The 219,283-nt window shown below is 65.1% G+C and carries 224 protein-coding genes, 1 pseudogene and 1 riboswitch (1 of these 226 cut by a window edge); of the genes and pseudogenes, 129 read left to right on the top strand and 96 right to left on the bottom strand.

Annotated features, from left to right (window positions below; all coding sequences use genetic code 11):
- The 7 genes from HUK72_RS14985 to HUK72_RS15015 form a co-directional block, all read right to left on the bottom strand.
- Positions 1-65 carry the 5' portion of a DUF3297 family protein gene (locus HUK72_RS14985; RefSeq protein ID WP_176597433.1) on the bottom strand. Its footprint begins 211 nt before the window's first position, so only the first 65 of its 276 coding nucleotides appear in the window; it begins with the start codon at positions 63-65; its stop codon lies off the left edge, out of view.
- 92 nt (positions 66-157) lie between these two features.
- A complete protein-coding gene (locus tag HUK72_RS14990) occupies positions 158-1,015 on the bottom strand; it encodes a serine protease (protein ID WP_176597434.1) in 858 nt (285 codons plus the stop codon).
- Positions 1,016-1,018: 3 nt separating this feature from the next.
- Entirely contained in the window at positions 1,019-1,441 is a 423-nt protein-coding gene (locus HUK72_RS14995) for a DUF350 domain-containing protein (RefSeq protein ID WP_176597875.1), read from the bottom strand.
- 261 nt (positions 1,442-1,702) lie between these two features.
- Positions 1,703-2,035, bottom strand: a complete 333-nt coding sequence (locus HUK72_RS15000) for a hypothetical protein (RefSeq protein ID WP_176597435.1) — start codon at positions 2,033-2,035, stop codon at positions 1,703-1,705.
- 109 nt (positions 2,036-2,144) lie between these two features.
- A complete protein-coding gene (locus HUK72_RS15005) occupies positions 2,145-3,386 on the bottom strand; it encodes a cyclopropane-fatty-acyl-phospholipid synthase family protein (RefSeq protein WP_176597436.1) in 1,242 nt (413 codons plus the stop codon).
- A 31-nt stretch (positions 3,387-3,417) separates the two neighbouring features.
- Positions 3,418-4,164 (bottom strand): molybdopterin-dependent oxidoreductase, encoded by a 747-nt coding sequence (locus HUK72_RS15010; RefSeq protein ID WP_176597437.1) that lies wholly within the window; start codon positions 4,162-4,164, stop codon positions 3,418-3,420.
- Positions 4,161-4,877 carry a cytochrome b/b6 domain-containing protein gene (locus HUK72_RS15015; RefSeq protein WP_176597438.1) on the bottom strand — a complete coding sequence of 239 codons (717 nt, stop codon included), beginning with the start codon at positions 4,875-4,877 and terminating at the stop codon, positions 4,161-4,163. Before HUK72_RS15015 ends, HUK72_RS15010 begins: the two co-directional genes overlap by 4 nt.
- A 289-nt stretch (positions 4,878-5,166) precedes the next feature.
- Between HUK72_RS15015 and HUK72_RS15020 the strand changes: the two genes are divergently transcribed.
- Together HUK72_RS15020 and HUK72_RS15025 are read left to right on the top strand one after the other, a co-directional pair.
- On the top strand, positions 5,167-5,673 hold the full coding sequence (locus HUK72_RS15020) for a porin family protein (RefSeq protein ID WP_176597439.1): 507 nt from the start codon (positions 5,167-5,169) through the stop codon (positions 5,671-5,673).
- Positions 5,674-5,981: 308 nt separating this feature from the next.
- Complete coding sequence (locus tag HUK72_RS15025; RefSeq protein WP_176597440.1) at positions 5,982-6,494, top strand: outer membrane protein; 513 nt, start codon at positions 5,982-5,984, stop codon at positions 6,492-6,494.
- A 400-nt stretch (positions 6,495-6,894) separates the two neighbouring features.
- On the opposite strand, the gene HUK72_RS15030 is transcribed toward HUK72_RS15025, so the two are convergent.
- The 3 genes from HUK72_RS15030 to HUK72_RS15040 form a co-directional block, all read right to left on the bottom strand.
- Positions 6,895-7,320 (bottom strand): hypothetical protein, encoded by a 426-nt coding sequence (locus HUK72_RS15030; RefSeq protein ID WP_176597441.1) that lies wholly within the window; start codon positions 7,318-7,320, stop codon positions 6,895-6,897.
- Positions 7,321-7,429: 109 nt separating this feature from the next.
- Positions 7,430-8,689 carry a 23S rRNA (adenine(2503)-C(2))-methyltransferase RlmN gene (rlmN, locus tag HUK72_RS15035; RefSeq protein WP_176597442.1) on the bottom strand — a complete coding sequence of 420 codons (1,260 nt, stop codon included), beginning with the start codon at positions 8,687-8,689 and terminating at the stop codon, positions 7,430-7,432.
- 159 nt (positions 8,690-8,848) lie between these two features.
- A complete protein-coding gene (locus HUK72_RS15040; protein ID WP_176597876.1) occupies positions 8,849-9,310 on the bottom strand; it encodes a hypothetical protein in 462 nt (153 codons plus the stop codon).
- Between the two features lie 201 nt (positions 9,311-9,511).
- On the opposite strand from HUK72_RS15040, the gene dnaN reads away from it, so the two are divergent.
- Positions 9,512-10,624, top strand: coding sequence for a DNA polymerase III subunit beta (dnaN, locus tag HUK72_RS15045; protein ID WP_020819146.1), 1,113 nt, complete (start codon positions 9,512-9,514; stop codon positions 10,622-10,624).
- A 232-nt stretch (positions 10,625-10,856) separates the two neighbouring features.
- Positions 10,857-13,466 carry an EAL domain-containing protein gene (locus HUK72_RS15050; protein ID WP_176597443.1) on the top strand — a complete coding sequence of 870 codons (2,610 nt, stop codon included), beginning with the start codon at positions 10,857-10,859 and terminating at the stop codon, positions 13,464-13,466.
- Between the two features lie 182 nt (positions 13,467-13,648).
- Here the strand turns inward: HUK72_RS15050 and HUK72_RS15055 are convergent, their stop codons facing one another.
- The 3 genes from HUK72_RS15055 to HUK72_RS15065 all read right to left on the bottom strand — a co-directional run bounded on the left by HUK72_RS15055 (position 13,649) and on the right by HUK72_RS15065 (position 17,928).
- Positions 13,649-16,291 (bottom strand): TonB-dependent receptor, encoded by a 2,643-nt coding sequence (locus HUK72_RS15055; protein WP_218036126.1) that lies wholly within the window; start codon positions 16,289-16,291, stop codon positions 13,649-13,651.
- A 145-nt stretch (positions 16,292-16,436) separates the two neighbouring features.
- Positions 16,437-17,141: a 2OG-Fe(II) oxygenase gene (locus HUK72_RS15060; RefSeq protein ID WP_176597445.1), complete on the bottom strand. Its 705-nt coding sequence runs from the start codon at positions 17,139-17,141 to the stop codon at positions 16,437-16,439.
- A gap of 28 nt (positions 17,142-17,169) precedes the next feature.
- Positions 17,170-17,928, bottom strand: a complete 759-nt coding sequence (locus HUK72_RS15065) for a class I SAM-dependent methyltransferase (RefSeq protein ID WP_176597446.1) — start codon at positions 17,926-17,928, stop codon at positions 17,170-17,172.
- Between the two features lie 128 nt (positions 17,929-18,056).
- Here HUK72_RS15065 and pip point away from each other — a divergent pair, with 128 nt between their 5' ends.
- Positions 18,057-19,010, top strand: coding sequence for a prolyl aminopeptidase (gene pip, locus HUK72_RS15070; RefSeq protein ID WP_176597877.1), 954 nt, complete (start codon positions 18,057-18,059; stop codon positions 19,008-19,010).
- A gap of 2 nt (positions 19,011-19,012) precedes the next feature.
- Positions 19,013-19,339: a hypothetical protein gene (locus HUK72_RS15075; protein WP_176597447.1), complete on the top strand. Its 327-nt coding sequence runs from the start codon at positions 19,013-19,015 to the stop codon at positions 19,337-19,339.
- Positions 19,340-19,438: 99 nt separating this feature from the next.
- Here HUK72_RS15075 and HUK72_RS15080 read toward each other — a convergent pair whose 3' ends face one another.
- The 5 genes from HUK72_RS15080 to HUK72_RS15100 form a co-directional block, all read right to left on the bottom strand.
- The gene (locus HUK72_RS15080) at positions 19,439-20,659 is read right to left on the bottom strand and encodes an MBL fold metallo-hydrolase (protein WP_176597448.1); all 1,221 of its coding nucleotides are present in this window, start codon (positions 20,657-20,659) and stop codon (positions 19,439-19,441) included.
- Between the two features lie 182 nt (positions 20,660-20,841).
- Positions 20,842-22,203: a methyl-accepting chemotaxis protein gene (locus tag HUK72_RS15085; RefSeq protein WP_176597449.1), complete on the bottom strand. Its 1,362-nt coding sequence runs from the start codon at positions 22,201-22,203 to the stop codon at positions 20,842-20,844.
- Positions 22,204-22,299: 96 nt separating this feature from the next.
- On the bottom strand, positions 22,300-23,220 hold the full coding sequence (locus HUK72_RS15090; RefSeq protein WP_176597450.1) for a DMT family transporter: 921 nt from the start codon (positions 23,218-23,220) through the stop codon (positions 22,300-22,302).
- Positions 23,207-23,611, bottom strand: a complete 405-nt coding sequence (locus tag HUK72_RS15095; RefSeq protein WP_176597451.1) for an endonuclease domain-containing protein — start codon at positions 23,609-23,611, stop codon at positions 23,207-23,209. Before HUK72_RS15095 ends, HUK72_RS15090 begins: the two co-directional genes overlap by 14 nt.
- A gap of 76 nt (positions 23,612-23,687) precedes the next feature.
- A complete protein-coding gene (locus HUK72_RS15100; protein ID WP_176597452.1) occupies positions 23,688-25,208 on the bottom strand; it encodes a fumarate hydratase in 1,521 nt (506 codons plus the stop codon).
- A gap of 129 nt (positions 25,209-25,337) precedes the next feature.
- On the opposite strand from HUK72_RS15100, the gene HUK72_RS15105 reads away from it, so the two are divergent.
- On the top strand, positions 25,338-25,853 hold the full coding sequence (locus tag HUK72_RS15105; RefSeq protein WP_176597453.1) for a hypothetical protein: 516 nt from the start codon (positions 25,338-25,340) through the stop codon (positions 25,851-25,853).
- A gap of 95 nt (positions 25,854-25,948) precedes the next feature.
- Here HUK72_RS15105 and HUK72_RS15110 read toward each other — a convergent pair whose 3' ends face one another.
- Positions 25,949-26,611: a glutathione S-transferase family protein gene (locus HUK72_RS15110; RefSeq protein ID WP_176597454.1), complete on the bottom strand. Its 663-nt coding sequence runs from the start codon at positions 26,609-26,611 to the stop codon at positions 25,949-25,951.
- Between the two features lie 515 nt (positions 26,612-27,126).
- Here HUK72_RS15110 and HUK72_RS15115 point away from each other — a divergent pair.
- From HUK72_RS15115 to HUK72_RS15130, 4 genes are all read left to right on the top strand, one after another.
- Positions 27,127-29,100, top strand: a complete 1,974-nt coding sequence (locus HUK72_RS15115) for a ribonucleoside-diphosphate reductase subunit alpha (protein ID WP_176597455.1) — start codon at positions 27,127-27,129, stop codon at positions 29,098-29,100.
- Between the two features lie 88 nt (positions 29,101-29,188).
- Complete coding sequence (locus tag HUK72_RS15120; RefSeq protein ID WP_255325739.1) at positions 29,189-29,578, top strand: endonuclease domain-containing protein; 390 nt, start codon at positions 29,189-29,191, stop codon at positions 29,576-29,578.
- Between the two features lie 5 nt (positions 29,579-29,583).
- The gene (locus HUK72_RS15125; protein ID WP_176597457.1) at positions 29,584-30,639 is read left to right on the top strand and encodes a ribonucleotide-diphosphate reductase subunit beta; all 1,056 of its coding nucleotides are present in this window, start codon (positions 29,584-29,586) and stop codon (positions 30,637-30,639) included.
- A gap of 129 nt (positions 30,640-30,768) precedes the next feature.
- Entirely contained in the window at positions 30,769-31,269 is a 501-nt protein-coding gene (locus tag HUK72_RS15130) for a glycine zipper 2TM domain-containing protein (protein ID WP_176597458.1), read from the top strand.
- 46 nt (positions 31,270-31,315) lie between these two features.
- Here the strand turns inward: HUK72_RS15130 and HUK72_RS15135 are convergent, their stop codons facing one another.
- Entirely contained in the window at positions 31,316-31,903 is a 588-nt protein-coding gene (locus HUK72_RS15135; RefSeq protein ID WP_176597459.1) for a thermonuclease family protein, read from the bottom strand.
- 116 nt (positions 31,904-32,019) lie between these two features.
- On the opposite strand from HUK72_RS15135, the gene HUK72_RS15140 reads away from it, so the two are divergent.
- Positions 32,020-32,412, top strand: coding sequence for a globin (locus HUK72_RS15140; RefSeq protein ID WP_176597460.1), 393 nt, complete (start codon positions 32,020-32,022; stop codon positions 32,410-32,412).
- A 147-nt stretch (positions 32,413-32,559) separates the two neighbouring features.
- On the opposite strand, the gene HUK72_RS15145 is transcribed toward HUK72_RS15140, so the two are convergent.
- Positions 32,560-32,871 carry a hypothetical protein gene (locus HUK72_RS15145; protein ID WP_176597461.1) on the bottom strand — a complete coding sequence of 104 codons (312 nt, stop codon included), beginning with the start codon at positions 32,869-32,871 and terminating at the stop codon, positions 32,560-32,562.
- A gap of 148 nt (positions 32,872-33,019) precedes the next feature.
- Here HUK72_RS15145 and HUK72_RS15150 point away from each other — a divergent pair, with 148 nt between their 5' ends.
- The 5 genes from HUK72_RS15150 to HUK72_RS15170 all read left to right on the top strand — a co-directional run bounded on the left by HUK72_RS15150 (position 33,020) and on the right by HUK72_RS15170 (position 36,195).
- On the top strand, positions 33,020-33,400 hold the full coding sequence (locus tag HUK72_RS15150; RefSeq protein ID WP_176597462.1) for a RidA family protein: 381 nt from the start codon (positions 33,020-33,022) through the stop codon (positions 33,398-33,400).
- Positions 33,401-33,405: 5 nt separating this feature from the next.
- Positions 33,406-33,762, top strand: coding sequence for an ArsC family reductase (locus HUK72_RS15155; RefSeq protein ID WP_176597463.1), 357 nt, complete (start codon positions 33,406-33,408; stop codon positions 33,760-33,762).
- Positions 33,759-34,799, top strand: coding sequence for a glycerophosphodiester phosphodiesterase (locus HUK72_RS15160; protein ID WP_176597464.1), 1,041 nt, complete (start codon positions 33,759-33,761; stop codon positions 34,797-34,799). Before HUK72_RS15155 ends, HUK72_RS15160 begins: the two co-directional genes overlap by 4 nt.
- Before the next feature lie 39 nt (positions 34,800-34,838).
- Positions 34,839-35,264, top strand: a complete 426-nt coding sequence (locus HUK72_RS15165; protein WP_013848211.1) for an Rrf2 family transcriptional regulator — start codon at positions 34,839-34,841, stop codon at positions 35,262-35,264.
- Positions 35,265-35,538: 274 nt separating this feature from the next.
- Positions 35,539-36,195: an MBL fold metallo-hydrolase gene (locus HUK72_RS15170; RefSeq protein WP_176597465.1), complete on the top strand. Its 657-nt coding sequence runs from the start codon at positions 35,539-35,541 to the stop codon at positions 36,193-36,195.
- A 2-nt stretch (positions 36,196-36,197) separates the two neighbouring features.
- On the opposite strand, the gene HUK72_RS15175 is transcribed toward HUK72_RS15170, so the two are convergent.
- Positions 36,198-36,629, bottom strand: coding sequence for an MAPEG family protein (locus tag HUK72_RS15175; RefSeq protein WP_176597466.1), 432 nt, complete (start codon positions 36,627-36,629; stop codon positions 36,198-36,200).
- A 207-nt stretch (positions 36,630-36,836) separates the two neighbouring features.
- On the opposite strand from HUK72_RS15175, the gene rpmF reads away from it, so the two are divergent.
- The 3 genes from rpmF to HUK72_RS15190 all read left to right on the top strand — a co-directional run bounded on the left by rpmF (position 36,837) and on the right by HUK72_RS15190 (position 39,075).
- Positions 36,837-37,016, top strand: coding sequence for a 50S ribosomal protein L32 (gene rpmF, locus HUK72_RS15180; RefSeq protein WP_013848214.1), 180 nt, complete (start codon positions 36,837-36,839; stop codon positions 37,014-37,016).
- Positions 37,017-37,084: 68 nt separating this feature from the next.
- Positions 37,085-38,110, top strand: a complete 1,026-nt coding sequence (gene plsX, locus HUK72_RS15185) for a phosphate acyltransferase PlsX (protein ID WP_255325826.1) — start codon at positions 37,085-37,087, stop codon at positions 38,108-38,110.
- Complete coding sequence (locus HUK72_RS15190) at positions 38,107-39,075, top strand: beta-ketoacyl-ACP synthase III (RefSeq protein WP_176597468.1); 969 nt, start codon at positions 38,107-38,109, stop codon at positions 39,073-39,075. The genes plsX and HUK72_RS15190 overlap by 4 nt, the downstream gene beginning before the upstream one ends.
- A 212-nt stretch (positions 39,076-39,287) precedes the next feature.
- Here the strand turns inward: HUK72_RS15190 and uvrB are convergent, their stop codons facing one another.
- The 6 genes from uvrB to HUK72_RS15220 form a co-directional block, all read right to left on the bottom strand.
- On the bottom strand, positions 39,288-41,471 hold the full coding sequence (uvrB, locus tag HUK72_RS15195) for an excinuclease ABC subunit UvrB (RefSeq protein WP_176597469.1): 2,184 nt from the start codon (positions 41,469-41,471) through the stop codon (positions 39,288-39,290).
- Positions 41,472-41,559: 88 nt separating this feature from the next.
- A complete protein-coding gene (locus tag HUK72_RS15200; RefSeq protein ID WP_176597470.1) occupies positions 41,560-41,988 on the bottom strand; it encodes a hypothetical protein in 429 nt (142 codons plus the stop codon).
- Positions 41,975-42,736, bottom strand: a complete 762-nt coding sequence (locus HUK72_RS15205) for a DNA/RNA non-specific endonuclease (RefSeq protein WP_176597471.1) — start codon at positions 42,734-42,736, stop codon at positions 41,975-41,977. The genes HUK72_RS15200 and HUK72_RS15205 overlap by 14 nt, the downstream gene beginning before the upstream one ends.
- Positions 42,737-43,031: 295 nt before the next feature.
- On the bottom strand, positions 43,032-43,760 hold the full coding sequence (gene istB / locus HUK72_RS15210) for an IS21-like element helper ATPase IstB (protein ID WP_176595381.1): 729 nt from the start codon (positions 43,758-43,760) through the stop codon (positions 43,032-43,034).
- Positions 43,747-45,261: an IS21 family transposase gene (gene istA, locus HUK72_RS15215; RefSeq protein ID WP_176597709.1), complete on the bottom strand. Its 1,515-nt coding sequence runs from the start codon at positions 45,259-45,261 to the stop codon at positions 43,747-43,749. Before istA ends, istB begins: the two co-directional genes overlap by 14 nt.
- Before the next feature lie 94 nt (positions 45,262-45,355).
- Positions 45,356-45,580, bottom strand: a complete 225-nt coding sequence (locus HUK72_RS15220; protein WP_255325740.1) for a hypothetical protein — start codon at positions 45,578-45,580, stop codon at positions 45,356-45,358.
- Positions 45,581-45,721: 141 nt separating this feature from the next.
- Between HUK72_RS15220 and HUK72_RS15225 the strand changes: the two genes are divergently transcribed.
- From HUK72_RS15225 to HUK72_RS15250, 6 genes are all read left to right on the top strand, one after another.
- Positions 45,722-46,267, top strand: coding sequence for a DUF3617 domain-containing protein (locus tag HUK72_RS15225; protein ID WP_176597472.1), 546 nt, complete (start codon positions 45,722-45,724; stop codon positions 46,265-46,267).
- Between the two features lie 11 nt (positions 46,268-46,278).
- Complete coding sequence (locus HUK72_RS15230; protein ID WP_176597473.1) at positions 46,279-46,554, top strand: HNH endonuclease; 276 nt, start codon at positions 46,279-46,281, stop codon at positions 46,552-46,554.
- Positions 46,555-46,627: 73 nt separating this feature from the next.
- Positions 46,628-47,125, top strand: coding sequence for a DUF3617 domain-containing protein (locus tag HUK72_RS15235; protein WP_176597474.1), 498 nt, complete (start codon positions 46,628-46,630; stop codon positions 47,123-47,125).
- Between the two features lie 115 nt (positions 47,126-47,240).
- Positions 47,241-47,714: a hypothetical protein gene (locus tag HUK72_RS15240; RefSeq protein ID WP_176597475.1), complete on the top strand. Its 474-nt coding sequence runs from the start codon at positions 47,241-47,243 to the stop codon at positions 47,712-47,714.
- A gap of 269 nt (positions 47,715-47,983) precedes the next feature.
- Positions 47,984-48,280 (top strand): integration host factor subunit alpha, encoded by a 297-nt coding sequence (gene ihfA / locus HUK72_RS15245; protein WP_176597476.1) that lies wholly within the window; start codon positions 47,984-47,986, stop codon positions 48,278-48,280.
- Between the two features lie 73 nt (positions 48,281-48,353).
- Positions 48,354-48,719 (top strand): MerR family transcriptional regulator, encoded by a 366-nt coding sequence (locus HUK72_RS15250; protein WP_176597878.1) that lies wholly within the window; start codon positions 48,354-48,356, stop codon positions 48,717-48,719.
- A 215-nt stretch (positions 48,720-48,934) separates the two neighbouring features.
- On the opposite strand, the gene HUK72_RS15255 is transcribed toward HUK72_RS15250, so the two are convergent.
- The 4 genes from HUK72_RS15255 to HUK72_RS15270 all read right to left on the bottom strand — a co-directional run bounded on the left by HUK72_RS15255 (position 48,935) and on the right by HUK72_RS15270 (position 53,244).
- Positions 48,935-49,456: a GNAT family N-acetyltransferase gene (locus HUK72_RS15255; protein WP_176597477.1), complete on the bottom strand. Its 522-nt coding sequence runs from the start codon at positions 49,454-49,456 to the stop codon at positions 48,935-48,937.
- A gap of 8 nt (positions 49,457-49,464) precedes the next feature.
- Positions 49,465-50,007 carry a histidine phosphatase family protein gene (locus HUK72_RS15260; protein ID WP_176597478.1) on the bottom strand — a complete coding sequence of 181 codons (543 nt, stop codon included), beginning with the start codon at positions 50,005-50,007 and terminating at the stop codon, positions 49,465-49,467.
- A 92-nt stretch (positions 50,008-50,099) separates the two neighbouring features.
- Positions 50,100-52,835: an ATP-dependent DNA helicase gene (locus HUK72_RS15265; RefSeq protein ID WP_176597479.1), complete on the bottom strand. Its 2,736-nt coding sequence runs from the start codon at positions 52,833-52,835 to the stop codon at positions 50,100-50,102.
- 52 nt (positions 52,836-52,887) lie between these two features.
- A complete protein-coding gene (locus tag HUK72_RS15270) occupies positions 52,888-53,244 on the bottom strand; it encodes a PilZ domain-containing protein (protein WP_176597480.1) in 357 nt (118 codons plus the stop codon).
- 241 nt (positions 53,245-53,485) lie between these two features.
- On the opposite strand from HUK72_RS15270, the gene HUK72_RS15275 reads away from it, so the two are divergent.
- Entirely contained in the window at positions 53,486-55,066 is a 1,581-nt protein-coding gene (locus tag HUK72_RS15275; RefSeq protein WP_176597481.1) for a lysine--tRNA ligase, read from the top strand.
- Between the two features lie 208 nt (positions 55,067-55,274).
- On the opposite strand, the gene HUK72_RS15280 is transcribed toward HUK72_RS15275, so the two are convergent.
- From HUK72_RS15280 to HUK72_RS15290, 3 genes are all read right to left on the bottom strand, one after another.
- Positions 55,275-55,745, bottom strand: a complete 471-nt coding sequence (locus HUK72_RS15280; protein WP_176597482.1) for an RcnB family protein — start codon at positions 55,743-55,745, stop codon at positions 55,275-55,277.
- Positions 55,746-55,920: 175 nt separating this feature from the next.
- A complete protein-coding gene (locus tag HUK72_RS15285; RefSeq protein ID WP_176597483.1) occupies positions 55,921-56,598 on the bottom strand; it encodes a 2OG-Fe(II) oxygenase in 678 nt (225 codons plus the stop codon).
- A gap of 114 nt (positions 56,599-56,712) precedes the next feature.
- Positions 56,713-57,633, bottom strand: a complete 921-nt coding sequence (locus HUK72_RS15290) for an RcnB family protein (RefSeq protein ID WP_255325741.1) — start codon at positions 57,631-57,633, stop codon at positions 56,713-56,715.
- A 203-nt stretch (positions 57,634-57,836) separates the two neighbouring features.
- Here HUK72_RS15290 and HUK72_RS15295 point away from each other — a divergent pair, with 203 nt between their 5' ends.
- The 3 genes from HUK72_RS15295 (at position 57,837) to HUK72_RS15305 (ending at position 62,021) form a co-directional block, all read left to right on the top strand.
- Positions 57,837-58,376 (top strand): biliverdin-producing heme oxygenase, encoded by a 540-nt coding sequence (locus HUK72_RS15295; protein WP_336950889.1) that lies wholly within the window; start codon positions 57,837-57,839, stop codon positions 58,374-58,376.
- Positions 58,369-60,927 carry an HWE histidine kinase domain-containing protein gene (locus HUK72_RS15300; protein WP_176597484.1) on the top strand — a complete coding sequence of 853 codons (2,559 nt, stop codon included), beginning with the start codon at positions 58,369-58,371 and terminating at the stop codon, positions 60,925-60,927. Before HUK72_RS15295 ends, HUK72_RS15300 begins: the two co-directional genes overlap by 8 nt.
- Before the next feature lie 284 nt (positions 60,928-61,211).
- Positions 61,212-62,021, top strand: coding sequence for a class III extradiol ring-cleavage dioxygenase (locus HUK72_RS15305; protein ID WP_176597485.1), 810 nt, complete (start codon positions 61,212-61,214; stop codon positions 62,019-62,021).
- A 143-nt stretch (positions 62,022-62,164) separates the two neighbouring features.
- On the opposite strand, the gene HUK72_RS15310 is transcribed toward HUK72_RS15305, so the two are convergent.
- The 3 genes from HUK72_RS15310 to HUK72_RS15320 all read right to left on the bottom strand — a co-directional run bounded on the left by HUK72_RS15310 (position 62,165) and on the right by HUK72_RS15320 (position 64,590).
- Complete coding sequence (locus HUK72_RS15310; protein WP_176597486.1) at positions 62,165-62,701, bottom strand: (2Fe-2S)-binding protein; 537 nt, start codon at positions 62,699-62,701, stop codon at positions 62,165-62,167.
- A complete protein-coding gene (locus HUK72_RS15315) occupies positions 62,698-63,174 on the bottom strand; it encodes a DUF2721 domain-containing protein (protein WP_176597487.1) in 477 nt (158 codons plus the stop codon). Before HUK72_RS15315 ends, HUK72_RS15310 begins: the two co-directional genes overlap by 4 nt.
- Before the next feature lie 207 nt (positions 63,175-63,381).
- Positions 63,382-64,590 carry an LL-diaminopimelate aminotransferase gene (locus tag HUK72_RS15320; RefSeq protein ID WP_176597488.1) on the bottom strand — a complete coding sequence of 403 codons (1,209 nt, stop codon included), beginning with the start codon at positions 64,588-64,590 and terminating at the stop codon, positions 63,382-63,384.
- 142 nt (positions 64,591-64,732) lie between these two features.
- Between HUK72_RS15320 and HUK72_RS15325 the strand changes: the two genes are divergently transcribed.
- Together HUK72_RS15325 and HUK72_RS15330 are read left to right on the top strand one after the other, a co-directional pair.
- Entirely contained in the window at positions 64,733-66,472 is a 1,740-nt protein-coding gene (locus tag HUK72_RS15325; protein WP_176597881.1) for an alpha/beta hydrolase, read from the top strand.
- A 143-nt stretch (positions 66,473-66,615) separates the two neighbouring features.
- A complete protein-coding gene (locus tag HUK72_RS15330) occupies positions 66,616-67,515 on the top strand; it encodes a phasin family protein (protein ID WP_176597489.1) in 900 nt (299 codons plus the stop codon).
- Between the two features lie 289 nt (positions 67,516-67,804).
- Here the strand turns inward: HUK72_RS15330 and rplL are convergent, their stop codons facing one another.
- The 3 genes from rplL to HUK72_RS15345 form a co-directional block, all read right to left on the bottom strand.
- Positions 67,805-68,182 carry a 50S ribosomal protein L7/L12 gene (gene rplL / locus HUK72_RS15335; protein WP_176591836.1) on the bottom strand — a complete coding sequence of 126 codons (378 nt, stop codon included), beginning with the start codon at positions 68,180-68,182 and terminating at the stop codon, positions 67,805-67,807.
- Positions 68,183-68,263: 81 nt separating this feature from the next.
- On the bottom strand, positions 68,264-68,779 hold the full coding sequence (gene rplJ, locus HUK72_RS15340; protein WP_176597490.1) for a 50S ribosomal protein L10: 516 nt from the start codon (positions 68,777-68,779) through the stop codon (positions 68,264-68,266).
- Positions 68,780-69,487: 708 nt separating this feature from the next.
- Complete coding sequence (locus HUK72_RS15345; RefSeq protein ID WP_176597491.1) at positions 69,488-71,593, bottom strand: bifunctional (p)ppGpp synthetase/guanosine-3',5'-bis(diphosphate) 3'-pyrophosphohydrolase; 2,106 nt, start codon at positions 71,591-71,593, stop codon at positions 69,488-69,490.
- 111 nt (positions 71,594-71,704) lie between these two features.
- Between HUK72_RS15345 and HUK72_RS15350 the strand changes: the two genes are divergently transcribed.
- From HUK72_RS15350 to HUK72_RS15365, 4 genes are all read left to right on the top strand, one after another.
- The gene (locus HUK72_RS15350) at positions 71,705-72,184 is read left to right on the top strand and encodes a helix-turn-helix domain-containing protein (RefSeq protein WP_176597492.1); all 480 of its coding nucleotides are present in this window, start codon (positions 71,705-71,707) and stop codon (positions 72,182-72,184) included.
- 171 nt (positions 72,185-72,355) lie between these two features.
- Positions 72,356-73,462, top strand: coding sequence for a sensor histidine kinase (locus tag HUK72_RS15355; protein ID WP_176597493.1), 1,107 nt, complete (start codon positions 72,356-72,358; stop codon positions 73,460-73,462).
- The gene (locus HUK72_RS15360) at positions 73,459-74,259 is read left to right on the top strand and encodes a LytTR family DNA-binding domain-containing protein (protein WP_176597494.1); all 801 of its coding nucleotides are present in this window, start codon (positions 73,459-73,461) and stop codon (positions 74,257-74,259) included. Before HUK72_RS15355 ends, HUK72_RS15360 begins: the two co-directional genes overlap by 4 nt.
- Before the next feature lie 125 nt (positions 74,260-74,384).
- Positions 74,385-74,678, top strand: a complete 294-nt coding sequence (locus HUK72_RS15365; RefSeq protein ID WP_087575791.1) for a GIY-YIG nuclease family protein — start codon at positions 74,385-74,387, stop codon at positions 74,676-74,678.
- Here HUK72_RS15365 and HUK72_RS15370 read toward each other — a convergent pair.
- The gene (locus HUK72_RS15370; RefSeq protein ID WP_176597495.1) at positions 74,675-75,091 is read right to left on the bottom strand and encodes a GtrA family protein; all 417 of its coding nucleotides are present in this window, start codon (positions 75,089-75,091) and stop codon (positions 74,675-74,677) included. The two genes, HUK72_RS15365 and HUK72_RS15370, sit on opposite strands and share 4 nt — an antisense overlap.
- Before the next feature lie 44 nt (positions 75,092-75,135).
- Here HUK72_RS15370 and HUK72_RS15375 point away from each other — a divergent pair, with 44 nt between their 5' ends.
- Positions 75,136-77,037 (top strand): hypothetical protein, encoded by a 1,902-nt coding sequence (locus tag HUK72_RS15375; protein WP_176597496.1) that lies wholly within the window; start codon positions 75,136-75,138, stop codon positions 77,035-77,037.
- On the opposite strand, the gene HUK72_RS15380 is transcribed toward HUK72_RS15375, so the two are convergent.
- Entirely contained in the window at positions 76,999-77,457 is a 459-nt protein-coding gene (locus tag HUK72_RS15380) for a nucleoside deaminase (protein ID WP_176597497.1), read from the bottom strand. The two genes, HUK72_RS15375 and HUK72_RS15380, sit on opposite strands and share 39 nt — an antisense overlap.
- Positions 77,458-77,627: 170 nt before the next feature.
- Entirely contained in the window at positions 77,628-77,849 is a 222-nt protein-coding gene (locus HUK72_RS15385) for a hypothetical protein (protein ID WP_176597498.1), read from the bottom strand.
- A 148-nt stretch (positions 77,850-77,997) separates the two neighbouring features.
- On the opposite strand from HUK72_RS15385, the gene rpmB reads away from it, so the two are divergent.
- On the top strand, positions 77,998-78,291 hold the full coding sequence (rpmB, locus tag HUK72_RS15390; protein ID WP_007687480.1) for a 50S ribosomal protein L28: 294 nt from the start codon (positions 77,998-78,000) through the stop codon (positions 78,289-78,291).
- Positions 78,292-78,533: 242 nt separating this feature from the next.
- On the opposite strand, the gene HUK72_RS15395 is transcribed toward rpmB, so the two are convergent.
- Positions 78,534-79,517: an esterase-like activity of phytase family protein gene (locus HUK72_RS15395; protein ID WP_176597499.1), complete on the bottom strand. Its 984-nt coding sequence runs from the start codon at positions 79,515-79,517 to the stop codon at positions 78,534-78,536.
- A 228-nt stretch (positions 79,518-79,745) separates the two neighbouring features.
- Between HUK72_RS15395 and HUK72_RS15400 the strand changes: the two genes are divergently transcribed.
- On the top strand, positions 79,746-80,168 hold the full coding sequence (locus tag HUK72_RS15400; protein WP_176597500.1) for a glycine zipper 2TM domain-containing protein: 423 nt from the start codon (positions 79,746-79,748) through the stop codon (positions 80,166-80,168).
- 197 nt (positions 80,169-80,365) lie between these two features.
- On the opposite strand, the gene HUK72_RS15405 is transcribed toward HUK72_RS15400, so the two are convergent.
- Positions 80,366-80,593, bottom strand: a complete 228-nt coding sequence (locus tag HUK72_RS15405) for a circumsporozoite protein (protein WP_066554878.1) — start codon at positions 80,591-80,593, stop codon at positions 80,366-80,368.
- A gap of 214 nt (positions 80,594-80,807) precedes the next feature.
- Here HUK72_RS15405 and HUK72_RS15410 point away from each other — a divergent pair, with 214 nt between their 5' ends.
- The 4 genes from HUK72_RS15410 to metH all read left to right on the top strand — a co-directional run bounded on the left by HUK72_RS15410 (position 80,808) and on the right by metH (position 86,471).
- Positions 80,808-81,779 carry a metalloregulator ArsR/SmtB family transcription factor gene (locus tag HUK72_RS15410; protein ID WP_176597501.1) on the top strand — a complete coding sequence of 324 codons (972 nt, stop codon included), beginning with the start codon at positions 80,808-80,810 and terminating at the stop codon, positions 81,777-81,779.
- Positions 81,776-82,711, top strand: a complete 936-nt coding sequence (gene metF / locus HUK72_RS15415; protein ID WP_176597502.1) for a methylenetetrahydrofolate reductase — start codon at positions 81,776-81,778, stop codon at positions 82,709-82,711. Before HUK72_RS15410 ends, metF begins: the two co-directional genes overlap by 4 nt.
- Positions 82,708-83,754, top strand: coding sequence for a homocysteine S-methyltransferase family protein (locus tag HUK72_RS15420; protein WP_176597503.1), 1,047 nt, complete (start codon positions 82,708-82,710; stop codon positions 83,752-83,754). Before metF ends, HUK72_RS15420 begins: the two co-directional genes overlap by 4 nt.
- A 116-nt stretch (positions 83,755-83,870) precedes the next feature.
- Complete coding sequence (metH, locus tag HUK72_RS15425) at positions 83,871-86,471, top strand: methionine synthase (protein WP_176597504.1); 2,601 nt, start codon at positions 83,871-83,873, stop codon at positions 86,469-86,471.
- 118 nt (positions 86,472-86,589) lie between these two features.
- On the opposite strand, the gene HUK72_RS15430 is transcribed toward metH, so the two are convergent.
- Positions 86,590-87,747: a serine hydrolase gene (locus HUK72_RS15430; RefSeq protein WP_176597505.1), complete on the bottom strand. Its 1,158-nt coding sequence runs from the start codon at positions 87,745-87,747 to the stop codon at positions 86,590-86,592.
- Positions 87,748-87,916: 169 nt separating this feature from the next.
- On the opposite strand from HUK72_RS15430, the gene HUK72_RS15435 reads away from it, so the two are divergent.
- On the top strand, positions 87,917-88,762 hold the full coding sequence (locus HUK72_RS15435) for an alpha/beta fold hydrolase (protein ID WP_255325742.1): 846 nt from the start codon (positions 87,917-87,919) through the stop codon (positions 88,760-88,762).
- A gap of 116 nt (positions 88,763-88,878) precedes the next feature.
- On the opposite strand, the gene nadB is transcribed toward HUK72_RS15435, so the two are convergent.
- The 5 genes from nadB to purM all read right to left on the bottom strand — a co-directional run bounded on the left by nadB (position 88,879) and on the right by purM (position 94,107).
- The gene (nadB, locus tag HUK72_RS15440; RefSeq protein WP_176597507.1) at positions 88,879-90,498 is read right to left on the bottom strand and encodes an L-aspartate oxidase; all 1,620 of its coding nucleotides are present in this window, start codon (positions 90,496-90,498) and stop codon (positions 88,879-88,881) included.
- A 4-nt stretch (positions 90,499-90,502) separates the two neighbouring features.
- The gene (locus tag HUK72_RS15445) at positions 90,503-90,952 is read right to left on the bottom strand and encodes an endonuclease domain-containing protein (RefSeq protein ID WP_336950504.1); all 450 of its coding nucleotides are present in this window, start codon (positions 90,950-90,952) and stop codon (positions 90,503-90,505) included.
- Positions 90,949-91,890: an ABC transporter ATP-binding protein gene (locus tag HUK72_RS15450; RefSeq protein WP_176597508.1), complete on the bottom strand. Its 942-nt coding sequence runs from the start codon at positions 91,888-91,890 to the stop codon at positions 90,949-90,951. The genes HUK72_RS15445 and HUK72_RS15450 overlap by 4 nt, the downstream gene beginning before the upstream one ends.
- Positions 91,891-91,949: 59 nt before the next feature.
- Positions 91,950-92,900 (bottom strand): phosphoribosylglycinamide formyltransferase, encoded by a 951-nt coding sequence (purN, locus tag HUK72_RS15455; RefSeq protein ID WP_176597509.1) that lies wholly within the window; start codon positions 92,898-92,900, stop codon positions 91,950-91,952.
- A 112-nt stretch (positions 92,901-93,012) separates the two neighbouring features.
- Positions 93,013-94,107 (bottom strand): phosphoribosylformylglycinamidine cyclo-ligase, encoded by a 1,095-nt coding sequence (gene purM, locus HUK72_RS15460; protein WP_176597510.1) that lies wholly within the window; start codon positions 94,105-94,107, stop codon positions 93,013-93,015.
- Between the two features lie 160 nt (positions 94,108-94,267).
- Here purM and HUK72_RS15465 point away from each other — a divergent pair, with 160 nt between their 5' ends.
- The 9 genes and pseudogenes from HUK72_RS15465 to HUK72_RS15505 all read left to right on the top strand — a co-directional run bounded on the left by HUK72_RS15465 (position 94,268) and on the right by HUK72_RS15505 (position 106,036).
- Entirely contained in the window at positions 94,268-95,497 is a 1,230-nt protein-coding gene (locus HUK72_RS15465) for a heavy-metal-associated domain-containing protein (protein WP_176597882.1), read from the top strand.
- Positions 95,494-96,120, top strand: a complete 627-nt coding sequence (locus tag HUK72_RS15470; RefSeq protein ID WP_176597511.1) for a chromosomal replication initiator DnaA — start codon at positions 95,494-95,496, stop codon at positions 96,118-96,120. Before HUK72_RS15465 ends, HUK72_RS15470 begins: the two co-directional genes overlap by 4 nt.
- A 26-nt stretch (positions 96,121-96,146) precedes the next feature.
- The gene (locus tag HUK72_RS15475; protein ID WP_176597512.1) at positions 96,147-98,285 is read left to right on the top strand and encodes an RNA degradosome polyphosphate kinase; all 2,139 of its coding nucleotides are present in this window, start codon (positions 96,147-96,149) and stop codon (positions 98,283-98,285) included.
- 5 nt (positions 98,286-98,290) lie between these two features.
- Positions 98,291-99,793 carry a Ppx/GppA family phosphatase gene (locus HUK72_RS15480; protein ID WP_176597513.1) on the top strand — a complete coding sequence of 501 codons (1,503 nt, stop codon included), beginning with the start codon at positions 98,291-98,293 and terminating at the stop codon, positions 99,791-99,793.
- Between the two features lie 289 nt (positions 99,794-100,082).
- Positions 100,083-100,490, top strand: a complete 408-nt coding sequence (gene clpS / locus HUK72_RS15485; protein WP_176597514.1) for an ATP-dependent Clp protease adapter ClpS — start codon at positions 100,083-100,085, stop codon at positions 100,488-100,490.
- A 111-nt stretch (positions 100,491-100,601) separates the two neighbouring features.
- Positions 100,602-102,110 carry a glycerol-3-phosphate dehydrogenase gene (locus tag HUK72_RS15490; protein WP_176597515.1) on the top strand — a complete coding sequence of 503 codons (1,509 nt, stop codon included), beginning with the start codon at positions 100,602-100,604 and terminating at the stop codon, positions 102,108-102,110.
- On the top strand, positions 102,107-103,588 hold the full coding sequence (locus HUK72_RS15495; RefSeq protein ID WP_176597516.1) for a glycerol kinase GlpK: 1,482 nt from the start codon (positions 102,107-102,109) through the stop codon (positions 103,586-103,588). Before HUK72_RS15490 ends, HUK72_RS15495 begins: the two co-directional genes overlap by 4 nt.
- Positions 103,589-103,640: 52 nt before the next feature.
- Entirely contained in the window at positions 103,641-105,422 is a 1,782-nt protein-coding gene (locus HUK72_RS15500) for a sensor domain-containing diguanylate cyclase (protein WP_176597517.1), read from the top strand.
- Positions 105,423-105,659: 237 nt separating this feature from the next.
- Positions 105,660-106,036 (top strand): annotated as a pseudogene (locus HUK72_RS15505) (MerC domain-containing protein).
- 70 nt (positions 106,037-106,106) lie between these two features.
- On the opposite strand, the gene glpX reads toward HUK72_RS15505, so the two are convergent.
- Positions 106,107-107,090: a class II fructose-bisphosphatase gene (gene glpX / locus HUK72_RS15510; RefSeq protein ID WP_176597518.1), complete on the bottom strand. Its 984-nt coding sequence runs from the start codon at positions 107,088-107,090 to the stop codon at positions 106,107-106,109.
- A gap of 141 nt (positions 107,091-107,231) precedes the next feature.
- Between glpX and HUK72_RS15515 the strand changes: the two genes are divergently transcribed.
- Positions 107,232-107,543: a hypothetical protein gene (locus HUK72_RS15515; protein WP_176597519.1), complete on the top strand. Its 312-nt coding sequence runs from the start codon at positions 107,232-107,234 to the stop codon at positions 107,541-107,543.
- 216 nt (positions 107,544-107,759) lie between these two features.
- Here HUK72_RS15515 and HUK72_RS15520 read toward each other — a convergent pair whose 3' ends face one another.
- Together HUK72_RS15520 and HUK72_RS15525 are read right to left on the bottom strand one after the other, a co-directional pair.
- Positions 107,760-109,079, bottom strand: coding sequence for a homoserine dehydrogenase (locus tag HUK72_RS15520; RefSeq protein ID WP_176597520.1), 1,320 nt, complete (start codon positions 109,077-109,079; stop codon positions 107,760-107,762).
- Between the two features lie 113 nt (positions 109,080-109,192).
- A complete protein-coding gene (locus tag HUK72_RS15525; RefSeq protein WP_176597521.1) occupies positions 109,193-110,071 on the bottom strand; it encodes a hypothetical protein in 879 nt (292 codons plus the stop codon).
- A gap of 250 nt (positions 110,072-110,321) precedes the next feature.
- Between HUK72_RS15525 and HUK72_RS15530 the strand changes: the two genes are divergently transcribed.
- From HUK72_RS15530 to HUK72_RS15550, 5 genes are all read left to right on the top strand, one after another.
- A complete protein-coding gene (locus HUK72_RS15530; RefSeq protein WP_087575162.1) occupies positions 110,322-110,978 on the top strand; it encodes an energy transducer TonB in 657 nt (218 codons plus the stop codon).
- Positions 110,979-111,061: 83 nt separating this feature from the next.
- Positions 111,062-111,820 carry a MotA/TolQ/ExbB proton channel family protein gene (locus tag HUK72_RS15535; protein ID WP_066560014.1) on the top strand — a complete coding sequence of 253 codons (759 nt, stop codon included), beginning with the start codon at positions 111,062-111,064 and terminating at the stop codon, positions 111,818-111,820.
- Positions 111,821-111,933: 113 nt separating this feature from the next.
- Positions 111,934-112,422, top strand: coding sequence for a biopolymer transporter ExbD (locus HUK72_RS15540; RefSeq protein WP_176597522.1), 489 nt, complete (start codon positions 111,934-111,936; stop codon positions 112,420-112,422).
- Positions 112,423-112,502: 80 nt separating this feature from the next.
- Positions 112,503-112,925 carry a biopolymer transporter ExbD gene (locus tag HUK72_RS15545; protein ID WP_066560011.1) on the top strand — a complete coding sequence of 141 codons (423 nt, stop codon included), beginning with the start codon at positions 112,503-112,505 and terminating at the stop codon, positions 112,923-112,925.
- Positions 112,926-113,254: 329 nt separating this feature from the next.
- The gene (locus HUK72_RS15550) at positions 113,255-113,572 is read left to right on the top strand and encodes a PilZ domain-containing protein (RefSeq protein ID WP_176597523.1); all 318 of its coding nucleotides are present in this window, start codon (positions 113,255-113,257) and stop codon (positions 113,570-113,572) included.
- A 277-nt stretch (positions 113,573-113,849) separates the two neighbouring features.
- Here HUK72_RS15550 and hisN read toward each other — a convergent pair whose 3' ends face one another.
- The gene (hisN, locus tag HUK72_RS15555) at positions 113,850-114,635 is read right to left on the bottom strand and encodes a histidinol-phosphatase (RefSeq protein WP_176597524.1); all 786 of its coding nucleotides are present in this window, start codon (positions 114,633-114,635) and stop codon (positions 113,850-113,852) included.
- 130 nt (positions 114,636-114,765) lie between these two features.
- On the opposite strand from hisN, the gene HUK72_RS15560 reads away from it, so the two are divergent.
- Complete coding sequence (locus HUK72_RS15560; RefSeq protein ID WP_176597525.1) at positions 114,766-115,188, top strand: VOC family protein; 423 nt, start codon at positions 114,766-114,768, stop codon at positions 115,186-115,188.
- Positions 115,189-115,235: 47 nt separating this feature from the next.
- Entirely contained in the window at positions 115,236-115,472 is a 237-nt protein-coding gene (locus HUK72_RS15565; protein ID WP_176597526.1) for a hypothetical protein, read from the top strand.
- A 289-nt stretch (positions 115,473-115,761) separates the two neighbouring features.
- On the opposite strand, the gene HUK72_RS15570 is transcribed toward HUK72_RS15565, so the two are convergent.
- On the bottom strand, positions 115,762-116,697 hold the full coding sequence (locus HUK72_RS15570) for a ribose-phosphate pyrophosphokinase (RefSeq protein ID WP_176597527.1): 936 nt from the start codon (positions 116,695-116,697) through the stop codon (positions 115,762-115,764).
- Between the two features lie 118 nt (positions 116,698-116,815).
- On the opposite strand from HUK72_RS15570, the gene HUK72_RS15575 reads away from it, so the two are divergent.
- Positions 116,816-118,477 (top strand): NAD+ synthase, encoded by a 1,662-nt coding sequence (locus HUK72_RS15575; protein ID WP_176597528.1) that lies wholly within the window; start codon positions 116,816-116,818, stop codon positions 118,475-118,477.
- Between the two features lie 5 nt (positions 118,478-118,482).
- Positions 118,483-119,811, top strand: a complete 1,329-nt coding sequence (gene gltX / locus HUK72_RS15580) for a glutamate--tRNA ligase (protein WP_176597529.1) — start codon at positions 118,483-118,485, stop codon at positions 119,809-119,811.
- Positions 119,812-119,828: 17 nt separating this feature from the next.
- Here the strand turns inward: gltX and HUK72_RS15585 are convergent, their stop codons facing one another.
- The 3 genes from HUK72_RS15585 to HUK72_RS15590 form a co-directional block, all read right to left on the bottom strand.
- Entirely contained in the window at positions 119,829-121,616 is a 1,788-nt protein-coding gene (locus HUK72_RS15585; RefSeq protein ID WP_176597530.1) for an ABC transporter transmembrane domain-containing protein, read from the bottom strand.
- Positions 121,617-121,708: 92 nt separating this feature from the next.
- On the bottom strand, positions 121,709-122,044 hold the full coding sequence (locus tag HUK72_RS27310) for a hypothetical protein (RefSeq protein ID WP_255325744.1): 336 nt from the start codon (positions 122,042-122,044) through the stop codon (positions 121,709-121,711).
- Entirely contained in the window at positions 121,956-122,987 is a 1,032-nt protein-coding gene (locus tag HUK72_RS15590; RefSeq protein WP_336950494.1) for a class I SAM-dependent methyltransferase, read from the bottom strand. The genes HUK72_RS27310 and HUK72_RS15590 overlap by 89 nt, the downstream gene beginning before the upstream one ends.
- A gap of 95 nt (positions 122,988-123,082) precedes the next feature.
- Between HUK72_RS15590 and dgcA the strand changes: the two genes are divergently transcribed.
- The gene (gene dgcA, locus HUK72_RS15595; RefSeq protein ID WP_176597531.1) at positions 123,083-124,057 is read left to right on the top strand and encodes an N-acetyl-D-Glu racemase DgcA; all 975 of its coding nucleotides are present in this window, start codon (positions 123,083-123,085) and stop codon (positions 124,055-124,057) included.
- 63 nt (positions 124,058-124,120) lie between these two features.
- On the opposite strand, the gene HUK72_RS15600 is transcribed toward dgcA, so the two are convergent.
- From HUK72_RS15600 to HUK72_RS15610, 3 genes are all read right to left on the bottom strand, one after another.
- Positions 124,121-124,507: a hypothetical protein gene (locus HUK72_RS15600; RefSeq protein ID WP_176597532.1), complete on the bottom strand. Its 387-nt coding sequence runs from the start codon at positions 124,505-124,507 to the stop codon at positions 124,121-124,123.
- Between the two features lie 104 nt (positions 124,508-124,611).
- Positions 124,612-125,787: a mechanosensitive ion channel family protein gene (locus HUK72_RS15605; RefSeq protein ID WP_176597533.1), complete on the bottom strand. Its 1,176-nt coding sequence runs from the start codon at positions 125,785-125,787 to the stop codon at positions 124,612-124,614.
- A 24-nt stretch (positions 125,788-125,811) separates the two neighbouring features.
- The gene (locus HUK72_RS15610; RefSeq protein ID WP_176597534.1) at positions 125,812-126,819 is read right to left on the bottom strand and encodes a DNA topoisomerase IB; all 1,008 of its coding nucleotides are present in this window, start codon (positions 126,817-126,819) and stop codon (positions 125,812-125,814) included.
- A gap of 272 nt (positions 126,820-127,091) precedes the next feature.
- Between HUK72_RS15610 and HUK72_RS15615 the strand changes: the two genes are divergently transcribed.
- The gene (locus HUK72_RS15615; RefSeq protein ID WP_176597535.1) at positions 127,092-127,763 is read left to right on the top strand and encodes a queuosine precursor transporter; all 672 of its coding nucleotides are present in this window, start codon (positions 127,092-127,094) and stop codon (positions 127,761-127,763) included.
- 25 nt (positions 127,764-127,788) lie between these two features.
- Positions 127,789-128,706 carry an acetylglutamate kinase gene (gene argB / locus HUK72_RS15620; protein WP_176597536.1) on the top strand — a complete coding sequence of 306 codons (918 nt, stop codon included), beginning with the start codon at positions 127,789-127,791 and terminating at the stop codon, positions 128,704-128,706.
- Between the two features lie 136 nt (positions 128,707-128,842).
- Here argB and HUK72_RS15625 read toward each other — a convergent pair whose 3' ends face one another.
- Entirely contained in the window at positions 128,843-129,409 is a 567-nt protein-coding gene (locus HUK72_RS15625) for a GNAT family N-acetyltransferase (protein ID WP_255325745.1), read from the bottom strand.
- A gap of 105 nt (positions 129,410-129,514) precedes the next feature.
- On the opposite strand from HUK72_RS15625, the gene HUK72_RS15630 reads away from it, so the two are divergent.
- The 5 genes from HUK72_RS15630 to HUK72_RS15650 are packed head-to-tail and all read left to right on the top strand — an operon-like array spanning position 129,515 to position 132,294.
- On the top strand, positions 129,515-129,805 hold the full coding sequence (locus HUK72_RS15630) for a YggT family protein (RefSeq protein WP_007688568.1): 291 nt from the start codon (positions 129,515-129,517) through the stop codon (positions 129,803-129,805).
- Positions 129,802-130,131, top strand: a complete 330-nt coding sequence (locus HUK72_RS15635) for a DUF167 family protein (RefSeq protein ID WP_176597537.1) — start codon at positions 129,802-129,804, stop codon at positions 130,129-130,131. Before HUK72_RS15630 ends, HUK72_RS15635 begins: the two co-directional genes overlap by 4 nt.
- Positions 130,128-131,021, top strand: a complete 894-nt coding sequence (folD, locus tag HUK72_RS15640; RefSeq protein ID WP_176597538.1) for a bifunctional methylenetetrahydrofolate dehydrogenase/methenyltetrahydrofolate cyclohydrolase FolD — start codon at positions 130,128-130,130, stop codon at positions 131,019-131,021. Before HUK72_RS15635 ends, folD begins: the two co-directional genes overlap by 4 nt.
- Positions 131,018-131,680 (top strand): hypothetical protein, encoded by a 663-nt coding sequence (locus HUK72_RS15645; RefSeq protein ID WP_176597539.1) that lies wholly within the window; start codon positions 131,018-131,020, stop codon positions 131,678-131,680. Before folD ends, HUK72_RS15645 begins: the two co-directional genes overlap by 4 nt.
- A complete protein-coding gene (locus HUK72_RS15650; protein WP_176597540.1) occupies positions 131,677-132,294 on the top strand; it encodes a MarC family protein in 618 nt (205 codons plus the stop codon). Before HUK72_RS15645 ends, HUK72_RS15650 begins: the two co-directional genes overlap by 4 nt.
- Before the next feature lie 175 nt (positions 132,295-132,469).
- Here HUK72_RS15650 and HUK72_RS15655 read toward each other — a convergent pair whose 3' ends face one another.
- On the bottom strand, positions 132,470-133,150 hold the full coding sequence (locus tag HUK72_RS15655) for an OmpA family protein (RefSeq protein WP_087573308.1): 681 nt from the start codon (positions 133,148-133,150) through the stop codon (positions 132,470-132,472).
- 154 nt (positions 133,151-133,304) lie between these two features.
- On the opposite strand from HUK72_RS15655, the gene HUK72_RS15660 reads away from it, so the two are divergent.
- Positions 133,305-134,621 carry a hemolysin family protein gene (locus HUK72_RS15660; protein ID WP_176597541.1) on the top strand — a complete coding sequence of 439 codons (1,317 nt, stop codon included), beginning with the start codon at positions 133,305-133,307 and terminating at the stop codon, positions 134,619-134,621.
- A gap of 2 nt (positions 134,622-134,623) precedes the next feature.
- Positions 134,624-135,421: a kinase gene (locus HUK72_RS15665; RefSeq protein ID WP_176597542.1), complete on the top strand. Its 798-nt coding sequence runs from the start codon at positions 134,624-134,626 to the stop codon at positions 135,419-135,421.
- A 191-nt stretch (positions 135,422-135,612) separates the two neighbouring features.
- Here the strand turns inward: HUK72_RS15665 and HUK72_RS15670 are convergent, their stop codons facing one another.
- A complete protein-coding gene (locus tag HUK72_RS15670; RefSeq protein ID WP_176597884.1) occupies positions 135,613-136,197 on the bottom strand; it encodes a GNAT family N-acetyltransferase in 585 nt (194 codons plus the stop codon).
- Between the two features lie 33 nt (positions 136,198-136,230).
- On the bottom strand, positions 136,231-136,863 hold the full coding sequence (locus HUK72_RS15675; RefSeq protein ID WP_176597543.1) for a cytochrome c family protein: 633 nt from the start codon (positions 136,861-136,863) through the stop codon (positions 136,231-136,233).
- 187 nt (positions 136,864-137,050) lie between these two features.
- Here HUK72_RS15675 and HUK72_RS15680 point away from each other — a divergent pair, with 187 nt between their 5' ends.
- From HUK72_RS15680 to HUK72_RS15730, 11 genes are all read left to right on the top strand, one after another.
- Positions 137,051-137,941, top strand: coding sequence for a prephenate dehydratase (locus tag HUK72_RS15680; protein ID WP_176597544.1), 891 nt, complete (start codon positions 137,051-137,053; stop codon positions 137,939-137,941).
- A 44-nt stretch (positions 137,942-137,985) separates the two neighbouring features.
- Positions 137,986-138,714 carry a sterol desaturase family protein gene (locus HUK72_RS15685; RefSeq protein ID WP_176597545.1) on the top strand — a complete coding sequence of 243 codons (729 nt, stop codon included), beginning with the start codon at positions 137,986-137,988 and terminating at the stop codon, positions 138,712-138,714.
- Between the two features lie 17 nt (positions 138,715-138,731).
- The gene (locus tag HUK72_RS15690) at positions 138,732-139,145 is read left to right on the top strand and encodes a DUF2141 domain-containing protein (RefSeq protein WP_369805995.1); all 414 of its coding nucleotides are present in this window, start codon (positions 138,732-138,734) and stop codon (positions 139,143-139,145) included.
- A gap of 190 nt (positions 139,146-139,335) precedes the next feature.
- The gene (locus HUK72_RS15695) at positions 139,336-140,247 is read left to right on the top strand and encodes a tetratricopeptide repeat protein (RefSeq protein ID WP_176597546.1); all 912 of its coding nucleotides are present in this window, start codon (positions 139,336-139,338) and stop codon (positions 140,245-140,247) included.
- Between the two features lie 14 nt (positions 140,248-140,261).
- Positions 140,262-140,870 carry an LON peptidase substrate-binding domain-containing protein gene (locus HUK72_RS15700; RefSeq protein ID WP_176597547.1) on the top strand — a complete coding sequence of 203 codons (609 nt, stop codon included), beginning with the start codon at positions 140,262-140,264 and terminating at the stop codon, positions 140,868-140,870.
- Positions 140,867-141,046 carry a Trm112 family protein gene (locus tag HUK72_RS15705; protein ID WP_176597548.1) on the top strand — a complete coding sequence of 60 codons (180 nt, stop codon included), beginning with the start codon at positions 140,867-140,869 and terminating at the stop codon, positions 141,044-141,046. Before HUK72_RS15700 ends, HUK72_RS15705 begins: the two co-directional genes overlap by 4 nt.
- A 277-nt stretch (positions 141,047-141,323) precedes the next feature.
- Complete coding sequence (locus HUK72_RS15710; protein ID WP_176597549.1) at positions 141,324-142,673, top strand: S41 family peptidase; 1,350 nt, start codon at positions 141,324-141,326, stop codon at positions 142,671-142,673.
- 225 nt (positions 142,674-142,898) lie between these two features.
- Positions 142,899-143,384: a disulfide bond formation protein B gene (locus tag HUK72_RS15715; RefSeq protein WP_176597550.1), complete on the top strand. Its 486-nt coding sequence runs from the start codon at positions 142,899-142,901 to the stop codon at positions 143,382-143,384.
- Positions 143,381-143,947 carry a demethoxyubiquinone hydroxylase family protein gene (locus HUK72_RS15720; RefSeq protein ID WP_176597551.1) on the top strand — a complete coding sequence of 189 codons (567 nt, stop codon included), beginning with the start codon at positions 143,381-143,383 and terminating at the stop codon, positions 143,945-143,947. Before HUK72_RS15715 ends, HUK72_RS15720 begins: the two co-directional genes overlap by 4 nt.
- 24 nt (positions 143,948-143,971) lie before the next feature.
- Positions 143,972-144,556, top strand: a complete 585-nt coding sequence (locus HUK72_RS15725) for a hypothetical protein (protein WP_176597552.1) — start codon at positions 143,972-143,974, stop codon at positions 144,554-144,556.
- A gap of 94 nt (positions 144,557-144,650) precedes the next feature.
- Positions 144,651-145,046 (top strand): hypothetical protein, encoded by a 396-nt coding sequence (locus HUK72_RS15730; protein ID WP_176597553.1) that lies wholly within the window; start codon positions 144,651-144,653, stop codon positions 145,044-145,046.
- Between the two features lie 261 nt (positions 145,047-145,307).
- Here HUK72_RS15730 and HUK72_RS15735 read toward each other — a convergent pair whose 3' ends face one another.
- The 3 genes from HUK72_RS15735 to HUK72_RS15750 all read right to left on the bottom strand — a co-directional run bounded on the left by HUK72_RS15735 (position 145,308) and on the right by HUK72_RS15750 (position 149,354).
- Positions 145,308-145,715, bottom strand: a complete 408-nt coding sequence (locus HUK72_RS15735) for a RidA family protein (RefSeq protein WP_176597554.1) — start codon at positions 145,713-145,715, stop codon at positions 145,308-145,310.
- 61 nt (positions 145,716-145,776) lie between these two features.
- A complete protein-coding gene (locus HUK72_RS15740) occupies positions 145,777-148,401 on the bottom strand; it encodes a TonB-dependent siderophore receptor (RefSeq protein ID WP_176597555.1) in 2,625 nt (874 codons plus the stop codon).
- Positions 148,402-148,766: 365 nt separating this feature from the next.
- On the bottom strand, positions 148,767-149,354 hold the full coding sequence (locus HUK72_RS15750; RefSeq protein WP_176597557.1) for a TlpA disulfide reductase family protein: 588 nt from the start codon (positions 149,352-149,354) through the stop codon (positions 148,767-148,769).
- A gap of 43 nt (positions 149,355-149,397) precedes the next feature.
- Between HUK72_RS15750 and argH the strand changes: the two genes are divergently transcribed.
- Genes argH through HUK72_RS15775 form a run of 5 tightly spaced genes read left to right on the top strand, consistent with a single transcriptional unit; the run spans position 149,398 to position 154,059 of the window.
- Positions 149,398-150,777, top strand: a complete 1,380-nt coding sequence (argH, locus tag HUK72_RS15755; RefSeq protein WP_176597558.1) for an argininosuccinate lyase — start codon at positions 149,398-149,400, stop codon at positions 150,775-150,777.
- A complete protein-coding gene (locus tag HUK72_RS15760) occupies positions 150,777-151,040 on the top strand; it encodes a hypothetical protein (RefSeq protein WP_176597559.1) in 264 nt (87 codons plus the stop codon). The genes argH and HUK72_RS15760 overlap by 1 nt, the downstream gene beginning before the upstream one ends.
- Before the next feature lie 30 nt (positions 151,041-151,070).
- Positions 151,071-152,351: a diaminopimelate decarboxylase gene (gene lysA, locus HUK72_RS15765; protein ID WP_176597560.1), complete on the top strand. Its 1,281-nt coding sequence runs from the start codon at positions 151,071-151,073 to the stop codon at positions 152,349-152,351.
- On the top strand, positions 152,351-153,109 hold the full coding sequence (locus HUK72_RS15770; protein ID WP_176597561.1) for a siroheme synthase: 759 nt from the start codon (positions 152,351-152,353) through the stop codon (positions 153,107-153,109). The genes lysA and HUK72_RS15770 overlap by 1 nt, the downstream gene beginning before the upstream one ends.
- On the top strand, positions 153,106-154,059 hold the full coding sequence (locus tag HUK72_RS15775) for a zinc transporter ZntB (protein ID WP_176597886.1): 954 nt from the start codon (positions 153,106-153,108) through the stop codon (positions 154,057-154,059). The genes HUK72_RS15770 and HUK72_RS15775 overlap by 4 nt, the downstream gene beginning before the upstream one ends.
- Before the next feature lie 96 nt (positions 154,060-154,155).
- Here HUK72_RS15775 and HUK72_RS15780 read toward each other — a convergent pair whose 3' ends face one another.
- Complete coding sequence (locus HUK72_RS15780) at positions 154,156-154,779, bottom strand: response regulator transcription factor (protein ID WP_176597562.1); 624 nt, start codon at positions 154,777-154,779, stop codon at positions 154,156-154,158.
- Between the two features lie 53 nt (positions 154,780-154,832).
- Complete coding sequence (locus HUK72_RS15785; RefSeq protein WP_176597563.1) at positions 154,833-155,474, bottom strand: TetR/AcrR family transcriptional regulator; 642 nt, start codon at positions 155,472-155,474, stop codon at positions 154,833-154,835.
- A gap of 89 nt (positions 155,475-155,563) precedes the next feature.
- Here HUK72_RS15785 and HUK72_RS15790 point away from each other — a divergent pair, with 89 nt between their 5' ends.
- Genes HUK72_RS15790 through HUK72_RS15800 form a run of 3 tightly spaced genes read left to right on the top strand, consistent with a single transcriptional unit; the run spans position 155,564 to position 159,792 of the window.
- Positions 155,564-157,108, top strand: coding sequence for an efflux transporter outer membrane subunit (locus HUK72_RS15790; protein WP_176597564.1), 1,545 nt, complete (start codon positions 155,564-155,566; stop codon positions 157,106-157,108).
- Positions 157,101-158,252, top strand: coding sequence for an EmrA/EmrK family multidrug efflux transporter periplasmic adaptor subunit (locus HUK72_RS15795; RefSeq protein WP_176597565.1), 1,152 nt, complete (start codon positions 157,101-157,103; stop codon positions 158,250-158,252). Before HUK72_RS15790 ends, HUK72_RS15795 begins: the two co-directional genes overlap by 8 nt.
- A 10-nt stretch (positions 158,253-158,262) precedes the next feature.
- Positions 158,263-159,792, top strand: a complete 1,530-nt coding sequence (locus tag HUK72_RS15800; protein WP_176597566.1) for a DHA2 family efflux MFS transporter permease subunit — start codon at positions 158,263-158,265, stop codon at positions 159,790-159,792.
- Positions 159,793-159,801: 9 nt separating this feature from the next.
- Here HUK72_RS15800 and HUK72_RS15805 read toward each other — a convergent pair whose 3' ends face one another.
- On the bottom strand, positions 159,802-161,379 hold the full coding sequence (locus tag HUK72_RS15805; protein ID WP_176597567.1) for an ABC-F family ATP-binding cassette domain-containing protein: 1,578 nt from the start codon (positions 161,377-161,379) through the stop codon (positions 159,802-159,804).
- 183 nt (positions 161,380-161,562) lie between these two features.
- Here HUK72_RS15805 and HUK72_RS15810 point away from each other — a divergent pair, with 183 nt between their 5' ends.
- The 7 genes from HUK72_RS15810 to cobA all read left to right on the top strand — a co-directional run bounded on the left by HUK72_RS15810 (position 161,563) and on the right by cobA (position 171,528).
- Positions 161,563-162,141 (top strand): ANTAR domain-containing response regulator, encoded by a 579-nt coding sequence (locus HUK72_RS15810; protein ID WP_176597568.1) that lies wholly within the window; start codon positions 161,563-161,565, stop codon positions 162,139-162,141.
- Positions 162,141-163,343: a CmpA/NrtA family ABC transporter substrate-binding protein gene (locus HUK72_RS15815; RefSeq protein ID WP_176597569.1), complete on the top strand. Its 1,203-nt coding sequence runs from the start codon at positions 162,141-162,143 to the stop codon at positions 163,341-163,343. Before HUK72_RS15810 ends, HUK72_RS15815 begins: the two co-directional genes overlap by 1 nt.
- A 293-nt stretch (positions 163,344-163,636) precedes the next feature.
- On the top strand, positions 163,637-164,893 hold the full coding sequence (locus tag HUK72_RS15820; RefSeq protein ID WP_176597570.1) for a NarK/NasA family nitrate transporter: 1,257 nt from the start codon (positions 163,637-163,639) through the stop codon (positions 164,891-164,893).
- 302 nt (positions 164,894-165,195) lie between these two features.
- Positions 165,196-167,700: a nitrite reductase large subunit NirB gene (gene nirB, locus HUK72_RS15825; RefSeq protein ID WP_176597571.1), complete on the top strand. Its 2,505-nt coding sequence runs from the start codon at positions 165,196-165,198 to the stop codon at positions 167,698-167,700.
- A gap of 5 nt (positions 167,701-167,705) precedes the next feature.
- Entirely contained in the window at positions 167,706-168,041 is a 336-nt protein-coding gene (gene nirD, locus HUK72_RS15830) for a nitrite reductase small subunit NirD (protein WP_176597572.1), read from the top strand.
- 108 nt (positions 168,042-168,149) lie between these two features.
- Entirely contained in the window at positions 168,150-170,759 is a 2,610-nt protein-coding gene (locus HUK72_RS15835; protein WP_176597573.1) for a nitrate reductase, read from the top strand.
- The gene (gene cobA, locus HUK72_RS15840; RefSeq protein ID WP_176597574.1) at positions 170,746-171,528 is read left to right on the top strand and encodes a uroporphyrinogen-III C-methyltransferase; all 783 of its coding nucleotides are present in this window, start codon (positions 170,746-170,748) and stop codon (positions 171,526-171,528) included. Before HUK72_RS15835 ends, cobA begins: the two co-directional genes overlap by 14 nt.
- 84 nt (positions 171,529-171,612) lie before the next feature.
- Here cobA and HUK72_RS15845 read toward each other — a convergent pair whose 3' ends face one another.
- Positions 171,613-172,149 carry a molybdenum cofactor guanylyltransferase gene (locus tag HUK72_RS15845; RefSeq protein WP_176597575.1) on the bottom strand — a complete coding sequence of 179 codons (537 nt, stop codon included), beginning with the start codon at positions 172,147-172,149 and terminating at the stop codon, positions 171,613-171,615.
- Complete coding sequence (locus tag HUK72_RS15850) at positions 172,149-173,138, bottom strand: threonine/serine dehydratase (protein ID WP_176597576.1); 990 nt, start codon at positions 173,136-173,138, stop codon at positions 172,149-172,151. Before HUK72_RS15850 ends, HUK72_RS15845 begins: the two co-directional genes overlap by 1 nt.
- 68 nt (positions 173,139-173,206) lie before the next feature.
- A riboswitch (cobalamin riboswitch) is annotated at positions 173,207-173,435 on the top strand.
- 170 nt (positions 173,436-173,605) lie between these two features.
- On the opposite strand from HUK72_RS15850, the gene HUK72_RS15855 reads away from it, so the two are divergent.
- Entirely contained in the window at positions 173,606-175,420 is a 1,815-nt protein-coding gene (locus HUK72_RS15855) for a TonB-dependent siderophore receptor (RefSeq protein WP_176597887.1), read from the top strand.
- A gap of 7 nt (positions 175,421-175,427) precedes the next feature.
- Here the strand turns inward: HUK72_RS15855 and HUK72_RS15860 are convergent, their stop codons facing one another.
- Positions 175,428-176,270 (bottom strand): ABC transporter substrate-binding protein, encoded by an 843-nt coding sequence (locus tag HUK72_RS15860; RefSeq protein WP_176597577.1) that lies wholly within the window; start codon positions 176,268-176,270, stop codon positions 175,428-175,430.
- A gap of 173 nt (positions 176,271-176,443) precedes the next feature.
- Here HUK72_RS15860 and HUK72_RS15865 point away from each other — a divergent pair, with 173 nt between their 5' ends.
- Positions 176,444-177,439, top strand: a complete 996-nt coding sequence (locus HUK72_RS15865; protein WP_176597578.1) for an iron ABC transporter permease — start codon at positions 176,444-176,446, stop codon at positions 177,437-177,439.
- Positions 177,433-178,212: an ABC transporter ATP-binding protein gene (locus HUK72_RS15870; protein ID WP_176597579.1), complete on the top strand. Its 780-nt coding sequence runs from the start codon at positions 177,433-177,435 to the stop codon at positions 178,210-178,212. Before HUK72_RS15865 ends, HUK72_RS15870 begins: the two co-directional genes overlap by 7 nt.
- Positions 178,213-178,340: 128 nt before the next feature.
- On the opposite strand, the gene HUK72_RS15875 is transcribed toward HUK72_RS15870, so the two are convergent.
- Entirely contained in the window at positions 178,341-179,543 is a 1,203-nt protein-coding gene (locus HUK72_RS15875) for a penicillin-binding protein activator (RefSeq protein ID WP_369805971.1), read from the bottom strand.
- A gap of 11 nt (positions 179,544-179,554) precedes the next feature.
- Here HUK72_RS15875 and rsmI point away from each other — a divergent pair, with 11 nt between their 5' ends.
- From rsmI to HUK72_RS15895, 4 genes are all read left to right on the top strand, one after another.
- Positions 179,555-180,397 carry a 16S rRNA (cytidine(1402)-2'-O)-methyltransferase gene (gene rsmI / locus HUK72_RS15880; RefSeq protein WP_176597580.1) on the top strand — a complete coding sequence of 281 codons (843 nt, stop codon included), beginning with the start codon at positions 179,555-179,557 and terminating at the stop codon, positions 180,395-180,397.
- Entirely contained in the window at positions 180,394-180,747 is a 354-nt protein-coding gene (locus HUK72_RS15885; RefSeq protein ID WP_176597581.1) for a YraN family protein, read from the top strand. The genes rsmI and HUK72_RS15885 overlap by 4 nt, the downstream gene beginning before the upstream one ends.
- 136 nt (positions 180,748-180,883) lie before the next feature.
- The gene (gshB, locus tag HUK72_RS15890) at positions 180,884-181,858 is read left to right on the top strand and encodes a glutathione synthase (RefSeq protein ID WP_176597582.1); all 975 of its coding nucleotides are present in this window, start codon (positions 180,884-180,886) and stop codon (positions 181,856-181,858) included.
- A gap of 13 nt (positions 181,859-181,871) precedes the next feature.
- On the top strand, positions 181,872-182,471 hold the full coding sequence (locus HUK72_RS15895; RefSeq protein WP_176597583.1) for a DedA family protein: 600 nt from the start codon (positions 181,872-181,874) through the stop codon (positions 182,469-182,471).
- Positions 182,472-182,570: 99 nt separating this feature from the next.
- Here the strand turns inward: HUK72_RS15895 and HUK72_RS15900 are convergent, their stop codons facing one another.
- A complete protein-coding gene (locus HUK72_RS15900; protein ID WP_176597584.1) occupies positions 182,571-183,467 on the bottom strand; it encodes a tyrosine recombinase XerC in 897 nt (298 codons plus the stop codon).
- A 65-nt stretch (positions 183,468-183,532) separates the two neighbouring features.
- Here HUK72_RS15900 and HUK72_RS15905 point away from each other — a divergent pair, with 65 nt between their 5' ends.
- Positions 183,533-184,411, top strand: coding sequence for an MBL fold metallo-hydrolase (locus tag HUK72_RS15905; RefSeq protein WP_255325746.1), 879 nt, complete (start codon positions 183,533-183,535; stop codon positions 184,409-184,411).
- Between the two features lie 92 nt (positions 184,412-184,503).
- Positions 184,504-185,490, top strand: coding sequence for a quinolinate synthase NadA (gene nadA, locus HUK72_RS15910; protein WP_176597586.1), 987 nt, complete (start codon positions 184,504-184,506; stop codon positions 185,488-185,490).
- 157 nt (positions 185,491-185,647) lie between these two features.
- Here the strand turns inward: nadA and HUK72_RS15915 are convergent, their stop codons facing one another.
- Both HUK72_RS15915 and HUK72_RS15920 read right to left on the bottom strand, forming a co-directional pair.
- The gene (locus tag HUK72_RS15915) at positions 185,648-186,133 is read right to left on the bottom strand and encodes an SRPBCC domain-containing protein (RefSeq protein WP_176597587.1); all 486 of its coding nucleotides are present in this window, start codon (positions 186,131-186,133) and stop codon (positions 185,648-185,650) included.
- Positions 186,130-186,468 carry a helix-turn-helix transcriptional regulator gene (locus HUK72_RS15920; RefSeq protein WP_176597588.1) on the bottom strand — a complete coding sequence of 113 codons (339 nt, stop codon included), beginning with the start codon at positions 186,466-186,468 and terminating at the stop codon, positions 186,130-186,132. The genes HUK72_RS15915 and HUK72_RS15920 overlap by 4 nt, the downstream gene beginning before the upstream one ends.
- A 72-nt stretch (positions 186,469-186,540) precedes the next feature.
- Here HUK72_RS15920 and nadC point away from each other — a divergent pair, with 72 nt between their 5' ends.
- Positions 186,541-187,404 (top strand): carboxylating nicotinate-nucleotide diphosphorylase, encoded by an 864-nt coding sequence (gene nadC, locus HUK72_RS15925; RefSeq protein ID WP_176597589.1) that lies wholly within the window; start codon positions 186,541-186,543, stop codon positions 187,402-187,404.
- 11 nt (positions 187,405-187,415) lie between these two features.
- A complete protein-coding gene (locus tag HUK72_RS15930; RefSeq protein WP_176597590.1) occupies positions 187,416-188,216 on the top strand; it encodes a ribonuclease T in 801 nt (266 codons plus the stop codon).
- A 117-nt stretch (positions 188,217-188,333) separates the two neighbouring features.
- On the opposite strand, the gene HUK72_RS15935 is transcribed toward HUK72_RS15930, so the two are convergent.
- Both HUK72_RS15935 and HUK72_RS15940 read right to left on the bottom strand, forming a co-directional pair.
- Positions 188,334-188,756: a DUF4112 domain-containing protein gene (locus HUK72_RS15935; RefSeq protein WP_176597591.1), complete on the bottom strand. Its 423-nt coding sequence runs from the start codon at positions 188,754-188,756 to the stop codon at positions 188,334-188,336.
- A 19-nt stretch (positions 188,757-188,775) separates the two neighbouring features.
- Positions 188,776-190,263, bottom strand: a complete 1,488-nt coding sequence (locus HUK72_RS15940; RefSeq protein ID WP_176597592.1) for an ABC transporter substrate-binding protein — start codon at positions 190,261-190,263, stop codon at positions 188,776-188,778.
- Positions 190,264-190,458: 195 nt separating this feature from the next.
- Between HUK72_RS15940 and HUK72_RS15945 the strand changes: the two genes are divergently transcribed.
- The 3 genes from HUK72_RS15945 (at position 190,459) to HUK72_RS15955 (ending at position 192,534) form a co-directional block, all read left to right on the top strand.
- The gene (locus HUK72_RS15945; protein ID WP_176597889.1) at positions 190,459-191,397 is read left to right on the top strand and encodes a right-handed parallel beta-helix repeat-containing protein; all 939 of its coding nucleotides are present in this window, start codon (positions 190,459-190,461) and stop codon (positions 191,395-191,397) included.
- Positions 191,398-191,604: 207 nt separating this feature from the next.
- A complete protein-coding gene (locus HUK72_RS15950) occupies positions 191,605-191,808 on the top strand; it encodes a hypothetical protein (protein WP_176597593.1) in 204 nt (67 codons plus the stop codon).
- Positions 191,809-191,925: 117 nt separating this feature from the next.
- Positions 191,926-192,534, top strand: coding sequence for a hypothetical protein (locus HUK72_RS15955; RefSeq protein WP_176597594.1), 609 nt, complete (start codon positions 191,926-191,928; stop codon positions 192,532-192,534).
- A 208-nt stretch (positions 192,535-192,742) separates the two neighbouring features.
- Here the strand turns inward: HUK72_RS15955 and HUK72_RS15960 are convergent, their stop codons facing one another.
- Positions 192,743-194,152: a short-chain fatty acyl-CoA regulator family protein gene (locus tag HUK72_RS15960; RefSeq protein WP_176597595.1), complete on the bottom strand. Its 1,410-nt coding sequence runs from the start codon at positions 194,150-194,152 to the stop codon at positions 192,743-192,745.
- Positions 194,153-194,296: 144 nt separating this feature from the next.
- Between HUK72_RS15960 and HUK72_RS15965 the strand changes: the two genes are divergently transcribed.
- From HUK72_RS15965 to HUK72_RS16005, 9 genes are all read left to right on the top strand, one after another.
- Positions 194,297-195,889 (top strand): isocitrate lyase, encoded by a 1,593-nt coding sequence (locus HUK72_RS15965; protein ID WP_176597596.1) that lies wholly within the window; start codon positions 194,297-194,299, stop codon positions 195,887-195,889.
- 339 nt (positions 195,890-196,228) lie between these two features.
- Positions 196,229-196,915 carry a glutathione S-transferase family protein gene (locus tag HUK72_RS15970; protein WP_176597597.1) on the top strand — a complete coding sequence of 229 codons (687 nt, stop codon included), beginning with the start codon at positions 196,229-196,231 and terminating at the stop codon, positions 196,913-196,915.
- Between the two features lie 428 nt (positions 196,916-197,343).
- Positions 197,344-198,798 carry a 3-isopropylmalate dehydratase large subunit gene (leuC, locus tag HUK72_RS15975; RefSeq protein ID WP_176597598.1) on the top strand — a complete coding sequence of 485 codons (1,455 nt, stop codon included), beginning with the start codon at positions 197,344-197,346 and terminating at the stop codon, positions 198,796-198,798.
- Positions 198,799-198,907: 109 nt separating this feature from the next.
- Positions 198,908-199,501 (top strand): 3-isopropylmalate dehydratase small subunit, encoded by a 594-nt coding sequence (gene leuD, locus HUK72_RS15980; protein WP_176597599.1) that lies wholly within the window; start codon positions 198,908-198,910, stop codon positions 199,499-199,501.
- A gap of 60 nt (positions 199,502-199,561) precedes the next feature.
- Positions 199,562-199,879, top strand: coding sequence for a DUF1476 domain-containing protein (locus HUK72_RS15985; protein ID WP_176597600.1), 318 nt, complete (start codon positions 199,562-199,564; stop codon positions 199,877-199,879).
- Positions 199,880-199,899: 20 nt separating this feature from the next.
- Positions 199,900-200,133, top strand: coding sequence for a BolA/IbaG family iron-sulfur metabolism protein (locus tag HUK72_RS15990; protein ID WP_176591755.1), 234 nt, complete (start codon positions 199,900-199,902; stop codon positions 200,131-200,133).
- A 55-nt stretch (positions 200,134-200,188) separates the two neighbouring features.
- Positions 200,189-200,521, top strand: a complete 333-nt coding sequence (gene grxD, locus HUK72_RS15995) for a Grx4 family monothiol glutaredoxin (protein ID WP_176597601.1) — start codon at positions 200,189-200,191, stop codon at positions 200,519-200,521.
- Between the two features lie 507 nt (positions 200,522-201,028).
- Positions 201,029-201,397, top strand: a complete 369-nt coding sequence (locus HUK72_RS16000) for a BlaI/MecI/CopY family transcriptional regulator (protein WP_176597602.1) — start codon at positions 201,029-201,031, stop codon at positions 201,395-201,397.
- The gene (locus HUK72_RS16005) at positions 201,394-202,896 is read left to right on the top strand and encodes a M56 family metallopeptidase (protein ID WP_176597603.1); all 1,503 of its coding nucleotides are present in this window, start codon (positions 201,394-201,396) and stop codon (positions 202,894-202,896) included. The genes HUK72_RS16000 and HUK72_RS16005 overlap by 4 nt, the downstream gene beginning before the upstream one ends.
- A gap of 222 nt (positions 202,897-203,118) precedes the next feature.
- Here HUK72_RS16005 and hemW read toward each other — a convergent pair whose 3' ends face one another.
- Complete coding sequence (gene hemW / locus HUK72_RS16010; RefSeq protein ID WP_176597604.1) at positions 203,119-204,309, bottom strand: radical SAM family heme chaperone HemW; 1,191 nt, start codon at positions 204,307-204,309, stop codon at positions 203,119-203,121.
- On the opposite strand from hemW, the gene HUK72_RS16015 reads away from it, so the two are divergent.
- A complete protein-coding gene (locus HUK72_RS16015; RefSeq protein ID WP_255325748.1) occupies positions 204,308-204,964 on the top strand; it encodes a CAP domain-containing protein in 657 nt (218 codons plus the stop codon). The two genes, hemW and HUK72_RS16015, sit on opposite strands and share 2 nt — an antisense overlap.
- Before the next feature lie 80 nt (positions 204,965-205,044).
- Here HUK72_RS16015 and rdgB read toward each other — a convergent pair whose 3' ends face one another.
- Both rdgB and rph read right to left on the bottom strand, forming a co-directional pair.
- Positions 205,045-205,674: an RdgB/HAM1 family non-canonical purine NTP pyrophosphatase gene (gene rdgB, locus HUK72_RS16020; protein ID WP_176597605.1), complete on the bottom strand. Its 630-nt coding sequence runs from the start codon at positions 205,672-205,674 to the stop codon at positions 205,045-205,047.
- A gap of 107 nt (positions 205,675-205,781) precedes the next feature.
- Positions 205,782-206,498 carry a ribonuclease PH gene (rph, locus tag HUK72_RS16025; RefSeq protein ID WP_176597606.1) on the bottom strand — a complete coding sequence of 239 codons (717 nt, stop codon included), beginning with the start codon at positions 206,496-206,498 and terminating at the stop codon, positions 205,782-205,784.
- A gap of 219 nt (positions 206,499-206,717) precedes the next feature.
- Between rph and HUK72_RS16030 the strand changes: the two genes are divergently transcribed.
- The 5 genes from HUK72_RS16030 (at position 206,718) to HUK72_RS16050 (ending at position 210,090) form a co-directional block, all read left to right on the top strand.
- A complete protein-coding gene (locus tag HUK72_RS16030; protein WP_176597607.1) occupies positions 206,718-207,233 on the top strand; it encodes a DUF6438 domain-containing protein in 516 nt (171 codons plus the stop codon).
- Between the two features lie 105 nt (positions 207,234-207,338).
- On the top strand, positions 207,339-208,382 hold the full coding sequence (gene hrcA / locus HUK72_RS16035; protein WP_176597608.1) for a heat-inducible transcriptional repressor HrcA: 1,044 nt from the start codon (positions 207,339-207,341) through the stop codon (positions 208,380-208,382).
- Complete coding sequence (gene grpE / locus HUK72_RS16040; protein ID WP_176597609.1) at positions 208,379-208,933, top strand: nucleotide exchange factor GrpE; 555 nt, start codon at positions 208,379-208,381, stop codon at positions 208,931-208,933. The genes hrcA and grpE overlap by 4 nt, the downstream gene beginning before the upstream one ends.
- Before the next feature lie 246 nt (positions 208,934-209,179).
- Positions 209,180-209,809, top strand: coding sequence for a PadR family transcriptional regulator (locus HUK72_RS16045; RefSeq protein ID WP_176597610.1), 630 nt, complete (start codon positions 209,180-209,182; stop codon positions 209,807-209,809).
- A gap of 2 nt (positions 209,810-209,811) precedes the next feature.
- Positions 209,812-210,090: a DUF2218 domain-containing protein gene (locus HUK72_RS16050; protein ID WP_176597611.1), complete on the top strand. Its 279-nt coding sequence runs from the start codon at positions 209,812-209,814 to the stop codon at positions 210,088-210,090.
- Positions 210,091-210,287: 197 nt separating this feature from the next.
- Here HUK72_RS16050 and cofC read toward each other — a convergent pair whose 3' ends face one another.
- Genes cofC through cofE form a run of 3 tightly spaced genes read right to left on the bottom strand, consistent with a single transcriptional unit; the run spans position 210,288 to position 212,562 of the window.
- Entirely contained in the window at positions 210,288-210,866 is a 579-nt protein-coding gene (gene cofC, locus HUK72_RS16055) for a 2-phospho-L-lactate guanylyltransferase (RefSeq protein ID WP_176597891.1), read from the bottom strand.
- A gap of 5 nt (positions 210,867-210,871) precedes the next feature.
- Positions 210,872-211,807, bottom strand: coding sequence for a 2-phospho-L-lactate transferase (gene cofD, locus HUK72_RS16060; protein WP_176597612.1), 936 nt, complete (start codon positions 211,805-211,807; stop codon positions 210,872-210,874).
- Positions 211,804-212,562 carry a coenzyme F420-0:L-glutamate ligase gene (cofE, locus tag HUK72_RS16065; protein WP_176597613.1) on the bottom strand — a complete coding sequence of 253 codons (759 nt, stop codon included), beginning with the start codon at positions 212,560-212,562 and terminating at the stop codon, positions 211,804-211,806. Before cofE ends, cofD begins: the two co-directional genes overlap by 4 nt.
- A gap of 167 nt (positions 212,563-212,729) precedes the next feature.
- Here cofE and HUK72_RS16070 point away from each other — a divergent pair, with 167 nt between their 5' ends.
- Positions 212,730-213,230, top strand: coding sequence for a flavin reductase family protein (locus HUK72_RS16070; RefSeq protein ID WP_176597614.1), 501 nt, complete (start codon positions 212,730-212,732; stop codon positions 213,228-213,230).
- Positions 213,231-213,434: 204 nt separating this feature from the next.
- On the opposite strand, the gene yihA is transcribed toward HUK72_RS16070, so the two are convergent.
- The 7 genes from yihA to HUK72_RS16105 form a co-directional block, all read right to left on the bottom strand.
- Entirely contained in the window at positions 213,435-214,097 is a 663-nt protein-coding gene (gene yihA / locus HUK72_RS16075; RefSeq protein WP_255325749.1) for a ribosome biogenesis GTP-binding protein YihA/YsxC, read from the bottom strand.
- 10 nt (positions 214,098-214,107) lie between these two features.
- Positions 214,108-215,811: a membrane protein insertase YidC gene (yidC, locus tag HUK72_RS16080; RefSeq protein ID WP_176597615.1), complete on the bottom strand. Its 1,704-nt coding sequence runs from the start codon at positions 215,809-215,811 to the stop codon at positions 214,108-214,110.
- A gap of 25 nt (positions 215,812-215,836) precedes the next feature.
- On the bottom strand, positions 215,837-216,049 hold the full coding sequence (gene yidD, locus HUK72_RS16085; RefSeq protein WP_176597616.1) for a membrane protein insertion efficiency factor YidD: 213 nt from the start codon (positions 216,047-216,049) through the stop codon (positions 215,837-215,839).
- Positions 216,046-216,519 (bottom strand): ribonuclease P protein component, encoded by a 474-nt coding sequence (rnpA, locus tag HUK72_RS16090; protein ID WP_176597617.1) that lies wholly within the window; start codon positions 216,517-216,519, stop codon positions 216,046-216,048. Before rnpA ends, yidD begins: the two co-directional genes overlap by 4 nt.
- Positions 216,520-216,551: 32 nt before the next feature.
- On the bottom strand, positions 216,552-216,686 hold the full coding sequence (gene rpmH, locus HUK72_RS16095; RefSeq protein ID WP_013848777.1) for a 50S ribosomal protein L34: 135 nt from the start codon (positions 216,684-216,686) through the stop codon (positions 216,552-216,554).
- A gap of 340 nt (positions 216,687-217,026) precedes the next feature.
- On the bottom strand, positions 217,027-217,797 hold the full coding sequence (locus HUK72_RS16100; protein WP_176597618.1) for a DsbA family protein: 771 nt from the start codon (positions 217,795-217,797) through the stop codon (positions 217,027-217,029).
- Complete coding sequence (locus HUK72_RS16105; protein WP_176597619.1) at positions 217,794-219,146, bottom strand: M48 family metalloprotease; 1,353 nt, start codon at positions 219,144-219,146, stop codon at positions 217,794-217,796. The genes HUK72_RS16100 and HUK72_RS16105 overlap by 4 nt, the downstream gene beginning before the upstream one ends.
- Positions 219,147-219,283 lie beyond the last annotated feature (137 nt).

Raw genomic sequence — 219,283 nt, forward strand, 5'->3', positions numbered from 1 at the left:
ACGTCGATGTCGAAAAAGGGGCTTTTCGGGTTGGTGGAAAGGCGGTCGGGGGGCGTGTCGCTCATGATGGTCCAAATCCTGTCAAACTAGTGATTTCGAGTGAAATGGTACATTTCACGACTTGGAAATCACGAAAAGCCAAGGTCTGGCGCGCGACCTAGCCTTTCGGCCGCCCTGCCGTCAACCGTCCCGGTCCATCGTCGACATCGCAGAAGATGCGCCGGATCACCCCCTGCGCCAGCCAGGATTCGAAGCGCGCCTGCGCGTCGGCCATGTCCAGAAAGGGATAGGCGACGGGCCGGTCGCCCACCGCCCGGCTGGCGACGACCAGCCGCATCATTGCGTCGGGCGCTGTGGTCAATATCCGCCCGCGCCGGTCGGTGGCGGCGCTGTTGACGCCGACGACATGGCCGTCCTCGGCAAAGACCGGCCCGCCGCTGATGCCCGACAGCGTGCCGTCGCCCATCGGGATGCGCCCATGTTCGGCCCAGGCGAGCACGGGCTGGGTCTCCTCCCCCGTACCGCGCCGGGCGCGGGCGGCGCCGATCAGCTCGGATATGACCAAAGTCGGCTGTCCGCCTGGAAAACCCATATGATAGCCGACCGATCCGGGCGGCGGCATCCGGTCCGACAAGGGCAGGGCATGGTCGCTCGCCACCCCGCCATGCACCAGCGCGGCGTCGGCTTCCCGGCTTTCCACCAGCCGCGACACGGGCCGGGCGAAGCCGCCCTGCTCTATGCCGACGCGGGTGCAGCTATGGGTGACATGTTCCGCGGTCAGCCACGCGCCGCCGCGATCGATGGCGAAGGTCGTCCCCATGCTGTCGGCGGGCGCTTCGGCCCGTTCCTCGATCACGAAGCTTTCATCGCTCCATTGCGGCATCGGGCGGCGGGGCGAGCGCGGGTCGAAAGCCTCGACCTGCAGCGGCGTCGGCTTGGTGACCTCGCTGATCCACAGCAGCGCAAGGATGATGCCGAGCAGGCCCGGCAGACAGCCGAAGCGCCGGCCCGCCACGGCTCAACCCGCGACCGCGCCGGCGGTGAGGCAGGCGATCGCGACCTTCATCATGGCCAGGAAGGTGGCGGCGGAACGCTCGTCCGCCTCGATCCGGGTCGGCAGCGAACCCAGCAGGAAATCGACCACGCGAAAGGCGATGAGTTGCAGGATCAGCGTCACGCTGCCCCAGATCATGATGTCCCAGACATTGACCGATCCCGCGAGGCAGAAGCCCAACGGCACCGCCAGCCCGATCGCCGCGCCGCCGAGCGAGATCGCCGCCGCCTCATTGCCTGCGCGGATGAGCGCGAACTCGTCATGCGGCGTAATCCACATATAGAGCGCCAGCGCCGCCAGCCAGGCCAGCGTCGCGGACGCCAGATGCAGCAGGAAGATGGGCAGGCCGGACAGCAGGCTCTGAATGACGGGCATGGGATCGGTCATGCGGATCAGGATGCCGCAAGCGGGTGCGGGGCGCAATTGGTGGTCGATGTGGAATGGGTGGATGGCAGACATTCCTAATCCTCCCCATCGAGAGATGGGGGGGGGACCAGCCGCAGGCTGGTGGAGGGGAAAATAGCACGACCTGCGTAGCTTCCCCTCCACCATGCTTCGCATGTCGAAGAGAGGCACGTGACTCTCTTCGACCCTCCCCACGCTTCGCGCAGGGAGGATTTGGCGGTCTGAAATTGGCCAAATATCAGCTCAGTTGCAGACCCGCACCTTCACGCGCCGGTCGCGATAGTGATTGTACCGCCACTCGGTCCAGCAGCGCTGGCGGTAATGGCCGCGCCAGGAGCGCCGGTCGCCCCGCCAATAGCGGCGATCGCCGTCCCGCCAGTCGCGCCGCCCATCCCAGCGCCTATCGTCCCAACGTCGGTCATCCCAACGCCTGTCATCATAGCGGTCGCCCCGATAACCGTCGCGATAGCCATAATCATAGCCGCCATAATATTGCGCCTGTGCAGGGGCTGCGCTCACACCCATGGCGGTGATCGCCAAGCCCAGGGCCGCCGCGCCCTTCCACAAGATATTCATGTCCGTCTCTCCTCAACATGCGCCCGTCGCCGGGGCCATGAAGGGAAAGATACACCCGCTTGACTGAACCGTCAGGGAACGGCGTCGTAAGCCTGCGTTCAGGGATGAATCAGCGGCCGCGCAGGGCGCTTTCCGCCTCCAGCATATAGTCGCGGGTGATCGGCAGCGAACGGCGGTCGCGGACATATTGGACCTGGTAATTCACCATGCCACCATGTTCGAACACAGTCGCCGCGCCCGCCAGATAGAAGGTCCACAGGCGGAAGAACCGCTCGTCATACAGCGCGACGATGTCCGCCTTGTGCGCCAGCGTCCGCTTGTACCATTCGCGGATGGTGAGGCCGTAATGGATGCGCAGCACCTCGACATCCGTGACCATCAGCCGCGTGCCCTCGCTGCCCTGAATCATCTCCGACAGGGCGGGGATATAGCCGCCGGGGAAGATATATTTCTGGGTGAAGGCGTCGGTGATGCCCGGCCCGTCGACCCGCCCGATGGTGTGGATCAGCATCACCCCGTCCGGCGTCAGAAGCTCGCGGCACTTGTTGTAGAAGGTGCGGTAATCCTTGGTCCCGACATGTTCGAACATGCCGACCGACACGATGCGGTCGAACGGCCCGTCCATGTCGCGATAGTCGATCAGTTCGAAACGCACATGATCGGCCACGCCCGCATCCTGCGCCCGCTGCCGCGCGACCTTGAGCTGTTCTTCCGACAGGGTGATGCCGGTCACGTCGACGCCGCAGGTGCGGTGCAGATAGAGCGCCATGCCGCCCCAGCCGCAGCCGATGTCCAGCACCTTCATGCCGGGTTTCAGGTGCAGCTTGGCGGCGATATGCGCCTTCTTGTCCTCCTGCGCCTGTTCCAGGCTGATGCCCGTCTCATTGACGGCATCGGGGAAATAGGCGCAGCTATATTGCCGGTCGCGGTCGAGGAAGAGGGCGTAGAGCGCGCCCGAAAGATCATAATGATGGGCGACATTGGCCTTGGACCGGGCGCGGTGATTGGCGGCCCATAGCTTGCGCCGGATCGTCTTGAAGCCGCGCTTCAACGAGCCCAGGTCACTGATCGACTTGCCCGTTTCCCAGGCATTGTTCATGCGGATGAGCGAGATCAGCTCCATGATCCCGCCGCCCTCGATGGCGACGCGCCCGTCGATGAAGGCTTCCGCCATGCCCAGACGCGGGTCCTTGATGATGTCGAACGGTACCCGCGCATCGTGGAATTTCAGCGCCAGCGACGGGAAACCCGGTTCGGGCGTGCCCACCGTGATCTTCCTGCCGTCATGATAATAGATGCTGAGCTGGCCGCGCGTGACAAGCCGCTTGATGACCCGATCGAATAATTTCATGGGGCTACCCTGTCAGGTCGTTCTGTCCGCGTCAAATGCCGGCATACCAGTCATAGCCGGCATGATCCTCCCAGAAGCCGCCCTTGCCCCCGCCTATGCCGTCCAGCGACGCAACCGCCTCAATCTGCATCAAATATTTCGCCTGCTTGTAGCCCAATTGCCGCTCCACCCGGAGTCTCAGCGGCGCGCCGTTCGCCACCCGCAGGGGCTGGTCGTTGAGCGCGAAAGCGAGGATCGTCTGCGGGTGGAAAGCGTCCATCAGGTCGATGCTTTCATAATAGCCACGGCCGCCGCCCATATCGTCGGCACAGCGAAAGACGATATAGCGGGCGCCATCCCGTAATCGCGCCGCGTCGAGAATATGCTTCAATGGCACGCCGCGCCATTTGCCGATAGCGCTCCACCCCTCGACGCAGTCGTGCCGCGTGATCTGCTCGCGATGGGGGAAGGCGTGGAGTTGGGCCAGCGACAGCGCCAAGGGCCGGGCGAGCAGCCCGCCGACCCGCAGCCGCCAGTCGGCAAAGCCGCTGCGCCACAGCGCCTTATATTCGGGCGTGTTGGGATTGGCGGTGCCGTTCGGCCGGAAGAAGGGGGAGATCTGGTCCGGGCGGAACTCATGGGCCAGCGCGTCGCGGGCCATCAGGCTGCGCTGCGCCCATTGGTGGAAATTCTCGGCGGAGAAGAGCGCTTCCCGCACTGCCTCATTCTTCGCCAGCCGGTCGCAGCCCGCCAGCGTTGCCGCAGCGCCCAGCATCAGAGTCCGGCGGTTCAGGATCATGACCGCGCCTCCGGCACCCTGTAGCGTCCGCTGATCATCGACCGGACCTCGTTCACCGGCCCCGCCAGCAGCACCATCAGCATATGCACCAGGAAGAAGGCGACCAGCGCGAAAGCGGTGCTGAAGTGGATCGACCGCGCCGACTGCCGCCCGCCGAACAGCTCGACCAGCCAGGGCCAGGCTGCGTTCATGCCCGGCGACATGGTAAGCCCCGACAGGATGATCAGCGGCAGCGCGACGAAGATCACGCCGATATAGCTCGCCTTCTGCAAGACGTTATAGCGCAGCGCCGCCTCCCCGGTCGCAAAGCGCAGCCGCGCATGATCCCTGATGTCCTGCCAGACATGGCGCGGCGCCAGCTCCCCGCGTCGAAAGGCGAGGTCGCGGCCCAGATGCCGCCCGAACAGGCTCCAGAGCATGTAGAAGAGCAGCGCGAAGGCGAAGATCGGTGCGGCGGTCAGATGCCAGTGCCGCGACATCGCCAGATTATAGCGGGCGGGCAGGGTGATCCAGCCACCGAACCGCCCCAGCACCAGCCAGGGATGGTCGAAATTCGCGCCATATTGGCCCCAATAGAGCCGGGGATGCGCGTTGAAGATGCCAAGCCCGCTGGTGAGCAGCACATAAAGCAGCAGCGCGTTCAGCCAGTGCCACAGCCGCACCGGCAAGCGGTGGCGCAGCACCGTTTTCCGCTTGGGCAGGGCGCTATCCATAGGCAACTGTTACCCTTTTGCACCACCGGGGTCAAAATAAGGATGATGTTACGCAAGTGAACCCGTTTTCCGATTTCGTTCATGTGGGAGCCAGCTTCCAGGTCCATAAGCGCCCTGCCTGGAACCAAGTAAAGGTCCAGACTTTTGAAGTTTGTATGGATCGGTTCCCTGATATTTCAAGAGGGTCGGGATCAAAAAATATTACAGATCAGTCCCTTTTAAAAACTGATTGAGACCATAGATGAGTCCCGCCCGGTTAAGGGTATCGAATAATTTGATGAGGAATATCATGAAGACTGCGATTCTCGCAGCTATTGCTGCTTCCACCGTTTCTGTTCCTGCTTTTGCTCAGGATGCTGTGCCTTTTACTGGCCCACGCGCCGGCATTACCATGGGCTATGACAAGGTCCAGGGCAGCGATGGCTTCAGCTACGGCGTGTCGACCGGCTATGACCTGGCCGTCACTCCGCGCATCACCTTCGGTCCGGAAGTGTCGTTCAGCGAGTCCACCGCCAAGTTCGGCGGCGTCGACGCCAGCCGCGATCTCGCCGCCTCGGTGCGCCTGGGCTATGTCGTGACGCCGCAGGTGCTGGCATTCGGCAAGGTCGGCTATGCCAACAGCCGCTTCGAGATCCCCGGCGATCACCAGACGCTGGAAGGCGTGCGCTATGGCGGGGGCCTGGAATATTCGGTGACGCCGCGCACCTATATCTCGGCGGAATATCAGCGCACCGAATATGAAGATAATTTCGGTGGCCGTGACGCGGGCGTGGTCGGCGTCGGTTTCCGCTTCTGATCGAAGCATCCGTTCCGGACGGAAAGGGGCGGTCCCGCCGGGGCCGCCCTTTCTCATGCAAAGTCAGACTGTTGCGAAAAAGCATCATACATTTGTAAAGTTCATATCCAACTTGCAACAATGACAATAAGGTTACATATGCGCGCCGTCAGCGACACACATCGCTGCGTGCAGGACGGGAGGATAAGCCGAATAGAATCGGTATTCCAAATGGCGATGAAATAAAAAGCGCAACGCCATCCCGTAAAAAGAACGAAAACGCCTGTCCTGTTCATGGGATTGTGCGTTTCTCATGATATGAGGACTTTATGAAGACTGTGATTTTCGCAGCCCTTGCTGCTGCCGCCGTTTCCGCTCCCGCTTTCGCTCAGGATGCTGCGCCCTTCACCGGGCCGCGCGCTGGCGTCACGCTGGGCTATGACAAGCTGGGCGGCGAAGACGGCTTCGCCTACGGCGTGTCGACCGGTTATGACATCGCGCTCGCTCCGCGCGTCACCTTCGGCCCGGAAGTGTCGCTGAGCGACACCACCATCGGCGCCGGCGGCACGGAAATCAGCCGTGATCTCGCCGCTTCGGTCCGTCTCGGCTATGTCGTGACGCCGCGCGTCCTGGTCTTCGGCAAGGTCGGCTATGCCAACACCCGCATCGAAGCGTCGAACAGCAACGCCGGCGCTTCGTTCGAAGGCGTGCGCTATGGCGGCGGCGCGGAATTCGCCGTGACCGGCAACACCTACATCTCGGCTGAATATCAGCGCACCGAGTATGAAGACGGCATTGGCGGCCGTGACGCCGGCGTCGTCGGCATCGGCTTCCGTTTCTAATCCCTCTCGGATAGAACAGGGGAAGGGCGGTCCCGGCTGGGGCCGCCCTTTTTCCATGGCTTGCTCATAGTGTTTCGATGACTTGCGACGTGTTCCTGCAGGCCGAAGGCGGGCGTAGCCCAATGCAGGACCCAGTTCCGCCCTCCGACCGGATTCCTGCGTTGCTTACGCCGCCCTGCGGGTCGCAGGATAGGCTTCACGGAAACGGTCCGAACCCTAAGGCTGTATCGACATTCAGCTATCTCGCACGATTGGCGCTACCGTCATTCCAAATCGTCATGCTGAACTTGTTTCAGCATCCATTGTGCCTCTACACACCTACGGCTCGTGGGGAGAAATGGATGCTGAAACAAGTTCAGCATGACGTCGCTTATATTTTTAAGCTGAATGTCGATACATCCTAAGCCCAGGGCAGGGGCTTCAAATCCGGCTCCGCCCAGCGGCGGCGCGCCTCCACGGACATCAGCCGCTCCCGCGACCAATAGGCGAACAGCCAATCCTTGTCGGCCATCGGAGATTCCATCAGCGCCGCAAAAGCGTCCGTCGGGGAAACCCCTCCCGGCAATCCCGCCAGAACCGCCCGCGCCGCCTTCAGCGAGGCCTGCGTGATCGTCTCATGATAGCCGGACGTGTCGCCGTTCACGCCGCCGACGCTCTCATTATAGGCGGCGATCATCCCCGGCATGTCCCGTTCCGGCGTCAGATCGGGCCGCCGCAGCATCAGCCATAATGCCGTTGAGAAATGGGCCATATGGGTCCATTCCTCCTTGGGCAGAGTCCGCGCGCAAAAGCCCGTCGCGATCCGCTCAATCTCTTCGTCCGTCATTCCTATTCACCCTTCTCATGCCGCCCGGACGAAACCCACAAGAAAAACCCCGCCGTTCCGGGCGGGGTTTCCATTTCGCGCCGCAAAGGCGCACCAAATCGTCCCCGCTCTAACCGAGCGCGGCTTGCTTCTCCGCCGCCAGCCGGTCCAGCTCCGCCCGGCTCTTCTTCTCGCTCGCGGACTTGAGCTGCCCGCAGGCCGCCATGATGTCCCGCCCACGCGGCGTGCGCACCGGCGCGGAAATCCCGCCCTCGAACACGATATTGCTGAAGGCGCGAATCCGCTCCGGCGTCGAACATTCATAATCCGTGCCCGGCCAGGGATTGAACGGGATCAGATTGACCTTGGCAGGCAGCTTATATTGGCGGATCAGCCGCACCAGCTCGCGGGCATCCGCGTCGCTGTCATTCTTGTCCTTGATCATGACATATTCGAAGGTGATGCGCCGGGCGTTGTTCGCGCCCGGATAATCGGCGCAGGCCTGCAACAGCTCCTCAATGCCATATTTCTTGTTCAGCGGCACCAGCTCGTCGCGCACATCCTTGGTCACCGCATGCAGCGACACGGCGAGATTGACGCCGATCTCGTCCCCCGCCCGCGCCATCATCGGCACCACGCCGGAGGTCGACAGGGTGATCCGCCGCTTGGACAGCGCAAGGCCGTCGCCGTCCATCACGACCTTGAGCGCGTCGCGGACATGGTCGAAATTATAGAGCGGCTCGCCCATGCCCATCATCACGATATTGGTCAGCATGCGCCCGTCGGTCGTGTACTGCGATGCGTCATCCGTCTCATCGTCATTGGCCGACGCCATGCTGCCCTTGGGCCACTCGCCCAAAGCATCACGCGCCAGCATGACCTGACCGACGATCTCGCCCGGCGTCAGATTGCGCACCAGCCGCATGGTTCCGGTATGGCAGAAACGGCAGTTGAGTGTGCACCCGACCTGACTCGACACGCATAGCGTCCCCCGGTCCGCGTCCGGGATGAACACCATCTCATAATCCTGCCCGTCGTCGGAGCGCAGCAGCCATTTGCGCGTGCCGTCGCTTGATACCTGCGCCTCCACCACTTCCGGGCGGCCCACGACGAAGCGCTCCGCCATCCAGCCGCGCATCGGCTTGGCAAGGTCGGTCATGGCGTCGAAATCAGTCTCGCCGCGATGATAGAGCCAGTGGAAAAGCTGCTTGGAACGCAGCTTCGCCTGCTTGGCGTCGAGCCCTGCTTCCTCCAGCGCGCCCTTGATCTGCGGCCGCGACAGCCCCATCAGGTCGACGCGCCCGTCTTCACGAGGCGTCACGGCGCGGGGCACGGGCACAGGATCGATAGCGCCGGGAATCGGCATCAAGGGGTTGGCGGCTGTCTGCATGGCCGCGCCCATAGCGGATTTTTGGGGAATTTTAAAGCGGCGCGATTCTGAGGCGCAAGTCGCTGTGGATTTGGTATCACGTGTTCCTGCGAAGGCAGGAACCCAGTCCCGCCCTCTGAACTGGGTTCCTGCCTTCGCAGGAACACGTCGTATCAAACATCACCGCAATCGCGCGCACCCCAGCGCCGCGGCATCGATCGCCGTAGCCGCCCCGCGCAGCGCATAGGTGTCCGCAAAACCCCGACCCCGCGCATCCCGCGTCTGCACGCTCATGCTGGTCGCGGAGCGCATCGCCGCGATGATCGCCGCATCGGTCCGCGCATCGGGCGCCCAGGCGTCGACCTGCCCAGCCACCAGCGTGAAGCGCCGATCCCCCACATTCAGGATCACCGCAGCCTCATCCGCCCGCATCCGGCTCAACCGGAAATGCACCTGCCCGCGCACCTTCTGGCGCGGCCAGCTTCCGACCGCGGCAAAGCCCTCCGCCTTCGCCGCCACGGGCATGGCGATGGCATAGCAGCGCGGACCATTGGTTTGGGAAGGGGCAGGATCGCGAAACGCCCCCCACGCCTCGAACATGCCCAGCGAGTCCCGCGCCTGCGCGGCGGTGGCGATCATCATCAGGGGAAGGGCGAAGGACCGTAACGCTTTCACAACCCCGGCAAAGCGCAAGCTGTTCCTTTTTGCAACCCTCGCCGTAACAAAGCGCCACCCAGCGCTTGCAGGGGCCGCAACAGCGGCTATGAAGGATCATCCATCATTGTCGCCCGGATTCGACCGTCTCCGGGCTTTCGCAAGAAAAGAAACGGACAGAACAGGGACATGAAGGCCACTATCGAACGCGCAACGCTGCTCAAGAGCCTCAGCCACGTCCAGTCGGTGGTCGAGCGGCGCAACACGATTCCGATCCTGTCCAACGTGCTGATCGAAGCGTCGGCCGACGGTGCGATCAAGCTGATGGCGACCGACCTCGACCTCCAGATCGTCGAAAGCGTTTCCGCCCAGGTGGAACAGCCCGGCGCGACCACGATCAGCGCCCACACCCTGTTCGACATCGCCCGCAAGCTGCCCGAAGGCAGCCAGGTGTCGCTCCACGCGGCCGAGGGCAAGATGCTGATCCAGGCCGGCCGCGCCCGCTTCAACCTGTCGACCCTGCCGCGCGACGACTTCCCGGTGATCGCGGAAGGCGACCTGCCGACCAGCTTCGAGCTGCCGGCCGAGACGCTGAAGCAGATCATCGACAAGACGCGCTTCGCCATCTCGACCGAAGAGACGCGCTATTATCTGAACGGCATTTATTTCCATGTCTCCGACGATGGCCAGCCGGTGCTGAAGGCCGCCGCCACCGACGGCCACCGCCTCGCCCGCGTCACCGTGCCGCGTCCGGACGGCGCCGACGGCATGCCGGGCATCATCGTGCCAAGGAAGTGCATCGGGGAACTGCGCAAGCTGCTGGACGAGGTCGAAGGCTCGGTGCAGATTTCGCTTTCCGCCAGCAAGATCCGCTTCGGCCTGGGCAGCGCGATCCTGACCAGCAAGCTGATCGACGGCACCTTCCCGGATTACAGCCGCGTCATTCCGACCGCGAACGACAAGCTGCTCAAGATCGATCCGCGCAGCTTCGAGGAAGGCGTGGACCGCGTCGCCACCATCGCGACGGAAAAGACCCGCGCCGTCAAGATGACGCTGGACCGCGACAAGATCACGCTCTCCGTCACCAGCCCGGAAAACGGCACGGCGGCCGAGGAAGTGCCGGGCGCTTTCCAGGGCGAGGGCTTCGATATCGGCTTCAACGCGCGCTATCTGCTCGACATTCTCGGTCAGATCGACAGCGACCTGGTCGAGCTCCACCTGGCCGACGCCGCCGCGCCGACGCTGATCCGCGAGGATGACCGCAGCCCGGCGCTTTATGTGCTGATGCCGATGCGCGTCTGAGGCTTTGGTTGCGGTTGGGCATTTGTAGCCATTAAGCGCACCGTGCTCCTGCGAAGGCAGGAGCCCAGTCCCGCCCTCGGTGGATAATCGGACCGTCTGAACTGGGCTCCTGCCTTCGCAGGAGCACGGTGCGCATCTAGGAAATGGCATAGTAGACTGTCCGCTCACCACCCACCGTTGACCCAGCCGGGCAGGTAAGTTTCTTTCAATCTCTTCCCGTTACGCAGGAAATATGACTTCCTTGCGGGCGAATCTGGCGGAACTGCAATCGCGGCGAACCGACCTCGTCGCGGCTCTTGGCCTGGCCGAGAGCGGGGCGTCGGTCGACGCCTCCTGGATTTCCGGCACCTTCGTCCATATCGCTCGGCTCTGGCCGCTGGTCCTGCTGGGCAAGCTGTGCATCACTGCCCTGCTGCATGTCCCCTTCTACGAAGCGAACAATATCGGCCATGGCCTCGCCCTGTCGGCCATGCTGCTGGTGGACGGCGTCGCCATCGTCGCGCCCCGCGGCGCGCGTTTCCAGCGGCTGCGGCCGCATCATCAGAAATGGCTGATGCTGCCCATGGTGCTGCTCTCGGGCCTTAGTTTCAGCCTGATGCTGGGACCGTCGCTGATCGCGGGCGCGCTGTCGCGCAATCTGGCGGCGGAAATGGCGGTTGCGCTGATGGCGGTCTCGATCTTCGGTGACCGCCGCTTGCTGGGGGTCAGCTATTTTTGCGGCCTGCTGATCGCCTCGATACTGCATCGGGCGGACTTCGCCCAGGTCGGCCTGCTGATCAGTTGCATCGCCGTGATGCTGGTCGCCGCCCTGCGCCAGGCGAATGCCGACATGAACCGCGCCATCGCCTTCTATCAGCGCGATCTGCGCGCCCAGCGTTCCGACCGGCTGCTGCACGAATATGAGCAATCGGGCCGCGGCTGGTTCTGGGAAACCGACCGTCATGGCTGTCTCGCTTATATTTCCGACACGCTGGTCCGCACCCTGGACCTTGGCAATGAGGCGCTGATCGGCCGCCCGATCACGGACATCATCCGTCCCGGCGACCGGCAGGACGGCGATGGCGAGCGGACATTGGGCTTCCATCTGTCGGCGCGCACCGGCTTTGCCGAAATTCCGATTCGCGCCGCGATGGTGAAGGACGAGCGCTGGTGGTCGATTTCCGGCCAGCCCGTGTTCAACGAATTCGGCCAGTTTCAGGGTTTCCGGGGCAGCGGCACCGACCTGACCGAAATGCGCCGCAGCCAGGCGGAGGTGACGCGGCTCGCCCAATATGATTCGCTGACCGGCCTTGCCAACCGGGTGCAGATGATGCGCTCGCTGGAGCAGGCGGTCGCGGGCAAGAAGGGCCAACCCCGCGACTGCACGCTGATGATGCTGGACCTCGACCGGTTCAAGATCGTCAACGACACGCTCGGCCATCCGGCGGGCGACGCGCTGCTGCGCCAGGTCAGCGAGCGCATCCAGCGCGTCGTCGGGGACAAGGGGTTGGTCGGTCGTCAGGGCGGCGACGAATTCAAGATCCTGCTGCCCGGCCGGCCCGACAAGATCACGCTCGACCATCTGGCGCGGGCGATCATCACCGACGTGTCCCAACCCTATATGATCGGCAGTTCAGCCGTCGTCATCGGCGTGTCGATCGGCATTTCCTTCTGCCCGCAGGACGGCGTGACCGCGGAGGAACTGATCCGCAACGCCGATCTGGCGCTCTACGCCGCCAAGGGCGACGGGCGCGGCGTCTACCGCTTCTATTCGCCGGAAATGCATGCCGATGCGGAGGATCGCCGCCAGTTGGAGGAGGATTTGCGCAAGGCGCTGGTCGAAAACGGCCTGCACCTCGTCTACCAGCCCGTGGTGTCCTCCAAGACGGAGCAGATCACCGGTTATGAAGCGCTGCTGCGCTGGCAGCATCCGGTACGCGGCGCGATCTCGCCCACCCTGTTCGTGCCGATCGCGGAGGAAAGCGGCATGATCGGCCCGATCGGGGAATGGGTGTTGCGCACCGCCTGCCGCGATGCGGCGCAATGGGCGGAGGGGGTGCGGGTGGCGGTCAACGTCTCACCGATCCAGTTCGCCAATCCGGGCCTGCCCTCGGTCGTCATGAACGCGCTCGCCGCGTCCGGTCTGGCGCCCCAGCGGCTGGAGCTGGAGATCACCGAAAGCGTGTTCCTGAACGACGATGACGGCACGGATTCGATGTTCAGCCGCCTCAAGGGCATCGGCGTGCGGCTGGCGCTGGACGATTTCGGCACCGGCTATAGCTCGCTCGGCTATCTGAAGAAGGCGCCGTTCGACAAGATCAAGATCGACCAGAGCTTCGTGCGCGGCGCCGCGATCAAGGGCAGCCCCAACAGCGCGATCATCAAGGCGATCGTCAGCCTGGCCGAAGCGCTGGGCATGGACACGACGGCGGAAGGCGCGGAGACGCAGGACGAACTCGCCCTGATCCGCAATCTGGGGTGCAGCCATATCCAGGGCTATGTCTATGGCCGTCCGCTGCCCGCGGCCGACGTGCTGGTCCAGCAGCATCGCCATGGCGGCATCGCCACGTTGCAGGGCTTCCAGTCGAGCCGTCCGGAGCGCAAGACCATGTTGCGCACCGTCGCCGTGCATCATGACGGCCATGTCTATACCGGCCGCATCCGCAACATCTCCGCCACCGGCGCGCAGTTGGAGGGATTGTGGGACGTGCCCGAAGGCACGCTGTTCGCGATCGAGCTGGGCGACAACCAGACCGTCAACGCCATCGCCCGCTGGTCGAAGGAGGACCGGCTGGGGGTGGAATTCACCCAGTCGATCAACCTCTCCAGCTTGCGCGCGGCGCCCCGGTCGATGGCGTCCTAGGGGGAAGGTGGTTCCCCCTCCCGCAGGCGGGAGGGGGCTAGGGGGTGGGTGCGAGCGCAAGCGAGCTTCTGCGCTATCGGCTAGGGAAGAACGCCGCTGGCGCGGCGGCCCACCCCCGGCCCCTCCCGTCTAAGGGAGGGGAGAAGAACGTCAGCAATTGGCCAAAATTGCTCGCAACCCGTTCAGAAGAACAGCTTGCGGAAGCTGATCGTCACCGCCCGCCCGATGGGGTCGAGATAGCCCGGCTGGTAGCGTACCGGGGTCATCCCGTTGGCATCCGTCACGCTGCGCCGCTGGTTGAAGAGATTGTCGATGCCGATCGACACCCGCGTCCCCCGCAGGAAAGGATGCCGCTTCACCAGCGAAGGCATCTGCCCCAGATTAGCGAACAGCCGCAAATCCACCGTCGCCAGACTGCCGAAGTCCAGCCGCGAGGCCCCGCCCGTCGTTCCGCTCAAGGCTCCATCGACATGGGTGCCGCTTTCCCAATCGACGCTGAGCCGGGCGCCCAGGCCGTTGTTGGTATAGCCGATCCGCCCATTGAGTTCATGCCGCGGCTGGCCGCCCGACGACCCCGTGGCGTCGCCGTTCAGCAGGTCCAGCTCCGGCACGCCCGGCGCGATCAGGATGCTCTCGGTGAAATGCCAGGTGTGATAGAGGCTGAAGCTCAGCCGTCCGCCGCCACCGCCGCGTCCGCCACCGCCGAAACCGCCCGGCCCGCCGAAGCCGCCGCCGCGCTGGCCTCCACCGCCAAAGCCCCCGCCGCCGTCCCGACCACCCTCGCCACGTGGCCGGTCGCCGCCATCCTGCCCTTGGGGCGGCTGCCCACCCTGGCCCCCGCCTGGCCCGCGATTGCCGAACAGGCCGCGCAGGTCCTGCAATTCCTTGGGCCGCTCCTCGGGCTTGGCGCCAGCGGCCCGCCAAGCCTCCACCACCTTCTGGATATGCGATTTCAGGGGGATGCTCAGGTCGAAGCCCCAGCGCAACTGTTCGCTCTGCGAGCGCAGATAGTTGATCGGCCGGGCGTCGATCTGCACCAGATTGCCGTCCTCGTCGCGCAGGAAGCGCTGCCGGAAGGCCGCCTCGATCGCAGGGGTCGGCGTCGGGAAGGCGGAGATCGGATTGGTCGTCCGGCTGTTGGTATAGGTCGCGGTCAGCGTCAGATTGGGCTTTTCGAACGGCTTGATATTGGCGCTGAGGCGGAACTGGTCGCGCACGCTTTCCTTGAGGGCCGCGTTGCCGCCGCTCAGTTGCGTGACGAACACGGTCTGCCCGGTCTCATAGTCGAACACCGACACGTTGGGCGTCGCAATCGGCGGATCGGTGATCTGCGAGCCGGTCGGCGCGGCGCGATCCTGATTGGCCGACATCAGCAACTGCACGGCGGGCACCGGCCGCCAGCGCATGCCGTAACCCAGGGTCGAAAGCGTGCCGAAGTCGGAATAATGCTGGGCCGCCGCGTTCATGTTGACGCCGATGTCGCCCACCGCGCCCAGCACGCCCTTCGACCGGCTGGTGATCGGCAGGTCCAGGCTGATCTGCCCGCTGCCGATTTCGCGGCTGTAGCTCGAATCGCGCTCTACGCCCGACCGGATCGACCAGCTATCGAAGCCATTGGCCGACCCGCCCAGCCGCACCGATGTCGTCACTGCGCCTGCGGGCAGGTCGAACAGCGGGCCGGACAGCAGCAGGTCGCCCTGCACTGCCCTGGATTCGGCCTTCGCCTGGTCGATGGCGCGAGTGGACAGGAGGTCGGCCGGAAAACCGCCGAAGGGATCGCCGCCGCCATTGATCGCACTCTGGATCGCGTCGGCATTCACGCCGCGATCGGTGGTGGTGCGGGTGTTGGAATAATCGCCATTGCCGGTGAAGGACCATTGCCACCCCCCACCCAGCAGCCCGTTCAGCGTCACGCCGACATGGCCGGTCGTGCCCTTGATCTGCTGCCCCAGCTCGCCCGCCTGCCGCAGATAGCGATAGAAGCTCGTCGGAGTGGCGAAGGGCGAGAAGGGGTTGCTGGCCGGCAGGTCGAACGCCGCCGCCTGGAATCCCTGCAAACTGTCATTGTCCGACAGTTCCAGCCGCCCGTTGATCGTCATCGACACCTTGCCCAAGGCGCGGGCCAATGTCGCATTGGCGGCGAAGCTCTCCGTCGCCGGGCTGAGCGTGCGATGATGCGCCAGCTCGCCGCCGGTCATGGCGTTCTCGCCCACCAGGAAGGCATCGAGGCCCGATAGCTGGTTGGCCCGCTCACCCTGCACGGTCGGCGCCACCCCGCGCTCGCTCTCCAGCAGCGACGCGGCGGTCTTGTACTGCATGTTAAGGGTGAAGCGATTGTCGCCCCGGATGCGCAGCAGCCCGCCTTCCGCAGAGCCGTTGTCGCGCCCGCCCTCCGTCGTCGTGCCTGCGCGCAGATCCACCGTCTCGGCGCGGAAACGCTGGCGCAGCACGATGTTCACCACCTTCTGCGTCGGCGCATAGCCATAGCTGAGCGCGACCTGCTCCGGCAGTATGTCGACCCGCGCCACCGCTTCGGAGGGGATGTCTTGAATCTCCGAGAAACTCGAAATCCGCTTGCCGTTCAGCAGGATCACGGGGCTGCCGTTGGTCTGCGGCGACAGCTCCGTGATCATCTCGGCTATGGAGGTGACGCCCAGCGCGCGCACGTCGGCGGGGGAAAGCTGCTGCTCCGGCTTGATGTTGCCGGCCACCGCGCCGCGTTCGGGCTGGCCGGTGACGACGATCTCGTCCGCATCGTCCATCTGCCCGGCCGGGCCCCTGGGCGGTTCGGTCTGCGCCATCAGCGCGCCCGGCGCGGCACTCATCATCAACGGAAACAGAAGACATGCGAAGGAACGGCGCACTTTTAACCCCTAAATCAGACCCTGGAGCCTCCCCCTCTAGGGGGGAGTTGTCGCAAAATTCTGGCAAGGCCGATAAAGATTTGTCGCAAAATGTAATCCCGCAAAATCACGCCGCATCGTGAAAGATGATCCCCAGCGTGTAGCGAACCCCCGAAAGCAGCCGGCTGACGCCATGGCGCATCTGCACCCGATGCACGCCCCGCGTGCCGGTCACGGGCCGGTCCCGCACAGGGAAGACCACTGCGTCGCCTTGGGCCAGCGGAACCACCTCGGGCCGCGACTGCATACGGGGCCGCTGTTCGGTCAGGACGAAGGCGCCGCCGGTAAAGTCCCGCTCCGGCGCTGACAGCAGGATCGCTGCCTGAAGCGGAAAGAGATGCGGGCCGTAGACGTCCTGATGCAGCGCGTTCCAGTCCCCCGCCTCATAGCGCAGCAACAGCGGCGTCGCCTTGTCCTGCCCGCCCAGCGCGCCGGCCTTCAGGAAATCGGCATGGCGGGCGGGATAGATGGCGCCATTCCCCAACATCGCCGCCCAGCGATTGGCGACCTCCGCCAGCGCCGGATAGAGCGCTTCCCGCAGGGCGGCGACAGGCGCGGGCAGAGGATAGTCGAAATAGCGGTAGCGCCCGCTGCCATAGCCGTGCCGCGCCATCACCACTTCCTTGCGGAAGAGGCGCGGCTGCTCCCACAGCGCGATCATCTCCGCGCATTGGTTGGCGGAAAGCAGGGCAGGCAGGCGCGCCGCGCCATGGCGATCGAGATCGGAGAGGTCCATGCCCGCCAGAGTGACGCCGCCGCGTTCCCCTGTCATCCCGCCGCTTGCGCTCAAAACCCGCGCATCATTTCGGCTTGCGGAAGCGGAACAGGAAGCGGTCGGTCTTGCCGCGAATGGCGGGGTCGAACACATTTTTGCTGTGGTCGTCCTGCGGATTGGCGAAGAGCGGGCTTTCCCCGGCCAGCACGAACCCCGCCTTGGCGAAGTCCGCCTTGACCACTGCCGGATCGATCCGGTGCAGCTTGTCGACGATGGCCCGCGTGTCGCCCGCCGGCCCCGCATGGTCGATCACCCCGACGATCCCGCCCGGCTTGGTCGCGGCATAGAGCGCCTTCACAAAGGCCGCCGGATCGGTGAAGGCTATGCCCATCTTCTCCGACTGCCAGTAGAGGTCGTGATAATTGAGGTTGATCAGGGCGAAGTCGAAACTGTTCGCAGGCGCGGAGAAGCCCTCGAACGGATAGCTGACCCATCGCACCTCCGGCCGCCGCGCCTGAAGCGCCTGCCATTTCTGCTGGCTTTCGGGCTTGCTGGTGAACTGGCTGGGTTCGAAGCCCGTCACCTTGCCCTTCGGCCCCACGACATTGGCCATGATCTCCGCCCAATAGCCCGATCCGGTGACGATGTCCGCCGCCTTCATGCCGCGCTTCAGGCCCAGAAAGGCCAGGGTTTCGGCAGGCTTGCGGCTTTCGTCCAGCGCCTTCGCTTCGGCCGGGCGCCTGGCGTCGGCAATGGCGGCGGCATAATCGGGCGCCTTCGCTTGCGCCGCAAGGGGGACGGAAAGAGCCAGGTTGGCGCAGAAAAGGGCAAGGGCGGAACGCATCGGAAACCCTCCTATCTAGGATGCGCGGGAAGATGCATCGTCAATCATGGGCGATCAAGCGCCGCTTGCCGAAGCGGATCGCGCGTCTGTCGATTGCATTGCCCGCCAGAGTTTCTACACCTTGGCCTATGCGCACGCTCTACCCGCCTGTCGAACCCTTCGCGTCCGGCCATCTCGATGTCGGGGACGGCCACCATATTTACTGGGAACGCGCCGGAACGCCCGGCGCCAAATCCGCTATCTTCCTGCATGGCGGCCCTGGCGGCGGCATTTCGCCCGACCATCGCCGCCTGTTCGATCCGCAGCTTTACGACGTCCTCCTCTTCGACCAGCGCGGCTGCGGTCGCTCGACGCCTCATGCGGAGCTGGACGCCAACACCACCTGGCATCTCGTCGCGGACATAGAGCGCCTGCGGGCGATGATGGGCGTCGACCAATGGCTGGTCTTCGGCGGAAGCTGGGGCTCCACCCTGGCGCTCTCCTATGCCCAAACCCACCCCGATCGCGTGACGGAGCTGGTGCTGCGCGGCATCTTCACCATCCGCCAGCAGGAGATCGACTGGTATTATCAGCAAGGCGCCAGCCGCATCTATCCCGACAAATGGGAACGCTTCGTCGCGCCGATTCCGGAGGCGGAACGCGGCGACCTGCTCCACGCCTATCGCCGCATCCTGACCGGCGGTGACCGCGCCCGGCAGGTCGCCGCCGCCAAGGCCTGGAGCGTCTGGGAAGGCGAGACCATCCGCCTGCTCCCCGACGAAGCCCTCTCCGCCACGCATGAGGCGGATGATTTCGCGCTCGCCTTCGCCCGGATCGAAAATCATTATTTCGTCCATGGTGGCTGGCTGGAGGAAGGCCAGCTCATCCGCGACGCGGGCAAGCTGGCGGCCATTCCCGGCGTGATCGTGCAGGGCCGCTACGACATGGCCTGCCCGGCGGAGACCGCATGGGCGCTGCACCGCGCCTGGCCGCAGGCCCGCTTCGAGATGATCGAAGGCGCGGGCCATGCGTTCAACGAACCCGGCATATTGGACGCGCTCATCCGGGCGACGGACGGCTTTGCCACCCAGGCGAAAGGATAAGCATGCGCAAATGGATGGTGCTGGCGGGGGTGTTGACCCTTATGGCCTGCGGAGAAAAGAGCGATCCGATCGCCGCCGTCGACAAGCGGACAACCCCCGAAACCGGCGCGGCGGCGGAAGTGGCCAAGCTGGACGAAGCCCAGCGCAACGGCGTGCTGGAACGGGCGGTGCGCGCATCGGGCGCGGCGTGCCCGACCGTCGCGAAATCGGAACGCACCGAAGTGCGCCATGGCGTCATGGGCTGGAAAGCCGAATGCAACAACGGCACGGCGCATCTGATCGAAATTCAGGCGGACGGCACGGCGAACGTCACCAGCCGCACCTATTGAAGGTTGCCCCGATACGCCTTCCTCAAAAGCTGAGCGATAATCATTCGCGAAGGAGAGGCTGAGCGGCGGGAATTGGCCAGAAACCGACCGGCGTCTTCATCATTCCAGCGCCGCGATCGCCCGCCGGTCGCAGCTTTTCGCCCCACGCGGCACCGGCGCATAGCCCGGCACCAGGATCGACTGCCCGATCCTGAGCGGCGCGAAGCGTTTCCGTTCGATCCCGGCGCAACGCAGATAGAGTTCCAGCATCTTCGGCGGGGTATCCCGTTTCTCATAGGACAGGCGGAACGTCCCCCAATGGATGGGAATCGCGGTCGAGGCCTTGAGCTTTTCGAACACCCGCACCGCCTGTTCCGGTCCGATATGCGAATCCGACTGCATCTGCCCCGGATAGAAGCGGAACGCCCCGATCGGGATCATCGCCAGCCTGATCGGTCCCAGCCGCGCCGCTTCCTCCGGCCAGGCCATGTCGCCCGCACCGCTATCGCCCGCGAAGAAGATGTTCCCCGCCCGCGTCTCAATGAAGAAGCTCGACCACAAAGCCCGGCTGCGGTCCGTGTTCCAGCGGCTGCTCCAATGATGGTTGCGCAGCACATGGACGCGATAATCCGGGCAATGCTCGTAATTCTCGCACTGGATCACCGTGTCGCTGCCCAGGCCGTTCAGCGCCGCGCCGCTCACCGACTGCCCCCAGTCGAGCGCCATCGACGGGATGCCGTTGGCCTTCAGGATCGCGTCGTTGCCCAGGCTCGTGATGATCTTGGGCCGGTCCCGTTCCCACAGCCTTTTCAGCGTGGGGATGTCCATATGGTCATAATGATTGTGGCTGACGAGGATGAGGTCGATCTTCGGCAGATCGTCGAAGCTTATTCCCGGCTGCGCCACCCGCTTTGGCCCCAGCGGGGGGAAAGGGCTGGCATAGTCCGACCAGATCGGATCGGTCAGGATATTGAGGCCCGCCGCCTGCACCAGCACGGTCGCATGCCCCACCCAGGTCGCCACCATCCCCTTGGGTGCGGCGAAGACGGGCGGGCGCGAGGGCTTGACCGCCACCATGTCGGGCCATGAGGGGCGGTCGTCCCGCCCCATCAGCCAGCGTGCGATGAAGCCCTGACGGTTGCTGCCCGGCGGCGCGGGAAAGCGGATTTCCCCATCGGGATTGAAGAAATGCGCGCCGTCATAATGGCGGCTGACCGGTCCCTCATAATAGATGCGGTCGAGAAAGGGCGGCACGATGGTCACCGCCAGGCACAGGGCGACCGCCAGGAATAGCAGCGCGATGCCCAGGCCCTTTACGATTTTCCCGACGATGCGGCCCATGCCGTCTCCCGCTATGATGACGGGGAGGGACATAGCGCGGATCGGGGCGCGGGCAAGAGTGCGGGGTGGATGGGTGGATTCCCTGCCATTCCCCATTTCGTCACGCCGGGCTTGACCCGGGGTCCCGCTTTTCTTGTAAACCGGCGCCTATCCCAAGGTAGCGGGACCCCGGGCTCAAACCCCTATCCTTGATCCTGATAGGCCATCTGCAAGATTCCCCAATGCCGCCCTCGCACATGGATGGAGGCGATCACCTGCTTCAGCAGGATGACCTCGCCCGCGGCGTTCAGCCGCCGATAGGCCTTGATGCAGAAGGGTTGGGTGATCCTGCACTGCTCGCGTGTGTCGGGATAATCGAAGATCAGTCCCTGGCGCGAATATTCGAAATTCCAGTTATCGTCGCCCGGCCGCTGCGGATGCGAGCGTTCCGGCATGGCGACCGCGCCGAAGCTGTTGCGGTCGGTAAAGGTCATGCCGAACAGCCCGCCAAAGCCCCGCGCCCGTTCCTGCTGCACCCGCGCCGCGGGGATCAGCGCCGGTTGTACCGGATGGCTATATTGCACCGGCTGCGTGTCGGGGATCGGCGTATAGATTGCGCTGAACAACTCGCCTTCGGTCAGGCGGCCATCGACGATGGCCTGATCCAGCGCGGCGCTCACCGCCTGCGCGGCATCCAGGCAGAAATCGATATAGGGCGAATCGGGAATCTCGACGCCGCTTTCCGCCACCAGTTGCAGCAGTTGGTTGGTATCGTCGCTGGCGGTGGAAATGCGGCCCGACAGCCTTTGCAAGCCCCCCGCATTGTCGGTGGAGGTGCTCGCCAGCGCCGCCAGCCCGCCGCGTATCTCGCCCGCCGATCCGACGATGGAGGCGATGCGTTCCGCCACGGTCTCGCTGTTGCTGGACAGATCCTCCATCAACGCGCCCAGCCGTTCGACCAGCAGCTCGATATTCTTGGTGTCGTTCAGCGCCGTGCGCGCCGTCTCCGCGCCATGGACGATGCCCTCCAGCATCTTGCCCGCCTCGCCGGTCAGCGCGCCGATCGACTGGTCGATGGTCTGGGTGGCGGCGGCGGTTTCCTGCGCCAGCTTCTTGACCTCGGCGGCGACCACGGCAAAGCCGCGCCCGGCATCGCCCGCGCGCGCCGCCTCTATGGTGGCGTTGAGCGCCAGCAAATTGGTCTGGCTGGCGATGCCGCTGATCACGCTGGTCACATGGGCCACGGTCTTCAGCGCCTCGCGAAAGCCGTCCAGCCGCTCATGCACGCTGCTGACCCGCTCGATCAGATGGACGAAATTGCCGTTGGCGTCGGACAATTGCCGCCCGGAATCCTGAATGATGCCCCGCGCCGCGACCGCCTTTTCCCGCGCATCCTGTCCCGCCAGCGCGACGCTTTCGCCGTCGCTCGAAAGCTGCGCCGCCGCGCCGCTGATCGCCTCGATCGTGCTGGCCTGATGGGTGACGCGATCCGCGAGCTCGCTGATGTCCGCCTGCAGGTCGAGCGTGCGGATGCCAAGGTCGCCGGACAGCTTGGCCACCTTCATCACCGCTTGCGCGACAGTCTCGGTTCTTGCCTGATGTCTCACGGCGAAAGAGCTATCGGACGATAGTAAAAGAAGCGTTAGCGATGCGGCGAACCGCTACAGCGACCCCATCAGCGCCAGCACGACGCCGCCTGCCACCAGCATCAGCCCCATGACTTCGCTGCGCGCCATCCGTTCGCCCAGGTAGAAATGGCCAAAGCCCAGGGTGAAGGCGACCTCGACTTGCCCGACGATCCGCACCAGCGCGACCGGCGCCGTCGCAAAGCCGGTGAACCAGCAGGCCGAACCGAGCGCGGACAGCAGCCCGACCTGTCCCGAAACCCGCCAGCTATGCAACACTTTGCGCATCTGTTCCGGCTCGCGCAGCAGCAGATAGCCGCCCTGCATCGCCGTCTGCAGCGCGACCGTCACCACCAGCACGACCAGCGCGGCGAGGATCGGATCGCTGCTGCCTACCTGCTGCGTCGCCCGGCGCACGCCGATCGCGGCCAGCGCGAAGAAAAAGCCCGACGCGATCCCGCAAAGCGCCGCCGGCTGCCCCAGGGCGCGGACGAAGCCCGCCCGCTTGCCGCCGGTCGACAGCAGCATGACCCCCATAACGCCACAGCCTATTCCCGCCCAGGCCAGCGGATGCAGCCGCTCCCCCATCAGCAGGAAGGACAGGATGGCGCCCTGCACCGCTTCGGTCTTGGAATAGGCCGTGCCGACGACGAAATTGCGATGGGCGAAGGCCATGATCAGCAGGTTGGTCGCGATGATCTGCGCCAGCCCGCCGCCCAGGCAGAACAACAGGAACCGCGGATCAGGCGAGGGCAGGGGACCGGGAAAGATCAGCCGGTAGCCGCCCAGCAGGACCAGCGCGAAGGGCAGTCCATAGAGATAGCGAACCAGCCCGGCGGCATTGACCGACAGTTGCTTGCTGACCCGCCGCTGCACCGCCGTCCGCCAGGCCTGTACCGCGCCAGCCAGCAATGTTGCTGGCAACCAGATGGGAAACACTATCCTAATCCTCCCCATGCACAGCATGGGGAGGGGGACCAGCCGCAGGCTGGTGGAGGGGAAATGCGCGGCAGTGGTGCAGGATATGCCGCGTCACGTCGTCGAAATTACGGAGCACGTCGACAGCCTTGATCCTCAAGACCTGAACCCCTTGAGAGCGCAGCCAGGCATCGCGCATTTGATCATGCGCGCTCTGCTCAGCATTATCATGAAAGCCCCCATCGACCTCGATCGCCAGCCGTGCCGAGGCGCAATAGAAATCCAGCACATAAGGCCCGACAGGATGCTGCCGCCGGAACTTCAGCCCCTCAGGCCGCTCTCTCAGCCATTGCCACAGCGCGATCTCCGGCGGTGACAGCGCGCGCCGTAATCCGCGGGCTTGCGCAACCGTTTTCCTCTTGGGAGGCATCGCGCCAATTCCCCTCCACCATTTGCTTCGCAAACGGTCCCCCTCCCCATCTTTCGATGGGGAGGATTTGGCGAACTCATGCCTTTTCGAGAAGACCTTCCTTCCGGATCTTCTCCTGCCACACCAGCGGGGCGAGGCGGTGGACATTCTGGCCTTCGCTGTCGACGGCGACGGTCACGGGCATGTCCTGCACCGTGAATTCGTAGATCGCTTCCATGCCCAGATCCTCGAAGCCCACGACCTTGGCTTCCTTGATCGCCCGCGCCACCAGATAGGCCGCGCCGCCGACCGCCATCAGGTAAGCGCTCTTATGCTGGGCGATACTGTCCGTCGCCGCCGGTCCACGCTCGGCCTTGCCGACGCAGGCGGCGAGGCCCTGCTCCAGCATCATGTCCATGAACTTGTCCATCCGCGTCGCGGTCGTCGGACCGGCGGGGCCGACAACCTCGTCGCGCACTGGATCGACCGGGCCGACATAATAGATCACCCGGCCCTTGAAATCGACCGGCAGCTCCTCGCCCTTGGCCAGCATGTCCTGGATGCGCTTGTGCGCCGCATCGCGCCCGGTCAGCATCTTGCCATTGAGCAGCAGGCGGTCGCCATGCTTCCAGCTCTGCACCACTTCGGGCGTCAGATTGTCGAGGTCGACACGGATCGCTTCCTTGCTCGGCTTCCAGTCGACCTGCGGCCATTCACTGATCTTCGGCGCCTCCAGATAGGCCGGTCCCGAGCCGTCCAACGTGAAATGCGCGTGACGGGTCGCCGCGCAGTTGGGGATCATCGCCACCGGCTTGCCCGCCGCATGGCAGGGATAGTCGTATATCTTGACGTCCAGGATGGTCGAAAGCCCGCCCAAACCCTGCGCGCCGATGCCCAGCGCATTGACCTTGTCGAAAATCTCGATCCGCAGCTTCTCAATCTCGTTCTGCGGCCCGCGTGCCTTGAGCTCGCCCATGTCGATGGGCTCCATCAACGATTCCTTGGCCAGCGCCACGGCCTTTTCCGCCGTGCCGCCGATGCCGATACCCAGCATGCCCGGCGGGCACCAGCCCGCGCCCATTTGCGGGATCATTTCCAGCACCCAGTCGACGATGGAGTCGCTGGGGTTCATCATCTTGAACTTGGTCTTGTTTTCCGAGCCGCCGCCCTTGGCCGCGACGTCCACGGTCACCTTGTTGCCCGGCACCAGCTCGACATTCAGCACGCAGGGCGTGTTGTCCTTGGTGTTGACGCGGCTGAAAGCCGGGTCCTTCAGGATCGAGGCGCGCAGGCGGTTTTCCGGGTTGAGATAGGCCTTGCGCACGCCGTCATCGACCACGTCCTGCATCGAGCGGCTGTTATCGTCCAGGCGGCAGTCCATGCCCCATTTGATGAAGACGTTGACGATGCCGGTGTCCTGGCAGATCGGGCGATGGCCTTCGGCGCACATGCGGCTGTTGGTCAGGATCTGGGCGATGGCGTCCTTCGCCGCCGGATTGGCTTCGGCGTCATAGGCTTTACCCAGCGCGCGGATATAATCCATCGGATGATAGTAACTGATGAACTGGAGCGCGTCGGCTACGCTCTCGATCAGATCGGCGGTCTTGATGACGGTCATCTACCCTGGGTCCCTAACTAGCGGCCCGCCCTGCACGGCGGGTCCATGCAGGGGAGCGGCTAGTAGGGAATCGCGTGCGAGTCCAGTGGCGGCAGGGAGCCGGGAGCCCGGCCCAAGCGTTGTCCCGCCATGCCCCGCGCGCTCAAGACCTATCGCACCGCCATCGGCTTTCACGATGCCTATGTCGCCGCGCCCAGCCAGAAGGCGGCGCTGGAGGCATGGGGCGCCGACGCCAATCTCTTCGCCCGCGGCGTGGCGGAGGTGGTGACCGATCCGGCCCTCACCGCCGATCCGCTCGCCCATCCGGGCCAGGTCATCAAGCGCCCGCGCGGTTCCATGGCGGAGCATCTCGCCGCCCTGCCGCACGAAAAGCCCGCGAGCGGCCGAAAGGCGGCAGCGCGCAAGGAGGCCAAGCCAAAGCCCCGCCCCGACCGCACCCCGCTGGAGGAGGCGGAAGAGGCGCTGGCGGTGCTCGACCGGCGGCAGGAAATGGAACGCCAGCAACTGGGCCGCCGCGAAGCCGCCTTAAGGCGCGATCGGCAAGCGCTTGAGCAACGGCACCAGATGGAAAAGGATCGCCTGCAACATGCCCGCGATACCGCGGCAAAACGCTATGAACGCGCCCTCAAAGCGTGGAAGGGTTGAGAGTCCTCACCTTCACACTCAGCATGACGACATTTATATAGGCCAGCCCGTATATCCGGTCAGCCGGGTGCGCCAAGGCCTGCGGAGATTCCGACTCATGCCTTCCTCGCCACCCTATCCGCAAACGGGAACATATGCCACCAGGGCGCCTTCTCCCGCAGCACCCGCGCAAAGCTCTCCCGCGCCTCCAGCCGCTCCAGATAGGCGCCCAATGCCGGAAAGCCGCCCCGCATCGGCTCGATCTTGTCGGCATAGAAGAGCGCGGGCGCCGCCGCGCAATCGGCCAGGGTGAAGTCGTCCCCCGCCGCCCAGCGCCGTCCCGCCATCCGCTGCTCCAGCAGGGCATAGGCCCTGCCCAGCATCCGCCGCGCCTCTCCCACCGCATAGGCGTCGTTAGCCACCCCCTCGGGCCGAATCCGGTCCCCGACGATCGCCTGCATCGGCGTCATCACATAATTGTCGAACAGCCGGTCCATCAGCCGCACCTCCAGCGCGGCGTCGGCATCGTCGGGAATCGGGCGGAACGGCCCCGGACAATGCTGCCCCAGATATTCGACGATGATGCTGGCCTCCGCGATCGTCCGGTCCCGCGCCTCGTCGCGCAGCACCGGGAATTTCCCCAGCGGCCACAGCGCGAGCCAGGCCTCCGCCACCGCCGGATCGTCCAGCATGCGCGGCTCGAACGCCGTGCCGTTTTCATACAGGGCGATCAGCGCCTTCCAGCAATAGGAGGAGAGGGGGTGGTAATAGAGAATCATGTCGGCGTCTCTCCTGGCCCGGAAGGGGAATATGGATAGGCCTTTAACGGCTCCGCACACCATATCTTGTCATGCGCCGGTCATGAAACGCCATGGGTCGTGGCACGGCTTTTCGCGCATTTCCGTGGCAAGCCAAATTTATTTTACAAGCCAAATTGTCCCTCTTGCCTTTTGACAAGCCAAGGAAAGTCCATGCGTCGCTGCGTTGCGACGTGCCGAACGGTCGATGAAATGAGTCGGAGCGGCGACGAACCGAGTCCCCGAACTGTCATTTACCCCCTTGAAAGGAAATGAAGCTGTGGCACTATCCCTTGTATCGGGTTAACGGGGGTTACCCAACAGATTGTGATCGCGCCAACCGGACCCGCTTCCGGAAGGGAGGGTTTTTTGCCCTTGAGATCGCGCCTGCTGGCCCCATCTCCGTGCCTGACCGGGTCGAAAATGCTAAGTTCTTTCGGCCTGGCTGGCAGCGGCTTGACCGAATCGAACGGAACGGGAACATTCGGGGGCTGGTCATGGATTTTCGAGATAGCGAACAGGTGAGTGCAAACGACGTGGCAACCGTGATTGACGAAGTGGTCGAAACCGTGGCGGAAAAGAAGAAGGCCCAGACTTTTTCTGGCCAGACTCCTTCGGGTCAGTCTTCAGCCCCTAAGGCTGATCCTGCGCCCACCTCCTCGTCCAGCGTGCTGGAGCGCCGCTTCCATGTCGTGACCGACAATAGCCGCGACGCGCTGCTGACCGATTTCGGCAAAGACACCCTGCAGGACCGCTATCTGCTGCCCGGCGAAAGCTATCAGGATTTGTTCGCCCGCGTCGCCGCCGCCTATGCCGACGACGCCGACCATGCCCAGCGCGTCTACGACTATATCTCGCGCCTCTGGTTCATGCCCGCCACGCCCGTATTGTCGAACGGCGGCACCGGCCGGGGCTTGCCCATCAGTTGCTATCTGAACAGCGTCGACGACAGCCTGGAAGGCATCGTCAACACCTGGAACGAGAATGTCTGGCTCGCCTCGCGCGGCGGCGGCATCGGCACCTATTGGGGCAATGTGCGCGGCATTGGCGAGCCGGTCGGCCTCAATGGCAAGACCAGCGGCATCATCCCCTTCGTCCGCGTGATGGACAGCCTCACCCTCGCGATCAGTCAGGGCAGCCTGCGTCGCGGTTCGGCCGCCTGCTATCTCGACGTCTCCCATCCGGAGATCGAGGAGTTTCTCGAAATCCGCAAGACGTCCGGCGACTTCAACCGCAAGGCGTTGAACCTCCACCATGGCGTGCTGCTGACCGACGAGTTCATGGAAGCGGTGCGCGACGGCACCGAATTTAATCTGCGCAGCCCCAAGGATCAGTCGGTGCGCGGCAGCGTCAACGCCCGCGCCCTGTTCCAGAAGCTGGTCGAGGTCCGCCTCGCCACCGGCGAACCCTATATCGTCTTCAACGACACCGTGAACCGCATGATGCCCAAGCATCACCGCGATCTCGGCCTCAAGGTGTCGACGTCCAACCTTTGTTCCGAAATCACTTTGCCGACGGGTCGCGACCATATCGGCAATGACCGCACGGCAGTCTGCTGCCTTTCTTCGCTCAATCTCGAAACCTGGGATGAATGGAAGGACGACAAGCAGTTTGTCGAGGATGTCATGCGCTTCCTCGACAATGTGCTGCAGGACTATATCGACCGCGCGCCGGAAGAAATGGCGCGGGCGAAATATAGTGCGAGCCGTGAACGGTCAGTGGGCCTGGGGGTGATGGGGTTCCACTCCTTCCTCCAGGCCCGGGGACTTCCGTTTGAAGGCGCGATGGCCAAGAGCTGGAACCTGCGCATCTTCAAGCATATCAGCGAAAAGGCCGCCGAAGCCTCGATGCAGCTCGCCGTCGAGCGCGGCCCGTGCCCGGATGCCGCCGACATGGGGGTGATGGAGCGTTTCAGCTGCAAGATGGCGATCGCGCCTACCGCGTCGATCAGCATCATCTGCGGCGGCACATCTGCCTGTATCGAGCCGATCCCCGCGAACATCTATACGCACAAGACGCTGTCGGGCAGCTTCGCGATCAAGAATCCCTATCTGGAAAAGCTGCTGGTCGAAAAGGCCAAGGACAGCACGGCGGTCTGGAACTCGATCCTCGAAAAGGGCGGCAGCGTCCAGCATCTCGATTTCCTCAGCCAGGAAGAGAAGGACACGTTCAAGACCAGCTTCGAGATCGACCAGCGCTGGCTGCTCGAACTGGCCGCCGACCGCACGCCCTATATCGACCAGGCGCAGTCGCTGAACCTGTTCATCCCGGCCGACGTGGAGAAATGGGATCTGCTCATGCTCCACTACCGCGCATGGGAATTGGGCATCAAGTCGCTCTATTATCTGCGCTCGAAATCGGTCCAGCGCGCCGGCTTCGCAGGCGGGGTCGAGGCGGACAACACGATCGACGCCCCCAAATTCGAAATTGGCGAGACCACCGACTATGACGAGTGCCTCGCCTGCCAGTAACCCAATAATCTCCTCTCCCCTTGTGGGAGAGGAAGGGGCCCGCGCGGCAAAGCCGCGTGGGAAGGTGAGGGGTAAGGCCCCAAACCCGATGATCACCCGCGCACGTGAACTCCGCCGCAATGCAACCGAAGCCGAGCAGCGCCTCTGGAGCCTCCTCCGCGAAAAGCTGCCAAGCGCGAAGTTCCGTCGCCAAGTCCCCATCGGCCCCTATTATGCAGACTTCGCCTCTCATGCAGCCCGCCTGATCATCGAACTGGACGGCGGCCAGCATGATGAAGCGGTAGATGCGTCCCGCACGGCCTTCCTTGAAGGGGAAGGCTATCGCGTGATCCGCTTCTGGAACCATGAGTTGATGCAGAATATCGAAGGCGTGCTGGCAAGAATAGCGACCTTCACCCTTCACCCTCCCATCGCTGGCGCGATGGGCCCCTCCCTCTCCCACAAGGGGAGAGGGTCTGGTATAAGTTTCGCGGAGTAACCACCATGCCCCTTCTTCAAGCCAGCAAGGTCTACAAGCCCTTCGAATATCCCTGGGCCTATGAGTTCTGGAAGCGCCAGCAGCAACTCCACTGGCTGCCGGAGGAAGTGCCGCTGGGCGAGGATTGCCGCGACTGGGCGCAGAAGCTCAGCGATCACGAACGCAATCTGCTGACCCAGATTTTCCGCTTCTTCACCCAGGCCGACGTGGAAGTGCAGGACTGCTACCACGACAAATATGGCCGCGTGTTCAAGCCGACCGAAATCAAGATGATGCTGACCGCGTTCAGCAACATGGAAACGGTGCATATCGCGGCCTACAGCCACCTGCTCGACACCATCGGTATGCCCGAAACCGAATATAGCGCCTTCATGCAATATAAGGAGATGAAGGACAAACACGACTATCTGGCGCAATTCGGCGTCGACACGGACGAGGATATCGCCAAGACGCTCGCCATGTTCGGCGGCTTCACCGAAGGGCTCCAGCTTTTCGCCTCCTTCGCCATGCTGATGAACTTCCCGCGCTTCAACAAGATGAAGGGCATGGGCCAGATCGTGAGCTGGTCGGTCCGCGACGAGACGCTGCACTGCGAAGGCATCATCCGCCTGTTCCACGCCTTCGTGAAGGAACGCGACTGCCTGACGCCGTCCGTCAAGGACGACATCATGGACATGTGCCAGAAGACGGTGCGCATCGAGGACGCGTTCATCGACCTCGTCTTCGAAATGGGGCCGGTGCCGGGCATGACGCCCAAGGACATCAAGAAATATGTCCGCTACATTGCCGATTGGCGTCTGGGGCAGTTGGGCCTGAAGCCTATCTACATGATCGACGAGCACCCGCTCCCCTGGCTGACCCCGCTGCTGAACGGCGTGGAGCACGCCAACTTCTTCGAAACCCGCGCCACGGAATATTCGAAGGCGGCGACCCGCGGCCAGTGGAACGACGTCTGGGATGCCTTCGACCGCCGCACCAAGCTCAAGAGCAACCCTGCCGCCAATGCGGACGAAGCGGGCGACCCGGACATGTTCAAGGCGGCCGGGATCGCGGCGGAGTAATCATGGATGGCGCGGGGCGATAGGCGGTTACGCACCTGTCCGGCGCATGAACGCGTTGTTTTGTTCCGTTCATGCAACGTTTAGGCGCTTTGGGATGTTCTGCTTCCATTATAACCAAGGGAGCATCTCATGAAGTTCACCCTGAAAGCTGCTTTCGCTGCCCTGTCGCTCGGCGCCGTGGTGCTGAGCGCGGCGCCCGCCGCCGCCGATCCGCCGCCCTGGGCTGGTCATGGCAAGCATGGCAATCCCGGCCATGGACGGGACGACTGGCGGCACGGTGGCAAGCATGACCGTGGCTACGACCGGCCCGGCCGCATCATCTACAGCTATGACTGGAATCGCCCCGACCCGCGCTATGGCCGCTATTATCGCCCCGACCGCTATTATCGCGGCGGTTACGATCCGATCCGCGTGACCCGCGGCACCCGCATCTATCGCGGCTATGACGACCGCTATTATTGCCGCCGATCGGACGGCACCACCGGCCTGATCGTCGGCGCGGCGCTCGGCGGCTTGCTGGGCGGTCAGCTCGATCGCGGCCGCTCGAACACCGCGGGCGTCATCATCGGTGCGGGCGCCGGGGCGCTGCTCGGCCGCGAAATCGACCGGGGCAGCCTGAGTTGCCGCTAAGGGATGAAAGGAGGGAGGCGCTTGTCCTCCCTCCTTTCGCTCCAGCTCAACACCAGGGGTGCCGCGCCCCGTCCCATTCCCGCGCCAGCCCTTCGACCACCAGCATCTCCCCGATCGACTGTCCGCCCCGCGTAACCACCCGCAGCGAGCGCCCATAGCGATCCGTCTCCCGATCCCCGCTTTCCAGCGAAAAGGGACCGGCATTCATCAGCGCCTGCAACCGCTGGGTCGCCTGCGCGCCCAACGCCGCCTCTTCCGGACAGCGCGGCGGATGAGTTTCCGGCGCGTCTATATCCATCACCCGCACCTTCTCGCCCTCGAACCAGAAGGTATCGCCGTCGACCACGCAATTGGTCCCGCCGCCGCTGTGGCAAAAGCCGAAGCGCGCCGAGAGGTTGTCGCCCGCAACGGGCGCCGCGACCTCCCGCCGGGCGTTCTGAAAGCGCTGCGCCAGTTCCGGACCAAACCAGCCAAGCCCGGCGCCGATCAGCACCCCGCCAGTCACCAGCGCCGTGAGGGAAGGGCCCTTCGCCCTCTTCCGCAACCTGCCCTGACCCGCCCGGCGCGCCTCCGCCAGCCACACCTGCTCGCCGCGCTTTGTCCTCGATCCTTGTTTTCTCGATCCTGGCCTCATGACGCGGCCATAACGAAAGCCGCGTCCCCCGTCTCGCGCGAAAGCCTCCGAATTTGATGCGAATCAATGACGGCTCCTCTTCAATCGCCACGCTGCTCTCGTCAGCAGGAGGCTCCATGACCACCCCTTATGCACGCATCGGCGGCGAACCGGCCATCGCCGCCATCGCCAACCGCTTCTACGATCTGATCGAACGGGAGCCGGGCTTTGCCGACCTGCGCGCCCTCCACGCGGCGGACCTGAGCGCCGTCCGTCATGGTCTCACCCGCTTTCTTTCAGGTTGGGCGGGTGGTCCCCGCGACTGGTTCGAGCGCGGCCAATGCGTGATGTCGCTGCACCGCGTCTTCCCGATCACGCCAGCCTTGGCCGGCCAATGGTCCGCCGCTATGACCAGCGCGATCGAGGCGCAACCTGGCCTTGACCCGCAACTCGCCCTGGCGATGGCGCAGGCGCTCGATCATATGGCTCATGCCATGGTCAATCTGTCGTTGGACCAGGACGCCGCCTGAGGCTTTTTTTGGCTTTAGGCGCCCCGTGTTCCTGCGAAGGCAGGAACCCAGTCCAGACGATGCAATGATACACGGAGGGCAGGACTGGGCTCCTGCCTGCGCAGGAGCACCGTGCACTATGAGGAAGCACGCGGACCGCCTTCCACCCTAATCTTCCTCCTCATCCTCGGTCGGGCCGAGGCTATCCTCCTCATCATCCATCTGGGGCTCTCCGGCAAAGGCATCGGTGTCGATCCGTCCGGACCGGTCCATTTCCTTCATCCTGTCCACCAGATCGGGAGTGTCGTCGGGCAATATCTGCGCTGGATTGGGCCTGCCGCCATGCTCGCTCTCCTCGGCCGGATCGGTCGAACGAACCCGCGCATCCTCGGCCACATCCTGCGCCTGCGAACCGCGTTCGGCTTGTTCGCTATTCTCCTCGTCGGGGTCGGGGAAGCGGTTCTTGTCGGCATCGTCCACCGCATGTCTCCTTCGCCCCACCAACGGGCCAATCAAGCGCCTGTTCCGCGAGGCGCAAAAGGCGCTGGACAGCACCCCGCCGACCGGGCAAGAGCCGCGACGATCCTTTCCGCCCCATGGCTCTTCGCTCTGCACAAAGGGAATCCCCATGCCCCGCCAGCTCATTTCCTCCGGCTCGCCTTTCGAGGCGCAGGTCGGCTATTCGCGCGCCGTCGTCCAGGGCGACTGGTGCTTCGTCGCCGGCACCACCGGCACCGATCCTGAAACCAAGGCGATGCCCGAAAGCGTCGTCGATCAGGGCCGGAATGCGCTGAAGGTGATCGGACGGGCGCTGGAAGAGGCGGGCTTCTCCTTCGCTGACGTGGTGCGCGTGACCTATTACATCACCGATCCGGCCTATTGGGACGTGCTGGGCGAAGCGACCGCGTCTGTGTTCGGAGACATCCGTCCCACCGCGAGCTGCATCGTCACCGGCCTCATCAAGCCGGAGATGAAGATCGAGATCGAAGTCACCGCCTTCAAAGGATAAGCCCCATGCTGACCATGTACGGCATCAAGAATTGCGACACGATCAAGAAGGCGCGCAATTTCCTGGACAATAGCGGCAAGGCCTACAGCTTCCACGACTATAAGGTGTCCGGCGTCGACGAGATGGCGCTGCGCGGCTGGGTCGAGGAACATGGGTGGGAAACGATCCTCAACCGCTCCGGCACGACCTTCAAGGCGCTGGACGCCGGGGACAAGGCGCATATTGACGCCGACAAGGCGGTGCTGCTGATGATGAGCAATCCCTCGATGATCAAGCGCCCGATCCTGGACCTGGGCGGCCGCACCATCGTCGGCTTCAAGGCGACCACCTATGAGGACGCGCTGGAGGGCGTGAAGGCATGATCCTGGGGAGGATGCTCCGAAGCTTCGCCATCCTCCTCCTCAGCTTTTTGACGGTGGCGCCCGCGATGGCCGAACCTTTCATCATCGCCCATCGCGGCGCCAGCGGCGAGCGGCCCGAACATACGCTCGCCGCCTATGAACGGGCGATCGACCAGGGCGCCGACTATATCGAGCCCGATCTGGTGCTGACCCGGGACGGCGTCCTCGTCGCCCGGCATGAAAATGAGATTGGCGGCACCACCGATGTCGCGGATCACCCCGAATTCGCCGCCCGCAGGACGACCAAGACCATCGACGGCCAGTCCGTCACCGGCTGGTTCACGGAGGATTTCACCCTGGCCGAGCTGCGCACCCTGCGCGCCCGCGAGCGTCTGGCTGAACTTCGCCCCGCCAACAGCCGCTTCAACGATCTCTACCCGATCCCGACCTTCGAGGAGATATTGAAGCTGGTCCGCGCCAAGGAGGCGGAAACCGGCCGCCGCATCGGCCTTTATCCCGAAACCAAGCATCCGAGCTATTTCGCCGGCATCGGCTTGCCGCATCAGGCGCCGTTGCTCGCGCTGCTCAGCCAATATGGCTATCAGACGGAGGCCGATCCGGTCTTCATCCAATCCTTCGAGGTCGGCAATCTGAAGGCCCTGCGCGCCGCGTCCCGGCTGCGCCTGATCCAGCTCGTCGAGGGCGAGGGCGGTCCCGCCGACGAGCCGGGCACGACCTATGCCGACATGATGAGGACGCAGGGGTTGCAGCAGATAGCGGACTATGCGGACGGCATCGGTCCGGCGGCCGCCATGGCGCTGGCGCCCGAGGGGCCGACGGGTCTTGTCGACCGCGCTCATCAGGCAGGGCTGCAAGTCCATGTCTGGACGCTGCGCATGGAGAATGGCTTCCTGCCCGTGGCCTTCCAGCGCCCCGACGATCCGCAGGGCCGGGGGGACTTTGCCGGCTATGTCCGGGCGGTCGCCGGCACGGGCGTCGATGCCATGTTCAGCGATTTTCCGAAACAGGCGCGCCAGGCGTTGAATCCCGCACCCTGATGACTTGTCAAATCTTCGGCGGGAGCGAATAACAGCCCTATGCTTTCGCAGAAGACCCGTTACGCCATCCGTGCCCTCCAGCATCTCGCAGACCGCTACCGGCAAGGTCCGGTGCCCCTGAACGAGATCGCCACGCGCCAGAATATCCCGTCCAAATTCCTGACGGTGATCCTGTCGGAACTGGCGCGCGAGGGCTTGGTGGCGACGCAGCGGGGGCGGGACGGCGGCTATTGGCTGGCGCTGGCGCCGGTCGACATCAGCTATGGCGATATCGTCCGGCTGACGCGAGGGTCGCTGGCGCTCACGCCCTGCGCGAGCCGCTTCGCGCATGAGACCTGCACCAACTGCCTGCCCGAATCGGAATGCCGCCTGCATCGCGTGATGCTCCGCGTGCGCGACGAAACGGCCAAGGTGCTGGACAGCATCAGCCTGGCGGAACCCTTCGCGACCGAGGAAATGGGGTAGGGGCGGCCTTTTGGCCATCAGTTGCCACTAAGCGCGCCGTGTTCCTGCGAAGGCAGGAACCCAGTCCTGCCCTTGGCGGATCATCGCACCGTTTGAACTAGGCTCTCGCGAGCCACTCGTCTCGTTCGAGTGCCTTCGCAGGAGCACGGTATGCCTGAGGCAACTGCCGCGATCAGAACGTCTGCCTTCCACCCCACCCTCCAACCCAACCGCAAAACACCCCGCTCCTCGTCAAAGCCTTGCGCCCGGCCCGCAGCTTCGCCACATCAGCGCCATGACGACTCCCCCTCTCAAAGCCGCCCTGATCCCCGTCACCCCGCTCCAGCAGAATTGCACGCTCTTCTGGTGCACGGCGACCAATCGCGGCGCCTTCGTCGATCCGGGCGGCGATCTGCCCATGCTGAAAAAGGCCGCCGAGCAGCATGGCGTCACCATCGAGAAGATCCTCGTCACCCACGGCCATATCGACCATTGCGGCCAGGCAGGCATCCTCGCCCGCGATCTGGGCGTGTCGATCGAAGGGCCGCATGAGGCCGACCGCTTCTGGATCGACCGGCTGGGCGAGGACGGCGCCAAATATGGCATCAACGGCGAAAGCTTTGAACCCGACCGCTGGCTCCACGACGGCGATCAGGTGACGGTCGGCAACCTCACGCTCGACGTCTATCATTGCCCCGGCCATACGCCCGGCCATGTCGTCTTCCACCATGCGCCAAGCAAGCTCGCCATCGTCGGGGACGTGCTGTTCCAGGGCTCGATCGGCCGCACCGACTTCCCGATGGGCAATCATCAGGATCTGATCGACGCGATCACCGGCAAGCTCTGGCCCCTGGGCGGCGACACGGCCTTCGTCCCCGGCCACGGCCCGATGAGCAATTTCGCCCATGAACGCCGCACCAATCCCTTCGTGGGGGATGCCGTGCTGGCCTGATCCTACCGAATCATCGCCATGGCGGGCGGCGCGGGCACCTCCCGCGTCGCGCCATAGGCGACGTAAAGCGCCACCACCGCCATCCCGACCATCACCGCCCAGGTCAGCAGCGCCCCGCCCGCGCGCCAGACGGTCGGCTTTTCCGCATCCATCCCGAATGCATGGGCGATTCGCGCCGCCGCCAGCACCAGCGCCGCGCCCCAGAGCCAGATCGACGCGCCGACCGCCAGTTCCACCAGCCCGAAGAGAATCAGCGTCACCGGCACATATTCGACGAAATTGGCGTGCGCCCGCATCCGCTTCGCCAGCAGCGCGCTGCCGCCATCGCCGTGCAGCACCTGGTCCGCCATCCGGATTCGCGCGCAGCGAATCCCCAGCCACATGTTGAGCAGCGCGCAGGCCGCGGCCAGCGTCAGCGTGATCGGCAACAACATCGGATTTCCCCCGCATTATCGTGACGCCGTCAGAATAAGGCGGCGGGATGCGGGGGCAAGAAGGACTTGCACCATGCCCAAAAAACGCTATAGGCGCAGGGCTTCGCGATCATCCGGGCCGCATGGGTCTGCGGCGCCGTTGGCGTCGACATCCATCGGATACGGCCAGTCGCACTAACAGATCAATTTATGGAATAAGGTGCCGACATGGCTGTCCCCAAGAGGAAAACGTCCCCGTCCCGCCGTGGCATGCGCCGCAGCCATGACTCGCTGCGCGTCGAGGCCTATCAGGAATGCTCGAACTGCGGCGAACTGAAGCGTCCGCACAATCTGTGCGACGCCTGCGGCCATTATAACGGTCGCGAAGTCGTCGCCGTCGGGGCCTGACGCTCAAGCATTTCTCCTGAAAAGGGTGCGTTAACTTGTCCAGCCAACCGCGAATCGCAATCGACGCGATGGGCGGGGATGAAGGCGTACGCGTGATGATGGCGGGCGTGGCGCTCGCCCGTCACCGTCACGACGGGCTGCGCTTCACCCTTTTCGGAGACGAGGCGCGGATCAAGTCCGCGCTCGACAATCACCCCAATCTGCGCGCCGCGTCGGAAATCGTCCACGCGCCCGATGTCGTGGATGCGGGCGACAAGCCCAGCGTCGCCATCCGCAAGAAGACCAGCTCCATGAGCATGGCGATCGCGGCGGTGAAGGCGGGCGACTGCGGCGCGGCGGTCTCTTCCGGCAATACCGGCGCGCTGATGGCGATGGCGAAGCTCGCCCTGCGCACCATGAAGGGCGTCGACCGGCCTGCCTTGGCCGCCATGCTGCCGACCCTGGGCGACAATGACGTGGTCATGCTGGACCTGGGCGCCAACACCGAATGTGATGCGCGCAACCTGGTGCAGTTCGCGGTGATGGGCGCTGCCTATGCCCGCATCGCGCTCGATCTGGAGCGGCCCCGCGTCCGCCTGATGAACATCGGCACGGAGGAAATGAAGGGCACGGAGGAAATTCGCGACGCCGCCGCGATCCTGCGCGCCGCGACCAGCCTGCCGCTCTCCTTCGAAGGCTTTACCGAAGGCGACAAGATTGGCCGGGGCGATGTCGACGTCATCGTGTCGGACGGCTTTTCCGGCAATGTCGCATTGAAGACGGCGGAGGGCACGGCCCGCTTCGTCACCGACCTGCTGCGCACAGCCTTCACCAGCTCGATCCGCTCGAAGCTCGGCTTCCTGATCTCCAAGCCGGCGATGCATCTGCTGCGTCATCATCTCGACCCCAACAACCATAATGGCGCCGTCTTCCTCGGCCTCAATGGCGTGGTCGTGAAGAGCCATGGCAGCGCCAATGACAAGGGCGTCGCCAATGCCGTCCATGTCGCCGCACGGCTGCTGGAGGAAGACATCACCCGGCGCATCGCCGCCGACATGCACGGGATCGAGGGGCTGACCGCCCCCGCATCCAGGATGGAGCTGCCCGCAAAGTGATCCGCCGATCCGTTCTCCTGGGCACGGGCTCCGCCCTGCCGGTCCGCGCCGTCAGCAACGCCGAATTGGCGCAGACCGTGGACACGAGCGACGAATGGATCGTCGAGCGCACCGGCATCCGCAACCGCTATATTGCGGGGGAGGGCGAAACCACCGCGACCCTTGCCACGGACGCTGCCAAGGCTGCTCTGGAAGCCGCCGGCCTGTCCGCGCAGGACATCGACCTGATCGTGCTGGCGACCGCCACGCCCGACCAGACCTTCCCGGCCACCGCCACCATCGTTCAGGCCGCGCTCGGCATCAACGATTGCGTCGCCTTCGACGTGGCGGCGGTCTGTTCCGGCTTCCTCTACGCCATCACCGTGGCCGACAGCATGATCTGCTCGGGCGCGGTGCGGAACGCCATCGTGATCGGTTCGGAAACCTTCAGCCGCATCCTCGACTGGGAAGACCGCACCACCTGCGTCCTCTTCGGTGACGGCGCGGGCGCGGTCGTGCTGGGCGCCGAGGAAAGCGCCGACGGCAAGCGCGGCATCCTCGCCTCGAAGCTCCATGCCGATGGCCGCCATAACCAGCTTCTCTATGTCGATGGCGGCCCCTCGACCACGCAGACGGTCGGCAAGCTGCGCATGAAGGGGCAGGAAGTCTTCCGCCATGCCGTCACCAACCTCGCCTCGGTGCTGACCGAGGTGATGGCCGCCGCTGACATGACCCCGGCGGACATCGACTGGCTGGTCCCGCACCAGGCCAATGCCCGCATCCTCGACGCGACCGCGCGCAAGCTGAAACTGGCGCCGGAAAAGGTCGTGATGACGGTTGACCAGCACGCTAACACCTCCGCTGCTTCGGTGCCCTTGGCGCTCGATCTCGCCATGCGCGACGGGCGCGTCCAGCCTGGCGATCTGCTGGTGCTGGAGGCTATGGGCGGCGGTTTCACCTGGGGCGCCTGCGTCTTGCGGGTGTAGGGCTGAGTTTGGTCAGTTGCGGCCGTTAGGCGGTGCGTGCTCCTGCGAAGGCAGGAGCCCAGTCCTGCCCTCAGAATGTTATCGCAGCACCTGAACTGGGCTCCTGCCTTCGCAGGAGCACGGCGCGTTTCTAGGAAACGGCGCAAACAGACCGTCCGCTTCCCAACCATCCTTGCCGTATCACCGCGCAGCCGAACGGTGCGTTCCAACCTCTACCGCCCGAACTTCCTCTGCACCTTGCCGTAGCGCAATTTCCGTGTCCCCGGCTTCCCCTCGGTCGCCCGCCCCCTCGGCGCCGCCACCTGCTGCTCGGCAGGCAAGCCCAGTTCCTCCGCCTCCAGCTTGCGGATTTCGTCGCGGATGCGGCCGGCTTCCTCGAACTCCAGGTCCGCCGCCGCGGCGCGCATCTTCTTCTCCAGATCCTCGATATAGGCGCGCAGATTGTGACCGACGAGATGCGGCCGATCCTCCAGCCCCGTCTCGACCGTCACCTGATCCTTCGACGCCACATGGGCGATGATGTCGCTGATATTGCGCTTGATCGTGGTCGGCGTGATGCCATGCTCGGCATTATATTCCATCTGCTTCTCGCGCCGCCGAGACGTCTCATTGAGCGCCCGCTCCATGCTCCCCGTCACCCGGTCGGCATAGAGGATCACCCGTCCCTCGACATTACGCGCCGCGCGCCCGATCGTCTGGATCAGCGAGGTTTCGGAGCGCAGGAACCCTTCCTTGTCCGCATCCAAGATCGCCACCAGCCCGCATTCGGGAATATCCAGCCCCTCGCGCAACAGGTTGATGCCGATCAGCACATCATAGACGCCCAGCCGCAAATCGCGGATCAGCTCGATACGCTCCAGCGTCTCAACGTCGCTGTGCATGTAGCGGACCTTGATCCCCGCCTCATGCATGAACTCGGTCAGGTCTTCTGCCATGCGCTTGGTCAGCGTGGTGACGAGCGTTCGGTATCCCTGCGCGGCAACCTTGCGGCATTCGTTGATCAGGTCGTCCACCTGATCCTCGACCGGCTTGATCTCCACCGGCGGATCGATGAGTCCGGTCGGACGGATCACCTGTTCGGAGAAGGTGCCGCCGGTCTGCTCCATTTCCCAGGGGCCGGGGGTAGCGGACACCGAAACGGTTTGCGGCCGCATCACGTCCCACTCGTTGAAGCGCAGTGGCCGGTTGTCGATGCAGCTCGGCAGGCGGAAGCCATATTCAGCCAGCGTGATCTTGCGCCGATGGTCGCCTCGCGCCATCGCGCCGATCTGCGGCACGGTCTGGTGGCTTTCATCCACGAACAGCAGGGCGTTCTCAGGCAGATACTCAAACAGTGTCGGTGGCGGCTCGCCCGGCAGGCGGCCGGTCAGGAAGCGCGAATAATTCTCGATCCCCGCGCAGGAGCCGGTCGCCGCGATCATCTCCAGATCGAAATTGGTCCGCTGCTCCAGCCGCTGCGCCTCCAGCAGCTTGCCCTCGGCCGTCAGTTCCTTCAGCCGCTCCGCCAGTTCGAACCGGATCGCCTCCATCGCCTGCTTGAGCGTCGGCCCCGGCGTGACGTGGTGGCTGTTGGGAAAGACCTTCACATAGTCCAATGAAGCGATCTTCTTCCCCGTCAGCGGATCGAACTCGACAATCTCCTCAATCTCATTGCCGAAGAAGCTGACCCGCCACGCCGTATCCTCATAGTGCGAAGGGAAGATTTCCAGATTATCCCCCTTCACCCGGAAATTGCCCCGCGCAAAACCCGCATCGTTGCGCTTGTACTGGAGCGCCACCAGCTTGCGGATGATCTCTCGCTGGTCCTCGACCTGGCCCTTCTTCATCGCGAAGGTCATGGCCGCATAGGTTTCGACCGATCCGATGCCGTAGATGCAGGACACCGACGCCACGATCAGCACATCGTCCCGCTCCAGAAGGGCGCGAGTGGCCGAATGGCGCATCCGGTCGATCGCCTCGTTTACGCTCGACTCTTTCTCAATATAGGTGTCGGAGCGCGGCACATAGGCTTCGGGCTGGTAATAATCATAATAGCTGACGAAATATTCGACGGCATTTTCGGGGAAGAAGCTCTTGAACTCCCCATAAAGCTGCGCCGCCAATATCTTGTTCGGCGCCAGCACCAAAGCGGGCCGCTGCAACGCCTCGACCACCTTCGCCATGGTGAAGGTCTTGCCCGATCCGGTGACGCCCAGCAGCACCTGATCCTTCTCGCCCGTCAGCGCGGTTTCCACCAGCTCTGCGATGGCGGTCGGCTGGTCGCCCGACGGTTCATAATCGGAAACCAGCTTGAACGCCCGCCCGCCCTCGCTCTTTTCCGGGCGCGCAGGACGGTGGGGGACGAAGCCTTCGCCGGTTTCCGGCTCGTCCAGCGTGGTGCGGATCTGGATAGACATGCGCCGAATATGGGACCTTTGACCGGAGACGCAATCGGCTTCACGCTTTCCTGTGCCGATAAGCGGAAAGCCGTGCCTCTTGGTCCTTTCAGGGCTTCAGTTCAAACGCCCCTTTGGGTGGGGGTGGATAGACCACCGGCTTGTCACCATAGCGAGCGCGAAGGGCTGCCTCACGCCGCGCACCATCGACGATCTCGACATTCACCTCCTCCGGATATTTGAAACTGACGCTGAATTTACCATCCTTCACATCATATTCCATCACCGACCAGCGCATGGAGCCTTCTCGAGTCTCCGTATGCCATGCCTCAAAAAGAAGATCCGGTAGATCACTGTCTTGAGGGCTATAATAGCGAACAACATCTCCCTCGTTCCTGAAAATGCTTGGGCGAACCCAGCCCTCGCCAATTTCCGTGTACAAGAAAACGCCCTCTGGATCGCCGCCGACAATATTTGCCAGTTCCTGGCCAATTTCGTTTAACAGTGGACCCAGAACGTCAAATTTATCTTTTTCCACTGGCTCTACCTTTTGCTTCGTTCGGGAAAAATTGAAAGTTGTGTTTACCATCGATTTCCCAAGTGACGGTAATGCTATTGGGTCGTCTCGACGTTCCGATATATTTTGGAATAATCTCGACAATGACTTTTTTCCCAGCCCGTAGCTCCTTCGCCCAGCTATCCTCCATGGCACGATAGGCGCCCCGGTTGAAATTGGCATCTTGCGCAAAATGATTGAAGCTGTCGCTTGGCCCGTTGAAGCGAGAAGCGATAAAATGCCCGCCATCATCACTGGGACGACGATCTGGCCTACCAGCCTGAAGCTGATTGCGGCGTGATCGCGCTCCGGTCGGACCGAGAGAAAGTCTGCCGCCAGCTTTCCGAAGTCGAGCAAGAATGTCGATGTGGAAATCATAGCCATTCTTGCTCTGCCTCGTCCAATTGGAATCAAGAATTTGGCTTTCCAGCGAAGGCGGTTTCGCCGGGTTGGGTGGTAACTTCCCGCCATGCGTGTCCATATAATAGGCAAGGGCAAGGAACTTGTTCTTAGCCTCGCGTCCCGCATCCAAAGACTGCTGATGGGGCAGCTTGATCCGTTGCCCGATCCTCAGCGGCTGATCGAGCGGCATCCGGTTCAGCCAAGCGAGGTCGCTGGCCCTCAGTCCTTTCCGCAACGCGGCTATGCGCGAGAGAGAATCGCCCAATTGAACGGTATATAAGGAATAATTACTCGGATGGTCGGGACGGAGATGGCTGCGATCCGGCACCCCATCGTCATCTGTTGGATTACCCGTGTGGTTTGATTCTGCGGTTTGGCCTCTTCCGCCATTTCCCCTTGATTCAGGCTGTCAACCGGCGCGCAAAGTTGACCCCCTATCGGCGCCCAACATTGACCCCCTTTTTGTGAGTGCCGGCGGTTATCCCGGTAGTCCATAGGAGGGACCCGCGGACGCCGCCGCGCGCCGTCAGGAGCGCTGGCGGCGGCGTCCGCGGGAGGTGCCTGTGGACCCACCGGGGTAACCGCCGGGGATGGGGGTCCGGGGGAAGGGGTTTTTCCTCGTCTCAGCTTCGGTTTTTGAACCGCCAGCTATCGTTGCCGGTCTCGATAATGTCGCAGTGGTGGGTGACGCGGTCCAGCAGCGCCGTTGTCATTTTGGCATCCTGGAAGACGCTCGGCCATTCGCCGAAGGCGAGATTGGTGGTGATGATCACCGAGGTCTTTTCATAGAGTTTGCTGATCAGATGGAACAGCATCTGCCCTCCTGAACGGGCGAACGGCAGATACCCGAGTTCGTCCAGCACCACGACGTCCAGGCGGGCCATCTGGGCGGCCAGGTTGCCAGCCTTGGCCTGCCGGGTTTCCTCCTCCAGACGATTGACCAGGTCGACAGTATTGAAGAACCGTCCTCTCGACCCGGCACGAACCACGGCAGCGGCGATGGCAAGCGCGAGATGTGTCTTGCCGGTGCCGGTGCCACCAACCAGTACGATATTGCGCCTTTCCGGCAGGAATGAACCGGCATGGAGTGAACGCACCAGGCTTTCGTTGATCGGTGTATCGGCGAACACAAAGCCGTCGAGATCCTTGATGGCCGGCAGCCTGGCCGCAGTCATGCGGTATCGGATCGAAGCGGCTTCTCGATGCGCGCCTTCAGCGCGGAGCAGGTCGCCGAGCATCTCCATGGCGGTCCGGTCACGACGGACGCCGTTGGTAACGGCATCGTCGAACGCGGCGATCATGCCCTTTAGGCCCAGCCCCTTCAGGGCTGCCAACATCTCATGCCGCTGCATCGAGGCCTCGCACCATGTCATAACGCGCGCAGTCGGCGATGGGCGGATGCTTGAGCTTCAGATCGACCAGGACGCTGATGGCCTGGGTGGGCTGGGGTTCGCGTCGGCGCGACAGGATGTTGAGGATCACTTCGTCATTGGCCGTACCCGCCATCATAGCTTCGCGGACGGCAGCTTCGACCGCCTCCAGCCCATCTTCGGGCACTGCTGCCAGCACCCGGACGAAGCGCCGATCTGCGTCATCGCTTTTGCCCAGCTTGCGGCGCAGTTGGGCCAGGGCCGGCGGAAGATCCCAGTCCTGGAAGGGAGCGCCGTTGCGCAATGCTCCCGGCTTGCGGATCAGGACCGGCAGATAATGCCAAGGGTTGAACGCCGTCTGGTTGCGGCCGAACACGCGAGCATGCTCGGCAACCGCTTGGCCTGCACAACGGATGACGATCCTGTCGGCATAGGCGCGCAGTTGCACCGCCTCCCGGGCCGCACTCGCCATGACCGAGTATCGGTTGCGATCGAAGCTCACCAGGCAGGTTGCGCTCGCCACATGTTCGCTCTCGAAGAAGCCGTCAAAGGGCGTGGCCAATGACTGCAGCGAGGATCGTTCCATCTCCAGCGCCTGCGCAATGGTCATGTCTTCCAGATCTGGATGGGCATAACGCTCGGCCCACCGTCGGCACTCGGCCTCCAGCCAGGCGTTCAGCTCTTCGAGGCTGGCAAAGCGCAACCGGGGCTTGAACAGCCGCTCCCGGCTGGTCTGGACCTGGTTCTCGACCTGTCCCTTCTCCCAGCCTGCCGCCGGGCTGCAAGCCACAGGCTCGACGCCATAATGATCCGTCATGATCAGGAAGCGCCGGTTGAACACCCGCTCCTTGCCGGTGAACACGCTCGTCACCGCGGTCTTCATGTTGTCGTAAATGCCGCGCGTCGGCACCCCGCCAAAAAAGGCAAAGCCCCGGGCATGCGCGTCAAAGAGCATCTCCTGGGTCTCGCGCGGATAGGCCCGCACATACGGCGCCCGCGACCAGCACAACCGCATATGAGCTACCTTCACCCGCATCGGCTTGCCGGCGATCTCCACGTCCTCGTGGCTCCAGTCGAACTGATAGGCCTCACCCGGCCGGAACATGAGCGGGATGAACACCTTGCTCATATCGCCGCCGTCGGTCCGGCGTTCGCGCTTCCAGCGTGCCGCATAGCGCCGAACCGCATCGTAGGAGCCGGTGAAACCCTCACGCTCCAGAAGATCGTGTATCCGTGTCAGCCGTAGCCGATCACGCCGGGGCCGTTCCTCGTTCTGCACCAACAACTCGTCCAGCCGTTCGCGAAATGGCCCGGTCTGCGGTCGAGGCTGCTCCTTGCGTTCGTAGCTGAAATCCGCCTCCGGCGCACGGATCGCCTTGCGCACCGTGTTGCGCGACAACCGTAAATCACGCGCGATCTCTTTGATCGGCTTACCTTCCCTGTGCTCCCTGCGAATCTTGGCAATAGTCTCCACAATCAACATCCCCATCCTCGCCGCCTGGAAGTCCAAGCCGCGACGCCTCACACTCTGGAATGATGGGGGTCAATTTTAGACGCCGATCACCCCGCTAAGGGGGTCAATTTTGCACGCCGCTCCACAATTCAGGCGGACGACCATCATTTGCGCTGCCTTCTCCGCCAAAATAGCGCCCTTGCCCGACAAATGTGAACCGCCCATTCTTTTCATCATGCCAAGGATTGAATTTCACTTCCAACCGATCAGGGCTGATCCTCTGTCCTGTCCGAAGATAATGGCCGAAGGCCCTTAAAGCATGCGTATCACCTGCTTCTTCCCGCTCCATAAATGCTCCCCCGTTTGCCGAAGGCGCGTATCATAACAATGAGAACAAATCAAGAACAAATGGTTTTCCATTCCGCATTGCATCCTCTCTCTTCCTTGATATGGTCGCGCCACAAAGGCGTGGAAACAGGGAGAAAAGCCTATGCGTCCGACACTTCCCATCCTGATCGGCCTGATGGGGGCGACGGCCCTGCTGGCGGCCTGCGGCGAAAAACCGTCCGGCCAGCCCCAGACCAAGGAAGAGGTCAAACAGGAGGTCCAGAAGGTCCAGCTCAAGCCCGGCCAGTGGGAGGGCACTTATGAGCTGGAAGATATCGACATGCCGAACATGCCGGGCGGCGGCGCCCAGATGAAAGAGCAGATGAAGAAGATGATGAGCCGCACCTCGATCAAATATTGCGTCTCGCCCGAAGAAGCGGCCAACCCCAGCGGCAAGATGTTCTCCGGCCAGGAGAATAAGGACTGCACCTATAAGGGCTTCGACGCCAGCGGCGGATCGGTGAAGGGCGAGATAAGCTGCAAGTCGCAGGGCGGCACGATGAACGCCGTCATGTCGGGCGACTATGCGCCCGAAAGCTATGAGATGCGCATGGACATGAAGATGACCGGCGCGCCCAACGGCATGAACATGAGCATGAAGGCCAAGACGTCCGGCAAGTGGATCGGCGCGACCTGCGCAGCCAAGTAAGAGCGGGGGAAATGACCGAAAGCCCGGCGTGCTGGCTCTGCGAGCGGCCGCTGGGCAAACGCGTCGAATGGCATCATCCGGTGCCCAAAAGCAAAGGCGGGCGGGACATGGTGCCCGTCCACCCGATCTGCCACCGCGCCATCCACGCTCATCTGAGCAATGCCGACCTTGCCCGCGCTTATGGCGATGCCGACGCCTTGCGCGCCCATCCCGATCTGGCCCGCTTCCTTGCCTGGGTCGCCGCCAAGCCGCCTGACTTCCACGCCCCCACCTACAGGAAGCGCTGAGAAATTCTTCTTGCGCTTTGCATGACTTGGCGCGAGCTTCTGCCCGTTCCGATTAGAGAACAGGGGAGAGGATATGCAGAAAGTTGCGCTGGCGGCGTTGCCGCTCGCTCTCGGTTTGGCTGCGTGTGGCAGCAAGCCGGAACCCGCACCCGAAACCGCCGAAGCGCCGATCGTCATGCAGGCCGGCGAATGGACGCTGACCCGCAAGACCACCGGCTACAACACCCCCACCGTCACTCCGGCCGAATATCAGGCCGCACTGAAACAAGTCAGCGAGGACAAGGCCTGCATCGCCATCGACGCGGCGGGCGTGCCCGACGCGAACGCGCTCGCCGGCGCGGAAGGCAAGGACTGCACCTATAAGGACAAGCTGATCCGCAAGGGCCGGTTGATCGCGACGCTGAGCTGCACGTCCGGCAAGGGTACATCCGAAATCGTGCTGGAGGGCAATTTTACCGCCGACACGCTGACCTTGGGCAGCACCATGACCAAGACGGAGGGCGGCAGCCCCGTCCTGCGCACCACCCATGACGTCACCGGCAAGCGCGCCGGGGAATGCACCAAGGCGTGACCGTTCCGGTCGGGCCCGTCCTTGCGGTGGGTCCGGTCCGAAATCTCCAATCCGGCGCGGCGTCTTTATGGCATGGTTCGCGCCTTATCCATCCCAAGCGTCGGGGAGTCGCCGCATGCTGTTCCATCTGTCGATCGCCGCCCGCGATCCGCGCCATGTGGCCCAGGTGATCGCTGAATTCTGGCGTGGAGATGCCTTTCCCTTTCCGCCGGTCGCGGTGGGAAGCTGGATCGCGGTGGCCGGGGACGATCGCGGCACGGCGATGGAAGTCTATCCGCTGGGCATTGTGCTGCGCGAGGCGGAAGGCGACGCCGACAGCTTTGGCGAACAGACGGAGCAGACCGGCTACACCGCCACCCATGCCGCCCTCGCCACGCCGCTCAGCCAGGCGGAAGTGATGGCGATCGCCTCCCGCGAAGGCTGGCCCGCCAAATATCGCAAGCGGGGCGGGGCCTTTGGCGTCATCGAATTGTGGATAGAGGGCCGCCAGATGGTCGAACTGCTGACGCAGGAGATGCAGGCCGAATATCTCGCCGCCACGACAATGGACAATTTCCGCGCCATGATGAAGGCGATGGGGCCAGCCTGAGCGCTGCCGGGAATCCGCCCATCCCTGCTCCCGCTGGACCAAGCCAAGCCTCCAGCTATTGCCTCTCGTCAACGTCATCCCACCCAAAAGGGATCGCCCCTCGCTCCAGAATGCCCCAAGTCCCATTCCGGGACCGCTATATCGCCTATTTTTCACGGTTTTTTAAGGATTAGAGCCATCGGTCATCTTGCCGAATCATGCAGAATCGCGCACATTATCAAATGATCACCCGCATTTAGGCTCGACGGGTGTCAAGGTGGGGAAGTGCGATGAGCGGTACAGGGACTCTAACGCGCGCGGATCTTGCGGAGAGCGTGAACCGTCATATTGGCCTTTCACGGGCGGAAGCGGCAACTTTAATCGAATCCATATTGGAGCATATGTCCTCCGCGCTCGAACGCGGGGAAAATGTGAAGATCTCCAGCTTCGGCACCTTCGTGCTGCGCGACAAGACGCAGCGCATGGGCCGCAACCCCAAGACGGGCGTCGAAGTGCCGATCGAACCGCGCCGGGTGCTGACCTTCCGCGCCAGCCAGACGATGCGGGACCGCGTCGCCTCGGCCTGAGGCGGGCGATCCCCAGAATAGCCATTTTCCCGAAGGTTGACCTTGGCGCCGCTAAGGGTGCAACATCATGACCATGGAAAAGGCAGAGGGCGCATTTCTGACGATCAGTGAGCTGGCGAGCGAACTCGACCTGCCGCAGCACATCCTGCGCTATTGGGAAACGCGCTTCACCCAGCTCCGGCCGCTTCAGCGCTCGGGCAACCGCCGCTATTATCGCCCCGCCGACGTGGCGCTGGTGCGGCGCATCAACCATCTGCTGAATGTCGAGGGCTTCACCGTGCGCGGCGCGCAAAAGGCGCTTGCTGATGGCGGCGGCGATCCGTTGCCAGCTGTGCCTGAGCCCACACCGGCCAGGAATGGCGAAGTGGCTCCCAGCGCCGATTTGCTGCCCCGCCTGGAAGCCATTCGCGCCGCGCTTGCCAAGGCGATCGGGGAATAGAGCGACGATCTGTTTGGATAAAAGGTGCTCCTGCGCAGGCAGGAGCCCCGCCCCGCCCCCAGTGGATCATCGCACCGTTTGAACTGGGCTCTCACGAGCCAGGCGTCCCGTTCGAGTGCCTGCGCAGGAGCACGTTTCGCTTCAGTCAGGTCAAACAGTTCATGCCCGCCATGTGCGTTCATTTCGAGCGCAGTCGATAAGTGGATGCATCCCAATCACTCAAGCGGAGCTGCGTAGATCAGATCCCGAAACGGCGCGTCGCCCACCATGAAGACCGTTTCGCCCACTTCGACGAAGCCGTGCCGCGCATAGAAACGCTGCGCGCCCTGATTGGCCTCATGGACCGCGAGCAACAGGCGTTTCGCCCCGCGTCGCCGCGCTTCCTCCATCACCAGCGCCAGCAAGGCCGCGCCATTGCCGCCGCCCTGCCAACCGGAGAGCAGATAGATGCGCTTGAGCTCAAGATCGCCATCCCGCCTCTCCACCGGCAAGGCGGGCGGCATCAGCAGCGCATAGCCGACCGGGGCGCCCAGCGGCGTTTCCCCGATCAGCACGGTCTGGCCGGGATCGGCCAGCGCCGCCGCATAATAGGCTTCCCCATGCGCGTCGCGGACATGGGCGATCAGCGCGTCGCCGGGATGATCATGGGCAAAGCTGGCAAGAAAGGTCGCGCCGCCCAGCAGCGAAAGCGCTGCAGCATCCCGCGCCTCCGCCCGCCGCCAGAGGATGGGCGTCACAGCCCGGCTCAGCGCGAACCCGGCCCCAGCGCCGGGTCCAGGTCGCGCGGGCGCGTGAAGCTGGCGAGGGTCGCGATATTGGGCTTCACCTCGCTCCAATGATCGATCGGCAGGTCCATGACCGCGATCGAGGCGGTCGGGAACTTCACCTCCACATCCTCGCGCAGCGGGCTTGCGCCATCGTCGGGGACAAGGTCGAGGATCAGTTCCTCCAGCCCCGGATTATGCCCGGACATCAGCACGCTGTCGGCGCTGTCGGGCAGGTCGCGGATCACGTCGAACAGGGTCGGCGTGGAGGCGAGATAGATGCGCCGGTCCCAATGCGGATCGACCGCGTCGCCATAGCTGGTGAAGAAGCTGTTCAGCGTCTCCACCACGCGCACCGCGGGGGAAGCGATGACCATGTCGAAGCCGATGTCCCGCGCCTTGGCGAACTCGCCCATCACCAGCGCCGCCTTTTCGCCGCGACGATTCAGCGGCCGGTCGAAGTCCCGCGCAACCGGATCGTCCCAATCGGACTTGGCGTGACGGAACAGGATCAACCGCTTCATTTTTGCTCCAGGCCCCAGAGCGTTTTCGAAGCAGGTGGGATCAACTGCTGACTCGGAAAACGCGGAAAATAATGCCTCTGTGATCCTATGGGTCACAGAATGCCGGATTCGAATCCCTGATGCCCTAGCGCCATGCTCTCGCCAAGGCCAGCGCGGGAATGGCCGCTGACCGATATGATGGCCTCGTCCAGCGTCAGGCGGCGGATCGGTGTGCCGGGCGGGAAGGCGCTGAGCAGCCGGCTGGGCATGGCGGCGGAGAGGATGACGAAGCTGCCCCGGTCCTCCGCCCGCCGGATCAGCCGCCCGAACGCTTGCGCCATGCGCGCCCGGATCAGCCGGTCGTCATAGGCGCTGCCGCCGCCTGCCAGCTTGCGCGCAGCGTGCAGCACGGTCGGCTTGGACCAGGGCACGCCCTCCATCACCACCAGCCGCAGCGAATGGCCCGGCACGTCCACCCCGTCGCGCAAGGCATCGGTGCCCAGCAGCGAGGCGCGGGGATCGTCGCGGAAAATGTCGATCAGCGTGCCCGTGTCCATCGGGTCGACATGCTGCGCGTAAAGCGGCAGCCCCGCCCGGGCCAGCCGGTCGGCAATGCGCGCATGCACCGCCCGCAGCCGCCGGATCGCGGTAAAAAGCCCCAAAGTCCCGCCGCCTGCCGCCTCGATCAGCCGGGCATAGGCGCCCGACAGCGCCGCAATGTCGCCGCGCTTGATGTCGGTGACGATCAGCACTTCCGACCGCTCCGGATAGTCGAAGGGGCTGCTTGCCTCGAACTGCTCCGCGCCACGCGGCAGATGGGTGGCGCCGCTCCGGCTCGCCGCATTGTCCCAATCGCCGCCGCCTTTCAGCGTGGCGGAGGTGATCAGCACGCCTTGCGCCGGTTTCAGCACCGCCTGCGCCAGCGGCCGCGTTGGGTCCAGCCAGTGGCGGTGGATGCCGATGTCGAACTCCCGCCCCTCGATCCGCTCGACCGCCAGCCAGTCCACGAAATCCGCGTCGGCGGGTCCGCCGATCCGCGCCAGCAGCGCCAGCCAGGCCGTCACCAGATCGCGCCGCCAGCCGAGCGAAGCGATCGCCCCCTCGACCCGCGCCCGCGCCGCGCCGTCCAGCCAGTCGGGCGCTTCCTCGATCACCGCCTCCATCCGCTTGCCAAGATGGGTGAGAGGGCGCAGCAGATTGTCCAAAGCCCGCGCCGCCTCCTGCGCGGCCTCGACCAGCGCGCCATCCGGCTCGGCCAATTCGGTCTCCAGACCATAGCCCGCATCGGCCTCACCCGTATCGGCGGCCCGCGCATAGACCGTCCCGCGCACGGCGGCCAACAGCTCCTCGACCGGCCCGAACGGCTCGCCCGCGACGATCCGCTTCAGCCATTCGTCGGCGGGCAACGCCCGCGCCGCCTCCGCCGCCGCCCGGATCGCCTCGCCGCCCTGCTCGTCATAATTGGCAAGGTCCGACAGCCGCGCCGCCAGCCCGCGCCTTCGTCCTCTGGAGTTGCCCTCCGGCCCCATCACCCAGCGGCGCAGTTCGATCGCCTCCTGCCCCGATAGGGCCACGGAAAAGGTCGAATCCGCCGCGTCGAACAGATGATGGCCCTCGTCGAACACGATGCGCTGCGGCGCCTGCCCCGTCTCGCGCCCCCGCGCCGCGTTGATCATCACCAGCGCGTGATTGGCGATCACGATGTCCGCATCCGCCGAAGCCCGCGCCGACCGCTCGACGAAACATTTCCGATAGTGCGGACAGCCCGCATAGATGCACTCGCCGCGCCGGTCGGTCAGCGCCGTCGACCCGTTGCGCCGGAACAAGGTCGGCAGCCAGCCCGGCAGGTCGCCGCCGATCATGTCGCCATCCTTGGTGAAGGCTGCCCAGCGCGCCACCAGTTGCGCCAATATCGCCGCGCGCCCCGCAAAGCCGCCTTGCAGCGCATCCTCCAGGTTCAGCAGGCAGAGATAATTTTCCCGCCCCTTGCGCACCACCACCCGCTTTGCCGCCACGGCGGGATCGGGGAACAGGCGCAAACTCTCCCGGTCCAACTGCCGCTGCAACGCCTTGGTAAAGGTGGAAATCCACACCGTCCCCTGCGCCTCCCCGGCCCAGAGCGAGGCGGGGGCGAGATAGCCCAAAGTCTTGCCGATCCCGGTCCCGGCCTCCGCCAGCAGCATATTGGGCTGGTCGCGATGCGCCTTGGGCCGGAACACCTCCGCCGCCGCCGCCGCATAGGCGCGCTGTCCCGGTCGCGCTTCGGCTCCCGCGCCGGTCAACTGCTCCAGCCGCGCCACCACCGCGTCGGGTTGCAGCGATACCGAGCGGGGGGCAGGGCGGGGTGGGCTCTCCTCCCATTCCGGCAATTTGGAGAAGAGCCAACGCTCCGCTTCCTTCGGCTGGGCGATGCGCCCGGCCACCAGCGGCGCCCAGGGCCAGCGCAACCGATGCAGCGACTGCGCCGCCGTCCAGCCGCCCTCGCGCTCGGTCCATGACGGGGATTCCAGCGTCGCCAGCAAAGCGCCGGTCGCCGTCTGCAGCAATTCGGGAATATCCGCTTCGCTTGCCGGACGCGGCAGGTTCAGCGCCTCGGCCAACCCCTTGGGCGTCGGCACCAGAAAGCGTGCCGGATGGATGAAGGCCCACAATTCCAGCAGATCAAGGCCATTGAGATCGGGATAGCCCAGCCGCTGCCCGGTCAACGGCGCGTTCAGCAGCAGCGTCGGCGTCTCCGCCGTCCGCGCAATGGCGGTGCCCTTGGCGACGGCCGAGGTCCGATCCCCTTCCCTGAGCCAGATGCCGCCATGGCTGGCGTGAAGGGCGGGCAGGGCGGTGGGATCGATCACCCGTCCGGCTTAGGCGAACGGGAACAAAAGGGAAACCCGAAATGCGCTCGATTCAGCCGAACCGGCGTCCAAATCCACCCCCGGGCCGCGCACCCAAAGTCCGGGGCTGGAACGCCGTGGGCGTCAAACGCGCCGCCCGCGCAATCTCCAGCCGGTCGAACAAAGGCCCGTCGGTCAGCTCATAGGGGAAACGAAGGCCCATCCGGTCTTTCTCCGACCATTGCACGATGGCGAAGACGACATGGCCCTCATAATCGATCTGGCACTGGCTGCGCGCCGGCAGGCCGCAGCCCGCAATCTGGGCGCCGCCTTCGCTCAAATCGATGATCATTCCTTCCAGACTGTCGAGCACTGTCGTCACGACGACGGGTATATCGACGGTTATTCTATGACGGCTGCGCGGCTGCATAGTCCCTCCTGAGCCCCCTAAGCTCCCGATAAATATGCATCATCAGGGTTAATCAAAGTTAAAGACGGCGTTCCAAAACCCGCCATTCGTCTCCATTTTGACACTTGAAACCGTCCTCATCGCTCCGGATCGGAGGTTGATCGACGTTAATGATTGTTTTGCCTTTCCGCCCGCCGCCAAGAAGTTTTCCGAGTCGTCAGATGTTTCCAACGGCCGTGAAAATGCTTAGGGGGAGCGCATCATGACCGTGTCCGAACTCATCCGCACCGCCGCGCAGGCGTCCAAGGCCTGGCCCTATGAGGAAGCCCGCAAGCTCCTGAAGCGCTATCAGAGTGCCGCGCCCGAAAAGGGCTATGTGCTGTTCGAGACGGGCTATGGCCCCTCCGGCCTGCCGCATATCGGCACGTTCAACGAAGTGCTGCGCACCACCATGGTCCGCAACGCCTATCACGCGCTGTCGGACATTCCGACCCGCCTGATTGCGTTCAGCGATGACATGGACGGCCTGCGCAAGGTGCCGGACAATGTGCCCAACCAGGCGATGCTGGCGCAGCATCTGGGCAAGCCGCTGACGGAGGTGCCCGATCCGTTCGGGAAGTTCGAAAGCTTCGCCCATCACAACAACGCCATGCTGCGGGAGTTTCTCGACCGCTTCGGCTTCGATTACGAGTTCGTCTCGGCCACCGACCGCTACAGGTCGGGCGCCTTCGATGATGCGTTGAAAAATGTCCTGCGCCACTATCAGGCCATCATGGACATCATGCTGCCGACGCTGCGCAAGGAACGGCAGGCGACCTATTCCCCGGTGCTGCCGATCAGCGCGAAGAGCGGCATCGTGCTCCAGGTGCCGGTCGAGGTGATCGACGCCGATGCCGGCCTCGTCCGTTTCGAGGATGAGGGCGAAGTGATCGAACAGTCGATCCTGTCGGGCGGCGCCAAGCTGCAATGGAAGGTCGACTGGGCGATGCGCTGGGTCGCGCTGGGCGTCGATTATGAGATGGCGGGCAAGGATCTGATCGATTCGGTCACCCAGTCGTCGAAAATCTGCCGCGCCCTGGGCGCCCGCCCACCCGAGGGCTTCAATTACGAGATGTTCCTCGACGAAAAGGGCGAGAAAATCTCCAAGTCCAAGGGCAATGGCCTCAGCCTGGAGCAATGGCTGACCTACGGCCCGCAGGAAAGCCTGGCCTTCTACGCCTATCGCGAGCCGAAAAAGGCGAAGCAGCTCCATATGGGCGTCATCCCCCGCGCCGTGGACGAATATTGGCAGTTCCGCGGCAATTACTCCAAGCAGGCGGTCGAGCAGCAGCTCGGCAACCCGGTCCACCATATCCATGACGGCCAACTGCCGCAGGGCGAGCTGCCGGTGACTTTCGGCCTGCTGCTCAATCTCGTGGGCGTGATGGGCGACGCCAGCCGCGAACAGGTCTGGGGCTATCTCCAAAATTATGTCGCGGACGCCAACGCGCAGACCTATCCGGAACTGGATGCGCTGATCGGCCATGCGCTGGCCTATCACCGCGATTTCGTCGCTCCGACGCTCAAGCGCCGCGCACCCACGCAAAGCGAAGCCGCCGCTCTGCGCAAGCTGGATGAGGAACTCGCGGCGCTGCCCGAAGGCGCGACGGCGGAGGATATTCAGAACATCGTCTACGCCATCGGCAAGGACGAAGCCTATGGCTTTGCCGAGCTGCGCGACTGGTTCAAGGCGCTCTACCAGACTCTGCTGGGCGCCGATCAGGGGCCGCGCATGGGCAGCTTCATCGCGCTCTACGGCATCGCCAACAGTCGCCGCCTGATCGCGGAGGCGCTAGCCGCCTGACGGGGAACCTTTCGCCGGGATGAACGTTTCGGCTAGTGGTCCACCCCCTTTCGGACTGATGGTGCGGTTTCCGCGCCATCGGCCGCGCCTGCCCGGGAACGAGCGGCGCGGCCAAGGGGTCTTCCATGTGGACCGCCTGCGCCATAGCGCAAAAAGAAACGGCCCCTCGAGCTTCCCAGGGGCCGTTTCGTTATTCAAGCCGCGCTGCTTACCAGAAGAAGCCGCGATGCACTTCCACCACCCGGCCGGTCCGCACATTGACCAGCAGCACGTCGTTATAATGCCTCACCCATTGCAGGTTCGCGCCGGTACGGGGCAGGCGATAGCGATAAGGGTCGGAGACATAATAGCGCGAGCTGTAATAGTTCGGGCGCAGGCGCGATCCGACTTCCCAGCGATTATAGCGGAAGGGCGCCCGCCAGTTGCCGCCGCGATAGACGTCGCGGTGCGACCTGCGGTAATCGCGCCAATCCTCGCGCAGTTCCTGCCGGGCATCCCGTACGTCCCGGCGTTCCTCGCGGACGTCGTGGCGGCTGCCGTAACGCTGGGCGTCGCGCAGCTCGCGCTGTTCCTGCCGCAGATCGCGGGCGCTGTCGCGCACCTCGCCGCGGGACTGGGCCATGGCGGCGCCCGGCATGACGGTGGCGGCCATCAGGCCCAAAATGATCAACTTACGCATAAGTCTTCTCCCAATGCTTGGTGGCTGAAAGCCGGTGGGGAGGAGAAAGCTTTTCCCGTCCCGCCGGTTCCGCCGACCACGAAGACGTTATGCCCTTCGCCGGCTGAACGGGTTGGGAATGGAATGGTCAGGAATCAGTCATTTATGTCGCAATTTGTATCAGCGCCGGCTGGACTCAGGGCTTCCAGGGCCGTTCGCGGAACCATTTGGTGACGACATATTTGCTGCCCTTCTCCACTGGGCGGGCGGCGTGCAGGCTGAAATTGTTGGGCGAACCGTCCCGGTCCATATTGTTCCACATCAGCAGCATGCCCTCGACCGGCGGCACCATGAATTCGCAAAGGGGAAAATGCGTCTCCCCGCCCGCCTCGACCGGCGAGAGATAGATCATCGCCGTCCAGCTCCGCTGCCCTCCGGTCTTCAGCATCGCCGGCCAGTAGTTGGCGGTCACCGGGAAATAATCCCAATGCGGTTTATATTCCTGCCCCGGCTGGTAGCGCTGGCCCTGCAACGTCTCGCCATGCGCGCTCTCCAGCCCCATCAGCGCGCAGATCCGGTCGCTGACGGTGCCCACCAGCGGCTCCCAGGGGCTGAGATTGCAGCTCGCGCTGGTGCGATAATCGGCGTTGGCGCTCCCGGAAAACAGGGTCGAGGGCTGCGCGCCCGCATCGATCAGTTTCCGTAGCCCGGCACATTCCTGCGGACTGAGAAATTCCTGGCGGCCATAGATTTCGAGCTGCGGCGCATCGATCCGGCTGACCATCGGATTGCGGTCCAGCCGCGCCCGCACCGCCTCACCGATTTGCGCCCGGGCAACCGAGGCGATCCCGCCATCGTCAACAATCTCGCTCATGTCCGTCCCAATGCCATCGCACGGGCTTTTGACGCAAATGAAAAGGGCCCGGAGCGATTAGCCCCGAGCCCAGTGGTTCCTGAAGGCCAGTTCAGGAGCGCATGTCCTCCGGCATCACCAGAAGAAATCGTAGATCACGTCGACCACATAGCCGTCGCGGATGTCGACCAGCAGCGCATCGTCATAATAGCGGACCCAGCGTAGCGTGCCGTAAGCGGGCGGCAAGCGGTAGGAATAGGGATCGTCGATCCAGTAGCTGTTCGAATAGAGCAGGCTGTTCAGGAAGATCCCGATCGAATAGCGGGAATATCCATAGCTCCATCCGCGCGGCGCATAATAGCGCCCCATCCGGTAGCGATCGCCATAGCGCGAGCGATAGCTTGACCAGTCATAGCGCCGGTCGTTGCGCCAGCCGCTGTCCCAGCGCCGCTGTCCTTCCCAGCGGGTGCGGTCGTCGAAGCGCCGTCCGCCGTTCCAGTTGTTGCCGCTCCAGCCGCCGCGCCGGTTGTCATTGTCCCAGCGCCGGTCGTCCCGATCGTTGCGCCGATCCCAATCGCGCCGGTCGCCATCCCGCCGGTCATTGCCGCGCCAGCGATCATTGTCGCGGCGGTCGTCGCCACGCCGGTCGCCCTGCCAGACCGGGCGATTATCGTCCCGCCGGTCGTTCCAGTTCCGGTCGTTCCGGCCGTTCCGGTCATCCCCGCGCGGGGTGGTTTCGAAACGCTGCTCGCCGCGGTTCCAGCGGGTCACCGTCGCCGGCCCGCGCTGATCCGGGCGTGCATCATTGCCGCGCCACTGGGGTTGGGGTTGCGCCTGCGGCTGGGCCACCTGCGCCGGCCGTTCCGCCTGCCGCTGTTCCCAGCGCTGCTGCTGGCCATTGCCCTGGCCGCCGCGCCCGCCGTCGGGCCGTCCCGACCGTTCGCCGCCACGGCCTCGCCAGCCGCCATTGTCATCGCCCCGCTGGGCATAGGCCGGGGCGATCCCGCCCAGAACCGTCGCGGTCATCAACCCCGCCAGCATCATTTTCCTCAACATGCCATTCGCCTCATTTCACGGGGCCAGTCGCCCCTCATATGCCGTTTTTAAGACTCGGGCGATGTCGAGATGCTGAACTTGTTGGTCAGCGATTTGAAAGAATCGAGACCGTATGACCAATGTACGCGGCCTAAATGGTTGTGAAACGGAAAAAGCTGATCCAGATCAGAGCATGGCTATGCCATACGTTATACGGAGAATGCGTGAAGAAAACGCCCCACGCCGGCCGCGCCCGACAGGCGCTGCGCCAAGCGACGATGGACAGCCATCGGCAGGTCGATGATCTGTTCTCCCGTTTTTCGCTCGACGATCGCGATGACTATGCCGCTTTTCTGAAGGCGCATGCCCGCGCGCTCGCCCCGTTGGAGGCGCTGGCGCAACCGCAGGCGCCGCGCCTGCCGATGCTGGCGCGGGACCTGGCGGCCATGGGCGAATCCCTGCCCGCGCCGCTGGAGAGCCCGGCGTCCGATGGCGAGGCCTATCGCTGGGGCGCGCGCTATACGCTGGAAGGATCGCGTCTGGGCGGCGCGATGCTGGCGCGCCGGGTGGCGGCAGGCCTGCCCCGCGCCTATCTGTCGGCGGCGCATGAAAAGGGCGGTTGGGCCGCCTTTCAACTGGCCCTGGACGATGCCGCCGACCGGGGCGGCGCGCAATGGATCGACGGGGCGATTCGCGGCGCCCATGCCGCCTTCGACCTGTTCGCCCGCGCCGTCCGCGCCGAAGCGGAGACGGCCCATGGCTGACGAAAATGGGGATTTCGCCGTCGATCTCAGCAATTGCGACCGGGAACCGATCCATGTGCTGGGCACCGTCCAGCCCTTCGGCTTCCTGATTGCGCTGACCGCCGATTGGCTGGTGTCGCGGGTTTCGGCCAACAGCGCCGACTTTATCGGCCTTCCGCCCGAACGGCTGCTGGGCCAGCCGATCGGCGGGATATTCCATGCGGAGGCGGTCCATAGCCTGCGCAATCGCATCACCCTGCTGCGCGGCCCCGACGCGGTGGAGCGCATCTTCTCGCTCACCCTGGTCGATGGGATCGCGCCGTTCGACGTCGCGGTGCATTTCTCCGGATCGCTCGTCGTGATCGAGGCCGAGCCGGCCTCCCATGACGAGATGGAGGCGAGCAGCATGGTCCGCTCCATGGTGGCGCGGCTGGGACAGACGGAGGGCATGGCCGCCTTCCTGCGGGACGGCGCGCGGCAGGTGCGGGCGCTGACCGGCTTCGACCGGGTGATGGTCTATCGCTTTGCGGACGGCGGCGACGGCGAAGTCGTGGCCGAAGCGCTCCGCCCCGGCATCGACAGCTTTTTCGGCCTGCATTATCCCGCCTCCGACATTCCGGCCCAGGCGCGCGCGCTCTATCTGCGCAACATCTTCCGCGTGATCGCGGATGTGGGGGCGAAGCCGGTGCCGGTGGTGCCGCAGCTCGACCCCTCGGGCGCGGCGCTGGACATGTCGCTCTGCCTGACGCGGGCCGTGTCGCCTATTCATATCGAATATCTCGGCAATATGGGGGTGGGGGCCTCGCTCTCCATCTCGATCATCGTCGAGGGGCGGCTTTGGGGCCTGTTCGCCTGCCATCATTATGCGCCGCGCCTGCCTAGCTTCGCGCAACGCAGCGCCGCCGAACTGTTCGGCCAGATCTTCTCCATGATGCTCGAAAATCGCGAGCGCAGCGAAACCGCCGCCTATGAGGGCAAGGCGCGGCAGGTGGCCGACCGGCTGATGTCGGCGGTGGCGCAGGATCATGACCTGCTGTCCAACGCCCGTTGGCTGGGGGATGTGATCTTCGACACCATCCCGGCCGATGGCGTCGGCGTCTATATCGACGGCCAGATGACCTTTTCCGGACTGGCGCCGGACAAGCCGAGCTTCGCCGCGATCGTCGCCATGCTCAACCGCGCCGCGGCCAGCCAGGTGTTCACGACGGACAATCTGTCGGCCCTGATGCCGGAGGCGGCGGCCTATGCCGATCGCGCGGCGGGCCTGCTCGCCATCCCGCTTTCGCGCCGCCCCCGCGACTATGTGGTGCTGTTCCGGGCCGAGCAGCTCCGCTCGGTGCGCTGGGCGGGAAGCCCGGAAAAACATGTGGAATATGGCCCCAACGGCCCGCGCCTGACCCCGCGCAAGAGCTTCGAGGAGTGGTCGGAACTGGTGCGCGGCACCGCCTTGCCCTTCGCCGCCGCCGAACTGCGCGTGGCCGAAGCGTTGCGGACGGCCTTGCTGGAAGTCGTGCTGCGCCTGTCCGATTCCGCGCATGAGGAACGGCAGAAGGCGCATGAGAAGCAGGAATTGCTGATCGCGGAACTCAACCATCGCGTCCGCAACATCCTGTCGCTGATCCGGGGCCTGCTCTCCCAGACCCGCGACAGCGCCCAATCGGTCGACCAGTTCATCGACACGCTGGAAAGCCGCGTCCACGCCCTGGCCCGCGCCCATGACCAGATCACCGCGGACCGCTGGGCGCCCGCGCGCCTCTACGATCTGATAGAGGTCGAATCGGCCGCCTATCTGGGGGAGCGGCGCGACCGGGTGGCGCTGACTGGCCCCAATGTGCTGCTCACTCCGTCCGCCTTCACGGTGCTGGCGCTGGTGATCCATGAATTGCTGACCAACGCGGCCAAATATGGCGCGCTTTCGGACAATGGCAGCGTGACGATCGACTGGGAGGTCGACGGCGACGGCAGCCTGCTGCTGCATTGGCGCGAAAGCGGCGGTCCGGCGGTGGTCGCGCCGACCCGCCGGGGTTTCGGTTCGACGGTGATAGAGCGTTCCATCCCCTATGATCTGGGCGGCCGGGCGGAGGTCAATTACCGCCTCTCCGGGCTGGAGGCGCATTTCTGCATTCCCTCCGCCCATGTCGCCTCCGTCCTGCCGGACGTGATGGGGACGGAGCGGGCCAAGCCCGCCGCGCCGCCGACCCCGACATTGCTCAAAGGCCGCAATGTCCTGCTGGTCGAGGATAATATGATTATCGCCATGGATGGCGAGGACGCGCTGCGCGATCTGGGCGCGCAGGTGATCACGGCCGCCAGCGTTGGCCGCGCGCGGGAAGCGCTTGCCCTTCATGACGTCGACCTGGCCGTGCTGGACTTCAATCTGGGCAATGAGACCAGCCTGCCGGTGGCGGACCTGCTGGCGGAAAAGGGCGTCAGCTTCCTCTTCGCCACGGGCTATGGCGACGGGCTGGACTTGCCGGAGCGCTTCGGTGAGGTGACCTTGCTGAAAAAGCCTTATTCCGGCGCCACTCTCGCCCAGGCGATCCTCCCCGTCCTGGAAGAATCGGAACTTTAATCCATGGCTGAAAATGGCCACTTCCGCCATTAGCTTTCCGTCACCCCGGACTTGATCCGGGGTCCCGCTACCTTAGGATAGACGCCGGTTTACAAGAAAAGCGGGACCCCGGGTCAAGCCCGGGGTGACGAAATGGGAAATGACGGCAATCCACCCAATCCATTCACCTTGGGCAAGTCCTGAGCATCGTCGAAGGGCCAGGAGCCTGGGCCTCACCTCACCCGAAACAGACTGTTTCCACCCGTCCGCTTGCGCCGCGCCCGCATGCTTCCGATCTATCCGGCATGAGACAACCGACCCTCTTCATCCCCCATGGCGGCGGCCCATGCTTCTTCATGGACCCCAGCGATCCGGACCGTCCGCATAGCGACCCGATGTGGCAGCCGATGCAGGACTATCTGGCCAATCTCATCGCGACGCTGCCCGAACGCCCCAGCGCGATCCTGTTGGTTTCCGGCCATTGGGAGGAAAGCCGCTTCACGGTCCACAGCGGCGAAAAGCCGGGCCTGCTGTTCGACTATTACGGCTTCCCGCCGCACACGTACATGCTGCGCTGGGACGCGCCCGGCGCCCCCGGCATCGCGCGCCGCGTGGCCGGCCTGCTGGAACGGGCCGGCTTCCCTACCGGCATGGAGGAGGAGCGCGGCTGGGACCATGGCGTCTTCATCCCGATGAAGGTCGCCTTGCCCGATGCCGACATTCCGCTCGTCCAGCTCTCGCTTCGCCACGACCTCGATCCGCAGGCGCATATCGACGCCGGCCGGGCGCTCGCGCCGCTGCGCGACGAGGGCGTCCTCATCATCGGTTCGGGCATGAGCTTCCACAATCTTCGGGTTCGCGGCGCGCAGGCGACCGAGCCCTCAAAGCTTTGGGACGATGCATTGACCGCCGCAGTGACCGATGCCGACCCGGACAGCCGTGCCCGGCGCATCGCCGCCTGGGCCGATCTGCCCCACGCCCATTTCGCCCATCCTCGCGAGGAGCATCTCCTGCCGCTGATGGTCGCCCTGGGCGCGGGCGGGGAGGATGCGGCGGTGCGCGATCATGCCAGCACCGTGTTGGGATGGGCCGTTTCGGGCTATCGCTTCGGTTAAGGCTGCCTCATGGGAGGTCGTCCCCCCGTCTAATCCGTCATGCTGAACTTGTTTCAGCATCCATCGCGCCTTTGCAGACGGCTTCTTGTGGGGAGAAATGGATGCTGAAACAAGTTCAGCATGACGCTGAAAATGCGATGAGCTTACGGCCGCCGCAGTGCCGGAACCGCCTTCGCCGCCTCGTCCGGGGTGATCCCCGAGGGCGGCACGGCGTCCACCACTTCCTCGCCCCGCATCACCCGCCCCGCGCGCTGGATCGCGCCCCGCAACCGGGGATAGATGCCGCAACGGCAGAGATTGGTGAGCGCGGCGTCGATCTCCTCATCGCTCGGATCGCTGGTCCGCCGCAGCAGCGCCGATGCGGTCATGATGACGCCGGGGATGCAATAACCGCATTGCGACACATTGTCCGCCGCGAACACCTGTTGCAGCGGATGGCCGCGATCGGGCGACAATCCCTCTATGGTGGTGACGAACTTCCCCTCGGTGGCGGCGATCGTCACCTGGCAGGAGCGGACGGCTTCCCCGTCTATGTCGACGGTGCAGGCGCCGCAATCCCCGGTGCCGCAGCCATATTTGGTCCCGGTCAGGTTGGACGCGTCCCGCAAGGCCCAGAGCAGCGGCGTCGCCGGGTCCATCCGGTACTGGACCGGATAATCATTGACCGTGAACTTCGTCATGCCGCGCCCTCTTCCTCCACCTGATGGTAAAGCACTTCGTTGCGGATGTGGATGGTCCGCGAGGCGAGCCGGATTTCCTGGATGAAGGTGCCGAACGCCGCCGCCTGCAACACCATGGCCAGGCTGAACAGGATCGCGATCGGGGTGCCCAGATGCGACCCCAGCAGGTTCGCCGCGAACAGCAGGATGACGACCAGACAGATCGCGCAGGCCGACGCCACCGTCAGGAAGATCGCGCCGTTGACGACGCTCATCCGCCGGTCGAGCACGCGGATCTCGCTCACCATCCGGTCATGCTCCTTGCCGCGGGAAGCTAGGATCTTCTCCTCCACCTTCCGCGCCCGGTCGATGATGCGCGCCAGCCGCCCGACGCAGACGTTCAGGAACGCGCCGATGCCCGCGAGCAGGAAGACGGGGGCCAGGGCGAGCTGGATGGTCTGCGCGACCTGGGAAACCTGGGGAAGTGCGATCATGGTGTCAAAGCAGCGCAGAGCGAAGGAAATGGCAAGGGTTGAAATGATGGCATGGGACTCACGCCATCATGACTTGGAGGAACCGTGCTCCTGCGCAGGCAGGAGCCCAGTCTCGCCATCCGGGCATCACTCAACCCCCTGAACTGGGCTGAATGCGAGCCGCTTGTCTCGCTTCAGTGCCTTCGCAGGAGCACAATCCTATATTCCTCAGGCAGCGCCTTTGGCGGGCGTATTGACGCCCATGGACTTGAGATATTGCTTGACGTTGCGGGCGGCCTGGCGGAGCCGCTGCTCATTCTCCACCATGGCGATGCGGACATAGCCCTCGCCATCCTCGCCATAGCCGACGCCCGGCGCGACCGCGACCTTGGCATGGGTCAGGAGCTGCTTGGAAAATTCCAGGCTCCCCATCTCCTTGAGCGCAGGCGGCAGCGGCGCCCAGGCGAACATCGACGCCTTGGGCGCGGGAATGTCCCACCCGGCGCGGCCAAAGGCCTCCACCATCACGTCGCGGCGCTTGTGGTAAAGCTCGCGGTTCTTCTGCACGATGTCCTGCGGGCCGTTGAGCGCCGCGCAGGCCGCCGCCTGGATCGGCGTGAACGCGCCATAATCGAGATAGGACTTCACCCGCTTCAGGGCCGCGATCAGCTTCTTGTTGCCGACCGCAAAGCCGATGCGCCAGCCCGCCATCGAATAGGTCTTGCTGAGCGAGGTGAATTCCACCGCCACATCCTTGGCGCCGGGCACCTGGAGGATGGAGGGCGTCGGATTGCCGTCATAATAAAGCTCGGAATAGGCAAGGTCGGACAGCACCCACACCTGGTTCTCCTTCGCCCAGGCGACCAGCCGCTCATAGAAAGCGAGGTCCACCGTCTCGGCGGTCGGGTTGCTGGGATAGCCCACGACGAGGATCGAGGGGCGCGGCACGGTGAAGGCCATCGCCCGCTCCAGCGATTGCCAATAATGTTCGTCCGGCGTGGTCGGCACGGAGCGGATGGTCGCCCCCGCGATGATGAAGCCGAACATGTGGATCGGATAGCTGGGATTGGGCGCCAGCACGACGTCGCCCGGCGCGGTGATCGCGGTGGCGAGGCTGGCGAGACCCTCCTTCGACCCCATGGTCACGACCACTTCTGTCTCCGGGTCCAGATCGACGCCGAAGCGGCGGCCATAATAATTGGCCTGCGCCTTGCGCAGTCCGGGAATGCCCATCGACTGGGAATAGCCGTGCGCGCTTGGCTTTTGCGCGACTTCGCACAGCTTGGCGATGACATGGTCGGGCGGCGGCAGGTCGGGATTGCCCATGCCGAGGTCAATAATGTCCTCTCCCGCGGCGCGCGCGGCGGCCCGCATCGCGTTCACTTCAGCGATGACATAGGGCGGCAGACGCTTCATGCGGTAGAATTCTTCGGACATTTTTGGGGCTTTCCTGAAAGCTCGCGGTAAGGAATAGTGCGCAACACGCATTCAGCTTGTCACATCCAGGCTATAACCCGCCCAATTGCGACACGCCAGTGAAAGCCGCGAAACCGACCATGCCAGGAGAAGGAAGGTGGCCATGAAAGCACAGGACGTCATGGAAGCCCATCTCCCCACGCTGGAGGAAATGCAGCAATGGACGCAGGTGCTGGGCCGCGCGCAGCAATTGCTGCTGGAACAGGCGGCGGGCGCGACCGGGCGCACCCTGCCGTTCGATCCCGCAGCGGTGTCCCGCATCCAGACCAGCTTTGCCGATGAAGGGCTGGCGCTGTGGCAACGTTTCCTCGATTCAGGCGGTCTGCTGCGCGACCAGCCCGAACCGCCGCCGCCCGGCAGCCCCGCCGCCGCCAGGGACCGGCGCTTTGCCGACCCGGCCTGGACGGAGCATCCCTTTTACGATCTGATCCGGCAGAGCTATCTGCTGCTTTCCGATTATCTGATGCGTATGGCCGACGCGGTGGACGGCGTCGATCCCAAGCAGAAGGCCAAGCTGCGCTTCGCCACCAGCGGACTGCTCGACGCGATCGCGCCTAGCAATTTCCCGCTGACCAACCCCATGGTCGTGCAGAAGACGATCCAGAGCGGCGGGGAAAATCTGGTGAAGGGCCTTCAGCATATGCTGGCCGATCTGGAAAAGGGCCAGCTCACCCATACGGACGGCATGGCGTTCGAAGTGGGGCGCAACATCGCCTCAACCCCCGGCAAGGTCATCAAGGAAACGCCGCTCTACCAGCTCATCCATTATGCGCCGACGACGGAGGCGGTGATGGAAACGCCGCTGATCATTTTCCCGCCCTGGATCAATCGCTTCTACATTCTCGACCTGTCGCCGGAAAAGAGCTTCGTCAAATGGGCGGTGGATCAGGGGCTCAGCGTCTTTCTGGTGTCCTGGAAGTCGGCCGACGCCTCCATGAAGGATCTGATCTGGGACGATTATATACTGGACGGCCAGATCGATGCGATCGACACGGTGCGCGATCTGCTGGGCGTGCCCAGCGTCCACGCCATCGGCTATTGCGTCGCGGGCACCACGCTGGCCGCCACGCTGGCGCTGCTGGCGGCGCGGGGGGAGGCGGACAAGGTCGCCTCCGCCACCTTCTTCACCGCGCAGGTGGATTTCAGCGCGGCGGGCGACCTGACCCTTTTTGTCGACGATGAGCAGATGAAGATGGTGGAGCAGCTCTCCTCCGGCGGCTTCCTCGATGGGCGCTATATGGCTGCGACCTTCAACCTGCTGCGGGGGCGCGACCTCATCTGGAACTATGTGGTCAACAATTACCTGCTGGGGCAGGATTATCCGCCTTTCGACCTGCTGTACTGGAACGGCGACACGACCAATTTGCCGGCGCGCTGGCACAAGGATTATCTGACCCAGCTCTATCGCGACAATCTGCTGGTGCAGCCGGGCGCGATCAGCGTCGCGGGCACGCCCATCGACCTGCGCCGGATAGAGACCCCCGCTTATGTGCAGGCGGGGCGGGAGGACCATATCGCCCCGCTGGAAAGCGTGTGGAAGCTGACCGAGCATTTATCGGGGCCGATTCGCTTCCTGCTTGCGGGATCGGGCCATATTGCGGGCGTGGTCAATCCGCCCGCCGCCGGCAAATATCAATATTGGGCCTGCGACGAATCGCAGCCCACTCTGGCCGCCTTTCTGGACAAGGCGAAGGAGACGAAGGGAAGCTGGTGGCCCGACTGGATCGACTGGATTCGCCTGCAAAATCCGGTGACCGTGCCGGTGAAAGGCGCGCGCCAGCCCGGCAAGGGGCGACTCAAGACGATTGAGGATGCCCCTGGCCGGTACGTGAAAACGCGCTGAATCATCGGCTTGCGGGGAATTTGCGGTAGTCCGCCTTTCCCTTACGGCAAGCTGTATATGGCAATTTTGTTGCAGTGCACAAAAGCGCTTGCAACATGTCTGGAAAACAACTATTGTGCACTGCAACAAATGGAGGATGGGCCATGGCCGTTACCCCAAAGCCAGTGCGTAAGAAGCCGGTCGCGAAGAAGGTCTCTTCGACCTTGTCCGCCAGTGAGGCGCTGAAGGCCGCCGAGGCTGCGATAACACCGGCGAAACCGGCCGTGAAAAAGCCCGCCCCGGCAAAGCCGGTCACGCCTCCTGCCAAGGCGGCGCCTGTGGCCAAGGCCGATCCGGTCGCCGTGATCGCGGCGACCACGGCGGTCGATGCGGCGCCCGAACCGGAATTGGTCAAGCCCGAGCCGGTCAAGGTCACGGTGGCCGAACCGGCCCCGGTCGCTGCACCGCCGAAGGTGGAAGTGCCCGAGATTGCGCCTGCGGTCAAGGTGACGCCGCCGGAACCGAAAGAATCGAAGAGCCTGTCGTCCAAGGCCGGGCCGCTAGAGCCCACATTGCTGCCCGCCACAGAAGGAACGAAGATGATGAACGACGTGATCGAAACCGGAAAGAAATTCGCTGAAGAGACCAAGGCCAAGCTCGAAACGGTCTATGCCGACCTGAACGAGAAGGCGAAGGTGAGCGTCGAGAAGTCGACCAAGGCGATCGAAGAGTTCAGCGACATCGCCAAGGGCAATGTCGAAGCGCTGGTCGAGTCCGGCAAGATCGCGGCCAAGGGCTTCGAAACCCTGGGCCAGGAAGCCGTGGATTACAGCAAGAAGAGCTTCGAAAAGGCGACCGCCTCTTTCAAGAGCTTCTCGACCGTGAAGACCCCGACCGAATTCTTCCAGCTCCAGAGCCAGCTCTTCTCGAGCAGCTTCGACGAATTCACCAAGGAAGCGGCCAAGAGCAGCGAAGCACTGATCAAGCTGGCCGGCGACGTGGCCTCGCCGCTGACCGCCCGCGTGACCGTGGTGACGGACAAGGTGAAGGCGCTCGCCGCCTGATCCAGCCTTCGGGCTTTTGAGAAAAAGGGAACGGCCTCCGTCATCGGGGGCCGTTTTCTTTTTCTGGAGGGTGGCAAATGGCCAGTTGCGGTCATTCTCAGCCGTTAAGCGCATCGTGCTCCTACCTGCGCAGGAGCACGGTGTACTTCAAGGAAGGCGAACCGTCCGCCCTCCACCCCAAGCAACCGCCCAAAGAAAAGGGGCGGCGCCCGAAGGCCCCGCCCCAATTTCTTCCAGCTTGAAGCCGGATAGCCGAGCCCTGCTTGCGCAGGGCCCAAGCAACGCGAACTTACTTGAGTTCGACGGTCGCGCCGGCTTCTTCAAGCTGCTTCTTGATCTTTTCGGCTTCGTCCTTGCTGGCGCCTTCCTTGACGGCCTTCGGCGCGCCTTCGACGAGCGCCTTGGCTTCGGTCAGGCCCAGGCCGGTGATGGCGCGGACTTCCTTGATGACGTTGATCTTCTTGCCACCGTCGCCGGTCAGGATCACGTCGAATTCGGTCTGCTCTTCAGCAGCGGCGGCAGCCGGGGCGCCAGCGGCGGGGCCAGCGACGGCGACGGCAGCGGCGGCCGAAACGCCCCACTTTTCTTCCAGGGCCTTCGACAGCTCAGCGGCTTCGAGGACGGTGAGGGCCGAGAGCTGATCGACCAGTGCGTTGATGTCTGCCATGTTAATTCATTCCCTTCTGGGCGGGGCATGTGCCCCTTAAATTGAGAGTTGAAAACGTTCCGTTCGGAAAAGCCGTGGCGATTAGGCCGCGTTCTTTTCCGCATAGGCGTTGAAGACCCGTGCGAGCTGGGCTGCCGGTGCCTGGGTGACGGTTGCGAGCTTGGTCGCGGGTGCAACGAGCAGCCCAACGATCTTCGCGCGCAGTTCATCCAGCGACGGCATCGAGGCGAGCGCTTTCACGCCCTCCGCGTTCAGCATCACATCGCCCATCGCGCCGCCAACGATCTCAAGCTTGTCGTTGGTCTTGGCGAATTCGACCGCAACCTTGGCGGCTGCGACCGGATCGGCCGAGGAGGCGAGGCCGACGGGGCCGGTCAGCAGGTCGCTGATGCCGCTATAGTCGGTGCCTTCAAGGGCGATCTTGGCGAGGCGGTTCTTCGTAACCTTGTAGGTGCCGCCGGCTTCGCGCATCTTCTGGCGCAATTGGGTCGACTGGGCGACCGTCATGCCGAGGTTGCGGGTCACGACGACCACGCCGACCTCTGCCAGATGTGCGTTCAGCGCGGAAACGACCTCAGCTTTCTGATTACGATCCATGCCTTTACTCCACTTCATGTCCATCGGACGACCCGATGAACGGCAAAACCCGCGACGAATCGCGGGGCATTGGTCCGAAGGGGAGAGATCGACTGGCCCGTAGCCTCAAAAGGAAACAGGCAGACCCGGACAGGGCAAAACCCCGCCGGTAAAGAACTTTTCCCCGTCTAGGCCGGAAATTAAGAAGGGCATATTCCCTTCACCGACTGTCTCGGACGGAAGACCACCGACATTGCTGTCGGGGGCCTGCTGCTGGCGCCCCTACAGATTTGGAGGAGGCGTGTCACGTGGATTCTGACGCACGGTCGGGGTGGAGGGCGGAAAAGCGCGATTTTCCGTCGAAGTTCACAGTGTTTGCGCGCGCGTGCGCAGGCGCGCGTAGGCATCGTGGGAAGCGGTTCGACATTTCAAAGACGGCGGCCGGGATAGGCAGGCCTGAGGCATGTAGGACAGAAGAAAAGCGGGCTGCGACGGACAATAGGACGTTTTTTCGGCGGCCGTGGCATGGAGGTTACAGTTGGCGGAGTGAGGTTTGTTTTTGGCCGTTCCGAGCCATAAGCGCACACCGTGCTCCTGCGAAGGCAGGAGTCCAGTCCCGCCCTTGGTGGATCATCGCACCGTCTGAACTGGGCTCCTGCCTTCGCAGGAGCACGGTGCGCGCTGACGAGAGGCAGCACTCAGACTGACTGCTAGCTACCCTTCGCTGTCCTAAACCCGATCCGCCTGCACCACCGTGTCCAGCCCGCGCAACGCCGACAATATGCGGTTCAGATGCTGCGCGTCGGCTACTTCCAGATCGATGATGTCGGTGTGGAAAGGCCCCTCGCGGTTCACCAGTTGCAGGTTGAGGATGTTCGCCTTGGTCGCGCCGAACACATTGGTGACGGCCGCCAGCGCGCCCGGCTGGTTCTTCACGATCACCTGAAGCCGCGCGGTGCCGCCCTTCGACTTGCTGTCCCAGCTCAAATCGACCCAATCATCGTCCTGCCCCGCCTCTAGCGAGCGGCAATCGATGGTGTGGACCTCGATCGGCTCGCCGGTGCGGCGGACGCCGACGATGCGGTCGCCGGGGACGGGGTGGCAGCAGTCGCCCAGATTATAGGCGATGCCCGGCGTCAGGCCGCGGATGGATACGGGGGCGTGCTGGCGCGGATGGGCTTCTGCCACCCCTTCCGCGCTGGTGGAGCCGGGGACCAGAGCCTCCATCACTTCCGAATCGAGCAGGCGATGGGTAGCGATGGCGACCATCAGCGACCCGCGATCGTCGAGTTTGAGGCGTTTCAAGGCGGCCTTCAGCGCCTTTTCGCCCAGCTCGCTCGCCAGTTCGGGGGAGAAGCGGCCGATAATCTCCTCATAGAGCTTCTCGCCCAGCGCCACTTCCTCGCCGCGCTGTTTCTGGCGGATATAGCGGCGGATGGCGGCGCGGGCCTTGCCGGTGATGGCGAAGGTCAACCAGCCGGGCTGCGGCTCCTGCCCTTCCGATTTCAGAATCTCGACCTGATCGCCATTTTCCAGCGTGGTGCGCAGCGGCACGACGCGGCCGTTGACCTTGGCCCCTACCGTCTGGTTGCCGAGCGAGGTGTGCACCGCATAGGCGAAGTCGACCGGCGTCGATCCCTTGGGCAACTGGTGCAGCTCGCCCTTGGGGGAGAAGGCGAAGATGCGGTCCTGATACATCGCCATGCGGGTATGTTCGAGCAGCTCGTCCGCATCCTGGCTCTGTTCCAGGATTTCGACCAGGTCGCGCAGCCAAGCGGCATGGTGGTCGCCCGCATCGCCCTTCTGCTTGTAGGCCCAGTGCGCGGCGAGGCCGAGTTCGGCGTCATGATGCATGTCGCGGCTGCGGATCTGCACCTCGATCCGGGCATTGTCCTGATGGATGACCGTCGTGTGCAGCGAGCGATAGCCGTTGCGCTTGGGCGTGGAGATGTAATCCTTGAACCGGCCCGGCACCATCTTGTAGGTCTGGTGGATGACGCCCAATGCGCGGTAGCAGTCCTCCGTCGTCTCGGTGATCACGCGGAAGGCCATGACGTCAGTCAGTTGCTCGAAGCTGATATGGCGTTCCTGCATCTTTTTCCAGATGGAATAGGGATGCTTCTCGCGGCCCGATACCGTGACCGGCAACCCCTTGCCGCCCAGCAGCAATTGCAGTTCCGCGCCGATCCGGTCGACCTTGTCATGGCCGCCTTCCTTCAGTTGCTCCAGCCGTTTGGTGATGCTGTCATAGGCTTCCGGCTCCAACTCGCGGAAGGCCAGCAACTGCATCTCCCGCATGAAGTCGTACATGCCGATCCGCTCCGCCAGCGGGGCGTAGATGTCCATCGTCTCGCGGGCGATGCGGCGGCGCTTCTGCTCATTCTTGATGAAGTGCAGCGTGCGCATATTGTGCAGCCGGTCGGCCAACTTCACCAGCAGCACCCGGATGTCGTCCGACATGGCGAGCAGGAATTTGCGCAGATTCTCCGCCGCCCGCTCATTTTCGGACATGGCTTCGATCTTGCTGAGCTTGGTCACGCCGTCGACCATCTTCGCGACGTCCTTGCCGAAGGCGTGCTCGATCTCCTCATAGGTGACGAGCGTATCCTCGATCGTGTCGTGCAGCAGCGCGGTCACGATGGTCTGGTCGTCCAGGTTGAAGTCGGTCAAAATGCCAGCGACTTCAATCGGATGGCTGAAATAAGGGTCGCCGCTGGCGCGCTTTTGGCTGCCATGTTTCTGGACCGAAAACACATAGGCGCGGTTGATCATCGCTTCGTCCGCTTCCGGATCGTAGCGCTTCACCCGTTCAACAAGTTCATACTGGCGTAACATCGTGTCCCGATTGTCCGCGATGCCCCTTGCAGTGCAACAAAAAAATCCCATTTAGGGCAAGTGCGATGCACTTTTGCAACGCGGGTGGCTTTGAGCTATCAAGTGAAGACGATGACACATATTCTGGCGCAGGATCTGGAACAATGCGCGCTGCCCAGCGCATTGGAGGCGATGGGTGAACGCTGGTCGTTCCTCATTTTGCGGGGCGCTCTTTCGGGAATCCGGCATTTCGAGGAGTTTCAGTCGACCCTCGGTATCGCCCGCAACATCCTGGCGAATCGGCTCGCGCGGCTGGTGGAAAACGGCATCATGGTGCGCCAGCCGATGCAATGCGACCGGCGGAAAGTGGAATATCGCCTGACCGAAAAGGGACAGGATCTGGCCCCGGCCATGATAGCGCTGCGTCAATGGGGCGAGAAATGGGGCTGCGGGCCCATCTCCTGTCAGATGCTGGCCGACAGCCGCGACCGCTTGCCGATCCGCAAGATGACCGTGCAGGCCCATGATGGCCGGACGTTGGAACTGAGCGATCTCATATGGTTGTGCATCGATGAGGAAACGCCGGTGAGTCAGAAAGCAGCCGCCGCCTGAGGATTTCAGCATCCATTTCTCCTCCCGGTCGGAAGGAGCATCAAGGCACAATGGATGCTGAAACAAGTTCAGCATGACGAGTGCCCCTGGCGTTTCGGTTTTTCATCGATCTATCTACCATTCGAAAAAACCGGTTCCCACTTTTTTGCCTGATGTTCTAGTCTGACCGCAATGTCAGTGCATCGCTTCCAGCCCCAGCCCTTTTTCGCGGACAAGAACCGCGCTTTCTGGAACCTCCAGTCGGTGGGATGGGCGGGCGCCTTCCTGCTGCGCGGTTCCTCGACCATCGCCAATGGGCAGCCGCTCTCCAGCCTGATTCCGGTGATGATCTCGACCGTGTCGGGCTATTCGGTGACGCTGCTGATCGCGGTGGTCTTCCGTTTCCTCCAGCGGCAGCGGCCGATCATCACCTGGGGGGCGTCCATCGTCACGGTGGTGGTCGCGGCCGGGCTGGTGGCGTTCATCGACGCCTGGGTGTTCTCGACGCAGAACCGGGGCAGCGACACGGCGGGGCTGCAACTGTTCCTGGGCGCCTTCTACCTTAGCATGACGTTGCTGGGGGCGTGGTCGGCGCTTTATTATGCGATCAACTTCTATCTGACGGTGGAGGAGCAGGCGGACCAGTTGCTGCGCCTCGAAAATCAGGCGTCGAGCGCGCAGCTCGCCATGCTGCGCTATCAGCTCAATCCGCATTTCCTGTTCAATACGCTCAATTCCATCTCGACCCTGGTGCTGCTGAAGCAGACCGACCGGGCCAATGCGATGCTTTCCCGCCTGTCGTCCTTTTTGCGCTATACCCTGATCAACGAACCGACCGCGCAGGTGACGATCGAGCAGGAGATCGAGACGTTGAAGCTTTATCTGGAGATCGAGAAGATGCGGTTCGAGGACCGTTTGCGACCTGTCTTCAACATCGATCCGGCCGTTTCCCAGTCGCGCTTGCCGTCGTTGCTGCTCCAGCCCTTGGTCGAAAACGCCATCAAATATGCGGTCACGCCCAAGGAAGAGGGCGCGGAAATCTCCGTCACGGCGCAGCCTGCCGGCGAAAACGTCCGGATCATCGTATCCGATACGGGGCCGGGATTGAATGAGGGGTTCACCCGCCCGAACAATCTGGTCAGCGAAGGAACGGGCGTTGGCCTGGCGAACATCCGCGACAGGCTGATTCAGGCCTTCGGGGAACGACAGAGCTTCGAAACGCGTTCCACGCCTGGCGGCTTTTCGGTCCTGATCGAAATGCCGCTTAATTTGGATGAACCATCGAGAGTGGCCGCATGACCATCAGAACAATCCTCGTCGACGACGAAAGCCTGGCTATCCAAGGCCTCAAGCTGCGTCTGGAAGCGCATGAGGATGTCGAAATCGTAGAAACCTGTTCCAACGGCCGCGAAGCGATCCGCGCCATCAAGACGCATAAGCCCGACCTTGTGTTCCTCGACATCCAGATGCCCGGTTTCGATGGCTTTTCCGTGGTGCAGGGGCTGATGGAGGTCGAACCGCCGCTTTTCATCTTCTGCACCGCCTATAGCGACCATGCGATCCGCGCCTTCGAGGCGCAGGCGGTCGACTATCTGATGAAGCCGGTGGAGGAAGGGCGGCTTGCCGATGCGCTCGACCGGGTGCGCCAGCGGCTTTCGGAAAAACGCCAGGTGCAGGAAGCGGAAAAGCTGCGCGAGGTGCTGGCGGAGGTCGCGCCGGAGGCGATGAACGATTTTTCGGGCGATGGCGACGCGCCCGCCGCCAACCGGTTCGAAAAGCTCATCAACATCAAGGATCGCGGGCAGATTTTCCGCGTGGATGTGGATTCGATCGAGCGGATCGACGCGGCAGGCGACTATATGTGCATCTACACCGCCGACAATTCGCTGATCCTGCGCGAGACGATGAAGGATCTGGAAAAGCGGCTCGACCCGCGCAATTTCCAGCGGGTGCACCGCTCGACCATCGTGAACCTCAGCCAGGTGCGGCAGGTGAAGCCACATACCAATGGCGAATGCTTCCTGGTGCTGGAATCGGGCGCGCAGGTGAAGGTCAGCCGTTCCTATCGCGACGTGGTGGCGCGCTTCGTGCATTGATTTGACGTTGAGATTGGCAAGCAACGTGCTCCTGCGAAGGCAGGAGCCCAGTTCAGACGTTGCGTGAATGAGGCGAAGGCAGAACTGGGTTCCTGCCTTCGCAGGAACACGCTAGAGATTGGGGCATGAGCAAGCCCGGCTACGTGTACATCATGGCAAGCGGCCGCAATGGCACACTCTATCTGGGTGTGACCAGCGATCTCATTCAACGCGTCTGGCAGCATCGCAACGGCTTCGGTGGCGAGTTCAGCGCCGAATATGGCTGTCGTTTCCTCGTCTGGTACGAAGCCCATGACGATCTTCAGGAAGCCCGCCTTCGTGAGCTTCGCATGAAGAAATGGAAGCGTGAGTGGAAGTTGCGCGTCATCGAAGAACGCAACCCCGATTGGTGCGACCTGTTCGAGACTGTCGCCGCCTAACGAAACACCCATTGCCGGTTGAGGCCGAACATCACGGCCGGCGTCACGAAGAGCATGGCCGGGATGGGCGACCATTCCGGCCAGCGCATATGGGTGACGCACAGCCACACCCAGAGCGCGTTGAGGGCATAGCTGATCAATGACACGGCGACGAAGCGCACTCCGCGCGCCGCCTGGTTGTCGCGGCTGCCATGGCCGCGGAAGGTGAAGCTGCTGTGCGTGACATAGCCGATCGCCACCGCCGCCAGATAGCCGATGCCGTTGGCGATCTGCGGATGCAGCCCGGCGGGCGCGGCCAGCGTCCAGTAGATCGCCGCCTGACACGCCGTCACGAACAGGCCGGTCAGGCCGTAGCGGACGATCTGCCAGAATAGCGCCTGCTTTTCCGCTGTGAGGATTTGGAGGATTTTCATGTCGACCCGTTGCGCTTTGATGCGAAGCCTCTAATCGAGCCACCATGAAACTGCAAAGCCGGCCTGTCCTGCGCGCCCGTATCGTCCCTCTGGCGGCGAAATTCTCCCTGCATGCGGAGCGGAACTGGAAGTGGCTGACCATGCTGCTGTGGATCGGCGCCATGGCTTATATGATCGCCACGCGCTGGCCGCAGATTCACTGGCTGACGCTGAGCGATACCGACGACAATATCCGCTATTTGCAGGTGAAGGACTGGCTGGCGGGCCAGGGCTGGTACGATCTGCGGCAATATCGGCTCGATCCGCCCGCCGGGTTCAATATCCACTGGTCGCGGTTGGTGGACCTGCCGCTGGCGGGGCTGATGCTGTTCTTCCGCGCCTTTCTCGATCAAGGGCTGGCCGACCGGCTGGCCTGCGGGATCGCGCCAATGCTGCCGCTTTTGCCGCTGATGCTGGGGCTGGGTTTCATCGCGCGGCGGCTGGCCGGGGGGAATAGCTGGTTTCTGGCGGCGCTGGCGCCCTTCGCCGCGCAAATGGGCATATCCATGTTCCTGCCGATGCGGATCGACCATCATGGCTGGCAACTGGCCTTCACCGTGCTGATGCTGGCGGGGCTGATCGACCGCAACTGGCTGCGCGGCGGCATCGTCGCGGGGGTGAGCAGCGCGCTGTCCATCGCCATCGGCATGGAGATGATCGTCTATCTGGCGGCGGGGGGCGCGCTGATCGCGCTGCGCTGGGTGTTCAAGGAGGGTGCGGCGCGGCGGATGCTGCCCTACGCCATCAGCCTTGGCGGCGCGACGTCGCTGCTGTTCGTGCTGTTCGCCAGCTACGCCAATCGGCAGATGGTGTGCGACGCGATCTCGCCCATCTGGGTCGCGATCTTCGCGGCGGTTTCGGCGGGGATGGCGCTGCTGGCGCTGCTGCCGCTCAAAAGCTGGCCTGCGCGGCTTGGGGCGGGGATGGTGGTCGGCGCGGCGGTGGCAGCCTTTGCCTGGCTGAACTGGCCGCAATGCCTGTCCGGCGCCTATCAGATCTCGCCGGAACTGGAGCGGCTGTGGCTCGCCAATATCCGCGAAGCCAAGCCGATCACCGTGCAGGCGCGCAGCCTGGTCGTGCCGTTGATGGCGATTCCGGTCGCGGGCCTTTTCGGCCTGATCTGGGCGCTGTGGGATTCGCGGCGGGACGGGGACCGGCTTTGGGCCTGGGCCACGGTGGGGCTGATGATGCTCTTTTCGACCGCCTTGCTCTTCTGGCAGTTGCGCGCAGGCCCCGCGGCGCAGTTGCTGGCCATACCGCCGGCCGCCTGGGCCGCCTATCGTGTGCTGTGCCTGATCGGAACGGGCAGGCCGGCGGTGCGACTGGCCGCTGGGCTGGGCGCGGCGCTGCTGGCCGTGGCGGCCTTCGCGACGCCGCTCTATCCGCAGATCAACCAGTTCTGGGTCGGGACCACGGGCGAGAAGCCCAAGCCGCAAAAGCCGGCGGTGCAGGCGCGCAGGAAGGCCATAGACAAGGCCAATGGCCGCTGCCGCACGCTTCCTGCGCTGGAGGTGCTGAACCAATTGCCCCCGGCCACCATCTTCACCATGGTCGATCTGGGGCCGCGCCTGATCGTCGCCACGCATCATAGCGCGGTGGCGGGGCCTTATCACCGCAACGGCGCGACGATCCTGGACATGCACCACGCCTATGACGGTCCGGCGGAGGCGTTCCGGCCGATCGCGGCGAAGCATCACGCAACCTATCTGCTGGTCTGTCCCGGCTTTCCCGAGGGCACCATCTACCAGTCGCGCAGCCCCAGGGGCTTTTACGCCGGGCTGATGCGGGGCGAGGTGCCGGGCTGGCTGAAGCCGGTCACGCTGAAGACGGGAATGACGCTGCCCTACAGCCTCTACCGCATCGATTATTCACCGCCGGGCGAGGAAAAAGTCCCTGAGCAGCGTTGAGGCTTCGGCTTCGGCCAGGTCGCCATAGACCTCCGGCCGATGCAGGCATTGCGGCTGGGTGAAGAGGCGCGGTCCCTGCTCGATCGCGCCGCCCTTGGGATCGGCGGCGGCATAATAGAGGCGGGCGATGCGGGCGTGGGAGATCGCCCCGGCGCACATGGCGCAAGGCTCCAGCGTGACCCAGAGATCGCAGCCGGTCAGCCGAAAATCGCCCAGATGCGCGGCGGCGGCGCGGATCGCGACCATTTCGGCATGGGCGGTGGGATCATTGTCGCGGCGGTTGCGATTCTCGCCTTCACCGATGATCCGGCCGTCGAGGGTGACGACCGCGCCGATGGGGACTTCGCCTGCTTCGGCGGCGGCGCGGGCGAGATCGAGCGCGCGCCGCATCGGATCGGGCAGGGGGAAGGGCGAGGACATGGCCTTGCCCTTACAGGATGATGGCGCCTGGGGGGAGGGGCTGGTTTCGGAGAAAGCATGTGTTCCTGCGAAGGCATTCGAGCGAGACAAGTGGCTCGTCAGAACCCAGTCCAAAGGCCAGAACTGGGTTCCTGCCTTCGCAGGAACACGCTGTACATGGGTTGGTCGTCTCAGGGCTTCTTGACGTCCACCGTCGGCACCTCGACCGTTTCCTTGCGCTTGCCGACCTCGACCTTGGCCACGCTCGCCTCATATTTGGGCAAGGAACCGCCCTTCACCGCGATTTCCGGCAGGCGTCCTTCCTGCGTTTTTTGCAGGTCGATGAAGCCGGTGGCGATGCCGCCGGCCAGAACCAGCAGCAAAATCAGCAACAAGCCACCAATGAATCGCATTTCGGCCTCCTATGGCTTATGGGGCGTCAACGCTCATGAGTCGGAAAGGGTTGCGGCCCGGAAAGGCTCTCGGCGGGTTGACGTGCGTCGGGAATCCCGTTATCGGCGCCGCTTTCCGAACGAACCCGAATTACAAGGTTGATTGACTATGTCGCGCATTTGCGAGCTGACCGGCAAGGGCCGCCAGGTGGGTCACAATGTTTCCCACGCCAATAACAAGACCAAGCGTGTGTTCCTGCCCAACCTGCAGAACGTGTCGCTGATCTCCGAAGCGCTGGAAACGACCGTGAAGCTGCGCGTGTCGACCCATGGTCTGCGTTCGGTCGAGCATAATGGCGGCCTGGACAACTGGCTGCTGAAGACCAGCGATGACAAGCTGTCGCTGAAGGCGCGCCGCCTGAAGCGCGACATCGCGAAGAAGAAGGCCGCCGTCGCGGCCTGATTCGGTTCGATTCGTTCGCTTGAAAGAGCGGCCTGGCGACAGGCCGCTTTTTTGCGTTGGTCGGGGTGACTGGTTTTGGCCGTTGGTTGCCATTAAGCGCGCCGTGTTCCTGCGCAGGCAGGAACCCAGTCCTGCCGTTTGTGGATATCGCAGCGTCTGAACTGGACTCCTGCCTTTGCAGGAGCACATTGCGCTTCAACCTAATGGTTGTCCGCTCACCCCTTCATGTCGACCTATTCCCATCAATCCAGCGCGAATTTCAGCAGCAGGGTGCGCTGGAAGAATTCGTGATTGTCGTCTGAGGCGATCCAGACGATGCGGCGGCCGCCTTCCCGCGTCACCGCCAGCCCTTCGAAATTGTCGGCCAGCAGCGGCGGCGCCAGCCGGGCCAGCGCGCGCGCCTTCAACCGGGCGCCGGAGCGGGGCTTTTCCGGCAGTTCGACGATCGCCAGCGTCGCCGTGAACAGCTCCTGCAAGGTCAGCCGCCGGTTGAGCACCAATATATGCCGCTCGTCGAGCGCGACTGCGTCGGTCGGCCGATAGCCGCGCGGCGGCACGTAGCGCAGATGCATCGGCGCGGCCGTCGACGCTTCGGCGGGGTCGTTCGCGAACAGCAGCGTGTCGTGACTGCCATCGGCGGTCATGCCCATCTCCGCCAGGACGAGGAAGCGGCCATCGGGCAGCCGCGCCAGCGATTCGATCGATCCGGTTTCGGGCCAGGCCTCTATCTCCGGCCAGGTGCGGCAGGCTTCGACGCGGGCGAAGCCGGGGGAGTAGCGGCAGATCATCTGTTGCAGTTCGAAGCCCACCCAATAGCGCTGGCTTGCCGGATCGCGGGCCATGGCCTCCGAATCCCAGGCCCACCAGGGCCGGTCGCGATCCTGCGGGCGGATGGGCAGGGGTGCGATGAACGGGCGCCGATCCGCTTTGCCGGGGCCGATGTGAAAGCCCATCAGCGTGCCGGAATCGCTGAGCGCCAATATCTGGCCGTCCGCGTCGGCCAGCAGCGAGGAGATGCCGCCGAAGCCATGATGGGTACTGTCGAGCTGCCAGCCACCCAGATAATGGAGGCGCCCCAGGTCGCGCTGCGCGGGATCGGCGGCATTCAGGGGCAAGGCGCGCGCCCTGACCAGCAGCGGGCCGGCGCCGAAGGGTTTGGGCTTGTTCTTATGCGGCGCGGGGAGCAGCAGGATCGCGAGCAGCAGGACGATCAGGATTCGGCGCATCGCCCTTGCCATAGGGGATTATGGGGCGATGTGCAGGGCTTTTCGCGGCTCTGGCGTCGGCTGTGGAAAAGCGCGATAAGATGGTCATCGGTCGCTCCAATGCTGAACGATGGCTGACATCGCCATTCAGGCTTGGCTCAATGCGAATCGGGCAAAAGGGCCTCAATCGACGGCGAGTCCTCCCTTGGAAGACCTGCCTGGATCGATGGCAAATTGAGGAGCAACGCCATGAAGACGAAGTTTCTGATCAATCTGGGGGCGGCGCTGGCGATGGGCGCTGCCTCTCTGGCCGCCACCGCAACGCCGGCCATGGCCCGCGACGGTTGGGGCCGCCATTATGAACGTGGCGATTATTATCGCGGCGACCGGGGCTATCGCGGCGACCGCGGCTATCGTGGCGGCGATTATTATCGGGGCGACCGTTATTATCGCAACGATTATCGTGGCTATCGCGGGTATCGCGGCGGCTATCGCTGCCGGGACAGCGGCACCGGCGGGACCATCATAGGCGCAATCGCCGGCGGCCTGCTGGGCAATGAAGTCGGCAAGGGCAGCGGCCGCTATGGCCGTCGCGGCGACGGCACGACAGGCGCCATCATCGGCGCGGGTGTGGGTGCGCTGGCCGGCCGGGCGATCGACCGCGATTGCTGATCCATCGCTGAAGGATGAACGGAAGAGGGCCGCTCCGCTGGGGCGGCCCTTTTCTTTTGCCGTCTCGCAAGGCGTCTCATGTTCCTGCCTTCGCAGGAACACCCTCGGCTTAGGCGGGACCGCTCTTGGCCCAGGCAAAGAAAAAGGCCGCCCCGTTTCCGGCGCGGCCCCTTCCAGACAATTCCCTTAAGGGGGAATTACATCGCGTTCGCGGCAGCGTTGCCCGCAACGTTGGCAGCGTTCGAAGCGGCGTTCGAAGCGTTGTCGGCAGCGTTCAGCGCGGCATTCATGGCGTTGTCGGCAGCATTCGAAGCGTTCTCGGCAGCGTTGGCCGAAGCGTTGGCGGCATTTTCCGCACCGCCCGAGCAGGCGGCCAGGCCGAGCGACGCGGCGAGAACGAGCGAAAGAGCAATCGACTTGGTCATGGGTTAACCCCTCTCTGAGAATAAAAACGGTGCAGACCACTCTCGGAGAAAAGTTCACCCCCCATTGCGTCTGCGCCGCGATTCGTAATGAATCCGGCGACTCATGGCAATCCCAATCATGCGTTAAGCCCGTGAATCGGGGCTGTAAGGGGATTGAAGGGCCTGTTCCGAACGGCCATTGACGCATATAAAGATTTCTTTATATGATCCTGTCATGAGCGCAGCGATCGACATTTTCCGGGCATTGGGCGACCCGACGCGGCTGCGCATCATCTATCTGCTGCGCGCCATGGAACTGGCGGTGGGCGAGATCGCGCAGGTCGTCGGTCAAAGCCAGCCGCGCGTGTCGCGCCATGTCCGTATCCTGGCCGAAGCCGGTCTGGTCGAGCGGCGCAAGGAAGGCAATTGGGTTTTTCTGCGGCTGGGCAAAGAGGCTGAAATCGCGCCTTTCCTGACCCTGTTCGACCAGCTTGTGCCGTCGGAGAGCGAGGATTTGTGGCAGAAGGCCGATCTGGCCCGGCTGGCGGCCGTGCGGGCCGACCGGGCGCAGGCGGCGGAAAGCTATTTTGCCGAACATGCCGAGCTATGGGACGCGATCCGATCGCTCCACGTGCCTGAGGGCGATGTGGAGGCGGCGATGACGGTGCTGTTGGGGCGAGAGCCGATCGGGCATCTGCTCGACATCGGCACCGGCACTGGGCGCATGATCGAACTGTTCGGCCCGTCGGCGGACCAGGTGACGGCGCTGGACCGCAGCCCCGACATGTTGCGGCTGGCGCGGGCCAAGCTGCCGCACGATGCGGGCGACAAATATGCGCTGGTGCTGGGCGATTTCGGCGCGCTGCCGCTGGAGCCGGGCAGCGTCGACACGGTGGTGCTGCATCAGGTGCTGCATTATGCGCAGGCGCCCGAGGCGGTGATTGCCGAGGCGGCGCGGGTGACGAGCGCGGGCGGCCGGGTGTTGATCGCGGATTTCGCGGCGCATGAACGGGAAGAGCTGCGGCTGCGCGATCAGCATGCGCGTCTGGGCTTTTCCGACGGGCAGATCGAAAGCTGGTTCGCGGATGCGGGCCTGGAACTGGAGCGGGTGGAGGTGCTGCCCGGCCAGGAACTGACGGTGCAATTATGGCTGGGACGGCGCCGGGGTGCGCGCGTGCTGCCAATCGAAGGACGACTTTCCGCATGACCTTGAGCTTTCCCTCCGTCGAAGAGGCCACGCGGGCTTGGCAAGCGCCGCTCTATGCCGATCTGACGGGAGACATTAATGTGAGCTTCGAATTCTTCCCGCCCAAGACGGAGAAGATGGAGGAGCAGCTCTGGTCCGCGATCCAGACGCTCACGCCGCTGGCGCCGAAATTCGTGTCGGTGACTTACGGCGCAGGTGGGTCGACGCGGGAGCGGACGCATAACACGGTGGCGCGGATCGCGAAGGAGACGCCCCTGTCGGCGGCGGCGCACCTGACCTGCGTGGCGGCGAGCAAGGGTGAGATTGACGAGGTGATCGACGCCTATTGGGAAGCGGGCGTGCGGCATATCGTCGCCCTGCGCGGCGATCCGCCCGAAGCAGGCGCGAAGTTCGAGCCGCATCCGGACGGTTACAAGGGCGCGGCGGAGCTGGTCGAGGGGCTGGTGAAGCGCCATCCGTTCGAGATTTCGGTGGCGGCTTATCCGGAAACCCATCCTGATGCCTTGAGCGCGCAGAGCGACATCGACAATTTGAAGCGCAAGCTGGATGCGGGCGCGACGCGGGCGATCACGCAATTTTTCTTCGAGCCGGACACCTTCTTCCGCTTCCGGGATACGGTGGCGGCGGCGGGGATCGATGCAGAGATCATCCCCGGCATCATGCCGGTCAGCAATTTCGCGGCGGTCCAGCGTATGTCGGCCATGTGCAACACCGATGTGCCGGGCTGGATGGGCAAGCTGTTCGAGGGGTTGGACGACCTGCCCGCCGCGCGGCAGCTCGTGTCCGCGACGCTGGCGGCGGAGCTGTGCCGCAAGCTCTATGCAGGCGGGGTGCGCGACTTTCATTTCTATACGCTCAACCGGGCGGAACTGAGCTATGCGATTTGCCATCTGCTGGGCTTAAGGCCCGCCACATTGGAGAAGACGGCATGACCGCCGAAGCACGTTTTCGCGCCGTTGCGGCGGAAAAGATCATGATCTTCGACGGCGGCTACGGCACGTCGATCCAGAAACATGGGCTGAGCGAGGCGGATTATCGCGGGTCGCTCGATTTGGCGAAGGATCAGAAGGGGAATAATGACCTGCTCTGCCTGACGCGACCGGACATCGTCGAAGGCATCCACACCGCCTATCTCGACGCCGGGGCGGACATGATCGAGACGAACACCTTCTCCTCCACGAAGATCGCCATGGCGGACTATGGCTGCGAGCATCTGGTGCGGGAGATCAACATCGCCGCTGCCCGGATCGCCCGCAAGGCCTGCGAGGCGGCGAGCGCGAAGGATGGACGGCCGCGCTTCGTGGCGGGGTCGATCGGGCCGACGAACAAGACGCTGTCGATCTCGCCTGATGTGAACGACCCGGCCTATCGCGAGGTCGATTACGATACGCTCAAGGCCGACTATCGCGAGCAATGCGATGCGCTGATCGAGGGCGGGGTGGATTTCCTGCTGGTCGAGACCTGCTTCGACACGTTGAATGCCAAGGCGGCAGGCATGGCGGCGCGGGAGGCCGAGGCGGCGGCGGGGCGGCCTGTGCCGCTGATGCTGAGCTTCACCATCACCGACATGTCGGGGCGCAACCTGTCCGGGCATACGATCAACGCCTTCTGGTATTCGCTGCGGCATCTGAAGCCGCTGACCATCGGGGTGAACTGCGCGTTCGGGGCGGATTTGCTGCGGCCTTATCTCAGCGAACTGGCGAAGAATGCCGATACGCTGATTCTGGCCTATCCCAATGCGGGGCTGCCCAATGAGCTGGGGCAATATGATGAGCTGCCCGAGACCACGGCTTCGCTGATCCGCCAGTGGGTGGATGAGGGGCTGGTGAATATGGTCGGCGGCTGCTGCGGCACCACGCCCGCGCATATCGGCGCGGTGGCGAAGGCGCTGGCCGGGCACAAGCCGCGCCAGGTGCCGGAGCTGCCGGTGGTGACGCGCTTGGCGGGGCTGGAGCCCATGCACATCGCGGCGTAAGATTATTCCCTCTCCCCGCAGGCGGGAGGGGGGCAGGGGGTGGGCCGGTCCAGGCGCTGCTCCAATAAAGCCCACCCCCAACCCCTCCCGCGTGCGGGAGGGGAGTGAGAATTGAAATGACCAAGACCTCCACCGCCACTTTCGTCAATATCGGTGAGCGCACCAACGTCACCGGTTCGGCCAAGTTCAAGAAGCTGATCATGGCGGGCGACTATGCCGCGGCCATCGACATCGCCCGCGATCAGGTGGAGAACGGCGCGCAGATCGTCGACGTCAACATGGACGAAGGCCTGCTCGACGCCGTGGAGGCGATGACGACCTTCCTCAAGCTCATGACCTCCGAGCCGGACATCAGCCGCGTGCCGGTGATGATCGACAGCTCCAAATGGGAGGTGATCGAGGCGGGGCTGAAATGCGTCAGCGGCAAGCCCGTCGTGAACTCGATCAGCATGAAAGAAGGCGAAGAAGCCTTCCTGCATCACGCCCGGCTCTGCATGGCTTATGGCGCGGCAGTGGTCGTCATGGCCTTCGACGAGACCGGTCAGGCGGACACGAAGGAGCGCAAGGTCGAGATTTGCGAACGCGCCTACAAGCTGCTGATGACCATCGGCTTCCCGCCGGAGGATATCATCTTCGACCCCAATATCTTCGCTGTCGCCACGGGGATCGAGGAGCACAACAATTACGGCGTCGACTTCATCGAGGCCTGCCGCGAGATCAAGGCGCGCTGCCCGCATGTCCATATTTCGGGCGGGCTGTCGAACTTCAGCTTCTCCTTCCGCGGCAATGAGCCGGTGCGGCGGGCGATGCATTCGGTCTTCCTCTACCACGCCATCCCGGCGGGGCTGGACATGGCCATCGTCAATGCGGGGCAGCTCGACGTCTATGACGCCATCGACCCGGCGCTGCGCAAGGCGTGCGAGGATGTGCTGCTGAACAGCGATCCCGAAGCCGGGGATCGCCTCGTCGCGCTGGCCGAGAGCTTCAAGGGCAAGGATGCGGCGTCGGAAAAGGCGGCGCAGGAATGGCGCGGCTGGCCGGTCGCCAAGCGGCTGGAGCATGCGCTGGTCAAGGGCATCGACATGTATGTGGTCGAGGATACGGAGGAAGCCCGCCTCGCCGCCGCCAAACCCATCGAGGTGATCGAAGGCCCGCTGATGGACGGCATGAATGTCGTGGGCGACCTGTTCGGCGCGGGTAAGATGTTCCTGCCGCAGGTGGTGAAATCCGCCCGTGTCATGAAGAAGGCGGTGGCGCATCTGCTGCCCTTCATCGAGGCCTCGAAGGAGCCGGGCGCCAAGGGCAAGGGCAAGATCATAATGGCGACGGTCAAGGGCGACGTCCACGACATCGGCAAGAATATCGTCGGCGTCGTGCTCCAGTGCAACGGCTTCGAGGTGATCGACATGGGCGTGATGGTGCCCTGGCAGGACATCATCAAGGCCGCGAACGATCATGATGCCGACATGATCGGGCTTTCGGGCCTCATCACCCCCTCGCTGGACGAGATGGTGACGGTGGCGGTCGAGATGCAGCGCGCCGACATGACCATGCCGCTGCTGATCGGCGGCGCGACGACCTCTAAGGTGCATACGGCGCTGCGCATCGATCCGGCGTTCAAGGGGCCGGTGGTGCATGTGCTGGACGCCAGCCGCGCCGTCGGCGTGGCGACAGCTCTGGTGTCGGAGACGCAGAAGGCCGATTTCGTCGCCAAGACGAAGGATGATTATGAGCATGTCCGCAAGGCGCGCGAGGGCAAGGGGCAGAGCAAGCTGCTGTCCATCGAGGAAGCCCGCGACAATGCCTTCGAGATTGACGAGAGCCTGAAGCCCGGCAAGCCGCGCCTGCCCGGCGTCCATCGCTTCCCGGACTGGGATTTGAAGGACCTGCGCAACTATATCGACTGGACGCCCTTCTTCCGCGCTTGGGAATTGGCGGGCAATTATCCGGCGATCTTGCAGGATGAGGTGGTGGGCGAGAGCGCGACCAGCCTGTTCAGCGATGCGCAGGCGATGCTCGACCGCATCGTCAACGAGAAATGGCTGACCGCGCGCGGCGTGTGTGGTCTGTGGCCCTGCCGCCGGGAGGGTGACGACATCATCGTCCATGTCGAGGATGAGAAGCATGTGACCTTGCCGATGCTGCGTCAGCAGATCGCCAAGCGGGAAGGGCGGGCCAATATGTGCCTGGCCGACTTCATCAGCCATGATGGCGACTGGATGGGCGGTTTCGCCGTGTCGATCCATGGCATTGAGCCGCATCTGGCGCGTTTCAAGAACGCCATCGATGACTATTCGGATATTTTGCTGAAGGCGTTGGCGGATCGTCTGGCGGAAGCCTTTGCCGAGCGGCTGCACCATTATGTGCGGACGGCGCTCTGGGGTTATGCCGAGGGCGAGCAGCTCACCAATGAGGCGCTGATCAAGGAGCAATATCGCGGCATCCGGCCGGCGCCGGGCTATCCGGCCTGTCCGGAGCATAGTTTGAAGCCGCTGCTGTTCGACATGCTCGATGCCCATCATGCGACCGGAATCACGCTGACGGAGAGTTTTGCGATGCTGCCGACGGCGGCGGTCAGCGGCTTTTATTTCGGGCACCCGCAGGCCGAATATTTCGGCGTGGCGCGGGTCGGGCGGGACCAGTTGGAGGATTATGCCCAGCGGCGCGGGGTCGACTTGGAGACGGCCGAGCGGTGGTTGCGGCCGAATTTGGACTAACGCCCGACCTTATGAACAGCGTGTTCCTGCGGAGGCAGGAACCCAGTTCTGTCGTTTGATTGTCATGGCAACGTTAGGACTGGGCTCCTGCCTTCGCAGGAGCACGGTGGTTAGCTAATCACCGCGCCTCGTGGTTGGCCGCGACCGCCTTCGCCACGGCCTGCATCAATTGCCAGCGCGTCGGGATCGGTTCGGTCGTGCTGCCGATCATCACCGCGACGGCATAGCTGGTGCCGTCGGGCGCGGTCATGATGCCGATGTCGTTGAACCCGGTCGACCGCGCGCCCAGTTCCTGCCCGGTGCCGGTCTTGTGCAGATAATGCCACCCCGCCGGCACGCCGCCCTTGATCCGCTGCGGCCCGGTTTTCGCCTCGCTCATGATCGACATCAGCAGTTGCGAAGAGGCGGGGGAGAGCATGTCGTTCTGCTTGAGCTTCGCCAGCGCCTGCACGATCGAGGAGGGCGCTGCGCCGTCCGGCGGGCTGGCGAGATAATTGTCCAGCGCCTTCTGCCGCACCGACAGGGGCAGCTTGGCGCGGGCGGCGTAGAAATTGCGGCCGATCGAATAATCCTGGCGCCAGTCCAGTCCTGCCGTCGTCGATTGCAGCAGCCGCTCGCCCGGACCGAAGCGGATATCCTTGATGTACCGTCGCGCCAGATAACTCCGCACCGCATCCGGCCCGCCGACGGCGCGCAGCAGCGTATCGTTGGCGGTATTGTCGCTCTGCGTCATGGCGCGGCGCATCAGGTCGGAATAGGTGGTGGTCCATCCCGCATTGCCGACCAGCGCGGCGGTGGGCTGGTGGAAGAGGGTCAGGTCCTTCTTCGTGATCGTCGTGCTGTCGCTGAGGCGGATCTTGCCCCGGTCGACCGCGTCGAGGAAGGCCATCGACACCCAGAGCTTCGACACGCTCTGCTGCGGGAAGAGCAGGTTGCCGTTCCAGGCGACGGTCCAGTCGCTGCCGACGCGGCGCACGGCGATGCCGACCTTGCCGTTGAAGCTTTGGCCGAGATTGCGGACCACGCTGACCAGCGCGGGGGGCGGCGTCTCCCGCTGGTCGACATTCAGCGTTTCGAAGGATTTGGGCGGATTGGCCACCGGCTTGATCGGGAAGGTCGCCGTGGTCGGCTGCGGCCGCTGCTGAACCGCCGCATAGGGTTGTTGCGGCGCGCTGACGCAGGCCGAAAGCGCCGCCATCAACAGGACAAGACGAACCGAGCCGCTATTGCCGCCGCCATTTGGGCGCTTGCCGCGCCCTCCCTTCGAAATGGTCATCAAAATCCCCGCACTCTCCTTTCGCATTAGGGTTCAGACCCGCGCCGGGTGACAAGAATCATGCGACGAACGATTCCACAAATGCGATGTAAGGAGGCTGAACGGGGCGCGCCTTAACTCAGTTGAGGTTCAGGCGATGGGCTGCAAGAAGGCGCGCATGACGCGAGCGATGAACAGACGAACTATGATGCGGGCCATGATGCAGGGCGCCGCCGCCCTGCTGGCGGGCGGCGTGCTGGCGCCGGAAGCCTGGGCGGCGCCCTTCGCCTCCCGCCGGATCGCGGTGACAACGCGCGGGGCCGGGCGCGACGTCGTGTTGATCGCGGGGCTGGCGAGCGGGCCGGGACTGTGGAACGGGGTGGTCGGCGCGCTGCCCGGCTATCGCTGGCATCTGGTGCATGTGCGGGGCTTTGCGGGTCTTGCCGCGGACGCCAACGCCAGCGGGCCGCTGGTCCAGCCGCTGGCGGATGAGATCGCCCGCTATATCGCGGCGGCGGGGTTGGATCGGCCTGCGATCATCGGCCACAGCATGGGCGGCACGCTGGCGATGATGCTGGGTTTGAAGGGGCTGGCCGGGCGGCTGATGGTGGTCGACATGCTGCCCGAAGGGGCGGCGATGGTTGGCGGCACGGCGCAGGGCATGGGCTTCCTGGCCGATCAACTGGGGCAATATTTCACCGGGACCAAGGCGGGACGCGCCTATCTGGCGCAGATGCTGGCGGAAATGCCGGGTGCGCGGGGCAGCGATCCGGACGTCATCGCCAATGCGCTGCGCGATCTCGCCAATGTCGACCTGGGGCCGCAACTGTCGCGGCTGACCGCGCCGATGGAGGTGGTCTATGCCGTGGGCGGCGACGCGGCGCAGGCGGGCGAGATCGGCCGCACCTTCCGCGCCGCCTATGCCGCCAAGCGCGGCGTCCGGCTGGTGCCCATCGGCCCCAGCGGCCATGTGGTGATGGCGGACCAGCCGGCGCGCTTCAATGCGGTGCTGGGCGATTTTCTGAAGACGGTTTGACGCCGATCAAAGGCCGGGCGGCGTAGCGGATGTAAAAGCAATGCGACGCGTGTCTTCGCGTCACTCCCTCCCTCTTATGGCGCAGCGCCATGGACCGCTGCGCCAGCTTTTTTGCGTCAGGGGGCCAGCACCGTGTCGACGGCTTGCGGCAGCATGTCGGGATAGTCGAGCGTATAGTGCAGGCCTCGGCTTTCCTTGCGATGCAGGGCGGATCGGACGACGAGGCGCGCGACTTCCAGCAGGTTGCGCAATTCGATCAGGTCCGGCGTCACGCGGAAATTGCCGTAATATTCGTCCACTTCCTTGGCCAGCAGGTCGATGCGGTGCTGGGCCCGCTCCAGCCGCTTGGTGGTGCGGACGATGCCGACATAATCCCACATGAAGCGGCGGATTTCCTTCCAATTATGCTGGACGATGACCTCTTCGTCCGAATCGGTGACGCGGCTTTCGTCCCAGGGGCGGATCGGCGGCGGCGCGGGCAGCTCGTCCCAATGGGCGCGGATGTGCCGGGCGGCCGCTTCCCCGAAGACGAAGCATTCGAGCAGGGAGTTGGAGGCGAGGCGGTTGGCGCCGTGCAGGCCGCTTTCCGTGACTTCGCCAGCGGCATAAAGGCCGGGCAGGTCGGTGCGGCCGTCGAGATCGATCACCACCCCGCCGCAGGTATAATGTTGCGCCGGGACGACGGGGATCGGTTCCTTGGTGATGTCGATGTCCAGGTCCAGCAGCCGCGCATAGATGGTCGGGAAATGGGTGCGCACGAATTCCGGCGGCTTGTGGCTGATGTCGAGATGGACATAGTCGAGGCCAAGGCGCTTGATCTCATGGTCGATGGCGCGGGCCACCACGTCGCGGGGGGCGAGTTCGGCCCGTTCGTCGAAGCGGGGCATGAAGCGCTCGCCGCCGCCGGGCACGCCGGGGGGGAGCTTCAAATGCCCGCCTTCGCCGCGAACGGCTTCGGTGACGAGGAAATTCTTGACCTCCAGATTGTAGAGGCAGGTCGGGTGGAACTGGTTCATCTCCATGTTGGAGACGCGGCAGCCCGCGCGCCAGGCCATGGCGATGCCGTCGCCGGTCGCTCCCCTGGGCGCGGTCGAGAAGAGATAGGTGCGCCCCGCGCCGCCGGTGCAGAGGATGGTCGCCCGGCCCAATATGGCGTCGACATGATCGGTCCGCTTGTTGAAGGCGTAGACGCCCCAGACATGGCCATCGCCCGAATATTTCTCGCCATGGCGGCTGGTGATGAGGTCGAGCGCGACCATGTCTTCCAGCAGCGTGATGTTCGGATTGGCGCGGGCGGCCTTGAGGAGAGCGACCTGGACGGCATGGCCGGTGGCGTCGTCGACATGGACGATGCGGCGGTGGCTGTGCCCGCCCTCGCGGGTCAGGTGCCAGCGCTCTCCGAATTCCTCGCCGCCCCCCTCTTCATTGGGATTGAAGGGCACGCCCAGTTCCGCGAGCCGCTCGATGGCGGCGGGGGCTTCGGAGACGACGAATTCGACGGTGCTGCGATCGTTGAGGCCGCCGCCCGCGACCATCGTGTCCTCGATATGCGCCTCGAAACTGTCACCTGCGTCGAGTACGGCGGCAATGCCGCCCTGCGCCCAATTGGTGGAGCCGCCATCAAGCGCGCCCTTGGCCAGCACCACGACCTTGCGATCCTGCGCGAGGTTGATGGCGGCTGTCAGCCCCGCCGCGCCGGAGCCGATGATGACGACGTCATAGGTGGTGGTGGGCATGGACTTACTCGCTCCCCTCCCGCAGGCGGGAGGGGTTGGGGGTGGGCAATTGCGCCAGCATGGCCGCAATGCGCGACAGCACGCCTTCAAGATTCCCTATCACGTCGGCATTCTGAAAGCGCAAGACGGTAAAGCCCTGTTGGCGGCAATAAGCGTCACGCTTCGCATCATATTCAGCGCTGTTGTCATGACTGGTGCCGTCGAGTTCGATGATGAGCTTGGCGTCGCGGCAGAGGAAATCCGCGAAATAGGGACCGAGCGGCATCTGGCGGCTGAATTTATGGCCGTTGAGCTGGCGATTGCGGAGGCGCTGCCAGAGGAGCCGTTCCGGTGGGGAAGATTCGTTGCGGAGGGACTTGGCCCTGGCCGTGTTTCTGCTTCTGAAAGGTCGCGCCAGCCCACCCCCCGGCCCCCTCCCGCTTGCGGGAGGGGGAGAAGTGTCCGCTTCCCTCACGCCGCCGCTGTCAGGTTGAGGAACACGTCCTCCAGATCAGGATCGCGCGTCACCACATCGACTATCGCCAGCCCGCTCGCCTGCACGGCGCTCAGCACTTGGCCCGCATTGGCGCGGTTCTTCATATAGGTAATCGTCAGCGTGCGCTCGTCCGACAGTTCGATCTTTTCGAAGCTGGGATCGGCGGGGGGCGTCACCACATCGCGGTCGACCGTTACCTGCACGACCTTCTCCTGCGCCATGGCGATCAGCTCGCGGGTCGGCTTGTCGGTGATGACCTTGCCATGGTTGATGATGCCGATGCGGTCGCACAGCTCCTCGGCTTCTTCGAGATAGTGCGTGGTGAGAACGATGGTCACGCCCTGCCGGTTCAACTCCCGCACATAGGCCCAGAGCTGCTGGCGAAGCTGTACGTCGACCCCGGCGGTCGGTTCGTCCAGCACCAGGATCGGCGGGCTGTGCACCATCGCCTTCGCCACCAGCAGCCGGCGCTTCATGCCGCCCGACAGGGTCCGGGCATAGGCGTTGGCCTTATCCTCCAGATGCACGGCGCGCAGCAATTCCATCGAGCGGCGGCGGTCCTTGGGCACGCCATAATAGCCCGCCTGATTCTCCAGCGTCTCGAACGGGGTGAAGAAGGGATCGAAGACGATCTCCTGCGGCACGATGCCGATGCTGTTCTTGGCGTTGCGGGGGTTCTGGTCGATGTCGAAGCCCCAGATTTTCGCGCTGCCGCTGGTCTTGTTCACCAGCCCCGCGAGGATGTTGATCGTCGTCGACTTGCCCGCGCCGTTGGGACCAAGCAGCCCGTAAATCTGGCCGCGCGGGATTGAGAGGTTGATATTGTCGAGCGCTTTCTTGCCGCCCTTATAAACCTTGGTGAGATTGGTGATCTCGATGGCGGCTTGCGGGGTGGGGGAGGGGGCGGTGTCGGTCATGGCTGCCTATTTGGTGGGGAACAGCGGAAAATTAAAGCACCTGTAAAGGCGATGCAGCTTCAAAACTCGTCCGCAGCGTCTATCAGGGTTGTGAGCTTCCTCGGCGCCACCTCCCTCCAACTGCGTTCCAGCCGCTCGCTGATCTGGTCCCAGTCCGTATCGCCCAGATCGACGCGGATTCCGACCCAGCCGTCCCCGAAATAAGCGGGGCGGTAATAGCGGGCGGGATCGCTTTCGATCAGCATCGCCTGTTCTTCCGGCGCGGTCGTCTTGACCAGCACGGCGACGATGCCGTCGCCATGATGATCCTGGGTGAAATAGGCGAATTTCTTGCCCTTTTCGATGCCGAAGCAGGGCATGCCGTGGGACGTCACTTCATTTGCCTGCGGCAAGGCGAGGGCGCGCTCGCGGACCTTGTTCAGCAGCCATTCCGGCTGGCGCTCGCGGGTGACGAAATCGGCAAGCGTGCGGGAATAGAGCTGATGCTCCGCCATCAATATGCGCGCGGCCAGGCTGTCGGCGGTGTCGCCGGGCAGGATCGCGACCTCGGTCTGGCCCAGCACCGGGCCGTCGTCCAGCTCGGCGGTGACGACATGGACCGAGCAGCCTGCATGGCTATCGCCCGCGTCCAGAGCCTTTTGGTGGGTGTCGAGCCCCTTATATTTGGGCAGCAGGCTGGGGTGGATGTTGAGCATCCGATCTTCCCAGCCCGCGACGAACTCCGGCGAGAGCAGGCGCATATAGCCCGCCAGCGCGACATATTCGGCGCCCGCCTTGCGAAGCTGCGCGTCGATGATGGCGTCGAACTCGGCGCGCTTCAGGCCCTTGTGGCTGTGCGCGAAGGTCGCGATGCCCTCGGCGGCGGCGAGGGTCAGGCCCGGCGCTTCGGGGTCGTTGGCGGCGACCAGCACCAGCTCATAGGGGCAGGACGGATGCTTGGCGGCGTAGAGCAACGCCGCCATGTTCGAGCCGCGCCCGGAAATCAGAACGCCGACCTTTGCTTTTGGCATAAGGAGAACTCCCCTCCCGCTTGCGGGAGGGGTCGGGGGAGGGCCTGTTAGGCCGACCCGGTGACATGCCCTCCCCTAACCCCTCCCGCAAGCGGGAGGGGAACTATGAGATTTATCCCAGATGCGTCGCAGTCCAGTCGGCCTTGGCGCTCCACGTTTCCTGCGAGCCCTTGACCGTGCAGCCCTTCTCCCCGCTTTCCACGACGCCGACGCGGACGACGGTTTCGCCCGCCGCTTCCAGTTCGGCCGCCACCGCGTCCGCCGCATCCGCGTCGACCGCCAGCACCATGCCGACGCCGCAGTTGAAGGTGCGCGCCATCTCCTCCGGCTCGATATTCCCCTGCGCCTGGAGGAAGGCCATCAGCCGGGGCTGCTCCCATCCATCGGCGTCGACCACCGCATGGCAGCCTTCGGGCAGCACGCGCGGGATATTCTCCAGCAGGCCGCCGCCGGTTATGTGGGCCAGCGCATTGATCTTGCCGCCGCGCACCAGCGGCAGCAGCGATTTCACATAGATGCGCGTCGGCGCCATCAGCGCGTCGATCAGCAGCACCTCATTGTCGAAGATCGCCGGACGATCGAGCTTCCAGCCCTTGTCGGCGGCGAGGCGGCGGACCAGCGAGAAACCGTTCGAATGCACGCCCGAGGAGGTGAGGCCCAGCAGCACGTCGCCCGCCTTCACCTTGTTACCGGTCAGCGCCTTGCTGCGCTCCACCGCGCCGACGCAGAAACCGGCAAGGTCATAGTCGCCCGCTGCGTACATGCCCGGCATTTCGGCGGTTTCGCCGCCGATCAGCGCGCAGCCGGCTTGCTTGCAGCCTTCCGCGATGCCCGCGATGACGCGCTCGGCAACGCCGCTCTCCAGCTTGCCGGTGGCGTAATAGTCGAGGAAGAAAAGTGGCTCGGCGCCCTGTACGATCAGGTCGTTGGCGCACATGGCGACCAGGTCGATGCCCACGCCGTCATGGGCGTTGTGGTCGATGGCGAGCTTCAGCTTGGTGCCGACGCCGTCATTGGCCGCGACCAGCAGCGGGTCGTCATAGCCCGCCGCCTTCAGGTCGAAGAAACCGCCAAAGCCCCCCAGTTCCGCATCGGCGCCGGGGCGGCGGGTGGCCTTGGCAAGCGGGGCGATGGCGCGGACCAGCGCATTGCCCGCGGCGATGTCGACGCCAGCCTTGGCGTAGCTGTAGGATTCGGTGTCGCTCATGGCCGTGGCTCCTAGATCAATAGGAAGGAAAACGGAACGGGAAATGGGTTGGCGCTTGGCAGGGCAAGCAAATCCCGCCAAAAGGACGCGCGTGAGCCTGCCTATTGTCCTTCGCGGCCTGTCTTTTCGGCCTCTGAACCTGATTCGCGTCCAAGTACGGATGCTGTCGCGACCGCTCCAGATTTTGGGCGCCATCGCGCTCGGCCTCGCCGCCGCGGCCTTGTTCGCGCAGATGGAGGGGGAGCGCGGCGTCCCGCCCATCGCCAGCGGCGGCGATTTCCAGGTGAGCCATGTGAAGGTCGACGTCTTCGCCAAGGATGCGGCCAGCGCCCGTCAGGCGGGGTGGCGGCTGGCGCAGCGGCGGGCCTGGCAGATGCTGTGGACGCGCACCCATGGCGGAACCGGCGCGCCGGGCCTGTCCGATTCGCAGCTTGAAGGCATGATTTCGGGCATCGAGATCGAATATGAACAGGCCGGGCCGAACCGCTATGTCGCGACGCTGGGCGTGATGTTCGACCGGGCGCGGACCGGGCAGGTGCTGGGCGTCACCGGCGCCAATGTCGTGCATTCGCCGCCGTTGCTGGTGATTCCGGTGTTGTGGGACGGCGGATCGGCCGTGTCCTATGAGCGGATCAATGAATGGCAGAAGGCGTGGGCGCGGTTCCGCACCGGAGACAGCGCCATCGACTATGTGCGCGTGGCGGGCTCGATTGCCGATCCCATCCTGCTGAATGCCGGGCAGATCGGGCGGCGCGGACGGCTGTGGTGGCGGGTGCTGCTCGACCAATATGGCGCGGCGGACGTGGTGATCCCCATCGCCCGGCTGGAACGCCAATATCCCGGCGGCCCCGTGATCGGCACTTTCACGGCGCGTTATGGCCCGGACAATTTCCTGATCGGCAGCTTTGCCCTGCGCGCGTCCAATGACAGCGCGATCCCGCAGATGCTGGACCAGGCGACGCAGCGGATCGACCAGCTTTACACCCAGGCGCTGAATGACGGCCGTCTGCGGCCCGACCCCTCGCTGATCATCGAGGAACCGGTCGATCCCGACGCTCTGGCCATCGAAAACGCCGCCGATCTGCCGGTGGAGACGCTGGATGCGCCGACGCCCGCGGTCACTTCCGGGAGCTTCTCGATCCAGTTCGACACCCCCGATGTCGGGTCGGTGGCGCAGGGCGAGGCGGCGGTGCGTTCCATCGCAGGGGTGCGCTCTGCCGCGACCAGCAGCCTGGCGCTGGGCGGCACGTCGGTCATGCAGGTGAGCTTCGACGGCACGGTCGACACGCTCCGCGCCGCGCTGGCGGCGAAGGGATATGGCGTGGCGGTGTCCGGCAATACGCTGCGCATCCGCCGGGGCGGGGCGACGGGAGCCGCCCCGGCCCAATGAGACAGATCAGCCTGCCGTTCGACCGGCCCATTCACGCAGGCTCCCAGGGGGGCGGTGACGAATTCCTGGTCAGCGACGCCAACCGCATCGCCGTCCGCCATCTGGAAAACTGGCGCAACTGGCCGCTGGCGATCAGCGTGCTGAGCGGGCCGTCCCTGTCGGGCCGTTCGACGCTGGGCCGCCATTTCGTCGCGATGAGCGGCGGTGCGGCGATCGACGACGCGCAGGGGCAGGACGACCGGACGCTGTTCAACGCCTGGAACGAGGCGCAAACGGAAGGGCGGCCGCTATTGCTGATCGGTGACATCCCGCCGGAGCGATGGCCGGTGACGCTGCCCGACCTGCGGTCCCGCCTTGCGGCCGCGCCGCATGTCGCGCTGGAGGAGCCGGACGAGGCGCTCGCTCGCGCGCTGATCGAGCGGTCGCTGGTCGTTGCCGGGGCCCAATATGCCGCCGACCTGCCCGACTGGCTGCTGCGGCGGATCGAGCGGAGCTATGCCGCCATTGCCGCCGTGACGCGCCTGCTGGACGAGGCGGCTTTGTCATCGGGACGTAAGATTTCTACCGCTATGGCGAAAGATGTCCTGCAAGATGCGGGATTTTTGCCTATAGTCCCGGACTGATCCTCCGGTTCAACAATGAGAGACATGTGGCCGAAGCTGACCCCTCCGCCAGCCTGACCCTGCCCAGCGACCGCTATTTCAACCGGGAGCTGTCCTGGCTGGCGTTCAACCAGCGCGTGCTGGAGGAGGCGATGAACCGGGCGCATCCCTTGCTGGAGCGGCTGCGCTTCCTGTCGATTTCGGGCGCCAATCTGGACGAGTTCTTCTCCGTGCGCGTCGCGGGCCTCAAGGGGCAGCAGTTGCAGGATGTCGACATGCGCTCCGCCGACGGGCTGACCCCGGCGCAGCAGCTTGCCGCCATCACCGAGGAGACGGCGCGGCTGATGGGGGCGCAGCAGAAGGTATGGGGCGCGCTGCACGACGAACTGGGGAAGGTGGGGATCGAAGTCATCGGCCCGTCGAGCGCTCTCGACCCATCTTGCGAACAATGGCTGCGCGAGCATTTTCTCGGCCAGGTCTTCCCGATCCTGACGCCGCAGGCGCTCGATCCCGCGCATCCCTTTCCCTTCATTCCCAATCAGGGGCTGTCGATCGTCTTCGACCTGGAGCGGCTGTCGGACAAGGAGCCGATTCGCGAGCTGGTGATGATCCCTTCCTCGCTCGCCCGCTTCGTGCGGATGCCGGGCGAAACGGCGCGCTACATGGCGCTGGAGGCGGTGATCCGGCGCTTCTCGGCCGATCTCTTCCCCGGATACCGGGTGCGCAACAGCGGCGTGTTCCGCATCATCCGCGACAGCGACATCGAGATTGAGGAAGAGGCGGAGGATCTGGTCCGCTATTTCCGCAGCGCCATCAAGCGCCGCCGCCGGGGCCGCGTGATCCGCATGGAGATAGAGGAGCGCATCCCCGAACCGGTCGAGGAGATGTTGCAGGACATGCTCCAGGGCCATGAGGCGATCATCGCGGAGGTCGAGGGTTTCGTCGGCATCGGTGACCTTTCCGGCGTGGTGGATGAGGACCGGCCCGACCTGAAATTCGAACCCTATGCCCCCCGTTTCCCGGAGCGCATCCGCGAATATGGCGGGGATTGCTTCGCCGCGATCCGGGCGAAGGACATCGTCGTCCACCACCCCTATGAAGCGTTCGACGTGGTGGTGTCCTTTCTGAAGCAGGCGGCCAGCGACCCGGATGTGGTGGCGATCAAGCAGACGCTCTACCGCGCGGGCAAGCAGTCCGCGATCATCCGCGCCCTGATCGACGCGGCGGAGGCGGGCAAGTCGGTGACCGCCGTGGTGGAACTCAAGGCCCGCTTCGATGAGGAGCAGAATCTGATGTGGGCCGACGCGCTGGAACGCGCGGGCGTACAGGTGGTCTATGGCTTCATCGACTGGAAGACCCATGCCAAGGTGTCGATGATCGTCCGGCGCGAAGGCGGACAGTTCCGCAGCTACTGCCATTTCGGCACGGGCAATTATCATCCTGTGACGGCGCGTATCTACACTGATTTGAGCTTCTTCACCGCTGACCCGGCTTATAGCCGCGATGCGGCGGCGCTGTTCAACTACATCACCGGCTATGTCGAACCGCAGCGGCTGGAAAAGCTGGTGATGTCGCCCCGCGACCTGCGTAACCGCCTGTGCGAGCTGATCGATGCGGAGATCGAGCATGTCCGGGCCGGACGGCCGGGAACCATCTGGGCGAAGATGAATTCGCTGGTGGACCCGGCGATCATGGAAAAGCTTTATGCGGCGAGCAATGCGGGCGTGCAGATCGACCTTATCGTGCGGGGCATTTGCTGCCTGCGGCCGGGCGTGCCGGGCATGTCGGAAAATATCCGGGTGAAGTCGGTCGTCGGCCGCTTCCTGGAGCATAGCCGCATCACCGTGTTCGGCAATGGCAAGGCGCTGCCGAACAATGGCGCCAAGGTGTTCATCAGTTCGGCCGACTGGATGCCGCGCAATTTCGACCGGCGCGTCGAGTTTCTGGCGCCAGTCGAGAATCCGACCGTGCACGACCAGATTCTCGACCAGGTGATGGTCGCCAACCTGATCGACACCGAGCAGAGCTGGGAACTGGATTGCGACGGCCAATATCATCGGGTCGAGGCGACCGACCGGCCGTTCAACCTGCACCGCTATTTCATGACCAACCCATCGCTGTCGGGCCGTGGCGCGTCGCTGGACAGCGGGGCGGTGCCGACCCTTCGCCTGCGCGGGCGGGCCTGAGGTCCATGAATTCCATGCTGAGCCAGGTCCGGGCGCTCGCCCCCGCCATGCAGCAGGCCAAGGCGCGGACGGCGATCATCGACATTGGCTCCAACAGCGTGCGTCTGGTCGTCTATGACGGGCCGCGCCGCATTCCCTTCATCCTCTTCAACGAGAAGGTGATGGCGGGGCTGGGCGCGTCGCTGGGCAAGACCGGGCGAATCGAGCCGGAGGCCATGGACAGGGGTCTGCGGGCCGTTGGCCGTTTCGCGCATCTCTGCCGCGAAATGGAGGTGCAGGAGGTGCGCTGCGTCGCCACCGCTGCCGTGCGCGACGCGGAAAATGGCGACGAGTTCATCCAGCGCGCCAAGGCCATGGGGCTTGACGTCGAACTGCTGTCCGGCGGGCAGGAGGCGATTGCGGCGGCGCATGGCGTGCTGTCGGGCATTCCGGGCGCGGACGGGATCGTTGGGGATCTGGGCGGCGGCAGCCTGGAGCTGGCGCGGGTGCGCGATGGCGCAGTGCATGAGACGGTTTCGCTGCCGCTGGGCGTGCTGCGCTTGTCGCAGATCCGGGCCAAGGGGCCGGCCGTGCTGGAACGGTTGGTCAAGAAGATGCTGGCCAAGGCGGGGTGGGAGGCTCCTGTGGACCTGCCCTTCTACATGGTTGGCGGATCGTGGCGCGCTTTGGCCCGGTTCGACATGGAGCTGACGCATTTCCCGCTGCCGGTGGTGCATCAATATGAAATGCTCGCCGGACGCGCCGAGCAATTGACGCGCATCGTGTCCCATGTCGACAAGGCGCGGTTCAAGGATATTCCCCAGATCACCGGATCGCGCGTGCCGACCTTGCCCAACGCGGCGGCGCTGCTGTCGGTGATCGTGCGGCAGTTGAAGTCGAGCCGGCTGGTGGTGTCGGCTTACGGTCTGCGCGAAGGATTGCTGTTCAGCGACCTGCCTTTGGACATTCAGGCGCACGATCCGCTGCTGATCGCGGCCGAGGCGGAGGGGGAGGCGCAGGCGCGCTTCACCGGCCATGGCGACATGATCGAACGCTGGATCGCGCCGCTGTTCCTGGAGGATGGCAGCGCCTGGCGGCGGATTCGCCGGGCGGCCTGCCTGCTGGCGGATGTCGGCTGGCGCGCCAATCCCGATTTCCGGTCGGAACGGGGCGTGGAGATTGCCCTGCACAGCAATTGGGTGGGCATCACCGCAGCCGAGCGGGCGATGCTTGCGCAGGCGCTGCACAGCAATTTCGGCGGCGGCGCGTCGACGCCGCCCGGCATCGAGCGGCTGGCCTCGCCCGAGGCTTTGCAGCGGGCGACCCTGTGGGGATTGGCGATCCGGCTGGGCCAGCGCCTTTCGGGCGGGGTCGAGGGGCCTTTGCTGGCGTCCCGGCTGGAGATGGAGGGCAATGTGCTGGAGCTGCGGTTGCGGGGCGTGGACGCCGACCTGTTCGGGGAAGCGGTGGAGCGGCGGCAGCGGCAATTGGCGCAGGCCATGGGCGTGAAGTACCGGCTGGCCTGGTAGGAACTGGCTTGGCGGTTTGGGGGGAGCGATCATTTCCCTGCAGATCTGCGCGAGGGGAGAAGACGGTTCGCTCCTGGCCGGTTGCTGCCGTTAAGCATAGTGTGCTCCTGCGCAGGCAGGAGCCCAGTCTCGCTCTGAGCGGATTATCGGACCGTCTGAACTGGACTCCTGCCTGCGCAGGACACGGTATATTTCAAGGAAAGGAGAAGGTCCGCAATCCACCCATTTCAACTTTCCCCAACTCATTTCCACCGGGAAGCATGGTTTACGCCTGGCCCGCCCCCTTGCCATGCAAGACCAAATCGCCATATTCTTCTGCATCATGAGCAGCATCACGACATCGGCACATCCCGCAATGATGGCGGGCAGGGATCAGGATGACCAGGGCGACGGCTCGGGCGGTCCCAATGTCGGCATCGCCACGCGCACCCGCACGCGGACGAAAAAGCCCTCGCTCTACAAGGTGCTGATGCTGAACGACGATTACACGCCGATGGAATTCGTCGTCCATGTCCTCCAGCAATTCTTCCGCATGGACATGGAGGAGGCGACCCGCGTCATGCTGCACGTCCACCAGCGCGGCGTCGGCGTGTGCGGCATCTTCAGCTATGAGGTTGCCGAGACCAAGGTGAACCAGGTGATGGATTTCGCCCGGCAGAACCAGCATCCCCTGCAGTGCACGCTGGAAAAGGCCTGAGAGTGTCATCCTCTCCATTGTGAGATGGGGAGGGATGTGAGGTTGGGCGCGCGGCAAGGATTAAATGCCTGAGCTGTTCCCCCCGCCACCCAACCACGCTAACATGCGCTGGTGACAAGGGACATTGAGCCTGCCGCCTATGACCTCGCCGTGATCGGCGGCGGCGTCAATGGCTGCGGCGTCGCCCGCGATGCCGCCGGGCGGGGCGCCAGGGTCTTGCTGCTGGAGCGGGGCGATCTGGCACAGGGCACCTCCTCCGCCTCCACCAAGCTCATCCATGGCGGGTTGCGCTATCTGGAGCATCGCGAATTCGGCCTGGTCCGCGAATCGCTGGCCGAACGCGAGCGGCTCTGGGCGATCGCGCCGCATATCATTCATCCGCTGCGCTTCGTGCTGCCCTGGGTGCCGGGCCTGCGTCCGCGCTGGCTGCTGCGCCTGGGCCTCTTCGTCTACGACCATATCGGCGGCCGCCGCGCCCTGCCGCCGACGGAGGGCGTGGACCTGCGCCGCCATCCCGCTGGGCAGCCGCTGAAATCCAGCTTCGGCAAGGCCTATATCTATTCCGACGGCTGGGTCGACGATGCCCGCCTCGTCATCCTGAACGCCCGCGACGCCGCCGACCGGGGCGCCGACATCCGGACCCGGACCGAGGTCATGCGCCTCGAACGGGAAGGCGGCGGCTGGACGATCCATGCGCAGGGGACTGACGGATCGGCGGCGCGCTTCCGGGCAGGCGCTGTAGTCAACGCGGCGGGGCCGCTGGTGCTCGACCTGCTCCATCGCGCCCATGGCGACACGGCACGCCATATGCGGCTGGTGCGCGGATCGCATATCGTCGTGCCGCGCCTGTTCGACCATGGCTTCGCTTATTTCTTCCAACTGCCCGACGGGCGCATCTTCTTCGCGCTGCCCTATGAGCGCGATTTCACCCTGATCGGCACGACCGACCGCGATCATGCCGGGCCGGTCGAGCATGTGCGGCCGGAGCCGGACGAAATCGCCTATCTCTGCGACGGGGCCAATCGCTATTTCCGCAAGGCGATCACGCCGCAGGATGTGCGATGGTCCTATGCCGGGGTGCGCCCGCTGATCGACGACGGCTCCGCAAAGCCGGAGGCGGCGACGCGCGGCTACCGGTTGGAGCTGGACGCGCCGCAGGGAGAAGCGCCGCTGCTCAGCCTGTTCGGCGGCAAGATCACCACCTACCGCCATCTCGCCGCCGAAGCGGTGGCGATGCTGCAACCCTTTCTGCCCAGCCTGTCGGGCGGCGACTGGACGGCGAAGGCGCCGCTGCCGGGCGGCGATTTCCCGATGCAGGGGCGTGACCAGCTCATCGCGGATCTGGGCTGCGACTATCCCTTTCTCGACTATGCCTGGTTGCAGCGCATCGCCTGCGCCTATGGCACTCGCGCCTGGGACTGGCTGGGCGCGGCGCAGGACATGGACGGGTTGGGGACTCATTTCGGGCATGGCCTGACCGAAGCGGAGTTGCGCTATCTGGTCGAGCGGGAATGGGCGGTGACCGCTGACGACATATTGTGGCGCCGGACCAAGCTGGGTCTGCGCCTGGACGCGCAGCAGAAAGCGCGCCTCGAACAGTGGCTGGAGGAGAGGGCATGAGCGAGCCGCGTATCGTGGTGCTGGACGAGGGCACGACCTCGACCCGGGCGATGCTCTATGCGCCGGACGGGCGGCGGCTGGGCATGGCGCAGGCGGAACTCGCGCAACATTATCCGCGGCCCGGCTGGGTCGAGCATGACGCGGCGGAGATTTGGGAGAAGACCCTGGCCTGCGCGCGCGAGATGGTGGCGCTGGCGGGCGGAGCGGACCATGTCGCCGCCATCGGCATCACCAACCAGCGCGAGACCGTGGTGGCGTGGGACCGGCAAACGGGCGAGCCGCTGGCCCCCGCCATCGTCTGGCAGGACCGCCGCACCGCCGATCATTGCGCCGCGCTGCGGGAGGCTGGGGAGGAGGGGGCGATCCAGCGCCGGACCGGGCTGGTGCTCGATCCTTATTTTTCCGCGACCAAGATGCGCTGGCTGTTGGATCACTCTCCTGCGGTGGCGGAGGCGGGTAACGCGCTGGCCTTCGGCACGGTGGAAAGCTGGCTGGTGTGGAAGCTGACCGGCGGCCTGCATGTCAGCGACGCCAGCAACGCCAGCCGCACCCAGTTGATGGCGCTGGACGGGACGCAATGGGACCGGGGATTGTGCGACCTGTTCGGCGTTCCCCCCGGCGCCCTGCCGGAGATCGTCGACAATATCGGCGCCTTTGGCGAGACGCGGGCGGAATGGTTCGGCCGGCCAATCGCGATCCGCGGATTGATGGGGGATCAGCAGGCGGCGACCATCGGCCAGGGTTGCCTGACGCCGGGCGACGCCAAGGCGACGTTGGGCACGGGCGCCTTCGTCCTCGCCCATATGGGCGGCGTCGTGCCGGTTTCGCGGCATCGCCTGCTAGGAACCTTGCTCTGCCGGTTGCCGGGGGAGACGAGCTATGCGCTGGAAGGATCGCTGTTCGTCGCGGGCAGCCTGATCCAGTGGCTGCGCGACGAATTGGGCCTGATCGCCACGGCGGAGGAAACGGAGGTGCTGGCGCGGTCCGTGCCGGACAGCGGCGGCGTCGCCATGCTACCCGCGCTGGCTGGGCTGGGCGCGCCGCACTGGCGGGCGGAGGCCAAGGGCATGATCCATGGCCTGACGCTGGGCACCAGGCGGGCGCATATCGTGCGGGCGGCGCTGGAATCGCTGTCGCATCAGATTCATGACCTGGCGGGCGCCTTCGCGGCGGATGGCGTGCCCTGGCGCATGTTGCGGGTGGATGGCGGGATGAGCGCCAATGACTGGATCGCCCAGGATCTGGCGGACATATTGAACCTGCCCGTCGACCGCCCCGCCGATGTCGAGACGACCGCCAAGGGGGCGGCGATGCTGGCGGCGGTGGGCAGCGGCTTGTTCCCCTCGCTTCCCGCCGCAGCGGCGGCGATGGGGGCGGGGGCGCGGCGCTTCGCCCCGGCCCTGCCCGACGAGCGGCGGACCGAAAGGCTAAGCGGCTGGCGGGCGCTGCTGGCCGCTTCCACATTTTCCCAAGTGTAAAATCATTATCGTGAGTATATTTTAACGATAAGCGTATAGGGCGGGGCGGAACATGCAGACGTCTCTTCGACATCTTTCTTCCCGCCTTGCGCCGGTCGCCCTGGGTTGCGCTTATTTTCTGATGGCGTCGCTGGCGCTGGTCAGTTCGCGCTTCGAAGGGGGGCTGGCCTTCATCTGGGGCGCCAATGCGCTGTTGATGGCCCATCTGCTGACGTCGCGCGCCCGCTCCTGGCCCTGGACGCTGATCGCCTGCGGCGTGGCGAGCGCCCTGTCGACGGCCTGGTGGGGCATGGGGCTGATCGCCGCCGCGCCGATGGCGGGCATCAATCTGCTGGAGGCGTTGATCGTCGCGCTGATCTGCCGCCGCTTTGCGCCGGGCGGGAAATTCGCCGGGTCGATGCAGCCTTTGTTCGTCTTCATCCTGGCGCTCTGCGGCCCGGCCAATCTGATCGCCGGCATGGCGGCGGCGTCGGTCGCGTCGACGCTGACTGCGGTATCCTTCGGCGCCGCCCTGCTGCAATGGTATACCGGGCATGTGCTGGGCGGGCTGACCTGCACGCCGATCCTGATGATGCTGATGCAGGGGGAATTGCGGCGCTGGTTCGGCCAGACCGCCCGTCGCGAAAAATGGGAAGCGCTGGGCCTGCTGCTGCTGTTCGCGCTGGCGACGGCCTATGTCTTCTACGTCGCGCGCTATCCGATGCTGTTCGCCCTGCTGCTGCCGATGGTCGCCATTGTCTTCCGCCAGGGCAATCTGGGCGCGGCGGCGTCGGTCATGATCCTGGCGATCATCGGCGGCATGGCGACCATGACCGGCCATGGGCCGCTGCACATGATCCCCGGCACGCTGGGCGAGCGGATGCAATATTTCCAGCTTTTCCTGGCCTTCAGCTTCCTGCTGTCGATGCCGATCGCGGCGGAGCTGAACAGCCGCCGCCGCCTGTTCCAGATGTTGCAGGAAAGCGAGGCGCGCTATCGCGCCATCGCGGAAAATAGCGGCGACGTCGTGCTCAACATCAGCGTCGCGGGGGTGATCGAATATGCCTCGCCCGCAGCGGCCGAACAGATCGGGTGCGCGCCGGAACTGCTGGTCGGTCAGGATGCCGCCAATCTGGTCGATCCGGAGGACCGGGAGCAGGTGACCGCGGCGCTGGATCGGGCGCTGGCCCGGCCGGGCGATGTGCAGACGGTGGAATTCCGCCCCTTCATCTCCGCCCAGGGCTCCGAATGGTGCGAAATGGTGGCGCGCGCGGTGGTCGACGAACGCGGCCTGCCCACCGGCCTTGTCAGCACGATCCGCGACATGTCCCGGCACAAGGCGCGGCAACGCGCGCTGCAGCAGGTGGCGGCGCTCGATTCGCTGACCGGGGCGGACAGCCGGCGCGCTTTCCTCGAAAAGCTGGAGGAGGAGATGCTGCGCGTCCGCCGCGGCGCGCGCGCCTGCCTGTTGCTGATCGACATCGATCATTTCAAGGCGGTCAACGACTGCTACGGCCATGGCGCGGGCGACCGCGTGCTGGCCGGTTTCGTCGAACGGCTGCGTCCGGGACTGCGCAGCGTCGACAGCATCGGCCGCCTGGGGGGCGAGGAATTCGCCATCCTGTTGAGCGGCACCGACGTCGCCCGGGCGAGCATGATCTGCGAACGGTTGCGCGAAATGGTGACGTCCCATCCGGTGCAGATCGATTCGGGCGAGATGATCGCAGTGACGTTCAGCGCGGGGCTGGTGGGGCTGGACGGGCAAAGCGACGATCAGGCGGTGCTGGAGGCAGCGGACAAGGCGCTCTACAACGCCAAGCATAGCGGGCGGAACTGTCTGAGGCTGGCGGCTTAGGAGAGCGGACGGTCTACTTCCGCCGTTTCCCAGAAACGCACCGTGTTCCTGCGCAGGCAGGAGCCCAGTCCCGCCGTTCGTGGATCATCGTACCGTAGGAACTGGGCTCCTGCCTGCGCAGGAGCACGGTGCACTTAATGTCCGCAACTGGCCATGAACGTCCCATGTCACACCATCGCAAAAATCAGGTGATGATATGTTGTAACTTTCCTCCGCCTCGCCTATGTAGCTCGCATCATGCCGATCAGCCTTCGCCAGCATCTGCTCAACGGTCGGATCGATCGCCTCGCGATCGCGCTGTCGGGCATGTGCGTGGCCCATTGCTTCGGCACCGCGGTGCTGCTGGGCGTGCTGGCCTCGGCGGGGGGATTTTCGAAAGCCCGATCTTCCATGAAGCCGGCCTGGTGCTCGCGATCCTGCTTGGCGCGGTGGCGCTTGGCCATGGCGCGGTGGCGCACGGTTTCATGATGCCCGCCGCCATCGGATCGCTGGGCCTGGGCATCATGGCGGGGGCGCTCACCATGGATCATGGCTGGCAGGAAAGCGCCTATACGCTGCTGGGCGTCGCGATCCTGGCGCTGGGGCACGACCTGAACCACCGCGCGGGACGATAGTCCCGCTCCAGCGCCGCGCATGAAAAAGGGGACCCGAAAGAGTCCCCTTTTCCGTTACCTCGATATTGGCTCAGATCGGCTTCCGGTCCAGCCGATGCTCGCCCTTCACCCAGCGCACCGTGCCAGTGCTGGCGCGCATCACGACGCTGTCGGTGGTGAGCTTGCCGCCGGGCAGCCGCTTGACCCCCGCGAGCAGCGATCCGTCCGTCACGCCGGTCGCGGCGAAGATGCAGTCGCCCTTGGCCAGTTCCTTCAGGTCATAAACCCGGTCGAGATCGGTGATGCCCCATTTGCGGGCGCGGGCGCGCTCGTCATCGTTGCGGAACAGCAGTTTGCCCTTGAACTGCCCGCCGACGCAGCGAAGCGCGGCGCAGGCCAGCACGCCTTCGGGCGCGCCGCCCGAGCCCATATACATGTCGATGTTGGTCTCGGGATTGGTGGTGGCGATCACGCCCGCCACGTCGCCGTCCGGGATCAGCATGATGCCGCAGCCAATGGCGCGCAACTCTGCGATCAGCTTTTCATGGCGCGGCCGGTCGAGCACGCACACGATGATCTCATGCGGGTCGACGCCCTTGGCGCTGGCGACGGCCTCGACATTCTCCTTCACCGCTTTGTTGAGGTCGATGATGCCGTCGGGCAGGCCGGGGCCGACCGCCAGCTTTTCCATATAGACGTCCGGCGCGTTGAGCAGTCCGCCTTCCTCCGAAATCGCCAGCACGGCAAGCGCGTTGGGACCGGCCTTGGCGGTGATGGTCGTGCCCTCCAGCGGATCGAGCGCGATGTCGATCCGCGGCCCGGTGCCGATCGCGTTGCCGACCTTCTCCCCGATATAAAGCATGGGCGCCTCGTCGCGCTCGCCTTCGCCAATGACGACGGTGCCGTCCATATAGAGGTCGTTGAAGGCCAGGCGCATCGCTTCGACCGCTGCGGCGTCGGCGGCCTTTTCGTCGCCGCGCCCGATCAGCTTCGATGCGGCGATGGCGGCCGCTTCGGTCACGCGCACCATCTCCAGCACCAGCACGCGATCCAGAATCGAGCTTGCCTGTACCATGTCGTTTCCTCTTCAGCCGCTATTTTGGAAAGCGCGATAGGATGTCGCTTGGCCATTGTCGAGGGTGTGCTTTTCGCGCCGCCGATGCAACGGAAGCGCGTCTGTCGCGTTCGCAGCAGGACAAGACCAAGGGCCGCCCCGATGATCCTCCTGCTGATTGCCGCCAGCCTTTCGACCCAATCCGACGGCATGCCTCGCCGGATGGCGCGACTCCACCCGGCACCCTGCCAGGCCGTGCCGGCGCTTTGCCTGACGGAACCGGGCGTGGAGGGACCGCGCCTTGGCCCCAGCGCCGCCCTGCCGGGCGACGGCAAGATGGCCGCCTATCGCTTCGATGCGCGGCCTTGCCGGATCGTCGGCAATATGGATTGCCCCAAGCGCGCCCATCGCCGGATCTTCCGCCTGGGCGAACCGATAGGCCAAACGTTGGCCCGGAGTTTCGGGCTGGATTGAGTGCGGGTGTGGGACGGAATGGGTGGATTCAGGACATTCCCCCTCCCGCAGGCGGGAGGGGGCTAGGGGGTGGGCTGGCGCGACATCAGCGTGAATTTTCAACGGCTAAGCTGGAAGCTCGCTGCGCTCGCACCCACCCCTAACCCCTCCCGCCTGCGGGAGGGGAATGTCTTGGATTGGCCAATTCCAGTCCCACGCCGGACACCCCACGGCACATCAATCCAGAATATGCATCACCATCGGCGTCTGCAGCAGGCTGTCCGACCCGGCCAGCCGGTCCAGTGTCTCGCGCACGCAGCGTTCCTCGCCCGCATGGGTGACGATCGCCACCAGCACGCCGTCGGCCTGATTGGCGCCGCGCTGGATCATGCTCTCAATCGAGACGCCCGCGTCGCGGGTCGCCGCCGCTATCTCCGCCAGCACGCCGGGGCGGTCCTGTACCTTGAAGCGCAGATAGGCGCGACCGACGCGCTTGCCAGCATCGGCGGGCTTCTGCTGCGCCAGCGCCGCGACCGGCATGGCCAGCGCGTCGCCATATTCGTCGCGCGCCACGTCGATCAGGTCCGCGACCACCGCCGAAGCGGTCGGCCCGTCGCCCGCGCCGCGCCCCTGGAAGAAGAGGCGGCCGACGAAATTGCCCTCCGCCACCACGGCGTTCAGCGATCCGTCGACATGGGCGAGCGGATGGTCGAGCGGAACCAGCATCGGATGAACCCGCTGGAACAGCCCTTCCGGGCCGTTCTCCGCCATGCCGACCAGGCGGATGCGGTAGCCCAGCGCCGCCGCTTCCGCGATGTCGGCGGCGATGACATGGCGGATGCCGGTGGTCGCGACCGCATCGAAATCCAACTCCGTGCCGAAGGCGAGGCTGGCGAGGATGGTCAGCTTGTGCGCGGCGTCCACGCCGTCAATGTCGAAGCTCGGATCAGCCTCGGCATAGCCCAGTTCCTGCGCTTCCTTCAGCACCTCGTCGAAACCCCGGGCATTCCCGGATTCTTTGGCCTTCTCCATGGTGGTCAGGATGTAATTGCAGGTGCCGTTGAGGATGCCGTAGACCCGGCTGATCTCGTTCGCCGCCGCGCCTTCGCGCATGCCCTTGATGACCGGGATGCCGCCCGCGACCGCCGCTTCATATTTGAGCGCCACGCCCGCCTTCTCCGCCAGGGTGGCGAGGTCCAGGCCATGATGGGCCAGCATCGCCTTGTTGGCGGTGACGAAGGGCTTGCCGACGGTCAGGCACTGGCGGGCGAGAGTGAGGGCAGGGCCGTCCGCCCCGCCGATCAGCTCCACCACCACGTCGATGTCGTCGCGGGTCGCCAGCGTCGTCATGTCGTCCACCCATTCATAGGGGGACAGGTCGACGCCGCGGTCCTTGTTGCGATCGCGCGCGGAAATGGCGACGATCTGGATCGGGCAGCCCGCCCGCCGGGCGATCAGGTCGGCATTGGTCTGAAGCAGCCGAATGACGCCGCCGCCCACCGTGCCGAGGCCGACGAGCGCGACGCGCAGCGGGGCATGGCGGTGCAGATTGGTCATGGCTTCTCTTCATCCTTCCTGATCATGCGAAGCCGCGCTGATAGCGGCCTCTGCGCGTCTGTCCAAGGAAAAGGAACCGCCCGTCGACCCGAACCGCCGCCCCGCCCGCGCGATCAGCGAACCCCGCGAGTCCGGCCGCATGAGCCCAGGGCGTTCAGGACCACCTGATAATCGGCGCGGGCCGCCTCGGCATCCTGCGGCGACAGGGCGCGCACCGACCGGGCCGGCAGCGCGCCGGGCAGGCCGCAGGCAAGACGATACCAAAGCAGGCTGCCGCGGGCCGGGGGGCGGGCGGCTTCGTCGACGATCTCGCCCAGCGCCACGGCCCAGCGCGGTTCCTGCCCGGGACGGCGCAGGATGGAGAGCGACACCGGGTCGCCATTTTCCGTGCGCAGGAAGATCTGCGTCTCGCCCTCCCCGGCGATCGTGCCCGCGACATGGAAGGCGTCGCCCAGGCCCGTGATGCGCGGCGGCGCGTTATTGGCGACCAGTTCGGACAGGATCGCCCTTACCCGCGCGATTTCGGCGGGAGAGGCGATGATCTGCGCGTCGCGCGCGACGAGTTGAATCTCGCCGGGGCGGGCGCCTGGCCGGGCAAAGAGGATGACCTGCGCCTTCTTCAGCTTGGGCATCTTGCCCCGCGCATCGAGCGGCGCGTCGAAAAGATAGCGGACGGTCGGACTGATTCCCCCCTCGCCGCGAATCAGATTGGCGACATTCGCCTCGACATAGACCCTCTGATACCCCGCCGGGACGGTGCCGGCCTGCCCCGGCTTCAATTTGATGATGTTGCCAATCCGCGCCTGTGCCACCAGCGGCGCGGCGTCCGCGAGGTCCGCAATATCGGCGTAGGAGGGGCCCGCTATCCGTTCGGATGGTTGCGCAGCGATGGAGCCGGCCGTCGTCTGAGCCGCGGAAATCTGCGATTGTGCGGCGGAAATGAGGCAGAGAAGGGCCAGCTTCCGCAAGGGCATGGTGGATTTGTTTTTCATCTTCGTCCTAATGATGGCAGTCCGTGACATGTTTGTCACATGCAAGTCTTTCTGGTGTGTAATGGCGGTCGCAAATGATCATATCGATAAAGCGTTTGCGTGCCACGATGCGCCGCGATAGGAGTTCGCACGGTAGCAAATGGACGGATAGGGGCCAAGATGACCGGGGTGACCCGGCCAGCTCGGGCCGTTTTTGGCTTATTTGCCGATAATCAACTGGTAAAGCTGAGTTAAGGAGTGTCGTTGCCGAATGGCCTATGCTGACCACTCGCAAGGATCGAGTCGCACAATCTCGATCATTATCGTCGCCCTGATTCACGCTGTTCTGGGTTATGCCTTCGTCACCGGTCTTGGCATGAAATATGTCAAAAAGGCGGCGGAACAGCTGAACGTGATCGACGTGAAGGAGGAACCGCCGCCACCGGATGAGGAGCCGCCGCCGCCCCCGCCGGATCAACCGATTGAACCGCCGCCGGTCGTTGCGCCGCCGCCGATCGTTCAGACCCCGGCCCCCGCACCGCCGATTCAGACGGTTCGGACTCCGCCGCCGGTCTTCAACCCGGTTCCGGTCGCTTCTCCGCCGCCGCCTGCTCCGCCGCCGCCGGAGGTTCCCGCCTCTCGTGCGTCTCCGCGCAGCAGCCCCGGCAGTTGGCTCAGCGACGCCGACTATCCGAGTCGCGCGCAGCGTGAAGAACGCTCGGGCACGGCCGGGTTCCGGCTGGAAATCGGTCCGGATGGTCGCGTGACCAACTGCACGATCACCTCTTCGACCGGCCATGCCGACCTCGATGAGGCGACCTGCCGCCTGTTGCCCAAGCGCGCGAGGTTCAAGCCCGCCGTCGCAGCAGGGGGTGGTCCGATGTCGGATACGTACAACGGTCGTATCACCTGGCGTCTGCCGGAATGATTTGAAAGGGCAGGCGCGCGCCTCCTGATGACGGGACGCCGCCTGCCCCTTGTTATTGATCCTTTGAGAGGGAAGTCTTGAACATGTTGATGTCTATCGCAGCGGCCGCCGCGCCGAAGTCGGAGAACCCGTACGGCCTGATGGAAGCGCTCCAGCAGGGCGGCACCATCGCCTGGACCGTTTTCATCATCCTTTGCGGTATGTCGGTCGGTACCTTCTACATCCTGTTCACCAAGCTGATCGAACAGCAGAAGGTGATCAACCAGGGCAAAAAGGTTCGTGCGACCTTCTGGCGCGCCGCTTCGCTGAAGGAAGGCACCGCCAAGCTCGAAAAGAATTCGGCCTACAAGCAGATCGTCGACGACGGCATCAAGGCCCAGGAAGAACACACCAAGCTGACCGACCCGGTCGAAGCGCATGACTGGCTGCACGGCTCGCTGGCGCGTTCGGAAGCCGCGATCAACTCGAAGCTGAACGGTGGCCTGGCGTTCCTCGCGACCGTCGGTTCGACCTCGCCGTTCATCGGTCTGTTCGGTACGGTTATCGGCATCTACCGCGCTCTAATCAAGATCGGCGCCGCCGGTCAGGCCTCGATCGACGCCGTCGCCGGCCCGGTCGGTGAAGCTCTGATCATGACCGCCCTGGGTCTGGCCGTGGCCGTTCCCGCGGTGCTCGCCTACAACTTCCTGCAGCGCCGCAACAAGTCGATCTCCGAGCAGCTCGCCGGCTTCACCGTCGACCTGCTGGCCTATCTGGTGTCGAACGGCGCCGTGAAGCCCGCGATCGCCGCTGCCCCGGCCGCCGCGGCCGCCAAGCCCGCCGCTGCCCCGACCAAGGCCTGATAGGCTGAGATGCCGGCAAGGGGGCCGGCGGCGGCTGCGACGCCTGGTCCCCTTATCGGACGTGGGTCCCGAAATGCCGGGGCGCCCTCGACAAGCATGTTAGGAAATAATCAATGGCAATGAGTGTTGGCTCTGACGGCGGTGAAGACAAGCCGATGTCCGACATCAACACGACGCCGCTCGTCGACGTCATGCTGGTGTTGCTCATCATCTTCCTCATCGCGGTCCCGGTCGTCGTCCAGACGGTTCAGCTACAGCTTCCCAAGGTCGCGTTCGAGCCGACGACGACGAAACCGGAAAACGTCTCCCTGTCGATCACGCAGGCTTCCGATGGTAGCTGTGCGGTCTACTGGAACCTGACTCGGGTGTCCTCCGACGAGCTGCTCGACCGCGCGGTCGCGAAGCTGGAAGCGGACATCAAGAAGGCGGGCGGCGTTGAAAATATGACGCCCGAGGATCTGCCCGAAGTGCATATCCGCGGCGACATCAACGTCCCCTATCGGTGCATCGGCGGCACCATCTACACGATGCAGCGCGCCGGTTTCCCGAAGGTCGGCTTCATCTCCGAGCCCGAACCGGGCACGACGACCCGCCGGCTTTAAGTTAATGTTCTTTGTTGAGGCATTTTCGAACCGAATGGCCGTCAGGCGGCCATTCTTGAAAATGCTCTAGGAGTATCGCCATGGCAATGAGTGCCGGAAGAGACGATGGCGAACCGATGGTGGAAATGAACACGACGCCGTTGATCGACGTCATGCTCGTTCTTCTCATCATGTTCATCATCACCATCCCGATCCAGACCCACGCGGTCAAGATCGACCTGCCGCAGAACGCGCCGCCGACCGACAGCGTCATCGACCCTGTCAAGAACAAGGTGGCTATCGATCCCAGCGGCATCATCACCTGGAACGGTTCGGCCATCGACCTGCTGACCCTGCGTCAGTATCTGCAGCAGTCGCTGCGGTTGCCGGTCGAACCGGAACTGCAGTTCCAGCCCAACGCGGCGACCCGCTATGTCGTGGTCGACCAGGTGCTGGCGGAGATCAAGCGTGCTGGCGTGACGAAGCTGGGCTTCGTCGGCAACGAACAGTACGGCAAGTTCTAAAGGTCATCGGGACCGGGTTCCGGCGGGCAATGCCGGCCCCGGTTCGGAAAAAGGGCATGCGCATCGGACGGGAACAGGCCGTCGGCGTCTGATGGATCATCGGACGCTGACGGGTTCCCAAGGATCGAATACGCCGCCGCCGTCTGGCCGGGAATGTTCGACTTCCCGTTTCCGGGCGCGGGCTGGGGTGACGCAATCGGCCTTGAGATGCGCTGACTTGAACGGGGGGCTGCTTCGGCGGCCCCTTATTTTATGCTCGGGCTGGTCCGGATTAATGCTTTCTTCACCGTGACGGGCGATGATGGCGAAGGTCAAATCGGCATTGGATCATGGGCGCTACAGTTCAGACAAACCCGTATCGCGGCAATAATCGTCTGGCGGACCGCCGCGCGATCGTGATTGGCGTTCGGGTCCGCCGGCCCGGCGAAACCTGGTTCAAAAGCTACATCACCGACGTTTCGGAAGTCGGCTTCCGTCTGAAAAGCTTCATGAAGCTGACGGCGGACGATGATCTGTGGATCATGCTGCCCGGTTTCGAAGGCCGTCGCGCCCGCGTATTGTGGAGCCGGTCCCATGAGTCCGGCTGCGTTTTCGAGCGGCCGCTGCATCCGGCCATTCTCGATCATATCGTCAAAATCAGCCAGTAGGCGCCTTCATGACGGAGCGTCCGAAGACGGCGGCGCAATGGCTAAGTTTTCAGCCATTGGCCTTGATCGCACAATCACAGCGGTTTTCCGCAAAAGCGATGCGATAACAAAAAACTAGAGTGCGCGACCTGCGTCAGATTTAACGCAGCGCGTTCTATGCCCAGGGCCTGATCGGAAAGCCAAGCTCCTGCATGCGTTTATTATCCGTTCGCCCTGAGTCCGTCGCAGGGCTCAGCCCGACCAGGGCGGGGTCGATCCCGATTGTACGCACCAGCCTCTAATGCCCGTCATGTCCTTCAGCCAACGCCTCCAGCACATCGTCCAGCCGCGCCGGATCGCCCAGCGCGATCACCCGCCCGTCGCTGTCATGGGTCAGCGGATCGCCCGCCCAATCGCACATGCGCCCGCCTGCGCCCTCGACCACCGGGACCAATGCCGCCAGGTCGTGCAGCTTCAACCCCGCTTCAACCACGACATCGACATGGCCTGAAGCGACCAGTCCATAATTATAGCAATCGCCACCCCAGACCGTGTCCCGGCACTGCCCCGCCAGCCGCGAGAAATGCTCCCCCGTGCAGCCGGGGAAAAGCTGCGGCGCGGTGGAGGCCAGGATCGCCTGATCCAGATCGCGGCAGGCCCGGCTGGTCACCGGCTTGCCGTTGAAGGTGGTCGGCTGTCCCATCATCCCGGCCCAGCGTTCGCCGGCGATCGGCTGGTCGATGATGCCGATGGTCGGCCATCCCGCCTGCGTCAGCGCCACCAGCGTCCCGAAGATCGGCCGCCCGGCGATGAAGCTGCGCGTCCCGTCGATCGGGTCGAGAATCCACACCCGCTCCGCATCTTCCCGCGTCGCGCCATATTCCTCCCCGATGATGCCGTCGTGCGGCCGCTCCTTCTCCAATATCGCGCGGATCGCGGCTTCGGCGGCGCGGTCGGCCTCGGTCACGGGCGATTTGTCGGATTTGAACTCCATGTCGTAGCGCGCACGGAAAAAGGGGCGGATCGCCGCGCCGGCTGCATCGGCAAGGCGGTTGGCAAGCGCCAGATCATCGCGGGTCGTCATATTCCTTCGCCTAGCGATAATGGAACTGAAAGGCTAGGCTAAGCCTCCCCGATTCCCGCGGCATTCTGAAGCCGGTTCGAACGACAGAGGACTCGCGGAACGCGGGAACAGAAGCATCAGGAGGGACGAGATGCCCGGTTCACCCGTCATCCCAGGCCTGCGCTACGCCGATGCGCCAGCCGCCATCCGATTTCTCTGCCAGGCCTTTGGCTTCGAAGTGCGCGCCTGCTACGAGGATGAGGCGGACCCCCTTATCGTCCACCATGCCGAACTGGTGCTGGGCGAGGGCATGGTGATGCTGGGCAGCGCCCGCGACGGGGAAGGGGAGTCGCTCTATAGCTGGACCACGCCAAGGGCATTGGGCGGCGTTACCGCCTGCCTCTATGTCGTCGTGCCCGACGCCGACGCCCATTGCCTCCACGCGCGCAACGAAGGGGCGGTCGTGGTCCAGGAACCGCATGACAATATCGGCTATCCCGGCCGCGGCTATGAGGCGCTCGACCCCGAAGGCCATGTCTGGAGCTTTGGCACCTACGATCCCTGGAAGGTTTAAGTTTCGGTCACTTCCGCCGTTTACTGGTGAGGACGAGGGAGATTCGCGTGGCATTGGTCGGCTGGCTATTGAGTTTCATCGCCCTGTTCGGCGCGCTGGCGCTTCGGCAGGACATGCCCATTGGCGGATCGGGGATGCTGTCCAACATGCTGATCCTGCTCGCGCTGCTGGGGTGCCCCATGATCTGGCGGGAAAAGCCGCTGGGCATTTCGCGGGGATCGCGCATCGTCGCGGCGCTGATCCTGTTCCTGTGCGTGCCGCTGGTCGTGCTGCCAATGGCTTGACGAAAGTCGCGCCGTCCGACTTCATTATAGCAATATTCTGACCGAAATTTGGCCCATTTACCGCCGTTTGGAAGAGTTAGGTGCTCCTGCGAAGGCACTCGAATGAGACGAGTGGCTCATGAGAGCCCAGTCCCGCCATGAGCGGATCGGTGCATTTAAACGGGATGCTCACCGCCCATTCGAACCGGGCGGAGTATGCGATCAAACCACACCCGACCTCTCCCGCCTCAACCAAAAACGCCGCCGATGCTTCCATCGGCGGCGCTCTCCGATCCGAAATGCAAAAGCGTCAGTCGAACAGGCTGGAAACCGAGCTTTCGTCCGCGATGCGCTTGATCGCTTCGCCCAGCAGGGGCGCGATGGGCAGGTGGCGGATGCTTTTCGCGCCGTTCACCGCGTCGGTGCCCTGGATCGAATCGGTGATGACCAGTTCCTTGAGCTCCGACGCTTCGACGCGCGCCACGGCACCGCCCGACAGCACGCCATGGCTGACATAGGCGGCCACCTCCTCGGCGCCTGCCGCCTTCAGCGCGGCGGCGGCGTTGCAGAGCGTGCCCGCCGAATCGACGATATCGTCGATCAGCACGCAGAAGCGGCCCTTCACGTCACCGATGATGTTCATGACTTCCGATTCGCCCGCCCGCTCGCGGCGCTTGTCGACGATAGCGAGCGGCGCGTTGTCGAGCCGCTTGGCAAGCGCCCGCGCACGAACCACGCCGCCGACGTCGGGCGACACGACCATCAGGTTGCGATCGCCAAAGCGCGCCTGGATATCCGCCGACATGACCGGCGCGCCGAACAGATTGTCGGTCGGGATGTCGAAGAAACCCTGAATCTGCCCGGCGTGCAAGTCGACCGACAGCACGCGGTTGGCGCCCGCCGTGGTGATCAGGTTCGCCACCAGCTTGGCCGAGATCGGGGTGCGGGGGCCGGGCTTCCGGTCCTGCCGGGCATAGCCGAAATAGGGGACGACCGCCGTGATTCGCTTGGCCGACGCGCGCTTGAGCGCATCGATCATGATCAGCAATTCCATCAGATTGTCGTTCGTCGGATAGCTGGTCGATTGCAGCACGAACACGTCTTCGCCGCGGACATTCTCATGAATTTCCACGAAAACTTCCTCGTCCGCGAAGCGGCGGACGCTCGCGTCGGTCAGGGGGATTTCGATATAGTCCGCGATGGCGGCCGCGAGCGGCTTGTTGGAATTGCCGGTCATGAGCTTCATGGCCAAACCCCCGTGACGAATTGATGACGATGGCGAGAACGCGGCCCCTTTAGCGGTGGAGGCCCCTCCTGAAAAGGCGCTTTTGCGCCTTGGGAGAAAATGCTTTAGGGCCGCGCGCATGACCGACAAACTCGTGATAGCCCTTGCCCAGATGACGCAGTCGGTGGGCGACCTCACCGCCAATGCCGATGCGATGCTGGAATGGCGCGCCCGGGCGATGGATGCCGACCTGATCGTCTATCCCGAGCTGCAACTGATCGGCTATCCGCCCGAGGACTTGGTGTTGAAGCCCGCGTTGGTCGACCGCGCCAATCATGAGCTGGATCGTTTGGCTCAGGCGACGGCGGACGGCGGCCCTGCCATGCTGGTGGGTACCGTCGTCGCCTCCCAGGGCGTCCTCTTCAACGTCGTCGCCCTGCTGGAAGATGGCGCCGTCACCGCCATCCGCCAGAAGCGCGAGCTGCCCAATTATGGGACATTCGACGAAAAGCGGCTCTTCGCCCCCGGCCCGCTGCCCGCGCCGATCGACTTCCGGGGCGTCAAGATCGGCGTGCCCATCTGCGAAGATATATGGTTCCCCTTCGTCACCGCCCATCTGCAGGCGGAGGGCGCCGAAATCCTGATCAGCCCCAATGGCTCCCCGTTCGAAGTCGACAAGGACGATCGCCGCATCAACGCTGTGGCCGGCACCCGCGTCCACGAAACCGGCCTGCCGCTCATCTATCTCAACCGCGTCGGGGGGCAGGACGAACTGGTGTTCGACGGCGCCTCCTTCGTGATGAACGGCGATTTGAGCCTTGCCCAGCAACTTCCCGACTGGGAAGAATCCCTCGTCCTCACAAGCTGGGAAAAATGGGAAGGCCAGTGGGTCTGCCTCCCTGGCGACAAGCATGTCCTGGATGAGCGCCCGGCCGACATCTACAACGCCATGGTCCTTGGCCTGCGCGACTATGTGAACAAGAACCGCTTTCCCGGCGTGGTGCTGGGCCTGTCGGGCGGCATCGACTCCGCCCTTTCCGCCGCCGTCGCCGTCGATGCGCTGGGCGCTGAACGGGTCTGGTGCGTGATGATGCCTTCGCGCTTCACAAGCCAGGAAAGCCTGGATGACGCCATCGAATGCGCCCGGCTGCTGGGCGTCCGCTACGACAGCATCCCGATCGAACCGGCGGTCGAAGCCTTCGATTCCATGCTGGCCAACGTCTTCGCCGGCCGTCAGCGCGACCTGACCGAAGAGAATATCCAGTCCCGCATCCGGGGCGTGACGTTGATGGGCTTGTCCAACAAGTTCGGCCATATGCTGCTCACCACCGGTAACAAGAGCGAGATGTCGGTGGGTTATGCCACCATCTATGGCGACATGGCGGGCGGCTATTCGGTGCTGAAGGACGCCTACAAGACCACCGTCTTCGACCTTTGCCGCTGGCGGAACGAGAATGTGCCGTCGCTGGGCGAAGTTTTCGGCCCCAAAGGCCCGGTCATGCCCGAGCGCGTCATCACCAAGCCGCCCAGCGCCGAACTGCGCGACAATCAGAAGGATGAGGACAGCCTGCCCCCCTATGAGGTGCTGGACCCGATCCTCTACGGCCTGGTGGAAGAGGAATTGTCGGTCGAGCAACTGGTCGCCCGCGGCTTCGACAAGGACATCGTCGCCCGCATCGAGCGCTTGCTCTATGTGGCCGAATATAAGCGCCGCCAGTCGCCTCCGGGCGTGAAGCTGGGATCACGCAATTTCGGCCGCGATCGTCGTTATCCGATCACCAACGCCTTCCGCACGCTGTAAAAGCCATGACCGTCATCACCCGCTTTGCCCCGTCGCCCACCGGCAACCTCCATGTCGGCAATATCCGCGCCGCGCTCCACAACTGGCTGTGGGCGAGGAAGAGCGGCGGCCAGTTCCTGCTGCGCCTCGACGACACCGATCTCGAACGCTCGCGCCCCGAATATGCGGAAGGCATCAAGGCCGACCTGCAATGGCTGGGCCTCCATTGGGATGGCGAGGAGAAGCAGTCCGACCGCTTCGCCCTCTATGAAGAAAAATTCGAAGCGCTCAAAGCCTCGGGCCATGTCTACCCGGCCTATGAAACGAGCCAGGAACTGGACCTGCGCCGCAAGGTCCTGCTCGGTCGCGGCCTGCCGCCGGTCTACGACCGCGCCGCCCTATCGCTGACCCCGGATCAGATCGCGTCCCACGAAGCCGAAGGCCGCCGGCCCCATTGGCGCTTCAGGCTCGATCATGACCAGCCCATCGCCTGGACCGACCTTATCCGCGGCGAGCAGCGCTTCGACCCGAAGCTCCTCTCCGACCCGGTGATCCGCCGCGCTGACGGGAGCTGGCTCTACATGCTGCCCTCGGTGATCGACGACATCGCCATGGGCGTCACCCATGTGTTGCGCGGCGAGGACCATGTGTCCAACACCGCGACCCAGATCCAGATGTTCACCGCCCTTGGCGCTGAACTCCCTCACTTCGCCCATGAAGCCCTGCTGACCGGCAGCGAGGGCAAGCTTTCCAAGCGCCTCGGCTCGCTCGGCGTCGCGCATTTCCGCGAAGCCGGCCTGGAACCCATGGCCATCGCCTCGCTGCTCGCCCGCCTAGGCAGCTCCATGCCGGTCGAGCCTTTCGCGGACGTCCGGCCGCTGATCGACAGTTTCGACTTCGCGCATTTCGGCCGCGCGCCCGCCCGTTTCGACGAGGCGGAACTGGCGACGCTCAACCAGAAGATCGTCCATCTGCTGCCCTATGGCGCGGTATCGAACCGCTTGCCCGAAGGCATGGACGAAGCCGCCTGGGACGCCATCCGCCCCAATTTGGAGACCGTCGCGGGCGCGGCCGACTGGTGGCGGATCGTCACCGGGCCGATCGACGCTCCGGCGCCCGGGGAAGAAGATCGCGACTTCCTCGCCCTGGCGCACGACACCCTGCGGGAAGCGGCCTTCGACGCCGCCGTCTGGCGCACCCTCACCGAAGCGCTGAAGGCCGAAACCGGCCGCAAGGGCAAGGCGCTGTTCCTTCCCTTGCGCCGCGCACTGACGGGCATGGATCACGGCCCTGACATGGGCCAGATGCTGCCGCTGATCGGCAAGGACGAGGCGCTCAGCCGCCTGAAATCCTGACGGGCCGCCCGCCGCGATCAGCTCGCGGGCGCATCCTGGAACTGGAGGTTGGCGAGCCGGGCATAAAGGCCCTTCCGCTGCATCAGCGTGGCATGGTCGCCCTGTTCGACCAACCGCCCCTCATCCAGCACGAGGATGCGGTCCGCCGCCCTGACCGTCGCCAGGCGATGGGCGATGACGATGGTGGTGCGGCCCTGCATCAGCCGCGCCAAGGCATCCTGCACCAGCCGTTCCGATTCGGCGTCCAGCGCGGAGGTCGCTTCGTCCAGCAGCAGGATCGGCGCATCGCGCAGCAGGGCGCGGGCGATCGACAGGCGCTGGCGCTGGCCGCCTGAAAGCCGGGCGCCGCCTTCGCCCAGGAAGCTGTCGAGGCCTTGTGGAAGGGTGCGCAGAAAAGCTTCCGCATTGGCGGCGCGGGCCGCCGCCCAGATCTGTTCGTCGCTGGCGTCCCATCGCCCGTAGCGCAGATTGTCCCGCGCCGATGCGGCGAAGATGATGCTTTCCTGCGGCACCATCGCCATCATGTCCCGCACCGCCGCCGGATCGGCCTGGGGCAAAGGCACGCCGTTCAGGCGGATCACGCCTGAATCGGGATCGTAGAAGCGCAGTGCCAACTGGATGAGCGTCGATTTGCCCGCGCCGGACGGGCCGACGATGGCGACGGTCTCGCCCGGCGCGATGTCGATCGAAATGCCGTGTAGGGCCGCCTGATCGGGCCGGGTGGGATAGCGGAAATGCACATCCTCGAACTGGAGATGCGCGCCATGCTCGGTCCGCGGCACGGGAACGGGGCGGGGCGGAGCCATGATCTGCGGCGTCGCGATCATCAGTTCATGCAACCGTCCGGCTGCCCCCGCGCCCCGCAGCAGGTCGCCCCAGGTTTCGGACAGCGCGCCGAACGCGCCCGCGACGAGACCGCCGGTCAGGACGAAGGCGGCGATGCTGCCGCCCGACAGCCGCCCGGCGGCGACATCCAGCGCGCCCTGCCACATGACTGCCGTGATCGATCCGAAGACCAGTGCGATGACGATCGCCGTCATGGCGGCGCGCAGGGCGATCCGCCGCCTTGCTGTCATAAAGCCCGCCTCGACGGTGGTGTCGAACCGCGCCGCCTCCCGGCCTTCCTGGCCGAACGCTTGGACGATCTTCATCGCGCCCAGCGTTTCGGACGTGACGCTGCCGACATCGGCCAGCCGGTCTTGGCTTGCCCGCGACAGGGCGCGCACGCGGCGGCCCAGGCCGATGATCGCGACCAATATGACGGGAATGCCGAGCAGCAGCAGGCCCGCGAGCTTGGGCGCCAGCGCGAAGAGATAAATGAGCCCGCCGGTGCCCGTCACCAGATTGCGCAGCGCGATCGACACGGTAGAGCCGACAACCTGGTCGATGATCGCCGTGTCGGCGGTCATGCGCGAGGCGATTTCGGAGGGGCGGTTTTCCTCGAAGAAGCGGGGTTCCTGCCGCAGCAGATTGGCCTGGGTGGCCGACCGGATGTCCGCGACGACGCGCTCCCCCAGCCAGGACACGAAATAGAAGCGGGCGGCTGTGGCCAGGGCCAGGATCACCACGATCAGGAAAAGATATTCGAACCAGCGGCTGATGTCCCCGCCGCCCATGAAGCCCCGGTCGATGACCAGCCGGAAACCGCTGGGGATCGCCAGCGTCGCGGCGGACGAGACGATCAGGGCGGCCATCGCCCCTGCGATGCGGCCCGGATAGCGGCTGGCGAAACGCCAGATCATCGCCAGGCTACCAAGTGCGGGGCGCGCGCTGTCGCGCGGCGATGGTTGTTCCACATCCTCCATGGCGCCGGGCTCTAAAGGGATTTCGCGAGAAATGGAACATTGCACGACGCCGAAATCTCGGTGTCATATAATCCGGTCCCACCCGGATCGCGTCAACCGGCGGGCGCGATCTCCGCCGCCAGCGCCATGATGCGCTGCGGCCCGGCGCGGCCGGTCAGGGCATAGGCCATGTCGCCCGCCTCCCAATAGGCGATCACGTCATCGGCGCGCCGGGCGAGCAGCGGGCGCGCCTCCGCCGGGGTTTCGGCCCGGTCCGCGAAGAAGGAGAGCTGCTCCCCCTCCGGCGTGGTGATCGACACCGCGACCGCCGGGCTGTCAGGCGTCGGGTAAAGCTGCACGTCATGGACGCGCCATTGGGCCGGCAGCGGCGGCAGGACAATGCCGGTCGAACGCTGTATCTCGCCGGGGTTGAGCGTGGCGCTTTCCACCTGCGACGCCATGCAGCAGCCCGGTGCGGTGGGACGCGGCCGCTTCGTCCAGGAACGTGGTGGCCTGCGCCGCCTGCGGAAATTCGCCCAGCTCGCCGCGCGCGATCCAGCCGGCGGCGACCAGCGCGGCGATGCCCGCTGCCTGGCCGAGATGGCGCCATGCCCGGCCATGATCATTGTCGTTGGCGACGGGGATCGATGTGTCGCGGCGGCGGCCCACCAGCGTGCCCTTCGTCCCGTCATGCTTCAGGCGGAAATCGATATGCGGCCAGCGCTTGCGCCAGCGCCGGGCGACGATCCGCTCGCCGGGGCGGGCCGCGTCGTCCAGCAACACGACCGCGCCCGGAGACAGGCGCGCAAACAGGCTGTCCGCCGCGCCGCGCACCAGCGGGTGCACCGCCCAGGGCGGCCCGTCGATGATCAGCAGGTCGATGCTGTCGGGCAGGCTGTCTATGTCATACCAGCGGCCCGGCCAGTCCTGGCTCTCCGCAACCAGCGGCGCATGGCGCAGATCGGCCGTCAGCCCATGGTCGGCCAGCCAGTTGCGGGTCGCCTGCACGAAGCCGTCATGCTGGTCGAAGCTGGTCAGCCGCCCCCCGCCATGCAGCGCCAAAGCGCGCGCGGCGATCAGCGTGGAGGCGCCCGCCCCCAGTTCCACCACATGGGCGGGCCGCAGCTGAGCGATTTCCCGCACGATATGGCGCAGGAAGCCGACATCGGCCTTCCAGCTCCCCAGATGCGGCAGGGCGTCATGGGGCAGGCCAAGCTCGTCCAGCAGGGCGCGCTTGTCCGCCTTGCGCCCGCCCGACAGGCTGGCCAGCAGCCAGGGCCAGGTGATCGCGCCGAAGCCGATGCGCCATGCCATATCCGTCAGGCGGCGCTGGGCCGCCAGCGCATCGGCGTCGCTAAGGGACAGGAAACCGGTCAATTCTCTGGAGGTCACGGCTACGCCTATCCTTTATCTGCGGGTTGAGACTGGTTATGCGGCGGGATAGCCCGTTCGCATAGACCCGTATATCGCCAGCATAGGGAACGCCGATGACACGCATCATATCCGCGACTGTTGAACGCTGGCCGGTCGCGGGGGCCTTCATCATCAGCCGGGGCGCGAAGACGTCGGTGGATGTCGTGGTCTGCACCGTGGGCGATGGCGTGCATGCCGGCCGGGGGGAGGGCACGGCGATCTATTATGAGGGCGAGACGGCGGAAGGCTGCGCGGCGGCGATCAACGCCTATGCCGGGCCGCTGGAGCGGGAGGCGCTGCTGGAGGCGATGCCGCGTGGGGCCGCCCGCAACGCGCTGGACTGCGCGCTCTGGGACCTGGAGGCGAAGCGCGCCGGGGTGCCGGTGTGGAAGCTCGCGGGGCTGGAGGAGCCCAAGCCCCTGCCGACCGCCTTCACCATCAGCCTGGGCGATCCGGACAAGATGGAGGCGGATGCGCGGGCGGCGGCGGGGCGGGGCTTCGGCCTGCTCAAATGCAAGCTGACCGGGGAGGGCGACCGGGCGCGGATCGCGGTGGTGCGGGCGGGTGCGCCGGACGTGCGGCTGATCGTCGACGCCAATGAGAGCTGGCATGATCTGGACATTGTGGCGGAGGCGCAGGCCTTGGCGGAACTGGGCGTGGAGATGGTCGAGCAGCCGGTCTTCCACGGCAGGGAAGAGCGGCTGGCGGGGATCAGGTCGCCGTTGCCGCTCTGCGCCGACGAGAGCTGTCATACGCGCGCCGATCTCGACCGGCTGGGGGATTTCGACGCGGTGAACATCAAGCTCGACAAGGCGGGCGGACTGACCGAGGCGCTGGCCCTGTCGCGGGAGGCGAGGGCGCGGGGGTTCCGCGTGATGGTCGGCTGCATGCTGGGAACCTCGCTGGGCATCGCTCCGGCCGCGCTGGTGGCGCAGGGGGCGGACTGGATCGATCTGGATGGCGCGCTGCTGCTGGCGAAGGACCGGGATGGCGGGCTGGAGCTGCGCGATGGGCTGCTGAGGCCTGGCAGGCTTTGGGGCTTGGGCTAGCGCTCTCCCAACCCGTCATGCTGAACAAGTTCAGCATGACGGGTTGGGAGAGGGAGGCGACACTCAATAACCCAGCGTCAGCCCCACCGCATAATATTTCGGCCCGACATTGGCCTTGGCCCGCAGCTTGGGGATCAGCGGCATGGCGAGCGTCGCATAGGGCCGCGTGTTGTCGCCGCTAAAGCGCACCCCCGCGCCGATGGTGGCGAAGGCGGGCAGGCTATAGCTCGCCTCCACCCGCCCATAGAGCTTCGCATCGCCGTCGCGCAGATAGACGCCGCCACCCGGCGTCAGGCTGAAGCCGGCAATGTCCATCGCATAACCCGCCCCGATCTCCGTGCCCCAATGTCCATCGGCGCGCCCATAATTCAGCTCGGCCCCAATTCCCTCGGCATGGGCGGCGGGAGCGAAGGCCAGCGCTGCGGCGGCCAGCAAATAGGTCGGTTTCATGGTAATTCCGAAATGTCCGTTCATGATCGGACGGGCCTGACTCCCGCCGCCGCATCGGGCAAGCACGAGCATGACGGGCCGAGTCCGATATGCGGTCAGGCGAGTCAGGCCTTCGCTATTCCCTCCTGCCGGTCGCCCCGCACCGCTGGCTGCACCTCCGGATAGGGCATGATCGCCCGCCCGTCCGGCGCGGCGGTGAAGCTGGTCTGCGTCGGATAGGCGAATTCGATCCCCTCCGCGTTGAAGCGCTTCCAGATGGCGAGGCCGACCTTGTGCCGGGACTGGAAATAATCGTGCGTATCGGGATCGGGAACGTCGAAATTGAGCTGATAGTCGAGCGAGCTGGCCCCGAAGCTCACCAGCCCTGCATTGACGAAGATATGCCCCTCCGCCTCCACAATCTCCTTCAGCATCGCCGGGATCGCGTCGGCCTTGTCCTCCGGCGTCTGGTAGATGATGCCGATGGCGAAGGTCACGCGGCGCTGGGCCAGCATCTGGAGGCTGGTGATCTCCTTCTGCAGCAGATTGGCGTTGGAGATGACCTTCTTCTCGCCGCTCATGGCGCGCAGATGCGTGCTTTTCAGGCCGATATGCTCGACCCGCGCAGTCGTCTGGTCATAGGTGATGACCTCGCCCTGGCGGAAGGGCTTGTCGAAGATGATGGACAGCGCCGCGAACAGGTCGGAAAAAATGCCCTGCGCCGCCAGGCCGATGGCGATGCCGCCGATGCCCAGGCCCGCCACCAGGCCGGTGACGTTGACCCCCAGATTGTCCAGCACGACGATCAGCGCGATGGCGAACAGCGCGAACGTCACCAGCACCCGGATCAGGCCCATGGCGTTGGCCAGGCTCTGGCTTTCGTCGGCGGAGGTGCGCCGCTCGACCAGCCCCAATATGATCTCCCGCGCCCAGATGGCGCATTGGAAGACCGCGGCGATGGTGAAGAGGAAGACGACGGTCTTCAGCACCATCTGCGGCGGATTGGCATAGCCGACCACCAGCCGGGCCGCGACCACGCCCATGAAGAAATGAGTGGTGCGGGCAAAGGCGCGCCCCGCGACATTGGCGAAGCCCAGCGTGTCGCCGGGCGCCCCCCTCAACCGCCCGCCGACGCTGCGCAATGCCGCCAGGAGCGTGTAGATGACCACCGCCGCGCCGACGGCGATCAGGATCTGGAGATAGTGGAGCGAGAACCAGTGGATCGTCGACTGCCACATCTCGGTCAGATTGGGCGGACGGACATCGATCTCGGGAAGGGCGACGGGGTCTTTCTTGGCCATGAATATCCTTGAAACCGTGCTGCGTCAGGCCGCCAGCGGGAGCGCGGAAACGGTGTCCAGACTCTCCAACAGGGCGATCAATCCGCGTTCGTAACGGGAAAGATAGCGGGTTGCGCGCGGCAGGCGAAGCCCTTCGCGCCATTCATCCTGTCCGTTGCGGCAAAGCTCGATCAATGCGGGGTGGATATAGCTTTTGCGGCTGATCGCGGGGGTGTTGCCCAGCGCCGCCGCGACCGGCGCGATCATCTGCTTGAGCGAGAGGCTTTCCGTCGCCAACGCCTCGAAGGCGATGACGGAGGCGCCCCAGGTGCGGAAATGCTTGGCGGTGAAATCGCCGCCCATGGCTTCGGCTATATAGGCGTTGACGTCGCTGGAGGTGATCGGGCGGGCGACGCCTTCCTCATCCAGATATTGGAACAGATGCTGCCCCGGCAGATCCTGCACGGCGCGGACGAAACGGACGAGGCGGCGGTCGGTGATCGTCAATTCATGTTCGCGCCCGGATTTGGCGCGATACCGCAGGCGCAGCGCCTGGCCGCGCAGATCGACATGGCGGCGGCGCAGCGTGGTCGCGCCGAAGCTCTTGTTGGCGGCGGCATATTGCTCATTGCCGATGCGGACCTTGGCCAGATCGAGCAGGCGCACCACGGCGGCCAGCGTCTTTTCCTTGCGCAAGCCGCGCTTCGACAGGTCCGCCTCGATCCGGGCGCGCAGCCTGGGCAGGGCGCGGCCGAAGGCGGGGCAGCCGGCATATTTCTCCGCCTCCCGCGCAGCGCGGAAATCGAGGTGGTAGCGATATTGCTTGCGGCCCCGGTCGTCATAGCCGGTCGCCTGGATATGCCCGTCGGGCCTGGGGCAAAACCAGCAATCGCGATAGGCGGGCGGCATGGCGATGGCGTTCAGCCGGTCGATCTCCTCCCGATCGGTGATTCGCGCGCCGCTGGCGTCAAAATAGGCCCATCCTCTTTTCAAGGCCCGGCGCGTGATGCCGGGCAGGCTGTCATTGGCATGGACGACGGAATGTGGCGGCATGATTTTCTTCAACCCGCCTTCCCTCGCTTCGTTCCGCAAGCCGCTTTAGGGGAAGGAATCGGTGGGGGGACCGGACATTGAGTTCGTCCTAGGGTGAAACCTGCTCCTGCGCAGGCAGGAGCCCAGTTCCAACGGTGCGATGATACACTAAGGGCGGGACTGGGTTCCTGCCTTCGCAGGAACACGGCGCGCCTAAAGTTCGGTCCTGGCCCAAACCCCTCACCCCCGCCTAATCCCTTCCCACTCCGATGAAATCCCGATAAGTCCCGGCCATGGCTTCCCAACCCGCGCCGATCGCGCGTTCGCTTTTCGTCTTTTCGATCTTTTATGGCGGCATGGTCTGCATTGCGGGCGTGCTGGGGAACAAGCAGGTCACGTTGGGGCCGCTCTCCGCCATCGGGCCGTGGTTCGGGCTTGGCCCGCTGGCGGTGGAGGCGGGGATTTTCGCGTTCCTGCTGCTGGTGACGATTTCCAGCGCCGTCGCGGAACTACATGGCCGTGCGGTCGCCAACCGACTGGTGCAGGTGGGCTTCCTGCCGCTGATCGCCTCCATATTGTTGTCGATCGTCGTGCTGGCGGTGCCCGCGGCGAGCGACATGGACCCGGCGCGGCGCGACGCCTTCGCGCTGATGATGGGCGGCACGCCGCGCATCTGGCTGGGCGGGATCATCGCCTATGGCATTTCGCAAACGCTGAACGTCACCCTGTTCGCCGCGCTCAAGGGACAGGAGGGCAGCCGCCTGCTCTGGCTGCGCGCCGCGGTGGCGAGCATCCTGTCGCAGATCGCGGACACGCTGCTGTTCGTGTCCATCGCCTTTTACGGCGTCTTCCCGATCGGGGAACTGCTGCTGGGCCAGATGCTGGCGAAGGTCACGCTATCGGCCATATTGGTGCCGCCGGTCATCTATGGATTGGTGGCGTTCGGGCGGCGATTGGATCGGTAACTTGCGGTAGCGCGCCATTGGCCCTATGCGCCCGCGCATGAACAGCAAGCACGCCCCCGATCCGGCGCTCCTCGCCAAGGCCGAAACCCTCGTCGAAGCATTGCCCTATATGCAGCGATATGCGGGCAAGACCTTCGTCGTGAAATATGGCGGCCACGCCATGGGCGATCCCGAGGCGGCGCGCGATTTCGCGGAAGATGTCGTGCTGATGAAGGCGGTCGGCATCAATGTCGTGGTCGTCCATGGCGGCGGGCCGCAGATCGGCGCGATGCTCAAGAAGCTGGGCGTCGAATCGCAGTTTGTGGGCGGGCTGCGCGTCACCGACAAGGAAACCGCGCAGATTGCCGAAATGGTGCTGGCCGGTTCCATCAACAAGGAAATCGTCGGCTGGATTGCCGGCGCGGGCGGCCGGGCTGTCGGCATTTCGGGCAAAGATGGCGGCCTGGTTCTGTGCGAAAAGGTGCTGGGCAAACGGGAGGCGGACCCCAATTCGGGCATAGAGCGCAATGTCGATCTGGGCTTCGTCGGTGATCCGGTGAAGGTCGACCGCAGCATCCTCGACACGCTGTCGCGGGACGGCATCATTCCCGTGGTCGCGCCGGTGGGCATCGGCGCGGACGGCCATACCTATAATGTCAACGCCGACACCATGGCGGGCGCGATTGCAGCGGAACTGGGCGCGTCGCGCTTCTTCCTGCTGACCGACGTGGCGGGGGTGCTGGACAAGCAGGGGCAGTTGATGACCGACCTCGATCCCGAAACGATCCGGGGGCTGGAGGCTGACGGGACGATCAGCGGCGGCATGATCCCCAAGCTGGAAACCTGCGTCCGCGCGGTCGAGGGCGGGGTGGACGCCGCCGTCATCCTCGACGGGCGGGTGCCGCATGCGATGCTGCTGGAAATCTTCACCGATCGGGGCGCGGGCACTTTAGTGCGCCGGTGATGGGGCGAGCTGAGGTTTGAAGTGATGTGCTCCTGCGAAGGCACTCGAATGAGACGAGTGGCTCATGAGAGCCCAGTTCAGGCGGCTATTAGTCACTCGAACGGCAGGACTGGGCTCCTGCCTTCGCAGGAGCACGTCATGACTGCGTTTTAAGGAGCACCGCCGGATTAGCCCAATGATAGCGCTGTTCCGGCAGGATGCGGCCATCGGGACTGGCCTTTTCCGTATTTTCCACGACCAGTCCGCCGCGATGCGCGTAGAAGCCCCGCGCCGCATGATTGTCGGTATAGCACCAGAGATAAAGGCCGCTTTCCGGAAACTTCTCCAGCGACCAGCGCGCCGCCTCGGCCAAGAGCGCGCTGCCCAACCCCTTGCCCTTGGCGGCGGGCAAGGCGTGGAGATTGTCGACCAGCGTGCCCCAGCGCGGATGATCGGCGCCGATCAGGCAGGTGAAGCCGATCGGCTGCCCCTCCCTTTTCGCGATGATGATCCGCTGCGTAGGTGAAGGCTCCGCCAGCCGCTGCGTCCAGTGGTCCAGCCGCTCCGCCTCTATCCCGCTCGCGAGATAGGCGGGGTCCATCAAATGGGCATAGGCGCTGCGCCAGCTTTCCGCATGGATGGCGGCGATCAGCGGGGCGTCCTTCGGGGTGGCGTCGTGAAAGTCCATGCCATGGCGGTATAGCGGCGGCTCCCTGGAATCCATGCCGCTGGCAGAATAAGCCCTGCATTTGGTGGAATAATCCGCTTGGATGCTTGTGGCGCGGGCGTCCCCTCGGCTAGAGCAATGGCCTGTCAATTCGGAGATCGCATGGCCTACGCCCTCTATCAGATCATCGTCATCCTGCTCGATGTGCTGTGGTGGATCATCATCATTCAGGCCATTATGAGTTGGCTGATCGCCTTCAATGTCGTCAATCTTTCCAATGACTTCGTGCGTACGGTGATGGTCGCGCTGGATCGGATGACGGCGCCGATCTACAATCCGATCCGCCGGGTGCTGCCCGATCTGGGCGCGCTCGACCTGTCGCCCATGGTCGTGCTGCTGGGCATTCTCATCATCCGTCAGGCCATATTGCCGCCGCTCTTCGGGCTGGTGTGACGGTCTTCTGGCCGGATGGCGATGATCTGCTGCTGAGCATCCGGTTGACGCCGGGCGCGACGAAGGAGCAGATTGGCGGCGTCTGGACGGACGAAAAGGGCGTAGAATGGCTGAGCGCCCGCGTCCGCGCCGTGCCGGAAAAGGGAAAGGCCAATGCCGCGCTGATCGCCCTGCTGGCCAAGCGGCTGGATTGGCCGCGCAGCGCGATTTCGCTGGAATCGGGCGACACCAACCGGCTAAAGCGGCTGCGGATCAAGGGAGGCGGTGAAGCGTTGGCCAGTCGCCGGCTCTCCGCCATTATCGAAGAACAGGGTGAACCATCATGACCATCGGCAAGATCATTGACGGCAAGGCGTTTGCCGAAACGCTCCGCGGCAAGGTCGGGGAGGGGGTCACCGCTTTCGTCGCGAAGACGGGGCGCAAGCCGGGGCTGGCCGTGGTGCTGGTGGGCGAAGACCCGGCCAGTTCTGTCTATGTCCGCAACAAGGGCAAGATGACCGTAGCCGTCGGCATGGAGAGCATGGAGTTCAAGCTGCCCGCCTCCATAGGCGAGGAAGAGCTGCTCGATCTGGTCGAGGAGCTGAACGCCGACGAGCGGGTCGACGGCATCCTCGTCCAGTTGCCGCTGCCCGCGCATATCAATGAAGCCTCGGTGATCGGCGCGATCGATCCGGCCAAGGATGTCGACGGCTTCCACGTCGTCAATTCGGGCCTGCTGGCGACGGGGCAGGAGGCGTTGGTCCCCTGCACGCCGCTGGGCTGCATCATGCTGCTGAAGGATGAGCTGGGCGATCTGTCCGGCATGGAGGCGGTCGTTGTCGGTCGCTCCAACATCGTCGGTAAGCCGATGGCGCAATTGCTGCTGGCGGAAAATTGCACCGTGACCATCGCGCATAGCCGCACCCGCGATCTGGCCTCGGTCGTGCACCGCGCCGACATCGTGGTCGCGGCGGTGGGCCGGGCCGAGATGGTGAAGGGCGAATGGATCAAGCCCGGCGCGACCGTGATCGACGTCGGCATCAACCGCGTCACCGATACGGAGGACGGCAAGAGCCGCATCGTAGGCGACGTCGCCACGGCGGAGGCGCTGGCCCATGTCCGCGCCATCACCCCGGTTCCGGGCGGGGTCGGGCCGATGACCATCGCCGTGCTGCTGCGCAATACGCTGGTGGCGGCGCATGCGCGGGCCGGGCTGGCGAAACCGGAGGGGCTGTGAAGGCGCGCTCCGCGTTTCTTGTCCTGACTCTTCTGGCCTTGGCGGGCGCGCGCCCGCCGATGCGCTATCAGCCTGATCCGAGTTCCGTCTTCGCCGCCGAACTGGCCTTCAACCGGCTGGCGCAGCAAAAGGGGCAATGGACTGCGTTCCGCGAGACGGCGGCGGACGAGGCGGTGATGTTCACGCCGCAGCGGGTGCTGGCGAAGCAGTGGCTGAAGGGCCGCGCCGATCCGCCCGCTTCGGTGAGCTGGACGCCGTCGGCCATCATCGTGTCCTGCGACGGCAATCTGGCCGCCAGCACCGGCAACTGGAAGCGGCCGGACGGGTCGGTCGGCTATTTCACCACGCTCTGGCAGCGCGACAAGAAGGGCGACTGGAAGTGGATACTGGACCATGGCGACAAACTCGCCGTCGCCCGTGACGCGCCGGAATTCCTGACCGGCAAGGTCGCGACCTGCAAGCGGCGCGGTCCTGGCGGGGAGGAGGCTCCGCCGCGCGGTAAACCCGGCAAGGGCGAAACGCCGCCCATGCCCAGGGATGAAAGCCTGACCTGGAGCGCCGACGTCGCGACCGACGGCAGCCGCCGCGTGACCGTGCGCATGTGGAACGGTTCGGATTACGAGACCGTGATCGATGACAAGGTGGCGGCGGGCGGATGACGGAACTGTTCATCTCCGCCTTCGTCACCCTGTTCGTGGTGATCGATCCGCCCGGTTGCGCGCCGATCTATGCCAGCCTCACCACCGGCGCGAGCCACGCGCAGCGTCGCAGCATGGCGATCCGCGCCGTGGGGATCGCGGCGGGCATCCTCCTGCTGTTCGCGCTCTGGGGCAAGCAGTTGCTGGGCGTGCTGGGGATCGAACTGGACAGCTTCCGCATCGCGGGCGGCATCATGCTGTTCATCATCGCCATGGACATGGTGTTCGAAAAGCGCACCCAGCGGCGTGAGGACCGGGCGCAGAAGATCGCGGAAACGCCAGAGGTCGAAGATGTGTCGGTCTTTCCCATGGCGATGCCGATGATCGCTGGGCCGGGATCGATCGCCACGGTCATGCTGCTGATGTCGCGCGCGGAGGGGATCAGCGAGCGGCTGGTCGTGATCGGCGCGGTGGTGGTGACGCTGGTGCTGATGCTGGGGTCGCTGCTGGCGGCCGGGCCGATCATGGCGCTGCTGGGCGCCAAGATCGAGGCGGTGATCACCCGGCTGCTGGGTGTATTGCTGGCTGCGCTGGCCGCGCAGTTCGTGATCGACGGGCTGAAGGCGAGTTTTTAGGCTGGGTTGGCCGCTTTGGGTGGAGGGCGGACAGTCGCTTTCCTGGAATACACCGTGCTCCTGCGAAGGCAGGAGCCCAGTTCCTTTGTCGCGGTGATTCACTGAGGGGGGAACTGGGTTCCTGCCTTCGCAGGAACACGGCGCGCCTCATGTCCGTCCTTTGCCAATTTCCGCCTCAGCTCCGCACGTCCTGTTCCGTCACCGGAGCGATCTTGATTTCGACCCGGCGGTTCGACGCCTTGCCTTCCGCCGTCGCGTTGGAGGCGATCGGCTGGGTCTCGCCAAAGCCGCGCGTCGCGATACGGGCCGACTGAACGCCATGGCTCGTCAGATAATCGCCCACAGCCTGAGCGCGCCGTTCCGACAGGCTCTGGTTATAGGCGTCCGTGCCGTCGCTGTCGGTGTGGCCGTACACGTCGATATAGGTCTTGGGATATTGCGCCAGCACAGAGGACACATCGTTCAGCGTCGGCTGGAACTGCGGCTGCACGGCGGAGCTGTCGGTGGCGAAGGTGATGCCCGACGGCATGCGCAGCACCAGATTGTCGCCATCGCGGATCACGTCCACGCCGCTGCCGGCGGTTTCTTCCCGCAATTTCTTTTCCTGCGCGTCCATATAGGCGCCGATGCCCGCGCCCGCGACCGCGCCGATGCCCGCGCCCAATATCTTTTCGGTGCGGTCATGCCGCCCACCGACCAGATCGCCCAGCAGATAGCCGCCCAGCGCGCCGCCGATGCCGCCGATCGCGGCCTTGGAAATGGTGCGGTTGCCGGTGTTGGGATCGGTGGTGCAGGCGGTGGTGGCCAGCATGGCGGCCAGGCTGGCCGCGCCGATGATGCGATGAAAATTCCGCATGGATTTCAATTCCCTTTTTTTGTGCGTCCGACGAGCGACGGATGCATCCCCAATGGTCGAGACGGAGCATTTGTTCCACAAGCGAACTGAACTGCGGCTGATGGAACGGTTGTGAAATTGTAAGAATCAAGGTTATAGGTGGCCCTTGACCGCCATGGCCAATATCCCCCCGCACGCTCCGACGCCCTTTCCCTGGGTCGACCTCGTCATCATTCTGGCGCTTGTCGCGCTGAATGGCGTTTTCGCCATGTCGGAACTGGCTATCGTGTCCGCCCGCAAGCCGCGCCTTCAGGCGATGGAGAAAGCGGGACGGCGCGGCGCGCGCTCCGCCCTCGCGGCGCAGGCCGATCCGGGCAAGTTCCTCTCCACCGTTCAGATCGGCATCACGCTGATCGGCATTGTCGCGGGCGCCTATTCGGGCTCCAGCCTGGGCGGACCGACGGGCGAGCGGTTGCAGGTGCTGGGCCTGTCGGCCAATGTCTCGGAAAATATCGGCTTCGCGCTGGTGATCGGGCTCACCACCTATGCCTCGCTGATTATCGGTGAGCTGGTGCCCAAGCAGTTCGCCCTGCGCGCGCCGGAACCGATTGCCGTGGTGATGGCGGCGCCGATGCTGTGGCTCGCGCGGATCACCGCTCCCATCGTCTGGCTGCTGGACAGGTCGAGCGCGCTGATCTTCCGCCTGCTCAGAATGACCCGCGAATCGGAACATCATGTGACGGCGGAGGAACTGCATCTGATCGTGGCCGAAGCGAGCAAGTCCGGCGTGATCGAGGAAAGCGAGCGCGCCATCATTTCCGGCGTCGTGCGTCTGGCCGACCGCCCGGTGCGCGAGGTGATGACGCAGCGCATGGATGTCGACTGGATCGACATCCACGCCGATGAGGCTGCGATTCGCGCCAAGCTGCTCGATACGCCGCACACACGACTGCCGGTGGGGCGGGGCACGGTGGAGGACATCATTGGCGTCGTGCAGGCGCGCGACATCATGACGGCGCTGTTCCGGGGCGAAGGGCTGAACCTGGAAACGCTGATGCGCAAGGTGGAGATCGTGCCCGATCAGGTCGACGCCATGGACGCTCTTGAAGTGCTGCGCCGCGCCGAGGTGCCGATGGTCATGGTGCATGACGAATATGGGCATTTCGAAGGGATTGCGACGCCCGCCGACCTGCTGTCCGCCATTGCCGGCCATTTCGTGTCCGATCTGGGCAGCGAGGATGAACCCGATCTGGTCGAGCGAGAGGATGGCAGCCTTTTGGTGTCGGGCCAGATGGCGGTCGATCTGCTGGCCGAGCGGATTGGCATCGACCTGCCGGATGATCGGGATTATGCGACGGTCGCGGGCCATGCGCTGTGGCTGCTCAAGCGCTTGCCCGAAGTGGGCGATTTCATCGACGATCAGGGCTGGCGATTCGAGATTGTGGATATGGACGGGCGCAAGATCGACAAGCTGCTGATCGCGGCGCGTTAGCGATGGCGGGGCAAGCGCTCGACGCGGTCGATGGACTGGTGCGGCGGGCGCTGGCGCGGCATGGCGACCGGCTGCTGGTGATCGGGTTGTGCGGGGCGCAGGGCAGCGGCAAGTCGACCCTCGCGGCGGGATTGCGGCAGCGGCTGGAAAGCGACGGGGTTCCGGCGGCGATTCTCTCCATCGACGATCTGTACCGCACCCGGGCGGAGCGGGAGGCCTTGGCGCGCTCGGTCCATCCGCTGCTGCGCACGCGTGGCGTGCCGGGGACGCATGACGTGGCGCTGGGGCTGCGGGTGATCGATGCGTTGGAACGGGGCGAGGCGGCCCTGTTGCCGCGCTTCGACAAGGCGTCGGACGATTGCTTGCCTGAGGCGCGATGGGAAAGGGCGGCGGCGGGCACGCGGCTGTTGCTGCTGGAGGGCTGGTGCGTCGGCGCGTTGCCGCAGGAGGCGGCGGCCTTGGCGGAGCCGGTCAATGCGCTGGAGCGGGAGGAGGATGCGGACGGCGTCTGGCGCGCTTTCGTGAATCGGGCGCTGGCGGGGGATTATCAGGCGCTGTTCGCGCGGCTGGACCGGCTGGTGCTGCTGGCCGCGCCGGGCTTCGAGATCGTCCAGCGCTGGCGGACGCAGCAGGAGCATGATCTGCGCAAGGTGACGGCGGGCGGCATGTCGGATGCCGAGGTGGCGCGCTTCATCCAGCATTATGAGCGGCTGACCCGGCATATTCTGGAGGAGATGCCGGAACGCGCCGACCTGACGATCGCGCTGGATGAGGCGCGTCGGGTGATTGGGATGCGGTGAGGCGCGGCCCGCTCACTGCTGTTCTCCAACATTGCCACATTCGTCACCCCGGACTTGATCCGGGGTTCCGCTGCCTTTTCCACGCGCATTTTCAAGAGAAAAAGCGGGACCCCGGATCAAGTCCGGGGTGACGAAAAGGGGAAATGTCGGTTTTTCCTGCAAAGCGCCAGCGCGTCAGGCACGCGTTTCGATCAAGGCGTGAGGCGCTTCACCCAGAATTGCATGGGGTGGCTGGTTTCGGCGTCGTCGCCCACATCCTTCCAGTCGAACTGGCCGACCAGCCCCTCGACCGGCGCATAGCCGCGCCCGCGCCAGAAGGGATCGAGCGGCGCATAGCCGGCGGGACGGGCCGGGTGATCCGGCGGCCGGACGACCGCGCAGAAGCTGGTCATGGCGAAACCCAGTTCCCGCGCCTTGGCCTCGCGTCGGTCGAAAAAGGCGTGGCCAATGCCGCGCCCGCGCCATTCGGGCAGCAGCACCGATTCGCCAAAATAATAGATTTGGCCGATGTCCATGCCGCATGTCCGGAAAGGAGCGGCGAATTCCGCGGCATGGTCGGTCATAGGAGCGGCGGTGGCGGCGCCGACCAGCCGGTCGCCAGCATAAGCCCCGGCAATCAGCGCGCCGGGGCTGTTCGCATAGGCGGTGAGATAATCGCGCTCATAGGCGCGCCCGGCTTCCCCCGATCCGTCATAAAGATAGGGAAAGGCGCGGAAGACCGTGATGCGCAGCTCCGCCAACGCGTCGAGCGCGGCCAGCAAGGCCGCGCCCGTCAGATCCTCGACCCGAATGGCGTCGCTGGTCAGCGCTTACTTGCCAGCGGCGGCGTTGGCGGCAGGAGCCTCGGCCGCATTGGACGCAGCGTTGGCGCCTTCCGCCGGAGCGGCATTGTCGCCAGCGGCGGCCGGAGCCGCATCGGCGGCGGGCAGCGGCAGGTTCGAACCCTGGGTGTTCAGCCAGGCGATAAGATTCGCGCGGTCGGCAGGATTGCCCAGGCCCGCGAAGGTCATCTTGGTGCCCGGCGCGAATTCACGCGGGCTCGTCAGCCAGTGATCCAGCGCCTCGAAGGTCCAGTTCCCGCCCTTGCTCTTGAGCGCGTCGGAGAAAGCGAAGCCGCCCTTGCCCTGGCCAACTGGTTCCCCGACCGTGGCAAAGAGATTCGGGCCGATGCCGTTGGCGCCGCCCTGATTGACGGTGTGGCAGGCCGCGCACTTGGCGAACACCTTCTCACCCGCCGCGACGTCCGCGCTGGCGAGCAGGGTGTTGAGGCCGGGACCGGCGGCAGCGCCACCCGCGCCTTCCGCCTCGACGCCTTCGATGGCGTAGCCCATTTTCTCGGGCCGTTCTTCATGGAAGAATTTGGAGCTGACGATGGCACCGCCCAGTGCGATGATGCCCGCGAACAAAGCCCAACCGGCAGCGGTGTTGAAACGATCGCCCATTCGCTCGAATTCCCCTGGATTTCTGTTCTGGCCGCTTGTGTCGCGTCCCCTCTAGCGCGCTGCCATAATGGCGCAAGTGCGAACGTGCAAGCCGGGTTGAACGGGTTCGCGCACGCTTTTTCATGGCTTTGCGTCCCGACAGGATGCTTGCGCGGGCACGGTGAAGTGAATAAGCGCGCTAACGCCGATGGAAAACTATCCCGCCCCCGCCCGCGATCTGGTCGCGGATCTTGCCGCAAAGGCCGCCGTCGATCCCGCGCGCGCCGTCGCCTTCCAGGGCGCGCCGGGCGCCAATTCGCACCTTGCCGCGCTGGATTACGCGCCCGATTGCGTGCCCTTGCCCTGCTTCGCGTTCGAGGATGCGATCGACGCGGTGCGGGAAGGGCGCGCTGCGCGGGCGATCATCCCGATCGAGAACAGCCTGCACGGGCGCGTGGCCGACATGCATTTCCTGCTGCCCGAATCCGGGCTGCACATTGTCGACGAATATTTCCTGCGCATCCGGCACTGCCTGATGGCCGCCGACACCGCGCCGGTGACGAGCGCGGTCAGCCATCCGCAGGCGCTGGGCCAGTGCCGCCATTATCTGCGCGAGCGGGGCATCCAGCCGGTTTCCTATGCCGATACGGCGGGCGCGGCGGCGCTGGTCGCGGAAACCAAAGTGCCCGGCGAAGGCGCGATCGCGCCCTATCTGGCGGCGGAACTCTATGGCCTGCGCCTGGTGGCGGAGAATATCGAGGATAGCGACGACAATATGACGCGCTTCCTGGTGCTGTCCCGCGAGCCGAAGATGCCGCTGGCGGGCGTGGGCCCGGTGATGACGACCTTCCTGTTCGAAGTGAAGAATATCCCGGCCGCGCTCTACAAGGCGATGGGCGGTTTTGCGACCAACGGCGTCAACATGACCAAGCTGGAAAGCTATCAGCGCGGCGCCAGCTTCGCCGCGACGGAATTCTACTGCGACATAGAGGGGATGCCGGGCGATCCGGCCATCGACCGGGCGCTGGCGGAGCTGGAATTCCACACCAAATGGGTGCGGATACTCGGCAGCTACCGGCAGGCGCGGCCGCGCACCTGAAAGCCGCGGGTGACGGCGGGCTCCGGACTGCCTATGGTCGCACCATGCTGGCCGCCATCCTTCTGTCCGCCCTGGCCATGAGCCTGATCGTGGGCGTGCGCTATCTGCTGGCGAGCGGGGCTTTCGCGCTGGCGACCCGTTATCGCAAGCCGGGCCTTTATGCCGGGCTGGACCGGCAGATCCGGCGGGAAATCGCCTGGTCGCTGGCGTCCGCGCTGATCTATGGCGTGCCCGCGGGCGTCGTCGCCTGGGGCTGGCAGGCGCATGGCTGGACGCGGGTCTATGCCGATGTCCATGCCTTTCCGCTCTGGTATCTGCCGCTGTCCGTGCTGCTTTACCTCGCCGCGCATGACGCCTGGTTCTACTGGACGCATCGCTGGATGCACCGGCCCCGGCCGTTTCGGATCGCCCATGCCGTGCATCATGCCAGCCGCCCGCCGACAGCCTGGGCGGCGATGAGCTTCCATCCCTGGGAGGCGGTGACTGGTGCCGTGGTGATCCCGGCGCTGGTCTTCCTGATCCCGATCCATGTCGGCGCGCTGGGCGTCGTGCTGACGATCATGACGGTGATGGGCGTCAGCAACCATATGGGGTGGGAGATGTTTCCGCGCTGGCTGGTGCAGGGTCTGGCCGGGCGCTGGCTGATCACCGCCAGCCATCATCAGCGGCATCATGAACAATATGCGTGCAATTACGGGCTTTATTTCCGCTTCTGGGACCGGCTGTGCGGGACCGACAGGGGATTGGGCCATTTTGGGGAAGGACGGGCGTGAAGGTCAGGGCAGCGATGATGGCGGCAGTCCCGCTGATCATGGGCGCCGCGCCGCCGGATCAGGCGCAGCCGCTCAGCATGGACGTGCAGGGCCTGCGGTCGGCCAAGGGGAATTTCCTGATCTGCGTCACGCGGCAGGCGGCGCATTTTCCCGATTGCCGCGACGATCCCGAGGGACTGCATTTCACCGTGCCGGTGACGTCCGGCGTCGTCGCGCTGGGCCGGATGGAGCCGGGAACCTACGCCATCGCCATCATCCATGACGAAAATGGCAATGGGAAGCTGGACACCTTCGTCGGCATTCCGCGCGAGGGGGTGGGTTTTTCCCGCAATCCGGCGATCCGCTTCGGCGCGCCCAGCTTCCGATCGGCGCAGTTCGCCATGGCGGGCGCGGCGGTGCGGCAGGACATCAAGGTCAAATATTTCCTCTAGGACGTGCGGGATTTCGGGCGATCATGCCGCTTCGTCCATCATTTCCCATTGCCGGATCGGGGGATCGGCGGACCGGCGCGATCGGCTTCTGATCTCCGGCTGATCTCCCTTGTTCCTATGGGGTGACGCCCCACATAAGGCGCTGTATGAGGGCGGTTCGCAACCGCGTTTGCAGCAGGAGATAAGAGAAGTGGCGACCCTTGGACTGAGCGAGGCCGACAAGGCATCGGTGGAGGCATTCCGCCGCGATGTGGTGGAGCCTTCGCGCACCAGCCTGGTGATCGTCGATTTCTGGGCCGAATGGTGCGGCCCCTGCAAACAACTCGCCCCGGTGATCGAGAAGGTCTGCGCCGACTATGCGGCCAAGGGCGTCAAGCTGGTCAAGATCAACGTCGATGAGGACAAGTTCATCGCCGCCCAGTTCCGCGTCCAGTCGATCCCGACCGTCTACGCCATGTTCCAGGGCCAGCCGGTGGCCGATCTCAGCCAGGCGCGGACCGAGGGGCAGTTCAAGCAATATCTCGACCAGTTGCTGGGCCAGTTGCCGATCGAATCGGAGGAGAAGGCGCAGCTTGAGGAGATCGCGCCGCTGATCGCCATGGGCGAGGAATATCTGACCGGCGGCGAGGCGGAGCGGGCGCTGTCCGTGTTCCAGCAGATCGGACAGATGGTGCCGGACAATGCCGATGCGGCTTCGGGCGCGGCGCGGGCGCTGGTGGCGCTGGGGCAGTTTGACGAGGCGGAGGCGGCGCTGGCCGCTCTGCCCGCCGATGTGGCGAAGGATCAGGCGGTGGAACGCGCCCGCGCGGCGATCGCCCTGGCGCGGGATGCGAAGCCGGTGGCCGACCTGTCCGGCGTCGAGGCGAAGGTCGCCGCCGATCCCGACGATCATGAGGCGCGCTTCGAACTGGCGGGCGGCCTGATGGCCAATGGCGACCGCGACGGGGCGGCGGAGCAGTTGCTGGAACTGGTGCGGCGCGACCGGGCGTGGAATGACGGCGCGGCGCGGGCGCAGCTCCTCAAGCTGTTCGAGGCGACCGGGCTGGAAGACCCCTGGGTCGCGGGGCAGCGGCGCAAGCTCTCCCAGATCCTCTTCTCCTGACCGGCGCGGGAGTCATGTCGCGCATCTCGATCTTTCCTCTGCCGGGCGCGCTGCTGCTGCCGGGCATGGAATTGCCGCTGCATATTTTCGAGCCGCGCTATCAGGCGATGATCCATGACGCCATGGCGCGGGACCGGCGCATCGGCATGATCCAGCCACGCGAGGAAGGGGTGAAGCCTGCCCTGTTCGATGTCGGCTGCCTGGGCCATATCACCCATATCGAGGCGCTGGAGGGCGGGCGCTACAATATCCTGCTCAAAGGGCTGGCGCGGTTCCGCGTGGTCAGGGAACTGGACGTGCCGACCGCCTTCCGCCAGATCGAGGCGGATGTGGAGCCGATTGCGCAAGAGGATGAAATCCTCTCCGCCGTCGAGCGGGCGGCGCTGGAGCAGGAATCGCGGCGCTTTGCCGATGCGCTGGGCTATGTGGTGGACTGGACGGCGGTGTCGCGGCTGGACGACATGGCGCTGGTGAATGGGATCGCGCAGATCGTCCCGTTCGATCCGGCGGCCAAGCAGACGCTGCTGGAAGCGGACACGCTGAACGAGCGGGCGGACCGCATCATCCAGCTCATGCAGATCGTCGGGCGGATCGAACGCGACGGCGGAGGCACGATGCAATGAGCGGGGCGCTGGACCCGGCGCTGCTCGCCAAGCTGCTGTGCCCGGTGACGCGCACGCCGCTGCGCTGGGACGCGGAGCGGGGCGAACTGGTGTCGGAAGCGGCGGGGCTGGCTTTCCCGGTGCGCGACGGCGTGCCGGTGCTGGTGGCGCGTGAGGCGCGGGCTCTCGGAGAGTGATTAAGGCTGGTAATGATTTTTGGGGTGGTTTTCTGCCATTTCCTTATTCGTCACCCCGGGCTTGACCCGGGGTCCCGCTTTTTTTCTTGAGGGCGCGCCTGAAAAATGCAGCGGGACCGCGGATCAAGTCCGGGGTGACGAAGGGTTAATGCCCGCAACTGGCCATCGATCGCCATTGCCTAGCCGCCCCGCTCCAACTCCCCCATCCAACCAAGCTTTTTGCGTCTGCACGGAAATGCCCTATACTGTTCCCTCGATGCCAGGACTCAGGACAAGCATGAAATCCAATTTCTTCCGGGGCGCCGTTGCCCTCGGCGCGCTCGCGCTCATTCCCGCCACCACCGCGGCGCTCGCTGATGGGGAAGCGAGCAGCTACAAGGCGCTCGACGAGTTCATGGACGTGTTCCAGAAAGTCCGCAGCGACTATGTCGAGAAGGTCGACGACGAAAAGCTGATCAAGGGCGCCATCGACGGCATGCTCGCCAGCCTGGACCCGCACAGCAGCTTCCTCGACGCCCGCGATTTCCAGAACCTCCGCACCCAGACGGAGGGCAGCTATGGCGGCCTCGGCCTCTCCGTCACGCAGGAGGACGGCGCGGTCAAGGTGATCGCCCCGACGCAGGACACGCCGGCCTGGCGCGCGGGGATCAAGGCGGGCGACTATATCACCCATCTCGACGGCCAGCTTATCTATGGCGGCACGCTGGACGAGGCGGTCGACAAGATGCGCGGCGCGCCCGGCACGCAGATCAAGCTGACCATCGTCCGCCCCGGCCGCGACAAACCCATCGACCTGACCCTGACGCGTGAGATCATCCAGTTGAAACCGGTGAAGTGGGAGGTGAAGGACGGCATCGGCGTCATCAACATCGTCAGCTTCTCGGCCAATACCGGCGCCGACGTGCGCCAGGCGATCCGCAGCATCGACAAGTCGCTGGGCCGCAAGCCGACCGGCTATATCCTCGACCTGCGCTCCAACCCTGGCGGCCTGCTGGACGAAGCCGTGTCGGTCAGCGACACCTTCCTGGAACGCGGCGAGATCGTGTCGCAGCGCGGCCGTCAAAAGGGCGATGTCGAGCGCTATTATGCCAAGCCCGGCGATGACGCGAAGGGCCTGCCGATGATCGTGCTGGTCGATGCGGGGTCGGCTTCGGCCTCCGAAATCGTCGCGGGCGCGCTTCAGGACCAGCATCGCGCCCTGGTGATGGGCGAGCGCAGCTTCGGCAAGGGCAGCGTGCAGACGATGCTCCCCTTGAGCAACACGACCGCGCTCAAGCTGACGACGGCGCGCTATTACACGCCGTCGGGCCGCTCCGTGCAGGAAGGCGGGATCGAGCCGGATGTGCGGGTGCCGCAGCTCAGCGACCCCGATTACAAGAACCGGCCGAAATTCCGCGAGAGCGACCTGCGCCGGCACCTGATCAACGAGATCAAGACGGACAACGCCGCGCTGGAAGAGGATAGCAAGGACGATCCGCGCTTCGCCGCCACGGCGGAGGAATTGAAGAAGAAGGGGGTCGAGGACTTCCAGCTCGACTATGCCTTGAAGACGATTGCTCGTCTGGCGGCTAGGCCGGGGGCTGCGGTGGCGCAAGCCGCCCCCGCCCGGAAGCCCGCGACGCGCTGATAGCGAGGGCGACCCCCACAAACCAACGTGCTCCTGCGAAGGCAGGAGTCCAGTTCGGATATTGCCCGGTTTTTCATTGGGCGGGACTGGGCTCTCATGAGCCACTCGTCTCATTCGAGTGCCTTCGCAGGAGCACGTTACATAAAGCGGATAGAACCTTCCCCGCTCCCTTTCACCACACAAGTTCAGCATGACGAAAGCCACGGGACGGTTTAAGCGAACGCTATGAAAAGCCTGCCCCTTGCCCGCGCATTGGCGCTGATCGTACCCCTCGCCATGTTGGGAGGGGCCTATGCCTTCCAATATCTCGGCGGCCTGCACCCCTGCGAAATGTGCTGGTGGCAGCGTTATGCCCATATGGCCGCGATCCCGCTGGCGTTGATCGCCTATGCGACGCGGGGCAAGGCCTGCATCAGCGCGCTGTTCACCGGCCTCGCGGGCCTGGCCATCGGCATAGGCGGCGGCATCGGCCTGTTCCATGCCGGGGTCGAATATGGCTGGTGGCAAGGGCTGACCGCCTGTTCGACCAGCCCGACGGGGGGCAGTTCGGCGGACATCCTCAACCAGATCATGGCGACGCCGATCACCCGTTGCGACGTTGCGCCGTGGAGCCTGTTCGGCATTTCGATGGCGGGCTATAACGGCCTCTTGTCGGGGGCGGCCGCGCTCCTCATCTTGGTGCTGCTGCTCAGGAAAGGGCGCAAGGCATGAGCGCAAAAGATTCTCCGCGTCCCAATTTCCCCCGCCCCGGCCGTCGCGTGACCGACGCCCAGCGCGCCTCCATGCTGCGCGTCGACCAGGCGGGCGAGTTCGGCGCGACCCGCATCTATGCGGGTCAACTTGCCGTGATGGGCGATCGCCATCCCGATTCCCGCGTCATCGCCGGCATGGCGGCGCAAGAGGAGCGGCACCGCAAGCATTTCGACGCGATGATCGCGCGCCGGGGCGTGCGGCCGACGGCGTTGCAGCCGATCTGGAACGTGGCGGGTTTCGCTTTGGGCGCGGTGACGGCGGCGATCGGGCCGCGCGCCGCCATGGCATGCACCGCCGCGATCGAGACCGAAATCGACCGGCACTATGCCGAGCAGCTTGAGGCATTGGGGCAGGACGATCCGGAACTCTCCACCGCCATCGCGGATTTCCAGGCGGAGGAAGTGGAGCATCGCGACGCCGCCATCGCCCATGGCGCGGAGCAGGCTCCGGTCTATCCCTTATTGTCGGGCGTCATCAGATTGGGCTGTCGTGCCGCCATCGCCCTTTCTAAGCATATCTAAGGCGAAGCGTATCTGAGGAGAAGCATGATGAAGACCAGCCTGATCGCCGCCATGCTTGCGCTGGGCGCTGCCTTCCCCGCCATGGCGCAACAGGGGCCGAGCGTTCCGCAGGACCAGCCCCCCGCCGCGCAGGCCGGGTCGGAACGTGTCAATCTGGTCATCGTCTATGGCGACGATCCCTGCCCGCAAAGCCAGGGCAGCGACATCGTCGTCTGCGCCCGCAAGGGCGAGGAGGAGCGCTATCGCATCCCCGAACCGCTGCGCGGCGACCCCAACCAGCCCAGCCACCAGGCCTGGGGCGAGCGGGTGAAGTCGATGGAATATGTCGGCCGCAGCGGCACCGAAAGCTGCTCCCCGGTCGGCGGCGGCGGCGCGACCGGCTGCTTTGCGCAACTGGCGCGGCTCGCCAAGGCAGAACGGCAGGCGGCGGACAATGCGAGCTGGAAGGATCTGGTCGAGGCGGAACGGGCCCGGCGCCTCTCCACCATCGATGCGGAGAGCAAGGCGATCGAGGCGCAGGCCGTGGCCGAGGAAAAGGCGCAGGCGGCCCAGCAACAGCAGCCAAGCCCGGCTGAGGGCGCGCCGCAGGAAACGACGCCGCCGCAGTGACGGCATTGGGCGCCGCGCGGCGTCTGGAAGAAGGCTGCCGGAAACCGGGCAATCCGGACGGCGGAAACAGGGGACGAACGAGGAATATGGATCAATGCGTCTCCTTACTGCCCTGTCACTCGCCGCCGTCGCGCTCGCTCCGTTGACGCTGGGCGGCGCGGCCCATGCCGAACCGCCGCAGAAGATCTTCAACCTGGTCGTCTATGGCGATGACCCTTGCCCCAAGGGCGAGGGAGACGAGATCATCGTCTGCGCCCGCAAGCCCGAATCCGAACGCTATCGCATTCCCAAGAAGTTGCGTGAAAAGCCCGAACCGGCGGGCGGCCCTGGCTGGGGCAGCCAGGTCGCGACCATGGAGCAGGTCCAGCGGCAGACCCTGCCGGGCAGTTGCTCCGCCATCGGCAGCAACGGCTTCACCGGCTGCACCGCCAAGGCGCTGGAGCAATGGTTCGCAGAGCGGCGGATGCAGGAGTCCAAGGGCGAGCCTTGAGCGGCCCGCCATCTCTAGGCGGCGTGGATAAATTCGAGACTCGCCGGACTGAGTGATTTGGGTGGTTGGCGGACGGTCCGCTCCTTGAAGCAAAACGTGCTCCTGCGAAGGCAGGAGCCCAGTCCTGCCCTCAGCAAGTCCTCGAACCGTCTGAACTAGGCTCCTGCCTTCGCAGGAGCACGTATCGCTGAATGGCAGCAGATGGCCATTCCCCGACATTCCGAATTTGTCCACGCGGCCCAAAAGCCGGACGGCCTTCGCCTATTTGAAGCTCGCGATGCACTCGATCTCCAACGGAGCGCCCCTTGCCAGCCCGTCCGCGCCGAAAGCGCTGCGGGCGGGCAGCCGCTTGCCTTGGAAATAGCTGACATAGATTTCATTGAAGCGCGGCCAGTCCGCCATATCGTCCAGCATCACCGTGCATTTGACGACATGGCCAAAGTCGAGACCATTATCCTTCAATATCTTGCCGATCGAATCCATCGAGTTGCGCACGGCGGCGTCGAAGCCTTCCTTATGCGGGTCTATGCCGGTCGGCACCTGCCCGATCTGGCCGGAAAGATAGAGGGTGTCGCCTGCCCGCACCGCAGGGGAGAAGGGCAGCGGCGGCTGTTGGGCCGCCAGCGGCGCGGCGCCAAGAGCGAGGAGCAAGGCGAGCCATTTCTTCATATGCATATTCCCCATGAAAAGGGCCGGTCCTTGTCCGGACCGGCCCTCCCTTCGTGACGCTTCAGAATTTGAAGTCGAGACGGGCGTAATAATAGCCGCCCGACGTGCTGTAGGGACCGTGGCCATAATAGCTGTTATAGGCCCCGGCGCCGTTGATATAGGGCGAGACGCCCGCGCCCGGCGTGACGCCTTGCATCAGCGCGGGGATTTCAGGCCGCTTGTTGAACAGATTGTTCGCGCCCACCGAGAAGGTGACGGAATCGGTGAAGTCGTAGCTTGCCTCCAGATCGGTGAGCGCGGTCGCCTTGACCACGCCGTTGAAATAGAGCTGGTTGGCGTTCACCCCGTTCACGATGGCGCCGTCCGCGATCAGGAAGCCGCCATTCGGAATGAAGCCCCCGGCGGGCGTGAAGGCCGGGCGGACAAGCACGCTGGTCTTGCCATAGAAGGTCTCGCGCAGGTTGAGCGAGAATTTGCCGCTCTTGAACAAGGCCCCGGCCACGATCTTATAATCGGGGTTGGAGCGTTCGATATTGCTTTCCGACGCCGCGTTGAAGATGGGATAGCCCACTTTGTTGTTGGTGATCTTCGTCTTGTTGTAGTTCGCCGTCAGCGACAGGTTCAGCGTGCCGAAGTCCAGCGCGACGGGATAGGCGGCAGAGAAATCGATGCCCCAGGTGCGGGTGTCGATGCCGTTGGTGAAGCTCGACACGCCGATCGTGCCGCTGGTGAACAGCGCGCTGTCGAGGACGATGCCCGCGGCGTTCAGCGCGTTCAGGATTTGCGCCCCGCCCGGCTGCGGCACGCCGTTCAGGACGGCGTTGCGGGCCGCCGTACCAGTGATGCGGTCCTTGATCTTGATCATATAGCCGTCGACCGTGACGGCCAGCTTGGGCACCGGACGCAGCACGACACCGGCCGAGAAATTCTTCGACTTTTCAGGCTTCAGGCTGCCAAAGCCCAGCAGCGCGGCGGCTGGCGTGCCGGCGGGAAGCTGCGCGACGGCGCTGGTCGGGCCGACGTTGATCGTCGAATATTTCTGCTCCGCCAGCGTCGGCGCGCGGAAGCCGGTGCTGACCGTGCCGCGCACCGCGAAGGCGGGGCTGAAGTCGTAGCGTGTGGTGATCTTGCCGATGGTTGTGTCACCGAAGTCGGTATAATCCTCGTAACGGCCGGCAAGGTCGACGGACCAATGTTCGATCGGCTCCGCGATCAGGTTGATGTAGCCCGCCCGCGAACTGCGGCGGAACTTGCCCGCGTCGGTCGCCTTATATCCGGGGAAGGACTGAACGCCGGTCTTGTAGGTCGAATAATAATCGCCCGCGACGATCTCATAGGTATCCCGGCGATATTCGCCGCCGAATGCGAAGGTGAGGGGCCCGGCCAGACCGACTTCGAATTCCTTGCGGATGTCGGCGGTGACGGTGGTCTGGCTCAGGCGGAAGCCGCCGTCATAGGCCTTGTCCACCGTATTGGGCTTGCCGATGCCCTGCAGGGAGGCGGCATAGCTTTCCTGCCAGACTTCGCGATGGGCCGACGCTTCGGTCCAGATGTCGTCCTTCTGATAACCGTAAGTCGTGCTGATGTCGTAATTCCAGTCGCCGCCGAAATCGCCCTTGGCGCCGATGGTGAAGCTATATTCGTCCTCGATCACATGCTGGAGCGGAACCATGCCCCAGGTGCCCGTGTCGCCATAGCAGATGTTGGGATTATAGGCCGCGGGCGTGATGCTGCCGCCCAGATTGCCGGTTTCGTAGCAGATGCGCTTGGGATGGCGATAGCCCTGCTTGGCATAGCCGATGCGGCGGGCATAATCACCGAAGCTGTAGAGTTCGATCCCGCCGAAATCATAGCCCATATTGTAGAAGGCTTCGGTCAGATAGGTTTTGGGCTGGCCGCCATTGATGCCCGACAGCGCGTCGCCGGCCAGGTTCGACCATTGGGCGGGCGTGTTGGGTTGAAGCGTGCCGTCCGGCTTGGTGATCTGCACCTGCCCGGTGCCGACGGTGGTGTAATCCTGGCGGCGGTGGAAGAGGCTGAGGTTGAAGAAGCCGTCCTCGCCCAGCTTGAAGCCCATACTGCCGGAGACGGAGAACAGCTCGCCCTCGCTGTCATAATATTGGCCGCCCGTGACCTTGAAGCTGCCGCCTTCGTTATTGTCCTTGAGGATGAAGTTGATGACGCCCGCGATCGCGTCCGTGCCGTAGACGGCCGCCGCGCCTTCCTGGAACACTTCGACGCGGGCGATGGCGTCCGGCGGGATCAGGTCGATGCTGGGCGCCGCCGAACCCTGGAAGGCGCCGGAGATCACCTGGAGGATGCCGTTGCCGTGGCGGCGCTTGCCGTTGACCAGCACCAGCGTGTGGTTGGGGCTGAGGCCGCGCAGACGGGCGGAGAGCGAGAAGCTGGAAAGATCGGTGCCCTGCGTCTGGGCGGTGAAGCTCGGGACGATCTGGGTCAGTACCTGGTTGAGATTCGGCTGGCCGACGTGGCTGATCGCTTCCTGGCTCAATACCTGGATCGGCGCGGCGCTTTCAGCGGCCTGCATGCCGACGGCGCGGGTGCCGGTGACGATGATGGCGGCGCCTTCATCGGCCTGCGCGGTTTGCGCTTCCTGCGCCATCGCGCAAGCCGACCAGGACGATGCCAGCGCAAGTGAAAGTCGAAGAGCGGATAATCTTGTCATCTATGCCCCCTGTTTTGCATTTATTCATGACAGGGGGATCAACGAACAACGGGGGTGAAACCTCTATTGCGCTGCACAAAATGATAGCAAAGTGAAATATTTCCGCTTTATTTCTAGGAGAAAATCATACCAGATTGCTATGCTGCGGGGCGAAATGGCAATTGATAAGGGCGCATGCGGCGCTGCGCATTTTGCAAGCAAGGCGGATGGCGGATTTTTGACGGAAGTTCGTTTTAGCCAAGTTTGCCTCTACTCGTCATGCTGAACTTGTTTCAGCATCCATTTCTCCCCAGGCGACCAAGGCTCCTAGAGGCACAATGGATGCTGAAACAAGTTCAGCATGACGAGTGGGGACGGGTATGGCGTCAACTCCCCATCGCCGCCTCGATCAGCGCGCGGCCTTCCCTGCTGGTCCAGTCCATCGCGCCGACCACGCGGACCATTTCCTTGCCCTGCGCGTCATAGATGACGGTCGTGGGCAGCATGCCGGTATTGTAATGGAAGCCAAACTGGTTTTCCGGGTCGATCCAGCCCTTCAGATGCGGCAGCGGATGCTTTTCGAAAAAGGGCTTGATCACCGTCTCCCCCTGGCTGTCCTGCGAGATGGTGAGGACGGCGAGCCCCTTCTTGCCATAGTCCGCCGCCACGGCATCCAGCGTCGGCATTTCCGCCACGCAGGGCGCGCACCAGGTCGCCCAGAGATTGACCAGCATCGGCTTGCCCGCGAAATCGCTGAGCTTCGCGTCGCTGCCGTCCGGGTTCTGGAAGGTGAAGTCGGGCGCGGGGGTGCCGGCCTTGGACTTGTCGAGCGTGTAGCTGAACGCGCCGCCGTTGCCCGGCGCGTCGCTCTGCCCAGGCCCCGTCGCCTCGCCGCTGGTGGCGTTCGGGCCTTGCCCGGCGGGCGGGGATTGCTTATCGCACGCGCCAAGGCCAGCCAGCAGGAGCAGTGTCATTACGCAGCGTAAGGAAGATCGCACGGGGAAAAGCTCCAACAGCATGTGGGGCGGACGCTTCGCGGCCGGTCCGGCTTCGGTCATGCGGGAGATAAATGCGTCGATCCCCTTCGACAAGCGCTTGTGGAAACAGGATATCGCCGGATCGAAGGCCCATGTCGCGATGCTGGCCAAGCAGGGCATCGTCGACGGCGAGGACGCGCAGGCGATCACCGAGGGGCTGAACCGCATCGCCGCTGAATATGAAGCGGACGGCGTACCGGTCGATCTGGACCTGGAAGACATCCACATGGTCACGGAGTCGCGCCTCGCGGAGCTGATCGGTCCGGCGGCAGGGCGGCTGCACACGGCGCGCTCGCGCAACGATCAGGTGGCGACCGATTTCCGCCTCTGGGTGCGCGACGCCATCGATGAGGTCGAGGCGGGGCTGGAAGGCTTGCAGGCGATGCTGCTGACCCGCGCCGAGGAACATGCCGACGCGGTGATGCCGGGCTTCACCCATCTCCAGTCCGCGCAGCCGGTGACTTTGGGTCATCATCTGATGGCCTATTATGAGATGGTTCGCCGCGACCGCAGCCGCTTTGCCGATGCGCGCGAGCGGTCGAACGAATGTCCCTTGGGCGCGGCGGCGCTGGCGGGGACGGGCTTCCCGATCGACCGCCATGCGACGGCGGCGGCGCTCGGTTTCGCCAAGCCGACCGACAACAGTCTCGACAGCGTGTCGGATCGCGACTTCGCGCTCGATTATCTGATGGCGGCGACCCAGTGCAGCCTGCACCTCTCGCGGCTGGCCGAAGAGTTCATCATCTGGGCGAGCCAGCCCTTCGGCTTCGTCAAGCTGCCCGACGCTTATTCGACGGGCAGCTCGATCATGCCGCAGAAGCGCAACCCCGACGCCGCCGAGCTGGTGCGTGGCCATGCCGGGCGGATCATGGGCTGCATGAACGCGCTTTGCGTGACGATGAAGGGCCTGCCGCTCGCTTATTCCAAGGACATGCAGGATGACAAGCCGCCGGTGTTCGAGGCGCATGACCTGCTGGGCCTGTCCATCGCGGCGATGACGGGCATGATCCAAACCGTGACGTTCCGCACCGACCGGATGCGCGGGCTGGCGGAGAGCGGCTTCGCCACCGCGACCGATCTGGCCGACTGGCTGGTGCGGGAGGGCGATATTCCCTTCCGTGAGGCGCATCACATCACGGGCCGCGCCGTGGCGGCGGCGGAGGCGGCGGGCGTGCAGCTTGCCGATCTGCCGCTGGAAACGCTCAAGGCCATTGATGCGCGGATCGATGAGCGTATCTATGCGGTGCTGACGGTCGACGCCTCGGTCGCCAGCCGCAGGAGCCATGGCGGCACCGCGCCCGATCAGGTGCGGGCGCGGATCGCTGAGGCCCGGAACGACGCGAAAGGGCAGAAGAAGTGATGACGGCATGGATCGCCAAGGGAGTTGCGCTGGCGGCGCTGGCGCTGGCTTTGGCGTCCTGCGGCGGCCGTCAGCCGTTGAAGCCGGTGCAGGGGCAGCGCCTGCCAGCCGTGCCGGTGGGCGCGGCGACGGCGCCCACCGCGGCCCAACTCACCACGCCCACGATCCAGGCGCGGCCGGAACGGAACGTCGAACTGTTGACCCAGTCGAAGGTGCGCGGCGACGATCCGTTCGACCTGCCGCCCGAGAGCGACCCCCGCTGATTTTAGCGAAGATTTCTAGGATAGACTGACTTGGACCATTTTACCTATGTCGACGGCGCGATGCTGGTGGAGCAGGTGCCGATGGCGGAGATCGCGGCGCAGGTCGGCACGCCCGTCTATATCTATTCGACCGCGACGCTGACTCGCCATGTCGGCGTGTTCCGCGACGGGTTGTCGCAGCTTAATGATCCGCTGATCGCCTTCGCGGTGAAGGCCAATCCCAACGCCGCTGTGCTGGCGACGCTCGCGAAGCTTGGCCTCGGCGCGGACGTGGTGTCGGCGGGCGAGTTGCTGCGCGCCATCGCGGCGGGCATTCCGGCTGACCGCATCGTCTTTTCCGGCGTCGGCAAGACGGCGGACGAAATGCGCATCGCGCTGGAGCAGGGCATCTACCAGTTCAATCTGGAGAGCGAGCCTGAAGCGGAAATGCTCTCCGAAGTGGCGCTGTCGATGGGCAGGAAAGCCCCGGTCGCCTATCGCATCAACCCCGATGTCGACGCGGGCACCCACGCCAAGATCTCGACCGGCAAGTCGGAGAACAAGTTCGGCATTCCCTATGACCGGGCGCTGGCCAGCTATGCCGCTGCCCGCGATCTGCCCGGCCTGGATGTGCAGGGCGTGGCGGTCCATATCGGCAGCCAGCTCACCGACCTCAATCCGCTGGAAGCCGCCTTCATCAAGGTCGGCGCGCTGATCGAGAAGCTGCGTGGCGAAGGCCATGACATCCGCACCGCTGACCTCGGCGGCGGGCTGGGCGTGCCCTATGATCCCTCGCAGCCGCTGCCGCCCAGCCCCGCCGACTATGGCGCGATGGTGACCAAGGTGACGCAGGGCTGGAACGTCCGCCTGATGTTCGAGCCGGGCCGCCTGATCGTCGGCAATGCGGGCGTGCTGCTGTCGCAGGTGGTGCGGGTGAAGCAGGGCGCGCAGGCGCCTTTCGTGATCGTCGATGCGGCGATGAACGATCTGCTGCGCCCCAGCCTCTATGACGCTTGGCACGACATCCGCGCCGTGCATCCCAAGGGCGACCGCGCCGCCGCCAATGTCGTTGGCCCGGTCTGCGAGACGGGCGACACCTTCGCCATGCACCGCGACATGGATGTGGTGGGGGCGGGCGATCTGGTCGCCTTCATGACCGCGGGCGCCTATGGCGCGACGATGGCGAGCACCTATAACAGCCGCGCCTTGACCCCCGAAGTGCTGGTGTCGGGCGACAAATGGGCCGTGGTCCGCGCCCGCCCGCCGATCCAGGCGCTGATCGAGGGCGACAGCATTCCGGCCTGGGTAGCATCAAAGGATGTGCAGGACTGATGGACAGCCTGCCCGTCTTCCTGCGGTTGCAAGGGCGGGCCGTCATCCTGACCGGCGAAGGCGAGGCGGCGGAGGCCAAGCGCCGCCTGCTCGAACGGGCGGGGGCGCATATCGTGGGCGAGGCGGATGAGGCTGCGCTCGCCATCGTCTCGGACGGAGATGAGGCGACCGTGGCCCGGCTTCAGGCGCGGGGCATATTGGTGAACGCGACCGACAGGCCGGACCTGTGCGATTTTACCTTGCCCGCGATTGTTGATCGGGCGCCGGTGCTGATCGCCGTCGGTACGGGCGGCGCTTCGGCCGGGCTGGCCAAGGCGCTCAGGCAACGGATCGAGGCTTTGCTGCCGGCGCGATTGGGGGCGCTGGCGACGGCGCTTCATGATGCGCGGGGTGCGATCCGGACGCGCTGGCCTGACGCGGCGGCGAGGCGGCGGGCGATCGATGCCGGGCTGGCGGCTGGCGGGCCGATCGATCCGCTGTCGGACAAGGCTACCGCTGCCGTGCCGGATTGGCTGGCCCATGGTGCGGACGTGTCGGCCGACCGGCTGGAAACCATCTCCCTGCTATCCGCCGATCCCGACGATCTGACCCTGCGCGCCGCCCGCCTGCTGGGCGAGGCGGATCGCGTCTATCATGCGCCCGACGTGCCCGCCGCCATCCTCGACCGCGCCCGCGCCGACGCCGTGCGGATCGAGACAAGCGCGCTGCCCGTTCAGCCGGGCGAAGGCCTGTCGCTCTGGCTGGAGATGATGCCATAAGCCGCGTCTTCCTCTTCGACGGCGGCAAGGCGCAGGAAATCTCGCTGGAGGATTTCTGCGCCCGTACCGAGGATGCACCCTTTAGCTGGGTCCATGCCGACGGCTGGCGGGAGGACGCCCGGGCCGTCGCAGCCCGCTGCGACCATATGCCCGAAGCCGCATTGTCGGCGCTGCTGGCGCAGGAGACCCGGCCCCGCTGCACGCTGATGGCGCATGGCGCGCTGGTGAATCTGCGCGGGCTGGGCGCGGCGGAGGACGGGGTGGGCGATCCGCTCGTGTCGATCCGCCTGTGGGCCGAACAGGCGCGGGTCATCTCCGTCAGCTATCGCCCGCTCGCCGCGATGCAGCCGGTGACGGCGCAGATGCTGGCGGGCAGGATTCGCGATCCGGGGGACCTGATCGCCGCCTTCGCGCAGCAGATAACCGAAGCGCTCGACCCTGAAGTCGCTGATCTGGGCGATGGCCTGGATGAGATCGAAAGCGCCCTGACCGAACATGGCCCGGCCGAGGCGCGGCGGCGCGTGTCGGAAATCCGCGCTACCGCGATCAGTTACCGCCGCTTCATCGCGCCGCAGCGGCAGGCGCTGGAAAGACTGTCCGCCGCCGACGCGCCCTGGCTGGAGCCGGACGACCGGCTGCACTTGCAGGAAGCCGCCGACCGCTGCGCCCGCATGGCCGAGGAACTGGAGGCGGTGCGCGAACGGTCGGCGCTCGCCCATGAAGAGCTGACCGACCTGCGCGCCGAACAGATGAACCGGCAGGCGCTGATCATTTCGGTGGTGGCGCTGGTTTTCCTGCCGCTGACCTTCTTGACCGGCCTGCTGGGCATGAATGTGGATGGGATTCCCTATGCCCATGAACCCTGGGCCTTTTGGGGCGTGGTCGGGGTCTGCGTCGCCATGGCGGTCGGCATCAGTGGCTGGTTCGCCGCGACGCAATGGTTGAAGTGATTCTCCGTCATCCCAGCGCAAGCTGGGATCTCAGGCGATAGGGCACGGCATGGCCTCACGAGATCCCAGCATCCGCTGGGATGACGGCTTTCGACCTTAATTCCGCGCCGCGTTGAGCCGCGCAATCTCGTCATGCAGCGCCTGGATCGAGGACACCAGCCGCGCCCGGTCCGCCTGCATTTCCGCCAGCGCGTCGCGCGTTTCCCCCAGTTCCAGAGCGCGGCGGGCGATCCGGGCGTCCAGCTCGGCATTATGCCGGGTCAGCGCGCCGACCTGTTCGGCCCGCGCGCAGAGATGGCGCAGCCGCGCATCCAGCAGGTCGAAGTCGAACGGCTTCACCACATGGTCGTCGGCCCCGGCGTCCAGCGCCTCGACGGCGGACACTCTGTCCTGCCGCCCGCCGATCATGACGAATGAGGCATTGTCGGCCAGGCCCGCGGCGCGGATCTTCCGCATGGTCGTCAGGCCCGGCAACAGCGTCAGGCCCATGTCGATCAGGATGATGTCCACCGGCCGCGTCACCAGCATGTTGAGCGCGGTGAAGCCGTTTTCCGCCAGCGCCACGTCATAGCCCAGATGCGACAAGCGCCGCGCCACCACGGTCCGGGAGGTGGCGTCCTCATCGACCAGCAAAAGGCGCAATCGCCGGGCCGCGCGCGTGGTTTCCGAAGCCTGTGCCGGTTTCGGCCTGCTGATGCTGTCGCGTTTCCAGAATTGCATGACGTCCCACCTCTTGCCACCGCGCAGCATAGGATTGGGGCGCAAAGAAATGGTTAACGCGTATCCGGCGCATAGGCGCGCATGAAACAGTCGAGCCCATGGTCGACATCGGCCTCGATCTGCTCTGGCGTGGCCCGCCCGATTTGTCCCCAGATGAGCGATTGGTGGCAACCCGAAAGCATCAGCGTCGTGAAAGTGCGCGCCGCCAGGTTCGGATCGGCCCGGCGCAGAAGGCCGCGATCCATGGCCCTTTCCAAAAATTCCGCGATCAGCCGTCGCGTATGGCCGGGCGCATGTTCGTAGAAGATGGCGCCCATTTCGGGAAAGCGCCCCGATTCCGATACGACCAGCCGGTGCAGGGCGATGCTGTGGGGCGAAGTGATCTTCGAGAGCATGTTCAGTCCCAGCCTGCGCAGGGTTTCCCCAAGGTCGCCGTCAGGATCGAGGAGTTCGGCCAGGCGCGCGATATAGGCGGTGGTCGCATCATCCAGACAGGCGGCGAACAGCGCTTCCTTGGAGGGGAAATAGCTCCACAACGTCCCCTTCGACCCGCCCAGCGTCGCCGCGATGGCCGACATGGTGGTCGCGGCATAGCCATTTTCCAGGAAGGACCGCGACGCCACGTCCAATATGGCCTTGCGCCGTTCGCGGCGGCGCGCTTCTCGGCGGCTGATCGGGGGAGCGGGTTCTGTCATGAAATCGTACCATATAGTACGCTATTTCTGTTGACAAGGATTCGCATCAGGGGCAAAGGCCAATTTCATACTATTTGGTACGGTTTGATATGTCCGCGAGTCGCCTCTCGAACCTTTCCCTTCTCTCTGGCCGGGCCGGGTTTCTGGCAGGGGGCTTGGCCCTGCTGTCCGCCTGCGCCGCGGTGCCCGATCTTGGCCCGAAGCCGGAGGTGCGCGCCCCCGGCAGCATCGCGGCGGAGCGCAGCCTTCAGGCGGACAATGCCGCCCAATGGCCGTCCGAAGGCTGGTGGAAGGCCTATGGCGATCCGCAACTGGATGGGTTGATCGAGGAAGGGCTGAAGGGCTCGCCCGACGTGAGCGCCGCCGCCGCCCGCTTCGCCCAGGCCAGCGCGGTCGCGCAGCAGGCGGGGGCGCCGTTGCTGCCGTCGGTGGACCTGGACGCCAGCGGCGGCGTGACCAAATCCAGCTATAATATGGGCATGCCCAAGGAATTCGTGCCGAAGGGCTGGCTCGGCACGGGCCGGGTGGCGCTGGATTTCGGTTTCGACCTCGATCTTTGGGGCAAGAATCGCGCCGCGCTGGCGGCGGCGACCTCCGAAGCGCGCGCGGCGCAGATCGATGCGCGGCAGGCGCGGCTGGCATTGGCGACCGCCGTGGCCGACGCCTATGCCGATCTCGCCCGCCTCCATGACGAGCGCGACATTCAGGCGCGGGCGCTGGAGATCCGCACCGCCAGCCAGAAGCTGGTCGCGGACCGCCGCGCCAATGGCCTGGAGACGCGGGGCAGCGAGCGCCAGGCCGACGCCACCGTCTCCTCCGCCAAGGCGCAGCTCGCCGCCGCCGATCAGGCGATCGCGGTGCGCCGGCATCAGATCGCCGCGCTGATCGGGGCAGGGCCGGACAGGGGCCTTGCCATCGCCCGGCCGCAACTCACCAGGCCGGGGCCGCTGGGCCTGCCCACCGACGTCACCACCAATCTGGTCGCCCGCCGTCCGGACATCGCGGCGGCGCTTGCCCGGACCGAGGCGGCGGCCAAGCGGATCAAGGTGGCGCGGGCCGACTTCTTCCCCGCCATTCGCCTGAGCGCGCTGATCGGCGTGCAGTCGCTGGGTTATCAGACGGTGGTTCAAGGCAATCAATTTGCCGGCGGAGCCAGCTCCTTCGCGGACACGCTGTTCAAGAAGGATTCGCTGTTCGGCAATGCCGGGCCGGCGGTCAGCCTGCCGATCTTCCATGGCGGCGCGCTCAGCGGCCAATATCGCGGCGCCCGCGCCGTCTATGACGAGGCGGTGGCCAGCTATGACAAGACGGTGCTGGGCGCCTATCAGCAGGTGGCCGACGCCGTCACCGGACGCCGCGCGCTGGATCAGCGGCTGGCCGACGCCCGCGCCGCTCTGGCCGCGTCGGAGGAAGCCTATGGCATCGCCCGCCAGCGCTATGAAGGCGGCCTCAACACCTATCTTGACGTGCTGAACGTGGAGGACCAGCTTTTGGCCACCCGTCAGACCGTCGCGGAGCTGGAGGCCAGCGCCTTCACTCTGGACATTGCCCTCATTCGCGCGCTGGGCGGCGGCTTTGCCGCCAGCGACGCGCAGAACCCGCTTCAGTTGCCCAAGGATACGCCCCATGGCTGACGTCACGCCAGAATTCACGTCCGAAGCGAGCAAGGCGCAAGTCGCCGCGCAGCGTCAGGAAACCCGCCGGAAATGGTTGGTGCGACTGGCGCTGGCCGTGCTGATCGCGGGCGCGGCCTATACCCTGTGGTACCTGCTGGTCGGCCGCAACCATGTCGGCACCGACAACGCCTATGTGAATGCGGAGGTGGCGCAGGTGACGCCGCTGATCTCAGCCCAGGCGGTCGAAGTGCTGGTGACGGACACGCAATCGGTCAGGCGCGGCGACATATTGGTGAAGCTGGACCCGACCAACGCCCGCATCGCCGTGGCGCAGGCGGAGGCGGAGCTGGCCGAAGCGAAGCGCCGTTTCCGCCAGGCCGTCGCGACCAGCGGTTCGCTGGCCGCCCAGGTCGAGGCGCGGGGCGCGGACATCAACCAGGCCCGCGCCCAATTGGCGACGGCGCAGGCCGATTTCGACAAGGCCCGGATCGACCTCCGCCGGCGGGAGGCGCTGGCCCCCAACGGCGCCGTGTCGGGGGAGGAGCTGACCAGTGCGCGCAAAGGCTATGCCGCGGCGCAGGCGGCGCTCGATCTGGCGAAGGCCGGGGTTGCGACGGCGGAAGCGACGCGCGGCGCGGCCAGCGGCCAGCTTGCCGCCAATGACGCGCTGGTGCGCGGGTCGACGGTCGACACCGATCCCGCCGTGCTGGCGGCCAAGGCGAAGCTGGACAATGCCCGGCTTGATCTTGGCCGTTCCGTCATCCGCGCCCCGATCGACGGCGTGGTGACGCGGCGGTCGGTGCAGGTCGGCCAGCGCGTGGCGCAGGGCGCCCCGATCATGAGCATCGTGCCGCTCGCCCAGGTCTATGTCGACGCCAATTTCAAGGAACGCCAGCTTGGCCGGGTCAAGGTCGGCATGCCCGCCACCGCCACGTCGGACCTGTATGGCGGCGGCGTCGTCTATCATGGCAAGGTGGTCGGCTTCGCGGGCGGCACCGGCGCTTCGATGGCACTGATCCCGGCGCAGAACGCCAGCGGCAACTGGATCAAGGTGGTGCAGCGCCTGCCCGTGCGCATCGCGCTCGACCCAAAGGAGCTGGCCGAGCATCCGCTGCGCGTCGGCCTCTCCATGGAAGCCGAGATCGACCTTTCCGGCGAATAAGGAAGCTTTGGTGAGCCGTCCGGCCGAGACATTCGCGCTCCTGTCGCCCCGTCACCGCCTGCTGGCGGGGCTGACGCTGGCGCTCAGCAATTTCATGGTCGTGCTCGACCTCACCATCGCCAATGTGTCGGTGCCGCATATCGCGGGCAATCTGGGCATTTCCGCCGATCAGGGCACCTGGATCATCACCAGCTACGCCGTGGCGGAGGCGATCTGCGTGCCGCTGACCGGCTGGCTGGCGCAGCGTTTCGGCGCGGTCCGGCTGTTCATCCTGGGCATGGTCGGTTTCGGCCTGTTCTCGCTGTTGTGCGGCCTGTCGATGAGCCTCGGCATGATTGTGGTGTGCCGCATCGGCCAGGGCCTGTGCGGCGGGCCGCTGATGCCGATGTCGCAGACGCTGCTGATGCGCATCTTCCCGCCGGAACAGCGCGGGCGCGTCATGGGATTATGGGCGATGACGACGCTGCTCGGTCCCGCCATGGGACCGATCATCGGCGGCTATATCAGCGACAATTGGAGCTGGCACTGGATCTTCTTCATCAACCTGCCGATCGCGGTCCTGTGCGTCTTTTCCGCGATGGTGCTGCTGCCCCCGGTGGAAACGGAGCGGGTGAAGCTGCCCATCGATTATATCGGCCTGGCGCTGCTGATCTTCTGGATCGGCTGCCTGCAGATCATGCTGGACATCGGGCGCGACCATGACTGGTTCGGTGACCCGCTGATCGTGGTGCTGGCGGTGCTGGCGGCGGTCGGCTTCTGCGTGTTCATCATATGGGAATTGACGGAGGAGCATCCGATCGTCGACCTGCGCGTGTTCCGCCATGTCGGCTTCACATCCGGCGTGTTCACCCTGGCGCTCTGCTTCGGGGCCTATTTCGCGGGCATCGTCGTTATCCCGCAATGGCTGCAAATGTCGATGGGCTATACCGCGGCCTGGGCGGGCCTGGCGACAGCCTTCACGGCGATGACCGCCATCTTCGTCGCGCCTGTCGCCGGCCGGCTGATCAACAAGGTCGATGTGCGCATCATGATTTCCGGCGCGGTCGCCTGGATCGGCCTCATGACGCTGTGGCGCGCCCATTGGACCACCGACGCGGATTTCTGGACGATCGCCCTGCCGCAACTCGTCCAGGGCTTTGGCATGCCCTTCTTCATGATTCCGCTGACGACGCTGACCCTGGGGTCGGTCCGGCCGGAGGAGACTGCCTCGGCCGCAGGCATGCAGAATTTCCTGCGCACCCTGGCCGTCGCCATCTCGACCTCGCTCGTGCTGACGGGCTGGGGCGACGGACAGCGCGTGTCCCGCAACGAGATGGTCGGCAGGCTCAACGCCGATGCGACCATGGCCGACCTGACGAGCCGTGGCTTTACCCAGGATCAGGCGCGGCAGATGGTGGCCAATCTGGTCGACGCGCAGGCGCAGTTGGTGTCGATGGACCATGTCTTCTTCATCGCCGCGCTGGTGCTGTTCCTGGCCGCCGCCGTGGTGTGGCTGGCCCCGCGTCCGATGGCGAAGGTGGAAGCTTCGGCGGCGCATTGAGCGGAGCGCCTATTCCAGCCTGACCTGTCGCGTGATGCCGATCGCGTCCAGAAAGGCGGCGTCATGGCTGACGACGATCAGCGCCCCGTCAAAGGCGGCCAGCCCCTGTTCGATTGCAGCGATCGAATCGAGATCGAGATGATTGGTCGGCTCGTCCAGCATCAGCAGCGGCGGCAGCGCATCCCCGCCCAGCACGCAGGCCAGGCCGGCGCGCAATAGCTGTCCGCCGCTCAAGCTTCCCACCCTTTGCAGCGCCAGATCGGCGCGGAAGCGAAAGCGGGCCAGCGCCGCCCGCACGACATTGTCCGTAGCCTCCGGATGCAGCCGGGCGAAATTGTCGGCAATGCTGGCCTGCGGATCGAGCAGGCTGACGCGCTGGTCCAGCAGGGCGCAATCCACCGACAGGCGCACCGTGCCGGAGAGTGGCGGCAGCATCCCGGCGATCAGCTTCAGCAGAGTCGATTTGCCCGCGCCGTTGGGACCCGTGACGGCGATCCGTTCCGGCCCCGCGACGCGCAGGTCAAGGTCGCGCAGCACCGGCGCGTCGGGCCGGTAGCCCGCCGTCACATGCTCCAGCCGAAGGATCGGCCGATCCGCCTGCACCCCGGTCGAGGGCAGTTCGACGGTCAGGCTCTCGACGATCTCGATGCGGCTGCGCGCTGCCTCCGCTGCCTCCCGCGCATCCCGGCGCAGCCGTTCGGCCAGCCGCGCCGCGTCGCCGCCGGACCCTTCGGCCCGGTTCCTGCGCATGCCGATCAGGATGCGCGGCATGTCGCCCTTCGCCCCCTTGCGTGCCCCGGCGGCGTCGCGGCGCTGCTTGCGCTCCGCCGCGATCTGGCTTCGGCGGGCCATGTCCTTCATGCGCCGCTCCGCCTGCTCCAGCGCCTGGCCGGCGGCGGCCAGCTCGATCGCCTTGCGCTCGCGATAGGCGGTCCAGTTGCCGCCATACCGGCTGATCCCAAGCGTCGTCAGCTCGGCAATCGCCTCCATGGCTTCCAGCAGGGCGCGGTCATGGCTGACCACGATCGCGCCCGCCTTCCACCGGCCAAGCAGGCCCAGCAAGGCGGCATGTCCCTCCGCATCCAGATTATTGTCCGGCTCGTCCAACAGCAGGAAATCGGGCTGGGCGAAGACCGCCCCCGCCAGCGCGGCGCGGCTGCGCTGGCCGCCGGACAGCGCCAGCAGCGGCGTGTCCGGGTCCGCCGCCAGTCCGACCTCATCCAACGCTTCCTCGATCCGGCCGGGCAGGGTCCAGTCGCACGCTTCCAGTTCGGCCATGCTCGCCTCGCCGCGTTCCGCCCTGGCGAGCAGGGCCAGCGCCTTGCCCGCGCCGAAAAGGTCGGAAATACGCTCCTCCGGCGCCACCTGGACCGTCTGGTGCAAGGTTGCCACGCTGCCGTCGAGCTGGACCTTGCCACTGGCGGGAGCCTTTGTCCCCGCGATCAGCGCGAGCAGGGTCGACTTGCCGACGCCATTGCGCCCAACAAGGCCGAGTCGTTCGGTCGTGAAACGAAAATCGAGGTCCGAAAGGACGGATGTGCCGTCAGGCGCGGACCAGTTGAGATGGGAAATGACGATGGAGGGCATGAACGGAGACTTTCCTGAAAGCAGAGCGATTGGGCTTTGCAATCAGATGCTTGTCCATGACGGGGTCCTCCGGGAAATGCCGGGCGGTGATACAGGGCGGTGCCTTGCTTGGCAACCATCCCGCATTGCGCCCGATTGACGCGACGCAGCATCGCGGCCACTGAAGGCAAAAAGGTGGGGTCCATGCGAATCGTCATCATCGACGACAGCGGCCTGCGCGCGACGGTCCTGGAAGAAGGACTGCGCGAGGCCGGCTATGACGATATTCACATCGTCCCGCCGCGCGGCGGCTTCGTCGCGCGGCTGGAGCGCATGGCGCCCGACGTCGTGCTGATGGACTTGGGCAGCCCCAGCCGCGACACGCTGGAGGAGATGCTGACCGTCAGCCGCGCGCTGGCCCGTCCCATCGCCATGTTCGTCGACCAGTCGGACGACAGCATGATCGGCGCGGCCATCGACGCGGGCGTGTCTGCCTATGTTGTCGATGGGCTACGCAAGGAGCGGGTGAAGCCCGTGCTGGAACTGGCGGTGCGGCGCTTCAACGCCTTCGCCCGGCTCCAGACCGAGCTGGACGAGGCGCGCACGGCGCTCAGCGACCGCAAGATCATCGACCGCGCCAAATCCATATTGATGAGCCAGCGGGGGCTCAGCGAACCCGATGCCTATGCGCTGCTGCGGTCGAGCGCGATGAATCAGGGGAAGAAGATCGTGGACGTCGCCCAGGCCCTCATCACGGCCAGCGACCTTTTGGGAGGGATGTGATGACGACCGACCTGCGCATCGCCTTCCTGCCGCTGACCGACGCCGCCGTATTGGCGGTGGCGCGGGAAAAGGGTTTCGCGGAGGAGGAGGGGCTGCATCTCGACCTGGTTCGCACGACCAGTTGGGCGACGTTGCGCGACCGGCTGGTGTTCGGGCAGGTGCAGGCCGCGCATATGCTGGCGCCGCTGGCTGTCGCGGTGACTTTGGGGTTGAGCCAGCAGGCCGCGCCGCTCTCCGCCCCCTACAAGCTCAACGTCAACGGCAACATGCTGGTGATGGCGAGCGAATTCGCGCAGGCGCTTGACCCCGACATTGCCGCCCGGCTCGACGATCCGCTGGGCACGGCGCATGATTTCGCCGCCGCCATCGGGCTTTGGAAGCGCAAGCCGGTGATCGGCGTCGTCCACCGCTATTCCAGCCATTCCGTCATGCTGCGCTACTGGCTGGCGAGCGCGGGCGTCGACCCGGACCGCGACGTGGTGCTGCGGGTGCTGCCGCCCTCGCTGACGGTGGAGGCGATGCGCGCCGGGGAGATTGACGGCTTCATCGCGGGCGAACCCTGGGGCAGCGCGGCGGTCGACGCAGGGCTGGCCGAAGCGGTGGCGATCGGGGAACGCATCTGGCGGCGCGGCGTGGAGAAGGTGCTGGCCTTCCGCACGCCCTGGCTGGAGGAAAATCCCGACAGCGTCGACCGGTTGCTGCGGGCGCTGGTGCGGGCGGCGGCCTGGTGCGACGAGCCGGAACATCATGAGGCTTTGGCGCATCTCCTGTCGCAGCCGCAATATGTCGACCAGCCCGCCGAGGTGATCCTGCGCGCCCTGTCCGGCGGGATCGTGGCGCGGGTGGACATGGCGCCGCTGTCCATGCCCGATTTCATGCTCTTCTCGCGGGAAGCGACGCCCTTTCCGTGGCGCAGCCAGGCGCTGTGGATCTATTCGCAACTCGTCCGCTGGAAGATGGTGGAGCATAGCCCGGACAATGCCGCCAAGGCTGCGTCGGTGTTCCGGCCCGACATCTTCCGCCGGGCGCTGGCCGACAGCGATGTGGCGATGCCGGGGGCCAGCATGAAGGTGGAGGGCGCGGTGGCCTCTCCGCTGGCGGTGGGATCGAAGCGGGGCGAGCTGACGCTGGGACCGGACAGTTTCTTCGATGGCCGGGTGTTCGACCCCGAGCGGGTCGAGGATTTCCTGGCGAGTTTCTAAGCGGGATCGAGACGCAACCTTCACCCCTCTTCAGCATGACGTGGGTTGATTGGATGGGCATCGAATCTCGTCCCTCCACTCCCGCAAATTTTGTGCCTTGCAACATGAGACGATTCGCGGGATAAGGCAGGAGTCGCGCGACGAAGCGCGTTTTTTCGGGATGAGCCCCTCCCAAGGCTGGGATTGCGTTCTCCCTCCGATTTTACAGCAAAGCCGCTGGCCGGATTTCGCGATGAGCGAGGTCCGGACGCGGCTTTTTTCGTGTCCATTTCATAAGATTGAGGGACGTCATCATGGCAACTGCTTATTGGGAGCGCCCGGAGGGTGAAGCTCCAGAAGGCGAAGGGGAGGCCGGCCAGACCAGTTTCTGGAAGGCCGGGCATACGCCGACCCTGATCGCCGCTTTCCTCTATTTCGACCTTGCCTTCATGGTGTGGGTGCTGCTGGGGCCGCTGGCGCCCTCCATCTCCAAGACGCTGGGCCTGACGCCCGCTGAAAAGGGCCTGATGGTCGCGGTTCCGACCCTGGCGGGCGCCATATTGCGCGTCGTCAACGGCCTGCTGGTCGACCGGATCGGCTGCAAGCAGGCGGGCGCGATCAGCCAGGTGATCGTCATACTGGGCCTGTTCACGGCCTGGTTCCTGGGCGTCAACAGCTTCGGCGGCACGCTGGCGCTGGGCGTCATCCTGGGCTTTGCGGGCGCGAGCTTCGCGATCGCGCTGCCGCTCGCCAGCCGCTGGTATCCGGCCGAGCATCAGGGCAAGGCCATGGGCCTTGCGGGCATGGGCAATTCGGGCACGGTGCTGGCGTCGCTGTTCGCGCCGATGCTGGCCAAGGCGTTCGGTTGGAACGCGGTGCTGGGCCTGGCCTGCATTCCGCTGACCATCGTGTTCGTCGTCTATATGATCATGGCGAAGAATGCGCCCAATGCGCCCGCGCCCAAGAAGCTGGTCGATTATTTCCACCCGCTGAAAAGCGCTGACGCCTGGTGGCTGATGGGCTTCTATGCCGTGACCTTCGGCGGTTTCGTCGGTCTGGCCGCCTCGCTGCCGATCTACTTCACTGACCAGTTCGGCCTGACTCCGGTGGTGGCGGGTTACTGCACCGCGGGCTGCGTGTTCGCCGGATCGCTGATCCGTCCGATGGGCGGCGCGCTGGCCGACAAGATCGGCGGCGTCAAGGCGCTGATGATGGTCTATATCATGGCCGCACTGGCGCTGGCCGGGGTCGCCTACGCGCCGACGCTGGTCTCTGCGTTGGGCTTCTTCGTCGCCGCGATGCTGGCGCTGGGCGTGGGCAACGGATCGGTCTTCCAGCTCGTGCCGCAGCGCTTCGCGCAGGAAATCGGCGTCATGACCGGCCTGGTCGGCATGGCGGGCGGCATTGGCGGCTTCTATCTTGCCTCGTCGCTGGGCATCGCCAAGCAGTTCACCGGCAGCTTCGCGCCCGGCTTTCTGATCTTCGCGGGTCTGGCCCTGGTTGCTTTCCTCGGCATCTCGCTGGTTCGCGCCCGCTGGCGCGCGACCTGGACCAGCGCTGCGCGCATCTGAGCGCTTCGCGTTCTGACAGGAGGGGAGGCGGCGGCCCGCGAAAGGCCGCCGCCCTTTTTGCGTTTGCGATGCTGCTGGGCATCATCCAAGCAAAAATACATCGTGTCGCGAGGAATCGCTTGACGCGAATCGTCAAAAGAATATGCTGCAGTGCAAAGGACAGGGTTGTCCTTCTTCCATAGCTGCGCTGGTCCAGGGACGGGCCGGCAAAGCGCACATGATGGCAAGGCCGCCATCCAGACCTTTGGGTTCAAAGCCCAAGGGTCCGGATGGCGGCCTTTTTTTTATTCTGGAGTCAAGGGATGGATTTTCAGAACAACGGACCGGAAACGGCGAATGAAGAGGACATCTTCGTGCCGTCCGAGGATGTTCAGGAACATCTGGTTGTCGTGGGCAACGGCATGGCCGGTTGCCGCGCAGTCGAGGAACTGCTGGCGCGGGACAAGGGACGCTATCGCGTCACCATCTTCGGCGCAGAGCCTTATGTGAACTATAACCGCATCATGCTCTCGCCGGTTCTGGCCGGGGAAAAGAGCTTTGATGACATCATCATCAACACCCGCGAATGGTACAGCGAGAACAATATCGAGCTGATCGCGGGCGATCCGGTGACGGCCATAGACCGCGCCGCCAAGACCGTCACGAGCCAATCGGGTCGCACCGTCGGCTATGACAAGCTGTTGATCGCCACGGGATCGGACCCCTTTATCATCCCGGTTCCGGGGAAGGATCTGCCCGGCGTCATCAGCTTCCGCGACATGAAGGATGTCGACACCATGCTGGAAGCCGCCGATAAGGGCGGCAGCGCGGTGGTGATCGGCGGCGGTCTGCTCGGCCTGGAAGCGGCGCATGGCCTGACGTTGCGCGGCATGAAGGTGACGGTCATCCACCTCATGGACACGCTGATGGAGCGGCAGCTCGACGAAGCGGCGGGCTGGCTGCTCAAGAGCGCGCTGGAAGGGCGCGGCCAGACCATCCTGACCGGCGCCAACACCGAAGCCATTTATGGCGACGGCAAGGTCGAGGGCGTCCGCCTGAAGGACGGCACCGAAATCCCGGCGAGCCTGGTGGTGATGGCGGTGGGCATCCGCCCCTCGACCGCTCTCGCCCGCGAAGCCGGGCTGGAGGTCAATCGCGGCATCAAGGTCGACGATCATATGGTCACCAGCGACCCCGATGTCCTCGCGGTCGGTGAATGCGTTGAACATGACGGCAATGTCTATGGCCTTGTCGCGCCGCTGTGGGACATGTGCCGCAGCCTGGCGGACGGCCTGACCGACCAGCATACCGGCTACAAGGGCTCGGTTACCTCGACCAAGCTCAAGGTCGCGGGTCTGGACGTCTTCTCGGCTGGTGATTTTTCGGGCGGCGAGGGTTGCGAGGACATCGTCCTGCGCGACGCCTCCCGCGGCGTCTACAAGCGCGTCATCGTCAAGGACGACAGGATCGTCGGCGCGGTGCTCTATGGTGATACCGTCGATGGCGGCTGGTATTTCGACATGCTCAAGCGCGAAGAGGATGTCGCGGACATTCGCGATTTGCTGATCTTCGGTCAGGCCTTCGCCTCGGGAGGGGGCGCGCTGGACCCTAAGGCGGCCGTTGCGGCGCTCTCGGACGATGCCGAGATCTGCGGCTGCAACGGCGTCAGCAAGGGCCAGGTCGTCGCCTGCATCGAAAAGGGCGCTTGCAGCCTGGACGCGGTGCGCGGCACCTGCAAGGCGTCGGCAAGCTGCGGTAGCTGCACCGGTCTGGTCGAAAATCTGCTGGCGGTGGTGTTGGGCGATGACGTCCAGTCCGGCCCCAAGACGATGTGCAAATGCACCAGCTTCACCCATGATGATGTCCGTCGCGAGATCGTGGCGCAGAATATGCGCTCGATCCCGGAAGTGATGCAGTTGCTGCACTGGTCAACGCCGGACGGCTGTTCCTCCTGCCGCCCAGCGCTGAACTATTATCTGCTCTGCGCGCTGCCCGGCGAATATCAGGACGACCAGCAGAGCCGCTTCGTCAATGAGCGCATGCATGCCAATATCCAGAAGGACGGCACCTATTCGGTCGTTCCGCGCATGTGGGGTGGCCTCACCAACCCGCGTGAACTGCGTGCCATCGCTGATGTGGTCGAGAAATATGATGCGCCGATGGTGAAGGTGACGGGCGGCCAGCGTCTCGACATTTTCGGCATCAAGAAGGAAGATCTGCCCGCTGTCTGGGCCGACCTCAATGCCGCGGGCATGGTGTCGGGTCATGCCTATGGCAAGTCGCTGCGCACGGTGAAGACCTGCGTCGGCAGTGAATGGTGCCGCTTCGGCACGCAGGACTCGACCGGCCTTGGCGTCAAGATCGAGCGGATGACCTGGGGGTCGTGGATGCCGCACAAGTTCAAGATCGCGGTGTCGGGCTGCCCCCGCAATTGCGCCGAGGCGACGATCAAGGATTTCGGCGTGGTCTGCGTGGACTCGGGCTACGAACTGCATGTCGGCGGCAATGGCGGCATCCATGTCCGCGCCACCGACCTGCTGTGCAAGGTCGCGACCGAGCAGGAGGCGATGGACTATTGCGCCGCCTTCACCCAGCTCTATCGCGAGGAGGCGCGCTATCTGGAGCGCACCGCGCCGTGGATCGAGCGTGTCGGCGTCGACTATATCAAGCAGCGGATCGTGGAAGACGATGCGGGCCGCGAAGCACTGCGCAGCCGCTTCCTCTATTCGCAGAGCTTCAGCCAGGATGATCCCTGGGCGCAGCGCGCAGCCGGTGCGGACAGTGAACTGCACCAGCCTCTCGCCCCTATCGCCATCGCTGCGGAGTGAACGACATGACCGATTGGATCGACATCGGAACGCTGGCCGACATTCCCCAGCGCGGCGCTCGCACGGTTCAGATCGCCGGGGAGAAGGAAATCGCCATATTCCGCACCGGCGACGACCATGTCTTCGCGCTGGTCAACGAATGCCCGCACAAACAAGGCCCGCTGAGCCAGGGCATCGTGCACGGCCACAGCGTCGCCTGCCCGCTGCACAATTGGAACATCGCCCTGAAGACGGGCGAGGCGCAGGGCAATGACGAGGGCTGCACGCCGACCATCGAGGTCCGCCAAGAGGGCGGTCGCATCCTGATCGCCCGCCCGGCTTCGCTCAAGGCGGCTGCATGAACTTCCGGTCCCCACTTATAGCGGGGACCAGGGTGGAGGCGGCGTGCTGGTCATCCCTTGCGGCACGCGCCTCCACCCAATTCTCTCTTCAGGAAATGAGGTAAAGGCATGACTCAGGCCATCCGCACCACCTGCGCCTATTGCGGCGTCGGCTGCGGCATCTCGGCCACGCCGACCGGCAACCGGTCGGTCACGATCAAGGGCGACGAAGCGCACCCGGCCAATGGCGGGCGTCTCTGCTCCAAGGGCACGCATCTGGGCGAGACGGTGGGCCTGCAAGGCCGCCTGCTGCATCCGATGATCGGCGCCAAGCGGGCAAGCTGGGACAGGGCGCTGGACCTTGTCGCGAAGAAGTTCCGCGAAACCGTCGAACGCCACGGCCCCGACAGCGTGGCCTTCTACGTCTCCGGCCAGTTGATGACCGAAGATTATTATGTCGCCAACAAGCTGATGAAGGGCTTCATCGGCTCCTCCAACATCGACACCAACAGCCGCCTCTGCATGTCGAGCGCGGTCGCCGGGCACAACCGGGCGTTCGGTGAGGATGTCGTGCCCGCCACCTATGATGATCTGGAGGAAGCGGACCTGATCGTGCTGGTCGGTTCCAACACCGCCTGGTGCCACCCGATCGTCTATCAGCGCATCCAGGCGGCCCGCGCCGCGCGCGGCACGAAGCTGGTCGTCATCGACCCGCGCCGCACCGAAACCTGCGAGGGTGCCGACCTGCATCTGCCGGTCAAGCCGGGCACCGACGTCGCGCTGATGAACGGCCTGCTCGCCTGGTGTGACGCGGAAGGCATCACCGATCCGGCCTTCGTTGCTGACCATGTGAGCGCGCCGGAAGGTTTCTGGGAACATATCCGCACCGGCCACGACCTGTGGACGACGGCGAAGACCTGCGACATCGCCCCGGCGCTCCTCGAACAATTCTACAAGCTGTTCGCCGCGACCCCGCGCACCGTCACCATGTTCAGCCAGGGCATCAACCAGTCGATCCGCGGCACCGATCAGGTCAACGCGATCATCAACGTCCATCTCGCCACCGGCCGCATCGGCAAGCCGGGCGCGGTGCCCTTCTCGATCACTGGCCAGCCCAACGCCATGGGCGGTCGCGAGGTCGGCGGGCTGGCATCGACCCTCGCCGCGCATATGGACTTCGCCCCGGAAAATGTGGAACGCGTCGGCCGCTTCTGGGCCGCGCCGACCATGGCGACCAAGCCGGGCCTGAAAGCCGTCGACCTGTTCCGCGCCATCAACGAGGGCCGGGTCAAGGCGCTCTGGGTGATGGCGACCAACCCCGCCGTCTCGCTGCCCGACGCGGGCCGCGTGCGCGAGGCGCTGGAGGCGGTTCCCTTCCTCGTCGTCTCGGACATCATGGCCGACACCGACAGCAGCACCCATGCCCATGTCCGCCTGCCCGCCGCCGGCTGGGGCGAGAAGGACGGCACCGTCACCAATTCGGACCGCACCGTCAGCCGCCAGCGGCCTTTCCTGGCCTTGCCCGGCGAGGCGAAGCCCGACTGGTGGATCGTCAAGGAAGTCGGCCGCCGCATGGGATGGCGCAACGCCTTCGCCTATGACCGGCCCGCCGACATCTGGCGCGAACATGCCCGCCTGACCGCTTATCAGAATGACGGCCAGCGCGTGCTGAACCTGCGCAGCCACGCCACCATCGGCAACGACGCCTATGAGGCGATGGAGCCGTTCCGCTGGGGCGGCGACGCGCCGTTCGCCCATGGCTTCACCACGCCCGACCGCAAGGCGCGGCTGGTCCTGGCCAGGCAGATGGACATTCAGGCGCCGCTGAAGGAATGGCCGATGACGCTCAACACCGGGCGTTATCGCGATCAGTGGCATACGATGAGCCGCACCGGCCTGTCGCCCAAGCTCGCCCGCCATCGCGAGGAACCGCTGGTGGAAATCCATCCGCAGGACGCCGAAGCGCTGGGCATCGTCGACCGCGATCTGGCCCGCGTCCAGACCGCGCAGGGCAACAGCCTCTTCCGCGTGGAGATCAGCGAAGGGCAGCGCCCCGGCGAGATCTTCACCCCGATCCACTGGACCGACCAGATGTCGAGCGGCGGCCGCACCGGCCTGCTGCCCCGTCCGCTGGTCGATCCCCATTCCGGCCAGCCCGGCTTCAAATCCACCCCGGCCAGCGTCGAGAAGGTCGCGACCGAATGGAAGGGCTTCCTGATCCTGCGCGGCGATCAACCCGCCAAATTGCCCTGCCTTTGGTCCACCCGGATCACCGTGCCGGGCGGCGCGTTGTACGAGATCGCCGGCAATGGCGATCCTGTGCGGCTGGAGGCCTGTCTGCCCAAGGGCGACCGCGTCGAAGCCATCGACCAGACGCGGGGCACCCGCCGCGTCGCCATCATCAGCGAAGGCCGCCTTGCGGGCGTGCTGTTCGTCACCCGCACCGGCTTGCTGCCCTCGCGCGACTGGCTCATCAGCCAGCTTGAAGTCGAGGGGGTGGGGGCTTCCGTCCTTGCCGCGCGCGGGCCGGGCAACCAGCCCGACAAGGGGCCGACCGTCTGCGTCTGTTTCGACATCGGCCTTTACCAGATCATGGCGGCGATCCGCGATCAGCAACTGGTCGACGTGCCCGCCATCGGCAAGGCGATCGGCGCCGGAACCAATTGCGGGTCTTGCCGCCCCGCGCTCGCCAACATCCTCGCCCAAGCCACGCAGGAGACGCTCCATGCAGCCGAATGAGCTTATCGCCCCCGGACAGGTCTGGCTGGTCGGCGCGGGTCCGGGCGACCCGGACCTGCTGACCCGCAAGGCCGAAAAGCTGATCGCGGCGGCGGAGATCGTCTTCTACGACGCGCTGGTGGGTCCGGGCGTGCTGGACCTGATCCCCGAAGGCGTCGAGCGGGTCAGCGTCGGCAAGCGCTCCGGCCGCCATTCGAAGGCGCAGGAGAGCATCAACGACCTGCTCCTCGCCGCCGCCAAGGCGGGCAAGCGGGTGGTGCGCCTGAAGGGCGGCGACCCGTCGGTCTTCGGCCGCTCGGCGGAGGAGATGGAGCATCTGGCGGCGGATGGCATTTCTTTCCGCATCTGCCCCGGCATCACCACGGCCAGCGCGGCGGCGGCGAGCGGTCATGCCTCGCTCACCCTGCGCGGCGTGGCGCGGGGGCTGACGCTGGTGACGGCGCATCTCAAGGCAGGCGAGCCGTTGAAGCTCGACTGGGAGATGCTGGCGCGGCCCGGCGGCACGCTCGGCATCTATATGGGCCGCGCGGCGGCGGCGGAAATCAGCCGCTCGCTGATCGCGGCAGGGCGCGATCCGGAGACGCCGGTGATGGTGGCGGTCAATGTCTCGCTGCCCAATGAGCGGCTGATCCGGGGGAAGCTGTCGGCGCTGGCCTTCCTGGTGCAGACGATCAGCGATGAAGACCCGACCCTGCTGATGATCGGAGAGGCGGTGGCGGGGACTTATGTTCCGGTGGAAGTGGCTGCAAGCGTCGCGCTGACCGAATAATTACAGCGCTTCGTGCTCCTGCGAAGGCAGGAGTCCAGTCCCGCCGTTCGATCTGGGCTCCTGCCTACGCAGGAGCACGAAATACTATCGGTTGCCCTTCTCCAACTCCTCCAAATCCTCCACTCGGTTGATATTCGGCAGCACAAACTCCGGCCGCTCGACGATCCGCGCGCCGATCCGCTCCAGCCAGCCATAGATCGACCGATTATTCTCCTCGGCCAGATGCGCATCCAGTTCGCCAGCCAGCGAAGCAGGCCAAAACCCCGCCAATTGCTGCCCCTTCAGGATAGCCGCGCCATCCCCAACCAGCGCCTCCGCCAGCCCGTCCGGATAGGCGGGCACATCGCACCCGGTCGTCAGCACCGCGTCATAGCCCTCCGCCAGCGCATGATGCAGCGCCGCGTTCAGCCCGCCGAGCGGCCCCATATCCGCCGCCGGACGATCCGCCAGTCCGGTCATTCCCTCCACTTGCCGCCCGCAAACCACCACCGTCTCGACATGGCGCCCGATCGCCGCTGCCGCATGCGTCAGCAAGGTCCGTCCATCCAGCATCGCCAACGCCTTGTCGCTGCCGAACCGGCTGGACCGCCCCCCGGCCAGAACCGCGCCCAGCAACCGCATCAGGCCTCTCCCGAAATGATCCGGGCATAGGCGTCCGGATCGACATTGCTGCCTGAAATCACCACCACGCTCGCGCCTTCCGCCGCTGGGGCCAGCCCCGCCAGCATCGCCGCCAGGGCCACCGCGCCGCCCGGTTCCACCACCAGCTTCAACGCCGAAAAGGCGAAGCGCATGGCGTCGCGCACCGACGCGTCACTGACCGTCAGCCCGCCGGACAACAGTGCCCGGTTGATCGGGAAAGTAAGCTCCCCCGGCGAGGGCGACAGCAAGGCGTCGCAGATCGATCGCGCATCGGGCGACACGCTTTCCCGCATTCCGTTGGCCAGCGACCGCGCCGTATCGTCGAACCCTTCCGGCTCGACCGCATAGATGGCGACATCGGGCCGTCGCGCCTTCACCGCGGTCGCGATCCCCGACACCATGCCGCCGCCGCCGCAATTGACCAGTATCTGGCCGACCTCCACGCCGAGTTCGGCCGCCTGCGCCATGATCTCCAGCCCGATCGTCCCTTGCCCCGCCATGATGAAGGGATCGTCGAAGGAGGGCACCAGCACCGCGCCGCGCTGGGCCGCCAGCGCCGTCGCGATGGCCTCCCGGCTTTCGGTGAAACGGTCATAGGGGACGATTTCCGCGCCCAGCGCCCGCGTATTGGCCGCCTTGATGGCGGGCGCGTCGGCGGGCATCACGATCGTCGCCGCGATCCCCAGCAGCCGCGCCGCAAAGGCCACCCCCTGCGCATGATTGCCCGACGACCAGGCGACGACGCCCGCTCGCCGCTCCGCCGCGTTCAGTCGCGCCAGCCGGTTATAGGCGCCGCGGAACTTGAACGAACCGCTATGCTGCGCGCCCTCGAACTTCACCAGCACGCGGCGCCCGCAGCGATCGTTCAGCGCCGCATTCTCCAGCAGCGGCGTCAGGATCGCGGCGGGCGCGATGACCCGCGCCGCATCCTCGACATCGGCGGCGGCAATGGCGAAAATCTCGGTCATGCGGCTCCTCTTGGCATGGCGGCTGCTTTCCCTTATGGCGCGGGGCGCGGGCGGGGACAAACCCCGTGCGCAAAGAAGATCGCGCCGGTGCCCGGAAGGGCTGAAAACGGGAATGCGGTGCGGACGGGAAACCGTCTTATTCCGCGGCTGTCCCTGCAACTGTAAGCGGTGAGCGCGATGCACTTCGGTCGAACGACGGGGGTCGAACGACCGGCCACTGGACGACAAGTCCGGGAAGGCGTGCATCGCCGCATTGACCCGCGAGCCAGGAGACCTGCCGGCGCATGGTCGCTCTTGCCTTGGCCCAGGGAATGGCCATGGCACGGTGTTTCCGTCTGAGCGACGCAGCGGCGCAGGGCCGCATCGGTGCGGGGCAGGGCACTGGCGTCGACTTTCCCCGTTCCGACCGCATTTGCGCGGAAGCCCTGGGCCATGAAGTCGCAGCGACGCTCAGGGAAACAGATAGAATGTTGAAGACCACCGTCACTCTGGCCGCTCTGCTGGCGGCCGCGCCTGCATGGGCGGAGGATGAGATCATCGTCACCGCGCTCGGCATAGAGCAGCCCAGCGACGAAGTCGGCCAGGCCGTCACCGTCATCGACGCCGACACCATCCGCACCCGCCAGAGCGTCAGCGTGACCGATCTGCTGGCCACCACCCCGGGCATTCGGGTCAACCGCAGCGGAAGCCTGGGCGGCGTGACCGGTGTTTCGCTGCGCGGTGCGGAAACGACACAGACGCTGGTGCTGATCGACGGGGTCAAGGTAAACGACACCAGCGGCATCGGTGACATGTATGATTTCGGCAATCTGCTGACCGGCAATATCCAGCGCATCGAAATATTGCGCGGCTCCAACTCGATCGTCTACGGTAGTCAGGCGATCGGTGGCGTCGTCAATGTCATGACCGGCGCGCCCGCCCAGGGTTTCGGCGGCAACGCCTCAGTTGATTATGGCTATAGCGACACGCTGAACGCGAAGGCCGATATTTCGGGCGGCAGCGGCATCGCATCGGGTGGCGTCGGCCTTGCCTATTTCAGCACCGACGGCATTTCCGCCGCCGCCAACGGCGCGGAAAAGGACGGTTACGAGAATATCGCCGCCAACGCCAAGCTGAAGCTCGATTTCAACGATGCGCTCAGCCTCGACCTGCGCGGCTATTATATCCACGCCGATCTGGATACCGACAATGGGGTGGTGGACAGTACCGTCGACAGCGCGAAATCGGACCAATATGTCGGCTATGCCGGGCTGAACCTGGCGCTGTTCGACGGCAGGCTGACCAACCGCGCGGCGGTGACCTGGTTCCGCATCGACCGCGACTATACATCGGCTTTTGGGCCTTATGGCTATTCGGGCACCAATTTACGCTTCGAATATGAGGGCATCTATCAGCCGGTCGATCAAGCTAAGCTGGTCTTCGGCTATGAACATGAACGGCCGGACTATGATTTCTCCGGCTTCGGATCGGTCGAAAGCCACAAGGCCGATATCGACAGCGTTTATGCGCTGGCGATCGTGAAGCCTCTGGCCGGCCTGTCGCTGACCGGCGGCGTGCGGCATGACGATCACAGCCAGTTCGGCGGGGCGACGACCTTTGGCGCCAACGTCAATTATACGCCCAATCATGGCATGACCAATATCCGCATGAGCTATGGTGAAGGATTCAAAGCGCCCTCGCTCTATCAGCTCTACGGCACTGATGTGGGCAATAGCGGCCTGCGTCCGGAACGGTCGAAAAGCTATGATATAGGTTTCGACCAGCGGCTGGATGGGGATCGGTTGTTGCTGTCCGTCACCGCTTTCCGCCGGGATACGAAGGACCAGATCAATTATGATTATTCGATTGGCCTCTATGGCGGGTACAATAATCTCGACCGCACCCGCGCCAAGGGGGTGGAGGCGATGCTGACGCTGAAGCCGGTCGATGCGCTGACGTTCACCGCCGCCTACAGCTATGTCGACGCGCGCGACCGCGACACGGGCGCCCGCCTGCCGCGCCGCGCCGCCAATGCGGTCAGCGTTTCGGCGGATTATGTCTGGCCCTTCGGCCTGTCGACCGGCGCGACGCTGACCATGGTGGGCGACAGCTTCAACGATGCGACCAATATGGTGCGGCTGGACAGCTATGCGGTGGCGAACATCCGGGCGTCCTTCCCGATCCTGGAGAATCTGGAGATATACGGCCGCATCGACAATCTCACCGATGAGGAATACGCCACCGTCTATGGCTATGGCACCTATGGCCGCTCGGCCTTCGGCGGCGTGCGTGTCCGCTTCTGAGAAAGGCTTACCGGCGTGGCGCGGGGTTCACCTGCGCCACGCCCTTCTGCGCGGCGCCGTCAAGCTGCGCCACGATGGACCGCGCCGCCTCGACATAAGCGGGGCCGCCGCACACCGTCCACGCCTGCGGCACGCGGATGCGCGGGATGGCGCGCAGGATGGGGTGGTGCAGCATTTCCGTCCCCTGGTCGACGACCGCCTCGCTGCCGCTCTCGACGATCAGCCAGTCCGGGCGGGCGGCGATCATTTCCTCCAGCGGGACCTGGGACAAAGCGGGCCTGCCCAGCCTGGCCGCCAGATTGACCAGGCCCGCGCGTTTCATCAGGTCGTCGACCAGCGTGCCGGTGCCGGTCATATAGCCGCGCCGCTGATAATAAGCCGCCACGCCGCCGCGCCTGGGGCGGGGCAGGGCGGCAAGGTCGCGGTTCATGGCCTGGATCATCGCTTCGCCCCGTTCCGGATGGCCGACCGCCGCCGCCACCTGCCGGATTTGATGGAGGATCATGGGGTAGCTGTCCGCGCTCGCCAGCCCCAAAGTCCGCCACTGTCCCGGAGGCGCGCCCACGACGCTGCCCCCCGAAGGAAAGCCGACCAGCAGATCGGGCCGGATCGCCAGCACTTCCTCGGCGGGCCGCCTGAGCGTCCTGAAGCGGCGCGCCTTGCCGACCGCCGCCGACAGTTCCGGATCATGGCCATAGGGGCTGAGCGCCGCGATCTGCCCCGGATCGGCCAGCGCCAGCACATATTGGTCGGCGCAGGTGTTGAGCGACACGATCCGCTGGGGCGGAGCGGGCGCGGCGCCGGTCAGGGCGAAGGCGCAGAGCGTTGCGATGATTATTCTGCGCCGCATCCTGCTGCTCCCGGATCGTGCCTCAATAAACTACCGTGCTCCTGCGAAGGCACTCGAGTGAGACGAGTGGCTCACGAGAGCCCAGTCCAAACGCCCGAACTGGACTCCTGCCTTCGCAGGAGCACGAAGCACTGGAGGAGACGCTGTAGCAAGCAACGAAGGACGCGCAAGTCATGAGCGCGCGTCGCCACCCACTCCTCATACCCGTCCTGACCCTGCTGGCCCTGATCGCAGCCCTCGGCTCGCTCACGCTCGGCACCGTGCCGCTTTCCCCGGCGCGCATCCTCGCCGTCCTCACCGGCGGCGGCGATGAGGTGGCCCGCGCCATCCTCATTGACCTGCGGCTGCCGCGCATGCTGCTGGGCCTGATCGTTGGCGCGATGCTCGGCCTGTCGGGCGCGGCGCTTCAGGGCTATCTGCGCAACCCCCTGGCCGAACCATCGGTGCTGGGCGCGTCCAATGCCGCGGCCCTCGGCGCCGTCGGCGCGCTCTATTTCGGTCTGGCGCAGCTTCACCCGCTGGCCCTTCCCGCGCTGGCCATCTCCACCAGCCTGATCGGCATCGGCGCGCTGTTCCTGCTCGCCGGGCCTGCCGAAAGCCCGCTCACCCTGATCCTCGCCGGGATCGCCATCGCCACGCTGGCGGGGGCGGGGATCAGCCTGTCGCTGAACCTTTCCCCCAATCCTTTCGCCGCGATGGAGATTATGAGCTGGCTGATGGGCAGCCTCGAAAACCGCGCTTACAGCCATGTCTGGATCGCGCTGCCCTGCGTGACGGTCGGGGCGGCGCTGCTGATCGCGGACGGGCGCACGCTGGACGCGCTGACCTTGGGGGAGGACGGCGCGCAGGCGCTGGGCATCGATCTGCGCCAGGCGCGTCTGCGCCTGATGCTGGGCGTCGCCATCGGCGTGGGCGGCGCGGTGGCGGTGTCGGGGGCGATCGGCTTCGTCGGCCTGATCGTGCCGCATCTGGTGCGGCCGCTGACCGATCGCTCGCCCTCCGCCATATTGCTGCCTTCCATGCTGGGCGGCGCGGTGCTGCTGACGTTGGCGGACATCGGCGTCCGGCTCATTCCCACCAGCAGCGAACTCAAACTGGGCGTGCTGACGGCGCTGCTCGGCGTGCCCGTCTTCCTGATCCACCTGATGCGAGAGCGGCGGTTATGGTGACTATCCAGGCGCAGGGCCTGTCCGTCCGCCTCGGCCGTCATCCGGCGGTGAACGGCGTCGACCTTCATCTGGAGCCGGGGCAGCTCGTCGGCATCATCGGCCCCAATGGCGCGGGCAAGTCGACCCTGATCCGCGCCATGCTGGGCCTTGCGAAGCGGGACGGCGGCGCCGTGCTGATCGACGGCGCCGACAGCGCCCGCCTCAACCGGCGGGAGATCGCCCGGCGCATCGCCTATCTGCCCCAGGGGCAGAGCCTGCACTGGCCCTTGGCGGTCGAGCGGCTGGTGGCGCTGGGCCGGATGCCGCATCTGGGGCCATTGTCGCGCCTTTCCGCGGAGGATGAGGCGCAGATCGACGCCGCCCTCGCCCGCGCCGACGTGCTGCATCTGAAGGGCAGGGTGGCGACCGAATTGTCAGGCGGCGAGCGCGCCCGCGTGCTGCTCGCCCGTGCATTGGCGGTCGGCGCGCCCGCGCTGATCGCGGACGAGCCTTTGGCGGCGCTCGATCCGGGGCATCAGATCGACGTGATGGACTTGCTCAAGGCGGAGGCGAGGGTCGGTTCGCTGGTCGTTACCGTGCTGCACGATCTTGGCATGGCGGCGCGCTATTGCGACCGGCTGGTGCTGATGGATCGCGGTTCGCTGGTGGCCGACGGCGCACCGCTGGAGGTGCTGACGGAGGATCGGCTCGCCGGCGTCTACGGCATTTCCGCTCGTATCGATGCACGGGGCGAGTGGCCGCTGATTTTGCCTGTCGGGAGGGTCAGGGGCTGAATCTTTTCACCGTCATCCCCGCGGAAGCGGGGATCCATCTCCCATAGGTCACCCCAGGCGGGGCGTTCAGGAGATGGGTTCCCGCCTTCGCGGGAACGACGTGATGAAAGAGGGGGGAGGAGGCGCCCCTACTCCGCAAAGGCCCGGGGCGCGGGCGCCACCACCGTGAACGTACCCGCGCCGATCTCCGAAACCTCCAGCGCCCGTTCCGCAATCCCGTCGCGCCCAAAGCGGAACGCCCCGTCGATCCCGGCAAAGCCGCCCGGATCGCGCAGCCGCGCCGCCGGGAAGGTGGTGCCCGGCTTCCACTCGCGCGCGATCCGCACCGTCAGCAGCACCGAGTCATAGCCCAAAGCCGAAAGCCGGAACGGCGCATTGCCGTAGCGCGCCCGATATTTGGTCGCGAGCTGGCCGTAGAGGCCATCCGAAACGCTGGCGAACCAGGCGCCGCGCAGCGCCGGGCTGGACGCCAGGCCGCTGTCGGTGTTCCACAATTCCGTGCCCAGCAGCCGCGCCGTCGCGCCGCCATTCTTCCGCACGATCGGCGCGACCTGCATCGCCACCCGGCCGCTGTCCGCGATCAGCAGCGCGTCATAGCTGGAGGAAGCCTGCAATTTCTTCACCGCCGCCGTGATCGACGCCGGGGTCCGGTCGAAGGTCTGCATCGACACGACGGTCCCGCCGGCGCCCTCCACGGCGCGCAGCAGCGACGTTCCCGACCGCTCGCCATAAGTGCCCTTGGGCACCAGCGCGGCGAAATGCGACAGGCCCTTGCCCTTGGCGAACGCCACCACCCGCTCGATCGACTGATGGGGGTTGTAGCCCATGATGTAGACGCCGTTCCCGGCCACGCTGACATCGTTGGAGAAGCTGATGACCGGCACGTTCGCCCGCGCGGCGATCGGCCCGACGATCCGCGCGTCCTCTGCCAGCAGCGGCCCCAGGATCAGCTTGTTGCCGTCCGCCAGCGCCTTGTTCGCCGCCGCCGCCGCGCCGCCGCCCGTGTCATAGGTGGTGATGCGCACCTTGTCGGCCTTGGTGTCGAGCAGCGCCAGCGTGGTCGCGTTGGCGATGGACTGGCCGACGCCCGCATTGGGACCGCTCATCGGCACCAGCAGCGCGACGCGATGGCGCAGCGTGTCGGTGGGCAGGCCTTCGGTGACTTCCGGACCGGTCTGGGTCGGCCCACCGGGCTGCGCCGGACCGGGGCCCTTGGGCACGATCGATTGACAGGCGGCGACCAGCAAAGCCGTCGCGGCGAACAAAATCCGCCCGGCGCGTCGCATCGAAGCGAACAAGTCCGCTTGCCGGGGGGCATCCGTCTCTGTCATCTGGCATCCTTATGGAAACTGAACCTTCTAGGCTTGATGCCGGGCTTTACATCGTTGCGGGGCCGATCGGCAACCTTGGAGACCTAACCCCTCGCGCGGCCGAAGTCCTGCGGCTGGCCGATGTAATCGCCGTGGAAGATACACGGGTCAGCGCACGTCTGCTGCGCCATGCCGGGTCCGACCGGCCGATGGTCCCCTATCACGACCATAGCGCCGAAGGGGTGCGCTTGCGGCTCATCGAGCGGATGGCGAGCGAATCGGTGGCGCTGCTGTCGGATGCGGGAACCCCGCTGATCTCCGATCCGGGCTACAAGCTGGTGCGCGACGCCCGCGCTGCCGGACGCAGGATCACGACGCTGCCCGGCCCCAGCGCCGCCATCGCCGCGCTCACCCTGTCGGGCCTGCCCACCGACCGCTTCCTGTTCATGGGTTTCCTGCCCTCCAAGCAGAAGGCGCGGGGCGATGCGCTGAGCGAAGTCGCCGCCCTGCGCGCCACGCTCGTATTCTACGAAAGCGGCCCGCGCCTGTCGGAGAGCCTCGCCGCCATGGCCGAGCATCTGGGCGACCGCGAAGCCGCCGTCTCCCGCGAGATCAGCAAGGCGTTTGAGGAAACCGCCACCGGCACGCTGACGCAACTCTCCGCCCGCTATGCCGACGCCCCGCCCAAGGGGGAGATCGTCGTCACCGTCGGCCCGCCCGGCGAAGCGCCCCCCGCCAGCGCCGAAGATGCAGACGCGGCCTTGCTGGAGGCGATGGAACGCCTCCCCGTCTCCAAGGCGGCGGGGGAGGTGGCGAAGAAACTGGGCCTGGACCGCCGCGCCCTTTACGACCGCGCGCTGGAACTCAAGGCATGAGACGCCAGGCCGCCGAAAAGCGCGGACGGCAGGCGGAGCGCATCGCCGGCTGGTGGCTGCGCCTGAAGGGCTGGCAGATCGTCGGCCGCCGGATGCGCACGCCTGCGGGCGAGGTCGATCTGGTCGCCCGGCGCGGCGGGATGCTCGCCTTTGTCGAGGTCAAGGCCCGCGCCACCGGCGCCGATCTCGACCTCGCCATCGACGAACGGCGCCTTGCGCGGGTCGCGGCGGCGGCGGAAATCCTCTTCCATGACTTCGCAAAACCGGGCGACGACATGCGAATCGACGTGATGCTCCTTGCGCCGGGCCGTCCGCCGCGCCATCTGGCCAATGTCTGGCATGGAGGGTAAGGCAAATGCGCCCTCCATTCCGTTCGGGCTGAGCGAAGTCGAAGCCCTCGCCTGAGCGTAAGCGAAGGCAACCACCTCGCTAACGCTCGGCGGAGCCCTTCGACTTCGCTCAGGGCGAACGGAAGAAAGATTCTCAATGACCCAGCTCAACCCGCTCACCGTCGCCGTGCAGATGGACCCGATGGAGGGGATCAAGATCGGCGGCGATTCGACCTTCCACATCATGCTGGCGGGACAGGCGCGGGGGCATCGCCTCTATCATTATCTCGCCACCGATCTCACTTACCGTGATGGCCGCGTGCTGGCCAGGGCGCGTCCCGTGAAGGTGCAGAAGGTCGAGGGCGATCATTATGTCTTCGGCGCGCCGGAAACGCTCGACCTTGGCCGCGACGTCGACGTCGTGCTGATGCGGCAGGACCCGCCCTTCGACCTGAGCTACATCACCGCCACCCACCTTCTGGAGCGCGTGCAGGAAGAAACGCTGGTGGTGAACGACCCCGCTTCCGTCCGCAACGCGCCGGAAAAGCTGTTCGTGCTCGATTATGCGCGCTTCATGCCGCCGACCATGATCACCCGCGACCTGGAGGAAGTGAAGAGCTTCCTCGCCCAGCATAGCGAAGTCGTGGTGAAGCCGCTCTACGGCAATGCGGGCAACGCCGTCTTCCATGTCGGGCGGTCCGGCGCGAATCTGTCCGCGCTGGTGGAACTGTTCAAATCCTCCTGGGTCGAGCCTTTCATGGTCCAGGCCTTCATCCCCGGCGTCGCTGAAGGCGACAAGCGCATCGTGCTGGTCGACGGCGAAGTCGCGGGCGCGGTCAACCGCATCCCCGGCGCGGGCGAGATCCGCTCCAACCTCGCCGTCGGCGGTTCGGCGGCGAAAACCGTCCTCACCGAGCGCGAACTGGAAATCTGCGAAGCCCTCGGGCCTGAACTCAAGCGGCGCGGCCTGCTGTTCGTCGGCATCGACGTGATCGGCGGCGAATGGCTGACGGAGATCAACGTGACGTCCCCGACGGGCATCGTCTCGATCGACGCGTTCAACGGCACCGACACCGGCGGCATGATCTGGGACGCGATCGACGCCCGGCTGGCGGCGCGGGCGGCCGCCTGAGCCACGTCGCATCATGACCGACTGGGTTCTCCGCCTGATCGACGCGGGCGGCTATTGGGGCATTTTCGCCCTGATGGTGATCGAGAATATCTTTCCGCCGATCCCCTCCGAACTCATCATGGGCATCGGCGGCATCCGCGTCGGGCAGGGGCGGATGGAGATGGGCTGGCTGCTGTTCGCGGGCACGGTGGGCACGACCGTCGGCAATTATTTCTGGTATCTGATCGGCCATATATTGGGCTTCGGCCGACTGAAGCCGATCGTCGACCGCTATGGCCGCTGGGCGACGCTGGAATGGAAGGATGTGGAGGCGTTGGACCATATCTTCGGCAAATATGGCCAGATCGTCGTGTTCGTCTTCCGCTTCATGCCCGCCTTCCGCACGATGATCTCGCTGCCCGCCGGACTGTTCCGCATGGGGCATGTCCGCTTCCTGCTGTGGACCAGCGGCGGCGCGCTGGTGTGGAATATCATCCTCGCCTATGCGGGCTACATATTGGGCCAGAATTTCAGGGACATCGACCGCTATGTGGGGCCTGTGGCGACAGCCTGTGTGGTGGGGGCGGTCATTTTCTACCTTTGGCGGCTGGCGACCTGGAAGCCGAGGGGGTAGAGTTCGTCCCGTTTGAGTTGAAGCGTGTTCCTGCGCAGGCAGGAACCCAGTTCCAACGTTTCAACTGGGTTCCTGCCTGCGCAGGAACACGGTGTGCAATCACGCCCGAGGATGCGCATTGCGATAAATATCAAGCAGATGCGCCGCATCCACCTGCGTATAGATTTGCGTCGAGGACAGGCTGGCATGCCCCAGCAGCTCCTGCAGCGACCGCAAATCCGCGCCGCGCCCCAGCAGATGCGTCGCGAAGCTGTGCCGCAGCGCATGCGGCGTCGTCCGGTCCGACAGCCCCAGCCGCCCCCGCGCGCCCTGCACCGCCCGGCGGATCAGCGCCGGCGACAGCGGCCCGCCCCGCGCGCCCCGGAACAGCGCGGCATCCTTCTCCTGCCCGAAAGGACAGAGCGCCACATAGGCCTCGATCGCGCTCCGCACCTGCGGCAGCAGCGGCACGATCCGCGTCTTGCCCCGCTTGCCCGTCACCCGCAGCGTCTCCCCCAGCGGCAGCACCGCCCCGGTCAGCCCCATCGCCTCCCCGATGCGCAGGCCCGCGCCATAAAGCAGCAGCAGCACGGCCCAGTCCCGCGCGCCGATCCATTCCTCCCGCGCCGTTTCGGCAATGTCCCCGGCCAGCGCCACCGCCTCATCGGGCGACACGGGGCGGGGCAGGCCGCGCTTCACCCTGGGCCCTTTCAGCATCGGCACCCGCGCATCCTCGCCGCCGACGAATTTCAGGAAACCGCGCACCGCCGACAATTCCCGCGCCGCCGACACATTGCCGATCCCGTCCATCCGCCGCACCGTCAGGAAGGCGCGCAGATCGGCCTGCTCCATCCCCGCCAGCATCGCCGCCGTCACCGCCTCGCCGCGATGCTCCTCCAGAAAGGCGACCAGCCGCTCGGCGGTCGCCACATAGGCGCGCACCGTATGCACCGACCGCCGCCGGTCGAGCGCCAGATGCCGCCGCCATTGTTCGCAAAGATCGCCCGCTGCCGTCATGCAGTCCTTGTAGGCCAGGGGATCGCCCTTGAAAACCGCCCGAAAATGGGCACATGGGGTGGGATATGGCAACTCCCTTCGACCTGGACGATCTCCCGACCGGCACGCTGATGCGCCTTTCCCCGCTGGTGGCGCGCGTGCTGGCGCCCAATCCGTCGCCCTTCACCTATACCGGCACGCAGACCTATCTGGTGGGCGGGGAGGATGTGGCGGTGATCGATCCCGGCCCGGACGACCCGGCGCATCTCGCCGCACTGCTCGACGCGATAGACGGCCGCCCGGTCACGGCGATCCTCTGCACCCACACGCATCGCGACCACAGCCCCGCCGCCGCGCCGCTCAGCGCCAGAACCGGCGCCCCGATCATCGGCTGCGCGCCGCTGACGCTGGAGGATGACGGCCCTCGCGCCGATGCCGCGTTCGACGCTGCCTATCGCCCCGACCGGGTGCTGAAGGATGGCGACCGGCTTGGTGGCAAGGGCTGGACGCTCGCCGCGGTGGCCACGCCCGGCCACACCTCCAACCATCTCTGCTTCGCGCTGCTGGAGGAAAAGGCCCTTTTCACCGGCGACCATGTGATGGGCTGGTCCACCAGCGTCGTCTCGCCCCCGGACGGCGACATGACTGCCTATATGGCATCGATGCAGCGCCTGCTCGACCGGACCGATGCGGTCTATTATCCGGCGCATGGCGACGCGGTCGACAATCCGCAGCGGTTGGTGCGCGGCATGATGGGCCACCGCAAGCAGCGCGAGGGCCAGATCGTGCGCTTCCTGGAGCGTAACGGCGCGTCGGAAATCCCCGATATGGTCACGGAAATGTACAAGGGCGTCGACCCGCGCCTCCACAGCGCGGCGGGACGCTCCGTGCTGGCGCATCTGATCGACCTCGACGGGCGCGGCATCGCCGCCGCGACGGGGGATGGGCGATGGCAGTTGCGCTGAAACGCTTTGCCCGGCTGATCGTCAACGAGGTACTGGCCAACCGGCGCAACGCCCGCTAGGGGCGCGCATGGAGGCCTGGAGGAGTGAGGCACATGACTGCGATGACCACTATCCCGCAGGGGATCGACCTGCGCGCGGAAATCGACCGGCTGCGCAAGGAACGCAACGCCGTCATCCTCGGCCATTATTACCAGAAGCCGGAAATCCAGGACTTGTCCGATTTCGTGGGCGACTCCCTGGAATTGTCGCGCAAGGCGGCGGAGACGGACGCGGACGTCATCGCCTTCTGCGGCGTGCGCTTCATGGCGGAAACGGCGAAAATCCTCTCGCCGGAGAAGATCGTGATCCTGCCCGACATGGATGCGGGCTGCTCGCTGGAGGACAGTTGTCCACCCGCGCAGTTCAAGGCCTTCCGTGAGGCGCATCCCGATCATATCGCGCTCAGCTACATCAACTGCTCGGCGGAGGTGAAAGCGCTCAGCGACATCATCGTCACCAGCTCGTCGGCAGAAAAGATCCTCTCGCAGATTCCCAAGGACCAGAAGATCATCTTCGGCCCCGACAAGCATCTGGGCGGCTATCTGAAGCGCAAGCTCGGCCGCGACATGCTGCTCTGGCCGGGCGTCTGCATTGTGCATGAGGCGTTCAGCGAGACTGAACTGCTGAAATTGAAGGCCCAGCATCCCGACGCGCCGATCGCCGCGCATCCCGAATGCCCGCCCTATATCGTCGACCATGCCGATTATGTCGGTTCGACCAGCGGCATATTGGAATTTTCCAAGACCATGCCCGGCGACACGCTGATCGTCGCCACCGAACCGCATATCATCCACCAGATGCAAAAGGCGGTGCCGGAAAAGACCTTCATCGGCGCGCCCGGCGCGGACGGCAATTGCAACTGCAATATCTGCCCGTACATGGCGCTCAACACGATGGAGAAGCTCTACCTCGCGCTGCGCGATCTCCAGCCGCGTATCGAGATGGACGAGGAACTGCGCCTCGGCGCGAAGAAGAGCCTCGACCGCATGCTGGAAATGGCCAGCGGCACGGTCGGGCAGGGCGATTTGGGGAACCGTTGACTTGACCACCTCGTCACCCCGGGCTTGACCCGGGGTCCCGCTTTCTCAGGCGGGGACATGGCGACGAAGAATAGCGAGACCCCGGGTCAAGCCCGGGGTGACGAAGATGGGGATGGCAGGAAACCACTCATGCCCATTAAGTAGCCGATAAGGTGAGCTAACCCCCACCAACCTCCGCCACCAATTCCGCCACGACCTCCTCTAACTGATCCAGCCCGGAATTCGTCCCTTCCTCGAAACCGACGCCCAGATATTCATCCCGCATCGCCTTGCTCTCGAAGACGGTGTGATGGGTCAGCAATGTCCGCCCCTCCGCATCCTCGGCAAAGCTGATCGTCGTCACCATCACGGGCGATCCGGCCGCCTCGAACCGATTATCGTAGCGAATCCGCGCATTGGGCACGATCTCCAGATAGGTTCCGCCAAAGGGCGGGCCCAACTCCCCTTCGTCGCTGGTCATCTGGAACCGGAAGCGCCCGCCGACCCGGAAATCCATCTCGCACTTCGTCAGCGGCCAGCCGACCGGCCCGAACCAGCGCTTCACATGCACCGGATCGGCATGGGCGGCGAAGACCAGATGCGCGGGCGCGTCGATCAGCCGGGTAATGAAAATCTCACGCACCGATTCGGGTTCGTCGCTCATGATTCCTCTCCATTCAGATAGGCTTCCAGCCGGTCGTAGCTGGCGTTCCAAAAGGCTTCATAATCGCCCAGCCATTGCGCCGCCGCCTGTAGCGGAGCCGGTTCCAGCCGCACCGGCCGGGTCTGCGCGGCCCGCCCCCGCGATACCAGCCCGGCCTGCTCCAATATCTTCAGATGCTTGGAAACGGTCGGCTGGGTAAGGCCTGACGGCTCGACCAGCGCGTTCACCGTCACTTCGCCCCTCGCGAGACGGTTGAGGATCGCCCGGCGCGTGGGATCGGCCAAAGCGCTGAAAATCCGGTCAAGCTCGGCGGGTTGCAAAATATCGCTCTCCATCTATATAGCTAAAAGGCTATATAATGAAGGAGGGGCTGTCAACCGCCCGCCGACTATGCCACATCGCTGGCCATGACCGCTGATTCTTCCGCCTTTTCGCTCCCTGGCTTCGATCTCGACGCCTTCATCGCCTCCACCCTGGCGGAAGATCTCGGCCCGGATGGCCGCGACGTCACCAGCGAGGCGGTGATCCCCGCCGACGCGATCTTCGATGGGGTGATGGACAGCCGCGACGCGGTGACGCTGGCGGGCCTGCCGATCGCCGCCGCTTTCTTCCGCGTGCTCGACCCGGATGTGGAGATCGAGCTGTTGAAACAGGATGGCGACCGCGTTCCCGCGGGCACCGACATCCTACGCATCCGGGGCAAGGCCCGCGCCATGCTGACGGCCGAGCGCTCCGCTCTCAACACCGTCCAGCATCTGACCGGCATCGCCACCATGACCCGCGCTTATGTCGACGCGATCCTGGGCACGGGCGCGACCCTGCTCGACACGCGCAAGACCATTCCGGGCCTGCGCATGCTGGAGAAATATGCGACCCGCATGGGCGGCGCGACCAATCACCGCATGGGCCTGTGGGATGCGGCGATGATCAAGGACAATCATGTCGCCGTCGCCGGATCGGTCGAGGAAGCCGTCCGCCGCGCCGCCGCCGCGGGCATCGCCAGCATCATCGTGGAGGTCGACCGTATCGACCAGATCGAACCGGCGCTTGCCGCCGGAGCGACGCATCTGCTGCTCGACAATATGGATGCGCCCACCTTGCGCGGGGCGGTCACGCTGGTCGGCGGGCGCGTGCCGACCGAAGCCTCGGGCGGCGTCACGCTCGACACCATCCGCGCCAAGGCGGAAACCGGCGTCACCTATATCAGCGTCGGCCGCCTCACCCAGTCGGCGCCCGCCGCCGACATCGGGCTGGATTTTGCTTTTGCATAAGGATCGGGCCGTTGCTTAAAGTTGCGGGGCTATTGCTCCTGCTCGCAGCGCCTGGAACCGCTCTGGCGCAAGCGGCGCAATGCAGCCCCCCAACCCAGCCGCCCCGCCCGCGTCCCGACCTGCCGAACGCCGATCAGCCGCGCCGCTTGCTCCCGATCGGCGGCTACACGTTGGCCCTCACCTGGTCGCCGCAATATTGCGCAGACGCCAGGGGCCGTGGCGATGCCTTCCAATGCGGCGGCCGCAGCGGGCGTTTCGGCTTCACCCTGCACGGTCTCTGGCCCGATGGCGCGGGTAAGGACTGGCCGCAATATTGCCGCGCAACCGACCTGCTGCCGCGCCCGGTGATCCGCCAGAATCTCTGCTCGACGCCTTCGGCTCAGCTCCTTCAGCATGAATGGGCCAAGCACGGCACCTGCATGACGACGAAGCCGGAGCTGTATTTCAACCTCTCCCGCGCCCTCTATCAATCGATCCGCTATCCCGACATGACCGGGCTTGCCCGCCGGAAAACGCTGTCGGTGGGGCAGTTCGCCCAGGCCTTCGCCGCCGCCAACAAGGGCATGCGCGCCGATATGATGCGCGTCACCACGACCCGCGACAACAAGCTGAGCGAAGTGTGGCTTTGCATGGACAAGACGCTGGAGTTCGCCCGCTGTCCCGCGCATCAGGGCGGCGTGAGCAACAAGGCCAGGCTGCGTATCGCGCCCGGCCCGAACATCCCCAATCCGAAGCGTGCCGTTCCGGCGCCAGCACCCCGTTCAGGCCTGATCCTCGACCTCGATCCCCATGCTGAAGTGCCGAAGGACTGAAATTTCCCCGTCTGATTGTGCGGGGGGTGATCGATTCAAACGTTGGAACTGGGCTCTCGCGAGCCACTTGTCTCGTTCGCGTTCCTGCGCAGGCAGGAACCCAGTCCCGACCTCACCCTAACCCTCGACAATCACCGTCGAGGGATGATGCCGGTCCAGATGCTTGCGGATGATCCGCAGATTCTTCGTGTTGGACTTGTAGAAAAAGTCGAAAATATCCCCGGCGAAGGGAATGGCGCCGATCAAAGTGTCGAAGCCGACATTGGCCGCCATGCGGGTAAGCTGCCATTTCGACATGCCCAGGTTCCGCGCTTCCCAGACGATCCACGCGCCCATCGTCGCCGTCGCGAAATCGCCCACCACCGGGATCAGGCCGACCAGAGTGTCCAGCCCGACCCGCCTGTTGGTGCCGGGCACAACGAACAGCCCCTCCAGCAGCGCCTCCATCGCCTCGATCCGCTTGCGGACTGAAGCGGGATCGCGGCCGAATCCCGGCATGTCGCGTATGATCCGGTCGAACTGGTCCTGCGAAATCGCCATCGAATATCCTCCAGCAACCCTAATTGGTGCTCCGGAACAGATGGTTCAATGGGTGTCGTGCCCGTGGCGAGGCCATGAAGCCGGTCAGCCGCCGCGCCACCAGCGACCAGCGCACCGGCGCGCCCAGGGCGATATAGCCGTTATGCGCCTGCATCAGCGCCTCGGCCTGCGCCACCCGCGCCATGCGTTCCTCCAGGCTGCTGGCCAGGCTCGCCGCCTGCAATTGGGCGTCGGCCTGCGCCGAACAATGCACTTTGCGGGCGCAGCCGATCCGCCCCAGATACCAGAGCGCGCTGTCATAGGCCGCAACCTCGTCGACCAGCCGCAGATCGGCGTCCGCCTCCATGTCGACCCGCTCGACCGCCAGCCCGATCATGCCCAGGTCATGCCGCACCAGCCCGAACAGCAGCGTCGCGCCCGGCCCCTTGGGCAAGGCCACGCGCAGCACCGGCGGATCGCCATATTCGCTGCGCCAGCGTTTCATGACCGCCTGCCCCTGCGCCCAGCGATCCTCCTGCGACAGCCCCGTCCAGTCCGGCGCGGCGGGCGGCACCGGCAGGTCGAGCTGCCCCGGTACGATCTGCTCGGTCGTGGCCCAGCCGCCGACCGGGAACATCGCCGGAAGCTGGCTGCGGTCGATCGCCATGTTGATCGCCCGCCGCACGCCATCGTCGTCCAGCAGCTTGCCTGTACCAGTCACCGCCAGCCCTAGCAGCCCCTGCACCGGGTCGATCCGCACCGCGTCGCGATCGACCCCGGCGGGCACCAGCAGCGGCAGGTCGGCAAAGCGCCCGCCCAGCACCAGCGCGGATTTTCCTTGCTGGAAGCGGGTGATGGCCAGCGCCGCCCGCTCCGCCCGGACAATGCGGGTCTGCCAGGCGGGCACCGGCAATTCGTCGCCGGACTCGTTCGTCGCCCGCTCGACCGGCGTCAGGAACAGCGCCTTGCCGCGCTGGGCGCGCCGATAGGGCCCGGTCCCGCCGTCACGCGTCAGGATCGCCATCTGCGGCTGGGCCAGCATCTGCAGCACATAGGGGCGCGGCGCGGCGAGCCGGATCTCGATCACCTCGCCGGTCATCGCCACGACATCCCGCACCGCGTCCAGCGGCCCGGCCGGGTCCAGCCGCCGCAGCGCCTCTATCCGCGCCATCAGCAGCCGCCCGACATCCTTCGCCGTGACTCTGGTCCCATCCGGCCAGAAGGCGCGGCGCAGGCGGAAGATATAGCTGCGCCCGTCATCCTCGACGATCCAGCGCTGCGCGAGGGCCGGCAATATCTCCCCGCTGGCGTCGAACGCCACCAGCCCCTGGGCGGTGGTTTCCAGAAACAGTTTCGCTCCCGGATCGGGCAGATTTTCCAGCGGCTTGGCGAAATCGGCGGGCGCGCCGACGACGCTGACCGTCACCGTCCCGCTGCCTTCGTCCGAACAGCCGGTCAGCATCGCCGCCATGAGGGCGGCGCCGATGGTGAGGCAGGCAAGGGGCAGGCGAGGGCGGCCGGAAATCATGTCCGGACAAGGCTTAACCTGCAACCGCGCCCGCGCCAACCATCATGGCAACGCTTTTGCGCGCCTGAAGAGGTCGCGCAGTCACCGCTCAATGCGTGATAAGACTCTCTTAACATCTGTCCCATAGCGGTACGATATTGCGTTAACCATGACTCTGCATTGGCTGGCCGCGCCTCCGCGCCTATACCTTTCGATATGCGCCTCTTCTCGACCATCCTGCTCCTGTCCGCCGCCGTGGCGGCAACCGCGCTGGCGCAGGGCGTCGCCTCGCCCTTCACCGTGGCCGAAAGCGGGCGCAGCTATGCGACGCTCAGCGATGCGATCAAGGCGATCGGCAACGGCCGCGGCACCGTGCTGGTGGCGCCGGGCAGCTATGCCCAATGCGCGGTGCAGCAGGGCGGCGACCTCACCATTCGCGCGCAAAGGCCCGGCACCGCGATCCTGGACGGCGTGGCCTGCGAGCAGAAGGCGGCGCTGGTCCTGCGCGGCCGGTCCAGCAGGATCGACGGTCTCGTCTTCCAGAATCTGCGCGTGCCCGACGGCAATGGCGCGGGCATCCGGCTGGAAAGCGGCGACCTGACCGTCAGCAACAGCCTGTTTCGCAACAGCGAAGAGGGGATTCTGACGGGCGACGCCCCCGGCAACGCCGTCAGCATCGACAAATCGACCTTCCGCCATCTGGGCCGCTGCGACCGCGACCTAGCCTGTGCGCACGGCATTTATGTGGGGCGCTATGGCAGCCTGACTGTCACCCGGTCCCGCTTCGACCAGGGCGATGGCGGCCATTATCTGAAGACCCGCACGCCCCGCGTCGCCATCACCGACAACAGCTTCGACGACAGCGCGGGGCGGCTCACCAACTATATGATCGACCTGTCCAACGGGGCCAGCGGCACGATCAGCGGCAATGAAATGGTGCAGGGCCGGGACAAGGACAATTACAGCGCCTTCATCACCGTCGCGCCGGAGGGGCGGGAACAGGACAGCGCGAACCTCTCGATCGCGAACAACAGCGCCTCCTTCGTGCCGGGGCTCCAGCGCAGCAGCAGCTTCGTCGCCAATTTCACCGATGACGCGGTGAAGATCGGGGCGAACAAGTTGGCAAGCGGGATCAAGATGATGGATCGCCGCTGACGGTTCTGGCCGGGGAGCCGGCTATCAAGTGATACGTGCTCCTGCGCAGGCAGGAGCCCAGTCCCGCCCTCAGCATGTCGTCGCAACGCTCGAACTGGGCTCCTGCCTGCGCAGGAGCACGGCGCACTTCAAGACAAGCAGACGGTCTGCCTTCCATCCCAACGCATCCCGCTTGCGCTATCCCGCCATGCCGCCGATAATCGCCCCATGCGCACCACCTATAATTCGGCCACCGTTCGCCTATACCATCTCAGCGACGCCGATGGCGGCGGCGCGGCGACTACGCTGTTCTACGGCCCTTTGAGCGAAGCCCTCCACCTCGCGGAGCAACAGCCGCAGGATGTGCAGGACGGCCTCTTTCTCGCCACCGACAATGATGTCGTGGCTTATCTCGATCTTATAGAAGCTTAGCTTTTTCTCCGCCGCCGACCGGCACGTTGCCGGAACAAAGCGGCTCAACGCTGGTTGATCCCACGCAGGCGGCGGGCGTCGATGCGGCTTTCCAAGGGCCGCGAGGAGAGAGATGTCATGGTCACTCTGACCCCGCTGGAAGTCGGTTTGGCGCTTCTGGCCGTTATTCTGGTCGCGGCGATCGCCGTCATGATCGTCGCCAACCGCCGCCGCGCCAATCTGCGCGCCAGGTTCGGCCCGGAATATGGCCGCACCGTCGAAATGACTGGCAGCCCGCGCAAGGCCGAGGCGGAACTGCACGAGCGCGAAAAGCGCGTCGCCGCCTTCACCATCCGTCCCCTTTCGCCGCAGCAGGCCGATGCCTTCACCGATGCCTGGGTTCGGGTTCAGGCGCAGTTCGTCGACGATCCCCAGGGGGCGGTGTCGCGGGCAGACGTGCTGTTGACCGAAGTGATGGAAGTGCGCGGCTATCCTATCGCGGACTTCGAGCAGCGCTCCGCCGATCTGTCGGTGGACCATCCCGAGGTGGTGCAGAATTACCGCTCCGCCCATGACATCGCCGTGCGCCATGCGCGGGGCGAAGCCGATACGGAAGACCTTCGTCGCGCCATGATCCATTATCGCGCCCTGTTCGACGATCTGGTCCATGAGCCGGTCGACCATCGCATGGCGCCTTCCGTGTCGCGGTTGCGGCAGGATGATCTGCGCGGACCTGATCTGCGCTAGAGCATCGTGCGCAAAAGTGGGAACCGGTTTTGCGCTTAAAACGATGCGACAACAAAGAACTAGAGCGCGCGGCTTGCGTCCGATTTAGCGCAGCGCGCTCTAGATATGTGGGGGTTCAGCCCATGGCGGGCTGAACGACCCAAGGGCTAAAAAGGGGCGGACGGGTCCGGCGCAGGCCGCCGGACCCGCCATGAATATATCCCGCGAATCAGCCGTCAGCGAAACCGAACGGCGCATGGGTGCGCCGGAAATCCTCCGGCAGCATGTCGCGCCCGATCGGCGGCGCGGATCGCGCCATGCACTGGCTGCGGTGGCACAGGCGGCAGGTGACGCCGATCGGCGTCGGTTCGGCCAGTGCGTCGCGCGCCGCCTCGCCCGCCGTATAGATCAGCCGATGGGCATGCTCCGCCGCGCAGCACAGCGCGATCGCCCGCTCGATCTTCGGCACGCCCCAGCCGCCGCCGCCCGCCGTCACCGTCCGCGCGATGGAGAAGAAACGCTGCCCGTCCGGCAGTTCCAGCCATTGCGTCAGCAATTCCCTGGGACGCTCGAACGCGTGATGCACCGACCAGAGCGGGCAGGAGCCGCCATGGCGGGCAAAGGGGAAGCCCGCGCTGTCCAGCCGTTTGCTGACATTGCCCGCATGATCGACCCGCAGGAAGAAGAAGGGGACGCGCTCCTGCCCCGGCTTTTGCAGGGTGGTGAGGCGGTGGGCGGTCTGCTCGAAACTCGTGCCGAACTGCCGGGCCAGCGCCTCGACGTCGTAACGCCGCGCCTCCACCGCTTTGGCGAAGGCGCCATAGGGCATCAGGATCGCCGCCGCGCCGTAGCTGGCGAGCGCCCGCCGGGTCAGCCGCCGCCCGCTCTCGCTCGCGAACTGGCCGTCCTTCAGCACTGCGTCGAAATCGCGGCGCATTTCCAGATAGGCGATCTGCAACGCCAGTTGGAACTGGGTGCTCGCCCCGTCCAACGCGTCGTCCAGCAGCACTGCGTCGCGATGCCGGTCCAGCCGCCGCATCGACCCCGCCATCACGTCGGACGGCAGGCGCCGGACCCGAAGGTTATGCTTCGCCTTCAACCATCCAGCCAGGCCGCCTGCCGCCTCCACCTCCTGCGCCAGCTTCTCCCCCGCATCGTCCAGCAGGGGGAAGCTGTTGCGCCGCGCCCCCAGGAAACGCCGCGATTCGGCCACCGGATCGGGCGCGTCGGCGGCATCCTCCCGCTCCACGCTGCGGTCGGCCAGGGTCAGTTGCTCCTCGCGATAGGCCGTGTGCAGCCGCAGCAGCGCTTCGGTGATTCCCGGATAATTGACCGCCACATCCCCGGTCGCCAGCACCGGCAGGTCGATGTCCGCGAAGATCGGGTCTTTCAGCACCGCCTGCAACCGCGCCGTTTGCTCCGCGCCGCCATCGCCCGCCAGCTCGCTCATGTCCATCTTGTAAGTGCGGGCGAGGCGCAGCAGCATGTCGGCGGTCAACGGCCGCTGGTTGCGCTCCAGCAACGCCACATAGCTGGCGGAAATCTCCAGGTCCGCCGCCATGTCGGCCTGCGTCAAGCCCAGCTCCCGCCGCAGCCTGCGCAGGCGCGGCCCCATATAAACCGGACGATCCTTGGCCATTCTGTCAAGCGCTCCCGTGCAATCTTTACAACTTTACACGCAAATCTTGTAAAGTTCTACAACTGAACTTCATGGCCTCTGCCGCGCTGCACAAAAGGCGATTAGGTCGACCCCATACCCATAGAGCGACCAAGGATTTTGAGCATGACCTACAGCCAGGAAATCACGAAGGCCGGCACAACGATCGGCGGACAGGGCCATTGGGACGGCATCGCGGCCGAATCGGTCGCTCGCATGCGTCTCCAGAACCGTTTCCACACCGGCATCGACATCGCACGCTACACCGCCGGCATCATGCGCCGCGACATGGCGGCATATGACGCCGATCCGGCCAACTACACCCAGTCGCTGGGCTGCTGGCACGGTTTCATCGGCCAGCAGAAGATGATCAGCATCAAGAAGCATTTCGGCACCACCAAGGGTCGTTATCTTTACCTGTCCGGCTGGATGGTCGCCGCGCTGCGCAGCGAATTCGGCCCGCTGCCCGACCAGTCGATGCATGAGAAGACCAGCGTTCCGATGCTGATCGAGGAACTCTACACCTTCCTGAAGCAGGCCGACGCCCGCGAGCTGGGCATGATGTTCCGCGACCTCGACGCCGCCCGCGAAGCCGGCGACGAAGTCAAGGCGCAGAAGATCCAGCAGGACATCGACAATTACGAAACCCATGTCGTCCCGATCGTCGCGGACATCGACGCGGGCTTCGGCAATGCCGAGGCGACCTATCTGCTCGCCAAGAAGTTCATCGAGGCGGGCGCCTGCTGCATCCAGATCGAGAATCAGGTCTCGGACGAAAAGCAGTGCGGTCACCAGGACGGCAAGGTCACGGTTCCGCATGAGGATTTCCTCGCGAAGATCCGCGCGGTCCGCTACGCCTTCCTCGAACTCGGCATTGACGACGGCATCATCGTCGCCCGCACCGACTCGCTGGGCGCTGGCCTGACCAAGCAGATTGCCTACAGCAAGGAAGATGGCGATCTGGGCGATCAGTATAACAGCTTCCTCGACGTCGAGGAGGTCACGGACATCAACAGCCTGCGCGGCGACGTTGTCCTGGCCCGCGACGGCAAGCTGTTCCGTCCCAAGCGCCTGCCGTCGAACCTGTTCCAGTTCCGCTCCGGAACCGGCGAGGACCGCTGCGTTCTCGACTGCATCACTTCGCTCCAGAACGGCGCGGACCTGCTGTGGATCGAAACGGAAAAGCCCCACGTCGAGCAGATCGCCGGCATGGTCGACCGCATCCGCGAAGTCGTTCCCAATGCGAAGCTGGTCTACAACAACTCGCCTAGCTTCAACTGGACGCTGAACTTCCGTCAGCAGGTGTTCGATAGCTGGGCCGCCGAGGGCAAGGACGTCAGCGCCTATGACCGGGCGAAGCTGATGAGCGCCGATTATGACGCGACCGATCTGGGCCGCGAGGCCGATGAGAAGATCCGCACCTTCCAGAAGGATGCGGCGGCGCGGGCCGGCATCTTCCATCACCTCATCACCCTGCCGACCTATCACACGGCTGCCTTGTCGACCGACAATCTGGCCAAGGAATATTTCGGTGAGGCGGGCATGCTCGGCTATGTCGAGGGCGTCCAGCGCAAGGAAATCCGCCAGGGCATCGCCTGCGTCAAGCACCAGAACATGTCGGGCTCCGACATTGGCGACGACCATAAGGAATATTTCGCGGGTGAAGCGGCCCTGAAGGCCGGCGGCATCCACAACACGATGAACCAGTTCGCGGCCTAAGATCGGCCTGCTTGATTAAGGCGTGCCGTGCTCCTGCGAAGGCAGGAGACCAGTCCCGCCGTCTGAACTGGGTTCCTGCCTGCGCAGGAACACGCTTCGGGTCAAGCAGGGCTATTCCCAATGTCGCAGGGAACCAGTTTGCGGCCGGAAAGCCGCTGACAAGTCCGGGTCGCGGGGGTGCAAGCCCCGCGATCAGGGTGGAAGGACTGGACGGCCCGGAGCTGCACGCTCCGGGCCGTTTTTTCATAAGCCCAGCTTGTGAAACCCCCTGGCCGTTCCCGCTTTTGTCCGGGGGCGCGGGCGTCTATCCCTGACCCGCCTTTCAAGGGGAGAAGCTGCATGTCCTACACGCTCATCACCGCCAACCGGAATTATTCGAGCTGGTCGCTGCGCCCCTGGGTGCTGATGAAGGCGCTCGACATTCCCTTCACCGATCGGATGGAGCCGTTCGCCGCCGCTGAAAATTACGCGGCCTTCCGCGCATTTTCGCCAACCGGTCAGGTGCCGGTGCTGATCGACGGCGACCGGACGGTCTGGGATTCGCTGGGCATCGTCCTGTATCTGGCCGACCGGCATCCCGGCGTCTGGCCGCAGGAGGCGGGGGCGCGCGCCTGGGCGCAATCCGCTATCGCGGAAATGCACGGCGGCTTCGCGACGCTGCGCAACGATTGCCCGATGAATGTCGGGGTGCGCGTGGAGCCGCATCTGCCCTCGCCCGCGCTCAACCGGAACATCGCCCGGCTTGCCGAGCTGTGGGGGGAGGGGCTTTCCCGCTTCGGCGGCCCCTTTCTGAGCGGCCTTGCCTTCACCGCCGTCGACGCCTTTTACGCGCCGGTCGCTTTCCGGGTGCGCACCTATGGGCTGAATGTCGGGCCGGCGGCGCGGGCCTGGGTCGATCATATGCTGACGCTGCCCGCCATGCGCGAATGGGAAAGCGCGGCGCTGGCCGAAACATGGCGTGAGGAAAGCCATGAGGCGGAAGTCGGCGCGGCCGGTCGCATCGTGGAGGATCTTCGCGCTCTCTAGCCCGTGTGGACGAATTCGGAATGTCGGGAAGTGGCCAATCCAAGACATTCCCCTCCCGCAGGCGGGAGGGGTTAGGGGTGGGCGCGAGCGCAGCGAGCTTCCAGCTTAGCCGTTGAAAATCCCCGCTGATGTCGCGCCAGCCCACCCCCTAGCCCCCTCCCGCCTGCGGGAGGGGGAATGAAAGGAAGCCACCCAAATCGCTCAGTCCGGCAAGTTCTGAATTTGTCCACGCCGCCTGGGGCGGGCCGGGTCTCAATTCGGTTCGTCGAACGAGGTCGCGCATTCTCTCTCATCATTCAAATGAAGGAACGTCATCCCCTCTAACTCCCTGACCTTGTGTCATCGTGCCGGGGCTATCTGCGGAAACAGGAAAAATTGGCCGCTTTCCCCCTTTTCCCCTGTCCTGTCTGGGTCTAGGGGAAGTCACTATGGTAAAGCCCCGCACGCTCTATGAGAAGATTTGGGACGCGCATGTCGTCGAACGCCGTCCCGACGGAACCTGCCTGATCTATATCGATCGCCATCTCGTGCATGAGGTGACGAGCCCGCAGGCTTTCGAAGGCCTTCGGATCGCAGGCCGAAAGGTGCGGCGGCCTGAGCTGACGCTGGCGGTGCCGGATCATAACCTGCCTACCACTCCGCGCCGGGACGCGGCGGGCCATCGCATTCCGATCACAGATCCCGAAAGCGCGCAGCAGCTTGCCGCGCTGGAAAGGAACGCGCCTGAATTCGGCGTCCGCCTGATCGGGGATGCGGACCCCGAACAGGGCATCGTCCATGTCGTCGGGCCGGAACAGGGCTTCACCCTGCCGGGCACGACTTTGGTCTGCGGCGACAGCCACACCAGCTCGCATGGCGCGCTGGGCGCGCTGGCCTTCGGCATCGGCACGTCGGAGGTGGAGCATGTGCTCGCCACCCAGACGCTGCTGCTCAAGCAGTCGAAGACGATGGAAGTCGTGGTCGAGGGCGAGCTGGGCTATGGCGTCACCCCCAAGGATGTGGCGCTGGCGATCTGCGGCCGCATCGGCACGGCGGGCGGCACAGGCTATGTCATGGAATATCGCGGCTCCGTCTTCCGCGACATGTCGATCGAGGGCCGTCTGACCGTCGCCAACATGTCGATCGAGGCGGGCGCGCGTTCCGGCCTGTTCGCGCCCGACGAAAAGACCTTCGCCTATCTGGAGGGCCGCCCCATGGCCCCCAAGGGCGCGGAATGGGACGCCGCTATCGCCTATTGGAAGACGCTGCACACCGATGAAGGCGCCGCGTTCGACAAGAGCGTCGTGATCGACGCCGCCGACATCGTGCCGAACGTCACCTGGGGCACCAGCCCCGAAGACGTCGTGCCGGTGACGGGCGTGGTGCCCGATCCGGAAAGCTTTGCCGACGCCTCCAAGCGCGCCGCCGCGCAGAAGTCGCTCGATTATATGGGCCTCTCCGCTGGCCAGCGGATGGAGGATGTGGCGATCGAGCATGTCTTCATCGGCAGTTGCACCAACAGCCGGATCGAGGATCTGCGCGCCGCCGCCGATCTGCTCAAGGGCCGCCATATCGCCAGCGGCATCAAGCATGCCATGGTCGTCCCCGGCTCCGGCCTGGTCAAGCGCCAGGCGGAGGCGGAAGGGCTGGACCGCATCTTCGTGGAGGCGGGTTTCGAATGGCGCGAGCCGGGCTGTTCCGCCTGCCTTGGCATGAACCCGGACAAGGTGCCCGCGGGCGAGCGCTGCGCCTCCACCAGCAACCGCAATTTCATGGGTCGGCAGGGGCCGGGGTCGCGGACGCATCTCGTCTCGCCCGTCATGGCCGCCGCCGCCGCCGTCACCGGCCATCTGACCGACGTGCGCGAACTGTTGGGTGAGAAAAAGGGAGAGGCGGTCGCATGAAGAAGGTATTCTGGCTGCTGGCGCTGGGCGCGCTGGCGAGTGCCGCCATGGCGGCGACCCTGGGGCGCGCGGAAGATGCGCATCGTCCCGCCGAAAAACAGGCGCATTGATGGAAAAGCTGAATATCGTCGACGGCAAGGCCTATCCGTTCGGGATGAAGAATGTCGACACCGACATCGTCATCCCGGCGCATTGGCTGAAGACCATCAGCCGCGCTGGGCTGGGCAAGGGCGCGTTCGAAGTGCTGCGCAAGGAACCGGGCAATGTCTTCGACGATCCCGCCTATGCGGGCAGCCCCATCCTGATCGCGGGCGACAATTTCGGCTGCGGCTCCAGCCGCGAGCATGCCGCCTGGGCGCTGGCTGACCTGGGCATCAAGGTGGTAATCGCGCCCAGCTTTTCCGACATTTTCTCCGGCAACGCCTTCAAGAACGGCATATTGACCGTGGTGTTGCCGCAAGAAGCCATCGACCGGCTGATGGAGGTCGCCAAGACCGATCCGATTCACGTCGATCTGGAGCATCAGACCGTCACGACGCAGTTCCAGGACCGTTTCCAGTTCGAGATCGATCCGTTCCGTAAACATTGCCTGCTGGGCGGTCTGGACGAGATCGGCCTGACGCTGGGGCAGGCGGATGCGATCGGTGTGTTCGAGGCGAAGGACGCGGGTGCGCGGCCCTGGCTCGTTCCCGCCGTTGCGTAAGCGGCGCGATCCCCCTATTTCGGACCAGACGATCCGTTTTTATTTTTACAGGGCACAGGCATGACGACCTTCGACGACCGCGAAAAGGCCTTTGAGAATATGTTCGCGCACGACCAGGAGATGCAGTTCCGCATCCAGGCGCGGCGCAACCGCCTGCTCGGTGAATGGGCGGCGGCGAAGATGGGCCTGACGCCCGAGGAAACCGACGCTTATGCCAAGGCGGTGGTCCAGGCCGATTTCGAGGAAGCGGGGGACGAGGATGTCATTCGCAAGCTGCTGGGCGACATGACCCAGGCCGGCATCGAGATCGACGAAGCGGGCGTGCGTGCGGCTCTGGACGAGCAGCAGGTCGTCGCCCGCCGCATGTTCATCGAATAAGCGTTCAAGGATTTCCCGCCATGCCGATGGCAGCCGACGACATTGCGGACATGATCCGCGCCGCGATCCCCGATGCGGAGGTCGAGATCACCGACCTTGCCGGGGATGGCGACCATTATGCGGCGCGCGTCGTCGCGGAGAGCTTCCGGGGCATGAGCCGCGTCGCCCAGCAGCGGGCGGTCTATGCCGCGCTCGGCGGGCGCATGGGCGGCGTGCTTCACGCCTTGCAACTGACCACCGCCGTTCCCAATTAACGGCCATCGGATAAATGCGCCTTGATTGCGGCGCCTGACAGGAATGGACCAGATAATGACCGACGCCGTGCAGCAGCGGATCGCGGAGATCGTCAACGGCAATGATGTCGTGCTTTTCATGAAGGGCACGCCGCTTTTCCCGCAATGCGGCTTTTCCAGCCGCGCCATCGCGATCCTGGAGCATCTGGGCGTCGCCTATGAGAGCGTCGACGTGCTTCAGGACCAGGCCGTCCGTCAGGGGATCAAGAGCTTTTCCGACTGGCCGACCATTCCGCAGCTCTATGTTAAGGGCGAATTTGTCGGCGGCAGCGACATCATGATGGAAATGTACGAGGCCGGCGAATTGCAGCAGTTGATGACCGATCAGGGGGTCGCCCCGGCCAACTGAGCGGTTGGATAAAGCGAATTGAACAGGCGGTCCGGTTATCCGGGCCGCTTTTTTTTATGATCTGCCGTGTTCCTGCCTGCGCAGGAACATGATGTGCCAATACGAACCGTTCGTGCTGAGTGGGGCTGATCTTGTCGAAGGCCCGTATCGAAGCACAGCCGCCACGCTCCGATCCTATGCCGCTTCGACAAGCTTAGCGGCTACTCTGGACGAACGGGTCTGATTTAAGGCTCGGCGCTGCGCCGGAGAAAACCGGGTGGGAGGATACAGCGGAGACTGGTGCCGCATCCTCCCGGTAGTTAAACGGTTTGGGTATGTTCAAACTAACGCAAACCCCATGCCAGCTTCAGAAAGAGCCCGCATATCCGCGCTTGTGAAGGTTAATCGCGCACGGCCTGCAACCCAGTTTGTAAACCCCACCGACGGTTTTCGCCCGCACGCTTGACTACAGATGTAATCAATGCGATTACATCTGTAGTTGTCGAGTCCTTGTCGAGCGAGCGCCCTGTGAGCGAAAAGATCAGCGAAGCCGAACTGGTGGTGATGGAGGCGCTGTGGGAACGCGCGCCGCAGACGGCCGCCGACGTGGCGGATCGCGTCGCCGCCGGGCGCGACTGGAGCGTCCAGACCGTCAAGACCCTGCTGTCCCGCCTGATGGCCAAGGATGTCATCGCCGCCGATCAGGATGGCCGCCGCTTTTTGTATCGCCCGCTCGTGGCGCGGGAGGCGTATGTTGCCAGTGAGTCGGGACGGCTGGTCAACCGGCTGTTCGGCGGGCGCGTCTCGCCGCTGGTGGCGCAGCTCGCCAGCCAGGACCAGTTGACGGCGGAGGATATAGCCGAGCTTGAGGAAATCCTGAGGGGATTGAAATCATGAGCGTCTGGATCGCAGAAACGCTGATCGCCACGACCCTGCTGATGGCCCTGGTCATGCTGCTGCGGCAGCCGGTGGCGCGGTGGCTGGGGGCGGGGGCGGCCTATTGGCTGTGGCTGCTGCCGCTGGCGCGCATGGCGCTCCCCGTTCTGCCGCGGGAGGTCGCCAGCCCGTCGCCCTTGCAGTTGGCGGTGGACCGGGCGGGACTCCCGACCTTGCTGGACACGACGCCGGTCGCGACCGCGCTGCCGGTCCAGCCCGTAGGGAGCATGCCCTGGCTGGAGATCGCGGCGTCGCTCTGGCTGCTGGGCCTTGTCCTGTTCCTGACCGTGCAGGCGATCGGCTATGTCCGCTTCCGGCGCTTCATCCTGAAGGATGCGACCCCGATCGGTGAGGAAGGCCGCATCCGCATTGTCGCCAGTTCGCGGGCGGGCGGACCGCTCGCCTTCGGAGTGCTGCGGCCGACCATCGTGCTGCCCGCCGATTTCGCCCTGCGCTTCGACCCGCAGGAGCAGGCCATGGCCATCGCGCATGAACGCGCCCATCACCAGGGCGGTGACCTGGCCGCCAATATGGTCGCGTTGCTGCTGCTGGGCCTGCATTGGTGCAATCCCGTCGCCTGGATCGCCTATCGCGCCTATCGGGCGGATCAGGAACAGGCCTGCGATGCGCGGGTGCTATCGCTTTACGGCCGGGACCAGGCCCATGCCTATGGCCGCGCCATATTGAAGGCCGCCGGCGGACGCCAGTTCGGCGGAGCCAATAATCTCACCGGAATCTGTCATCTCAACCGCATCACCGCGCTCAAAGGGAGGCTGAAGATGTTGTCTGCCCACGAAATGTCGCTGCGCCGCATAAGCTGGGGCATGGCGGCGGTCGCTCTGGTGACTGTATCGGGCCTGGTGCTGACCGCCTCCGGCAGCCGGGCGGCGCAGCAGGTCGCGGCGATCACCGGCAAGGTCGATTCGATGAATTTCGGCCGGCTTGCCGATTTCGTCGCGCAGCCCGCCTCCGCCAGCGAGATCGCGCTGCCCGAAGCGCCGGCTGTGCCCCAGCCGCCCTCCCACGAGACTGTGGCGGAAGCCGACAGCCTGCCGTCAGCGCCTCCTGCTCCACCCGCTCCTCCGGCGTCCGTTGCCGATATGGCGCCACCGGTCCCGCCAGTTCCCCCCGTGCCCCCGGTCAGCCTGCGTGATGAAGGTCATGCCATCCCCAGCGAAGCCGAAATCCGCCGGATGGTGCCGCATGTCGATGTCGCCAATGGCTGCGAGGACGGCAAGGGCGTGAGCCAGCGCGAGACGGTGGATGCCGATGGCCGCCGCCATATCCGCGTCCGTATCTGCGAGGCGCAGATCTCCGCGCAGGCCCACCGCGCCGCCCGCGCCGGGCTGATGGCTGCGCGGGCCCAGATCGCCGCCGCCGCGCGGATGTCCGAGAAGGTCAAGGCCGACGTGCTGCGCGACTTGGATAAGGAAATCGCGCAGATGGATGGGGAGGAATGAGGCGGTTCGAGAGTGTGTGGCCGTTCGGGATGCCCGCAACGGGCCATGAGCTGCCGTTAGCGCTCGTCACCCCGGGCTTGACCCGGGGTCCCGCTTTTCTTCTTGAATGCACGTCTGGCCCAAGGCAGCGGGACCCCGGTTCAAGCCCGGGGTGACGAAGGGGAGAATGGTGGGAATCGAATCAAATCGGCCAGTCCGAGGAGCGCGAATTGCCCATGCTGCCTAGACCGCCACAATCTCCGGCAAAATCGCATCCAGCAGCAACATGCCCGCCGCTTCCACATACAGCCGCTGGCCCCGCTGCCGGACAAGGCCATGGCCAGCCAGCCGCGCCACCGCCTCCGCATCCACCAGAGTACCAGCCGCCAGCCCCGACAACCGCGCGATCCGCTCCAGATCGACGCCCTCGCCAAGCCGCAACCCCATCAGCAAAGCCTCGCGTGCCCGGTCTTCGGGACTGAGCGGCTCCTCGCTTTGCAGGCCATGGCCGTTGCGGGCGACGGCGTTCATCCAATTCTCCGGCTTCTTGTGCCGCAGCGTCGCCAGCCCCCCGCGCCGTCCATGCGCGCCCGGTCCCACGCCCGCATAATCGCCATAGCGCCAATAAGTGAGGTTATGGCGGCTTTCCTGCCCCGGCCGGGCATGGTTGCTGATCTCATAGGCCGGAATGCCCGCAGCCGCCGTCATCGCCTGCGTCTGTTCGTAGAGGGTGGCGGCATGGTCCGGATCGGCGGGCACCAGCTTACCCTGCGCCGCCAGCGTCGCGAAACGCGTGCCCGGTTCAATGGTCAGTTGGTAGAGCGAAAGATGATCGGTGCCGAAGGACAGGCCCTGCGCCAGCTCCGCCTCCCAATCCGCCTCGCTCTGGCCGGGCCGCGCATAGATGAGGTCGAAATTCACCCGCCCGAACACCGATTGCGCGACATCCAGCGCCGCCAGCCCCTCCCGCACATCATGGGCCCGGCCCAGGAAATGCAGCGCCTCATCCTCCAGCGCCTGCAGGCCGAGCGACACCCGGTTCACCCCCGCCGCCGCCAGATCGGCAAAGCGCGCCGCTTCGACCGAGCTGGGATTGGCCTCCAGCGTGATCTCGATGTCGGAAGCGGGCGTCCAATGACGCGCCGCCGCGTCGATCAGCGCCTCCACGATCCGGGGCGGCATCAGGGAGGGCGTGCCGCCGCCGAAGAAGATGGAGGAAAGCGCCCGCCCGGCGTTCAGCCCCGCTTCATGGGCCAGATCGTCTAGCAGCGCGTCGCGCCACGCATCCGTATCGATGTCCGCCCGCACATGGCTGTTAAAATCGCAGTAAGGACATTTCGAAACGCAAAATGGCCAATGCACATATAAAGCCAGAGGGTCGGCCAAGTCCGATGTGTGAGGCGCGGGAGCGGATATAAAGGGGTCGGGCGACATGAGTGGGGGCGTTCTTAAAGGGCTTTGGCCTGCGCGGCTAGCGCTGGCTGGTCTTTTGCTGGCGGTCGCGGGGCAGGGCGATGCCGCGCCGTCCCGTGGAACGCGTTCCCTGCCGCCCGCCATGCCCGCCTCCTATTATGGCATGGAGGAAGCCGATCGCGACGACGGCCTGATGCGCGAAGTCGTGCTGGGCATGCAGAATGAGGAACGCGAATCGCTTGGGCTCGCTCCCCTGGCCTGGGACAGCGCCCTGGCGGCGGATGCGGCGCGCTATGCCCGGCAGATGGCGCAGACCAATATCTTCCGGCATTCGGCGCGCACCAGCCGCGCCATTCCCAGCGGCGAAAATCTCTGGATGGGATCGCGTGGACTCTATGATTATGCGGTGATGGTCGGTTCGTTCCTGGATGAGAAACGCTATTTCCGGCGCGGCGGGACGCTGCCCGACCTCAGCACTACCGGGCGTTGGGAGGATGTCGGCCACTATACCCAGATCATCTGGCGCGGCACCCGCAAGGTCGGCTGCGCGCTGGCGGAAGGGCAGAGCTACGACTATCTCGTCTGCCGCTATTTTCCGGCGGGCAATGTCTTCGGCCGGAACCCGCTGGACCGGGATGAGAGCGCGCCGTCGCAATATGCCGGTGGTGGGCGCTGAAGAAATTGGATGCTCACTCACCACCGTCATGCTGAACTTGTTTCAGCATGACGAGGGAGGCAGGACGTTAAGCTGTCTCTTTAAAAAACCGCCGCCACCAGTTGCGCGAAGGCATCGGCGCGGTGGCTCATGCCATGCTTCTTCTCCGGCTCCATCTCCCCGAAGCTGATTTCATGGCCATGCGGCTGGAAGATCGGATCATAGCCGAAGCCCTTGTCCCCACGCGGCGGCCAGGTGATGGTGCCGTCGACGCGCCCCTCGAACGCCTCGACATGGCCATCCGGCCAGGCCAGCGCCAGCGCGCAGATGAAATGCGCGCCATGGCCCGCGTCCGGCCCCTGGGCCTGGATATTGTCCCAGACCAGTTGCATGGCGAGGCCGAAATCCTTGCTCTCCCCGGCCCAGCGGGCGGAGAAGATGCCCGGATCGCCGTTCAGCGCCTCGACGCACAGGCCGCTATCGTCGGCCAAAGCTGGCAGGCCGGACAGGTCCGCCGCCTGCAGTGCCTTCAATTCCGCATTGGCGACGAAGGTCGTGCCGGTCTCGTCGGGTTCGGGCAGGTCCAGCGCGGCGGCGGAGACCGTCTCTATGCCATAGGGCGCCAGCAATTCCCCGATCTCGCGCACCTTGCCGGGATTGTGGCTGGCGATCACCAGCTTGCCTGGCCCCAGCTTGCGGATCGCCTGTTCCTGTCCGAATTGATCGGTCATCACCTTACCCTTATATTCTTCTCTTCGTCATCCCGGGCTTGACCCGGGATCCCACTTCTTCTTCCGCCGAAGCCAGTCAAGGGAAGCGGGGTGACGATTGCGGCTGCTTATCGCCCCGTAGCCCTGTCCTGCGCCGCGAAAATCTGCGCGCAGCCGATGCGGGCGAGCCGCAGCAGGCGCAGCAGCTCCTCCTCATCATAGGTAGCGCCTTCCGCCGTCGCCTGCACCTCGGCAAATTTGCCGTCGCCGGTCAGGATCAGATTGGCGTCCGCCTCGGCATTGCTGTCCTCGGCATAATCGAGATCCAGGACCGGGGTTCCGTTATAGATGCCGCAGCTTATCGCCGCGACCTTCTGCACGATCGGGTCTTCCTTCAGCGCGCCGGAAGCCAGCAGCTTGTCGATGGCGATGCGCAGCGCGACCCAGCTTCCCGAAATGGCGGCGGTGCGGGTGCCGCCATCGGCCTGGATCACGTCGCAGTCGACGACGATCTGCCGCTCGCCCAGCTTCTGGAGGTCGACCACGGCGCGCAGCGACCGGCCGATCAGGCGCTGGATTTCCTGGGTGCGGCCCGACTGCTTGCCCTTGGCGGCTTCGCGCGAACCGCGCGTGTGGGTGGCGCGGGGCAGCATGCCATATTCCGCCGTGACCCAGCCCGAACCCTTGCCGCGCAGGAAGGGCGGCACCTTCTCCTCGATGGAGGCGGTGCAGAGGACCCGCGTGTCGCCAAAGCTGACGAGGCAGCTACCCTCCGCATGGATGGTGAAGCCGGGTTCCATGGTGATCTCGCGCATCTGGTCGGGCGCGCGGCCGGAAGGACGCATAAATTTCTACTCCGAAGCGTTGGTTGGGTGCGGCATAGAGCATCGCGCAAAAAAGTGGGAACCGGTTTTTTGCAAAAAGCGATGCGACCCCAGAAGAATTGCATCGCGCAAAAAAGTGGGAACCGGTTTTTTGCAAAAGCGATGCGACGACCCAATAAGCGCGGCAGGCGCACAGTCTTGCCAGTGGCGATCGAGTCGAAAGATGGTAGAGAGCAGGACATGGGGACGAAAGCGATAGTCATGTTGGCGGCGGCGGTGCTGCTGGGCGCTTGCGCGATGGAGCAGGCCGAGCTGGAAAAGCCGATAAAGGCTGGCGACACGATCCGATTCTCCGCCGGTCCCTGTTTCGGCGCCTGCCCCAGCTATACGTTGCGGGTGACGCCGGACGGTTCCGGCCTGATCGAGCCGCAGCGCTTCACCGCCGTGCCCGGCCCGACGCGCTTCACCGTGACGCCGCTGCAATATCGCCGGTTCCGCACGGCGCTGGCGCAGTTCCGGCCCGCCCAGGGGACAGTCAGGCGGATCGGGCAGGGGGAGAATTGCACCCGCTTCGCGACCGACATGCCCGGCTATGTGATCGAATGGACACGCGGCGAAGCGCCGCCGACGCGGCTGGAATTCCAGTCGGGCTGCATGGATGCGGGTTATGGCAAGCTGCGCGCCACCATCGCTTCCATCCCCAAGATGCTCGACATCGCCGCGATGGTGAAGCCCACGCCCGCCAAGGGCAAGTGACGGATGGACTTGAGCGCGGCGCGATGCTTCCATCATTCTTCGTTTGCCGCGATTTCTGAGCCGTCAGATGTTCCATCTGACTGGAAATCGCTCTAGATAAACGGCATGGCGGTCACACCGATCACCGAATTGAACGAGCGTGCCCGCGACGTTTTCCGGCTGGTGGTCGAGAGTTATCTCGGCACCGGGTTGCCTGTCGGCTCGCGCACGATCAGCAAATTGGCGACTCTCAGCCTGTCGCCCGCCTCCATCCGCAATGTGATGCAGGATCTGGAGGAACTGGGCCTGCTCGCCGCGCCGCATACCTCCGCCGGGCGGATGCCGACCGAAACCGGCCTGCGGCTCTTCGTCGACGGCATGATGCAGGCGGCGGAACCTTCGGTCGAGGAACGGCGCGCCATCGAAGCCGGCATTTCCGAAGGCGGCCCGATTGAGGAAGCGTTGTCCGCCGCGACCGCCGCGCTTTCCGGGCTGTCCGCCTGCGCCGGGATCGTCATGGTGCCCAAGCGCGAGCCGGTTCTGCGGCAATTCGGCTTCGTGCCCTTGAACGAGCGGCAGGCGCTGGCCGTGCTGGTGGGGCAGGACGGATCGATCGAGAATCGCGTGGTCGACCTGCCGCTGGGCGTGACGCCGATGATGCTCAATGAGGCGGCCAATTTCATGTCGACCCGTTTCGGCGGCTTGACGCTGGCGCAGGCGGGCGAGGCGCTCCAGCGCGAACTGGAGCAGGAACGCCACGCGCTCCACGGCGCGGCGCGGGAACTGGTGGCGCGGGGCATCGCGGTCTGGTCGCAGGATGCCGACGACCGCCCCGTGCTGATCGTGCGCGGCCAGGCGCATCTGCTCGACGACGGCACCGCCGCCGATCTGGAACGGGTGCGGCAATTGCTGGAGCAGCTTGAGGGCAAGCAGGAAATCTCCAGCCTGCTGGAAAGCGCGCTGGCGGGCAGCGCGACCAAAATCTTCATCGGTTCGGAAAACAAGCTCTTTTCCCTTTCGGGTTCTTCGGTCATAGCCGCGCCTTACCGGAGCGGGGACGGCCGGGTGGTCGGCGTGGTCGGCGTAATTGGCCCCACGCGCTTGAACTATGCGCGGGTGATCCCCATGGTGGACTTCACTGCGCAGACGCTGTCGAGATTGATGAGATGAGCGAAGACAAACAGAATATCGAAAATACCGAATTGGTGGACGAACTGCCCGAGGATGCGGCTCCGGCCGGCGACGCGGCGGCGGAGAAGATCACCGCGCTGGAGAATGAGCTGGCCACGGCCAAGCAGGACGTCCTCTACGCCCATGCCGAAACGCAGAATGTGCGGCGGCGGCTGGAAAAGGAACTGGCCGACGCGCGCGCCTATGCCGCGACGGCCTTTGCCCGCGACATGCTGTCGGTGGCGGACAATCTGGGGCGGGCGCTCCAGACCATCCCGGCCGATCTGCGCGAGGATGAGAAGTTCAAGGGGCTGGTCGCCGGTCTCGAAGCCACTGGCCGCGAGCTGGAAGCCGTCTTCGGCCGCAACGGCATCGAGAAACTGGTGTCGGTCGGCCAGCCGCTCGACCCCAACAAGCATCAGGCGATGATGGAAGTCCCCTCCGCCGACGCCGAGCCCGGCACGGTGCTGGTGGAAATGCAGGCGGGCTACACGATCAAGGACCGGCTGCTACGCCCGGCGCTGGTCAGCGTGGCGAAGAAGCCCGACTGATCATACCCTCTTGCGAGATTGAAAGGCCCGCCGGACCAGCGTCCTGCGGGCCTTTTCTTATGCTCTTACGTGCTCCTGCGAAGGCAGGAGCCCAGTCCCGCCGTTTGAACTGGGCTCCTGCCTTCGCAGGAGCGCGAAGCTTCCAGCGCAAAGGATGACGATATTAAAAGATATATCGCAACTCTTGACGCTCGCTCCTTTTAAGATATATCTAAACCCATCATGAAACAGTTGAGAGATTCAAAAATGCATTTCCATCATCACCCTCGCGGCCGCCACGGCTTCGGTCATGACCGCATGTTCGGCCCGGAAGACTCTGATCGTGGCGGTTTTGGAGGCGGCTTCGGCGGTCGCTTTGGGGACGGCTCCTTTGGCGGCCGTGGCGGGCCGTTCGGCGGGGGCAGAGGCGGTGGGCGTCGCCGCCAGTTCGGCAATGACGCGCTCAAGCTCATCCTGCTGAAGCTGATCGCGGAAACCCCGCGCCACGGCTACGACCTGATCCGCGAGATTCAGGCGCTCTCCGGAGAAGTCTATGCGCCCAGCCCCGGCGTCGTCTATCCGACCCTGACCCTGCTGGCCGACATGGACCTGATTGCCGAGCAGCCCGGCGAAAGCAGCCGCAAGCTGTTCGCCATCACCGAAGCTGGCCAGGCCTATCTGGCCGACCATGAAGAGGGCGTGCAGGTGGTCATGGATCGCCTCGGCTCGCTGGCGAAGAAGGCCGAACGCACCGACGGCGCGCCGATCCGCCGGGCGATGCACAATCTGGGCATGGCGGTCCGGGCGCGGCTTGAAAAGGAAGGGGCCGATGCCCAGACCATGTTCGACGTCGCTTCCCTGATCGATGAGGCCGCCAGCAAGATCGAAAGGCTCTGACCATGGTCCTGACCGCCCAGGTGCCGACCGCCCACGCCAGCCGCTACCTCCAGCAGCTCTGCAAACATTGGGGGCACAAGTTCGAAACCGAATTTGACGCGGAACAGGGCGTGATCGCTTTCCCCATGGGACCGATCCGGATGGCGGCGGGGGCGGAAACCCTCACCGTCACCCTTGAACCGCAGGAGGATGCTGATGTCGAACGCTTCAAGCAGGTGGTGGCGGACCATCTCGACCGCTTCGCCTTCCGTGAAGCGCCGCTGAACTTCGATTGGCGATAAGGGGACTCCCTCCCGCTCGGGGAGAGGGTAATGATGTTCATTCCTCCGAGCCTTCTGAATCCGAAGTTCGCCACATTAATTTCGTCATCCCGGGCTTGACCCGGGGTCCCGCTTCCTCCCGCGCACTGGCTGAAGAAAAGCGGGATCCCGGGTCAAGCCCGGGATGACGATAATGTAATGAACTTCGATTCCGCCGACTAGGTGGCGCGCCATTTCCAGTCGGCCAGATCGCCCGGCTGGTCGATGTCGAAGCCCAGGCCCTGCCGAACGATTGCGGAGAAGGGCAGGCCAAGCCGTTCCGCTTCCGCCCGATGCGCCGCGAAACTGCCCTGGCCATAATGGAACCGGAAATCCGCCGCCTGGGGCAGCGGCAACGACAACGCATTGGTGCCCTGCCCAGGAAGATCGGGCGCGGCCGCGACGCCGGCAACATCCAACAGCGCAGCCACATCCGCCGCTTCCACCAGCGGCAGGTCGGCCGAAAGGAACAGCAGCCGCTCGACCCCCGCAGCCAGCGCCGCATCGCGGGCGCTCGTCACGGCGGGGTTGAGGCCGCCGCCCGGATCGTCGAGCAGGCCAATCGTCTCGGGCAGGCCATGCCGCGAAGGCCCCAGCAGCCGCAGCCGCGCCATCCCCACCACGTCCGCCGCGGCCGCGACCGTCCGGTGCAGCATCTCCGCCACCAGATCGCGCCGCCCCGCTTCATCGAGCACGGGCGTCAGCCGCGTCTTGCAGGCGGCGGGCGCCTTGACCGGGATGACGATCCAGCGGTTCATGACCGTCAACCGGCGATCCGTTCGGCCAGATCCAGCGCCGCCCGCGCCACTCTGGCGCGGTCGTCCAGCGTCTTCATCAGCGTGTCGGTGACGGCGTGGGGTATGTCCAGACCCTCGCCCCCGTCGCGGACATCGACCAGCAGCCCGTCGATGATTCCCTCATAATGGGCCGCAATGGCCCCGTTGGTGACCTCCAGTCCCAACTCGCCCATCAGCTTGGCGGTCGGTCCCTTGACCGCCTGCCCGCCGACGATCGGGGAAACGGCCACGACAGGGGCGCTCGCCCCCGCCAGAGCCTCCCGCATTCCGGGCACCGCCAGAATCGGGTCGACGCTCAGCCATGGATTGGAGGGCGCGATCACTATGGCGCGGGTTTCGGGATCGCTGATCGCCTCGATCACGCCGGGGGCAGGGCGCGCATGTTCCGCGCCCTCGAAGCGGATCGCCTGGACCGCCGGCGCGCAGCGCTGCTCGACGAAATAGCGCTGAAAGGGGAGGTCGCCCGCATCGGTGGAGACATGGGTGGCCACGGCATCGTCGCTCATCGGCAGCATCTTGAGGCCAAGGCCCCAGGCCGCCGCGAAACGGGCCGTCACCGCGCTCAACGTCTCGCCCGACGCCAGCATATGCGACCGCAGCACATGCAGCGCCATGTCGCCGTCGCCCAGCAGGAACCAGTCCTCCCCGCCCAGCGATTTAAGCGCGTCCATGAAGCTCCACGTCTCGCCCTCCCGGCCCCAGCCCTGCGCGGCATTGGCCTTGCCCGACAGGGTGTAGAGCAAAGTGTCGACATCGGGAGAGATCGCCAGGCCCAGATGCCGGAAATCGTCGCCGGTGTTGACGATGGCGGTGATGTCCTGCGGCGGACAGACCTGCATCAGCCCCAGCACCAGCTTGGCGCCGCCGACGCCGCCGGTCAGCACGACGATGCGGCCGCTCACCGGAACAGATCCTCTTCCAGCGGGCGGACCAGCGCGCCCGCGCCCGCATCGCCGGGGGGCAGGGCGAGGCCGCGCAGCAGGGCGGCGGGCACGCTTTCCGCGCCCTCGCCCGTCACCAGCGTCGCGGCGGTGGCGATCTGGTCGGCCAGCGCGATCTGCGTCACCTCCAGCCGCCGTCCGTCGCGATCCTCCTCGCCGCGCCGGTCGACCAGCGCGGGCAATCCCGCCGCGCCGATCGCGACGCCCACCACGCCATGGCGCCAGGGCCGCCCGAAACTGTCCGAAATAACGATGCCGATGCCCGCCGCCTCCGGCCCCGCCAGCGCATCCAGCAGGCTGCGTGCCGATCCGTCCGGATCGAGCGGCAGCAGCAACGCCCGCTCTTCCTCGCCCGGCCCGATATTGGACCGGTCGATGCCGCTGTTCGCCATCACATGGCCCAGCCGATGGCGGGTGATCAGCACATGCGGCACAGCGCGCACCACTGTGCTGCTTTCGCGCAGCACCAATTCGACCAGCCGGGAGTCCTTGCGCGTGGTCGCGGCCAGTTCCAGCGCTTCCGGCCCTGGCTCGACGCTGTCCAGCGCGACCATCCGCCCTTCCGCCTTGGACAATATCTTCTGCGTCACGACCAGCACGTCGCCGGTCCTGAGCGGCCACAGGCCCGCTTGGGTCAGGCTGCCGTGCAGCACCGCGGCCAGATCGTCGCCGGCCCGGATTTCGGGAATATCGCATAGGGGATGAATCGAGAGCATGCCGTGCTGTAGCGTGCAATTGCCGGTTAAGGTAGCGCTCCGATTTCCCGGAAAAAGGAAACTCATGAGCTTATCAGTGGGATTCGCTTGCCATGCCGCGCCAAGTCGAGAAAAGAGGCGATGATGAAGATCAGTGACGATATTTGCCCCCTGCGGGAATTGCGCGCATGAGCGAGGTGGTCGCCTTCGACAGCGGGACCTTCCGCCGCGTGCTGGGCCATTATCCCACCGGCGTTTGCGTGGTGACGGCGGTGGAGGACAGCCAGGCGCCGACCGGCATGGTGGTCGGCTCCTTCACTTCGGTCTCGCTCGATCCGCCGCTGGTGGCCTTTTTCCCCGCGAAAAATTCGCAGAGCTGGCCCCGGATCGAGAAAGCGGGGAAATTCTGCGTCAACATCCTCGCCAGCGACCAGAAGCCGCTCTGCCAGCAATTTTCGGCCAAGGGCGGGGACGACAAATTCGCCGGCGTGACGCATCGCGTTTCGGCCAATGGCTCCCCGATCCTGGACGGGGTGGTGGCCTGGATCGACTGTCAGCTCGAAGCCGTGCATGAGGCGGGCGACCATTATATCGTGCTGGGCCGCGTGATCGCGCTGGAGGTGGAGACGCCGGGCAAGCCGCTGCTCTTCTTCCAGGGCGGCTATGGCGAGTTCGCCCATCTGAGCTGATCGCGCGTCATGATCCTTCGACGAGGGATGTGACGGGAGACGACCAGTTTAGGACATAACTGCCCTCAATCTCATCCGTCATGCTGAACTTGTTTCAGCATCCATCGTGCCTCCAGGTTCCTTCCGCCCGTGGGGAGAAATGGATGCTGAAACAAGTTCAGCATGACGGCTATTGGTGAGGTCCGCCATCCATCCCCATCCGCCTTACCCCTGCGTCACGCTCTCCAGGACAGCGGCGCGCAATTCAGGCAACCCCATCCCTTTCTCGCTCGACGTGGCGATAATGTCCGGATGCGCGGCAGGCCGCTTGCGGATCGCTTCGACCACAGCCTGCTTAACCTCCGCCAGATGGCTCGCCTTCACCTTGTCCGCCTTGGTCAGCACGATGCGATAGCTCACCGCCGCCGCGTCCAGCATGTCGAGAATATCGGTATCGACATCCTTGATCCCATGGCGGCTGTCGATCAGCACCAGCGTCCGCTTCAGCTTCGCCCGCCCGCGCAGATAGTCGTTCACCAGGAACCGCCATTTGCGCACCATATCCTTGGGCGCCTTGGCATAACCATAGCCCGGCATGTCGACCAGCCGGAACCGCAGCGGATCGCCCACGTCGAAGAAGTTCAGCTCCTGCGTCCGCCCCGGCGTGTTGGACGTCCGCGCCAGCCCGTTGCGGTTGGTCAGCGCATTCAGCAGCGAGGACTTGCCGACATTGGATCGGCCCGCGAACGCGACCTCATTCACCGCCATGTCGGGTAGGAATTTCAAATCGGGCGCGGATTTGAGGAAGGCGATCGGCCCGGCAAAGACCTTGCGCGCCTCCTCGATCAGTTCCGCCAAATCCTGCCCAGAGCTTTCCTGTTCGGTCAAAAGTCGAGCCTTATTTCGCCGTGGCCGCGCTCAGTTGCGGGTGGCGCTTGTAGAGCCACCATTGCTGCAACATCGACAGGCAGTTGTTGGTGATCCAGTAGACCAGCAAGCCTGCCGCGAAGGGCGCCATGATGAACATCATCATCCACGGCATGATCGCGAACACCTGCTGCTGCATCGGGTCCATCTGCGCCGGGTTCAGTTTGAACTGGAAGTACATGCTGATGCCGAGCAGCAGCGCCAGCACGCCTATCCCCAGGAAGGCGGGCGGCGTGAAGGGCAGCAGGCCGAACAGATTGACGATGTGCAGCGGATCGGGCGCGGACAAATCCTTGATCCACAGCACGAACGGCTGGTGGCGCATTTCGATGGTGAGCTGCAACACCTTGTACAGCGCGAAGAAGATCGGAATCTGGATGAAGATCGGCAGACAGCCGGCGAGCGGGTTCACCTTCTCCCGCTTGTACAGCTCCATCATCTCCTGCTGGAGCTTCTGCTTGTCGTCCTTATGCTTCTCCTGAAGCGCCTTCATCTTGGGCTGAACGGCGCGCATCGCGGCCATGCTGGCGAACTGGCGCTGGGCGACGGGGAACATCAGGCCGCGCACCACGAAGGTCAGGCAGATGATCGCCACGCCGAAATTGCCGATGACCGTGAACAGCCAGTGGAGCAGCGCGAAGATCGGCTGTTCGAACCAGTAGAACCAGCCCCAGTCGATCGCCCGGTCGAACAGCGGAACGCCCGCCCGCTCATAGGCTTGCAACGTCTTCACTTCCTTGGCGCCGACGAACAGCCGGTTGGTCTGCGTCACCGCCTTGCCGGGGGCGAGCATGACGGGGGCGAGCGACACGTCGGTCTGGAACTGCGTGCCGGCGCCCTTGCGCATCTGGCCGGTGAAGGCTGCCTTCTGGTCGGGCACCAGGGCGGAGAGCCAATATTTGTCGGTGAAGCCGATCCAGCCCCCGGTCGACTGGAAGCTCTGGCTCGCCGGTCCTTTGGCCAGATCCTTGTAATTCACGTCATAATTGGCCGCGCCGTTGAAGACGCCCATCGGGCCGACGTGAATCGTCCAGGTGTCGGGATCGACCGAAGGATGCGCCCGGCTGACATAGCCATAGCTTTTTACGCCCACCGCGCCGGCGCCGCTGTTCGACACCTTCTGCTGCGCGGTGATCATGTAATTTTCGTCGATCGAATAGCGGATTTCGAAACTCTGGCCCGCGCCGTTGCTCCACGTCAGGGTGACGGGGCTGGTCGGCGTCAGTTCCTTGCCATTGGCCGTCCAGACGGTGCTGCCGTCCGGCGTCTTGACGCCCTCGCCCTGCCAGCCGAAGCCCGCGAAATAGGCGTCCTTGGCGCCGCTGGGGCTGTAGAGGCGGATCGCGGGCGAATCCTTGGCGATGGTTTCCTTGTAGGTCGGCAGCACGATGTCATCGATGCGCGCGCCCTTGAGGTTGATCGATCCGGTGATCTTGGGCGTACGGATCGCAACGCGCGGGCTGTCCTTAAGGACGAGCGCCAGATCGCGAACCGTGGCCGCGCCTTCGGCGGCGGGCGCGGCGCCGGACGGGGTGAGGGGCGTGGTCTTGCCGCCCTCGATCTTCGTGGCCGGCGGATTGGCGGCGGGGAAGAAATGCTTGGCGACATAGGGCCAGCCGAACAGGATCGCCGCGGTCAGCAGCACCGCCAGGATGATATTCTTCTTGTCGTCCACGCTTGTCGCTCTCGAATCTCGTCTGTCAGGGAACCGGGTCGTAACCCGAACCGCCCCAGGGGTGGCATCGCATTAGCCGCTTCGTGGCCAGCCAGCTACCCTTCACGGCACCATATTTGCGGATCGCCTGAATCGCATATTCGGAGCAGGAGGGGGCATAGCGGCAAGAGGGCGGCAAAATGCGCGAAGGACCAAGCTGCCAGAAGCGGGCGACCAGGATGAGGATGCGGGAGATCACGGCTTGCCTGCCTCGTGTTCCTGCGAAGGCAGGAACCCAGTCCCGCCGTTGCTTTCTGTCGCGATCTTGGAACTGGACTCCTGCCTCCGCAGGAGCACCTTATCCTTTGGGGCGGAAGTTCGCCCTTTCTTGCGCGGCATCTCACCGAGGGGCCGGCTCATCACCTTGCCCAGCGCTTTTGTCATCTCTGCGCGAAGCAGCGCAAAATCGCGCTCGATCCCGTCGCTGCGTCCAATCAGCACATGATCGGCGCCCGCCACGCCAAGCGCCGGCAGCAGTTCCCGCGCCAGAACGCGAAAACGGCGCTTCATCCGGTTGCGGATGACAGCGCCGCCAATCTTTTTCGTGACCGTGATGCCATAGCGCATCGCCGGATCGCCGTCGCCACGCTCGCGCACCAGCAGGACAAAGCCCGGCATCGGTGCGCGCCGCCCGCGATTCGCCGCCAGAAAATCGGCGCGCCTGACCATGACGGCAGGCGCGCTGCTCAGCGGCGCGTCGTTCAGGCGCTCAGGCTCTTGCGGCCGCGCGAACGGCGGGCGCGGATCACATTGCGGCCGCCGGGGGTCGCCATGCGGGCGCGGAAACCGTGACGGCGCTTCCGAACCAGATTGCTCGGCTGATAAGTGCGCTTCATCGTTCATTCCTCAAAATACTAAGAGAATCAGGCGTGACAAAAAAGGGCCGCCGGTGGGCGGCCGCATGTCAGGGGGCGTCCGATAGGCAAAAGGCATGGCCGAGTCAATGGCGGAGGAGGCAGGAGGTCATGGTTTTGAAGATGGTGGAGCGGAATGTCGGATTTGGCCATGAGCTGCCGTTAAGCGATACGTGCTCCTGCGCAGGCAGGAGCCCAGTTCAGACGGTGCGATGATCCACTGAGGGCAGGACTGTGCTGAGAGCGAGCCACTTGTCTCGCTTCAGTGCCTGCGCAGGAGCGCGGTGTACTTCAAGGAAAGCGAAACGTCCAAAACCGCCACCTATTTCCCCCGCGCTGCGCTCACCGCCGCCTGCAGCGCGTCATAGCCCACCGCGCCGTTCAGAACCTGCCCCCCGATCACGAAGGTCGGCGTGCCGGACGCCTGCAGCTTCTGCGCCAGCGCGATATTCGACTGGATCTCCGCATTATATTTGCTGTCCGCAATGGCCGCTTCCGCCGCCTTGGCGTCGATGCCGACCTTCGCCGCAGCCGCCAGGATCGTCTCGCGCGTGACTTTCCCGGCGGCGTAAAGCGCCCGGTGATAGGGCATATATTGGTTCTTCTCCGCCGCCAGCAGCGACACTTTGGCGGCATCGATGCTGGCGTCGGACAGGATCGGCAGCTCGCGATAGACGACCTTCACGCCCTTGTCCCCGCCCACCAGCTTGGCCAGATCGGGGAGCGACGCCCGGCAATAGCCGCAGGCATAGTCGAAAAACTCGACCACCGTCACATCGCCCTTGGCCGCGCCTTCCCACGCCCCGGCATAGGGCGTTTCGATGGTCTGACGACTGGCGTCGATCGTGCCCGCCATCCGCTTGGCCTGCAATTTCTCGACCGCCTGCGGGATGATCTCGGGATGCTCCATGATATAGTCGTGGACGATCTGCTCGATCGCCGCCTTGTCGCTGGCATCGACGCGGCCCGTGCTCTGGGTGCCGAGCGCCGCGCCCGTCGCGGTCGCGGCAAGAAAGGCGAAAACGCCAAGGGTCATCAATACAGTCCTGTTGGAAAGCGCTGCGCGCAGGCCGGGTCGCGAATTGTCTGTCATTTCTTCTTTCGCTTCTGCTCGACGGCGGCGCGGGAAACCATGGCGATATCCTGCGCGCGCAGATAGTCAACCGTGCCTGGCTTCAATCCCTGCATGGCGGCGTCGGCGCTGCGCAGCGCCATCTGGTCCTGACCCATCATCGAATAGCGCTCCGCCGTCGCCAGCGCGGCGCGGGGGATGTCGCCGCGATGCTCATAGACAACGCCGAGCTGATACCAGGCGAAGGGATTTTCCCGGTCCCGCGCTATGGCGTTGCGCAGGACCTTCTCCGCCTCCGCGAAATTCGCGTCATTCTCCGTCGCGATCAGCGCATGGCCCAGCAGCGTGGCGATCAGCGGCTGGTTGGTGAGCTGCACCGCTTCCCGCAACGGCGGAATGGCATCGGCGGGCTTGCCGCTTTCCAGCAACACCTGCCCCTTCAGCTCCAGGAAATAGGGGTCGTGCGGCGCTGCGGTCAGCAGGGCGTCGACCTCCGCCAGCGCCTTGTCCGGATAGGCGCTCTTGTGCCAGGCATAGGCGCGGGCATAATGGGCTGGGATCGATTGGTCGCTTTCGGGATATTTGATGAGGGTCTGATTGGGTTCGGAGACAAAGCCGACCAGCTTCGCTTTGATCCGTTCGAACCGCGCCTCCAGCTTCGGGTCGACGGGCTTGTCCCAGGCCGGATCGACCGTATAGACCTCCCGCAGCACCTGGATGCGCTCGCCCGACAGCGGATGGGTGCGGCCGTAGCTGTCGTCCTGCGGAATGGCGAGGCGATATTCCTGGTTCTGCAGCTTCTTGAAGAATTCCAGGCTGCCCTTGCCCGACAAGCCCGCTTTGCTGAGATAACGCGCCCCGGCCAGATCGGCGGAGCTTTCCTGCGCCCGCGAAAAGGCCAGGAATTTGCCCATCGCCGCCTGCTGCCCCATGCCCAATATGCCCATGCCCGCTTCCGCGCCGCCCGCCGCGATCGCCGCGGCGCCCAGCACCAGGCTGAGCAGGGTGATGCCGGTCGCCTCCTTCATCCCCTCGCCATAGCGGATGACATGACCGCCCTCGATATGGCCGAGTTCGTGGGCGACCACGCCCTGCACCTGGTTCACATTGTCGGCGGCCGCGATCAGCCCGCTATGCACCCAGACATATTGGCCGCCCGCGACGAAGGCGTTGATGTCGGGATCGTTGAGGACCAGCACCTGGACATTGCGCGGCTCCATCCCGGCCGCCTGGACCAGCGGCGCGGACATGTCGGCCATGAAGGCTTCGGTTTCCGCGTCGCGCAGAATCTGCTGCGCCGCCGCCGGACGCGCCAGCAGGGCAAGCGAAGCCGCCGCGACGGCGGCGGCGCGAAGCCACCGGACACTCATGCGATGATGGCTCGGCATGCAAGGGGGGGGCGGGGCAGGGGATGAGGCTCCATCGCTGAGGGTCAATGCCTTGAACGGGATGAATGGGTGCTGAAAGCGATTATGTAGCCTATAAAGCCGAAGGTCCAATAGCGGCT

The sequence above is a fragment of the Sphingobium sp. 15-1 genome, from assembly GCF_013375535.1.
In the GTDB taxonomy this organism is placed as follows: Bacteria; Pseudomonadota; Alphaproteobacteria; order Sphingomonadales; family Sphingomonadaceae; genus Sphingobium; species Sphingobium aromaticivastans.

What these genes read in the sequence shown, in the direction of transcription:
- HUK72_RS15665 (WP_176597542.1), top strand. Translation starts at nt 134,624, where the DNA reads ATGGCGGGGCAAGCGCTCGACGCGGTCGATGGACTGGTGCGGCGGGCG.
- HUK72_RS15945 (WP_176597889.1), top strand. Translation starts at nt 190,459, where the DNA reads ATGCGCCTCTTCTCGACCATCCTGCTCCTGTCCGCCGCCGTGGCGGCA.
- HUK72_RS15375 (WP_176597496.1), top strand. Translation starts at nt 75,136, where the DNA reads ATGAAACTGCAAAGCCGGCCTGTCCTGCGCGCCCGTATCGTCCCTCTG.
- hrcA (WP_176597608.1), top strand. Translation starts at nt 207,339, where the DNA reads ATGGCGGTCACACCGATCACCGAATTGAACGAGCGTGCCCGCGACGTT.
- HUK72_RS15920 (WP_176597588.1), bottom strand. Translation starts at nt 186,468, where the DNA reads ATGGAGAGCGATATTTTGCAACCCGCCGAGCTTGACCGGATTTTCAGC.
- HUK72_RS15785 (WP_176597563.1), bottom strand. Translation starts at nt 155,474, where the DNA reads ATGACAGAACCCGCTCCCCCGATCAGCCGCCGAGAAGCGCGCCGCCGC.
- HUK72_RS15010 (WP_176597437.1), bottom strand. Translation starts at nt 4,164, where the DNA reads ATGATCCTGAACCGCCGGACTCTGATGCTGGGCGCTGCGGCAACGCTG.
- HUK72_RS15905 (WP_255325746.1), top strand. Translation starts at nt 183,533, where the DNA reads ATGGCAACTCCCTTCGACCTGGACGATCTCCCGACCGGCACGCTGATG.
- nadC (WP_176597589.1), top strand. Translation starts at nt 186,541, where the DNA reads ATGACCGCTGATTCTTCCGCCTTTTCGCTCCCTGGCTTCGATCTCGAC.
- HUK72_RS15325 (WP_176597881.1), top strand. Translation starts at nt 64,733, where the DNA reads ATGAAAGCACAGGACGTCATGGAAGCCCATCTCCCCACGCTGGAGGAA.
- HUK72_RS15685 (WP_176597545.1), top strand. Translation starts at nt 137,986, where the DNA reads ATGCTGGCCGCCATCCTTCTGTCCGCCCTGGCCATGAGCCTGATCGTG.
- HUK72_RS15870 (WP_176597579.1), top strand. Translation starts at nt 177,433, where the DNA reads ATGGTGACTATCCAGGCGCAGGGCCTGTCCGTCCGCCTCGGCCGTCAT.
- HUK72_RS15075 (WP_176597447.1), top strand. Translation starts at nt 19,013, where the DNA reads ATGCGCAAATGGATGGTGCTGGCGGGGGTGTTGACCCTTATGGCCTGC.
- HUK72_RS15365 (WP_087575791.1), top strand. Translation starts at nt 74,385, where the DNA reads ATGAGCAAGCCCGGCTACGTGTACATCATGGCAAGCGGCCGCAATGGC.
- HUK72_RS15370 (WP_176597495.1), bottom strand. Translation starts at nt 75,091, where the DNA reads ATGAAAATCCTCCAAATCCTCACAGCGGAAAAGCAGGCGCTATTCTGG.
- cobA (WP_176597574.1), top strand. Translation starts at nt 170,746, where the DNA reads ATGCAGCCGAATGAGCTTATCGCCCCCGGACAGGTCTGGCTGGTCGGC.
- HUK72_RS15795 (WP_176597565.1), top strand. Translation starts at nt 157,101, where the DNA reads ATGGCTGACGTCACGCCAGAATTCACGTCCGAAGCGAGCAAGGCGCAA.
- grxD (WP_176597601.1), top strand. Translation starts at nt 200,189, where the DNA reads ATGACCGACGCCGTGCAGCAGCGGATCGCGGAGATCGTCAACGGCAAT.
- HUK72_RS15875 (WP_369805971.1), bottom strand. Translation starts at nt 179,543, where the DNA reads ATGACAGAGACGGATGCCCCCCGGCAAGCGGACTTGTTCGCTTCGATG.
- nadA (WP_176597586.1), top strand. Translation starts at nt 184,504, where the DNA reads ATGACTGCGATGACCACTATCCCGCAGGGGATCGACCTGCGCGCGGAA.
- HUK72_RS15165 (WP_013848211.1), top strand. Translation starts at nt 34,839, where the DNA reads ATGCTTTCGCAGAAGACCCGTTACGCCATCCGTGCCCTCCAGCATCTC.
- HUK72_RS15020 (WP_176597439.1), top strand. Translation starts at nt 5,167, where the DNA reads ATGAAGACTGCGATTCTCGCAGCTATTGCTGCTTCCACCGTTTCTGTT.
- HUK72_RS15105 (WP_176597453.1), top strand. Translation starts at nt 25,338, where the DNA reads ATGCCCCGCGCGCTCAAGACCTATCGCACCGCCATCGGCTTTCACGAT.
- HUK72_RS15600 (WP_176597532.1), bottom strand. Translation starts at nt 124,507, where the DNA reads ATGAAACCGACCTATTTGCTGGCCGCCGCAGCGCTGGCCTTCGCTCCC.
- HUK72_RS15760 (WP_176597559.1), top strand. Translation starts at nt 150,777, where the DNA reads ATGACGGCATGGATCGCCAAGGGAGTTGCGCTGGCGGCGCTGGCGCTG.
- HUK72_RS15895 (WP_176597583.1), top strand. Translation starts at nt 181,872, where the DNA reads ATGACCGACTGGGTTCTCCGCCTGATCGACGCGGGCGGCTATTGGGGC.
- HUK72_RS16005 (WP_176597603.1), top strand. Translation starts at nt 201,394, where the DNA reads ATGAGCGTCTGGATCGCAGAAACGCTGATCGCCACGACCCTGCTGATG.
- metH (WP_176597504.1), top strand. Translation starts at nt 83,871, where the DNA reads ATGACCAAGACCTCCACCGCCACTTTCGTCAATATCGGTGAGCGCACC.
- HUK72_RS15160 (WP_176597464.1), top strand. Translation starts at nt 33,759, where the DNA reads ATGATCCTGGGGAGGATGCTCCGAAGCTTCGCCATCCTCCTCCTCAGC.
- rph (WP_176597606.1), bottom strand. Translation starts at nt 206,498, where the DNA reads ATGCGTCCTTCCGGCCGCGCGCCCGACCAGATGCGCGAGATCACCATG.
- HUK72_RS15175 (WP_176597466.1), bottom strand. Translation starts at nt 36,629, where the DNA reads ATGTTGTTGCCGATCACGCTGACGCTGGCCGCGGCCTGCGCGCTGCTC.
- HUK72_RS15470 (WP_176597511.1), top strand. Translation starts at nt 95,494, where the DNA reads ATGAGACAGATCAGCCTGCCGTTCGACCGGCCCATTCACGCAGGCTCC.
- HUK72_RS15780 (WP_176597562.1), bottom strand. Translation starts at nt 154,779, where the DNA reads ATGCAATTCTGGAAACGCGACAGCATCAGCAGGCCGAAACCGGCACAG.
- rpmB (WP_007687480.1), top strand. Translation starts at nt 77,998, where the DNA reads ATGTCGCGCATTTGCGAGCTGACCGGCAAGGGCCGCCAGGTGGGTCAC.
- HUK72_RS15435 (WP_255325742.1), top strand. Translation starts at nt 87,917, where the DNA reads ATGAACAGACGAACTATGATGCGGGCCATGATGCAGGGCGCCGCCGCC.
- HUK72_RS15225 (WP_176597472.1), top strand. Translation starts at nt 45,722, where the DNA reads ATGCGTCCGACACTTCCCATCCTGATCGGCCTGATGGGGGCGACGGCC.
- HUK72_RS15540 (WP_176597522.1), top strand. Translation starts at nt 111,934, where the DNA reads ATGGCAATGAGTGTTGGCTCTGACGGCGGTGAAGACAAGCCGATGTCC.
- HUK72_RS15690 (WP_369805995.1), top strand. Translation starts at nt 138,732, where the DNA reads ATGGCGGCAGTCCCGCTGATCATGGGCGCCGCGCCGCCGGATCAGGCG.
- HUK72_RS15610 (WP_176597534.1), bottom strand. Translation starts at nt 126,819, where the DNA reads ATGCCGCCACATTCCGTCGTCCATGCCAATGACAGCCTGCCCGGCATC.
- HUK72_RS15400 (WP_176597500.1), top strand. Translation starts at nt 79,746, where the DNA reads ATGAAGACGAAGTTTCTGATCAATCTGGGGGCGGCGCTGGCGATGGGC.
- HUK72_RS15320 (WP_176597488.1), bottom strand. Translation starts at nt 64,590, where the DNA reads ATGTCCGAAGAATTCTACCGCATGAAGCGTCTGCCGCCCTATGTCATC.
- HUK72_RS15030 (WP_176597441.1), bottom strand. Translation starts at nt 7,320, where the DNA reads ATGACGGACGAAGAGATTGAGCGGATCGCGACGGGCTTTTGCGCGCGG.
- HUK72_RS15115 (WP_176597455.1), top strand. Translation starts at nt 27,127, where the DNA reads ATGGATTTTCGAGATAGCGAACAGGTGAGTGCAAACGACGTGGCAACC.
- HUK72_RS15560 (WP_176597525.1), top strand. Translation starts at nt 114,766, where the DNA reads ATGCCCGGTTCACCCGTCATCCCAGGCCTGCGCTACGCCGATGCGCCA.
- HUK72_RS15660 (WP_176597541.1), top strand. Translation starts at nt 133,305, where the DNA reads ATGGCCAATATCCCCCCGCACGCTCCGACGCCCTTTCCCTGGGTCGAC.
- argB (WP_176597536.1), top strand. Translation starts at nt 127,789, where the DNA reads ATGCGCCCGCGCATGAACAGCAAGCACGCCCCCGATCCGGCGCTCCTC.
- HUK72_RS15125 (WP_176597457.1), top strand. Translation starts at nt 29,584, where the DNA reads ATGCCCCTTCTTCAAGCCAGCAAGGTCTACAAGCCCTTCGAATATCCC.
- HUK72_RS15345 (WP_176597491.1), bottom strand. Translation starts at nt 71,593, where the DNA reads ATGTTACGCCAGTATGAACTTGTTGAACGGGTGAAGCGCTACGATCCG.
- argH (WP_176597558.1), top strand. Translation starts at nt 149,398, where the DNA reads ATGTGGGGCGGACGCTTCGCGGCCGGTCCGGCTTCGGTCATGCGGGAG.
- HUK72_RS15815 (WP_176597569.1), top strand. Translation starts at nt 162,141, where the DNA reads ATGACGACCGACCTGCGCATCGCCTTCCTGCCGCTGACCGACGCCGCC.
- HUK72_RS15535 (WP_066560014.1), top strand. Translation starts at nt 111,062, where the DNA reads ATGTTGATGTCTATCGCAGCGGCCGCCGCGCCGAAGTCGGAGAACCCG.
- HUK72_RS15770 (WP_176597561.1), top strand. Translation starts at nt 152,351, where the DNA reads ATGGACAGCCTGCCCGTCTTCCTGCGGTTGCAAGGGCGGGCCGTCATC.
- HUK72_RS14995 (WP_176597875.1), bottom strand. Translation starts at nt 1,441, where the DNA reads ATGACCGATCCCATGCCCGTCATTCAGAGCCTGCTGTCCGGCCTGCCC.
- istA (WP_176597709.1), bottom strand. Translation starts at nt 45,261, where the DNA reads ATGTTGATTGTGGAGACTATTGCCAAGATTCGCAGGGAGCACAGGGAA.
- HUK72_RS15155 (WP_176597463.1), top strand. Translation starts at nt 33,406, where the DNA reads ATGCTGACCATGTACGGCATCAAGAATTGCGACACGATCAAGAAGGCG.
- HUK72_RS15465 (WP_176597882.1), top strand. Translation starts at nt 94,268, where the DNA reads ATGCTGTCGCGACCGCTCCAGATTTTGGGCGCCATCGCGCTCGGCCTC.
- HUK72_RS15220 (WP_255325740.1), bottom strand. Translation starts at nt 45,580, where the DNA reads ATGGAGCGGGAAGAAGCAGGTGATACGCATGCTTTAAGGGCCTTCGGC.
- rpmH (WP_013848777.1), bottom strand. Translation starts at nt 216,686, where the DNA reads ATGAAGCGCACTTATCAGCCGAGCAATCTGGTTCGGAAGCGCCGTCAC.
- HUK72_RS15705 (WP_176597548.1), top strand. Translation starts at nt 140,867, where the DNA reads ATGAGCGGGGCGCTGGACCCGGCGCTGCTCGCCAAGCTGCTGTGCCCG.
- HUK72_RS15855 (WP_176597887.1), top strand. Translation starts at nt 173,606, where the DNA reads ATGTTGAAGACCACCGTCACTCTGGCCGCTCTGCTGGCGGCCGCGCCT.
- glpX (WP_176597518.1), bottom strand. Translation starts at nt 107,090, where the DNA reads ATGGTACAGGCAAGCTCGATTCTGGATCGCGTGCTGGTGCTGGAGATG.
- HUK72_RS15095 (WP_176597451.1), bottom strand. Translation starts at nt 23,611, where the DNA reads ATGCCTCCCAAGAGGAAAACGGTTGCGCAAGCCCGCGGATTACGGCGC.
- dnaN (WP_020819146.1), top strand. Translation starts at nt 9,512, where the DNA reads ATGAAGGCCACTATCGAACGCGCAACGCTGCTCAAGAGCCTCAGCCAC.
- HUK72_RS15570 (WP_176597527.1), bottom strand. Translation starts at nt 116,697, where the DNA reads ATGAAGCTCATGACCGGCAATTCCAACAAGCCGCTCGCGGCCGCCATC.
- HUK72_RS15405 (WP_066554878.1), bottom strand. Translation starts at nt 80,593, where the DNA reads ATGACCAAGTCGATTGCTCTTTCGCTCGTTCTCGCCGCGTCGCTCGGC.
- HUK72_RS15680 (WP_176597544.1), top strand. Translation starts at nt 137,051, where the DNA reads ATGGAAAACTATCCCGCCCCCGCCCGCGATCTGGTCGCGGATCTTGCC.
- HUK72_RS15915 (WP_176597587.1), bottom strand. Translation starts at nt 186,133, where the DNA reads ATGAGCGACGAACCCGAATCGGTGCGTGAGATTTTCATTACCCGGCTG.
- HUK72_RS15385 (WP_176597498.1), bottom strand. Translation starts at nt 77,849, where the DNA reads ATGCGATTCATTGGTGGCTTGTTGCTGATTTTGCTGCTGGTTCTGGCC.
- plsX (WP_255325826.1), top strand. Translation starts at nt 37,085, where the DNA reads ATGGGCGGGGATGAAGGCGTACGCGTGATGATGGCGGGCGTGGCGCTC.
- HUK72_RS15170 (WP_176597465.1), top strand. Translation starts at nt 35,539, where the DNA reads ATGACGACTCCCCCTCTCAAAGCCGCCCTGATCCCCGTCACCCCGCTC.
- HUK72_RS15330 (WP_176597489.1), top strand. Translation starts at nt 66,616, where the DNA reads ATGGCCGTTACCCCAAAGCCAGTGCGTAAGAAGCCGGTCGCGAAGAAG.
- gshB (WP_176597582.1), top strand. Translation starts at nt 180,884, where the DNA reads ATGACCCAGCTCAACCCGCTCACCGTCGCCGTGCAGATGGACCCGATG.
- folD (WP_176597538.1), top strand. Translation starts at nt 130,128, where the DNA reads ATGACCATCGGCAAGATCATTGACGGCAAGGCGTTTGCCGAAACGCTC.
- rdgB (WP_176597605.1), bottom strand. Translation starts at nt 205,674, where the DNA reads ATGACCGATCAATTCGGACAGGAACAGGCGATCCGCAAGCTGGGGCCA.
- HUK72_RS15055 (WP_218036126.1), bottom strand. Translation starts at nt 16,291, where the DNA reads ATGAGTGCCGCGCCGGGCGCGCTGATGGCGCAGACCGAACCGCCCAGG.
- hemW (WP_176597604.1), bottom strand. Translation starts at nt 204,309, where the DNA reads ATGTCGCCCGACCCCTTTATATCCGCTCCCGCGCCTCACACATCGGAC.
- HUK72_RS15935 (WP_176597591.1), bottom strand. Translation starts at nt 188,756, where the DNA reads ATGGCGATTTCGCAGGACCAGTTCGACCGGATCATACGCGACATGCCG.
- HUK72_RS15005 (WP_176597436.1), bottom strand. Translation starts at nt 3,386, where the DNA reads ATGAAATTATTCGATCGGGTCATCAAGCGGCTTGTCACGCGCGGCCAG.
- HUK72_RS15090 (WP_176597450.1), bottom strand. Translation starts at nt 23,220, where the DNA reads ATGGGGAGGATTAGGATAGTGTTTCCCATCTGGTTGCCAGCAACATTG.
- HUK72_RS15545 (WP_066560011.1), top strand. Translation starts at nt 112,503, where the DNA reads ATGGCAATGAGTGCCGGAAGAGACGATGGCGAACCGATGGTGGAAATG.
- nirB (WP_176597571.1), top strand. Translation starts at nt 165,196, where the DNA reads ATGGATTTTCAGAACAACGGACCGGAAACGGCGAATGAAGAGGACATC.
- HUK72_RS15990 (WP_176591755.1), top strand. Translation starts at nt 199,900, where the DNA reads ATGCCGATGGCAGCCGACGACATTGCGGACATGATCCGCGCCGCGATC.
- HUK72_RS15380 (WP_176597497.1), bottom strand. Translation starts at nt 77,457, where the DNA reads ATGTCCTCGCCCTTCCCCCTGCCCGATCCGATGCGGCGCGCGCTCGAT.
- HUK72_RS15955 (WP_176597594.1), top strand. Translation starts at nt 191,926, where the DNA reads ATGGTCACTCTGACCCCGCTGGAAGTCGGTTTGGCGCTTCTGGCCGTT.
- HUK72_RS16050 (WP_176597611.1), top strand. Translation starts at nt 209,812, where the DNA reads ATGGTCCTGACCGCCCAGGTGCCGACCGCCCACGCCAGCCGCTACCTC.
- rlmN (WP_176597442.1), bottom strand. Translation starts at nt 8,689, where the DNA reads ATGCAGACAGCCGCCAACCCCTTGATGCCGATTCCCGGCGCTATCGAT.
- HUK72_RS15040 (WP_176597876.1), bottom strand. Translation starts at nt 9,310, where the DNA reads ATGATGATCGCCACCGCCGCGCAGGCGCGGGACTCGCTGGGCATGTTC.
- HUK72_RS16045 (WP_176597610.1), top strand. Translation starts at nt 209,180, where the DNA reads ATGCATTTCCATCATCACCCTCGCGGCCGCCACGGCTTCGGTCATGAC.
- HUK72_RS16100 (WP_176597618.1), bottom strand. Translation starts at nt 217,797, where the DNA reads ATGACAGACAATTCGCGACCCGGCCTGCGCGCAGCGCTTTCCAACAGG.
- HUK72_RS15110 (WP_176597454.1), bottom strand. Translation starts at nt 26,611, where the DNA reads ATGATTCTCTATTACCACCCCCTCTCCTCCTATTGCTGGAAGGCGCTG.
- HUK72_RS15230 (WP_176597473.1), top strand. Translation starts at nt 46,279, where the DNA reads ATGACCGAAAGCCCGGCGTGCTGGCTCTGCGAGCGGCCGCTGGGCAAA.
- gltX (WP_176597529.1), top strand. Translation starts at nt 118,483, where the DNA reads ATGACCGTCATCACCCGCTTTGCCCCGTCGCCCACCGGCAACCTCCAT.
- HUK72_RS15735 (WP_176597554.1), bottom strand. Translation starts at nt 145,715, where the DNA reads ATGAAGAAATGGCTCGCCTTGCTCCTCGCTCTTGGCGCCGCGCCGCTG.
- HUK72_RS15480 (WP_176597513.1), top strand. Translation starts at nt 98,291, where the DNA reads ATGAATTCCATGCTGAGCCAGGTCCGGGCGCTCGCCCCCGCCATGCAG.
- HUK72_RS15050 (WP_176597443.1), top strand. Translation starts at nt 10,857, where the DNA reads ATGACTTCCTTGCGGGCGAATCTGGCGGAACTGCAATCGCGGCGAACC.
- HUK72_RS15625 (WP_255325745.1), bottom strand. Translation starts at nt 129,409, where the DNA reads ATGGATTCCAGGGAGCCGCCGCTATACCGCCATGGCATGGACTTTCAC.
- HUK72_RS15865 (WP_176597578.1), top strand. Translation starts at nt 176,444, where the DNA reads ATGAGCGCGCGTCGCCACCCACTCCTCATACCCGTCCTGACCCTGCTG.
- purM (WP_176597510.1), bottom strand. Translation starts at nt 94,107, where the DNA reads ATGAGCGACACCGAATCCTACAGCTACGCCAAGGCTGGCGTCGACATC.
- HUK72_RS15410 (WP_176597501.1), top strand. Translation starts at nt 80,808, where the DNA reads ATGAGCGCAGCGATCGACATTTTCCGGGCATTGGGCGACCCGACGCGG.
- HUK72_RS15500 (WP_176597517.1), top strand. Translation starts at nt 103,641, where the DNA reads ATGCAGACGTCTCTTCGACATCTTTCTTCCCGCCTTGCGCCGGTCGCC.
- HUK72_RS15940 (WP_176597592.1), bottom strand. Translation starts at nt 190,263, where the DNA reads ATGATTTCCGGCCGCCCTCGCCTGCCCCTTGCCTGCCTCACCATCGGC.
- leuC (WP_176597598.1), top strand. Translation starts at nt 197,344, where the DNA reads ATGGTAAAGCCCCGCACGCTCTATGAGAAGATTTGGGACGCGCATGTC.
- nirD (WP_176597572.1), top strand. Translation starts at nt 167,706, where the DNA reads ATGACCGATTGGATCGACATCGGAACGCTGGCCGACATTCCCCAGCGC.
- HUK72_RS15300 (WP_176597484.1), top strand. Translation starts at nt 58,369, where the DNA reads ATGGCTGACGAAAATGGGGATTTCGCCGTCGATCTCAGCAATTGCGAC.
- nadB (WP_176597507.1), bottom strand. Translation starts at nt 90,498, where the DNA reads ATGCCCACCACCACCTATGACGTCGTCATCATCGGCTCCGGCGCGGCG.
- HUK72_RS15100 (WP_176597452.1), bottom strand. Translation starts at nt 25,208, where the DNA reads ATGACCGTCATCAAGACCGCCGATCTGATCGAGAGCGTAGCCGACGCG.
- HUK72_RS15630 (WP_007688568.1), top strand. Translation starts at nt 129,515, where the DNA reads ATGGCCTACGCCCTCTATCAGATCATCGTCATCCTGCTCGATGTGCTG.
- HUK72_RS15285 (WP_176597483.1), bottom strand. Translation starts at nt 56,598, where the DNA reads ATGAGCGAGATTGTTGACGATGGCGGGATCGCCTCGGTTGCCCGGGCG.
- HUK72_RS15605 (WP_176597533.1), bottom strand. Translation starts at nt 125,787, where the DNA reads ATGGCCAAGAAAGACCCCGTCGCCCTTCCCGAGATCGATGTCCGTCCG.
- istB (WP_176595381.1), bottom strand. Translation starts at nt 43,760, where the DNA reads ATGCAGCGGCATGAGATGTTGGCAGCCCTGAAGGGGCTGGGCCTAAAG.
- HUK72_RS15550 (WP_176597523.1), top strand. Translation starts at nt 113,255, where the DNA reads ATGGGCGCTACAGTTCAGACAAACCCGTATCGCGGCAATAATCGTCTG.
- HUK72_RS15985 (WP_176597600.1), top strand. Translation starts at nt 199,562, where the DNA reads ATGACGACCTTCGACGACCGCGAAAAGGCCTTTGAGAATATGTTCGCG.
- HUK72_RS15025 (WP_176597440.1), top strand. Translation starts at nt 5,982, where the DNA reads ATGAAGACTGTGATTTTCGCAGCCCTTGCTGCTGCCGCCGTTTCCGCT.
- HUK72_RS15845 (WP_176597575.1), bottom strand. Translation starts at nt 172,149, where the DNA reads ATGCGGTTGCTGGGCGCGGTTCTGGCCGGGGGGCGGTCCAGCCGGTTC.
- ihfA (WP_176597476.1), top strand. Translation starts at nt 47,984, where the DNA reads ATGAGCGGTACAGGGACTCTAACGCGCGCGGATCTTGCGGAGAGCGTG.
- HUK72_RS15885 (WP_176597581.1), top strand. Translation starts at nt 180,394, where the DNA reads ATGAGACGCCAGGCCGCCGAAAAGCGCGGACGGCAGGCGGAGCGCATC.
- HUK72_RS15060 (WP_176597445.1), bottom strand. Translation starts at nt 17,141, where the DNA reads ATGACAGGGGAACGCGGCGGCGTCACTCTGGCGGGCATGGACCTCTCC.
- leuD (WP_176597599.1), top strand. Translation starts at nt 198,908, where the DNA reads ATGGAAAAGCTGAATATCGTCGACGGCAAGGCCTATCCGTTCGGGATG.
- HUK72_RS15310 (WP_176597486.1), bottom strand. Translation starts at nt 62,701, where the DNA reads ATGACGAAGTTCACGGTCAATGATTATCCGGTCCAGTACCGGATGGAC.
- rplJ (WP_176597490.1), bottom strand. Translation starts at nt 68,779, where the DNA reads ATGGATCGTAATCAGAAAGCTGAGGTCGTTTCCGCGCTGAACGCACAT.
- HUK72_RS15520 (WP_176597520.1), bottom strand. Translation starts at nt 109,079, where the DNA reads ATGACCAATCTGCACCGCCATGCCCCGCTGCGCGTCGCGCTCGTCGGC.
- HUK72_RS15495 (WP_176597516.1), top strand. Translation starts at nt 102,107, where the DNA reads ATGAGCGAGCCGCGTATCGTGGTGCTGGACGAGGGCACGACCTCGACC.
- HUK72_RS15720 (WP_176597551.1), top strand. Translation starts at nt 143,381, where the DNA reads ATGAGCGCAAAAGATTCTCCGCGTCCCAATTTCCCCCGCCCCGGCCGT.
- HUK72_RS15740 (WP_176597555.1), bottom strand. Translation starts at nt 148,401, where the DNA reads ATGACAAGATTATCCGCTCTTCGACTTTCACTTGCGCTGGCATCGTCC.
- HUK72_RS15140 (WP_176597460.1), top strand. Translation starts at nt 32,020, where the DNA reads ATGACCACCCCTTATGCACGCATCGGCGGCGAACCGGCCATCGCCGCC.
- HUK72_RS15015 (WP_176597438.1), bottom strand. Translation starts at nt 4,877, where the DNA reads ATGGATAGCGCCCTGCCCAAGCGGAAAACGGTGCTGCGCCACCGCTTG.
- HUK72_RS15270 (WP_176597480.1), bottom strand. Translation starts at nt 53,244, where the DNA reads ATGCAGCCGCGCAGCCGTCATAGAATAACCGTCGATATACCCGTCGTC.
- HUK72_RS15715 (WP_176597550.1), top strand. Translation starts at nt 142,899, where the DNA reads ATGAAAAGCCTGCCCCTTGCCCGCGCATTGGCGCTGATCGTACCCCTC.
- HUK72_RS15970 (WP_176597597.1), top strand. Translation starts at nt 196,229, where the DNA reads ATGTCCTACACGCTCATCACCGCCAACCGGAATTATTCGAGCTGGTCG.
- HUK72_RS15810 (WP_176597568.1), top strand. Translation starts at nt 161,563, where the DNA reads ATGCGAATCGTCATCATCGACGACAGCGGCCTGCGCGCGACGGTCCTG.
- HUK72_RS15615 (WP_176597535.1), top strand. Translation starts at nt 127,092, where the DNA reads ATGGCTTCCCAACCCGCGCCGATCGCGCGTTCGCTTTTCGTCTTTTCG.
- HUK72_RS15860 (WP_176597577.1), bottom strand. Translation starts at nt 176,270, where the DNA reads ATGCGGCGCAGAATAATCATCGCAACGCTCTGCGCCTTCGCCCTGACC.
- pip (WP_176597877.1), top strand. Translation starts at nt 18,057, where the DNA reads ATGCGCACGCTCTACCCGCCTGTCGAACCCTTCGCGTCCGGCCATCTC.
- HUK72_RS15235 (WP_176597474.1), top strand. Translation starts at nt 46,628, where the DNA reads ATGCAGAAAGTTGCGCTGGCGGCGTTGCCGCTCGCTCTCGGTTTGGCT.
- HUK72_RS15000 (WP_176597435.1), bottom strand. Translation starts at nt 2,035, where the DNA reads ATGAATATCTTGTGGAAGGGCGCGGCGGCCCTGGGCTTGGCGATCACC.
- HUK72_RS15450 (WP_176597508.1), bottom strand. Translation starts at nt 91,890, where the DNA reads ATGACCGACACCGCCCCCTCCCCCACCCCGCAAGCCGCCATCGAGATC.
- HUK72_RS15305 (WP_176597485.1), top strand. Translation starts at nt 61,212, where the DNA reads ATGAGACAACCGACCCTCTTCATCCCCCATGGCGGCGGCCCATGCTTC.
- HUK72_RS15355 (WP_176597493.1), top strand. Translation starts at nt 72,356, where the DNA reads ATGTCAGTGCATCGCTTCCAGCCCCAGCCCTTTTTCGCGGACAAGAAC.
- HUK72_RS15820 (WP_176597570.1), top strand. Translation starts at nt 163,637, where the DNA reads ATGGCAACTGCTTATTGGGAGCGCCCGGAGGGTGAAGCTCCAGAAGGC.
- dgcA (WP_176597531.1), top strand. Translation starts at nt 123,083, where the DNA reads ATGACACGCATCATATCCGCGACTGTTGAACGCTGGCCGGTCGCGGGG.
- HUK72_RS15900 (WP_176597584.1), bottom strand. Translation starts at nt 183,467, where the DNA reads ATGACGGCAGCGGGCGATCTTTGCGAACAATGGCGGCGGCATCTGGCG.
- HUK72_RS15835 (WP_176597573.1), top strand. Translation starts at nt 168,150, where the DNA reads ATGACTCAGGCCATCCGCACCACCTGCGCCTATTGCGGCGTCGGCTGC.
- uvrB (WP_176597469.1), bottom strand. Translation starts at nt 41,471, where the DNA reads ATGTCTATCCAGATCCGCACCACGCTGGACGAGCCGGAAACCGGCGAA.
- HUK72_RS15960 (WP_176597595.1), bottom strand. Translation starts at nt 194,152, where the DNA reads ATGGCCAAGGATCGTCCGGTTTATATGGGGCCGCGCCTGCGCAGGCTG.
- HUK72_RS15430 (WP_176597505.1), bottom strand. Translation starts at nt 87,747, where the DNA reads ATGACCATTTCGAAGGGAGGGCGCGGCAAGCGCCCAAATGGCGGCGGC.
- HUK72_RS15675 (WP_176597543.1), bottom strand. Translation starts at nt 136,863, where the DNA reads ATGGGCGATCGTTTCAACACCGCTGCCGGTTGGGCTTTGTTCGCGGGC.
- HUK72_RS15280 (WP_176597482.1), bottom strand. Translation starts at nt 55,745, where the DNA reads ATGCGTAAGTTGATCATTTTGGGCCTGATGGCCGCCACCGTCATGCCG.
- rsmI (WP_176597580.1), top strand. Translation starts at nt 179,555, where the DNA reads ATGGAAACTGAACCTTCTAGGCTTGATGCCGGGCTTTACATCGTTGCG.
- HUK72_RS15275 (WP_176597481.1), top strand. Translation starts at nt 53,486, where the DNA reads ATGACCGTGTCCGAACTCATCCGCACCGCCGCGCAGGCGTCCAAGGCC.
- HUK72_RS15240 (WP_176597475.1), top strand. Translation starts at nt 47,241, where the DNA reads ATGCTGTTCCATCTGTCGATCGCCGCCCGCGATCCGCGCCATGTGGCC.
- clpS (WP_176597514.1), top strand. Translation starts at nt 100,083, where the DNA reads ATGCAAGACCAAATCGCCATATTCTTCTGCATCATGAGCAGCATCACG.
- HUK72_RS15315 (WP_176597487.1), bottom strand. Translation starts at nt 63,174, where the DNA reads ATGATCGCACTTCCCCAGGTTTCCCAGGTCGCGCAGACCATCCAGCTC.
- cofE (WP_176597613.1), bottom strand. Translation starts at nt 212,562, where the DNA reads ATGCTCTCGATTCATCCCCTATGCGATATTCCCGAAATCCGGGCCGGC.
- HUK72_RS15575 (WP_176597528.1), top strand. Translation starts at nt 116,816, where the DNA reads ATGACCGACAAACTCGTGATAGCCCTTGCCCAGATGACGCAGTCGGTG.
- HUK72_RS15805 (WP_176597567.1), bottom strand. Translation starts at nt 161,379, where the DNA reads ATGCCCTCCATCGTCATTTCCCATCTCAACTGGTCCGCGCCTGACGGC.
- HUK72_RS16015 (WP_255325748.1), top strand. Translation starts at nt 204,308, where the DNA reads ATGAGTGGGGGCGTTCTTAAAGGGCTTTGGCCTGCGCGGCTAGCGCTG.
- hisN (WP_176597524.1), bottom strand. Translation starts at nt 114,635, where the DNA reads ATGACGACCCGCGATGATCTGGCGCTTGCCAACCGCCTTGCCGATGCA.
- HUK72_RS15730 (WP_176597553.1), top strand. Translation starts at nt 144,651, where the DNA reads ATGCGTCTCCTTACTGCCCTGTCACTCGCCGCCGTCGCGCTCGCTCCG.
- HUK72_RS15150 (WP_176597462.1), top strand. Translation starts at nt 33,020, where the DNA reads ATGCCCCGCCAGCTCATTTCCTCCGGCTCGCCTTTCGAGGCGCAGGTC.
- HUK72_RS15250 (WP_176597878.1), top strand. Translation starts at nt 48,354, where the DNA reads ATGGAAAAGGCAGAGGGCGCATTTCTGACGATCAGTGAGCTGGCGAGC.
- HUK72_RS15290 (WP_255325741.1), bottom strand. Translation starts at nt 57,633, where the DNA reads ATGTTGAGGAAAATGATGCTGGCGGGGTTGATGACCGCGACGGTTCTG.
- rnpA (WP_176597617.1), bottom strand. Translation starts at nt 216,519, where the DNA reads ATGGTCAGGCGCGCCGATTTTCTGGCGGCGAATCGCGGGCGGCGCGCA.
- HUK72_RS15360 (WP_176597494.1), top strand. Translation starts at nt 73,459, where the DNA reads ATGACCATCAGAACAATCCTCGTCGACGACGAAAGCCTGGCTATCCAA.
- HUK72_RS15790 (WP_176597564.1), top strand. Translation starts at nt 155,564, where the DNA reads ATGTCCGCGAGTCGCCTCTCGAACCTTTCCCTTCTCTCTGGCCGGGCC.
- grpE (WP_176597609.1), top strand. Translation starts at nt 208,379, where the DNA reads ATGAGCGAAGACAAACAGAATATCGAAAATACCGAATTGGTGGACGAA.
- purN (WP_176597509.1), bottom strand. Translation starts at nt 92,900, where the DNA reads ATGCCAAAAGCAAAGGTCGGCGTTCTGATTTCCGGGCGCGGCTCGAAC.
- HUK72_RS15530 (WP_087575162.1), top strand. Translation starts at nt 110,322, where the DNA reads ATGGCCTATGCTGACCACTCGCAAGGATCGAGTCGCACAATCTCGATC.
- HUK72_RS15130 (WP_176597458.1), top strand. Translation starts at nt 30,769, where the DNA reads ATGAAGTTCACCCTGAAAGCTGCTTTCGCTGCCCTGTCGCTCGGCGCC.
- HUK72_RS15525 (WP_176597521.1), bottom strand. Translation starts at nt 110,071, where the DNA reads ATGAAAAACAAATCCACCATGCCCTTGCGGAAGCTGGCCCTTCTCTGC.
- HUK72_RS16030 (WP_176597607.1), top strand. Translation starts at nt 206,718, where the DNA reads ATGGGGACGAAAGCGATAGTCATGTTGGCGGCGGCGGTGCTGCTGGGC.
- HUK72_RS15965 (WP_176597596.1), top strand. Translation starts at nt 194,297, where the DNA reads ATGACCTACAGCCAGGAAATCACGAAGGCCGGCACAACGATCGGCGGA.
- HUK72_RS15750 (WP_176597557.1), bottom strand. Translation starts at nt 149,354, where the DNA reads ATGACACTGCTCCTGCTGGCTGGCCTTGGCGCGTGCGATAAGCAATCC.
- cofC (WP_176597891.1), bottom strand. Translation starts at nt 210,866, where the DNA reads ATGAACCGCTGGATCGTCATCCCGGTCAAGGCGCCCGCCGCCTGCAAG.
- HUK72_RS15065 (WP_176597446.1), bottom strand. Translation starts at nt 17,928, where the DNA reads ATGCGTTCCGCCCTTGCCCTTTTCTGCGCCAACCTGGCTCTTTCCGTC.
- HUK72_RS15420 (WP_176597503.1), top strand. Translation starts at nt 82,708, where the DNA reads ATGACCGCCGAAGCACGTTTTCGCGCCGTTGCGGCGGAAAAGATCATG.
- HUK72_RS15120 (WP_255325739.1), top strand. Translation starts at nt 29,189, where the DNA reads ATGATCACCCGCGCACGTGAACTCCGCCGCAATGCAACCGAAGCCGAG.
- HUK72_RS15080 (WP_176597448.1), bottom strand. Translation starts at nt 20,659, where the DNA reads ATGGGCCGCATCGTCGGGAAAATCGTAAAGGGCCTGGGCATCGCGCTG.
- HUK72_RS15395 (WP_176597499.1), bottom strand. Translation starts at nt 79,517, where the DNA reads ATGCGCCGAATCCTGATCGTCCTGCTGCTCGCGATCCTGCTGCTCCCC.
- rplL (WP_176591836.1), bottom strand. Translation starts at nt 68,182, where the DNA reads ATGGCAGACATCAACGCACTGGTCGATCAGCTCTCGGCCCTCACCGTC.
- HUK72_RS15650 (WP_176597540.1), top strand. Translation starts at nt 131,677, where the DNA reads ATGACGGAACTGTTCATCTCCGCCTTCGTCACCCTGTTCGTGGTGATC.
- HUK72_RS15135 (WP_176597459.1), bottom strand. Translation starts at nt 31,903, where the DNA reads ATGAGGCCAGGATCGAGAAAACAAGGATCGAGGACAAAGCGCGGCGAG.
- HUK72_RS15350 (WP_176597492.1), top strand. Translation starts at nt 71,705, where the DNA reads ATGACACATATTCTGGCGCAGGATCTGGAACAATGCGCGCTGCCCAGC.
- HUK72_RS15710 (WP_176597549.1), top strand. Translation starts at nt 141,324, where the DNA reads ATGAAATCCAATTTCTTCCGGGGCGCCGTTGCCCTCGGCGCGCTCGCG.
- HUK72_RS15850 (WP_176597576.1), bottom strand. Translation starts at nt 173,138, where the DNA reads ATGACCGAGATTTTCGCCATTGCCGCCGCCGATGTCGAGGATGCGGCG.
- HUK72_RS16105 (WP_176597619.1), bottom strand. Translation starts at nt 219,146, where the DNA reads ATGAGTGTCCGGTGGCTTCGCGCCGCCGCCGTCGCGGCGGCTTCGCTT.
- HUK72_RS15585 (WP_176597530.1), bottom strand. Translation starts at nt 121,616, where the DNA reads ATGGAGGATGTGGAACAACCATCGCCGCGCGACAGCGCGCGCCCCGCA.
- HUK72_RS15655 (WP_087573308.1), bottom strand. Translation starts at nt 133,150, where the DNA reads ATGCGGAATTTTCATCGCATCATCGGCGCGGCCAGCCTGGCCGCCATG.
- rpmF (WP_013848214.1), top strand. Translation starts at nt 36,837, where the DNA reads ATGGCTGTCCCCAAGAGGAAAACGTCCCCGTCCCGCCGTGGCATGCGC.
- HUK72_RS15515 (WP_176597519.1), top strand. Translation starts at nt 107,232, where the DNA reads ATGATCCTCCTGCTGATTGCCGCCAGCCTTTCGACCCAATCCGACGGC.
- HUK72_RS16070 (WP_176597614.1), top strand. Translation starts at nt 212,730, where the DNA reads ATGAGCGAGGTGGTCGCCTTCGACAGCGGGACCTTCCGCCGCGTGCTG.
- HUK72_RS15700 (WP_176597547.1), top strand. Translation starts at nt 140,262, where the DNA reads ATGTCGCGCATCTCGATCTTTCCTCTGCCGGGCGCGCTGCTGCTGCCG.
- HUK72_RS15725 (WP_176597552.1), top strand. Translation starts at nt 143,972, where the DNA reads ATGATGAAGACCAGCCTGATCGCCGCCATGCTTGCGCTGGGCGCTGCC.
- HUK72_RS15260 (WP_176597478.1), bottom strand. Translation starts at nt 50,007, where the DNA reads ATGAAGCGGTTGATCCTGTTCCGTCACGCCAAGTCCGATTGGGACGAT.
- HUK72_RS15085 (WP_176597449.1), bottom strand. Translation starts at nt 22,203, where the DNA reads ATGAAGGTGGCCAAGCTGTCCGGCGACCTTGGCATCCGCACGCTCGAC.
- HUK72_RS15950 (WP_176597593.1), top strand. Translation starts at nt 191,605, where the DNA reads ATGCGCACCACCTATAATTCGGCCACCGTTCGCCTATACCATCTCAGC.
- metF (WP_176597502.1), top strand. Translation starts at nt 81,776, where the DNA reads ATGACCTTGAGCTTTCCCTCCGTCGAAGAGGCCACGCGGGCTTGGCAA.